This window comes from Sphingobium chungbukense (assembly GCF_001005725.1).
Classification (GTDB): domain Bacteria; phylum Pseudomonadota; class Alphaproteobacteria; order Sphingomonadales; family Sphingomonadaceae; genus Sphingobium; species Sphingobium chungbukense.
This window is the reverse complement of sequence record NZ_LBIC01000003.1, coordinates 388,909-615,165: the sequence shown is the minus strand read 5'-3', so window position 1 is coordinate 615,165 and position 226,257 is coordinate 388,909. Positions and strand designations below refer to the sequence as shown.

At 63.2% G+C, this 226,257-nt stretch carries 223 protein-coding genes, 4 tRNA genes and 4 pseudogenes (2 of these 231 cut by a window edge); 128 read left to right on the top strand and 103 right to left on the bottom strand.

Going from position 1 to position 226,257, the window contains the following annotated elements:
• The 7 genes from YP76_RS09030 to YP76_RS09000 form a co-directional block, all read right to left on the bottom strand.
• Positions 1–89: the 5' end (the start) of a hypothetical protein gene (locus tag YP76_RS09030; protein WP_046763215.1), read on the bottom strand. It extends 286 nt beyond the left edge of the window; only the first 89 of its 375 coding nucleotides appear in the window; it begins with the start codon at positions 87–89; its stop codon lies off the left edge, out of view.
• Positions 90–93: 4 nt separating this feature from the next.
• Positions 94–582 carry a hypothetical protein gene (locus YP76_RS09025; protein WP_046763214.1) on the bottom strand — a complete coding sequence of 163 codons (489 nt, stop codon included), beginning with the start codon at positions 580–582 and terminating at the stop codon, positions 94–96.
• A gap of 51 nt (positions 583–633) precedes the next feature.
• A complete protein-coding gene (locus YP76_RS09020; protein ID WP_198147453.1) occupies positions 634–1,188 on the bottom strand; it encodes a hypothetical protein in 555 nt (184 codons plus the stop codon).
• 133 nt (positions 1,189–1,321) lie between these two features.
• On the bottom strand, positions 1,322–3,064 hold the full coding sequence (locus YP76_RS09015) for a hypothetical protein (RefSeq protein WP_046763212.1): 1,743 nt from the start codon (positions 3,062–3,064) through the stop codon (positions 1,322–1,324).
• A 61-nt stretch (positions 3,065–3,125) separates the two neighbouring features.
• Positions 3,126–4,508 (bottom strand): hypothetical protein, encoded by a 1,383-nt coding sequence (locus YP76_RS09010; RefSeq protein WP_046763211.1) that lies wholly within the window; start codon positions 4,506–4,508, stop codon positions 3,126–3,128.
• Positions 4,509–4,829: 321 nt separating this feature from the next.
• Positions 4,830–5,873, bottom strand: coding sequence for a CsgG/HfaB family protein (locus YP76_RS09005; protein ID WP_052757351.1), 1,044 nt, complete (start codon positions 5,871–5,873; stop codon positions 4,830–4,832).
• Positions 5,873–6,313 carry a curli assembly protein CsgF gene (locus YP76_RS09000; RefSeq protein WP_232307491.1) on the bottom strand — a complete coding sequence of 147 codons (441 nt, stop codon included), beginning with the start codon at positions 6,311–6,313 and terminating at the stop codon, positions 5,873–5,875. The genes YP76_RS09005 and YP76_RS09000 overlap by 1 nt, the downstream gene beginning before the upstream one ends.
• Positions 6,314–6,594: 281 nt before the next feature.
• On the opposite strand from YP76_RS09000, the gene YP76_RS08995 reads away from it, so the two are divergent.
• Positions 6,595–7,236 (top strand): helix-turn-helix transcriptional regulator, encoded by a 642-nt coding sequence (locus YP76_RS08995; protein ID WP_046763210.1) that lies wholly within the window; start codon positions 6,595–6,597, stop codon positions 7,234–7,236.
• Between the two features lie 13 nt (positions 7,237–7,249).
• Here YP76_RS08995 and YP76_RS08990 read toward each other — a convergent pair whose 3' ends face one another.
• From YP76_RS08990 to YP76_RS08975, 4 genes are all read right to left on the bottom strand, one after another.
• Entirely contained in the window at positions 7,250–8,755 is a 1,506-nt protein-coding gene (locus YP76_RS08990) for an MFS transporter (protein ID WP_046763209.1), read from the bottom strand.
• Between the two features lie 107 nt (positions 8,756–8,862).
• Complete coding sequence (locus YP76_RS08985) at positions 8,863–10,917, bottom strand: glycoside hydrolase family 97 protein (RefSeq protein WP_046763208.1); 2,055 nt, start codon at positions 10,915–10,917, stop codon at positions 8,863–8,865.
• Between the two features lie 11 nt (positions 10,918–10,928).
• Positions 10,929–12,518, bottom strand: coding sequence for an alpha-glucosidase family protein (locus YP76_RS08980; protein WP_046763207.1), 1,590 nt, complete (start codon positions 12,516–12,518; stop codon positions 10,929–10,931).
• Positions 12,515–14,359, bottom strand: coding sequence for an alpha-amylase family glycosyl hydrolase (locus YP76_RS08975; protein WP_046763316.1), 1,845 nt, complete (start codon positions 14,357–14,359; stop codon positions 12,515–12,517). Before YP76_RS08975 ends, YP76_RS08980 begins: the two co-directional genes overlap by 4 nt.
• 147 nt (positions 14,360–14,506) lie before the next feature.
• On the opposite strand from YP76_RS08975, the gene YP76_RS08970 reads away from it, so the two are divergent.
• Positions 14,507–15,529, top strand: a complete 1,023-nt coding sequence (locus YP76_RS08970) for a LacI family DNA-binding transcriptional regulator (RefSeq protein ID WP_046763206.1) — start codon at positions 14,507–14,509, stop codon at positions 15,527–15,529.
• 178 nt (positions 15,530–15,707) lie between these two features.
• Here the strand turns inward: YP76_RS08970 and YP76_RS08965 are convergent, their stop codons facing one another.
• Positions 15,708–18,506 (bottom strand): TonB-dependent receptor, encoded by a 2,799-nt coding sequence (locus YP76_RS08965; RefSeq protein ID WP_046763205.1) that lies wholly within the window; start codon positions 18,504–18,506, stop codon positions 15,708–15,710.
• Positions 18,507–18,719: 213 nt separating this feature from the next.
• On the opposite strand from YP76_RS08965, the gene YP76_RS08960 reads away from it, so the two are divergent.
• Entirely contained in the window at positions 18,720–20,294 is a 1,575-nt protein-coding gene (locus tag YP76_RS08960; RefSeq protein ID WP_232307495.1) for a Na+/H+ antiporter, read from the top strand.
• Between the two features lie 121 nt (positions 20,295–20,415).
• Positions 20,416–20,658 (top strand): hypothetical protein, encoded by a 243-nt coding sequence (locus YP76_RS08955; RefSeq protein WP_046763203.1) that lies wholly within the window; start codon positions 20,416–20,418, stop codon positions 20,656–20,658.
• Here the strand turns inward: YP76_RS08955 and YP76_RS08950 are convergent.
• From YP76_RS08950 to YP76_RS08925, 6 genes are read right to left on the bottom strand one after another with little or no spacing between them, the layout of a single operon-like run.
• Positions 20,649–21,350 (bottom strand): c-type cytochrome, encoded by a 702-nt coding sequence (locus tag YP76_RS08950; protein ID WP_046763202.1) that lies wholly within the window; start codon positions 21,348–21,350, stop codon positions 20,649–20,651. The two genes, YP76_RS08955 and YP76_RS08950, sit on opposite strands and share 10 nt — an antisense overlap.
• Positions 21,351–21,353: 3 nt before the next feature.
• Positions 21,354–21,692 carry a cytochrome C oxidase subunit IV family protein gene (locus YP76_RS08945; RefSeq protein WP_046763201.1) on the bottom strand — a complete coding sequence of 113 codons (339 nt, stop codon included), beginning with the start codon at positions 21,690–21,692 and terminating at the stop codon, positions 21,354–21,356.
• Between the two features lie 8 nt (positions 21,693–21,700).
• Entirely contained in the window at positions 21,701–22,387 is a 687-nt protein-coding gene (locus YP76_RS08940; RefSeq protein ID WP_046763200.1) for a heme-copper oxidase subunit III family protein, read from the bottom strand.
• 12 nt (positions 22,388–22,399) lie between these two features.
• Positions 22,400–22,975, bottom strand: coding sequence for a cytochrome c oxidase subunit 3 (locus tag YP76_RS08935; RefSeq protein ID WP_046763199.1), 576 nt, complete (start codon positions 22,973–22,975; stop codon positions 22,400–22,402).
• Positions 22,972–24,702: a cytochrome c oxidase subunit I gene (locus YP76_RS08930; protein ID WP_046763198.1), complete on the bottom strand. Its 1,731-nt coding sequence runs from the start codon at positions 24,700–24,702 to the stop codon at positions 22,972–22,974. Before YP76_RS08930 ends, YP76_RS08935 begins: the two co-directional genes overlap by 4 nt.
• Entirely contained in the window at positions 24,702–25,586 is an 885-nt protein-coding gene (locus YP76_RS08925) for a cytochrome c oxidase subunit II (protein WP_046763197.1), read from the bottom strand. The genes YP76_RS08930 and YP76_RS08925 overlap by 1 nt, the downstream gene beginning before the upstream one ends.
• Positions 25,587–26,098: 512 nt before the next feature.
• Here YP76_RS08925 and YP76_RS08920 point away from each other — a divergent pair.
• From YP76_RS08920 to YP76_RS08905, 4 genes are all read left to right on the top strand, one after another.
• Complete coding sequence (locus YP76_RS08920) at positions 26,099–27,355, top strand: pilus assembly protein TadG-related protein (RefSeq protein WP_046763196.1); 1,257 nt, start codon at positions 26,099–26,101, stop codon at positions 27,353–27,355.
• On the top strand, positions 27,352–27,810 hold the full coding sequence (locus tag YP76_RS08915; protein WP_046763195.1) for a TadE/TadG family type IV pilus assembly protein: 459 nt from the start codon (positions 27,352–27,354) through the stop codon (positions 27,808–27,810). Before YP76_RS08920 ends, YP76_RS08915 begins: the two co-directional genes overlap by 4 nt.
• Complete coding sequence (locus YP76_RS08910; protein WP_046763194.1) at positions 27,807–28,187, top strand: TadE/TadG family type IV pilus assembly protein; 381 nt, start codon at positions 27,807–27,809, stop codon at positions 28,185–28,187. The genes YP76_RS08915 and YP76_RS08910 overlap by 4 nt, the downstream gene beginning before the upstream one ends.
• A 114-nt stretch (positions 28,188–28,301) precedes the next feature.
• Positions 28,302–29,342 carry a rod shape-determining protein gene (locus YP76_RS08905; RefSeq protein WP_046763193.1) on the top strand — a complete coding sequence of 347 codons (1,041 nt, stop codon included), beginning with the start codon at positions 28,302–28,304 and terminating at the stop codon, positions 29,340–29,342.
• Between the two features lie 130 nt (positions 29,343–29,472).
• Here the strand turns inward: YP76_RS08905 and YP76_RS08900 are convergent, their stop codons facing one another.
• The 5 genes from YP76_RS08900 to YP76_RS08880 form a co-directional block, all read right to left on the bottom strand.
• Positions 29,473–30,477, bottom strand: coding sequence for a class 1 fructose-bisphosphatase (locus YP76_RS08900; protein WP_046763192.1), 1,005 nt, complete (start codon positions 30,475–30,477; stop codon positions 29,473–29,475).
• A 400-nt stretch (positions 30,478–30,877) separates the two neighbouring features.
• The gene (locus YP76_RS08895) at positions 30,878–31,639 is read right to left on the bottom strand and encodes a TIGR02186 family protein (protein ID WP_046763191.1); all 762 of its coding nucleotides are present in this window, start codon (positions 31,637–31,639) and stop codon (positions 30,878–30,880) included.
• Positions 31,636–32,550, bottom strand: a complete 915-nt coding sequence (locus YP76_RS08890) for a sulfite exporter TauE/SafE family protein (protein WP_046763190.1) — start codon at positions 32,548–32,550, stop codon at positions 31,636–31,638. The genes YP76_RS08895 and YP76_RS08890 overlap by 4 nt, the downstream gene beginning before the upstream one ends.
• 49 nt (positions 32,551–32,599) lie before the next feature.
• Positions 32,600–33,655: a hypothetical protein gene (locus YP76_RS08885; protein ID WP_046763189.1), complete on the bottom strand. Its 1,056-nt coding sequence runs from the start codon at positions 33,653–33,655 to the stop codon at positions 32,600–32,602.
• Positions 33,652–34,050, bottom strand: a complete 399-nt coding sequence (locus YP76_RS08880) for a glycosyltransferase family protein (protein ID WP_046763188.1) — start codon at positions 34,048–34,050, stop codon at positions 33,652–33,654. The genes YP76_RS08885 and YP76_RS08880 overlap by 4 nt, the downstream gene beginning before the upstream one ends.
• Before the next feature lie 127 nt (positions 34,051–34,177).
• Between YP76_RS08880 and YP76_RS08875 the strand changes: the two genes are divergently transcribed.
• Both YP76_RS08875 and YP76_RS08870 read left to right on the top strand, forming a co-directional pair.
• Complete coding sequence (locus YP76_RS08875; RefSeq protein WP_046763187.1) at positions 34,178–34,939, top strand: hypothetical protein; 762 nt, start codon at positions 34,178–34,180, stop codon at positions 34,937–34,939.
• 501 nt (positions 34,940–35,440) lie between these two features.
• Positions 35,441–35,728: an addiction module antidote protein gene (locus YP76_RS08870; protein WP_046763186.1), complete on the top strand. Its 288-nt coding sequence runs from the start codon at positions 35,441–35,443 to the stop codon at positions 35,726–35,728.
• Positions 35,729–35,802: 74 nt separating this feature from the next.
• On the opposite strand, the gene YP76_RS08865 is transcribed toward YP76_RS08870, so the two are convergent.
• Both YP76_RS08865 and YP76_RS08860 read right to left on the bottom strand, forming a co-directional pair.
• On the bottom strand, positions 35,803–36,591 hold the full coding sequence (locus YP76_RS08865; RefSeq protein WP_046763185.1) for a hypothetical protein: 789 nt from the start codon (positions 36,589–36,591) through the stop codon (positions 35,803–35,805).
• A gap of 24 nt (positions 36,592–36,615) precedes the next feature.
• Positions 36,616–36,885: a LamG-like jellyroll fold domain-containing protein gene (locus YP76_RS08860; protein WP_084733079.1), complete on the bottom strand. Its 270-nt coding sequence runs from the start codon at positions 36,883–36,885 to the stop codon at positions 36,616–36,618.
• Here YP76_RS08860 and YP76_RS08855 point away from each other — a divergent pair.
• Together YP76_RS08855 and YP76_RS08850 are read left to right on the top strand one after the other, a co-directional pair.
• Positions 36,792–37,448 (top strand): DUF5131 family protein, encoded by a 657-nt coding sequence (locus YP76_RS08855; RefSeq protein WP_084733078.1) that lies wholly within the window; start codon positions 36,792–36,794, stop codon positions 37,446–37,448. The two genes, YP76_RS08860 and YP76_RS08855, sit on opposite strands and share 94 nt — an antisense overlap.
• Before the next feature lie 113 nt (positions 37,449–37,561).
• Positions 37,562–39,145 (top strand): recombinase family protein, encoded by a 1,584-nt coding sequence (locus YP76_RS08850; protein ID WP_046763183.1) that lies wholly within the window; start codon positions 37,562–37,564, stop codon positions 39,143–39,145.
• A 9-nt stretch (positions 39,146–39,154) separates the two neighbouring features.
• Here YP76_RS08850 and YP76_RS08845 read toward each other — a convergent pair.
• Positions 39,155–39,817 (bottom strand): annotated as a pseudogene (locus YP76_RS08845) (glycosyltransferase); the annotation flags it as partial.
• Between the two features lie 148 nt (positions 39,818–39,965).
• On the opposite strand from YP76_RS08845, the gene nhaA reads away from it, so the two are divergent.
• Both nhaA and YP76_RS08835 read left to right on the top strand, forming a co-directional pair.
• Positions 39,966–41,159 (top strand): Na+/H+ antiporter NhaA, encoded by a 1,194-nt coding sequence (nhaA, locus tag YP76_RS08840; RefSeq protein WP_046763313.1) that lies wholly within the window; start codon positions 39,966–39,968, stop codon positions 41,157–41,159.
• A gap of 156 nt (positions 41,160–41,315) precedes the next feature.
• Positions 41,316–41,495, top strand: a complete 180-nt coding sequence (locus YP76_RS08835) for a hypothetical protein (RefSeq protein ID WP_046763182.1) — start codon at positions 41,316–41,318, stop codon at positions 41,493–41,495.
• 44 nt (positions 41,496–41,539) lie between these two features.
• On the opposite strand, the gene YP76_RS08830 is transcribed toward YP76_RS08835, so the two are convergent.
• A complete protein-coding gene (locus tag YP76_RS08830) occupies positions 41,540–41,938 on the bottom strand; it encodes a low affinity iron permease family protein (protein WP_046763181.1) in 399 nt (132 codons plus the stop codon).
• A gap of 127 nt (positions 41,939–42,065) precedes the next feature.
• Here YP76_RS08830 and YP76_RS08825 point away from each other — a divergent pair, with 127 nt between their 5' ends.
• The 4 genes from YP76_RS08825 to YP76_RS08810 all read left to right on the top strand — a co-directional run bounded on the left by YP76_RS08825 (position 42,066) and on the right by YP76_RS08810 (position 45,542).
• A complete protein-coding gene (locus tag YP76_RS08825) occupies positions 42,066–42,398 on the top strand; it encodes a hypothetical protein (RefSeq protein WP_046763180.1) in 333 nt (110 codons plus the stop codon).
• A 139-nt stretch (positions 42,399–42,537) separates the two neighbouring features.
• Positions 42,538–43,737 (top strand): ADP-forming succinate--CoA ligase subunit beta, encoded by a 1,200-nt coding sequence (gene sucC, locus YP76_RS08820; RefSeq protein WP_046763179.1) that lies wholly within the window; start codon positions 42,538–42,540, stop codon positions 43,735–43,737.
• Between the two features lie 126 nt (positions 43,738–43,863).
• A complete protein-coding gene (locus YP76_RS08815) occupies positions 43,864–44,613 on the top strand; it encodes an electron transfer flavoprotein subunit beta/FixA family protein (RefSeq protein ID WP_046763178.1) in 750 nt (249 codons plus the stop codon).
• Positions 44,610–45,542, top strand: coding sequence for an electron transfer flavoprotein subunit alpha/FixB family protein (locus tag YP76_RS08810; protein ID WP_046763177.1), 933 nt, complete (start codon positions 44,610–44,612; stop codon positions 45,540–45,542). Before YP76_RS08815 ends, YP76_RS08810 begins: the two co-directional genes overlap by 4 nt.
• 63 nt (positions 45,543–45,605) lie before the next feature.
• On the opposite strand, the gene YP76_RS08805 is transcribed toward YP76_RS08810, so the two are convergent.
• From YP76_RS08805 to relB, 6 genes are all read right to left on the bottom strand, one after another.
• Positions 45,606–45,950: a glycine zipper 2TM domain-containing protein gene (locus tag YP76_RS08805; RefSeq protein WP_046763176.1), complete on the bottom strand. Its 345-nt coding sequence runs from the start codon at positions 45,948–45,950 to the stop codon at positions 45,606–45,608.
• A 258-nt stretch (positions 45,951–46,208) separates the two neighbouring features.
• Positions 46,209–46,421 (bottom strand): hypothetical protein, encoded by a 213-nt coding sequence (locus tag YP76_RS08800; protein ID WP_046763175.1) that lies wholly within the window; start codon positions 46,419–46,421, stop codon positions 46,209–46,211.
• A 244-nt stretch (positions 46,422–46,665) separates the two neighbouring features.
• Positions 46,666–47,640 carry a hypothetical protein gene (locus tag YP76_RS08795; RefSeq protein WP_046763174.1) on the bottom strand — a complete coding sequence of 325 codons (975 nt, stop codon included), beginning with the start codon at positions 47,638–47,640 and terminating at the stop codon, positions 46,666–46,668.
• Positions 47,641–47,736: 96 nt separating this feature from the next.
• On the bottom strand, positions 47,737–47,916 hold the full coding sequence (locus YP76_RS08790; protein ID WP_046763173.1) for a hypothetical protein: 180 nt from the start codon (positions 47,914–47,916) through the stop codon (positions 47,737–47,739).
• A gap of 18 nt (positions 47,917–47,934) precedes the next feature.
• Positions 47,935–48,207 carry a type II toxin-antitoxin system RelE/ParE family toxin gene (locus YP76_RS08785; RefSeq protein WP_198147452.1) on the bottom strand — a complete coding sequence of 91 codons (273 nt, stop codon included), beginning with the start codon at positions 48,205–48,207 and terminating at the stop codon, positions 47,935–47,937.
• Positions 48,207–48,383, bottom strand: coding sequence for a type II toxin-antitoxin system RelB family antitoxin (gene relB / locus YP76_RS08780; protein ID WP_046763171.1), 177 nt, complete (start codon positions 48,381–48,383; stop codon positions 48,207–48,209). Before relB ends, YP76_RS08785 begins: the two co-directional genes overlap by 1 nt.
• Positions 48,384–48,559: 176 nt before the next feature.
• Between relB and YP76_RS26975 the strand changes: the two genes are divergently transcribed.
• Positions 48,560–49,708: a beta family protein gene (locus tag YP76_RS26975; RefSeq protein WP_084733077.1), complete on the top strand. Its 1,149-nt coding sequence runs from the start codon at positions 48,560–48,562 to the stop codon at positions 49,706–49,708.
• On the opposite strand, the gene YP76_RS27700 is transcribed toward YP76_RS26975, so the two are convergent.
• The gene (locus YP76_RS27700) at positions 49,679–50,248 is read right to left on the bottom strand and encodes a sce7726 family protein (RefSeq protein WP_198147450.1); all 570 of its coding nucleotides are present in this window, start codon (positions 50,246–50,248) and stop codon (positions 49,679–49,681) included. The genes YP76_RS26975 and YP76_RS27700 overlap by 30 nt on opposite strands.
• A 161-nt stretch (positions 50,249–50,409) precedes the next feature.
• Positions 50,410–53,355, bottom strand: a complete 2,946-nt coding sequence (gene uvrA / locus YP76_RS08765; protein WP_046763168.1) for an excinuclease ABC subunit UvrA — start codon at positions 53,353–53,355, stop codon at positions 50,410–50,412.
• A 163-nt stretch (positions 53,356–53,518) separates the two neighbouring features.
• On the opposite strand from uvrA, the gene YP76_RS08760 reads away from it, so the two are divergent.
• From YP76_RS08760 to YP76_RS08745, 4 genes are all read left to right on the top strand, one after another.
• Positions 53,519–54,100 carry a septal ring lytic transglycosylase RlpA family protein gene (locus tag YP76_RS08760; protein WP_046763167.1) on the top strand — a complete coding sequence of 194 codons (582 nt, stop codon included), beginning with the start codon at positions 53,519–53,521 and terminating at the stop codon, positions 54,098–54,100.
• Positions 54,101–54,620: 520 nt separating this feature from the next.
• Positions 54,621–54,956, top strand: a complete 336-nt coding sequence (locus YP76_RS08755) for a UrcA family protein (RefSeq protein WP_046763166.1) — start codon at positions 54,621–54,623, stop codon at positions 54,954–54,956.
• 301 nt (positions 54,957–55,257) lie between these two features.
• Positions 55,258–56,703 (top strand): glycosyltransferase family 2 protein, encoded by a 1,446-nt coding sequence (locus tag YP76_RS08750; protein WP_084733076.1) that lies wholly within the window; start codon positions 55,258–55,260, stop codon positions 56,701–56,703.
• Positions 56,700–57,620 carry a hypothetical protein gene (locus YP76_RS08745; RefSeq protein ID WP_046763165.1) on the top strand — a complete coding sequence of 307 codons (921 nt, stop codon included), beginning with the start codon at positions 56,700–56,702 and terminating at the stop codon, positions 57,618–57,620. The genes YP76_RS08750 and YP76_RS08745 overlap by 4 nt, the downstream gene beginning before the upstream one ends.
• Before the next feature lie 93 nt (positions 57,621–57,713).
• Here YP76_RS08745 and YP76_RS08740 read toward each other — a convergent pair whose 3' ends face one another.
• Both YP76_RS08740 and YP76_RS08735 read right to left on the bottom strand, forming a co-directional pair.
• The gene (locus YP76_RS08740) at positions 57,714–58,457 is read right to left on the bottom strand and encodes a LytR/AlgR family response regulator transcription factor (RefSeq protein WP_046763164.1); all 744 of its coding nucleotides are present in this window, start codon (positions 58,455–58,457) and stop codon (positions 57,714–57,716) included.
• Positions 58,458–59,570, bottom strand: coding sequence for a sensor histidine kinase (locus YP76_RS08735; RefSeq protein WP_046763311.1), 1,113 nt, complete (start codon positions 59,568–59,570; stop codon positions 58,458–58,460).
• A gap of 148 nt (positions 59,571–59,718) precedes the next feature.
• Here YP76_RS08735 and YP76_RS08730 point away from each other — a divergent pair, with 148 nt between their 5' ends.
• From YP76_RS08730 to YP76_RS27685, 14 genes are all read left to right on the top strand, one after another.
• The gene (locus YP76_RS08730; protein WP_046763163.1) at positions 59,719–59,943 is read left to right on the top strand and encodes a hypothetical protein; all 225 of its coding nucleotides are present in this window, start codon (positions 59,719–59,721) and stop codon (positions 59,941–59,943) included.
• An 85-nt stretch (positions 59,944–60,028) separates the two neighbouring features.
• Entirely contained in the window at positions 60,029–60,277 is a 249-nt protein-coding gene (locus YP76_RS08725) for a hypothetical protein (protein WP_046763162.1), read from the top strand.
• A gap of 77 nt (positions 60,278–60,354) precedes the next feature.
• Entirely contained in the window at positions 60,355–60,699 is a 345-nt protein-coding gene (locus tag YP76_RS08720; RefSeq protein WP_232307490.1) for a winged helix-turn-helix domain-containing protein, read from the top strand.
• 217 nt (positions 60,700–60,916) lie between these two features.
• Positions 60,917–61,465: a hypothetical protein gene (locus YP76_RS08715; protein WP_046763161.1), complete on the top strand. Its 549-nt coding sequence runs from the start codon at positions 60,917–60,919 to the stop codon at positions 61,463–61,465.
• 198 nt (positions 61,466–61,663) lie between these two features.
• Positions 61,664–62,047 carry a hypothetical protein gene (locus YP76_RS08710; RefSeq protein WP_046763160.1) on the top strand — a complete coding sequence of 128 codons (384 nt, stop codon included), beginning with the start codon at positions 61,664–61,666 and terminating at the stop codon, positions 62,045–62,047.
• A gap of 335 nt (positions 62,048–62,382) precedes the next feature.
• Positions 62,383–63,570, top strand: coding sequence for a tyrosine-type recombinase/integrase (locus YP76_RS08705; protein ID WP_198147449.1), 1,188 nt, complete (start codon positions 62,383–62,385; stop codon positions 63,568–63,570).
• A 277-nt stretch (positions 63,571–63,847) separates the two neighbouring features.
• Positions 63,848–64,054, top strand: coding sequence for a MerR family transcriptional regulator (locus YP76_RS08700; protein ID WP_046763158.1), 207 nt, complete (start codon positions 63,848–63,850; stop codon positions 64,052–64,054).
• Positions 64,054–64,263 carry a hypothetical protein gene (locus YP76_RS27695; protein ID WP_157035718.1) on the top strand — a complete coding sequence of 70 codons (210 nt, stop codon included), beginning with the start codon at positions 64,054–64,056 and terminating at the stop codon, positions 64,261–64,263. Before YP76_RS08700 ends, YP76_RS27695 begins: the two co-directional genes overlap by 1 nt.
• Positions 64,256–64,576: a hypothetical protein gene (locus YP76_RS08690; RefSeq protein ID WP_046763156.1), complete on the top strand. Its 321-nt coding sequence runs from the start codon at positions 64,256–64,258 to the stop codon at positions 64,574–64,576. Before YP76_RS27695 ends, YP76_RS08690 begins: the two co-directional genes overlap by 8 nt.
• The gene (locus YP76_RS08685; protein WP_046763155.1) at positions 64,569–64,841 is read left to right on the top strand and encodes a hypothetical protein; all 273 of its coding nucleotides are present in this window, start codon (positions 64,569–64,571) and stop codon (positions 64,839–64,841) included. The genes YP76_RS08690 and YP76_RS08685 overlap by 8 nt, the downstream gene beginning before the upstream one ends.
• A 44-nt stretch (positions 64,842–64,885) precedes the next feature.
• The gene (locus tag YP76_RS08680) at positions 64,886–65,743 is read left to right on the top strand and encodes a toprim domain-containing protein (RefSeq protein WP_046763154.1); all 858 of its coding nucleotides are present in this window, start codon (positions 64,886–64,888) and stop codon (positions 65,741–65,743) included.
• Positions 65,736–67,502 carry a DUF927 domain-containing protein gene (locus tag YP76_RS08675; RefSeq protein WP_198147448.1) on the top strand — a complete coding sequence of 589 codons (1,767 nt, stop codon included), beginning with the start codon at positions 65,736–65,738 and terminating at the stop codon, positions 67,500–67,502. The genes YP76_RS08680 and YP76_RS08675 overlap by 8 nt, the downstream gene beginning before the upstream one ends.
• The gene (locus tag YP76_RS27690) at positions 67,502–68,110 is read left to right on the top strand and encodes a hypothetical protein (RefSeq protein WP_157035717.1); all 609 of its coding nucleotides are present in this window, start codon (positions 67,502–67,504) and stop codon (positions 68,108–68,110) included. The genes YP76_RS08675 and YP76_RS27690 overlap by 1 nt, the downstream gene beginning before the upstream one ends.
• The gene (locus YP76_RS27685; RefSeq protein ID WP_157035716.1) at positions 68,107–68,271 is read left to right on the top strand and encodes a hypothetical protein; all 165 of its coding nucleotides are present in this window, start codon (positions 68,107–68,109) and stop codon (positions 68,269–68,271) included. The genes YP76_RS27690 and YP76_RS27685 overlap by 4 nt, the downstream gene beginning before the upstream one ends.
• Before the next feature lie 281 nt (positions 68,272–68,552).
• Here YP76_RS27685 and YP76_RS28625 read toward each other — a convergent pair whose 3' ends face one another.
• Positions 68,553–68,906: a hypothetical protein gene (locus YP76_RS28625; protein ID WP_157035715.1), complete on the bottom strand. Its 354-nt coding sequence runs from the start codon at positions 68,904–68,906 to the stop codon at positions 68,553–68,555.
• A gap of 49 nt (positions 68,907–68,955) precedes the next feature.
• Between YP76_RS28625 and YP76_RS28620 the strand changes: the two genes are divergently transcribed.
• Positions 68,956–69,165 carry an HGGxSTG domain-containing protein gene (locus tag YP76_RS28620; RefSeq protein ID WP_232307489.1) on the top strand — a complete coding sequence of 70 codons (210 nt, stop codon included), beginning with the start codon at positions 68,956–68,958 and terminating at the stop codon, positions 69,163–69,165.
• A gap of 515 nt (positions 69,166–69,680) precedes the next feature.
• Complete coding sequence (locus tag YP76_RS28190; protein ID WP_197707403.1) at positions 69,681–69,845, top strand: hypothetical protein; 165 nt, start codon at positions 69,681–69,683, stop codon at positions 69,843–69,845.
• Between the two features lie 594 nt (positions 69,846–70,439).
• On the opposite strand, the gene YP76_RS08660 is transcribed toward YP76_RS28190, so the two are convergent.
• The 4 genes from YP76_RS08660 to YP76_RS08645 are packed head-to-tail and all read right to left on the bottom strand — an operon-like array spanning position 70,440 to position 72,312.
• Positions 70,440–70,832, bottom strand: coding sequence for a hypothetical protein (locus YP76_RS08660; protein ID WP_046763152.1), 393 nt, complete (start codon positions 70,830–70,832; stop codon positions 70,440–70,442).
• Positions 70,833–70,834: 2 nt separating this feature from the next.
• On the bottom strand, positions 70,835–71,458 hold the full coding sequence (locus YP76_RS08655) for a hypothetical protein (RefSeq protein ID WP_046763151.1): 624 nt from the start codon (positions 71,456–71,458) through the stop codon (positions 70,835–70,837).
• On the bottom strand, positions 71,452–71,727 hold the full coding sequence (locus YP76_RS08650; protein ID WP_046763150.1) for a hypothetical protein: 276 nt from the start codon (positions 71,725–71,727) through the stop codon (positions 71,452–71,454). Before YP76_RS08650 ends, YP76_RS08655 begins: the two co-directional genes overlap by 7 nt.
• 3 nt (positions 71,728–71,730) lie before the next feature.
• Positions 71,731–72,312 carry a hypothetical protein gene (locus YP76_RS08645; protein ID WP_046763149.1) on the bottom strand — a complete coding sequence of 194 codons (582 nt, stop codon included), beginning with the start codon at positions 72,310–72,312 and terminating at the stop codon, positions 71,731–71,733.
• Positions 72,313–72,503: 191 nt separating this feature from the next.
• On the opposite strand from YP76_RS08645, the gene YP76_RS08640 reads away from it, so the two are divergent.
• Entirely contained in the window at positions 72,504–72,845 is a 342-nt protein-coding gene (locus YP76_RS08640) for a hypothetical protein (protein WP_046763148.1), read from the top strand.
• Here YP76_RS08640 and YP76_RS27680 read toward each other — a convergent pair whose 3' ends face one another.
• From YP76_RS27680 to YP76_RS08630, 3 genes are read right to left on the bottom strand one after another with little or no spacing between them, the layout of a single operon-like run.
• Positions 72,846–73,019 (bottom strand): hypothetical protein, encoded by a 174-nt coding sequence (locus tag YP76_RS27680; RefSeq protein ID WP_157035714.1) that lies wholly within the window; start codon positions 73,017–73,019, stop codon positions 72,846–72,848.
• A complete protein-coding gene (locus YP76_RS08635) occupies positions 73,016–73,366 on the bottom strand; it encodes a thermonuclease family protein (RefSeq protein WP_046763147.1) in 351 nt (116 codons plus the stop codon). Before YP76_RS08635 ends, YP76_RS27680 begins: the two co-directional genes overlap by 4 nt.
• A gap of 8 nt (positions 73,367–73,374) precedes the next feature.
• On the bottom strand, positions 73,375–73,668 hold the full coding sequence (locus YP76_RS08630; protein WP_046763146.1) for a hypothetical protein: 294 nt from the start codon (positions 73,666–73,668) through the stop codon (positions 73,375–73,377).
• Between the two features lie 287 nt (positions 73,669–73,955).
• On the opposite strand from YP76_RS08630, the gene YP76_RS26545 reads away from it, so the two are divergent.
• From YP76_RS26545 to YP76_RS08620, 4 genes are all read left to right on the top strand, one after another.
• Positions 73,956–75,959: a hypothetical protein gene (locus tag YP76_RS26545; RefSeq protein WP_052757344.1), complete on the top strand. Its 2,004-nt coding sequence runs from the start codon at positions 73,956–73,958 to the stop codon at positions 75,957–75,959.
• Complete coding sequence (locus YP76_RS28185; RefSeq protein WP_052757343.1) at positions 75,892–77,169, top strand: hypothetical protein; 1,278 nt, start codon at positions 75,892–75,894, stop codon at positions 77,167–77,169. Before YP76_RS26545 ends, YP76_RS28185 begins: the two co-directional genes overlap by 68 nt.
• Before the next feature lie 53 nt (positions 77,170–77,222).
• A complete protein-coding gene (locus YP76_RS28615; protein ID WP_157035713.1) occupies positions 77,223–77,372 on the top strand; it encodes a hypothetical protein in 150 nt (49 codons plus the stop codon).
• A gap of 435 nt (positions 77,373–77,807) precedes the next feature.
• Positions 77,808–78,002 carry a DUF6961 family protein gene (locus YP76_RS08620; protein ID WP_046763145.1) on the top strand — a complete coding sequence of 65 codons (195 nt, stop codon included), beginning with the start codon at positions 77,808–77,810 and terminating at the stop codon, positions 78,000–78,002.
• 112 nt (positions 78,003–78,114) lie between these two features.
• Here YP76_RS08620 and YP76_RS08615 read toward each other — a convergent pair.
• The 3 genes from YP76_RS08615 to YP76_RS08605 form a co-directional block, all read right to left on the bottom strand.
• Positions 78,115–78,189: transfer RNA gene (locus tag YP76_RS08615), tRNA-Glu, on the bottom strand.
• A gap of 274 nt (positions 78,190–78,463) precedes the next feature.
• The gene (locus tag YP76_RS08610) at positions 78,464–79,252 is read right to left on the bottom strand and encodes a SapC family protein (RefSeq protein WP_046763144.1); all 789 of its coding nucleotides are present in this window, start codon (positions 79,250–79,252) and stop codon (positions 78,464–78,466) included.
• Between the two features lie 139 nt (positions 79,253–79,391).
• The gene (locus YP76_RS08605; protein WP_046763143.1) at positions 79,392–80,831 is read right to left on the bottom strand and encodes an FAD-binding oxidoreductase; all 1,440 of its coding nucleotides are present in this window, start codon (positions 80,829–80,831) and stop codon (positions 79,392–79,394) included.
• Between the two features lie 78 nt (positions 80,832–80,909).
• Between YP76_RS08605 and YP76_RS08600 the strand changes: the two genes are divergently transcribed.
• A complete protein-coding gene (locus tag YP76_RS08600) occupies positions 80,910–81,344 on the top strand; it encodes a hypothetical protein (RefSeq protein WP_046763142.1) in 435 nt (144 codons plus the stop codon).
• Positions 81,345–81,456: 112 nt separating this feature from the next.
• The gene (locus YP76_RS08595; protein ID WP_046763141.1) at positions 81,457–82,809 is read left to right on the top strand and encodes a DEAD/DEAH box helicase; all 1,353 of its coding nucleotides are present in this window, start codon (positions 81,457–81,459) and stop codon (positions 82,807–82,809) included.
• A 292-nt stretch (positions 82,810–83,101) separates the two neighbouring features.
• Here YP76_RS08595 and radC read toward each other — a convergent pair whose 3' ends face one another.
• On the bottom strand, positions 83,102–83,797 hold the full coding sequence (gene radC / locus YP76_RS08590) for a RadC family protein (RefSeq protein WP_046763140.1): 696 nt from the start codon (positions 83,795–83,797) through the stop codon (positions 83,102–83,104).
• A 136-nt stretch (positions 83,798–83,933) separates the two neighbouring features.
• Here radC and YP76_RS08585 point away from each other — a divergent pair, with 136 nt between their 5' ends.
• The 27 genes from YP76_RS08585 (at position 83,934) to YP76_RS08450 (ending at position 109,761) form a co-directional block, all read left to right on the top strand.
• Positions 83,934–87,167, top strand: a complete 3,234-nt coding sequence (locus YP76_RS08585) for an intermembrane phospholipid transport protein YdbH family protein (protein ID WP_046763139.1) — start codon at positions 83,934–83,936, stop codon at positions 87,165–87,167.
• Positions 87,164–87,352 (top strand): YnbE family lipoprotein, encoded by a 189-nt coding sequence (locus YP76_RS08580; protein WP_046763138.1) that lies wholly within the window; start codon positions 87,164–87,166, stop codon positions 87,350–87,352. The genes YP76_RS08585 and YP76_RS08580 overlap by 4 nt, the downstream gene beginning before the upstream one ends.
• On the top strand, positions 87,349–87,750 hold the full coding sequence (locus tag YP76_RS08575) for a YdbL family protein (protein WP_046763137.1): 402 nt from the start codon (positions 87,349–87,351) through the stop codon (positions 87,748–87,750). Before YP76_RS08580 ends, YP76_RS08575 begins: the two co-directional genes overlap by 4 nt.
• A gap of 179 nt (positions 87,751–87,929) precedes the next feature.
• A complete protein-coding gene (locus YP76_RS08570) occupies positions 87,930–88,253 on the top strand; it encodes an AtpZ/AtpI family protein (protein ID WP_046763136.1) in 324 nt (107 codons plus the stop codon).
• Between the two features lie 49 nt (positions 88,254–88,302).
• Positions 88,303–89,088 carry a F0F1 ATP synthase subunit A gene (locus YP76_RS08565; protein WP_046763135.1) on the top strand — a complete coding sequence of 262 codons (786 nt, stop codon included), beginning with the start codon at positions 88,303–88,305 and terminating at the stop codon, positions 89,086–89,088.
• A gap of 52 nt (positions 89,089–89,140) precedes the next feature.
• Positions 89,141–89,368, top strand: a complete 228-nt coding sequence (locus YP76_RS08560; protein WP_004207392.1) for a F0F1 ATP synthase subunit C — start codon at positions 89,141–89,143, stop codon at positions 89,366–89,368.
• Positions 89,369–89,454: 86 nt separating this feature from the next.
• Positions 89,455–89,949: a F0F1 ATP synthase subunit B family protein gene (locus tag YP76_RS08555; RefSeq protein ID WP_046763134.1), complete on the top strand. Its 495-nt coding sequence runs from the start codon at positions 89,455–89,457 to the stop codon at positions 89,947–89,949.
• Positions 89,942–90,571 (top strand): F0F1 ATP synthase subunit B family protein, encoded by a 630-nt coding sequence (locus YP76_RS08550; RefSeq protein ID WP_046763133.1) that lies wholly within the window; start codon positions 89,942–89,944, stop codon positions 90,569–90,571. The genes YP76_RS08555 and YP76_RS08550 overlap by 8 nt, the downstream gene beginning before the upstream one ends.
• Before the next feature lie 160 nt (positions 90,572–90,731).
• Entirely contained in the window at positions 90,732–91,331 is a 600-nt protein-coding gene (locus YP76_RS26540; protein WP_157035712.1) for a RipA family octameric membrane protein, read from the top strand.
• Between the two features lie 85 nt (positions 91,332–91,416).
• On the top strand, positions 91,417–93,330 hold the full coding sequence (gene uvrC, locus YP76_RS08540) for an excinuclease ABC subunit UvrC (protein ID WP_046763132.1): 1,914 nt from the start codon (positions 91,417–91,419) through the stop codon (positions 93,328–93,330).
• Between the two features lie 177 nt (positions 93,331–93,507).
• On the top strand, positions 93,508–95,163 hold the full coding sequence (locus tag YP76_RS08535; protein WP_198147446.1) for a sensor histidine kinase: 1,656 nt from the start codon (positions 93,508–93,510) through the stop codon (positions 95,161–95,163).
• Positions 95,164–95,314: 151 nt separating this feature from the next.
• Positions 95,315–96,097 carry a hypothetical protein gene (locus YP76_RS08530; protein WP_046763131.1) on the top strand — a complete coding sequence of 261 codons (783 nt, stop codon included), beginning with the start codon at positions 95,315–95,317 and terminating at the stop codon, positions 96,095–96,097.
• Between the two features lie 793 nt (positions 96,098–96,890).
• On the top strand, positions 96,891–97,085 hold the full coding sequence (locus YP76_RS08520; RefSeq protein ID WP_046763129.1) for a Flp family type IVb pilin: 195 nt from the start codon (positions 96,891–96,893) through the stop codon (positions 97,083–97,085).
• Between the two features lie 22 nt (positions 97,086–97,107).
• Complete coding sequence (locus YP76_RS08515) at positions 97,108–97,305, top strand: Flp family type IVb pilin (RefSeq protein ID WP_046763128.1); 198 nt, start codon at positions 97,108–97,110, stop codon at positions 97,303–97,305.
• A gap of 66 nt (positions 97,306–97,371) precedes the next feature.
• Positions 97,372–98,304 carry a Flp pilus assembly protein CpaB gene (gene cpaB / locus YP76_RS08510; protein ID WP_084733072.1) on the top strand — a complete coding sequence of 311 codons (933 nt, stop codon included), beginning with the start codon at positions 97,372–97,374 and terminating at the stop codon, positions 98,302–98,304.
• Positions 98,291–99,799: a type II and III secretion system protein family protein gene (locus YP76_RS08505; protein ID WP_046763127.1), complete on the top strand. Its 1,509-nt coding sequence runs from the start codon at positions 98,291–98,293 to the stop codon at positions 99,797–99,799. The genes cpaB and YP76_RS08505 overlap by 14 nt, the downstream gene beginning before the upstream one ends.
• Before the next feature lie 14 nt (positions 99,800–99,813).
• Complete coding sequence (locus YP76_RS08500) at positions 99,814–100,101, top strand: hypothetical protein (RefSeq protein WP_046763126.1); 288 nt, start codon at positions 99,814–99,816, stop codon at positions 100,099–100,101.
• Positions 100,102–100,123: 22 nt separating this feature from the next.
• Complete coding sequence (locus YP76_RS08495) at positions 100,124–101,695, top strand: pilus assembly protein TadG-related protein (protein WP_046763125.1); 1,572 nt, start codon at positions 100,124–100,126, stop codon at positions 101,693–101,695.
• A gap of 5 nt (positions 101,696–101,700) precedes the next feature.
• Positions 101,701–102,210 carry a TadE/TadG family type IV pilus assembly protein gene (locus tag YP76_RS08490; RefSeq protein WP_046763124.1) on the top strand — a complete coding sequence of 170 codons (510 nt, stop codon included), beginning with the start codon at positions 101,701–101,703 and terminating at the stop codon, positions 102,208–102,210.
• Positions 102,210–102,848: a TadE/TadG family type IV pilus assembly protein gene (locus YP76_RS08485; RefSeq protein ID WP_232307488.1), complete on the top strand. Its 639-nt coding sequence runs from the start codon at positions 102,210–102,212 to the stop codon at positions 102,846–102,848. Before YP76_RS08490 ends, YP76_RS08485 begins: the two co-directional genes overlap by 1 nt.
• Positions 102,845–104,080 (top strand): AAA family ATPase, encoded by a 1,236-nt coding sequence (locus tag YP76_RS08480; protein ID WP_046763122.1) that lies wholly within the window; start codon positions 102,845–102,847, stop codon positions 104,078–104,080. Before YP76_RS08485 ends, YP76_RS08480 begins: the two co-directional genes overlap by 4 nt.
• On the top strand, positions 104,080–105,438 hold the full coding sequence (locus YP76_RS08475; protein WP_046763121.1) for a CpaF family protein: 1,359 nt from the start codon (positions 104,080–104,082) through the stop codon (positions 105,436–105,438). Before YP76_RS08480 ends, YP76_RS08475 begins: the two co-directional genes overlap by 1 nt.
• The gene (locus YP76_RS08470) at positions 105,438–106,439 is read left to right on the top strand and encodes a type II secretion system F family protein (protein WP_046763120.1); all 1,002 of its coding nucleotides are present in this window, start codon (positions 105,438–105,440) and stop codon (positions 106,437–106,439) included. Before YP76_RS08475 ends, YP76_RS08470 begins: the two co-directional genes overlap by 1 nt.
• Positions 106,440–106,443: 4 nt before the next feature.
• Positions 106,444–107,415, top strand: a complete 972-nt coding sequence (locus tag YP76_RS08465; RefSeq protein ID WP_046763119.1) for a type II secretion system F family protein — start codon at positions 106,444–106,446, stop codon at positions 107,413–107,415.
• 17 nt (positions 107,416–107,432) lie between these two features.
• Positions 107,433–108,422 carry a tetratricopeptide repeat protein gene (locus YP76_RS08460; protein ID WP_046763303.1) on the top strand — a complete coding sequence of 330 codons (990 nt, stop codon included), beginning with the start codon at positions 107,433–107,435 and terminating at the stop codon, positions 108,420–108,422.
• Positions 108,419–109,243 (top strand): tetratricopeptide repeat protein, encoded by an 825-nt coding sequence (locus YP76_RS08455; RefSeq protein WP_046763118.1) that lies wholly within the window; start codon positions 108,419–108,421, stop codon positions 109,241–109,243. The genes YP76_RS08460 and YP76_RS08455 overlap by 4 nt, the downstream gene beginning before the upstream one ends.
• The gene (locus tag YP76_RS08450; RefSeq protein WP_046763117.1) at positions 109,240–109,761 is read left to right on the top strand and encodes an A24 family peptidase; all 522 of its coding nucleotides are present in this window, start codon (positions 109,240–109,242) and stop codon (positions 109,759–109,761) included. The genes YP76_RS08455 and YP76_RS08450 overlap by 4 nt, the downstream gene beginning before the upstream one ends.
• A 225-nt stretch (positions 109,762–109,986) precedes the next feature.
• On the opposite strand, the gene YP76_RS26960 is transcribed toward YP76_RS08450, so the two are convergent.
• The 3 genes from YP76_RS26960 to YP76_RS08430 form a co-directional block, all read right to left on the bottom strand.
• Positions 109,987–110,744 (bottom strand): IS5 family transposase gene (locus YP76_RS26960; RefSeq protein ID WP_100237303.1). Its coding sequence is split into 2 segments (ribosomal slippage): positions 109,987–110,408 and positions 110,408–110,744, totalling 759 coding nucleotides; the frame shifts between segments, so codons are not numbered across the junction.
• A gap of 168 nt (positions 110,745–110,912) precedes the next feature.
• Positions 110,913–111,572, bottom strand: a complete 660-nt coding sequence (locus YP76_RS08435; protein WP_046763114.1) for a response regulator — start codon at positions 111,570–111,572, stop codon at positions 110,913–110,915.
• A 100-nt stretch (positions 111,573–111,672) separates the two neighbouring features.
• Complete coding sequence (locus tag YP76_RS08430; protein WP_232307487.1) at positions 111,673–113,256, bottom strand: sensor histidine kinase; 1,584 nt, start codon at positions 113,254–113,256, stop codon at positions 111,673–111,675.
• Between the two features lie 205 nt (positions 113,257–113,461).
• Between YP76_RS08430 and recO the strand changes: the two genes are divergently transcribed.
• The 12 genes from recO to YP76_RS08370 all read left to right on the top strand — a co-directional run bounded on the left by recO (position 113,462) and on the right by YP76_RS08370 (position 135,539).
• On the top strand, positions 113,462–114,196 hold the full coding sequence (gene recO / locus YP76_RS08425) for a DNA repair protein RecO (RefSeq protein ID WP_046763113.1): 735 nt from the start codon (positions 113,462–113,464) through the stop codon (positions 114,194–114,196).
• 60 nt (positions 114,197–114,256) lie between these two features.
• The gene (gene leuB / locus YP76_RS08420) at positions 114,257–115,303 is read left to right on the top strand and encodes a 3-isopropylmalate dehydrogenase (RefSeq protein WP_046763112.1); all 1,047 of its coding nucleotides are present in this window, start codon (positions 114,257–114,259) and stop codon (positions 115,301–115,303) included.
• A 23-nt stretch (positions 115,304–115,326) separates the two neighbouring features.
• Positions 115,327–116,535, top strand: a complete 1,209-nt coding sequence (gene metZ / locus YP76_RS08415) for an O-succinylhomoserine sulfhydrylase (protein ID WP_046763111.1) — start codon at positions 115,327–115,329, stop codon at positions 116,533–116,535.
• Between the two features lie 33 nt (positions 116,536–116,568).
• Entirely contained in the window at positions 116,569–116,967 is a 399-nt protein-coding gene (apaG, locus tag YP76_RS08410; RefSeq protein ID WP_046763110.1) for a Co2+/Mg2+ efflux protein ApaG, read from the top strand.
• Complete coding sequence (locus tag YP76_RS08405) at positions 116,964–117,755, top strand: LysR family transcriptional regulator (RefSeq protein ID WP_046763109.1); 792 nt, start codon at positions 116,964–116,966, stop codon at positions 117,753–117,755. The genes apaG and YP76_RS08405 overlap by 4 nt, the downstream gene beginning before the upstream one ends.
• A 52-nt stretch (positions 117,756–117,807) precedes the next feature.
• Positions 117,808–118,467, top strand: a complete 660-nt coding sequence (locus YP76_RS08400; protein ID WP_157035711.1) for a tetratricopeptide repeat protein — start codon at positions 117,808–117,810, stop codon at positions 118,465–118,467.
• A 721-nt stretch (positions 118,468–119,188) separates the two neighbouring features.
• Positions 119,189–128,875 carry a beta strand repeat-containing protein gene (locus YP76_RS08395; protein ID WP_084733093.1) on the top strand — a complete coding sequence of 3,229 codons (9,687 nt, stop codon included), beginning with the start codon at positions 119,189–119,191 and terminating at the stop codon, positions 128,873–128,875.
• Positions 128,876–128,927: 52 nt separating this feature from the next.
• Entirely contained in the window at positions 128,928–129,635 is a 708-nt protein-coding gene (locus YP76_RS08390; RefSeq protein ID WP_197707325.1) for an OmpA family protein, read from the top strand.
• A gap of 12 nt (positions 129,636–129,647) precedes the next feature.
• On the top strand, positions 129,648–131,042 hold the full coding sequence (locus YP76_RS08385) for a TolC family protein (RefSeq protein WP_046763108.1): 1,395 nt from the start codon (positions 129,648–129,650) through the stop codon (positions 131,040–131,042).
• Between the two features lie 53 nt (positions 131,043–131,095).
• Positions 131,096–133,255, top strand: a complete 2,160-nt coding sequence (locus YP76_RS08380; protein WP_046763107.1) for a type I secretion system permease/ATPase — start codon at positions 131,096–131,098, stop codon at positions 133,253–133,255.
• Complete coding sequence (locus tag YP76_RS08375) at positions 133,252–134,268, top strand: cell wall hydrolase (RefSeq protein WP_046763106.1); 1,017 nt, start codon at positions 133,252–133,254, stop codon at positions 134,266–134,268. Before YP76_RS08380 ends, YP76_RS08375 begins: the two co-directional genes overlap by 4 nt.
• Entirely contained in the window at positions 134,265–135,539 is a 1,275-nt protein-coding gene (locus tag YP76_RS08370; protein WP_046763105.1) for an HlyD family type I secretion periplasmic adaptor subunit, read from the top strand. Before YP76_RS08375 ends, YP76_RS08370 begins: the two co-directional genes overlap by 4 nt.
• Before the next feature lie 9 nt (positions 135,540–135,548).
• Here YP76_RS08370 and YP76_RS08365 read toward each other — a convergent pair whose 3' ends face one another.
• The 3 genes from YP76_RS08365 to YP76_RS08355 all read right to left on the bottom strand — a co-directional run bounded on the left by YP76_RS08365 (position 135,549) and on the right by YP76_RS08355 (position 139,531).
• Positions 135,549–136,565: a transglutaminase-like cysteine peptidase gene (locus YP76_RS08365; protein WP_232307486.1), complete on the bottom strand. Its 1,017-nt coding sequence runs from the start codon at positions 136,563–136,565 to the stop codon at positions 135,549–135,551.
• 196 nt (positions 136,566–136,761) lie between these two features.
• The gene (gene parE, locus YP76_RS08360; protein ID WP_046763299.1) at positions 136,762–138,735 is read right to left on the bottom strand and encodes a DNA topoisomerase IV subunit B; all 1,974 of its coding nucleotides are present in this window, start codon (positions 138,733–138,735) and stop codon (positions 136,762–136,764) included.
• Between the two features lie 115 nt (positions 138,736–138,850).
• Entirely contained in the window at positions 138,851–139,531 is a 681-nt protein-coding gene (locus YP76_RS08355) for a GcrA family cell cycle regulator (RefSeq protein ID WP_046763103.1), read from the bottom strand.
• A gap of 117 nt (positions 139,532–139,648) precedes the next feature.
• Between YP76_RS08355 and YP76_RS08350 the strand changes: the two genes are divergently transcribed.
• The gene (locus YP76_RS08350) at positions 139,649–140,497 is read left to right on the top strand and encodes an ABC transporter permease (RefSeq protein WP_046763102.1); all 849 of its coding nucleotides are present in this window, start codon (positions 139,649–139,651) and stop codon (positions 140,495–140,497) included.
• Between the two features lie 37 nt (positions 140,498–140,534).
• On the opposite strand, the gene YP76_RS29055 is transcribed toward YP76_RS08350, so the two are convergent.
• Both YP76_RS29055 and YP76_RS08345 read right to left on the bottom strand, forming a co-directional pair.
• Entirely contained in the window at positions 140,535–140,660 is a 126-nt protein-coding gene (locus YP76_RS29055) for a hypothetical protein (RefSeq protein WP_269748632.1), read from the bottom strand.
• Positions 140,660–141,979 (bottom strand): UDP-glucose dehydrogenase family protein, encoded by a 1,320-nt coding sequence (locus YP76_RS08345; protein ID WP_046763101.1) that lies wholly within the window; start codon positions 141,977–141,979, stop codon positions 140,660–140,662. Before YP76_RS08345 ends, YP76_RS29055 begins: the two co-directional genes overlap by 1 nt.
• Positions 141,980–142,136: 157 nt before the next feature.
• Here YP76_RS08345 and wecB point away from each other — a divergent pair, with 157 nt between their 5' ends.
• From wecB to YP76_RS08325, 4 genes are all read left to right on the top strand, one after another.
• Positions 142,137–143,276: a non-hydrolyzing UDP-N-acetylglucosamine 2-epimerase gene (gene wecB, locus YP76_RS08340; RefSeq protein WP_046763100.1), complete on the top strand. Its 1,140-nt coding sequence runs from the start codon at positions 142,137–142,139 to the stop codon at positions 143,274–143,276.
• 96 nt (positions 143,277–143,372) lie between these two features.
• On the top strand, positions 143,373–144,668 hold the full coding sequence (gene wecC, locus YP76_RS08335; protein ID WP_046763099.1) for a UDP-N-acetyl-D-mannosamine dehydrogenase: 1,296 nt from the start codon (positions 143,373–143,375) through the stop codon (positions 144,666–144,668).
• Positions 144,669–144,779: 111 nt separating this feature from the next.
• Positions 144,780–145,502, top strand: coding sequence for a polysaccharide biosynthesis/export family protein (locus YP76_RS08330; protein ID WP_157035710.1), 723 nt, complete (start codon positions 144,780–144,782; stop codon positions 145,500–145,502).
• Positions 145,502–147,616, top strand: coding sequence for a GumC family protein (locus YP76_RS08325; RefSeq protein ID WP_046763098.1), 2,115 nt, complete (start codon positions 145,502–145,504; stop codon positions 147,614–147,616). Before YP76_RS08330 ends, YP76_RS08325 begins: the two co-directional genes overlap by 1 nt.
• Before the next feature lie 95 nt (positions 147,617–147,711).
• On the opposite strand, the gene YP76_RS08320 is transcribed toward YP76_RS08325, so the two are convergent.
• Positions 147,712–148,227 carry a CvpA family protein gene (locus tag YP76_RS08320; RefSeq protein WP_046763097.1) on the bottom strand — a complete coding sequence of 172 codons (516 nt, stop codon included), beginning with the start codon at positions 148,225–148,227 and terminating at the stop codon, positions 147,712–147,714.
• Positions 148,228–148,238: 11 nt separating this feature from the next.
• Positions 148,239–149,606, bottom strand: coding sequence for a DNA repair protein RadA (radA, locus tag YP76_RS08315; RefSeq protein WP_046763096.1), 1,368 nt, complete (start codon positions 149,604–149,606; stop codon positions 148,239–148,241).
• 89 nt (positions 149,607–149,695) lie between these two features.
• Here radA and YP76_RS08310 point away from each other — a divergent pair, with 89 nt between their 5' ends.
• Genes YP76_RS08310 through YP76_RS08300 form a run of 3 tightly spaced genes read left to right on the top strand, consistent with a single transcriptional unit; the run spans position 149,696 to position 153,367 of the window.
• Positions 149,696–150,394 (top strand): endonuclease/exonuclease/phosphatase family protein, encoded by a 699-nt coding sequence (locus YP76_RS08310; protein WP_197707324.1) that lies wholly within the window; start codon positions 149,696–149,698, stop codon positions 150,392–150,394.
• A 43-nt stretch (positions 150,395–150,437) separates the two neighbouring features.
• Positions 150,438–152,777: a patatin-like protein gene (locus tag YP76_RS08305; protein ID WP_046763094.1), complete on the top strand. Its 2,340-nt coding sequence runs from the start codon at positions 150,438–150,440 to the stop codon at positions 152,775–152,777.
• Positions 152,774–153,367, top strand: a complete 594-nt coding sequence (locus YP76_RS08300) for a hypothetical protein (RefSeq protein WP_046763093.1) — start codon at positions 152,774–152,776, stop codon at positions 153,365–153,367. The genes YP76_RS08305 and YP76_RS08300 overlap by 4 nt, the downstream gene beginning before the upstream one ends.
• 45 nt (positions 153,368–153,412) lie before the next feature.
• Here YP76_RS08300 and YP76_RS08295 read toward each other — a convergent pair whose 3' ends face one another.
• The gene (locus YP76_RS08295; RefSeq protein WP_046763092.1) at positions 153,413–153,703 is read right to left on the bottom strand and encodes a 4a-hydroxytetrahydrobiopterin dehydratase; all 291 of its coding nucleotides are present in this window, start codon (positions 153,701–153,703) and stop codon (positions 153,413–153,415) included.
• Between the two features lie 92 nt (positions 153,704–153,795).
• Between YP76_RS08295 and YP76_RS08290 the strand changes: the two genes are divergently transcribed.
• Genes YP76_RS08290 through YP76_RS08280 form a run of 3 tightly spaced genes read left to right on the top strand, consistent with a single transcriptional unit; the run spans position 153,796 to position 155,449 of the window.
• Positions 153,796–154,203 (top strand): metallopeptidase family protein, encoded by a 408-nt coding sequence (locus tag YP76_RS08290; protein WP_197707430.1) that lies wholly within the window; start codon positions 153,796–153,798, stop codon positions 154,201–154,203.
• Positions 154,200–154,805 (top strand): heme ABC exporter ATP-binding protein CcmA, encoded by a 606-nt coding sequence (gene ccmA, locus YP76_RS08285; RefSeq protein ID WP_046763090.1) that lies wholly within the window; start codon positions 154,200–154,202, stop codon positions 154,803–154,805. Before YP76_RS08290 ends, ccmA begins: the two co-directional genes overlap by 4 nt.
• Complete coding sequence (locus tag YP76_RS08280) at positions 154,802–155,449, top strand: heme exporter protein CcmB (RefSeq protein ID WP_046763089.1); 648 nt, start codon at positions 154,802–154,804, stop codon at positions 155,447–155,449. Before ccmA ends, YP76_RS08280 begins: the two co-directional genes overlap by 4 nt.
• 99 nt (positions 155,450–155,548) lie before the next feature.
• On the opposite strand, the gene purQ is transcribed toward YP76_RS08280, so the two are convergent.
• Both purQ and purS read right to left on the bottom strand, forming a co-directional pair.
• A complete protein-coding gene (gene purQ / locus YP76_RS08275; RefSeq protein ID WP_046763088.1) occupies positions 155,549–156,223 on the bottom strand; it encodes a phosphoribosylformylglycinamidine synthase subunit PurQ in 675 nt (224 codons plus the stop codon).
• Positions 156,224–156,226: 3 nt separating this feature from the next.
• Positions 156,227–156,457, bottom strand: a complete 231-nt coding sequence (gene purS / locus YP76_RS08270; protein ID WP_046763087.1) for a phosphoribosylformylglycinamidine synthase subunit PurS — start codon at positions 156,455–156,457, stop codon at positions 156,227–156,229.
• A gap of 123 nt (positions 156,458–156,580) precedes the next feature.
• Between purS and YP76_RS28180 the strand changes: the two genes are divergently transcribed.
• Complete coding sequence (locus YP76_RS28180; RefSeq protein ID WP_197486278.1) at positions 156,581–156,730, top strand: hypothetical protein; 150 nt, start codon at positions 156,581–156,583, stop codon at positions 156,728–156,730.
• Between the two features lie 70 nt (positions 156,731–156,800).
• On the top strand, positions 156,801–157,553 hold the full coding sequence (locus YP76_RS08265) for a sulfite exporter TauE/SafE family protein (protein WP_046763086.1): 753 nt from the start codon (positions 156,801–156,803) through the stop codon (positions 157,551–157,553).
• A 16-nt stretch (positions 157,554–157,569) separates the two neighbouring features.
• Here YP76_RS08265 and purC read toward each other — a convergent pair whose 3' ends face one another.
• From purC to YP76_RS28175, 6 genes are all read right to left on the bottom strand, one after another.
• A complete protein-coding gene (purC, locus tag YP76_RS08260; RefSeq protein WP_046763085.1) occupies positions 157,570–158,352 on the bottom strand; it encodes a phosphoribosylaminoimidazolesuccinocarboxamide synthase in 783 nt (260 codons plus the stop codon).
• A gap of 138 nt (positions 158,353–158,490) precedes the next feature.
• On the bottom strand, positions 158,491–158,619 hold the full coding sequence (locus YP76_RS29050) for a hypothetical protein (protein WP_269748631.1): 129 nt from the start codon (positions 158,617–158,619) through the stop codon (positions 158,491–158,493).
• Between the two features lie 45 nt (positions 158,620–158,664).
• On the bottom strand, positions 158,665–160,068 hold the full coding sequence (gene otsA, locus YP76_RS08255; protein WP_046763297.1) for an alpha,alpha-trehalose-phosphate synthase (UDP-forming): 1,404 nt from the start codon (positions 160,066–160,068) through the stop codon (positions 158,665–158,667).
• Positions 160,069–160,093: 25 nt separating this feature from the next.
• Positions 160,094–161,872 (bottom strand): glycoside hydrolase family 15 protein, encoded by a 1,779-nt coding sequence (locus YP76_RS08250; RefSeq protein ID WP_269748635.1) that lies wholly within the window; start codon positions 161,870–161,872, stop codon positions 160,094–160,096.
• Between the two features lie 100 nt (positions 161,873–161,972).
• A complete protein-coding gene (gene otsB, locus YP76_RS08245) occupies positions 161,973–162,737 on the bottom strand; it encodes a trehalose-phosphatase (RefSeq protein ID WP_046763083.1) in 765 nt (254 codons plus the stop codon).
• A 70-nt stretch (positions 162,738–162,807) separates the two neighbouring features.
• Complete coding sequence (locus tag YP76_RS28175) at positions 162,808–162,957, bottom strand: hypothetical protein (RefSeq protein ID WP_197707323.1); 150 nt, start codon at positions 162,955–162,957, stop codon at positions 162,808–162,810.
• A 132-nt stretch (positions 162,958–163,089) separates the two neighbouring features.
• Between YP76_RS28175 and YP76_RS08240 the strand changes: the two genes are divergently transcribed.
• From YP76_RS08240 to YP76_RS08230, 3 genes are all read left to right on the top strand, one after another.
• Positions 163,090–164,010, top strand: a complete 921-nt coding sequence (locus tag YP76_RS08240; protein ID WP_198147445.1) for a LysR substrate-binding domain-containing protein — start codon at positions 163,090–163,092, stop codon at positions 164,008–164,010.
• 42 nt (positions 164,011–164,052) lie between these two features.
• Positions 164,053–166,341 (top strand): DNA topoisomerase IV subunit A, encoded by a 2,289-nt coding sequence (gene parC / locus YP76_RS08235; protein ID WP_046763082.1) that lies wholly within the window; start codon positions 164,053–164,055, stop codon positions 166,339–166,341.
• Positions 166,342–166,636: 295 nt separating this feature from the next.
• Positions 166,637–168,178, top strand: a complete 1,542-nt coding sequence (locus tag YP76_RS08230; protein WP_408640430.1) for a putative bifunctional diguanylate cyclase/phosphodiesterase — start codon at positions 166,637–166,639, stop codon at positions 168,176–168,178.
• Here YP76_RS08230 and YP76_RS08225 read toward each other — a convergent pair.
• The 4 genes from YP76_RS08225 to YP76_RS08210 are packed head-to-tail and all read right to left on the bottom strand — an operon-like array spanning position 168,142 to position 171,045.
• Positions 168,142–169,353 (bottom strand): CCA tRNA nucleotidyltransferase, encoded by a 1,212-nt coding sequence (locus YP76_RS08225; RefSeq protein ID WP_046763081.1) that lies wholly within the window; start codon positions 169,351–169,353, stop codon positions 168,142–168,144. The two genes, YP76_RS08230 and YP76_RS08225, sit on opposite strands and share 37 nt — an antisense overlap.
• Entirely contained in the window at positions 169,334–169,945 is a 612-nt protein-coding gene (locus YP76_RS08220) for a CoA pyrophosphatase (protein WP_046763080.1), read from the bottom strand. Before YP76_RS08220 ends, YP76_RS08225 begins: the two co-directional genes overlap by 20 nt.
• A complete protein-coding gene (locus tag YP76_RS08215) occupies positions 169,942–170,508 on the bottom strand; it encodes a DUF1285 domain-containing protein (protein WP_046763079.1) in 567 nt (188 codons plus the stop codon). The genes YP76_RS08220 and YP76_RS08215 overlap by 4 nt, the downstream gene beginning before the upstream one ends.
• 45 nt (positions 170,509–170,553) lie before the next feature.
• Complete coding sequence (locus YP76_RS08210) at positions 170,554–171,045, bottom strand: GNAT family N-acetyltransferase (protein ID WP_198147444.1); 492 nt, start codon at positions 171,043–171,045, stop codon at positions 170,554–170,556.
• A 168-nt stretch (positions 171,046–171,213) separates the two neighbouring features.
• On the opposite strand from YP76_RS08210, the gene YP76_RS08205 reads away from it, so the two are divergent.
• Positions 171,214–171,597: a dihydroneopterin aldolase gene (locus YP76_RS08205; protein ID WP_046763077.1), complete on the top strand. Its 384-nt coding sequence runs from the start codon at positions 171,214–171,216 to the stop codon at positions 171,595–171,597.
• 74 nt (positions 171,598–171,671) lie between these two features.
• Here YP76_RS08205 and YP76_RS08200 read toward each other — a convergent pair whose 3' ends face one another.
• On the bottom strand, positions 171,672–172,616 hold the full coding sequence (locus YP76_RS08200; RefSeq protein ID WP_046763294.1) for an isopenicillin N synthase family dioxygenase: 945 nt from the start codon (positions 172,614–172,616) through the stop codon (positions 171,672–171,674).
• A 104-nt stretch (positions 172,617–172,720) separates the two neighbouring features.
• On the opposite strand from YP76_RS08200, the gene YP76_RS08195 reads away from it, so the two are divergent.
• Complete coding sequence (locus YP76_RS08195) at positions 172,721–173,128, top strand: EVE domain-containing protein (RefSeq protein ID WP_046763076.1); 408 nt, start codon at positions 172,721–172,723, stop codon at positions 173,126–173,128.
• Positions 173,129–173,262: 134 nt separating this feature from the next.
• On the top strand, positions 173,263–173,553 hold the full coding sequence (locus YP76_RS08190) for a hypothetical protein (protein ID WP_232307485.1): 291 nt from the start codon (positions 173,263–173,265) through the stop codon (positions 173,551–173,553).
• A 70-nt stretch (positions 173,554–173,623) separates the two neighbouring features.
• Here the strand turns inward: YP76_RS08190 and YP76_RS08185 are convergent, their stop codons facing one another.
• Positions 173,624–173,926 carry a glycine zipper 2TM domain-containing protein gene (locus YP76_RS08185; protein ID WP_046763074.1) on the bottom strand — a complete coding sequence of 101 codons (303 nt, stop codon included), beginning with the start codon at positions 173,924–173,926 and terminating at the stop codon, positions 173,624–173,626.
• Positions 173,927–174,047: 121 nt separating this feature from the next.
• Between YP76_RS08185 and YP76_RS08180 the strand changes: the two genes are divergently transcribed.
• The gene (locus YP76_RS08180; protein ID WP_046763073.1) at positions 174,048–174,488 is read left to right on the top strand and encodes a cupin domain-containing protein; all 441 of its coding nucleotides are present in this window, start codon (positions 174,048–174,050) and stop codon (positions 174,486–174,488) included.
• A gap of 470 nt (positions 174,489–174,958) precedes the next feature.
• On the opposite strand, the gene YP76_RS08175 is transcribed toward YP76_RS08180, so the two are convergent.
• The 5 genes from YP76_RS08175 to YP76_RS08155 all read right to left on the bottom strand — a co-directional run bounded on the left by YP76_RS08175 (position 174,959) and on the right by YP76_RS08155 (position 178,869).
• Positions 174,959–175,339 (bottom strand): YkvA family protein, encoded by a 381-nt coding sequence (locus YP76_RS08175; protein ID WP_046763072.1) that lies wholly within the window; start codon positions 175,337–175,339, stop codon positions 174,959–174,961.
• Positions 175,340–175,387: 48 nt separating this feature from the next.
• Positions 175,388–175,462, bottom strand: a tRNA-Thr gene (locus YP76_RS08170).
• Between the two features lie 29 nt (positions 175,463–175,491).
• The gene (locus tag YP76_RS08165; protein ID WP_046763071.1) at positions 175,492–176,352 is read right to left on the bottom strand and encodes a hypothetical protein; all 861 of its coding nucleotides are present in this window, start codon (positions 176,350–176,352) and stop codon (positions 175,492–175,494) included.
• Positions 176,349–177,662 (bottom strand): replication-associated recombination protein A, encoded by a 1,314-nt coding sequence (locus YP76_RS08160; RefSeq protein WP_046763070.1) that lies wholly within the window; start codon positions 177,660–177,662, stop codon positions 176,349–176,351. Before YP76_RS08160 ends, YP76_RS08165 begins: the two co-directional genes overlap by 4 nt.
• A gap of 28 nt (positions 177,663–177,690) precedes the next feature.
• A complete protein-coding gene (locus YP76_RS08155; RefSeq protein WP_046763069.1) occupies positions 177,691–178,869 on the bottom strand; it encodes a glycosyltransferase family 4 protein in 1,179 nt (392 codons plus the stop codon).
• A 123-nt stretch (positions 178,870–178,992) separates the two neighbouring features.
• Between YP76_RS08155 and YP76_RS08150 the strand changes: the two genes are divergently transcribed.
• The 4 genes from YP76_RS08150 (at position 178,993) to YP76_RS27670 (ending at position 180,977) form a co-directional block, all read left to right on the top strand.
• Positions 178,993–179,211, top strand: coding sequence for a hypervirulence associated TUDOR domain-containing protein (locus tag YP76_RS08150; RefSeq protein WP_046763068.1), 219 nt, complete (start codon positions 178,993–178,995; stop codon positions 179,209–179,211).
• Positions 179,212–179,268: 57 nt separating this feature from the next.
• Positions 179,269–179,919 carry an MOSC domain-containing protein gene (locus YP76_RS08145; protein ID WP_046763067.1) on the top strand — a complete coding sequence of 217 codons (651 nt, stop codon included), beginning with the start codon at positions 179,269–179,271 and terminating at the stop codon, positions 179,917–179,919.
• A 359-nt stretch (positions 179,920–180,278) separates the two neighbouring features.
• On the top strand, positions 180,279–180,527 hold the full coding sequence (locus tag YP76_RS08140; RefSeq protein WP_046763066.1) for a hypothetical protein: 249 nt from the start codon (positions 180,279–180,281) through the stop codon (positions 180,525–180,527).
• A gap of 78 nt (positions 180,528–180,605) precedes the next feature.
• Positions 180,606–180,977, top strand: a complete 372-nt coding sequence (locus YP76_RS27670) for a hypothetical protein (protein WP_157035709.1) — start codon at positions 180,606–180,608, stop codon at positions 180,975–180,977.
• Positions 180,978–181,037: 60 nt separating this feature from the next.
• Here YP76_RS27670 and YP76_RS28170 read toward each other — a convergent pair whose 3' ends face one another.
• Positions 181,038–181,208, bottom strand: coding sequence for a hypothetical protein (locus tag YP76_RS28170; RefSeq protein WP_176596524.1), 171 nt, complete (start codon positions 181,206–181,208; stop codon positions 181,038–181,040).
• A 451-nt stretch (positions 181,209–181,659) separates the two neighbouring features.
• A protein-coding gene (locus YP76_RS08130) for an IS3 family transposase (RefSeq protein ID WP_157035679.1) occupies positions 181,660–182,798 on the bottom strand; the annotation gives its coding sequence in 2 pieces (ribosomal slippage) (positions 181,660–182,531 and positions 182,531–182,798; 1,140 coding nt in all).
• A gap of 250 nt (positions 182,799–183,048) precedes the next feature.
• On the opposite strand from YP76_RS08130, the gene rnr reads away from it, so the two are divergent.
• Complete coding sequence (rnr, locus tag YP76_RS08120; protein ID WP_046763293.1) at positions 183,049–185,358, top strand: ribonuclease R; 2,310 nt, start codon at positions 183,049–183,051, stop codon at positions 185,356–185,358.
• Positions 185,359–185,382: 24 nt separating this feature from the next.
• Here rnr and YP76_RS08115 read toward each other — a convergent pair whose 3' ends face one another.
• Positions 185,383–185,838 (bottom strand): universal stress protein, encoded by a 456-nt coding sequence (locus YP76_RS08115; protein WP_046763064.1) that lies wholly within the window; start codon positions 185,836–185,838, stop codon positions 185,383–185,385.
• A 205-nt stretch (positions 185,839–186,043) separates the two neighbouring features.
• Here YP76_RS08115 and YP76_RS08110 point away from each other — a divergent pair, with 205 nt between their 5' ends.
• The 4 genes and pseudogenes from YP76_RS08110 to YP76_RS08095 all read left to right on the top strand — a co-directional run bounded on the left by YP76_RS08110 (position 186,044) and on the right by YP76_RS08095 (position 189,842).
• The gene (locus tag YP76_RS08110) at positions 186,044–187,372 is read left to right on the top strand and encodes a pyruvate dehydrogenase complex dihydrolipoamide acetyltransferase (protein ID WP_046763063.1); all 1,329 of its coding nucleotides are present in this window, start codon (positions 186,044–186,046) and stop codon (positions 187,370–187,372) included.
• Positions 187,372–187,782: an acyl-CoA thioesterase gene (locus YP76_RS08105; RefSeq protein ID WP_046763062.1), complete on the top strand. Its 411-nt coding sequence runs from the start codon at positions 187,372–187,374 to the stop codon at positions 187,780–187,782. The genes YP76_RS08110 and YP76_RS08105 overlap by 1 nt, the downstream gene beginning before the upstream one ends.
• 29 nt (positions 187,783–187,811) lie before the next feature.
• Positions 187,812–189,227 carry a dihydrolipoyl dehydrogenase gene (lpdA, locus tag YP76_RS08100; protein WP_046763292.1) on the top strand — a complete coding sequence of 472 codons (1,416 nt, stop codon included), beginning with the start codon at positions 187,812–187,814 and terminating at the stop codon, positions 189,225–189,227.
• Positions 189,205–189,842, top strand: a pseudogene (locus YP76_RS08095) (phosphatase PAP2 family protein). The gene lpdA and the pseudogene YP76_RS08095 overlap by 23 nt, the downstream one beginning before the upstream one ends.
• On the opposite strand, the pseudogene YP76_RS08090 reads toward YP76_RS08095, so the two are convergent.
• The 11 genes and pseudogenes from YP76_RS08090 to YP76_RS08040 all read right to left on the bottom strand — a co-directional run bounded on the left by YP76_RS08090 (position 189,816) and on the right by YP76_RS08040 (position 199,196).
• Positions 189,816–191,302, bottom strand: a pseudogene (locus YP76_RS08090) (DUF2142 domain-containing protein). The pseudogenes YP76_RS08095 and YP76_RS08090 sit on opposite strands and share 27 nt — an antisense overlap.
• Before the next feature lie 290 nt (positions 191,303–191,592).
• A complete protein-coding gene (locus YP76_RS08085; RefSeq protein WP_046763061.1) occupies positions 191,593–192,540 on the bottom strand; it encodes a hemolysin family protein in 948 nt (315 codons plus the stop codon).
• An 18-nt stretch (positions 192,541–192,558) separates the two neighbouring features.
• Positions 192,559–193,059: an rRNA maturation RNase YbeY gene (gene ybeY / locus YP76_RS08080; protein ID WP_046763060.1), complete on the bottom strand. Its 501-nt coding sequence runs from the start codon at positions 193,057–193,059 to the stop codon at positions 192,559–192,561.
• A 20-nt stretch (positions 193,060–193,079) separates the two neighbouring features.
• Positions 193,080–194,099, bottom strand: coding sequence for a PhoH family protein (locus YP76_RS08075; protein WP_046763059.1), 1,020 nt, complete (start codon positions 194,097–194,099; stop codon positions 193,080–193,082).
• Positions 194,100–194,221: 122 nt separating this feature from the next.
• A complete protein-coding gene (gene miaB / locus YP76_RS08070) occupies positions 194,222–195,571 on the bottom strand; it encodes a tRNA (N6-isopentenyl adenosine(37)-C2)-methylthiotransferase MiaB (RefSeq protein ID WP_046763058.1) in 1,350 nt (449 codons plus the stop codon).
• Positions 195,561–196,328: a lysophospholipid acyltransferase family protein gene (locus YP76_RS08065; protein WP_046763057.1), complete on the bottom strand. Its 768-nt coding sequence runs from the start codon at positions 196,326–196,328 to the stop codon at positions 195,561–195,563. The genes miaB and YP76_RS08065 overlap by 11 nt, the downstream gene beginning before the upstream one ends.
• Before the next feature lie 6 nt (positions 196,329–196,334).
• Positions 196,335–196,757, bottom strand: coding sequence for a Fur family transcriptional regulator (locus YP76_RS08060; protein ID WP_046763056.1), 423 nt, complete (start codon positions 196,755–196,757; stop codon positions 196,335–196,337).
• Between the two features lie 124 nt (positions 196,758–196,881).
• On the bottom strand, positions 196,882–197,307 hold the full coding sequence (locus tag YP76_RS08055; RefSeq protein ID WP_046763055.1) for a MucR family transcriptional regulator: 426 nt from the start codon (positions 197,305–197,307) through the stop codon (positions 196,882–196,884).
• A gap of 112 nt (positions 197,308–197,419) precedes the next feature.
• Positions 197,420–197,899 (bottom strand): GNAT family N-acetyltransferase, encoded by a 480-nt coding sequence (locus YP76_RS08050; RefSeq protein WP_046763054.1) that lies wholly within the window; start codon positions 197,897–197,899, stop codon positions 197,420–197,422.
• Positions 197,896–198,522 (bottom strand): tRNA (adenosine(37)-N6)-threonylcarbamoyltransferase complex dimerization subunit type 1 TsaB, encoded by a 627-nt coding sequence (gene tsaB, locus YP76_RS08045; RefSeq protein ID WP_046763053.1) that lies wholly within the window; start codon positions 198,520–198,522, stop codon positions 197,896–197,898. Before tsaB ends, YP76_RS08050 begins: the two co-directional genes overlap by 4 nt.
• 101 nt (positions 198,523–198,623) lie before the next feature.
• The gene (locus YP76_RS08040; protein WP_046763052.1) at positions 198,624–199,196 is read right to left on the bottom strand and encodes a NifU family protein; all 573 of its coding nucleotides are present in this window, start codon (positions 199,194–199,196) and stop codon (positions 198,624–198,626) included.
• Positions 199,197–199,312: 116 nt separating this feature from the next.
• On the opposite strand from YP76_RS08040, the gene YP76_RS08035 reads away from it, so the two are divergent.
• From YP76_RS08035 to YP76_RS08025, 3 genes and pseudogenes are all read left to right on the top strand, one after another.
• Positions 199,313–199,783 (top strand): pyridoxamine 5'-phosphate oxidase family protein, encoded by a 471-nt coding sequence (locus YP76_RS08035; RefSeq protein ID WP_046763051.1) that lies wholly within the window; start codon positions 199,313–199,315, stop codon positions 199,781–199,783.
• Positions 199,784–200,140: 357 nt separating this feature from the next.
• Positions 200,141–201,526, top strand: coding sequence for a DEAD/DEAH box helicase (locus tag YP76_RS08030; protein WP_046763050.1), 1,386 nt, complete (start codon positions 200,141–200,143; stop codon positions 201,524–201,526).
• Positions 201,527–201,721: 195 nt separating this feature from the next.
• A pseudogene (locus YP76_RS08025) lies at positions 201,722–204,612 on the top strand (M16 family metallopeptidase).
• Between the two features lie 73 nt (positions 204,613–204,685).
• Here the strand turns inward: YP76_RS08025 and YP76_RS08020 are convergent.
• Together YP76_RS08020 and YP76_RS08015 are read right to left on the bottom strand one after the other, a co-directional pair.
• Positions 204,686–204,892 carry a hypothetical protein gene (locus tag YP76_RS08020; RefSeq protein WP_046763049.1) on the bottom strand — a complete coding sequence of 69 codons (207 nt, stop codon included), beginning with the start codon at positions 204,890–204,892 and terminating at the stop codon, positions 204,686–204,688.
• Between the two features lie 76 nt (positions 204,893–204,968).
• On the bottom strand, positions 204,969–205,556 hold the full coding sequence (locus YP76_RS08015) for a TetR/AcrR family transcriptional regulator (protein ID WP_046763048.1): 588 nt from the start codon (positions 205,554–205,556) through the stop codon (positions 204,969–204,971).
• Positions 205,557–205,670: 114 nt separating this feature from the next.
• Between YP76_RS08015 and YP76_RS08010 the strand changes: the two genes are divergently transcribed.
• The 4 genes from YP76_RS08010 to YP76_RS07995 all read left to right on the top strand — a co-directional run bounded on the left by YP76_RS08010 (position 205,671) and on the right by YP76_RS07995 (position 211,990).
• Positions 205,671–206,834 carry an efflux RND transporter periplasmic adaptor subunit gene (locus YP76_RS08010; RefSeq protein ID WP_046763291.1) on the top strand — a complete coding sequence of 388 codons (1,164 nt, stop codon included), beginning with the start codon at positions 205,671–205,673 and terminating at the stop codon, positions 206,832–206,834.
• A gap of 3 nt (positions 206,835–206,837) precedes the next feature.
• Complete coding sequence (locus YP76_RS08005) at positions 206,838–210,008, top strand: efflux RND transporter permease subunit (protein ID WP_046763047.1); 3,171 nt, start codon at positions 206,838–206,840, stop codon at positions 210,006–210,008.
• 6 nt (positions 210,009–210,014) lie between these two features.
• Positions 210,015–211,415 (top strand): efflux transporter outer membrane subunit, encoded by a 1,401-nt coding sequence (locus YP76_RS08000; protein ID WP_046763046.1) that lies wholly within the window; start codon positions 210,015–210,017, stop codon positions 211,413–211,415.
• An 80-nt stretch (positions 211,416–211,495) separates the two neighbouring features.
• A complete protein-coding gene (locus tag YP76_RS07995; protein ID WP_046763045.1) occupies positions 211,496–211,990 on the top strand; it encodes a methylated-DNA--[protein]-cysteine S-methyltransferase in 495 nt (164 codons plus the stop codon).
• Positions 211,991–211,994: 4 nt separating this feature from the next.
• Here YP76_RS07995 and YP76_RS07990 read toward each other — a convergent pair.
• From YP76_RS07990 to dapB, 4 genes are all read right to left on the bottom strand, one after another.
• A tRNA-Arg gene (locus YP76_RS07990) sits at positions 211,995–212,071 on the bottom strand.
• A gap of 74 nt (positions 212,072–212,145) precedes the next feature.
• Positions 212,146–212,529, bottom strand: a complete 384-nt coding sequence (locus YP76_RS07985; RefSeq protein ID WP_084733092.1) for a hypothetical protein — start codon at positions 212,527–212,529, stop codon at positions 212,146–212,148.
• 96 nt (positions 212,530–212,625) lie between these two features.
• A complete protein-coding gene (gene nth, locus YP76_RS07980; protein WP_046763044.1) occupies positions 212,626–213,276 on the bottom strand; it encodes an endonuclease III in 651 nt (216 codons plus the stop codon).
• Positions 213,277–213,278: 2 nt separating this feature from the next.
• On the bottom strand, positions 213,279–214,046 hold the full coding sequence (gene dapB, locus YP76_RS07975) for a 4-hydroxy-tetrahydrodipicolinate reductase (protein WP_408640429.1): 768 nt from the start codon (positions 214,044–214,046) through the stop codon (positions 213,279–213,281).
• 201 nt (positions 214,047–214,247) lie between these two features.
• On the opposite strand from dapB, the gene YP76_RS07970 reads away from it, so the two are divergent.
• Positions 214,248–214,946 (top strand): NAD-dependent deacylase, encoded by a 699-nt coding sequence (locus YP76_RS07970; protein ID WP_046763043.1) that lies wholly within the window; start codon positions 214,248–214,250, stop codon positions 214,944–214,946.
• Positions 214,947–215,003: 57 nt separating this feature from the next.
• On the opposite strand, the gene YP76_RS07965 is transcribed toward YP76_RS07970, so the two are convergent.
• From YP76_RS07965 to YP76_RS07955, 3 genes are all read right to left on the bottom strand, one after another.
• Positions 215,004–216,029 carry a FecR family protein gene (locus YP76_RS07965; RefSeq protein ID WP_046763042.1) on the bottom strand — a complete coding sequence of 342 codons (1,026 nt, stop codon included), beginning with the start codon at positions 216,027–216,029 and terminating at the stop codon, positions 215,004–215,006.
• Positions 215,947–216,552, bottom strand: a complete 606-nt coding sequence (locus YP76_RS07960) for a sigma-70 family RNA polymerase sigma factor (protein ID WP_046763041.1) — start codon at positions 216,550–216,552, stop codon at positions 215,947–215,949. Before YP76_RS07960 ends, YP76_RS07965 begins: the two co-directional genes overlap by 83 nt.
• A 151-nt stretch (positions 216,553–216,703) precedes the next feature.
• On the bottom strand, positions 216,704–216,895 hold the full coding sequence (locus YP76_RS07955) for a hypothetical protein (RefSeq protein ID WP_046763040.1): 192 nt from the start codon (positions 216,893–216,895) through the stop codon (positions 216,704–216,706).
• Between the two features lie 141 nt (positions 216,896–217,036).
• On the opposite strand from YP76_RS07955, the gene YP76_RS07950 reads away from it, so the two are divergent.
• From YP76_RS07950 to YP76_RS07925, 6 genes are all read left to right on the top strand, one after another.
• A tRNA-Leu gene (locus tag YP76_RS07950) sits at positions 217,037–217,121 on the top strand.
• Positions 217,122–217,190: 69 nt separating this feature from the next.
• Entirely contained in the window at positions 217,191–218,798 is a 1,608-nt protein-coding gene (tig, locus tag YP76_RS07945; protein WP_046763039.1) for a trigger factor, read from the top strand.
• A 184-nt stretch (positions 218,799–218,982) separates the two neighbouring features.
• Entirely contained in the window at positions 218,983–219,960 is a 978-nt protein-coding gene (locus YP76_RS07940) for a glycosyltransferase family 2 protein (protein ID WP_046763038.1), read from the top strand.
• Positions 219,961–220,074: 114 nt separating this feature from the next.
• Entirely contained in the window at positions 220,075–220,710 is a 636-nt protein-coding gene (gene clpP / locus YP76_RS07935) for an ATP-dependent Clp endopeptidase proteolytic subunit ClpP (protein ID WP_046763037.1), read from the top strand.
• Between the two features lie 132 nt (positions 220,711–220,842).
• Positions 220,843–222,111: an ATP-dependent Clp protease ATP-binding subunit ClpX gene (gene clpX / locus YP76_RS07930; protein ID WP_022683954.1), complete on the top strand. Its 1,269-nt coding sequence runs from the start codon at positions 220,843–220,845 to the stop codon at positions 222,109–222,111.
• A gap of 373 nt (positions 222,112–222,484) precedes the next feature.
• Positions 222,485–225,814, top strand: coding sequence for a TonB-dependent receptor (locus tag YP76_RS07925; protein ID WP_046763036.1), 3,330 nt, complete (start codon positions 222,485–222,487; stop codon positions 225,812–225,814).
• Between the two features lie 48 nt (positions 225,815–225,862).
• Here the strand turns inward: YP76_RS07925 and mtgA are convergent, their stop codons facing one another.
• A protein-coding gene (mtgA, locus tag YP76_RS07920; RefSeq protein ID WP_046763035.1) for a monofunctional biosynthetic peptidoglycan transglycosylase crosses the window boundary here: on the bottom strand, positions 225,863–226,257 show its 3' portion. 298 nt of this gene lie beyond the right edge of the window; only the last 395 of its 693 coding nucleotides appear in the window; its start codon lies off the right edge, out of view; it ends in the stop codon at positions 225,863–225,865.

The window sequence follows — 226,257 nt, the reverse complement described above, 5'->3', positions numbered from 1 at the left end:
GGACGGTCCGGATCGGCGGCATGGGCAGAAGAGATCATCATCATTCCCGGCAGCAATAGGGTGGCGATACGCAAAAGCATCGAAGGCATGGGCTCATCCTCCGGTCGGGCCGGGTAGGATGATGACCTGGCCGGTCGCTCCGCCCCCGTCCGGAGCAGGGCTGTTGCCCGGTGTCTTGGGCGTGCTGTAGATGTCCAATGCGGACGGGTTCTGGTTGAGATAGGCGGCCAGTGCGTCAGGCCCGATTTCGCGCGCCAGCGTCTCGGGCGTCGGTTGCTGTCCGCGCTGGCGGAGCAATTCCGCCGCCCTGGCGACTTCGCCGGCCAGGTCGCGCTTGTCATCGCCCTTGACCAGCGCGGCTTCGCCCTTGCCGCTTTCCCTCGGTGCCTCCAGGGTCGGGGGCAGTTGCGGTAGTTGCGCGGGATTGCCGTTCCGGGGCGCAGCGACATTGGGCACGGCCAGGTCGCTTGCGTGCGGCTGCGGATGGGCCAGCTGTTCGACCTCCAAGCCGGGATTGGCCGCCTGCGCCGCGGCGCTGCCTTGCTGGAGCAGGAGAAACAGGGGCAGGGCGATGCCGGGCATTTGCTTGGTCCTCGATCCGTTTCTCAATGGCGGTTTCTCAATGGCCGGTTCTCAATGAGCGGTCTGGGTGATGGTGATCGCCGCGCCGCCCGTCTGGGTCAGCGCCAGCCCCAGGCCATTGCCGGTCTGGCTAAGCGCCGCCGCATTGCCATCGCCATTTTGCGTCAGAGCCAGACGATTGTCATCGCCGTTCTGCGTCATGGTCGCGCTATTGTCCTGGCCATGTTGGCGCAGGCTCATCTCGTTCATGCCCACATAGGCGGTCTGAGACAGGGCCGCGAAATTGGCGGCGCCCGATTGATCGAGCAGCATCATGTTGCTCCCACCCGCGTCGGCAAACTGGTCCAGGCGGCCCAGATGACCATCTCCGGTCAGCGACAGTTCCACGCCGTTTGCGCCCGATCCGCCCTGGTTGAGGCGTATGTCGTTGGCGGAACCATGGATGGTCAGGCGGGCCGACTGGCCGCTCCCCACCTGCGTGACGGCAAGGGCATTGCCGTCGCCGATCTGCTGGACGTCGACCGCGGCGGCATTGGCCGCGCTCTGGTCCACCAATATGCCGTTGCCCCGGCCCAGGCTGACTATCTCCGCGCTGGTTTGCGCCATGGATGCGAAGGGGACCGCAACGGCAAGGACAGGCAATAGGGCAAGCATCGGCTTCATCGGCGCACCTCGGGTGGAAAAAAGGGGAAGCGGCGGCGGGCCATTCGCATCGCCCGCCGCCACCCCTGGGGTAAACTTACTGGTTCACCGTGGCGATATTGCCGATCCCGGACTGGACCACCGACGAGATGTTATAGTCGGTGCTCTGCGTCACATTGGCAATATTGGCTAGCCCGCTCTGCGACACGAAGGAGTTGTTGCCGTCACCGGTCTGCGTCACATTGGCGACCAGGCTGGTGCCGTTCTGATAGATGGCCGACTGGTTGAGATCGCCGGTCACGGTCAGCCTGGCATAGTTGCCAAGGCCGCCTTGCTCGATGATCGACCCGTTACCGTCGCCGGTCTGGCCGACCAGGGCGAGATTGTTCTCCCCGACCTGCTGCACCGACGAGCCGTTGCCGTCGCCAAGCTGCGTGACATAGGCCTGCTGGTCGAGACCGCCCTGAACGACGGCGGAAGCGTTGCCGTCACCGATCTGCGTCACGCCGACGATGCTGAACTGGGCATCCAGATCGAGCGCGCTGGACTGCGCGACGCTGGAATGGTTGTCGTCGCCCTGCTGCTTGATCGCGACGGCCGCCGTATAGCCGAGCTGGCCGACCTGCGACTGGTTGCGGTCGCCGTCCTGATCGACCGTCACCGCCGCCAGCGCCGCGACTTCCTGGGTGTTCGCCAGATTGTCGTTGCCCTTCTGGTCGACAATCACCAGCACGCCCGCACCGGCCTGACCCACGGTCGCGCTGTTGCGGTTGCCATCCTGCTTGACGTTGACGCTGCCCAGCACGGTCAACTGGCCGACATTGGCATAGTTGCGGTTGCCGTCCTGATCGACCGCCACCGCCGAATTGGCGGCGATTTCCGTGACGCCGGAGATATTGTCATTGCCATCCTGATCGACATCGACGGTCGATGCGGTCGATGCCTGATAGACGGTGGAGGCGTTGCGATCGCCATTCTGCTTCACATCGACGCTGCTGCCGCCGAACGCGGTCTGCGACACGGTGGAGAAGTTGGCGTTGCCGGTCTGCTTGACCTTCACATCGCCATTGGTGCCGTCCTGCACGACATAGGACTGGTTGCCCGCGCCGAGCTGGAAGACGTCGGCGTCGTTTCCGCTGCCATATTGGTCGACCGACGAATAGCTGCCGTTGCCCGACGATCCGGGGCCGGACTGCTGATAGACGGTCGCGTTGTTGCCGGGGCCGAACTGGTTGATGTTCGAGCCGTTATCCTCGCCCCACTGGGTCGAGCTGGCGGTCGAACCGTCGGCGGCGGCGTTCTGGACGATGAAGCTATAGCCGCCCTCGCCATTCTGGTTGATCGATGCCGTCGCGGAGTCTGCATCCTGCGTGATCGATCCGGTCTGGACGCGGTTGGCCGTGCCGGGGAAGGGGCGGTTGGCGTTGAGCTGAACGATGGTCGCCTGCGACGCGGTGCCCGACTGGATGGCATAGGCGCTGTTGCCTTCGCCGTCCTGGGTCACGTCGGCGCGCGAGGCGCCGGTCTGCGTCACGAAGGCCGCGTTGGTCGGGTTGTTGCTGGTCGGCGTGTCGACGCGGCTGTCCTGATCGACGTGGGCGATGGCGCCGTTGGCCGACTGGTTGATGCCCGACAGATTGTCCGCGCCCGCCTGGACCACGGTCGCCTTGTTGTTGGCGTTGCTCTGGACGATCTGGGAGTCGGAGCTGATCGCGGCGGTCTGAGTGACGTTGGCATTCTGGGCCGAACCCGACTGGGTGACGATGCTGGTGGAGGTATCGGCATGAGCGGCGGTGGCAAGAGCCAGGGCCGACGCCGCGCCGAGAAGGAATATTTTCATGGGTCTTGCCCCCTGCGAAGGAGGTCCGGGCCTCAGCGAAGAGGCCCGGACTGGGATGAACTTATTGTGCGACGTAGGCGATGTTGCCGGTGCCGGTCTGATCGACGAACGAGACGTTGCCGTTGGTCGTCTGGCTGACATTGGCGTAGTTGTTCGCACCGCCCTGGAGGATGGTGGACGCGTTCAGGTTGCCGGACTGGTAGGTGACGGCATCGTTGTTGGTGCCGTACTGGTTCACCAGCGCGTCATTGTCGCTGCCGGTCTGGTCGATGTCCGAATTGCCGCTGAAGCCGCTCTGGAGAACGGTGGCGCTGTTCAGCGAACCCGACTGGTCGATGTCCGAATAGCTGCTGCGGTTGATCTGCTCGACATAGGCGAGCTGCGTCGAACCCGACTGGGTGATGGTGGAGGTGTTGCCGTAGCTGGTGTCCGAACCGCCCGACTGGGCCACGCCCTGCACGACCGTGGCCGAGCTGTTGCTGGCCGACTGCTGGATGTCCGAAAACTGCCAGTCGTCCTTCTGGGTGACGCTTGCCGCGCTGTTGTTGCCCGACTGGGCGATCGTCGACACGTTCGGAATGATCAGCGTCTGGGCATTCTGGTTGACCGCGGCACTGTTGCGATTGCCCGACTGGGTGATGGTCGAGCGGTTGAGCGGCGGGTTGTTGCCGTCGCCATCGTCGGTCTGCACGACCGAAGCGCTGTTGCTGAAGCCGATCTGGGTAATGGTCGAGATGCTGCCCTTGACGCCGCCCTGGGTGGTGTAGGCCTGGTTGCCGCCGCCGTTCTGGTCGATGAAGGACTGGTTGTCCGCGCCGTCCTGGACGACGCCGGCGGTGTTGTTGTCGCCGCTCTGGTTCACGTCGGCGAGCTGGTTGCTGCCGATCTGATAGATGGAGCTGCCGTTGCGATAGCCGGTCTGCGACACGGTCGCTTCATGGCTGCCGTTGCCGCCCTGATAGACGGACGAGCTGTTTTCATAGGTCGAATCGCCCGAATTGGCGACGCCCTGCGTGACGGTGGCGACGTTGCCGTTGCTGGCCTGCTCCACATAGCTGTTCTGGCCGTCATCCTTCTGCGTGACGGTGGTGGCGTTGGTGTTGCCCGACTGGATGACGGTCGAGGCATTCTTGGTCGACGGCGGATAGTTGAACGACGTTTCCAGCGTCTGCGACACGATGGCCGAGTTGCTCGCGCCGGTCTGCTGGATGTTCGATGTCTGGACCGGGGTTGCGCCGGTGGCATCGTCGGCCTGGGTCAGCTTGGCATAGTTGCTCGCACCCGTCTGGTTGATCGTGGAAGAACCGCCGGTCTGGGCGGCGACCTGATCGACATAGGCCTGGTTGTTGGTGCTGCTCTGCGTGACCGAGCTGGTCGAGCTGTTGGCATAGGCGGTGGTGGTCAGCGCGAACGCCGACACCGCGGTCAAAAGGATCTTCTTCATCCCACATTCTCCCGAAAAGGGCATCATGCCCCCTGTTATGGCCGGTAGGGTCCGGCTGCTCTGCCCGGCCTCAAGAGCAGCCGGCGGAAGAGATGGATCATGCAGGGGTTGCCCGGACGCGCGGCCGTTCTCACGGAACCAGGGCGGATTGCCTTGGCGCACGCATCTGTGCCACATTGTGGCGTGGGTTCCTGAAACTCACGATCCGGACATGGTTTTCCGCAAACCATGTCCGACCTGGTCCGTCAGCGTCTTGACGCCAATCACCGCCGCTGGCGGACCAGCCCATTCATGCTATTTCGGTTCATCCTCTCCTGTGTCTCATTTCCCGGCGGGCCGGGCTTGGACGATTTTCGTCTGAAGCGCGGGATCGCCGACTGCCGGCCCGCTGACGATCTGCGTCTGAATCCGGGGCGGTGTCGTCGCGGCGTGGCGTGAAGCGACCTGACAGGCGCCGGTCACTTTCGATCCGTCGGCGCGCTGCGGCAGGACCACATCCTGTGCCTTGATCGAGTCCCGTTCCGCCACATAGTCGCGCAACAGGTTCGCGCTGTAATCCTCGGTCGTGCCGAAGCACCACAAGTCCTGCAACGCGCCCTCGGCGATCAGCGCATAGACGGCCTTTTCGACGGCCTGCTGCACCGCAAGCTGATCGGGCTCGTTGAACGTCACGCCCGCTTCCAGTTCCAGCAGGTCCTTGAACCCGACATAGCGGAAGGCATTGGCCCCCAGCGCCACCGAAGCGATCGACTTGCGCACATTGACCGATGTCAGCACCTCGCCCGTCTTGACGCTCACCGCGCGCAGATAGAGGGTGACGGTATCCTCGCGATATTGTGAGCTGCCCCCGATCCCCAGGAAGCGTGCGCCCGCACCGCCGGTCTTGACGTTGCTGTCATAGCCGATGATCCCGCCCTCCAGCAGCAGCCCGGCAAAGAGCAGCGGCGGCAATGCCTGGGGATTGACCTGCTTTTCTCCCAGATAGGAGGCACGCATTTCGCGGATGACAGCGCGTTCACGCAGCACATTGTCCAGCCGCTCGCGCTCGATCACCTGGAAGAACTGGCGGTTGCCGGCATCCTGCAAGGCTTTGACCAGGATCGACGTTGCGCCCTGGGTCACCGCGCGGGACAGGGTCTGCACATTGTCGGTGGGCTTGAACTGGCCGGTCTGGTCGGTGAAGCCATAGACCGCCACGGCGACCTTCTTGCCGCTGGCGGGCAGCAGGGCCAGGCGGTTCTGGATCTGGGATGGCTTGGCCATGACCGGCTGCTGCCAGCTCACCGGATTGGCCGTCGCGCAGCCCGAAAGAACGGCCGCCGCCGCCAGCATAGGCAGGCAGGACCGCAGCGAGGAAAGGCGCATCAACCGGCCCCCTGCAGTAAGGGTACGACGATTTCGCTGACCGAACCCGATGCCAGGTCGCTGATCGTCAGCGTCACCGAATCGACGCCACGCACGAAGCTGATTTCCTGGTCCCCGAACTTGATGAGGCCGCTTTCCTGCGCATTCGCGCCGAAGATCACGTCGGTGATCTGCGATGCCAGCGTAGAAAGCAGGCGGCTTTGCAATGTCCGCAAGAATTGAGAGGCAGGATCGGAGCTCGTCGTTGCCGTCGGATCCTTATATTTGTTGATCGCGTTCGCCACGCCCAGAAGATGGGCCGAATTGAACGGATTGCCGCCAAAGGACGGATTGTTCGGGGTATAGACAAGATCGGATGCCGAAGCAGCATCGGGTCTTACCAAGGCGAAGACCATCATCGCCGCCATGATGACGACGCCCCCTTTTCTTGCCGCTGACATTAGCCCTCCGTATTTCCAGCCAATCAAAATGCGATGCGACCCGCAGGATATGGCTCCGTTGAGGACAGGAAATCCTTATTCTTCGGTCGATTTGACCTGAATCAAGAATTGCAATTCCTGCCTGTGAGGAGGTTGATGATTTAACCTTTTGTTAATTCCGTTGCGAGCGGCTTATTACGTCTGGCATATATCGATTCGCATCACCAAAATTGGTGAGGTGGGGCTATTAACTGATTATTAACCATTAAATATCCCGACGAAGGGCAGGCCGGGGGGTCAGAATGTCCGAAAACGGTACAGTCGAGGGATCGATTGTTGATGGTGTCCGGAAGGTGGGGGAAGTGCTGAGCGACGGGGCGATATTGGAAAGTGCGGCGTTGAGCTGGCTGGACGGCGGCTCGACCGCGCGCCTGATTCTCGACCGGGATTTTGCCATACTCTGGGCCAATCGTGCTGCTCGCAAGGTGTTGCAGGCACGGCAGGGACTGGAGGAGCGGGAGGGTATATTGACCTTCGGCCAGAATGCCGGTTCCGGCGCTCTGGCAGTGGAAGCGGGCAAGTTGCGGGGGGAGGAGATGCTGATCCAGTCGTACGGATTGGGCGGCGACATGAGCGCGGTCATCGTCATCCGGTTGCTGCCCGGCGATCGTGCCGGCGAGACGCTCTATGGTCTGGAACTGCGTTGGCGCGATGAGGCGGATCACATCCAATATGCCGGCTATCGCGCCTATTTCGGCGTGACCCAAGCGGAGGACCGGGTGCTGCGCCAATTGCTGAAGGGCCTGACTGCGGAAAAATGCGCAGCCAATCTCGACATCAGCGTGGACACCGTGCGCAGCCATATCCGACAGCTCTACAGCAAGATGAGCGTCTCCTCCCGCGAGGCGCTGTTCCATGTGATGATGCCGTTCCGGGTGCAGTAGCCCGGCCGGATCGTCAGTTTTCCCGGCAGCGCAGCGTGGCGAGCGAGGCAAGCAGCATGACCCCGGCGGCGAAGGCCATGGTCCAGATCGGCTCGGTCGGGAAGACATGCCGCATGATCGTGCCCATGACGGTCGCGACCAGCAGTTGAGGGATCACGACGAAGGCGTTGAACAGGCCCATATAGATGCCGAGTTTCGCCTGTGGCACGCTGGAGGCAAGCATCGCATAGGGCATGGCGAGGGTAGAGGCCCAGGCGATGCCGATCGCAACCTCCGGCAACAGCAGCGCCTGCGCGTCGCGGAGGAACAGGAATGAGAGGAAGCCCAGCGCGCCCAGCATCAGCGCGAACGCATGGGTATTGGCTTGCCCGATGCGCCGGGCGAGCGGCTGAAGCAGGAAGGGGGCGGCAAGGGCGGCGACGCCATTATAGGTGGCGAAGAGGATGCCGACCCAATTGCCCCCTTCATTATAGGCCGCGCTTTTCGGATCGGCGGACCCGAAGACATATTGGGCGACGACCGGCGTGGTGTAGATCCACATGATGAACAGCGCCGACCAGGTGAAGAACTGGACGAGCGCGAGGCGCTTCATCATCACGGGCATGGTCGCGAAATTGCCGATCACATGGCCCAGCAGATTGTCACCGCGGCCCTGCCGGTACAACCGGCGCGCGACGATCCTGGCGATGCCATAAGCCGCGAGCAATGCGCCCAGCAGATAGAGCTCCTTCTCCAGCGCCCAGAGATGGACGAGGACGACGACAACCAGCCCGGCGACGATCCAGAGCGGTCCACCAGCCGGAATGGTTGGCGCGGTATCGGGTTCGACGGTCGATGGCTCTTCCGAAGGTTCGAAACGGGCCATCTGCTCGGGCGAATATTCGCGGGTGGTGAGGACGGTCCACAACACCGCCAGGAACAGCGCGCCGCCGCCGATATAAAAGCTGATCCGCACCGTATCGGGGATGCCGGAGCCGGTCGCGACATTGGCGACGCCCAGCCGGTCCAGCAGCCAAGGCGTCGACGATCCGATCACCGCTCCCGCGCCGATGAAGGCGGTCTGGAGCGCATAGCCCGCCATATGCTGCTCCTTCGCCAGCATGTCGCCGACGAAGGCGCGGAACGGCTCCATGGAGACGTTGAGCGAGGCGTCCAGCGCCCACAGCATCATCGCGGCGGCGAGCAGGCCGGGCGCATGAGGCATGCCGAACAGTGCCAGCGCCGCGAACAGCGCCCCCGCGAAGAAATAAGGCCGCCGCCGCCCGAAGCGGCACCATGTCCGGTCGCTATAATGGCCGATGATGGGCTGGACGAGCAGTCCGGTCAGCGGCGCCGCGATCCACAGCAGCGCCAGATCGTCCAGACTCTCGCCCAGCGACTGGAAGATGCGGCTCATATTGGCGTTTTGCAGGGCAAAGCCGATCTGGATGCCGAAAAAGCCGAAGCTGATATTCCACAGTCCCCAAAAGCCCTGACGGGGGCGGGAATGAGAAGCCAGATTATCGTGCGGTTGATCCATACATTCTCAGCCTATTCGCACATATTTCCCATCCCGTGCTCCTGCGAAGGCAGGAGCCCAGTTCAAACGGCAGGACTGGGTTCCTGCCTTCGCAGGAACACGATTCACTATCGGGTCTTCCCACCAATCGCCACGAACCGGATCGCCTGACCACCCCCCGGCGCGAGATCGATGCTCAGCGCATCGCCCTTCTTCACAGCCTTCTTCTCGATCACGATCGCATGACGCGCCTCGGTGCGATAGTCCGCCCCCGGCCCGTCGCGATAAATCTCGGCGGTATAGCGCCGCCCCGCATCAAGGAAATCGAGCTTCACCTGGCTCGACCGCTCTTCCTCATCCCCAATAGCGCCCAGATACCAGTCGTTGCTGCCCTTGGCCTTGCGCGCGATGGTCACATAGTCGCCCACCTCGCCATTCAGCACGCGGGTATCAGACCAGTCGGTCGGCACATCCTTGATGAACTGGAAGGGGCCGGGATATTTGGCGTAATTTTCGGGCGTGTCCGCCGCCATCACGAAGGGCGAATAGAGCACGACATACAGCGCCAACTGCTTGGCGATGGTCGACTGGATCGCGCTCCCCTCCGACCCGGAAAGGCTGAGCACGCCCGGCGTGAAGTCCATGGGACCGCCCAGAATCTGGGTGAAGACGAGGTTCGCTTCATGCTCGGGCGGATTCTTGCCCCCGATCCAGGCGTTGTACTCCATGCCGCGCCCGCCCTCGCGCGCCACCCAGTTCGGATAGGTGCGGCGCAGGCCGGTATCCTTCACCGGCTCATGGCTGTCGATGCTGACCTTATACTTGGCGGCGGTCTGCACGACGCGCAGATAGTGGTTCACCATCCACTGCCCCTCATGCCATTCGCGATGCTGGGAACCGTCGGGATCGACCCGCTCGATCTGCCCGGCATCGGTGACATAGCCGGTCTTCACCACCCGCTCGCCATGATCGGCGGCCCATTGGAACGCGCTGTCGAGCTGGCCGTCATAATGGCTGGCCGATCCGCCCGTCTCATGATGGCCGATCAGCGTCACGCCCTTCAACTTGGCATAGGCCGCCAGCCCATCAGCATCGAAATCCTCGGTCGGCTGAGAGAAATTCATGTCCTTGCCATTGCCGAACCAATTGCCGTCCCAGCCGACATTCCAGCCCTCCACCAGCACGGCGGGAATGCCGTTGGCGGCGGCGAAATCGATGTAATGGCGGACATTGGCGGTCGTCGCGCCATGCTTCGGCCCGCGCGCCCAAGTCCAGTCGCCCTTGATCATGTTCCACCACACGCCGACGAACTTGCCCGGCTTGATCCAGCCTGACACGTCGCCCAGCTTGTTGGGCTCGTTCAAGTTCAGGATCATATGGTTCATGTACAGCCCAGCCGCATCGTCCGCGATGGCGATGGTGCGCCATGGCGTCGAGAAACCGGCGTCGCGCGACACTTTGGGCGCGCCGGAACCGGGCGTCAGCGCAGCGCGGAACGTGTTGCCCTGCGCCCGCGCCAGGTTCATCCCCGCATAGTCAACCAAAGCCGCCTCATGCAGCGCGACATGGGTGCCGCTGGCGAGCTTCACCGTCATCACCGTCTGTGCGGTCCCCACCGCATCGAGCGGCGTCCTGTTGTAAAGATATTCCTCCCGGTTCCATTCGAAGGCGGGCTTCCACCAGGCGGTGCCGCCCTCGGCAAAGGCGAACTGGGTCAGCTCCTCCGCGATATTGGCGTGATGCAGGTTGGCCTGATCCGGCAGCGTGTAACGGAACGCCACGCCATCGTCGAACAGGCGGAAGGTCACGTCCATCTCGCGCTGAAGGTCGCTTTTCTCGCGGAAGGCGAGACGGATTTCATTGTGATGGTCGCGGATGCTGGACCATTCGCCCCAGGGCTGGGTCCATGTCGTGTCGCTCTTGTCGGTCTTGGTATCGGCCAGCGTCAGGTTGCGTTCGATCTTCGGTGCGTCGGTGAACATGAAACCAAGGCGGCTGTCGGCGATCAGCGCCTTGCCGTCGCGCTGCACGGCATAGCTGGGGCGGCCTTCATTATCGAGGCTGATGGTCAGCGTGATGCGGCCATCGGGCGAGGCGGCCTTCGCCACCACATCGGCGCGAGCGGCAGTGGGAAGGAGCGAAAGCGCGAAAAGGGGCAGCGCGAGGGCGGCAAGTTTCTTCATGGGATGGTCCTTCAGGCGTGCGCGACAAGGGCGGAGGCGGCAGGAAAGTGACGGCCTTCGATCCCGCCGGTGGACAGCAGGGGGTGCCAGTCACCGTGCGCGGTCCATGTCGCAGGCTGATCGCTGAGGTTGAAGACGCAGAGAAGACGCTCGCCTTCGAAGCTGCGCTCGAAAGCAAGCAGTTCCTTCGGCGCGTCGAGGAAATCTATGGCTCCGATGCGCAAGGCGGTCGTTTCCTTGCGCAGTGCCAAGACCTTCCGAGTCCAGTGCAGCAGAGAATCCGGCTGCGCTTCCTGCACGTCGACGGCGAGCGCCCGATGCGCCTCCCCGACCGGTAGCCACGGCTTGACGTCCGAAAAGCCCAGATAGGTTGCATCCGCCCGCCAGGGCATCGGCGTGCGCGCCCCGTCGCGGGAAAGCGTCAGCGGCCAGTTGGCGATGGCCTCGGGGTCCTGCAAATCCTCGAACGCGATGTCGACCTGCGGCAGCCCCAGTTCCTCGCCATAATAGAGGAAGATATTGCCGCGCAGGCAGGCGAGCAGCAGCATCTTCATCCGGCAAAAGGCATCCGGGTCCATCCCCTTGGCCCAGCGCGACACGGCACGCGGCGCATCATGATTTTCGAACGCCCAGCTCGGCCAGCCCTCATCGGTTTCGGCAGGCCATTTGACGAGCGCTGTCCTCAGAAACTCGGCGGTCAGTTCCGGCGCATAGAGAAAGTCGAATCCATAAGCTGTATTCAGCCTGCCATCACCCTGCGTGAAGGCCTTCATCTCTGTATCGCTGTCCGCCCCGCCGACTTCGGCCACGGTGAAGCGATCCTGATATTCATCGAACACTTGCCGCACTTTTTCCAGGAACAGCGGAATGTCTGGATGGCTCTGGCTGTACTTCTTGATCTGGAAGTCGAACGGCCGTGTCCTTACCTTGCCATCCTCCGGCGCGGGCGGATTGTCGCGCAACTTTGGATCGTGCATCGAATGGTTGATCGCATCGATGCGGAACCCGTCCACGCCCCGGTCCAGCCAGAAGCGGATGATGTCGAAGACACTTTGCTGCACTTGCGGATGATGCAGGTGCAGTTGCGGCTGCTCGCGCAGAAACTGATGCATATAATATTGGCCGCGCCGCGCATCCCAGGTCCAGGCCGGGCCGCCGAACACCGACTGCCAGTTGTTGGGCGGGGAACCGTCCGGCTTGGGATCGGCCCAGACATACCAGTTCGCCTTGGGATTGTCGCGGCTGGAGCGGCTTTCGATGAACCAGTGATGCTCCTCCGACGTATGCGCCCAGACCTGATCGACGATGATGCGCAGGCCCAGCTCATGCGCCCGCGCCGCCAGTGCGTCGAAATCCTCCAGCGTGCCGAAGATCGGATCGACGTCGCAATAATCCGACACGTCATAGCCGAAATCGCGCATCGGGCTTTTGAAGAAGGGCGACAGCCAGATCGCATCCACGCCGAGGGACGCGACATAGGGCAGGTGGGCGGTGATGCCCTTCAGGTCGCCAATGCCGTCGCCGTTGGAGTCGGCAAAGCTGCGGGGATAGATCTGGTAGATGGCAGCGCCGCGCCACCAGGGCAGGGTCGTGTCTGTCATTGGGGTACGGCACTCCGGACAGCGCAGACGCTGTAGCTGAGAGGGGGTAGGGAGACGGCAATGCTGCCGGGGGCGGAGGCGCTTGCGGCGCATTCGGCTCCGGCGAGGGTGGTGAACTGGTCGGACCGCGTATCGACCTCGACCTGCGCCTTGACCGGCGCGGTGGACGTGTTGAAGGCGATCAATGTTTCCGCCCCGCTGTCGAGATCGAAACGGGAGAGGGCGAACAGGCCCGGCTGGTCGCCCCGCGCCCGGATGACCTCCCGGCCGCGCCGCAACGCCGGATGGGCGGTGCGCAGACCGGCCAGCGCGGCGATCTCCCGATAAAGCGGATGGCCGGTATCGAAGCGCGGCGTCGCCGTGGTGGCGCCGGTGCCCAGCAGGCGATTGTCATTATAGCTCTCGACCCGGCTGCCGAACATATCCTCCCGCGCATCCTGATCGCCGCCGTCCCCGACAAAGCCCTGTTCATCGCCATAATAGATGGTCGGCACGCCGCGCATCGTCAGCAGCATGGCGTTGGCCAGCATCACCCGGCGCAACACCTCCTCGTCGCTCGCCTGCGGGAAAGCCTTGCGCACGAAGGTGGCGAACCGCCCGGCATCATGATTGCTGACGAAGGTCGGCAAGGTCCGCGCCGTCGCCTCGCCATCGCGATAGAGCGCGTCCCCGCTCAGCATCCGTTCCCAGACTGCCGTCGCGCCTTGGCCCGCGACCGTCTCCAGCGCCGCTTGCCGGAAGGCGAAGTCCAGCACCGCGGGAAAGCCGCCCTCCTTCGTATGCCAGGCGAGCGGCCCGGCATCGACTGTCTCGACATAGACTTCCCCGAAAATATGGAAATTCGGGATACCCTTCGCCCTGGCGCGGGCCTGCATCGCGGGAACGAACATCTGCCAGAAATGCGGATCGACATGTTTCGCCGTATCCACCCGGAAGCCATCTATGCCGAAACGATCGATCCAGCCGCCGAAAATCTCGATCATGCCCGCGATCACCCGCGGATTCTCGGTCATCAGGTCGTCCAGCCCCGCAAAGTCCCCCATGGTCGCGCTCTCGCCCGAATAGGTCGTTTCCCCGCGATTATGATAGTAAATCGGATCGTTGAGCCAAGCCGGGTTTTTTGCCCGTTCCTCGCCCTTGGGAATGAAGGGGGGATAGGCATAGGAGGGATCGGTCAGCTTCACGAAATTCGCTTCGCCATGGTCCTGATCGCCCGCGAATCCCGCGTTGATCGCCTTGCCCCCAACGCCGCCCTGCCGCTGATAGGGATAATCGGCGCGCGAACGATAGGGGCAGGGCTTGTCGGCGTTTGTGTTCGGGCATTCCCGATATTGGATCACATCCGCCGTGTGGTTGGCGATGATGTCCATATAGACCTTCATCCCCCGGTGGTGCGCGGCCTCGACCAGCGCGGCGAAATCGGCATCGGTGCCGAAATGCGGGTCGACATGGGTGAAGTCGGTGATCCAGTAACCGTGATAGCCCGCGCTTTCCTGACCCTTTGGCCCTTGCACCGGCTTGTTGCGGAAGATCGGCCCCACCCAGATGGCGGTCGCGCCCAGTCCCTGAATATAATCGAGGCGGCGGATCAGCCCTTTCAGGTCGCCGCCATGATAGAAACCCTTGGAAGTCGGATCATAGCCGGTGACAAGCCGGTCGCCCTTCAATCCGCCCTTGTCATTGGCCGCATCGCCATTGTCGAAGCGGTCGGGCAGGACGAAGTAGATCACCTCATCCTCGGGCAGCCGTGCCCGGAAATCGGACGGCTGGGTGGCAGACAGGGGGAGGGGCGCGGCGAGCGCGCACAGCGCGACGTACAGCAATGCTTTTCTTGCGCGCATGGACATGGCCTCCCCTGCCGCTTCTGGCTTGATTGCAGCGGCTTTCATAGGGGTCTTAATCGGATCGCACCCATGGGGCCAAGCAGCCGACATACGTATTCAGAGCCCTATCTTCCCAAGGGGAGGGCGCGGGCGTAAGATCGGGCGATGGCTGTCAACGAAAAACCGACGTCCTTCGACATCGCCACGCTCGCAGGGGTTTCCCAACCGACGGTATCCCGCGCCCTGCGCGGCGACCGCACCGTCAGTGAAGCCACGCGCAAACGGATCGAGGCGATCGCCCGCCAGCTCAACTACACCGTGGACAAGAATGCCTCCTCGCTGCGCCGGGGGAAGAGCAATACTTTAGCGCTGCTGTTCTTCGAGGATCTTCTGCCTGACGAGAGCTATATCAACCCCTTCTTCCTCTCGATGCTAGGGCCGATCCTGCAGACCTGCGCCAAGCGGGGCTATGATCTGCTGACCTCCTTCCAGCAGCTTTCGACCGACTGGCATGTCGATTATGAGGATAGCCGCAAGGCCGACGGCATCATCCTGCTCGGCTATGGCGATTATGAAAGCTACCGCGCCCGGTTGGAGCAGTTGATCGGGCAGGGGACTCATTTCGTGCGATGGGGGTCGGTCGATCCCAATGCGCTGGGCATGACCATCGGCTGTGACAACCGGCAGGGCGGGCGCGATGCAGGCCGCCATCTGATCGAGCGTGGCTGCCGGAACATAGCGTTCCTCGGCGATGCGTCCAGTCGCTATCCCGAATTCCGCGATCGCTATGCCGGCCTCGCGGAGGTGATGAAGGAAGCAGGATTGCCGGTCGACCTCGGCCTGCATGTCGACGCGCTTTCGACCGAGCAATCGGGCCACGAAGCCGCCAGCCGCCTGATCGCGCGCGGCCTGCCCTTCGACGCGATCTTCGCCGGATCGGACCTGATCGCCATCGGCGCGATGCGGGCGCTGGACGAAGCAGGCATGAGCGTGCCGAACGACGTCGCGCTGGTCGGCTTCGACGACATCCCCGCCGCCAGCCTGACCCGCCCGCCGCTGACCACCATCGCGCAGGACTATCTGCGCGCGGGCGAAGTGCTGGTGGACGCGCTCATCGGCCAGATCGACCGCCAGACGGTGACGCCTTCGTTGCTGGCGCCGAGGCTGGTCACAAGAATGACGGCATAGTTTGCGTAGTTAACGTGCTCCTGCGAAGGCAGGAGCCCAGTCCCAAGGTCAGAACTGGGCTCCTGCCTTCGCAGGAGCACGTATATTTCCCCAGCAGAAAAGGGAGGACCGCCACCCCTGAAAGGGGCGGCGGTCCAGGGGGAGAACTGCCTGCGTGCAGTCAGGCAGATCGGGGACGTTAAAACTTGTAAGTCAAACCCAGATAATAATCCCGGCCGTAGCGCTGATAATCGATCACCTGCCGCGGGTCGTCATTCTGGTAGGTGACGAAGGGCTGGTCGGTCAGGTTCTTGCCCTGAAGCAGGATCGACAGACCCTGAAGCGGCCCGGACTGGAACTCATAGCCGATCTGCGCATCGAGAATGCCCTCCGCCTTGGCCGTGCGGAAGGTCGGTGCCGCCGACAGCCCCGCCACTTCGCCCAGGAAGGAGGAGCGGTAACGATAGCTTACCCGCGCTTGGAAACCGGCCTTTTCGAAATAGGCGGTGCCGCTGGCGACCCATTTCGACAGGCCGGGCAGGGTGACGCTTTCCGTCGGGTTGCTGCCATATTCGACCTCGCTATGCGTATAGGAGCCGCTGGCGAAGATGCCGAAGCCGTCGAGTGCCGGGCTGAACAGCTTGAAGGGGAGGGAGGCGGTCGCCTCGACCCCCATGATCGTGCCCTTGCCGGTATTGGCGGGCGACTTCACCAGACCGATATAGCTGCCGTCGGCGAGAATGGCGTCGCGCTGATCGGCTGGCAAGGTCGGTAGGACCGACGAAAAATCATAGGCGATATTATTGTTGGGATCGACGAAGTTGGTCAGGTTCTTGAAATAACCGGAAACCGACACATAGCCGCCGCCACGGAAATATTTCTCCAGCGACAGGTCGATATTGGTCGACTGATAGGGGCGCAGGAAGATATTTCCGCCCTCTGAACTGAACGGGCTGAATTGCGGATCGGACGATCCTATCCCGACATAGCTCAAATTATATTTGAATTCCTGGTTGATCCGTTCCTGGTCCAGGCGCGGACGCACCATGGTCTGCGCCGCGCCCAGCTTGACGAAGAAGCTCGGCTCCAGTTCGACGGAAATCTGAGCGCTCGGCAGGACATTGGTGTAGCTGTCCTTGCCGGACACCGGCAGCACGGTCACCACGCCATTGGCGAAGTTGGAAATCGTGCCGGTCGAGGCCTGCCGCGAATGGATGATCTGCACGCCGATCGCACCCTTCAGCGGTTTGCCGCCGAGGTTGCCGTCCATGGTCAGCTTGGCATAGCCGGTGAAGACATCCTCCTTCACCACATTGTCGCGCACCAGCGATCCCGGGCGATTGTCGTAAACCGCGTCCAGCACATTGTCGTAGAGGTAGAGCGGGTTCAGCGTCAGCATCGCCGGCACGCCCAGATAGTCGAGCGAGACGTTCGACCCCAGCAGCGCTTCGCTCGGCACGGGTACCGATCCTGGCGTCCCGCCGGAGATGGTGCAGTCGGTGCCGCCGGGAGGGCAGAGGAAATAGGATGTATAGGCGCTGGTTTTCTTGCGGCGGCTATAGTTGCCGCCGACTTCCCATTTGGAGAAGATGCTGCCCGCAATATCGCCGATCAGGTTTGTGCGGAACGACTTCATGTCGTCGATGAACTTGGGTTGGTTGAGGAAGCCCGCCTGCACCACGGCGGTCGTGCCGTTATAGCCCCAACCATTGGGATCGGTCAGGCTGATGATGCCGGTGTCGGTATAATCGAGCGCCGGTACGATGCGGAAGAGCCCGTTGGACTGTCGCTGAACCTGGACAGTATCGGAAACGCCCGACCGCAAATAGCCTGTGCCCGAATAGGTCTCCAGCAGGAAATCGGTGCGCTTGGCTCGCGACCAGCTTGCATCGACATTCAGCTTCAGCGTGTCGTTGAGGCGGATGTCGTTGTTCCAGCCGAGCGAGATCGTGTCCGCCTTGCGCTTGTTATAGTCGTTGCGCTGCACACCATAGACATTGCTGAAGGTCGCGCCGGTGACGAAGCCGTTCTCGACCGTTTCGTTGCTCACGCCGACATTGCTGCCCCAGACGAGCGGGAATTCGATGCCGCGCAGCCTTTGTTCTTCCTCGAAATGCGAGGCCAGCACGTCGAAGGTCGAATGGAAATTGTCATTGGGTTGCCATTCCAGCGTGCCGACCGCGCCATAGCGCTTCAGCAGATTCGATTGCACATAGGGTTTGGCGCCGCCGATGATGAGGTTGCCGCTGGCGTCGGTGGGATAGCCCCAGGCGTTGAACCGCTCATCCTGCGAAGGCGTCTGCGAGGCGGAAAAGCCCAGCGACAGGCCCAGCGTGTCGTCCGCGAACTGGTCGATATAGGTAGCCGACGCCCGATAGCCGTAACGCTTGCCGTCAGGATTGAGCTTGTCCATGCCGTTCATCTGCCCGCGCAGCGAAAGGGCAACGACCCGATCCTTCTTGTCCAGTGGCCGCAGCATGCGCAGGTCCACCGTGCCGGAAATACCGGCCGCGATCAGCGCCGCGTCGGCGCTCTTGTAGACATTGACGTTCTGGAAGAATTCCGATGGATATTGGTCATATTCGACGCCGCGATTGTCGCCCACCGTCACCTGTTCGCGCCCGTTGAGCAGCGTGGTGGAAAAATCGGGGCCAAGGCCGCGGATCGACAGACGCTGGTCGCGGCCCTCCAGCCGCTGCGCCGTCACGCCGGGCAGGCGGGCCAGCGAGTCCGCGATCGACACGTCCGGCAGCTTGCCGACATCCTCGGCGGAGATCGAATCGACGATCAGCACCGAATCGCGCTTCATCTTCGCAGCGGATGCCAGCGAAGCGCGAATGCCGGTGACAATGATCGCGTCACCGGACTGCGCGTCTGCGGTCGCCGGGACGGAGGGAGCATTTTCCCCTACGGCCTGTGCGGAAGCGGTAGCCGCGACCGACAGCGAAGTGCCGGCCAGAAGGGCGGCCCGCAGGACGGAATGATGGAATTGATGCACTTTTCTGGACCCTCCCCAAGACGCATGGATCGCGTTTCTTGCCAGCCTTGCTGGTTGAGCGTTCGATAGCCGCAGGACATGCGGCCTGCACAGAATCCAACATACGTATTCAATCCGATGCGCCCGTCGGAGGGAAGCCAAGGGCCATCTTGGTTGAGATCGCCGCAGTCGTTAGGGTTGAGTGATCAGGCCAGGGAGGGCGCCGTGCATCCGATGCAATTGTTCGAATTGGTGATCGTCATGCTGCTGGCGATCATCGTGCTTCATTATGGCGCCAACCGGTTTGGCCTGCCGCCCGCGGTCGCCCTGCTCGCCGGGGGCGCGCTCTTCGCTTTCCTGCCGGGCTTGCCGGTGATTTCGCTCGATCCGCAACTGGTGCTGGTGATCTTCCTGCCGCCGTTGCTGATGGACGGCGCGTGGTTCATTGCGCTGCGACATCTCCGGAGGCACATGATCGGCATCGCTGCCCTGGCCGTGGGCGCTGTGGTCTTCACCACCGCCATCGTCGCGGCTGTGGCCCACTGGCTGGTGCCGGGCCTGCCCTGGGCGGCCTGCGCGGCGCTGGGCGCCATCGTCTCGCCGCCCGATGCCGTATCCGCCCGCGCGATATTACAGCATGTCCACCTGCCGCGTCGCCTCTCGATCCTGCTCGAAGGGGAAAGCCTGTTCAACGATGCCAGCGGCCTCGTCCTCTTCCGCTTCGCCATAGCGGCAGGGGTGACCGGCGCGTTCAGCATGGTCGATGCCTTGCAGAGTTTCGTCATGCTGGCGGCGGGCGGCGCCCTCGTCGGCGTTGCGATCGGCGTGCTCTGGGTGCTGACGGTCAAGCGCCTGGACGACAAATATCTGATGATCGCCGCGTCGCTGCTGGCGCCCTGGGCATCCTATATGCTGGCCGAATCCATCCATGCCTCCGGCGTCATCGCGACCGTCACGACCGGCCTCATCTGCGGCTGGTATCAGCATGTCGTCTTTTCCGCGATGGTACGGATGAACGGCACTGCCTTCTGGGCAGTGATGATCTTCTTGATGGAGGCGTTCGTCTTCCTCCTCATCGGATCGTCGCTGCGCGGCGTGATCGAACGTGTCGGGGGTATCGGCGTCGTGCTGGACGAAATGACGCTGCCCATCCTTGCGATCCTGGCCGCGATCACCGTCGCACGCTTCCTCTGGGTATTCGGATCGGACGCCGTCATCATCCTGTTGAGGGCGATGGGGATATGCGGATACAAACCGCTCGGGCCCCGCTCGGCGACCGTGCTCGGATGGGCCGGGATGCGCGGCGTGGTGACGCTGGCGGTCGCGCTCAGCGTTCCGGCGGATTTCCCCGGCCGCGACTTCATCCTGACCACCGCCTTCGCCGTCATCATCGGCACCGTCCTCCTGCAAGGCACGACATTGGGCGCGGTGATCCGCATGGTGAAGCTGGTCGAACCGGAAAGCGACCGCCCGCGCATGACCATGAGCGAGGCCGAAGCCGCCATGGCACAGGCGCAGGTCCGCGTCGTGGAGGTCCACGCCTATGACGGGCAGGGTATGTTGCTCCACCCGCGCCTTCTCGAACGCTATCAGCGCCACGCCGAACTCTCCGCCAATTATGCGGCGCGGGAGGAGGCGTTTTCCGACACGCTCCACGCGCATTTCGATCTGGTGCTGAAGGCCATCGCCGCCGGGCGCGCAGAACTGCTGCGCCTTCACCGCACCGGCGAGATCGACGAGCATACGCTTCAGGAACTGGAACGCGATCTCGATCTGGAGGAGTTGAGCGCCCTGTCGGCCAAGGCGTGAGAGGCCCGTCCGCCGTCACCTCGACTGGCTCCCCGTGTGTCGTCCTCTCAGTCGTTCCCTTGTCCTGCCGGCCGCGCCGCTCCATATTCCTGACGCAGCATGTTGCATAGCGAGGCGAGCCATGGAAAAGCGGCTACTTCAGATCGAGAAGGCCTGGGAACAGGCGCTCGGCGATATCTTCCAACCCTATGTCGACCTGAAACGCGAACCCACGGCCAAGGCGATGGAGGCGTTTCGCGCGGTGCTGGGATCGTCCAGCGACAACGACATCCGCCGCCACATCGCCAGAACGGCGGCACGGCAGGGATCGACCTTCCTCAGCCGCTATCTGGTCGAGGAGGATTGGCGCAGCCCCTATAGCTGACCGCCCGCTTCCATGTCCTTCGCCGCCGCAGCCGTCTTCGGTTGGGGCAAGGGCGGGGCGCCGGTCCCCAGGGTGGCAAGATATTTGATGACCGCCGCCCGGTCCTCTGGGCGGCGCAATCCGGCGAAGGTCATTTTCGTGCCCGGCACCACGCGCCCCGGCGAGCCCAGGAAATCGAACAGATTGTCATAGCTCCAGCTACCCCGATGCGCCTGCATGGCGGGCGAATAGGCAAAACCCGCATGGCTCGCCACGGGTCGCCCGACCACACCCCACAGATTGGGCCCGATGCGATTGGGGCCGCCCGGAGTGAAGTCATGACAGCTCATGCAAAGCTGCACCTTCTGCTTTCCCGCACCCGCATCCGCGCGGGCGAGCAGGGTACCGAGGTCGGGTGGAGGCGCCGCTGTCGTGCTCCCGCCGGCCACTGAAGGCTCCGGCGCCTTGCCCCGCATGGCCTTGTGATAGGCGATCACCCGGCTGCCTTCACCTGGCTCGGCAAAGCTGGCGGGCCAGTCCCGCTGGATTGCCGCCATGTCGACCCGCGGCGGCATCTCATCCATCGGCCTGTAGGCCAGTTGTCCTGGCCTGACCCGCGTATAGAGCTTGTCGCTGAACCAGCCGAGGCCCAGCGCCGTCACCACTGCGCTCGCCACGCACAGCGCCACCGCCGTCCCGCGCATCCGTCCCATGGTTCACCCCCCTCCGCCCATGAAGATCGCCCGCGTCCAGAAGGCGTAGTTCGCCTCGATCGTCATGATCCGCACCAGCACCAGCAACACCAACGGCGGCACCAGGATGGCATAGATCAGGGACAGCCGTTCCCACGCCATATGCATGAAGATCGATACGATCAGCCCGGCCTTCAGCAGCATGAAGACGATGATCAGCGTCCAGCGCATGATCCCCTGCACATGCATGTAATCGACCAGATAGGACATGGCGCTCAGCAGGAACAGCAGGCCCCAGACCTTGAGGTAGAGGCTGATCGGATGCTGTTGCGCTTCATGGGTGATTGAAGGATCATGCTGCATGGCGCGCCTCACCAGAGATAGAAAAAGGCGAAGATGAACACCCAGACGAGGTCGACGAAATGCCAGTACAGTCCGGCAATCTCGACCGCGCTATAATCTCCCGTGCGGTCGTAATGGCCCCGCGCCACCTTGGACGCGATGATCAGCAGCAATAGGACGCCGCAGGTCACGTGCAGCCCGTGAAAGCCGGTGATCATGAAGAAGCTGGCGCCGAATTGCGGTGCCCCCATGGGATTATACCAGGGCCGCACGCCTTCCTCGAAGATCAGCTTGGTCCATTCGAATGCCTGCATGCCGAGGAAGGTGAGGCCGAACAGGGCGGTGAGCAGCATCAGCATCGTCGTTTTCCGCCGGTCGCGCTGGTAGCCGAAATTTACTGCCATCGCCATGGTGCCGCTGGAACTGATCAGGGCAAAGGTCATGATCGCGATCAGGACGAGCGGAATCTCATGCCCGCCGATATCGAGCGCGAATACCTTCGCAGTGTCGGGCCAGGGTAGCACCGCGGAGGAGCGCATCGTCATATAGCCGGTCAGGAAGCAGGAGAAGATGAAGGTGTCGCTGAGCAGGAAGATCCACATCATCGCCTTGCCCCAGTGGGTGTGGCGGAACACTTCCTGATCGGCGGACCAGTCGGCCGCAATCTCCCGCAAGGTGGGACCTATGATCTCTCGATCCGACGGGGCTTGAGCCATGGCGATGAGTCCTCAAGTCGACAGCAGTAAAGCGGCCAGAACCAGCCAGATGATCAACAGGAAATGCCAGTAGAGCGCACACAGAGCGATATTGCGCATGTTCGCCGCCGCCAGCGCCCGGCCGGCCGCGAACAGGCCCCCAACTATGTGCAGCCCGTGCAGGGCAGTCAGCAGGTAGAAGAAGGCATTAGCCGGATTGGCGGACAGGGTGTAGCCGGTCGCCTGATAATGCCGCCATAGCAGCAACTGTCCCATGAGGAACAGGCCGCCCAGCGCGGCCCCCGCGGTCGCCGCGCGGGCCATCCGCTCCCGCCGTGCCATCTCCCACGCGACGCTGCTTGCCGCCAGCAGCAGCGTATTGATCCATAGCAGCGGCGGGTCGGGCATCGATTTCCAGTCGCTGCCATGCCCCATGGCGCCATGCAGTCCCATGCGCATCAGATAGGCCGCGACCAGCAGCGAGAACATCACCATGGCGACGCCGAAATAGGCCAGCGTCCCGACAGTTCCCGCAGACGGCCTTTCCCGTTCGACCGGCGGTGGACCAGGCTCCCAGCTTTTCTCCGTCAGGCGCGCGAGGATCGTCATGCGCCCAATTCCGTTCGGGGTTCGGTCTGGGGAATGAAATCGCGCGCCGCGCCCGGCACGCTGTAATCATAGGCCCAGCGATAGACGACCGGCAGCTTCGCGCCCCAATTGCCATGGGCGGGCGGGGTGTCGGGCGTCTGCCATTCGAGGCTCGCCGCGCCCCAGGGATTGGGATCGGCCCTTGGTCCCCGGAACAGGCTCCAGATCATGTTGAAGAAGAACAGGCCCTGCGCGCAGAAGACGATCAGCGCCGCCACGCTGATCCAGGCATTGGCCAGATGCACCGACTGCGGGATGAAGGCGGTTTCGCCCAGCGCATAATAGCGGCGCGGCACGCCCAATATGCCCAGATAATGCATCGGCAGGAAAATCGCATAGACGCCAAGGAAAGTGATCCAGAAATGGACCTTGCCCAGTGTGTCGTTCCACATCCGCCCGAAAATCTTGGGATACCAGTGATAGATGGCGCCGAAGATCACCAATACCGGCGACACGCCCATGACCATATGGAAATGGGCGACAACGAAGAAAGTATCGGACAAGGGCACATCGACGCTGACATTGCCCAGGAACAGTCCCGACAGTCCGCCATGGATGAAGGTGAAGATGAAAGCGATGGCGAACAGCATCGGCACGCGCAGGTGAATGTCGCCGCGCCATAATGTCAGCAGCCAGTTATAGACCTTGATCGCGGTCGGAATGGCGATGATCAGCGTCGACGTGGCAAAGAAGAACCCGAAATAGGGGTTCATGCCCGACACATACATATGATGCGCCCAGACGAGGAAGCTGAGCGCGCCGATGATGACGATGGCCCACACCATCATCCGGTATCCGAAGATATTGCGCCGCGCATGGACGCTGATCAGGTCGGACACGATGCCGAAGGCGGGCAGGGCGACGATATAGACTTCGGGATGGCCGAAGAACCAGAAGAGATGCTGGAAGAGCAGGGGGCTGCCGCCTTCCGTCGGCGTGATCGCGCCCATGGACTGCATGGTCGGCATGAAGAAGCTGGTGCCCGCCAGATGATCGAACAGCATCATGATCGCCGCGACGAACAACGCCGGAAAGGCCAGCAGGCCCATCACCGATGCCGTGAAGATCCCCCACACCGATAGCGGCATCCGCATCAGCGTCATGCCCTTGGTCCGCGCCTGCAACACCGTGGTCACATAGTTGAGGCCGCCCATGGTGAAGGCCGCGACGAAGATGGCGAGGCTCACCAACATGGTGACGATGCCCCATTGATGCCCCGGCGTGCCCTCGCTGATCGCTTGCGGCGGATAGAGCGTCCAGCCCGCGCCCGTCGGCCCGCCCGGCACGAAGAAGCCCGCCACCAGCACGATCACCGAGAGCAGATAGAACCAGTAGCTCAGCATGTTGACGAAGGGGAACACCATGTCCCGCGCCCCGATCATCAGCGGGATCAGATAATTGCCGAACCCGCCCAGCAGGAGCGCCGTCAGCAGATAGACCACCATGATCATGCCGTGCATCGACACGAATTGCAGGTAATTGTCGGGTTGGATCGCCGGAAAGGCGCCGGGAAAGCCCAGTTGCAACCGCATCAGCGCCGACAGCACCAGTGCCACCAGTCCGATCCCGATGGCGGTGCAGCTATATTGAATGGCGATGACCTTGTGATCCTGGCTCCAGACATATCTGGTGACCCAACTGTGCGGATGATGCAGCGGGCGCAGGTCGTCGGCCAGGGTGGTAGCCATCAGCGAATGCTCCAGGAGGCGGGCGTAGAACAGGCATTGGCCTTGATGATCAGGATCGACATGGCGGCCGGCGGTGCCTCGGCCAGAATCTGGCCGAAGCTGGTCTGCTGCGCCTGCCACCGGGCGAAGGCCTTGGGGTCTTCGACCACCACCTTGCCGCGCATGGCATGATGCCCCGTGCCGCACAGCTCGGCGCAAAGAATGTCGAAGGTTCCGGTCTTGGTCGGGGTCAACCAGAAATAGGTCACGATCCCCGGCACCAGATCCATCTTGGCGCGGAATTCAGGCACGTAGAAATCATGCAGCACGTCCTTGGACCGCAGCACGATCTTGACCGACTTGCCGATCGGCAGATGCAAGTCGCCGCTTTCGACCACTATGTCATCACGGCCGTAGGGATCGAGCGGATCGAGCCCCAGCCCATTGTCCTGCGTGACGAACTTGACCCCCGCTGCGCCCAGCACACCGTCCGGCCCCGGATAGCGGAACGACCATTGCCATTGCTGGCCGACCGCCTCGATCACGGTCGCTTCGTGGGGCACGGACACATATTTGCCCCACGCCGCCAATCCCGGCGCCAGCATTCCCGCTATGCCGATCGCGGTCCAGAAGGTCAGCCTTTTCTCCAGGGAGGCGTTTTCCGGCTCATAATGCGCCTTGTGCCTCAGCCCCCTATATTCCGGGCGATGGCGATATTTGACCAGCGTCCAGGCGAGGAACAGGTTCAGCCCCACGAAGGCCGCTGCGCAAATCCACAACGTCACGTCGAGCGCGGAATCGATCGAACCCCAGTTGGAGGCTATGGGCGTGCGCCACCAGGGACTGAACAGGTGAAAGGCGACCGAACCGACCACAAGCATGGCGATGGCTACCGCAACCGGCACAAGCCCTCTCCCATATAGGCGGGCGCTCGAAGCCTTTTTCAGTCCGGCATTTCGAGTCGCCCCGGCAATAACCGCCGGAGCAAGTTACAGAAAAAATGCCGAACGGGAAAGCGGTCGTGGTGAGAGCCAGGCCGCGACGCACGCGGACTATAGCGGAAGCCTTATCTTGTGCTCTGTGCTATTATCAAAGGAACTTGTCGGGGATAGGTGGTCCGGATTTGGAGAATATCTACCGAAATTCCTCCATTTTTCGACATGTGGATGAGGGTGTGGAAAATTCAGTTCTCGAATGATTTGCAATATTATTCGAAATGTAGCAAATTATGGAAAATAATAGGTGATAATGTACTGAAAATTATAAGATAAAAGTATAATTATTCTTATATATCGTTGGATATATACTATAAAATATACTCAATTTTTGTTAGAAAATAGGATTTCATTAACCCACATTAATTACAGTCCCTCCTGTCGTCTGGCTTGGTTCATGACGCACAGGAAAGGGTGATGTGATGTTCGGCAGATCGATGGGGCGATTGCTGCGGGACAGGACGGGCAATGTCCTGATGATGGCGGCTGCCTCCATGCCCATATTGGTCGGTTCGGCGGGGCTTGCCACCGACACGGTGCAATGGACCCTGTGGAAGCGGCAGATTCAGCGCCAGGCGGACAGCGCTGCCTTGGCCGGTGCCTATGCGGTGGCGCAGGGCTTCAGCGCATCGGACAGTGCGACCTCCGACATCAGCCGCCTGTCGCTGGTCACCCTGACGCAGACCCCGACCATCGAAAATGCGCCGACGACTGGAGCCTACGCCGGTAACAATAAGGCGGTGCGGGTGGTGCTGCAAACCTCGGCAGAACTGCCCTTTTCGAAGATATTGGGGGTGAGGACGCCGGTCATCTATGGCGAAGCGACCGCGGCTGTGGTGGGCAGCGGCGACTATTGCGTCGTCACGCTCGAAAAGACGACCGCGGTCGGCATCACGCTCCAGGGTAACGCCACGGTCAATCTGGGCTGCGGCATGGCCACCAATTCGCGCGCGTCGAACGCCGTCACGGCAGGAGGCAGCAGCACGGTGACGGCCACCCCGGTCGCGGCGGTGGGTGGGCTGTCGTCCAGTTCCAACTATGTTTCACCGACCACGCTGATGCCCTACAGCATCCCGGTGCAGGACCCCTATGCGTCGCTGCCCACGCCCACCGCGTCGGATTTGTCAGGCTGCAATGGCAACGCCAATGTTCAGCCCAACAACAGCAAGTCCATCACGCCAGGCTGCTTCAAGAATTTCGACGTCAAGGGCACGCTCAACATGGCGCCCGGCACCTATTTCATCGACAGCACGACCTTCGACATCGGGTCGCAGGCGGTGGTCAACGGCACCGGCGTCACCATCATCCTGACCAGCAGCAACGCGACCAACAACCCCGGTTCCATCTCCACCGTCAGCATCAATGGTGGCGCAACGCTGAATCTGACGGCGCCGACGGACATGACCAACCCCTATCACGGCGTCCTCTTCTACCAGGACCGGCGCGCGCTGGATTCGGGAACCAACAAGATCAACGGCAATGCGAGTTCTGCCCTGCAAGGCGCCTTCTATTTTCCGGGCCAGGCGATGGAATTCAGCGGCACGTCGGGCATGACCACCACCTGCGTGAAGATGGTCAGCAAGCGCGTCACCTTCATCGGCAACAGCAATATCGTCAATCAATGCGACAATAAGGGCGTCGATAAAATCGTCGCGACGCTGGTGAGGCTGGTGGGATGATGAAGCGTCTCCTTTCGGACCGATCCGGCAACAGCACGGTCGAACTGGCGATCATCATGCCGGTCCTGGTGCTGCTGACCTTCATGGCAGCGGATGTGGCCATGGCCTTCAAGGCGAAGATCGGGCTCCAGCGCGGGGCCGAACGTGCGGCCCAGATGGCGACCGCGGGCGGATACAGCACCACATCCGCCAACAATTATAGCAATTTGAAGGCGGACGCCGCTTCAGCCGCCGGTGTTTCAACGAATAACGTCACTATCACGCCCACGCTGGTTTGCGACAGTACGGCGCAAACCACGCCCGATTACTGCACCGCGACCCAGCAGATGAAGCGCTATGTCGCGATCAATATTTCGGGGACCTATACGCCGATGTTCGCCAAACTCGCGCCCAGCAGCAACTGGTCGGCCCAGGGCATCGCGCTCACCGGCTCCGCATCGGTGCGCCTGCAATGATCCGGCTGGTACGCGACCAGCGCGGGGCGGGTGCCGTCGAGTTCGCCCTTGCCCTGCCGCCTTTCATCATGCTGCTGATGGGGGCGCTGCAACTCGGCATCATCGCCTGCGCACGCACAGGCCTGCAACATGCGGTGGATGAAGGCGCGCGCTACGCGTCCATCTATCCCACGCCAACCGATACGGACATCATCGCCAAGGTCAATTCGCGTGAATTCGGCCTGGACCCGGCCTATACCAACAATCCGACCATCACCCACGGCACCCAATATGGCGTGCCCTATACCGAAATCACCATGACCTATTCCCGGCCGCTGAACTTCATCGTCTATCAGACGCCGTCGCTGTCGATCAGCTATACCCGCCGATCCTATTGAGGCTTCAACTGGCCTCACTTACCGGACGGGCTGTCGCAGCGCCCTTCTTCTGAACAAGGCGACTATGCAGGGGGAGCCGTCCCGCTTTCCCAACACAGATTGCCCGCCCTCCGCATGAAACTGCCGCGCTTCTTTTCCTCGACCGCCTGCGACATGGCCATCGACCTTGGCACCGTCAACACGGTCATCCATGTGCGTGATCGCGGCATCGTGCTCAACGAACCCTCGGTCATCGCGATCGAGACCCGTGACGGGATCCGCAAGGTGAAGGTCGTCGGCAACGAAGCCAAGCTGATGATGGGCAAGACGCCCAGCGGTATCCAGGCGATCCGCCCCCTGCGCGACGGCGTGATCGCGGATATCGATGTGGCCGAACAGATGATCAAGCATTTCATGGACAAGGCGCTCGACGGCCACAGCCGTTTCGGCCGCCGTCATGAAGTGGTGATCTGCGTCCCCACCGGCTCCACCATGGTGGAGCGCCGCGCCTTGCGCGACGCCGCCTCCAATGCCGGGGCCTACAAGGTCCAGTTGATCGAGGAACCCATGGCCGCAGCGATCGGCGCCGGCCTGCCGGTCACCGAACCGCGCGGCGCCATGGTGGTCGACATCGGCGGCGGCACGACGGAAGTCGCCGTACTGTCCCTACGCGGCATCGCCTACAGCAGTTCCGCGCGCGTCGGCGGCGACCGGCTGGATGACGCCATCGCCTCCCACATCCGTCGCACGCACAATCTCATGATCGGCGAAGCCACGTCGGAACGTGTGAAATGCGAACTGGGCGCCGCCACCCCGCCCGACGGCGAGGGCCGCCGCATGATCGTGAAGGGCCGGGACCTGGTCAACGGCCGCCCGGCGGAAATGACGATCAGCGAGGCGGAGATCGTCGACGCCCTGTCGGAGCCGGTGGGCCAGATCAAGATGGCGGTGATGACCGCGCTGGAACAGACCGCGCCGGAACTGTCGGCCGACATCATCGAGGAAGGGATCACCCTAACCGGCGGCGGCGCACTGCTCCAGCGGCTGGACGAAGCCCTGTCCGACACGACCGGCCTGCCGGTGACGGTCGCGGAAAAGCCGCTGATCTGCGTGGCGATGGGTGCGGGCCGGGCGCTGGAAGATCGCGCCTATGATGGTGTGCTGACGGTTTCCTGACCGGGGAACGCCTTCCCCCAATCGTCGCTCCGGACTGGATTGGGAGCCCCGCTGTTCGTCTTTCGTCCGCGGCCCGTCCAGTCAGGGGACCCCGGGTCAAGCCCGGGGTAGCGGTGAGGGCTATGAACCCCTATCCCGCCTGGCCATAGGCAATCACGGCCTCCACCTCGGCCTTGTCGCCCAGCACCACGCCGACCCGCTGATGCAGCCCGGTCGGCTTCACCTCCATGATCGGCGCATAACCGTTGCTTGCCGCGCCGCCGGCCTGTTCGACCAGGAAGGACATGGGGTTCGCCTCATACATCAGCCGCAGTCGCGCCTTGTCCGCATAGCGGTGATCGGCGGGATAGAGGAAAATGCCGCCTCGCTTCAGGACGCGATGCACGTCTGCCACCATCGAAGCGGTCCAGCGCATGTTGTAATCCTTGCCCAGCGGCCCCTCCGTCCCCTGGATGCGCTCCTCGATATAGCGGGCGATCCCCGGCGACCATTGCCGCCGTCGCGCCATGTTGATCGCGAATTCGGCATTGCCCTGCGGCATTTCCATTGGGCCGTCAGTCATCCGCCAGGAGCCGATTTCCCGGTCCAGCGTGAACTCATAGACTCCCGTGCCGATGGTCAGCACCAGCAGCGTCTGCGGCCCGTAGATCGCGTAGCCCGCCGCGACCTGCTGCGTACCGGGCTGGAGGAAGTCCTGCTCCGTCACCTCGCGGCCCGAACATTCCTCCGGCGCCTTCAGCACGGAGAAGATCGTGCCGACGCTCAGGTCGACGTCGATATTGCTGGACCCGTCGATCGGATCGAACAGCAGCAGATATTCGCCCTTGGGATAGCGATTGGGGATGCGATGGATCGTCTCCATCTCCTCCGAAGCCATGGCCGCCAGATGCCCGCCCCATTCATTGGCGTCGAGCAGCAACTCATTGGCGATCACGTCCAGCTTTTTCTGGACCTCGCCCTGCACATTCTCGCTGCCCAGGCTTCCCAGCACCTCGCCCAGCGCGCCCTTGGACACGCTGTGGCAGATCGTCTTGCACGCGCGCGCGACGGTTTCGATCAGCAGGCGCAACTCGGACGGCAGGGCATTGGCCTGCCGCTGTTGCTCGATCAGGAAGCGGGTGAGAGTGATGGACATAGGCGGTTTACTCGCTCAGGCAATTGGCGGGCCGGGGGCGCGCCGTGAATGGAACCGGGACATGCCGTAGCGGCCGGACGCGCATCGGAAAAGCGCCAATTCATGAGGGGGCCGTGATGGAGGACGATCCGTTCCCGCACCGGGACTGGCCGCGCGCTTGTTCCAGCGTCAGCGTCACCACCGATACGCCCAATCCATTGCGCACGCGCGGCTGTCGCTATCCCCGGCGCTCCGCGTGCCGAGCCGGGCCGACGTTCCCGGCACGATCGCCACGCAGAAGGCAGCGCAAAGATCCAACATGCCCTCAACGCGTCATCGGCCACAGTCCGGAGGTTGCCCCTGATCCCGGCGAAGCAGGGACATCCTCAGTGCCGTGCCCTCCCGCCTGAAATCCCCGTTCCTAAATCCGCTTGGCGATCGCGCCCGCTGCCCAGCCCATGCCGACCGCCAGCATCATCGCGACCAGCCCATAGAAAAACGGCCATTGCTCGGCCGCGACCGCCATGAAGCGTTCGAACCCCGACTTGCGGATGGTTATGTCGCGCACCGCTGCCGCCACCACACGACCATCCTGCACCAGGAATGTCTCGGCCGTATAATCGCCCACGATCACCCGCGCGGACAGCGGCAGCCGCGCCCGGTAGAGCACGCCGTCGGTGATCTCCACCGTTCCCTGCTGCTCGACATAGAGGCCCGCGCGCTGGCGCAGGTCGATCAGCCCCTTCTGGAAGCGATCCAGTTCCGCGCTGTCGTTGAGGGATGAGGGAGAAAGCTGGAGTTTGTCCACGCCCATCTCGTAGATCGCGGCCGTCCGTTCATCGACCACCTTGCCGATGGGCCGCGATGACGCGATGGCATAGAAGCTCGGCGCCGAGCGGAAGCGCGCGCTGTCGGCATTGACCCAGATGCCCGCGACCTTCTGCTTTTCGCGCATGGTGATCGACTGGTCGGGGCCTTTCAGCACCACCATGATGTCGGCGGGCGTCTTCGGCCGCCGCCCGTCGGGATAGACGATTGCGCCGAACAGCAGCAGGTCGGCACCGGTGAAGCTATATTGGATCTCCACCTCGCGTTGCGACACGTCGGGCACCAGCATCGGCTCGTCAGCCGCCGTCAGCAGCAGCATGGCGGGGGGCAAAGCGAGAAGGGCACGCCGTTTCATCGCACTTCGACCGTATAGATTTCATCGGGCCGGAATCCCAAGCCCAGCGCCATGCGCGCAGCGACCAGCAGCACGATCGCGGCCAGCAGGATACGCAGATATTCCGGCCGGATCGTCATGGAGATGCGCGTCCCCACCTGCGCGCCGGTGACGCTGCCGATCAGCAGCAGCATGGCCAGCACCAGATCGACCGCATGGGTGGTCATGGCGTGCATCATCGTCGTCGCCATGGTGACGAACAAAATCTGGAACAGCGACGTCCCGACCACCGACTGGGTCGTCATGCCCAGCAGGTAGAGCATGGCCGGAACCAGGATGAACCCGCCGCCCACGCCCAGCAACATGGTGAGGATGCCCGTCGCCATGCCCAGCAGCAGCGGCGCCAGCGGCGAGATATAAAGCCCCGAGCGATAGAAACGCCAGCGCATCGGCATGGCAGCGACCAGGGGATGGTGTCGCCGCTTGCGCGCCTGGATGCGTCTGCCGCTCTTGAGCGCGATCAGCGCCTGGATCGATTCCTTTGCCATGAGCGATCCGATGCCCCCGAGCATCAACACGTAGAGGATACCGATCACCGTATCGATCTGGCCGATGGCTTGCAGCAGCCGGAAGATGAGTACGCCCAGGCCTGCCCCCACCACGCCGCCCACGATCAACACGCCGCCCATACGGAAATCCACCGTGCCGCGCGACATGTGCGTGACGACGCCCGATACGCTGGCGCCGGTCACCTGTGACGCAGCCGAAGCCGCAGCAACGGTCGGCGGAATGCCGTAGAAAATCAGCAATGGCGTGGTCAGGAATCCCCCGCCGACCCCGAACATACCTGACAACAGGCCCACCACGCCGCCAAGGGCAATGATGACCAGCGCGTTCACCGACAGATTGGCGATGGGCAGATAAAGGTCCATGGAGGTCTTGGGTTAAGCGTAATATGCGGAGAGATAAAGGCGGTCCCGCTTAAAAATCCGCCCCAAGCGTCACGGCAAGGCCGGAGGCAGGTGCAGCGCGGCCCGCGATGCGTTCGCGCCATTCGATGCCCAACCGGGCTGCGACGGGCTTCAGGGGCAGGCGGACCTGGATTTCCGGTCCGACATCCAGTCGCTCCACTTGCGGCTGCGCTCCACCCGAAAGGCTGGCGCCAAGCCGTAAAGGCGAACGCCCGATCGGCGACAGCAAGGACATCTTGCCGTCGATGAATAGATCGTTCGACCGGAAGCCGACCATGCCGCCCTGCGCATAGGCTGCAACCTCCAATGAAGGCGCGATCGGCATCGGTCCGATTCCGCCCACAACCATGACCGCATTGGCATTGCGTCCACCCTGACCAAGCGCGATCCGTCGCTCCGTCGCAACGCTGGCCGGAATGCGGCGCGCCGGCTGCCATGCCAGTCCCAGCGCCGCTTCTGGGGAAGCGGGACGGTTCAAGGCTGCGCTCGCTCTCGCATAGGCCGTCACCCGGGAGGAGGCGTGTGGAGTCAGATCGAAATCGATGCGGCCCCCTGCCTGTGACCCGCCGAGCCTGCCCGCCGAAACGGCATCGGCCCGAGTGGCGCCGCCTTCGCGCCAGAGCAACCACAGGCTGCCGTGCCAGCGGTCGGTGCCCGCCGTCTGCGGCAACGCCAGGGGTATGGCGGGAGCTGGATGGACCGGCGGATCGGTTGGAGCTGTGTGATCCTCACTCGGCATTGAGGTGGCGGCGACGTCGGCCACCCGGATGGAAATGGGAATGACCGCCGCAGTCCTGCTCTCCCTGGCCGGTGAGGCGAAATATGAAGGCTCGCGCCGGTCGGAAACGGGTGGGGCCTGCCTGTGTCGGACCACGGTCTTCCAGTGCAAGAGGGCGTCGTTCCGCGCTGATGTCGACCAGATTTTCCGACGCTCCGGGCGGCGGAGCTGTCCGTCTTCGGGGTACACCCATATGTCGCCTTGGGGACTTGCCAGACGGATGAGGACCCAACCGGCCATGACGAAGGCGAAGAAGCGAACCGGCCGGCCGCTCGCCGCCTCGTTCATGCCGGGACTTCCAGATCGGGAAAGCGATGCTGGGTCTTGTCCCATGCCAGCGGTTTGCCAGTCAGGGACTGGAGGTAAAGAAACATGGCGCGCCGGGCAGCCATCATCGCGATGATATTGGCAATGATGGTGCGCGGTATCGCCCCCAGTCCGAACGCCCAGCCATAGCTCATGCCGGCAAAAATGGCGCGCGTCGCCATGCGCCAGGTCATGAAAGCGAAATTGATCCACAACAGCGTTTCGACCGCGCGTGAAGGTCTAAGATGGGAGTCGAGGCCGAACAGGCCGCCGATCTGTAGCACCGCCGATAGCAATAGAGTGAGATAGGCGGTGAACAGGACGAAGGCAGACAGCGCCGCGCGGCGATCTCGCAGGCGACACCATCTATGTGTCAAAGGACGCGGCGATCAATGCCGCCCTCAACCAGCTTTGCCAGCAGCGCGGTGAGCTGGACCACGCAATCAAGATCGCACGGAAGAAGCAGGCGCGGCGGGATCGTCGGGCCGCAGGAAGGGAAACGATATGAGCATGACCACCGACATAATAGCGGCGCTGGAGGCGGCAAGCTGTCCGTTCTGTGGCGCATCGATGACCCGTTGCACCGACAGGGATGGCGAGTTCTGGATGCACCCCGGCGTCGTCACTGATGACGATTGCTTCATGTCCGGCCAGGGCGTTTTCCCTCGCCAGTTGGCAGCATGGAACCGCCGCGCAGCCCTCTCAACTTCGCCCGCAGGTCAGGAGGTGCGGGAGGTATCCTTAGTACAGGCTCGGCGGATCGTTGATACCGTGACGGAATACTGCCGGGGCGCGGACTTTTCGTGCGACATGAAGGCCGCGACCAAAGCAATCCGCCCCATGTTGAACGACCTCGCCTCCCCATCGGTAGAGCCTGCGGGCAATGGGCGGGAGGTGGAGACGCATGGGGACTGGCTTGTCTGGCATCAGCCATGGCCGATCGCCAGCCGGTCCTTTGATTGGCACTACGCCCATAAGGATGCGCGGGACGATGATGAACTCCGCACCGGCAACGCTGAGAGCCGGGAAATGTGCCTCCAGACCATTGACTGGATCGAAGAGGAAGACGCCCGCGCCCAAACCGAAGAGGGCAAGGCGAGGACAAAGGAATTTGTCGACAGCGGAATGCGATCCCTCAACCGGGCGCTGTTGGCCCACAGCCTGAAAGACGCTCTGGCTGTGGGCTATACCGTCGGGCCCGGTCGAGCGAATGGCTCAAGCACAAGAAATCGCTCAGGCTCAATGCGACCGTCCTCGCCGTGCTGAAGGAAGGCGCTGCCCTGCTGGTTGAGGCGAAGGGCAAGGCACGGTCATCGGCATGGAGCCGCCGCCACTTCCGGCTGAGGTTCAACAGGCGATGGACTTCTTGAAGTGGTCGCCCGGCGCCAAGGCATTCGCGAAGGAGGCAGGCTGGGATATTGTCTGGCGGGTCGATTGATGCGTTTCCGCTATGTCACGCCCACGACAAAGGGCCGCTGGTATCCAACAAAGGCCGAAGCTGAAGACGCAGCGGTCAGGGCAGGATTCGGCCATCGCGAAGAGCATAGGCGTAGCAATGGCGAGCCGGGTCGGTTCTATGCCCATCCGTTGGTGTGGATTGAGGAAGGGTAACGCAATTCCGCGTCGCTATCGATGTTTGCGTAACCCCTCCACCGCCACTTAATGCCCATGGCGCCTAGGTTTTGAAGAGGTTACGGAATCTGGGGTTACATAAAAAGTTGAGCGCTTACCTATTCCCGAAATCGCTTTTTCTGTAGGTTCGTGCCCATGAACATACCATTGACCCCGTTTAGAACCGCCAATCACCTCACCGAACATGAGGACCGGGTAGCGCTGCTATCGGATGCTGCTGCTACGGGTGATGGCGCCGCCTTAGCTGACGCGTTGGGCAAGGTCGGGCGCGCCTATGGCATGACCAAACTATCAGAGGCCACTGGGATCAAGCGACAGCAGCTTTACAAATCACTGAGCAGGGATGGGAACCCGACACTCAGCACGGTGACGAAAGTGCTGGCGGCATTGGGAATGCGGTTGTCGGTCGAGCGAAAGCCTTAACGCAAAAAAGCCCGGCCCGCCCCGAAGGACGAACCGGGCAGTTGCCGCGCCGCAAGGGGAACGGCGGGATGGGCTTAGAAGAGGGAGAGGATTTGAAACTGGCGCTCGAACCGATTCCATCCCAGCTTCGTGAGCGCAGGCTGATCCTCGCATATCCCGAAATAAGTGCGCGCCTGCCGGTATGACGTGGCGGCGGGATCGAAGCAGGCCAGCAGCGGGGAGGATTTGCCGATCGCCATGTCCATCGGTGCGAAATTCTCTTCCATCTCGCTTTCGGTGAGCCACGACATCTTCCAGACCGCCGCCCGCATCTTGCCGCCTGCCGTCACCCCAGCGACGCCGTTGCGCGAGAAGGTGACGCCGCCCAGGTCGCGGACCGATCTTTGCCACTGCCCTTCATAATAGGAGCCAGGTTGGACCTTCTTCCCGACCACCAGCATCGACGCGCTGAAATCCCCGCTATGCCCGCCAATGTCGATGCGCAGCCAGCGCTTGCTGACCGCCGCCAGTTCAAGATGGCTGTGATAGCCCTGAGCGGGAACGGTCGCAGGCGTCGGGCTGATGAGCGCCACCGCCCCACTATCATAGTCCGCCGTCCCGTCGACCTCGCCTTGACTGTCCCCCAGTCGCACGCGAATCGTGGTCCCACTCTGCGCATTGGTGCCCAGCAGCGCCACGAAGTCGATGTCCTGTGCCGCGCCCAGATCGCAACAGACCCATAGGTTGCTGTTGCCATCCGACTGCCAGACCATGCCCCTGTAAAGGAACTCGCCCAGATGGGAGGCAGGCCGGTTGGCGCGCTCATTGCCGGTGGTGATGGTGCCAAGGTCGAGCGGCACCACAAAGAACGGTTTTTCGGCCATATCTTCCTCAGTTTGAAAGGAGCATCAGGAGCGCGGGAACGCTTCGGTAGGGGGCGAGAAGCCAGCATCATCGGCATAGCGCGCCACGCCCGCGGTGATACGCACCTCATCGAAATAGCCGTTGAAGCCTGCGCCCTCTACCGCTCCATTTCGCAGGTCGGAGCCGATGGTTATCGAGGTCGCAACATTGTCGATCGCATATGTCGACGTCCCGCTGTCGATCATGGTGCCATCGATGTAGAGGCGATAGGTGGTGCCGTCGAAATCAGCCGCAACGTGATACCAGGTGTCCAGCGACGGCGACCAGCCTAGCCGACGTCTGGGACGTCGAGGTGGACGAACTGTGGCGCTACCAACTTATGGGGCTGATCGAGCAGACGCCAGCCCTGACATGGCTGCTGCTGTCGAAGCGCATCGGCAACGCCCGGCGCATGACGCGGGCGGAGAATGGGCACCGGCCGCTGCCGGGCAACGCTGCGCTGGGCGCCACGATGGTCACACAGAAAGAATGGGACCGTGACGCCGGGAAGCTGGCCGAAACCAAGAAATGGGGATCGCCGCGTTTCACCTTCGCGTCGGTAGAGCCAATGCTGGAGCCGGTAAGCATCCGCGAGAATGCCCCCGATCTGGTCATTGTCGGCGGGGAGAGCGGCGCGGGCGCGCGCGATTGGGACGGCTTCGCTGATGCGGCCCGTGCCATCCGCGACGAATGCGCGGAGGTCGGCGCCGCCTTCTTCATGAAGCAAATGCCCAAGAAGGCGCCAATCCCGGCGGACCTGATGATTCGCGAGTTTCCGGCGGCACTGGCCGGGAATATCGCGGCGGGGTTGCATGAGCGGGAGAATGACGATGCGTAGGCATACCGATCCCGATCTGATAGCCTTCGTCAAGGCTCTTGCGCGCGCACAGGTGGCTCGGGACATTGCAAACCTTCGGGCCGCGCAAACAGAAGGTAAGGCAGGAGAAAACCGTGCGGACAGTGATCTACGCGCGATTCAGCGGTGATAATCAAAATCCGCGCTCTGCCGCGGACCAGATTACCCTGTGTCGCCAGCGTGCAGAGCAAGAAGGATGGCCCGTCGTGGCCACCTTTGAGGATGCGGCAATATCCGGCGCGGCGGGGATGGGAGAGGATCAGCGCCCCGGCCTGAATGCCATGCTCCGCTTGGTCGAGGCGGGCGGCGTAGATCAGGTGCTGGCGGAATCGACAGACCGTATCGCCCGCCATGTAGCGGATGCCCATGTGTTCCGCGAGCGCATCGAATTTGCTGGCGCGCGCCTGTTCACACTCTTTGATGGCACGGTCACGCCCATGATCGGACTGGTCAAGGGCTTCATGGACGCGCAGTTCCGCACCGATCTAGCGAAGCGCGTCCGGCGCGGTCAGGTCGGCACCCTCAAGGCTGGCCGCATCCCCGGCAGCATCGCTTACGGGTATCGGCAGGCGAACCAACTCAATGAGAAGGGCGAGGCTATCCGGGGCATCCGGGAGATTGAGGCCGACCATGCCGATGTGGTTCGGCGCATCTTCCGGGAATATATCGCTGGCCTCAGCCCGCGCAGAATCGCGGAGGGGCTGAACAACGACGGCATCCCGGCGCCGCGAGGCGACTTCTGGCATGACACCGCGATCGGCGGCGACCCCCGGCATAAGCGCGGCATCCTGCGCAACGAAACCTATATCGGCGTCGTCACCTATGGCCGCAGCAGGCAGGTGGTGAACCCCCAGACGCGGCGGCGGCTTATGCGGCCGAACCCAGAGGCGGAAGTCGAGCGCCAGGCGTTCCCTCAGTTGCGCATCATCGATGATGAAACGTGGCGGCGGGCCCAAGAGCGGCTTGCATCCAATCAGGGCGTTCGGCCCGAGCGACAGCGCCGACCCAAGCATATCCTGTCAGGTCTTGGCTTCTGCGGCGTCTGCGGCTCCCCATGGATCAAGACTGCCAGCGACTTCTGGGGATGCAGCGCCCATCGCTTCGCCAAGCGCTGCTCCAATAACCGGCACGTCAACACCGATCGCTATCAGAAGTGGGTGTTGGCCGACTTGAAGGGAGGAATGCTCGATCCAGAAGTCATCAGTGAGTGGATCAGGGAATATCGTCGTGATTTTGCTCGCAGCGCCGCCGATCTGTCACGTGATCGCGACAGGGTACAACGAAAGCTGCAAGAGGCCGAGCGCAAGATGGAGCGGCTGCTGAAGGCGTTCAGCGACGGGGGCAGTGAGTTCGTGGAAATCCGAGATGCACTGGCGGCGGCGCGGGATGATAAGGCGAGGCTAACGCGCGAACTGGCAAGCATGGATGCTATGCCCAATATCATCGCGCTCCACCCCCACATCGAGGCCGTCTATCGCCAACAGGTCGAGGAACTGGCCGAGTTTCTGGAAGGGCCAGAGGCCAAACTGGAGGCGGTCCCTCGCCTGCGCTCAATCATCGCTCGCATCATTGTCTCGCCGAACGAAGAGAAACAGCGAGGCGTGATCGTCCGTGTGGAGCGTCACATAGACGAAATCCTGTCTATCGCTATGAAATCAGGGAAAATCGCACAATTATGATAACATGCAGTTCGTTTCCGCGAACTCATCACAGTAATGATTTGCAATGGCTTTGTTCCACCAGCCACCCTGGCCGGGCAGGGGCAGAACCGGTAATTGGACCAGTTGAAAGCGATCCGTCATGACATCGAACAGACGGATTTCGTCGCGGTGCACGACATCTTCCGCATCGTGCATGACGATGGCCTTGAAGTCGACGCCCGTGCGCGCTTCCTCCCGCAACATGGTCCGCCAGACCACATTGAGGCAATCCGCCTTGGTGGTCGGTCCATTCCGTTCGTTGATGCACAATATCAGCCGCTCTTCCCCGGCCGCCAGGGGCGCGACGGCATCCAGCGTCGCCTGATCATTGGGATAGAGGCCGACGAAGATGCGATAGTCCTGATGCCCCCAATGGGCGAGCGCATTGCGGAGCATCGGTCCGATCACGTCCGCCTCCCGCCAGGCTGGAATGAAGATGGCGATGCGTCCGGGCCGTACGGAAGCGGGCAGGGTGACGGTCGTCATCCGTTGATGGCGGGAATAGACGGTCAGGCGGCGCCACAAGTGGCGGCACAGGAACAGCACGTCTATAATGAAATCATCGATGCCGCCGATCGCCAGCCCTACCACCGCGAACAGCAGAATCTCATGATGCGCCTTCGCCAGAGAAGCGAAGAATATTTCCGCCACGGATCTAACCCCCTCTGTCCCCGGCGTGAGCTATTGCAGTAACAGATTGATTCTCAAACGGTTATTCGTTCCACTTTCGTATCCATTTTGACATTTGATCTGGGAAAGCCATTGCCTACAGATGGAGAATGTCTTGGAGAAAGCGCCCATGTTGAATCGTCCGCCGTCGGCGCTGCGTGATTTTCTGAAGAGTGAGGCCGGTGGCGGCGTTCTGCTGATGGCGGTCGCTGCTTTCGCGATGCTGCTCGCCAACCTGCCGGGAGAGGCGGGGCATGTGCATCACGCGCTGGTGCATGCGCAAATCGGCCCTGAATTCACGCCGAAACTGGGGCCTATGACCGTCCACCTCTGGGTCAATGACGGCCTGATGGCGATTTTCTTCCTTCTGGTCGGGCTGGAGATCAAGCGGGAACTGGTCGACGGCGGCCTGTCGAGTTGGGAACGGCGGCGCCTGCCGTTCATCGCGGCGGCGGCGGGCATGCTTGCTCCGGCCTGCGTCTATCTTCTCGTGGTCGCGGGACGGCCCCATCTTGCGAGCGGCTGGGCGATCCCGGCTGCAACGGACATCGCCTTTGCCATCGGGGTGTTGGCGCTGCTGGGGCGCAGGGTGCCAGCTTCGTTGAAGCTCATGCTGACCGCCATCGCGATAGTCGACGATATGGGGGCGGTGGCAATCATCGCGCTGGCCTATACGCAGGACATCGACTGGACGGCGTTGGGCTGTGCGGCGGCGGTGCTGCTCGTGATGTTCGGTCTCAATCGCCTGGCCGTGCAAAGACTGATACCCTATATGCTGGCTTTTGGGGCCTTGTGGTACTTTACCCTGCTTTCCGGGGTGCATGCGACCGTCGCGGGGGTGCTGACGGCAATGTTCGTGCCGATCAAGTCCACGCCCGGCAAGCCGGATGCCGCCGACAGTTCCCTACATCGCCTGGAACATGCCTTGCATCCCTGGAGCGCTTATCTGATCGTGCCGCTGTTCGGTTTCATCAATGCCGGCGTGACGCTCGACGGCGCCGCGCTGGGCACATTGCTGACCCCCCTGCCGATCGGCGTCGCCGCCGGCCTGTTTTTCGGCAAGCAGATCGGTATTTTCGGCGGTATCTGGGTAGCCGACCGGCTTGGCCTGTCGCGGCGACCCGCGGGGGCGAGTTGGGCGCAGATATACGGCATGGCGCTGCTTTGCGGCATCGGCTTCACCATGAGCCTGTTCATCGGCATGCTGGCATTCCCGGGCTCCGCCGCCTTGGTGGAACAGGCGAAGATCGGCATAATCGCGGGATCGTTGCTATCCGCCGTGGCTGGATATATAGTTTTACGCAGGGCGGAATCGCGTTGTTGAGTAGCGCGATTATCCGTTGGACCGCTCTGTCCATGCGTCGGACGGAATCGCGCGCGGAAAGCGGCAATGCTATTTTGCTGGCCGCCATAAGAGCGAATCGCACGAGATGCGAAGACCCTAGCCAGTCCCTTTCAGCGATCAGGTAGGAGGGTGAATATGTTTGGGGAGATGGATGTCAACTATTTGTTGCATCGACAACAAGTGGCGTTGATCCGCGCGCAGATGAGCCACTCCGCCAAGGGCAGGGCGGCCTATGAGGATCTGGCGCGCGGTTACACGAGCCGTATCGACGCCTATCGCCGTGAGAATGAACGGTTGGTCGATCTCGCGCATTGATCCGGGTTGAGCGTGATCTGCGTCAGATGGGGACGCGGTACGCTTTAGCGCCGGGCGATGAGATTCTCGATCGACAGGCGATGGACGTGATCGTCGCCGCACTCTTTCTCGAGAACCGATTTGATTTTCTCCAGTTCCGTTTCCGTCAGATGTTCGATGCCGATGAACTCATTGCGCGCGGTCGAGATGGCGCGGATCAGTTCGTCCATCTTTGCCTGGATTGCGGAACCATCGCGATTTTGCGCATTCTGGATGAGGAACACCATCAGAAAGGTCACGATGGTCGTGCCGGTATTGATGATCAGTTGCCAGGTGTCGGAATAATGAAAGATCGGACCGGTAAGGATCCAGCAGAGGATTACCAGCACCGCCAGGATAAAAGCGAGAGGTTGCCCCGACCAGCAGGCGATCCTGTGCGCGAAAGCCGTAAAAATCCTGTCCATATCGATATTTCTCCTGGAACGTGCTGAACTCGGCCGAAACGGTTTATGTTTCGCGGAAGGCAAAAATAAATGGATGTGAGCAGCCATATTTAGCCTCCGTTCAGCCCGTGCTTGCCATGAAGGTGTCATGACAACCATCCCCTTCCGTTCGCTGGCCGTCGGGCTTGGCGCATCACTTTTTCTCGCCTCCTGTGCGACGGTGTCACCCGAATCGCGGGTGCGCGCCGGGCTGATCGATGCAGGATTGTCGCCGCCCATGGCGGGCTGCATGGCCGAAAGAATGGCTGACCGGCTCAGTATCGCACAATTGCGCCGGCTCCAGTCGCTGGCCTCGCTTCGCAAGTCTCACATGGGCGACATGACGGTCGACCGCTTGCTCTATAAGGTCCGCGCGCTGGAGGACCCGGAGATATTCGCGGTAACCAGTAAGGCGGCGCTGATCTGCGCCATCGACCGCTGATTTCGCAATAAATCGAGGCGACGCTTTGCAAAAGTTTTGCAATTTTGCAAAGTGGTTTTGCGAAATTCACTGGCGTTGACGTTTCGCCTGTGCTTAGCCGCTGACCATCAAGTTTCAGCGGAAAGGACGGGCGAGCCCCATGAACATCCACGAATATCAGGCGAAGGAATTGCTGGCGAAATACGGCGCGCCGATCGCTGCCGGTTATGCCGCCTTCTCCGTCGAGGAAGCCGTCGAAGCCGCCAAGAAGCTGCCCGGGCCGCTTTATGTGGTTAAGTCGCAGATCCATGCTGGGGGGCGCGGCAAGGGCAAGTTCAAGGAACTCGGTCCCGATGCGAAGGGTGGCGTTCGCCTGGCTTTCAATCTGGACGAAGTGAAGGCGCATGCCACCGACATGCTCGGCAACACGCTGGTCACCATCCAGACCGGCGAAGCGGGCAAGCAGGTCAATCGCCTCTACATCACCGATGGCGCCGACATTGCGAAGGAATTCTACCTCGCCCTGCTGGTCGACCGCGCCAGCAGCCGAGTTGCCTTCGTCGTATCGACCGAAGGCGGCATGGATATTGAAGAGGTCGCCCACTCGACCCCTGAAAAGATCCACAGCTTCTCGGTCGATCCGGCTTCGGGCTTCCAGCCGCACCACGGCCGCGCCGTTGCCGCCGCTCTGGGCCTGTCCGGGGACCAGGCGAAGCAGGCTGCCAAGGTCGCTGCCTCGCTCTACGCCGCCTTCCTCGACACCGACGCCGAGCAGATCGAAGTCAATCCGCTGGCGCTGACCGAACAGGGTAACCTGCTGGTGCTCGATGCGAAGGTCGGTTTCGACGGCAACGCCATGTTCCGTCACAAGGACATCGCCGAACTGCGCGACCTGACCGAGGAAGATCCGGCGGAAGTCGAAGCTTCGGAATATGACCTCGCCTACATCAAGCTCGATGGCAACATCGGCTGCATGGTGAACGGCGCGGGCCTGGCCATGGCGACCATGGACATCATCAAGCTGAACGGCGAATTCCCTGCCAACTTCCTGGACGTCGGTGGCGGCGCGAACAAGGAAAAGGTGACCGCGGCCTTCAAGATCATCCTGAAGGACCCGGCGGTGAAGGGCATTCTCGTCAACATCTTCGGCGGCATCATGAAGTGCGACATCATTGCCGAGGGCATCGTCGCCGCCGCCAAGGAAGTGAACCTGTCGGTTCCGCTGGTCGTCCGCCTGGAAGGCACGAACGTCCAGCAGGGCAAGGACATTCTAGCGGCTTCGGGCCTGGCCATCGTCCCGGCGGACGATCTGGGCGACGCGGCGAAGAAGATCGTGGCGGAAGTGAGGAAGGCAGCCTGACGCAGCTTTTCGCCTGAACCAAGACACCAAAGGGTGCGGGTGGTCCGGAGACGGGCTGCCCGCGCCTGTGTTTGCCTTTGCTTTCGCATCGGCGGACTTGGCGTGATTTAACGGAGGATGTTGGAGATGAAGATCCTTGTGCCCGTGAAGCGGGTGATAGATTATAATGTGAAGCCGCGGGTGAAGGCGGACGGCACGGGCGTCGACCTGGCGAACGTGAAGATGTCGATGAACCCGTTCGACGAGATTGCGGTGGAGGAAGCGATCCGCCTGAAGGAAAAGGGCGTCGCGACCGAGATCGTCGCGGTGTCGATCGGCGTTGCGAAGGCGCAGGAAACGCTGCGCACGGCGCTGGCGATGGGTGCGGACCGGGCGATCCTGATCCAGACGGATGATGAGGTTGAACCGCTGGGCGTGGCCAAGCTGCTGGCGAAGGTCCAGGAAGAGGAAGGCGCTGGCCTGATCATCCTGGGCAAGCAAGCGATCGACGATGACAGCAACCAGACCGGCCAGATGCTGGCGGCGCTGCTGAACCTGCCGCAGGGCACCTTCGCCAGCAAGGTGGAGGTCGAGGGCGACAAGGTCAGCGTCACCCGCGAAGTCGATGGCGGCCTGGAGACGGTGAAGCTCACCACCCCGGCGATCATCACCACCGACCTGCGCCTCAATGAACCGCGCTATGCCTCGCTGCCCAACATCATGAAGGCGAAGAGCAAGCCGCTCGCGACCAAGGCACCCGCCGATTACGGCGTGGACATTGCGCCGCGTCTGGAGACGCTCAAGGTCACGGAACCCGCCAAGCGTTCGGCCGGCGTGAAGGTTGCCGATGTCGATGAACTGGTCGCTAAGCTCAAGGCTCTGGGAGTTGCAGCATGACGAAGACGCTCGTTTGGGTTGAACATGAGGGCGGCGCGGTCAAGGACGCGACCCTCTCCGCCGTCACCGCTGCATCGAAGCTGGGTGAAGTCCATCTGCTGGTCGCCGGTTCGGGCGTCGGCGGGGTGGCCGAGGAGGCTGCGAAGATCGCGGGCGTGGGCAAGGTCCATGTCGCGGACGACGCCGCCTTCGGCCATGCGCTGGCCGAGAATGTCGCGCCGCTGGTCGTCGAACTGATGGGCCACCATGACGCCTTTGTCGCGCCTGCCACCAGCAACGGTAAGAATATCGCGCCGCGTGTTGCGGCTCTGCTCGACGTGATGCAGATCAGCGACATCCTGTCGGTGGAGAGCGAGGACAGTTTCACCCGTCCGATCTATGCCGGCAACGCGATCGCGACCGTCAAGTCGAAGGATGCCAAGAAGGTCCTGACCGTTCGCGGTACGGCGTTCGCGAAGGCGGCCCGTGAGGGTGGTTCGGGCGCGGTGGAAGCCGTGGCCTCGACCGGCGACAAGGGGCTGAGCAGCTTCGTCGGCGCCGAGATCGCCAAGCAGGAGCGTCCGGAACTGACCTCGGCCAAGATCATCGTGTCGGGCGGCCGCGCGCTGAAGGACAGCGAGACGTTCGAGGCGACCATCTTCCCGCTGGCGGACAAGCTGGGCGCGGCGGTCGGTGCGAGCCGTGCGGCGGTCGATGCTGGCTATGTGCCGAACGATTATCAGGTCGGGCAGACCGGCAAGATCGTGGCGCCGGAAGTCTATATCGCGGTCGGCATCTCGGGCGCGATCCAGCATCTGGCGGGGATGAAGGATTCCAAGACCATCGTCGCCATCAACAAGGATGAGGATGCGCCGATCTTCCAGGTCGCGGATATCGGCCTTGTCGGCGACCTGTTCAAGGTCGTGCCGGAGCTGGTCGAGAAGCTCTGACCGATCGTCCCGGATTTGAAAAGAGGGCGCGGGCTTTCGGGTCCGCGCCCTTTTTCTTGTCCGTTATTCGCAGCGGACGTCATTCTTGTCGATGGCGCGGCCTGCCAGCGCGCCGCCTGCGCCGCCCAGGATCGTGCCGAGGGTCTTCGACCCGCCGGGAGCGATGATATTGCCCAGTACACCACCCGCTATGGCGCCGACGATGGTGCCGGTGGTGCCGTCGTCGCGCTTGCAATAATAGCGGCCGTCATTGTCGCGATAGATATAGTCGTTGTCGCCGATCGGGCGGCCGCCGGGGCGGTGGCCGTAGCTGGGGCGATCATAGCCGTAACGGCCGCCATCGCCGTCGGTGACGCAGGCTGTCAGCGGCAGGGCCAGCAACATCGCGGCCAGAAGGGGGGTGCGCATGGTTGTTCTCTCCTCATTATATCCCCTGATGAGAGGGATAATGCTTTTGGCCGAGGGAAGTTTCGCGGGCAGAATTAGTCTGCCCGCCGCGGCGTGCCCAAAGGGGGGAAAAGGCGTCCGGGCGGGCAGTGGGGGCCAGCGGAGAGAGGGTGTGTCCGCTGGTTTGGCGCTGATCTGGGGAAGGCTGGGTCCGGGCAGGAGGAGGGGCGTCTGGAGCGGGCCAGTTTCTCCTGCCCGAAGAGGGTCAGCGAAAAAGGATCAGGACAGGGATGGCGATCCTGCGCTGGTCGTGGGCCGGGGCGGGGTCGGGGTGATCACCGGCGCCGTTTCCGTTTCGCGGGCGGCCAGGTTGGCCTTCGCATCATTGTAGCGGGCGACAAGGTCGTCCTTGAACTCGGTCAGCTTGCCTTCGTCATAGAGTTTCTTGCCGACATAGCCAGCGATCGCGCCGAAGATCAGGGTGCGGATCATGGGATGCTCCTTGGTTTCGATATTTGCCGGATAAACGGGCGGCGGGGCCTGTGGTTCCGGGGCTGCGGCGAGGCGTGGTCGCAGTGCGATATGGTGGCAGCGGGGGACGGGATGGCGAAAGCGGCGGCATGGGCCATGCCGGAGTGCGCCGCATTTTCAGCGGACGCAGGTGTCGCATCGCTTTGGAGGAAGCCGGTTCCCACCTTTGCGCAGGAGGGCCTGGCCCTCCGTCGTGCGGCAGTCCCTATCCCGCACCCGCCAGCGCGGCGAAGCCGAAAAAGGCGTCGCGGGCGCGGGCGGCGGCGTCCACATAGGGGCGGCATTGTTCGGCCGCCAGCGCGCGGAGCGCTTGCGATTCTTCCGCTGTCAGGTCGCGCTCATAACAGTCGATGTCATAAAGGTCGTCGCTCTCGTAGCCGTCGAAGCCGGGGGGCGGGGGAAAGTCGGTGCGATAGCTTTCCAGGTTCGCGTCCCACCAAGCGCCGCGCAGCAGGGCGGCGGCCTCATCGGGCGGAAGGGTCGCGCGGTCGACCGGCGCGGGCGGAAGTTCACACCGTTCCTGGAAGGGATGAAACGGGGCCTTGCCGCCCTCCTTCAGCGCCATGCGCGCGGCGACGAACAGCGCGGCGGAGGCGCCGGGCGAGAGGGCGGTGGCAGCCCGTTCCATGGCGGGGTCGAGCGGTCCGGCGTCGTCGCTGTCGCCGGCCATGGGACCGGCATAGGGAGCGGACAGATCTGCCTCCGCTTCCGCCTGGTCCTGCGGGCAGAGCATGTCGAGATAGGCGGCGAAATCCTGCGCGACGATGCGGGCGAGGGCGGCGTCGGAGCCTTCGGGCGGGCTGTCGGCCATGCGGTCGAGGCGGGAGAGCATCGACATAGCGAGGCGGTTGTCGTGGCGGTGGCGGGTGATTTCGCCTGCTTCCATGTCCTTGCGGATCACTTCCTCATGGCCGGTCAGCGCGCGGGCGAGCAGATCGTCGACGAGGCGGGCTCGAGCGATGAGGATGGCCGCGTTCCAGCCGAGGCGAAAGGCCGCGCCGTCGCGGCGGATGCGTAAGGAGTAGGCCGAGCGGGTGGAGATGTGCGCGGCTTCGCAGGCGGCGCGGATGATGCCGGTAGCGGCGAGGGTTTCAAGGAAAGCGCGCTGGCGTTCCGGGCTCCAGCCGTCGACGCGGATTGGCGGAGCGGGCGCGGGGAGGGGAGGGAATTGGCAAGTCACAGGCAAAGCTCCTTTTTATGGGAGGGTTTGCCGGGAGGATATGTTAGGGGAGGGGTTGTAGGACAGAACAAAATGGGAACGGGTGGGGAGGGTGGTTTACCAGTTGCCGCCTGCGTCCTTGATGGCTTTGAGCAGGGCTTTCTTGCTCTCGGTGCGGCGGGTGCCGCTGTTGCGGGGTATGTCGGCGTCGGTGATGCCGAGTTCGGCGCGGCGGCGGGCGAGTTGGCGGCCGAATTCTTCCATATTGATGACGCGCTTGGGCTTTGCGGATGTCATTTCGGCTCCTTTGGACGGTCAGGGATATTGCTGGCGGGTGTGGATGACGGCCAGCACCTCTATGATGTCCGTGACGCGATAGACGAGGACGTAATTGGGGGTGATCAGGGCTTCGCGTGTGCCTGCAATCCGACCGCCGCGATACAGATAGGGGTGATTGGGGAGGCGTTCTGCGGTGTCGCGAATGACGCTGCCGAGCCTCTGCGCGGCGGCAGGATTGTGCGCCTCTATATAGTCGATGATGCGTTCGAGATCATCGAGGGCATCATCGTGCCAGATGAGGGGGAGCATCAGGCCTGCTTGCGCCGGTCGATGATCTTTTGCATCCGGGCCATGGCCACATCATGCGGAATACCGGGAGTTTTCTTCGCCATCCTTGCCTCGACCTTTGTCCGGAACCAAGCGTCATAGGCTTCGGCTTCCTCGGTCGTCGCGAACTCGGACTCGATGGGGGTGAGTTTGGTCATGGGCGGAAAGTATCAGCGATGAGGGGTAGTGTCGACTGAGGCGGGGAGGGTTAGTCCGATATGGATCAGGTTTGGATGGATTTGGCGATGAAGTACCTATCGTCATAAATCAAGAAGATGTTGCTGAATGGTAGATTATCATGTAGGAACGATTCGAGAACATTTGGGATGCACGTATGCCGATCGTGTCATTTGGGAGCTATGATTACCTACCAGTGCTTGGCACTACTGAGGTAGAAAGATTGGCATATAGCAGTCTTCGAGCCGATACTCGGGCCGGGATATTGCCTGTATTCGAATTGAATCGGCACCGGGGCGATGAGGATCTCGAGGCATCAGTTTCTCTCATTCAAGAGACAATTAATGCTCCTTTTTTGCTTGATTTGGACAAGCGTTATGCTCCGCCGCCCTATCAAGCTTCAAATCCCGCAAACCCGACTGTGGAGAAACAAAGAGTATCTCGGGAGACGGCAGAGAATGACGCTTATAATGCTTATCTGAATGCGCTGCTTTCTCCGGCCAACGGTTTCGAGAATTGGCGGTCGATGTGCGCCCGATTTGAAAACGCGGTGCCTGTTCTGCAATGTACTAATATTTCTAGCCAAGCTAACGCAGTGTTACGCCAAGCTGCCCTCCTCGCGCAAGGTGGCAACAGTATCTGCATGAGAGTGGGGCAGGCGAATTACGAAGCGCTTATTGCTCTTGCTATTCAAATCTTGGCGACGCTTCCCTCAAGCGGTCAAATGCTTGTCATATTCGATTGTGGCCAAGGAAGGCGTGGCGTTGCGGAGAAGATAGAATGGGTTTTACACTGTCGTGACATGCTTCTGGCTGGTCTGGAACCGGACCAGATCACCGGTATCTCCATAGTGTGCATGAGTAACTCGTACCCGCAAATGAATCATGACGGCTTACGTGTCGTCGAAAATTACGATCGGAGGATATGGGTCGGAGCCTATCAGCAGTTTCCGTTTCTGTTCGGTGATTATGCAGCTTCTCCTCGCTTGCAGAACTTGAGTGCATTCTTACCCCGTAGTTTTCGGGCTACAGTTGTGCACGCGTCCGATGATTACTGGATGGTTCACAGGCATTTGAATGCTGACGATCCACAAGGGTGGATCGATGGCTCAGTGGTGATAGCGGCGCATGATCAGTTCGAGCCCATCGACACATGGACCGATAGAGCCATAGAAACAGCCGCCGGAGGAAATATCGTTGGGATGGATAACCCTCGGCCATGGCATGCTGCACGCATCGCAGGCCATGTCGACCGGCAGTTTAGATATCAACCTCCGTCAGATGACTTTGACGATTTGTTGGGATAGTCGACCTTTCAATGCCTCTCGCACGCCGTGCATAACTTCTGAATGCCTAACCTCTTCAGAAATTGCTTCAATGGCTGCCGCCTTTTTTAGAACTCGACTGAGCGTGCATCTGTTTAGAGCAGCAAGGGCGTAAAGTTCTTTGCGGGTCAGTAAATGCAACGCATGCTTGCAGCTAACCTTGGTGTTTTGGCGACCACGCTTTAGCCGGCGGAATGTTAACTTCTCATCAAGAACGAGAATTCCCCACCAGTCAGGCAAGAGCGATCTGGCTTGAGCCGCATGTCTTGGCGTTGTGACCAAGGTGGCTCGCTCAAATATGCAACTGAAACTCGCAATTTGCCGGGGCAACCTAGATAACGTGTCCAATTCACTCTTGATCTCAAAGCCAGCTAAAACGCCATTAACAACCGCTAGGTCAATGCGCGCTGAAGGTCGCGGAATCGCGAGTTCATGACAAATGACGGTTGTGGGATCGTATGAGTATTCGGTGGCTAGCCACTCGGTTAACTTAATACGGATATCCCTATCCCGAAGTGCCACGCATGCGCCTCCTCTCTTTGCGCGTGCCTTTCGCTTCACGCGTCCAAGGTGAGCGCGGTGCTAGAGAATCTGCCATGGAACTCAAGCATAATCAGGAATGCTCGAATGATTCGTGCATGAGGTGAGTCCCGAATGTCACATTGGGTGCGGCATAATATGGATCACTCCGCCGCCACAGCCTCCAACCCCAACAATGGTGCCAGATAGCGCCCGGTAAAGCTTCGAGCGTTCTTCGCTACCTTCTCCGGGGTGCCTTCGGCCACCACTTCGCCGCCCTTGACGCCACCCTCTGGACCCATGTCGATGATCCAGTCGGCGGTCTTGATGACATCCAAGTTGTGTTCGATCACCACCACGCTGTTGCCCTGTTCGACCAGCGCGTGGAGGACTTCGAGCAGTTTGCGGACATCTTCGAAGTGCAGGCCGGTGGTGGGTTCGTCCAATATGTAGAGGGTCTGGCCGGTGGCTCGGCGGCTGAGTTCCTTGGCGAGTTTGACGCGTTGGGCTTCGCCGCCGGAGAGGGTGGTGGCCTGTTGGCCGACCTTGACATAGCCCAGGCCCACTTCGGCCAGCATCGCCATCTTGTCGCGGATGGGGGGGACGGCCTTGAAGAATTCGACCGCGTCCTCGACCGTCATGTCGAGCACGTCGGCTATGCTGTGGCCCTTGAACTTCACCTCCAGCGTCTCGCGATTGTAGCGGGCGCCGTGGCAGACGTCGCAGGTGACGTAGACGTCGGGGAGGAAGTGCATCTCGATCTTGAGAACGCCGTCGCCCTGGCAGGCTTCGCAGCGGCCGCCCTTTACGTTGAATGAGAAGCGGCCGGGTTTGTAGCCGCGGGCCTGGGCTTCGGGGAGGCCGGCGAACCAGTCGCGGATGTTGGTGAAGGCGCCGGTATAGGTCGCGGGGTTCGAGCGGGGGGTGCGGCCGATGGGCGACTGGTCGATGTCGATCACCTTGTCGCAATGTTCGAGGCCGGTCACCTTGTCGTGCGGGCCGGCGACGATGCGGGCGCCGTTGAGGGCGCGGGCTGAGGCTGCATAAAGGGTGTCGATGGTGAAGCTGGACTTGCCCGAGCCGGAGACGCCGGTGATGCAGGTGAAGGTGCCGAGCGGGATGCTGGCCGTCACATTTTGCAGGTTGTTGGCGCGGGCGTTGTGGACGGTGAGTTTCTTGCCCGATCCCTTGCGGCGTTTGGTGGGGACTTCGATGCGGCGGGTGCCGTTCAGATAATCGGCGGTCAGGCTGTCCTTGTGGGCGAGGAGCTGGTTGAGGTTGCCTTGCGCGACGATGGTGCCGCCGTGGACGCCTGCGCCCGGCCCCATGTCGACGATATAGTCGGCGGTGCGGATCGCGTCCTCGTCATGCTCCACGACGATGACGGTGTTGCCGAGGTCGCGCAGGCGTTTGAGGGTCACGAGCAGGCGGTCATTGTCGCGCTGGTGCAGGCCGATCGACGGTTCGTCGAGGACGTAGAGGACGCCGGAGAGGCCGCTGCCGATTTGCGACGCGAGGCGGATGCGCTGGGACTCGCCGCCGGACAGGGTGCCGCTGGTGCGGTCCAGGTTCAGATAGTCGAGGCCGACATTGTTGAGGAAGCCGAGGCGTTCCACGATTTCCTTGAGGATGGCCTTGGCGATCTGGTTCTGCTGATCGGTGAGGTGGGTGGGGAGGGTGGAGAAGAAGCCGAGCGCGTCCGCCACCGAGCGGCGGGTGGACATGGAGATGTCCTCTCCGGCGATCTTGACCGCGCGGGCTTCGGGTTTGAGGCGGGCGCCGTCGCATGTCTCACAGGGCATGGCGGTCTGGTATTTGCCCAGTTCCTCGCGCATCCAGGCGCTGTCGGTCTGGAGCAGGCGGCGGTTGAGGTTGCCGATCACGCCTTCGAAGGGTTTCTTGACCTCGTAGGACTTCTTGCCGTCGACGAAGCGCAGGGTGACGGGTTTGCCCGCGGTGCCGTGGAGGATGATGATCTTCACCTCCGCGGGGAGGTCGGCCCAAGGGGTTTCGAGGGAAAAGCCGAATTCCTTCGCGAGGCTGCCCAGGACCTGCATGTAATAGGGGCTGGGCGGGTTGGATTTGGCCCAGGGGACGATGGCGCCCTTCTTGAGCGTGAGGGCTTCGTTGGGGACGACGAGTTCGGGGTCGAACTCCTGCCGTTCGCCCAGGCCGTCGCAGGCGGGGCAGGCGCCCTGCGGGGCGTTGAAGGAAAAGAGGCGGGGTTCGATTTCGGGGATTGTGAAGCCGCTGACGGGGCAGGCGAATCTTTCAGAGAAGACGATGCGGTTGGCGGGGACTTCGGCGTTTTTCATTTTGCCGGCGGTTGCGCTTTGCCCACCCCCGGCCCCTCCCGCCTGCGGGAGGGGAGAGGTGAGGTCGGCGACGGTGCCGTCGGCGAGGTCGACATAGGCGAGGCCGTCGGCGAGTTTGAGGGCTTGCTCGAAGCTGTCGGCGAGGCGGGTGGACATGTCCTGCGTGACGGCGAGGCGGTCGACGACCACTTCGATGTCATGTTTGTATTTCTTGTCGAGGGCGGGGGCGTCCTCGATCGCGTAGAGTTCGCCGTCGATGCGGACGCGGGTGAAGCCGGCCTTCTGCCATTCGGCCAGTTCCTTGCGGTATTCGCCCTTGCGGCCCCTGACCACGGGGGCGAGGAGGTAGAAGCGGGTGCCCTCCGGCAGCAGCATCACGCGGTCGACCATCTGGCTGACGGTCTGGGCGCTGATGGGGAGGCCGGTGGCGGGGCTGTAGGGGATGCCGACGCGCGCCCAGAGGAGGCGCATATAGTCGTAGATCTCCGTGACCGTGGCGACGGTGGAGCGGGGGTTTCTGGACGTCGTTTTCTGTTCGATCGAGATGGCGGGGGAGAGGCCCTCTATATGCTCGACGTCGGGCTTCTGCATCATCTCCAGGAACTGGCGGGCGTAGGCGGAGAGGGACTCCACATAGCGGCGCTGACCCTCGGCATAGATGGTGTCGAAGGCGAGGCTGGACTTGCCCGAGCCGGACAGGCCGGTGATGACGATCAGGCTGTCGCGGGGGAGGTCGACGTCGACGCCCTTGAGGTTGTGCTCGCGGGCGCCGCGGACGCTTATGGTGGTCAGCATTCGGTAGACCTCTGCTGAGAAATCGTTGTGAGACTCATGGGGGCGTGTTGTTCCAGATTTGTTCTTCGAGGGCAAGGCCCGGTCGGGGGCAAGATAGGGTCTGTGCGGTGAAAGGAAAAGGTGGCGGCTTTTCTCCGCGGAGAGGCTGGGTTAGGGCTGGGGGATGAGCGGGATTTCGGTTCGGATGCGATGCGGGGCGCTGGCCGTGGCGGTCGCGCTGGCGGGGTGTGGCGGGGGCGTCAAGTTCCGGCCGGTGAGCGATGTGCCGGTGCGGGTGGGGAAACCCTATACGGTGCGCGGGGTGACTTATGTGCCGGCGGCCGATCCCACCTACGACTATCTGGGTTATGCCAGTTGGTATGGGCATGAGAGCGGGAACCAGACGGCCAATGGGGAGCGCTTCGTACCCAGGGCGGTGACGGCGGCGCATACGACGCTGCCGCTGCCGAGCTATGTCGAGGTGACGTCGCTGGATACGGGGCGGACCATCCTGGTGCGGGTGAACGATCGCGGGCCTTTTGCCGGGCAGGGGCGGATCATCGACCTGTCGCGCGGCGCGGCGGAGCAACTGGGGATCAGGGCGACGGGCCATGCGCCGGTCAGGGTGCGAGTGGTGGAGCCGCCGGAGAAGGACAAGCGCAAGCTGCGCGAGGGGCAGGAGGCGCCGTCGCGGCCTGCGGTCGACGCGCGGACGCTGGTCGATTTGCGGGCGCAACTGGCGGCGGGCGGCGGGGCTGCGATGTGATGTCGTTCGTCGACGGGCTGCTGCGGTTTGTCGTCCGTGGATGCCGCCGGGCGGGGCGGGTCGGCGGATCATCGAATGGGGAAAACGGTCCTGCTTCGCCCGCGCTATGATGCGTGCCGACACAGCGACGACCCGATACGGTTCCGGCCGGTGTGAGGTTGCCCTGTCGATAACAGTTTGAAGTCCCGGAGAGCCCGACAGCTTCCTGGATGCACCCCCGGCCTATCCCTTGCGCCGGGGGTGTTTTTTGTGTCGCGCGCTTGTTGAACATTTGTAATTTTCCGCTACGGAAAGCTTGTTTTTTTGGCGTAAAATTGTCGTTCGTCCAAGCTGGACTGCATTTGGTCGACAGGGGCGTCGTTGGCCGACGGGAAGGGGCGCCGGTCGAAAGCGGAAGGCGGTGCACGGGCAGCGGGCGTAAACCGGATGGGCGAAGACAGAGACGATGATCTGTTGAGGCCCTCTCTTCTCTTCGCTTGAGGTTCGCCGCGCGCGGACGAGAGTTGAGGAGATGAGTGCCATGATCGCCGCGAAGATAATCGCTGCCGCCGCATTGCTGGGCGTTGCCGGGACGGCTTCGGCCGTCGAATTCCAATCCAACGGCAAGACCGCCGACGTCCGTTATCATGACCTGGACCTGTCCAGCGCAAAGGGCCAGGATGTCCTGAAGGCGCGGATCTGGCGGGCGGCCTGGAAGGTCTGCGAGCATGGTTCGACTTCCGCCGAGATCAAGAAATGCCAGTCGGTGGCTGCCGCGCATGTGCGCAGTTCGGTGGAACTGGCGATCGCCAAGGCCAATAATGGCGAACGCTATGCGGATATGGCCAAGGACAAGCCGCTGGGCGCCGGGAACTGAGATTTTCCGCTTTGGTGATGGAGCAAAGGCCTGGGGAGACCCGGGCCTTTTTGTTTGGATGCGCCAGGCCGCTGACGAAATTGCCATTCCGGCCTCGCCTTTGGTGATCTCAAAGCGGACTCGCTCGCCGTAAGGCTGACCTAGCCGAGATCCGATCACCACTGAATAGCGCGCAATGATGTGCGCCCCCCCCCTCCCCCCCAGGAGAAAACGGCAGGTGGAAATGCATTGCCCAGAGTATGAGACCATTTGGCGACGATGTTAACCATATCGGAATTTATTGCACTTATCGCCCGAGTATATGGACGATATTTTTTCTCATCCACAGGGCGGTGAATTGACGCGGGATGGCTTTGACGAGCCAGGCCTCGAATCTCCAGTTGACGTATCCCCTGAACAAATACGGCGGTTCGAAGCGGAACGGCGTCGATTTTATCTGTCGGTTCGTGCAAAATTCGCTCTATCCATCACTATCGCGGTGGCTTGGACCACTCTCAGCATATGGCTCTCCCAGCGCTGGCTGAACGATCTGGCCATGGTCGCGGGATGGGCTGTCGCGCTGATCGTGATCGGCTTCATTGCCTATGTGCCCGGGTTCATGAATGCCTTTCTCATCTCGACCCTGCTGCTTGATCGCAAGCCGCCGCTAAGACCGATAGCCGAATATCCCGGCCTGACCGTGTTGGTAGCAGCCTATAACGAAGCGGCCGGGATCGCTGACACGCTGACGAGCCTGGCAAGGCAGGATTATACCGGCCCCTATCAGGTCATCATCCTCAACGATGGATCGAGCGACAATACGGCCGACATCGTCCGGGAACAGCTCGGCAAGCTTTCGATGCCGCCCAACGCCTCATTTCGTCTGATGGATTTTGAGAAGAACCGCGGGAAATCCGCCGTTCTCAACGATGGACTTGCCGCCGCGCGGTATGACTTGATCGCCACGGTCGATGGCGATTCATGGGTGCGCAGCGACGGACTTACCAACATTGTCGGACGGCTGTTGTCCGATCCTGCCGATACGCAGGCCGTTGCTGGAGCCGTGATGGTGCGCAATTCGCGCGTCAACCTGCTTACCCGCGCACAGGAGTGGGACTATTTCCACGGTATCGCTGCCGTCAAGCGTATGCAGGGCATGTACCACGGCACGCTGGTCGCGCAGGGCGCGTTCTCCCTTTATCGCCGTGAGGCATTGGAAGAGGTCGGAGGGTGGCCCGAAAGGGTGGGCGAGGATATTGTCGTCTCCTGGGCTATGCTGGCTCGCAGGGCGCGCATTGGCTATGCCGCCAACGCCTTTGCGTTCACCAATGCACCAGAAAAATTCCGCCAGTTCGCGCTTCAGCGGAAGCGCTGGTCGCGCGGGTTGATGGAGGCGTTCAAGCTCTATTGGCCGCTGCTTTTCAAAATGCGGATGACGACGCTGTTCATCTGGTGGAATGTCCTCTTCTTGCCTCTGGACCTTGTTTACACCTTCGTCTTCATTCCAGGAATCATTCTGGCGCTGTTCGGCTATTTCTGGATCGCAGGTCCGTTGACGCTGGCGGTCCTGCCGCTCGCGGCGCTCTGGAACACGGTCATCTTTCGAATCCAGAAAGATGTGTTTGAAAGCGAGCACATGAGGGTCCGTCGAAATCGCGGCGGATTCCTATTCTATGCCCTTGCCTACAGCCTGGTCATGCAGCCGGTGTGCGTGTGGGGCTATCTCGTTGAATTGATAGGATTGCGTAAAGCGTGGGACACAAAATGAAGACCAACCATGTCGTCGCTACGATCGTTGTCGCCGGCTTCTGTGGCGCCCCCGCTTTCGCTCAATCGGCTGACGGTCAGCCGTTCAGTCACGCCGTGAGCGCCGATCTGTTCGCCTCGACCGATGCGGACAATACGGAAGTGTATCGCGCAGGTGTGAACCTCGACTTCAAATATCGGGGGGAAGAGCAGCTTCTGGGCGTTCGCTATGAGCAAGCCTGGTACAAGCCGCTCGGTCAACGGGCGAGAACCCGGGAACGCGGCTTCCTGCGCTATGCCGACAAGGGCAAGGATTGGGCGTGGACCAGCCAGATCGGCACGGACGGACATACGGTACTGGGTTCTGCCAGCATCCACAACAATGCCAAGTTCCGGCAGGAATATTTTGTGGAGCGGGACATTGTCGAAACACCGCGTGGTGTGGATGAGGGCATTTATTATACGTTCGTTGGCGCTGCGCTCGATCTGCCGGTAGACAAGAATAACGGCTTCACGCTTGTGGGTGGCGTCCAGGAATTCACAGGCAGGAACGTTCGTCTTCACGCCCGGGGAACATATACCCATTCGATCAAATCGGATTGGGGCCTTAGCTTCCAGCTACGATCGCGTTATTACCACAGTACGCACCCGCGCGAATTCGATTATTATTCTCCCCGCTATTATCTCCAAATCCTTCCCGTGGTGCAGATGCGGCGTTATTCGGGCGGCTGGCGATATCTGTTGGCGGCCGGCATCGGTGGTCAGCGCGATGCCGTGACTGACTGGACGCAGTCCCGGTTCGCCGCGGCGGAGATGACCAGCCCGGCGAACAAACGTGGGTGGTTCATCAAGGCAGCGGCTCAATACAGCAACACCCCTCTGCGCACGGGAATATACGATTATGGCCAGCTGATGTTGGGTGTCGGGAAGAGGTTTTAGGTCTCCTGACGAGGCTGGGTGTAATGGCAGGTCCGTCGTTTATCTGATCCAAAAGCGGGTGGTCTCTTAGCCACCCAAACCCGCTCCGATCGATCAGCGCCCGGTCATGGCGCGGGCGTTGGCGAGATAGGTGCGGCCGATGCGGATTTCCGTGTCGTCGACCAGGCAGGCGGACCAGACGCCGCTGCCATCGTGGCGAAGGCGCGCGATATGGTCGCGGCGCACGATATGCGATCGGTGCAGGCGGACGAACTGCTGCGGGTCGAGCCGGTTTTCCAGCGAGCTGATCGTCTGGTGCAGCAAATAGCTGTTCTGCCCGACATGCAGGCGCATATAGTCGCGTTCCGCCTCGATCCGGTCGATCTGGACCGCGCCGATGCGCACCAGTTCGGACCGGTGCGGGACCCAGAATTCCTCTGCCCATTCGCTCTCCGCCTCCATGCTGGTCGCAGGGGAGGGCGCGGCGCGGTTGCCGAGCGCCTGTTCCACCCGGTCGACCGCGCGGGCAAGGCGTTCATGGGCGACGGGTTTAAGCAGATAATCGACGGCGGCAAGGTCGAAGGCCTCGACCGCGAACCCCTCGAACGCGGTCACGAAGATCACCGCCGGGCAGATGCCCATGCGGGAGGTCGCCCGCGCCACGCCGATGCCGTCGAGCAGCGGCATCGCGATGTCCAGCATCACCAGATCGGGCTCCAGCCCCTCGATCAGCCGCAGGGCCGCCTCGCCGTCGCTGGCCGTGCCGACCAGGGCGATGCGCGGTTCGCGGGCGCAGAGCATCTGGAGCCGCTCCACCGCGAGCGGCTCGTCGTCGACGATCAGGGTGCGGATGGCCATTCAGATATTCCTGCGGATGACGGGCAGGGTGAGGTCGACCGCGAAACCGCCGCCGGTGCGGGGACCATAGTCGATGCGCCCCTTATCGCCGAAACGCGCGGTCAGGCGGTCGCGCACATTGGCAAGGCCGATGCCGCTGCCCGCATCGGCATCGCTAGGCGGCTTGTCGCCATTATCGGTGACGCTGAGGTGGAGTATGCCCTCCTCCTCCCGCGCGGCGATGGTGATGGTGACGGGGCTGGACGTGCGCGACACGCCATATTTGATCGCATTTTCGACCAGCGGTTGCAGGATGAGGCCGGGTACGCAGGCATTGAGCAGCCTGTCGGGTATCCGGATGCTGGTCGACAGGCGATCCGGGAAGCGCACCGCTTCGATATCCAGATAGAGTTTCTGGAGATGCACTTCCTCCTCCAGCGAAACATCCTCCAGCGGGTCGCCGGTGAGGCTCGTGCGGTAGAAATTGGAGAGGGAGAGGATCATCTGTTCCGCTTCGTCGCGCCGGTTCTTCATCACCAGTGACGAGAGCGAATTGAGCGTGTTGAACAGGAAATGCGGGTTCACCTGGTAGCGCAGCGATCGCAGTTCGGCCTGTTGCGCGGCGCGTTCCAGCCGGTCGGCGCGGCGTTCCACCCGATGCGCCTCGCTGGCATAGGACAAGGCGAGGTAAAGGCCGGCCCAGGCGGCGAGGAAGAAATAGCGGCTGATCGCGTCCTCCACGATCTGGGTCAGGGCGAAACCCTGTTCGCTGGCATATTTCTGGTAATCCGCGTCGGGGAAGAGCGAGGCCGGATCATAGATGTTGAAGACGTAGAAATTGGCTGCCGCCGTCGCCAGCGCGAAGGGGGCGGCCAGGGTGAAGGCGGCGACGATGCGGGTCGCCAGCGGTTTGCGGTCGAACCGGCGCAGGCAGAGATAGAGGACCCAGGTGACGACGATGCCGATCACCGTCACCACGGCGCGGCGCGCGGCCATGGCCCCCTGCGCCTCGAACCCCATGACCGAGGCGCGCAGCGTCACCAGCACCGCATAGAAGAACCAGAAACCCAGTATCGAATAGAGTGCGACCGTCGGCGGCACGCCCGGCTCGCCGTCTTCATTCTTTATGCTCATGGGCGAAAGTCTAGGCCAAGCGGTCCGCGCTGTCGCCCCTTGGCGGTGAAGCTGGTCGAAGGGTTCCATGCGTTGGTCGATGAGCGCGTCGGTCGAGGGGGCGGAACCGGCCGCCGCGCTGGCCCGTTGATCGGAAAAGGAGAGAGCCATGACCGACAAGACCGATATCCGTCCCAACAGCCGCGAGGAAGCGGGCGACAAGCGGCCCACCGACGAGCAGGACCATGCCATCACCCCTGAGGAGAAGCTGGACGAGGGCCTGAAGGATTCGATGGACGCGTCCGACCCGCCGTCCGCCACCGCGCCGGGCGACCATGGCGATCCGGTGCCGTCTTCCGGCTTTCCCGGGGGCAAGGAGAAGGACCGGCGATAGACGGAGCGGGAAATCGTGATATGATCGTTTTTCGCAAGGGGCCGCCCCGATGTGGCCCCTTCGCAGGTGAGAGGAGCCAGTTCATATGCCGACTTCCGCTACTCCCGCGATCGAACGCATTGCCCGTGTCCTGGCCGGGCGCCAGCTCAGCCTGAACGGCGAGGGCAGCGATCCGCACGCGGCGGGCGCAGTCGATGCCAGTTGGCAGAACCATGTCGATGACGCCTATGCGATCCTGCACACATTGCGCGAACCCGATGCGCAGATGGCGCAGGCGGGCGACGTGACGGTGTGGCGGAGCATGATCGGGGCCGTGCTGGAGCGGCGGGCCTGAAGGCGTAGCCGTTTCGCGGGAAAGGCGCATTGGCCTCTTCGCGCCGCCATGGCATAGGCGACGCTATGGTTGGGCCGATGTTGAAGATCAAGATCCAGATTTATTGCGGCGAGGAAATCGCCATGGGGCCGGGCAAGGCCGACCTGTTGGACGCCATCGCCGGCGAAGGGTCGATTTCCGCTGCCGGGCGCAAGCTGAAGATGAGCTATCGCCGCTGCTGGTTGCTGGTGGACGTCATGAATCGCTGTTGGACGACGCCGGTGGTCGCCACCTCGACCGAAGGGGCGCGTCTGACCCCATTCGGGCAGGCATTGCTGGCGCGCTACCGTGCCTTGCAGGCTGCGGCGCAGGAAGGGGCGGCGGTGCACTGGCCGGAACTGGCCGGGATGCTGCGGGCCGAACCGCTGGCCGCGCAGGAGTGAGGGCGCGGTAAAGGGCCGAAAATGTGCCATGCGCGAGAGTGCCGGCGGACATTCCTGCCGTGGCGCTTATCCATTGGGCGCATTCACAAAAATTACATGTTGCACCGCACAAGGAAAAATGATTCCCTGTGTCTGTCGGGGCAACCGGCGCTTAATCTTGTAGAAACCATATTGGGCGCATGGTTTGTCGGTCGACTTAAAGTCGGAGGGCATGAGCATGGGCACGAGTGCAAGACCTGCGGACGGGGCCATCACACTGGCGGAATTGCGTGAATTCGCCAGCTTCCCGGCCGCCACGCAGCGCTATATCCGAAGATCGCTGGATATCGGCCTCCATCGGCGCGATGCGATGAAGCTGTGGTCGCGCGACATGGTGGAGGAAGCCAGCATCCGTGCGCAGGCGCGGATTTACGGCCGCCTTGAGGAGATCAAGGCCCGCGTGCCCGATGACAGCGGCCTCGATCAGATGGAGCCGTTCATGGCGCCGCTGGTGACGATCTCCGCCTTCGACCTGGGCCAGGATCGGCTGAGCAGCTTTTCAGCCTATCGCTTTCTCTACGAGCGGTTGCTGGGGGCGGGGGCGCGGCCGTGGCTGCCGGGTGCCTTCTGCGCGGCCGCGAGCCTGCCGCATCTGCATCCCGAAAAGCGCCGCGCGCTGCTCCAGTCGATCAGTGAGGCAGCGGCGACCGCCGTGGGCTGGTCGAACCGGGAGCCGACCTTCTATCCCGAATGGGTCGAGAAGGTGGATCTGAGCAAGGCGAACTGACGCTTTACCGCGCATGCCCGTCCGGGGGGAGGGGCATGCGGATTGCTCCCGTTCCCGCGCGGTGACGGCGATCTCCGGCATGGCTGGGGTGGGGTGAAGAGCTCAGCTTCTTCTAGGATGATGCCGATATCCCGACGTTCGGCATCGAGCATCCGGCCATGCTCGGCCATCCGTTCCGCGGGGTCCGGTCCGAAGTCAATGACGAGGTGGCTGATCAGGTCGCGCGCCGGCGAGGCGACTTGGAACAAGGCGTTGCTGCTGCTTGAGCGGAGCGGTTTCCCCGAGGGGGCCTGCCACAGCTTCTCCTACAGTCCGCTGCACATAGCCGAGGGAGCGGTCGGTGGGCTATTGTGCATCGTTAACGAGGAGACCGCATTAAAGAGGAGACTGCGCGCATCATCGGCGAACGCCGTCTCGAAACGCTGCGCGGGCTTTGATCATCTGATTAGCTTGGTCGAATGGGCTGAACCGTTCTTGAGGCCGAACGCCGACGGGAACGCGACCGTTCGCATTTCATCGGGGTCGACGATCGGACAGGGGAATGGCTTCAGGATTTCAGCGCATTTGAGCGTAAGCGGCTGATTTTCGGGAAGAATCCATGGATAAAGGAGATGGACCAATTTCCTGGTTCACCATCCATCCCATCCATTGATGCTATTGGTGACCCCTACGGGAATCGAACCCGTGTTTCAGCCGTGAGAGGGCCGCTACCTACACATCGGTGGACATACCCAGACGCTGCGAAGCGCGCAATATCTTGGTTTTATGTCGCTGGTTGTCTGCTACTGTCCGGGTGTGTATATTACCGATGCATTACCGAAGGCATCAAAATGGCTCGTTCAGTTCGTGATCATCGCCTAGAAACCCGCGCTGCGCGCTCCAGACTCGCGGTTCGCCAAGAACCTTATTGGGCTTTGATGAGCGAGGGATTTCACCTTGGCTATTACCGTGGAAAGAAGGTGGCGAAATGGGTTGCCCGCTACAGGCCTCCGGGGAAGGCGGGCGGCTATGAGAAAGCGACATTGGGGGAGGCCGACGATACCCAGGATGCCGATGCCACCGGCGTACTTGATTACAGGCAGGCGCAGGACAAGGCGCGAGAATGGCTGAAAGATCGTCAGGGCGGTCCTAAGGTGAAAGCAAATTACACCGTGGGCGATGTGCTTGACGAATATATTGAGGGGTTCGCCGGAAAAGATTTGGTCAATACCAAACGGCGGATAGAGAAATTCATCCGCCCCGCGCTAGGTCATATCCGAATGGACCAACTCACTACTGATCACATTGAGAAGTTCCAGCGTGATAGGGCAAAGACACCAGCGCGTTTGCGAACCGCCAAAGGTGCTGACGAGCAGAAATATCGCACGCTAGACACGGATGAGGATCGGAGGAAGCGCAAGGCATCCACGAACCGCGATATGACCGTGCTTAAGGCGGCCCTCAACTATGCATTCAACAGGCGGAAGGTGCCGTCCGATTCAGCATGGCGCCTTGTTAAGCCGTTTAAGGGTGTTGAGGTCGCAAGGCTTAGATACCTGACCGACGATGAGGCGCGCCGGGTCGTCAATGCGGCGGGACCAGAATTTCGGCCGATTGTTCAAGCGTCATTGCTTACCGGCGCAAGGTGGGGCGAATTGCGCCGGGTCTGTTGCATCGATGTCGATCTGTTGGCCGGTACTGCTTGGCTTCAGGAGACAAAAGGCGCGGCTCCCCGCGTCGTGTATCTGGAAGCCGAGGGCGTAGAACTATTTCGGCAGCAGATGGCGGGCAGGAAGGGAGATGATCTGGTATTCCCCGGCCCGACTGGTGAGCGTTGGAACGACGCCCAGCAAATAAGGCGCATGACTGATGCATGCACGGCGGGAAGCGTGGCCCCAGCAGCCTCCTTTCACGATCTGCGCCGAACCTATGGGGCGCGTCTTGCTCTGCGCGGCGTACCGATGGCGATCATCGCGGAGGCGCTTGGCCACAAGGACGAGCGGATTACCCGCAAGCACTACGCACATTTGGCCCCAAGCCATGTAGCCGACATGGTGCGCTCTAATATCGCGGGGATGGGTATTGTTCAGCCTGGCGCCGTTGCGTCCTTGGGATCGAAACAATGACGGCTATAGAATTAGTCGACATTTCGGAATGGATCAGGTGGCCGGAGGAAGATGTTAGAGAATATGCCTCTGAAATTGCGGAGGCTTGGCAGTTAAGCGACGACCAGCGCAAATATCTGACTGGCGAAATGCTGGATCGATCCGGCCACTCTCGTTTCCCGCCCGAAATACCCCCGGCAGTAATTCGATGTAACCGCTAGTGATTACACGATAGGCGCAGCGGAAATTTGTCCCGCAGCGTCCGAGCAATCCCGCTTGGACGCACAGGGACATAAAGATGAGCGATAGCACCGCACCACAGCCCCCACTCGGCTATGCCATTGCATTCTTGGCTGCTCATGGCCCGATCTCTCGTTCAGAGATTTATGAGGCGATTAAACGCGGCGACCTGAAGGCCAAGAAATATGGTCGCCGCACCATTGTTCCGCATGCGGCTTGGGACGCGTTCATCACTTCCATGCCTGATTACGCGGCGGCCGCCTGATGGCAGGGAAGTCGAGGGATGACCCCAAGAAACGCAAGGGCCGGACGGCCTCTACTCCGTCCAGCCCCGCAAATTTCGTCAACCACGATGCAGAACAGGATACCCGCCCTCACTGGCGCACGCAATATCTGATGGAGCGCTGCCATGTTTCGCCCAGCCTGGGCGACCTGATCCTGTCCCTCTGCTTCGGGGAGGTCGATCATGTCTAATTATCCGAACCATCCGGGCGCTTACCCCATCGACACTTCGATGGCGGCGGCCGATTTCATCGCGCCGTCTGTCCCTCATCTCCAACAGCAGATTCTCAAGGTACTGGCGGAGGTTTCCAGCCAGGGCGCGACCGGCGACGAAATTGCGGCGCGTCTGGGCTGGGAGCGCTTCCGCGTTCGTCCCCGCACCAGCGAATTGCGGATCAAGAAAGCCATCGTGGACAGCGGCATGCGCCGCAAGAGCGAGGCAGGTATTTCCAGCATCGTCTGGGTTCTGCCCGAATATCAGCGGCAGGAGGCGGTCCATGGGTGAAGTCGTCGCCTTCTTCCGCCCCGATGCAGCGCAAGAACCTGCGGCGGGCGGAACCATTCATATCTGGATGGGGAACCCCCGGCATTTCGAGATCGGGCATGAAAGCCGCTCCGGGGATAGCTGGGGATATTTCGCCACCTTCAACAGCGCGGAGGCGGCCATAGGTGCCGCCCACCGGCTGAACCGTGAGGAATTGGACGGGAAAGCGGCGGTCTATATCCCCGATGCGATCCGCGCTCATATGGCGGGAGGTGTCGAGCCATGAGGGAATTTTCCTATCGGACTCAACGCCCATATCGTTCCGCACCAATGGAACAAGATACGGTCGCGGCCTTCCTATCGGCCATGGAAGCGGCAGGGATGCGTCCCGCCGAACCTATCGCGGATCGCCTTGGCTCTGACCTGATCCGCTTCGCATGCGATGGTGACGGCAAGGGCAAGCGCAATGGCTGGGCGATCCTGCATATGGACGCCACCCCAGCCGGGGCGTTCGGCAATTATCGCCTGCAAATATCGGAACGGTGGCGCGCTGGTACTGTCGAGCGCCTGACGCCAAAGGAGCGTCGGGAGCGCGCCGCCCGTTACCGCGCAGAAAAGGCGAAGCGGGATGCCGCCAAGCTGGCCGAACAAGGCGAGGCGGCCGAGCAATGCCGGGACCGGTGGGCCAATGCGAAAAGCGCCGATCCCAGCCACCCCTATCTCATCCGCAAGCGGGTATCGGGTGAAGGGCTGCGGCAGGAAGGCAACCGCCTGCTGGTGCCGATGTTCGATGCTGGCGGGGTGCTTTGGAACCTCCAGGCCATCGCGCCCGATGGTTCGAAGCGCTTTGCCAAGGGCGGCAGGCAAGCGGGCCTGTTCTCCCTGATCGGCCAGCCTGACGCGGTGGTGATGGTCGGGGAAGGATTTGCCACTTGTGCCGCTGCGCGCCGGGCAACGGGTCATGCGGTGGCAGTCGGCTTCTCCGCTAAGAACCTGACGGCAACCGCACTGGCGATGCAGGCCGCCTATCCTGACTGCGATCTGGTGATCCTCGCGGACGATGACGCGCACCTGATCGACCATCCGACAATCAAAGCAAATGTGGGGCTGGAAGCCGCCCGCGCCGCTGCTCAGGCAGTTGGTGGACGTGTGGCGCTTCCGGTTCGGGAGGACAGCAATAATGGCTAAGGTCGCAACTGCCATGGACATGGCGGACATGAAGGATGACGCGGCGCTGGCCGACGCCATCAACATCGGGTCGAAGCGGGAGCCGAAACTACCCAGCGGCTATCATATCAAGCCTGACGGCCTCTATTTCGACGGCGGCGAAGGTCCGGAGAAGATCGCGGGGCCGGTGCGCGTGGTGGCCCAGACCCGCGACCGCAACAGCCAGGCATGGGGTCTGCTCCTGCGCTGGCGCGACGATGACGGGGTGGAGCATCAATGGTCGCTGCCCCGTTCGCTGATGGCGGGCGACGGTCGCGAGGTCCGTTCCGCCCTGCTGGACGGCGGGCTTTATGTCAGCCCCAGAACCAGCCACCGCAATGCGCTGCAAACATTCCTCGCCTCGATCCGGGTAGAAGATCGCGCCCGTGCCGTAACGCGGGTGGGCTGGACCGATGGCGCTTTCGCTCTGCCTGACCGCACCATCGGGGAAGATGGGCATCTTGTGGTCTATCAGGGCACGGCGGCGCTCGACCACGAATATCGGGTGAGCGGGGTTCTAGATCAGTGGCAGAAGTCCGTTGCCGTTTATGGCGTCGGCAACAGTCGCATCGCCGTGGCGCTCGCCTCCGCCTTCGTCGGGCCGCTGCTGGCCGCTATCGGGGAGGAAGGTGGCGGCGTCCACTTCCGGGGGCCGTCATCCATCGGCAAATCCACCACGCTCCTTGCGGCGGCGTCGGTATGGGGTCCGCCATCCTTTGTCCGCCAGTGGCGCGCAACCCAGAACGGGCTGGAAGGGCTGGCGGAGCAGGCCAATGAAACCCTGCTGATCTTGGATGAACTGGCCCAGCTAGACGCGAAGGAAGCGGGCAGCGTGGCCTATCTTCTGGCGAACGGGACGGGCAAGTCCCGCGCCTCGCAATCGGGTGAAGCGAAGGCCGCGAAGCGCTGGCGGGCATTCTTCCTGTCGTCGGGTGAAATCAGCCTGAGCGATCATGCGAAGTCTGACGGACGGGGCCGCCGATCCGCTGCGGGTCAGGAGGTCCGCATTCTCGACATCGAGGCGGACGCGGGCGAAGGTCTCGGCTTGTTCGAAACTCTGCATGGGGCGGCGACGGGCGAAGCACTGTCCCGGATCATCAAGGCGGGTGCGGCCGAATCCTATGGGATAGCGGGACCGGCCTTTGTCGAGCGCCTCATTGGTCGGCTTGATGTGGTCGCGCAGGGCGTCCGCCAAGGCATTGATGCATTCGTGGCAGAGAACATGCCCAAGGGCGGCAACGGTCAGGTATCGCGGGCCTGTCGCCGGTTCGGCCTGATTGCTGCTGCTGGCGAAACAGCCGCCCGCCTCGGCGTGCTGCCATGGGGTGAAGGCGTGTCGATCGATGCGGCGAAAAAGGTATTCACCGCTTGGCTCGCTGCTCGCGGTGGCGTCGGCGCGGCGGAGGATGAGGCGGCAACCGATCAGGTCCGCGCCTTTCTCATCTCGCATGGCATGTCCCGCTTCCAGCCGGTCCATGATGACACGTCCGCGCCGATCTATAATCGGGCTGGCTTCTGGCGTGCCGATGCCATGGAGCGGCGGGAATATCTGATCCCGGCCGCGACATGGAAAGGGGAAGTCTGCCAAGGCATGGACCCCAAATCGGTCGCTCAAGTGCTGGCTGCTCGCGGTTTCCTCGGCGTCGATGGCGCGGGCAAGTATTCGGTCCCGGTCACTGTCCCCGGCATCGGCAAATCGCGCTTCTACATCGTCCTCCCTGCCATCTTCGGAGAAGAATGATGAAGGTCGAATGGCTCGACTCCATACCAGATATGCGTGTTCCGGGTGTTCCCGGTGTTCCGCCGCAGAAAACCGTGGGTTTCGCTGGAACACCTTCTTTTTCGCGAGGTGTTCCAGGTGTTCCGGAACACCAGTCGGAACACCTTGGAACACGGAACGGAACACCAATCGAAGAACGCAAAGCATTGAAAAACAAAGAGGAACACAAGGAACACCAAGAACACCGAAAAATGAAGCATGGTCCTGTGTTCCTGCTGGAAGAATGGGAGCGCGGTGTTGCCTCGCTCGATCCCGACCACCCATTGGGCGGCTATGATCCTGACCATTGGCGGCGCATCGTCCGCGACTGCGACAACCTGATTGCGGATTTCGGTAGGGGCGCGGCGGCGATGGGCTGGTCGACCATCGATCTATTTGGCTTCGATCCAGCGGGCGGCATTGTCGCTGGGTTAGTCCGGCGTATCGATGGCGGGCGGATCGTTGCCATGGATGACAATTGCGCAACGTACCGCTGGCCCTTCTCGGATCGGACGAGTCGGTTTGCGCGGGGCTATCTTGAGAACTGTATGGCGCAGCAGTTCGTGCCGGTTTGGGAGTTGGGGGAATGAGACGGGTCAAGGAAAGGCCGGGCCAATATCGCGCCCGGAACATCAATGGCGCAGGGCGTCGGGTCTATTTCGCCCGGCCGCGCAGTTGGCACAAAGATGGGGGCGTGAACGGGTTCATGCGCAAGTTCATGGCGGACTTCATGGCGAGGCTTGGTTCGTGACAAAGGGAGCAAGCCCAAGGCGAAAGAAGGCGGCTGAGAAGCCCGCCCCCACGGAAAGGAAGGCTAGAGCCATCGCGGCGGCAAAGGCCGGATATGATGCGCTGCCTGCCCGTGCGGCTTATGATGTCGAGTTTGATGCAGGCGCAATGAATCTCGATGCGCGTCATAATGACCGGTTGGGGGAAAGCTATCTCCTTCATGCCGCTACCGGTTCGGCTTCGGACGATTGGGTCAACGCCATCATTCTCAGCCTGGACAAGGTAGGCCGTCAGCGTGGCCAATCAGTGATCACGGCGCATGAACTGAATGCGGGGTTGGCTTTCATGGCGGCGGTTGCCCCATCGAGCGAAGTAGAGGGCGCGCTTGGCGCTCAAATGTATGCTGTCCACCAGATCGCGATGGAGATGGCGGCGAAGTGTCGGCACACCGATGACCGGGTGGCGCTCATGGAATTTGGGAACATGGCCACGAAGATGATGCGGACCTTCACCATGCAGGTTGAGGCGCTGGCCAAGTCCCGGCGCGGCGGTGAACAGGTGGTGCGACATGTCCATGTCTATGAGGGTGGGCAGGCGATCGTCGCGGACCAATTCAATCATTATGGGGCTGGCGGATATGGAAAAGGCTTCGGACAACCTTATGCACCCTTCGCGGGTCACGCGCCTGCGGGCGGCCCCCCGATGCTTGGCGAAGACCCGGCAGGGAACGGAGTGCCAATCGCCAGCGATCAAGGGCAAGAAGCGGTGCCGGATGCACGGCGGCAAAAGTCCCGGCGCTCCGCTCGGAAACCAGCATAATTTCAAGCATGGGCTGCGATCTGCGGCGATGGTGAAGAGGCGGCGGATCATGCGGGCGCTGCTGGCCGAAACGCGCACGACGATGGACGCCATATGAGGTTGGCGATCTTCTAAAATAGAGGGGAATAGGCGGGCCTTCGCCTGTTGCTACGTCTAATCCGAATTTTTAGCGTCCATGTAGGGAGCAATTTTCGGACACCATAAAAGGCGGCCTCCTGCACGAATAAAACAGAGGGCGGAAATACGATTAGCCCCGCATCATGAAGGGGGGCTGATGCGGGGCTATGGGACCCTCCAAGGGAGAGGGAAGGACATCATGGCCCACCCCGCCCGATTCGTACATTCGGCTATGGATATAATCCGGAATTGCAGGCGGCCGACCGGCATACATCGTGCGCCATATCGATGTGGCCAGCGCCCGGCGCTATAGTCATTCTGCTCCTGCTGCCCCGCCTCCGGGGTGGGAGGCGGGGCTACGGTTTATAATCGGAGCTCCAACCTCTTGAATAATCACGCCCAAATCTGATAAATCTTGCCGTGTTCCGAGGCTCGCTTCCTCGGGATAGTGGCCACCCAATGTGGCCGCTTTTGTTCAACTCAAGGAGGAGCAAAATGCGCGATATTTCGGATAAGGCCTATTACGAGCGCCGCGCCAGGAGCGAGATCCGTAAAGCCAGCACCATGAATGATCCATCCGCCAAACGGGTGCACCTTGCCTTGGCGGCGAACTATCTGAAGCAGGCCCGATCGATGGGATCAGGGGCGAGCCCCAACTGATCAAACGCCGATCCGCTATGCACGCCCCGTCTCCCACAAGGAGGCGGGGGTTTTCTTTGCCCGCGATCTCCCCGCGTCCGCAGCTTGACTAAAGTTGTCTGGACATGTTCAGCCAAGCTATGGCAATGGGGGGGCACAAAGCCTTTGGGTCGCTCCAAGGCCCCGTCTCCTCGCATGCGGTGGAGGCGGGGTTTTTCATATCAAAAATGGCCCGGCAGTTTCCCACCGGGCCAGGAGAAGGTTGGGATAAGCCATCCTTCGGGTCGCACTGGCTGCATAGCGCTGGTGCAGCGATTCGCCTTGCAAAAATTCGACATGGGCCCCGCGTGACGGGGCTTTTTTTGCTATCAGGGGCGCGCCAGCGCGCTCTGCATGATGCTGGTAGCGGCGCTGAACATGGCATCGACGGCGACGACGCCAAGGATGCCCAGCGCGAGGGCGAAGATGATAAGGCTGTACCGCATGGGGAGATTATCCTGTCGGCGTGACCTAAGCGGAAATTGACAATTCGAATCAGTGCGTTCGGATTGATTCGCTCAGTCGATGAAAGGGGAACGCCCCGATCCTTTCGAACCGGGGCGCTGGTCACATGCTCTATTGTGCTTTGCTTTCGCCGCGTTCGGCGGCGGTGCGGGCAGTGCTAACTGCGATCGGGCCTGTGTAGGGCGCGACCTCGTTAATCTGTCCCTCGTCCTCGACATTCCCGCCGCCCGGATCGCTGATTGGGCATCCGGGGCCATCGGCCTTGTGGCGGACCCAATCGTCTTCCATCCCCTCCTGCTCAAGATCGGGATCGCCGTCCATCTGGTCCATGTGATCGATCATCCGTTGGACCAGCCGCCCAAGCTCTGCGCGGGACAGGCTAGGAATGACGGTCAGGAGGGCCGCCAGCGTCGGAACGGGTTGAGGCTGGCGCTTGTCCCTGCGCAGCCTCCTGCGCCGCGTCACGCGGGGAATGGGCGCGCTGCGTGGTGCTTTGCTCGCCATGGTCAGCCCCTCCCTTCCAGCTTGTCCAGAAAGGCGACGATCCTTTCCCGCGTTGCATGGCGGATTCCCGCCCCTGACTTGATCCGGTCGATAAGGTCGGGCGCATTGGCGACGTTCCGTCCAAACCGGCTCGGCAGCATGTCACGCTCCGCTATGGCCTTTTCGATGCGGGGGATGAGATCGAGCGCACAGACGGCCTTGCCCTTCGGTCTTGGCTTATGCTGTCGCGCCTCATCCTCCTTTTTCATGTAGGCCCGGACGCGGGCGACGACGCGGGAGGATGGATCGCGACCCCTGCGAAGATCGCGCAAAAGGTGGCTATCCCCCACTGCTTCGCGCCCAAATTTGCTCGCGGGCATCCCTGCCATTTTCAGCCAGCGCTCAATTTCCATCAGGATCGGCGCGGCATAGTTTCGCTGCGGTCTAGCGCTGCGCGGCTTTGGCTTCCGTGGCGTGACGGGCGGCTGTTCGGGCTGCGCAGGCGCGACGGGAACCAGTTTGGGGGCGTCCGTTTTCCGGTCGCGCTTCTCCCCTAGGCGCTGGTCGATCCATGCAATGTCAGGGTCCAGCGCAACGGGACCGCGATCATGGGCCAGCGCGGAATAGTTCTGCCGATAGATCAGCATGGCAGCGCCTCCTTTGGGCTGGAGGCAAGCAGGAGGGATTTGACCGCATCCCGCTTCGCCAGATCGCGCCGCAGCGGTCGCTCATGCTGGGCAAGGGCGTCCCGCTCCTGTTCGGTGATCCGCAGCGACCAGTGCAGGCAGACGCTTGTGGAACTGACGGTGTAGCCGCCCCCAAGCTCGACATAGCGGGCCAGCCATTCGACTGGATCGAACAGGCGCAGGCCATCGGTGGGGGCCGAAGCCCCCTGATTGGTGTTCGCTATGTGCATGGCTTAGGCCTCCCCGGCGATGGAGGTCAGGAGGGGCGCAAGGTCGCCCTCATCGTCCCCGAACTGGTCGATCAACAGCCGCAGCTTGTGGGCGATGATGTCGGGATCGCGGGAGGGGTAGGCAATGATCGCCTTAATCGCGGCTATGTGCGTGTCGTGCGCCGCGCCCCAGACATCTTCCGTTTCCGCAACGCGATATTGGCTATTCAGCGCGGCGGTGGTCTGGTCGCGCTTCGCTTTCATCAGTTTATGGAAGGCGTTGTAGTCGATCATGCCAGCGTTTATGCGGCAGTCGCCTTCTTCGTGGGCGGGGCGCGCATCGATGAACTTGTAAGGCCTGCCGCTTTTGTCGTCCCATTCAGCCTGCCAACCTTCCATGAAGGCATCGCGGGCGTTGGAAAAGCGGCTGAAAGCATCGTCTGCGGCTTTCCCTGCCTGCTTGGCGGCGGCAGCGGTGCGGCGCTCATCCTCCAGCAGTGCCAGCCATGCCGGGTCTTGTGAGGCGGTCGGGGTGCAGACCGGCCCGGTAGCGGCGCTGGCAACAGGTGTCGCAATTAGAGATGGTGCGATAATCAGAGCGCGCATGACTTGGCGCCGCGAACTGTGTAGTTCGTTCATAGCTTCAATCCCTCTATATCAGGGGTTGCGGTTAGGCCGGGGCGGTCGTTGGTAGCTTCCGCTCTGGCCGTTCGTTACGTAACGAGGTTAACGGCACCCGTCAACAGACGTTACGTAACGATCTTGCATTTTGGACGGTAAACCGTTACGTAACTGTCATGGCACTATCCAATGCAGAACGACAGGCGCGGCTCCGCGAGCGCAAACAGCAGAAGTTGAGCGAGTGCGTGACGCCCGCTGACATCGATCGCGCAGTGCAAATTCTCTATGAAGGTGTGCGACAGGAGCAGGGCGATTTAAGCCTACCCCTATGGGACGATTGGGTATCGAGCCTTGGCAAGAAGCAGCCGAGTAAGTCAGGGCGGGAGTGGGGTGAGTTTGTACCCGACAGGGACGATCCGGAGGAATATCCAGATTGCATACCGCTGGAGGATAGGCAGTTTCTTGCGAAGGTCGGTGCTGTGATCCGGGCGGCGCGCTGGCCCGCCAGCCATCGGTAATTAAGGGAGCAGGCCCGCGATCCAGTGGCCAGCCGAAACAATGCCGGTGGCAATCGCCGCAAGAGACAGGCAGGCCAATAGGGCAAACTCGATCCGCAGCGGCCAAGGATTGCCCCTGTTCCGGTTCACAAGATCGTCATGCCGGTCTTTCCAGCGGTAGCGGTAGCGGCTCACTGGCAGTCCGCCGCCAGCAGCCCGCCATTGTCCCAGCGCTCAACGTAGACCGCCTGCCCGCGCCTGATCTGTTCGCAGGCAACATTCCGGCCGCCGACATAGACCTGAGCGAGCGTGCGGCCATAGCGATCCTGCCCGACGCGCTGGACGCTGATACGGCCGCCCATCATCGCCTCCAGGCTGCGCTTGCTGGCCTGCCCATCGCCGGGGACGCAAATCCGGCCCTGTCGGCATCCATGAATTTCTGGCGCGTCGATGCCGAGAAGGCGGATGCGCTCGCCGTCACAGCGGAGCGTGTCACCGTCGACTGCGAAGCATGAGGCGAGGATCAGGGCAAGGGCAACCATCGGTCAGCTTACCGACGCGGCCCGGCCCCCAAGAGCGAGCGCGACGCCCGCGCCACGCTTTCATTGGTCAGCATCCATGGAAAAACTGCCACCGCCGCCACGGCTGCAATGTTGGCGGTCGACGCGATATAGGCAGCGCCAAATAGGGACGCGGCGGCCATCATCGGTATGGCGGCCACAAGGAACGCCGCGCCGCCCATCGCCGCCACCAGCGCAAGGAAGGCGACCCCAGCTTTCCACCGTTCAATGGCCTGTGAGACCTTGCCGTCCCCCGCCTGAACGCCGCCCGAAGATTTGTCCATGGTTCATTCCTCCCGGCGCGAATTTCCCATGACTCCCTCAAGCTGACAAGCCCGGCCTCGGCGCTGTCCCGATCTGGCTCACAGCCGATCAGTGGCGGTCAATCATGACTCGGCCTGAAATGGCGCAAGTCTGCGGCATATAGGGGCATTCTCAGGCGGTAGAGACTCGGCAGAAAACCGCGATTTTCTTTGCCCCCGTATAACATAAGTGGTATCCTGATACCCGTCAAAGGAGCGCCCCTTATGCGGGAACAAGTACACACATCGCTACGCGGGGCAGTCAGGCGGTGTTCTTTGATGATCCGACGCCATTCCAAGGGCTGCGCCAAGATATCGCAGAGGGCTATCAGAAGATTTGGACCGACCCCAAATCGACGCCCGACGATTTGCTGGCCTATGCCAAATCCAACGGCTTCATCATCGACCCCGACGCTACGCGCAAATCCTATGCGGAGCGGGCGAAGCGTGGCGCTGATCCGACCATCCGCTATGCAGCGGAGCCTCCCCGCCTGCTCACTAATCCAGGCGATGGCGCGATAGGCGCTGGCGTCCGTGGCCTGTCGGACCCCATCAACATGCTTGATGAGATGGGCGGCGTAGTGGACTCGCTCGGCCTGACGCCGGGGCGCGAAAATGTCTGGGACAGCGATCGGCGCTTTGCCGACATTCTGGCGAACAACGTCGATCAGAACCGCAGCATCCTTGCCTATGACGACGCGAACCATCCCTATGCGCGCTTCGGCGGCCAACTCGCGAGCGGCCTTGTACTGCCGGGTACATCCGTGGAAGGCGTCGGCCTTGCTGCTGCCCGGCAAGCTCTGCGGGCGGGCGGATCGCGGTTCGCGGCGAAGGAGGCCGCGCAGGCGGCGGCGCGTCTGAGGCTGGCGCAGGCTGGGGCTATCGAGGGCGGATTTGCCGGGTTCGGTTCCGGAGAGGGCGGCGTGGTCGACCGCCTGCCTTATGCTGGCGTCGGCGCTCTGACAGGTGGTGCCCTTGGCTATGGGACGGGGGCGCTTGCGCAAGAACTTGGCCCGGTCGCCCAGCGCGTTGTTGCCCAGCTTCGGGGACAGAGGGCGGTGGATGCTATGCCATCTCCAAATCCGGGATCAGATATTCCGCCACCTCCGCCCGGTTTCCAGATCGCCATGGAGAATGAGGGGGCGATGCCCTCGCCGTCCATCTCTTCCCCGCGTCTGGTGGATCGCATTGACGTGAACGCGGGTCCGCGTCCGCTGCTCGATCCCGCAACCGAGATGCAGCGCCGCGCTATGGCGGAGCGGGTGAACCCGGCCGATCTGTTGCCGCTGCCTTCGAATGTCGTTGCCAGTCAGGAAGAGGCCGCATCGATCGGTGCCGGGCTATATCCGACCATCAAGCCGCCCAATGAGGCGTCGGCGCTGGAAAGCCGCATGTTGCCGCGTGGCGACGATCCGGAGCGGATGATGCCGAAGCGCGGCCCAGCCGATCTTGTCACCTTCCTGCGCAGTCAGGGCGGTGTGATCGATCAGGGCGGCGAACTGCGGGCCTTGGGGATCACGGACAACGCCGGGCGCGATCTGGACTTTGCACGCGGGGAACAGCGCTTCGGCAGGCTGGTGGACAATGAGAACGGCATGCCGCTCGATCAGGCGGCAGACCTTGCATGGCGTTCGGGCTATTTCCCCGACCATGCGGAGCGCCCGACCATCAGGGAATTTCTGGATGCGGTCGATAACACGAACCGGGGCATCAATCGGTCCTTCCGTCCTGACGATCTGGCAGAGGTCGATGCCTTCAACGCTGCCCGCGATCAGCGGTTTGCGGTCGAACGGGCGAGGGATCGGGGGACGCCTCTTGCGGAGGATCGCGGCCAGCCCGTCAGCATGGACGATCTGGAGGCGAACCAGCCGCCGCTGTCGGCCTATGAGGAATGGGGCGATCAGGCTCCGGACTTCGCGGGCAATATCCGCCTGTCGAAGCTGGACAGCCCGCAATCGATCCAGCGGGCATTGAGCCAGGTCGATCGCATGACGGGTGGATTCGACGCAGCCCGGCGTGGTCGCATCACCCAGGCAGAGACGCAAAGCCTTGCCGATGAGTTGGGCATGACGCCCGATCAGCTATTGTCCCGGCGCAAGGGGCAAGGTCGATACCGTACATCAAGACGCTATCGGCGGCGTGGCGGGCAAGATCATCCGGTGGCCTACACGGATGCTGTCCTCGTCGGACGAACTATACAAGGCGATGGCGCGGCGCATGGAGTTGAACGGGCTTGCGGTCCGGAAGGCCGCAGCGGAAGGCCTGCGCGGTGAAGAGGGTAAGCGCCGGGCTGCTGAACTGGTCGCGAACCCTACCGATGAGATGCTTGAACAGGCATTCGATTATGGCCGCTATCTGACCTTCCAGCGCCCGCTGGGCAAGGTGGGCAGGGCCGCCACGATGTTGAGCAATTCCAGCCCGGTCATGAAGATGGTTCTGCCGTTCGTGCGGACGCCGACCAATCTCCTGAAATTCTCACTGGAGCGCTCGCCCGCTGCGCCGCTGCTGTCGGAATGGCGTCGTGACTTCCGGGCAGGCGGAGCGAAGCGCGATCTTGCCGTGGCCCGCGCCATGGTAGGGTCCGGCGTCGGCGCGCTGGTGATGGAACTGGCTTCGCAGGGGCTTGTGACCGGCAACGGCCCAGCCGACGAAAAGGCCCGCGCTCTGATGCTGGCTGATGGCTGGCAACCCTACTCAATCAAGATCGGGGACGAATATCTGAGCTATCAGCGTCTCGATCCCTTCGCCTCCACCCTCGGCGTGGCGGCCGGGATGGTCGAGTTGCAAGATCACATGACGGAGAAGCAGCGCGAGGACGTGGCCCTGCTGGTGACTGCTTCCGTCATGCAGAACCTTTCCAGCAAGACTTGGCTTTCCGGGCTGGGCGATCTCGTGGACGCGGTGAACGATCCGGGCCGCTACGCCAATAGCTGGCTGAAGCGCACGGCGGGATCGCTGGCCATTCCTGCCGGTGTCGCACAGTTGGCGCGGACGGCTGATCCGACGCTCCGGGAGGCGAATACGGTCCTTGATGCAGTGCGCCGCCGCGTGCCAGGCCTCTCGCAATCCCTGCCGGTGCAGCGGGACGTGTGGGGCCGCCCTGTCACCAGCGAAGGCGGGGTTGGTCCTGACATTGTGTCGCCCGTCTGGCTTTCGACGCGCCAAGGCGATCCGGTCAACAATGCCCTGCTGAACGCCGATGTCACTGTACCGTCCTTCGTCCGCAAGGATATGACGCCAGAAGAATATGGGCGGTTCCGGGAGATGGCTGGCGCGACCAGCTACAATGACATTGCCGGGCTGATCGGTTCGCCGGATTGGGCGGCGATGCCGGGTGACGATCAGCAGGAGGCCGTCAACAAGATCGTCAAGGCGGCGCGCAAGCTGGCGAAGGAGAATATGGGCGTCGGCGCGGGATCTATTCCGCCGCCCCCTCCGGGCTTCTCGATCCCTCCGCCCCCGCCTGGATTCACGATCCAATGACGGCGACCCGCCATTCTCTTGTGGGCCGCATGTCGGGCTGCTAGAATCGATCTATGGCGCTCCCGAACATCTATCAAGTCACCATGGTTGCGATGCCGCTGGTCTTTGGCAGCATCGCGTTGACTGTCGTAAAGTGGCAGGGCCGGAAGCTTGATGCGGAGCTTGCGAAAGGGCGCGCAGAGCGACAGCAGGCGGGTGAATGACTGCCGACGAAATTCGTCGGCGCTCGCTGCGACCCTAATTTAAACTTAGCCTTCTGGTTTCTGCCGCGATGGGCAATATTTCAGGCGGCCGGGGCGTGATCGCACAACCCCCAATGGGGGGCATGCCTATGGTTCCCCCGATTTGGTGAACCAAGCCGAACGCCAGCGTCCCACTATCCGGATCGCGGACAGTGACCAGCCAGACGAACTTCGCTCGCTTGATCTGGCGCGGTGTCGTGCCGCGACGTACGTCCCAGACTGTTACGAACGTCGCGGGAGTTTTTTCCGGCACGGGAAAGTACCTCCATCGCCGTGCCGTACGGCTTTGTTATGTCTCAGGCCGTGACGTAACAAAGCGCCCGCGATCTGGTGGGCAATTCGCGCCACCGTGGCGCAAACCTATCGCGCCTAGCAACCTTCCTCTATCCTGCCCGGATGATGACCCGCGATCAGGAGCTATGGGGCATGGCGTCGATGGTGCTGCGCCAGCATGGCGACCGTGCGCCGGTCGTGGTGGCGGAGAGGATCGGCCAGCTTGCCAGCGAGGGGAAGGCGGAAGGCGTGGCGCTGTGGAAGGAGGTTGCGCGGCGACTGGAGCAACTGACTGGGCAGGATTTCCCGCAGCAATAATGGTGTGAAAGTCCAAGCGCGTCTGAGCGCGTTTTCCGGCGTTTATTGCCTAGATATTACCGAAGTCTGCGAAATTTCCGGAGGGGGTCGCTGGTAAACCATTGATTTCCAATGGTGACCCCTACGGGAATCGAACCCGTGTTTCAGCCGTGAGAGGGCCGCGTCCTGACCGCTAGACGAAGGGGCCTTGCATCGCTTCGAGCGAGGCAGGGGGACGCCTCTACGGGGAGGATGGGAGCGCGTCAAGCGAAACCGACCTATAAAAAACCACCCCATGCATTCGCATGGGGTGGCCAAGGTTCAGGGAGGAGACGCCTCCTAAGGGGGAGGCGCCCATACGACACACCCGAAAGGGGGGCAGGTGCACCGTATGTTCAGTAAATAGAGGAGGCCGCGAGGAGTTTCAAGTGGCTCCTCGCAACCTTTTTCCTTAAATATCTGTCATTGGCGATTAATTTGAATCAGGCGCCCGCCGGTTCGGGAGTCGCGGGAACAGCGATCGGGCCCTTGCCCTGCGACACTTGCGCCTCGAACACTTCGCGCATCAGTTGGAGCGAGAAGAGATGGGCATAGATCAGCGGCAGCATGCCGTTCTGGCTGATCTTGCGCAGTTGATCGCCGCGCATGTCGCGCAGTTTTTCCTCGTTCACCATGCGGAAGCCGCGATAGACGAAGGGCTGGTCGTTGCCGGGCACCTGGATCGCGACTTCGCCGTCCATCAGCAGGTCCAGATCCTTCAAATCCTTCATGAACTGGCCGGTGCGGGCGGCGGCCTGTTCGAAATCCTCGCAGAATTTGAGGACGCCCTGGGTCAGTTCGCTGGGCTTGCCGTCCTCGAACAGGGGCTGGCCGTCCTCGAACACGCCGATGGCGTCGCTGGTGGGATCGAAGCAGAGCGACAGTTCGTCGCTGTCGGGCCGCAGCTTCGCCAGCATCCAGGGATAGCGGCGGACATAGGCCGGGACATAGGCCGGACCGCGCAGCTTGCCTTCATCGTCGAGGAAAGTGTTGACGCCTTCGTTGAGGCCCATCAGCGCCAGCGGAACCGGCTCGTCACCGGCCGAGAAGATGATCGGCACGAAACGCTGTGCCGCGACGAATTCGTCGACCGTCAGGGGAATGGCGTGCTGCGTGGTGAGGAAGGGTGCCGAATCCACGGAACGGCTGCGATAGGCGGCGTGATCGACGCTGCTGAGCGGAATAAGGTCGTTGTAGAAGACGGGAAGGCCGTTCGCGGGCGCGCTTGCCATGATGTGCTAGTCCATTTCTAACAAAAAGCGGCGCATCTTCCTGAGCGCCGCTGGCCTGATACTGGGCCGAGGGGGATAAAGGGCTTGGGCGCGCGAGGCAATCGCTTTGTGGCTCGCCGGCCTTGAGGCGTGCTGCTTTTCAGCCTTCTTCCGGGCGGGGGACCAGCTTGTCCGGGTTCATGATGCCCTGGGGATCGAAGGCGTCCTTGATCGCGCGCAGGGCATGCAGCCGGGCGGGGCCGGCGAGGCGGCCGAGTTCCGCGCGTTTCATCTGGCCGATGCCATGTTCGGCCGAGATGGACCCGCCTGCCGCGACCACGGCATCGTGGACGAAGCGGTTGATGCCCTGTCCCTGCGCCGCGATCCAGGACGGGCCGTCCGTCGTGCCCTGGGGTGCGCGGACGTGGAAATGGACATTGCCGTCCCCCAGATGGCCGAAGGAGGACGCCGTGGTGCCGGGGAAGCGTCGTTCCGCCTGCCTTGCCGCATCCGTCATGAAGGCGGGCATGCGCGCGACGGGAACGCTGATATCATATTGGAGTGCCGGTCCCTGCGCGCGTTCCGCTTCGGAGAGGGATTCGCGGATTCGCCAGAAGGCTTCGGCCTGCGCCTCGTTGGCGGAGATGGCGGCGTCGACCGCCAGCCCCCGTTCCAGCGCCTCGGCCAGGGCGCCTTCCAACCGTTCGCCGGGGCCCGGTTCGCCCAGGTCGCCATGGTCGATCTCGATCAAAACATGCCAGGGAGTGCGCGTGGCGATGGGGCAACGCGTGTCGGGAATATGGGATAGGACATGGCCAAGGCCATCGTCGGCGATCACCTCGAATCCTTCGACGCTGTCGCCCAGCCGCTCCTCGCAGAGGCGGAGCAGGGAAAGCGCGTCGGCCGGGGAGGGGACGCCGACCCATCCGACCGCGCGCGCGGCGATGGCGGGCACCAGCCGCAGCGAGGCCGCGGTGATGACCCCCAGCGTGCCTTCCGCGCCGATCAGCAATTGCTTGATGTCATAGCCGCGATTATCCTTTTTCAACGCGTCCAGGCCATGGAAGATGCTGCCGTCGGGCAGCACCGCCTCGACCCCTTCGACCAGCGCGCGCATCGTGCCGTGGCGCAGGACCTGCGTGCCGCCGGCATTGGTGGAGATGAGGCCGCCTATGGTGGCTGATCCCTTGGCGCCCAGGCTCAAGGGGAAGCGCCGATCGGCGGCGGCGGCGGCATCGTGGAGGTTCGAAAGGATCACCCCGGCCTCACAGACCGCCAGATTGTCGTCGGCCGCCAGGTTGCGGATGCGGTTCATCCGGCGAAGCGACAGGATCAACGCGGAGCCGTCCGTAGGCGGCGTGGCGCCGCCCACCATGGAGGTGTTGCCCCCCTGCGGCACAAGAGGTACGCCCAGTTCCGCGGCCAGTCCCACGGCGGCGGCGACCTGATCCGTCGAATCCGGCTGAAGGATGGCGGCGGCCGCGCCATGGTAGCGGCCGCGCCAGTCGTTCACCCAGGGCAGAATGGCGTCCGCATCCGTCATGACGCGCTTTTCGCCCAGCAGGGCGGTGAACCGGGCGATAATATCTTGTCCTATCATGGGACTGTCCTATGCCTTGGAATTCATCGACGGTTCAACCTTGGCTCCATAGCGTCTTCGTCCCAAAAGGGGTTCGATTTGCTTTATTCCGTCCTGCTGCTGATGAATGCGCCAGCCGCCGAGCCCGTGCAATGGGCGCAGCTGACGATCGAGCAGCGCATCATCATTCGCGTGCCGATGGCGAAAAAGGGCCGCGCGCCGGCGCCCCCGGCACCGGAGGCGCGGAGTGAATGGAAGGAGAAGAAGGGGCCGCGTTGCATCGCGCTGCGCTCGATTCGGTCGGCCAGCATCATCATGGACAATGCCATAGACCTGTTGTTGGCGGACAATCACCGCTATCGCGCCCGGCTGGCGCGGGGCTGCAACAGCATGGGCTTCTATTCGGGCTTCTATGTCGAGCCGGATGACGACGGATCGCTTTGTTCGGGGCGGGACGAATTGCAGGCGCGAAGCGGCGCCAGTTGCGCGATCGACAGTTTCCGGCGGCTGGAACAGGCCGAACCCGACGAATAAGGGCATCTTTTTCGCGATTTTCTTGACAAGAGGCCGATATTTCCGCAAGGCGCGCGCGATTTCCTCTGCGCATTTCCGCGCGGGTGGAGAGCCTCCTGTCCCGGACATCTGAATGACTTTTGCCGATCTCGGCCTTTCCGACGAATTATTGAAGGCCGTAAGCGAGGCCGGATATGACACGCCCACGCCGATCCAGGCCCAGGCGATCCCGCCCGTGCTGATGATGAAGGACATTATCGGCATCGCCCAGACGGGTACTGGCAAGACGGCCAGTTTCGTGCTGCCGATGATCGACATCCTCGCCCACGGCCGTGCCCGCGCGCTGATGCCGCGTTCGCTGATCCTGGAGCCGACGCGCGAACTTGCGGCGCAGGTGGCGGAGAATTTCGAGAAATACGGCAAATATCACAAGCTCAACATGGCGCTGCTGATCGGCGGCGTGCAGATGGGCGACCAGTTGAAGGCGCTGGAAAAGGGCGTCGACGTGCTGATCGCCACTCCGGGCCGGCTGATGGACCTGTTCCAGCGGGGCAAGATCCTGCTGAACGGCTGTAGCATGCTGGTGATCGATGAAGCCGACCGCATGCTCGACATGGGTTTCATCCCGGATATCGAGGAAATCTGCACCAAGCTGCCCGCCCAGCGACAGACCTTGCTGTTTTCGGCCACCATGCCGCCGGTCATCAAGAAGCTGGCGGATCGCTTCCTGTCCAGCCCCAAGTCGATCGAGGTGGCGCGGCCCGCGACGGCCTCCACCAACATCACCCAGCGGCTGGTCAAGGTCGATTCGCGCAAGAAGCGCGAAGCCCTGCGCGCGATGCTGGAGGCGGAGGAGGTGCAGAGCGTCGTGATCTTCTGCAACCGCAAGACCACGGTGCGGGACCTCAACAAGAGCCTTCAGCGCCATGGTTTCAAGTCGGGGGAAATTCACGGCGACATCGACCAGTCGGCGCGGATCGCGGAACTGGAACGTTTCCGGACCGGTTCGGTGAACATCCTGGTGGCTTCGGACGTCGCGGCGCGCGGGCTGGACATCAAGGGCGTCAGCCATGTGTTCAACTTCGACGCGCCCTGGCATCCGGACGACTATGTCCACCGCATCGGCCGCACCGGCCGCGCGGGGGCCAAGGGCGTCGCCTATACCTTCGTGACGGCGGACGATGCCGAGGCGATCGACAATATCCAGAAGCTGATCAAGCAGAAGATCGAGACGATCGATGCGCCGGCTGCCGCTGCCCCCGCCGAAAAGGTGAAGCAGGAACCGCGCCGTTCCGACAGGGACGGCAAGGATGATCGCAAGGTCGACACGCGTCGCGACGATCGCCGTCGCGAAGAGCCGCGTGCTGCCCGACCCGAGGCAAATGGTGCTTCCCGTCCGCGTCGGCCCGTGCCGGTGGACGACGGCCCGGACGAGGGCTGGAACGGGCCGGTGCCGGAATTTCTTTCGGTGGGGTTCGGCGCCTGACGTCGTTTCCGGCTGACCCAGATGAGGTCCGCATATCGGCGATGAGTTGCCTTCAACAACGACCGGCGTCCTGGTGAAAGGTGGAATCGCGTGAGGCCGGGTTGTGCTCGCTTGCCTGAGGTCGCAGCTTTGCCCGGATGATGGACTGGAGGCGGGAAACCACCCAGTTCGGGCCAGCGCTGGGCGGTCCTGGAGCGATTTCCAGTCAGATGGCATCATCTGACGATTAAGAAATCGCGGCAAAACGACGAAATAGAGCGGCCGATCTGATTCAATCAGATCGAAAACCGCTCTAAAGCAGTCCTTTCGCACGCAGGCTCGTATGCCCCTGTGTTCCGATGATGATGTGGTCGTGCACCGCGATGTTGAGCCGTTTGCCCGCTTCCGCGATCTGCCGGGTGATCTCTATATCCTGACGGCTGGGTTCCGGCGATCCGCTGGGGTGGTTGTGTACCAGGATCAGCGCGGCCGAACCCAGATCGATCGCCCGGCGGATCACTTCGCGGGTGTAGATCGCTGCCTGATCTATCGAGCCGTCGCCCATATGTTCGTCGCGAATCAGCATGTTGCGGCCGTTGAGGTGCAGCACCCGAACCCGCTCCACCGACAAAAACGCCATGTCCGCGCGCAGATAATCGAGCAGCGCCTGCCAGCTTGCCAGCACCGGCTTTTCGGCCACTTCATTCCGCAGCGTCCGCAACATTGCCGCCTGGACGATCTTGATCGCGGCAATGCTTGTGTCGCCCATGCCGGGTATGCGGCCGATGGCCTGCCAATCCGCCGTCAACAGGCCGCCGATGCCGCCGAATTCGCGCAGCAGCGCCTTGGCGAGCGGCTTGGTGTCGCGACGGGGTATGGCGAGTGCCAGCAGATATTCGACCAGTTCATGGTCGTGCAGCGCCTCTCCGCCGCCGTCGGCCAGCCTCTGGCGGAGCCGCGCGCGATGTCCAACGCCGTCATGCGCGGTCTTCAAATCCTTTTCCGGCAATGTCTTACCCGTCTCCCTCTGCGGATCGAGACGCTATAAGTTGCGGATTTGCCGGGCAAGGATATTTAAGAGCGGTCGGACGTTATGCAGGCGTTACGGACTAACAGCGCGTTGAAAGCCGGGGTTGGCAATAGGCATGGAAGATGAAGACGGCGAAAAGGAGATTCGCCGGGGCTGGCTCCGCTGGCTTGGAGTGGGCACGGGATCGCTTGCGCTGATCCTTGCCGCGCTGTGGACGCAGCGCGCGCCCATCGCGGAAAATTTCATCGGGCGCGAACTCAACCGGCGCGGGGTTCAAGGCAGCTATGACCTCAAGGATATCGGTCTGCGCACGCAGTGGATCGAGAATATCGTGCTGGGTGATCCGGCCGATCCGGACCTGACGGCGCGGTGGGTGGAGGTCGACATAGCCTTTACCGGCCTGTCGCCCCAGGTCGCGGCGGTGCGGGCGGGCGGCGTGCGCATGCGCGGGGCGCTGCACGGCGGCAGGTTGAGCCTGGGCGAGATCGACAAGTTCCGCGACCCGACATCGACCGCGCCGTTCAGCCTGCCTGACATCCTCCTGGCCTTGCGCGATGCGCGGTTGCGCCTGGACACCGATGCCGGGACCATCGGCATGGAGATCAACGGGACGGGCAATCTGCATTCGGGCTTTCGCGGCAGGTTGGCGGCGGCGATGCCCAATGCCGGCATGGGTGGTTGCGGGCTCGCCCGTCTGTCGGCGATGCTGGATGTAGCGATGCGGGATGGGCGCCCCCATCTGTCCGGTCCGGTACGGGGGGAGGCCTTCGCCTGTCGCGATGCCGCCACGGCCATGGCGAAGCCTGCGGCGAATGTGGACATCTGGCTGGGGAAGGCGCTGGATCGCTGGAACGGTCATGTCGATCTGACGGGGGAGGCACTCAAATCCAACGGCATGGTGTTGGCCCAGCCGACGGGGCGGATCGATTTCGACGGGACGCCCGCCGCCACCGCAGGGCGGGCGCGGGTCCGTGCGGCTGCCCTGTCCGGCGGGGGGGGGCTGGCTGGAGCAACGGAGATTCAAGGGGCCTGGCACATCGGCAAGGGCGAATCGCGGATGCAGGGATGGCTTTCGGCCCAGCAATTGCGTCTGGCCGGGCGCGATCCGCTGGCGGGCCTGCGCGGGTCGGCCGCCGGGACGCCGGTGGGGCCGCTCGCCGACCGATTGGCCGATGCCGTGCGCCGCGCGGGCGAGGATAATCAGTTGCAGACCAATCTTGCCTTTGCCCAGCGGGGCGAGGGCGGCAGCTTGGTGCTGAACGGCACCCGATTTTCCGCGCGCAGCGGGGCGAACATGGCAATTCCCGGCGATGGCCGCCTGACCATCGCGTGGCCCGGCAAGCGGCAGGCGGCGTTCGACTGGGCGCTGGACGGCGCGGTGACGACGGATGGCGGTGGACTGCCCAAGGCGGCATTGCGGTTGGCGCGGCGCCCCGGCGGCGGCTTTGGCGGTCAGCTTTTCCTGGAACCTTATGCGGCGGGCGAGGCGAAGCTGTCGCTGGAGCCGGTACGCTTTGTCGCGGGGCCGAAGGGGGATACCCATTTCTCTACCCGGGTGCGGCTCGACGGGCCTTTGCCGGGCGGGCGATTGCGTGGACTGGTCGCGCCGGTTGAAGGACAATTGGGCGCGGATGGGACCATTGCCGTCAACCCGCGTTGCGTCCCGGTGTCGCTGATCGAGGCGCGTTATGGCAATTTCTTGATCGGGCGGACGCAGCAAAACTTGTGTCCGGTCGGCGGAGCCTTGTTCGCAAGCGGTCCCGGCGGCGTGCATGGCGGCGCGGAAATCCGCAAGCTGGCGCTGGTCGGCAAGAGCGGCGACAGCCCGATGCGCTTGACCGCCGACACGGCGCGCGTGGCGTTCGGGAAAGAGGGGTTTGCCCTTTCCCATGTCGATTGGGCGATCGGGCCGCAGGATGCGCCTGTTCGCCTGACCGCCGCAACGCTGGATGGAAAGGCGGTGGGCAAGGGCCTGGGCGGCCGGCTGACCGGCGCAGGGGGACGAATCGGCGCGGTGCCGCTGATTGTCGAGGACGGTGCGGGCGACTGGAGTTTCGCGGGCGGCGCGCTGAAGCTGGCGGCGGCGCTGACGGTACGCGACGCCCAGGCGCCGGGGCGGTTCCAGCCGCTGAAGGTTCCCGATTTCGCGCTGACGCTCAAGGACGGCCGGATCGCGGCCACGGGTTCGCTTCGCGCGCCGCGCAACGATGCGCTGGTGGCGCGGGCGGTGATTGCTCATGATCTGGGCAATGGCCGGGGGAAGGCCGATCTGATGGTTCCGGCATTGGTCTTTGGTCCGGCGCTTCAGCCTGAGGAGGTGACGCGGCTGGCGTTGGGTGTCGTCGCCAATGTGCATGCGACCGTCAGCGGCGAAGGGCATATTCGCTGGGACGGCACCCGCGTGACGAGCGATGGCCTGTTCCGCACCGAGAATGCGAATCTGGCGGCAGCCTTCGGTCCGGTCCAGGGACTGTCCGGAGAATTGCGCTTCACCGACCTGCTCGGCCTGGTCAGCGCGCCGGGGCAGGAGGTGCGAATCAGGTCCGTCAATCCGGGCGTGGAGGTTCGCGAGGGCGTGGTGCGCTATCGGCTGGAGGCCGGGCAGAAGGTGCGGATCGAAGGGGGCGGCTGGCCCTTTTCCGGGGGGCAGTTGGTCCTGTTGCCGACGACCATGGATTTCAGCGCGGATGTCGACCGATATCTGACGTTCCGCGTCATCGGGCTGGACGCGGGCGCCTTCATCCAGGCGATGGACCTCAAGAATGTCTCCGCCACCGGCACGTTCGACGGCATCATGCCTCTGATCTTCAACGCACAGGGCGGGCGCGTGGCGGGTGGTGTGCTGACCGCCCGGCAGCAGGGCATGCCGCCCCTGATGATGCCCGAAGGGGTTCTGCCGACGATTCCCTGCGATCCCACGCGACAATCGGGCTCGCTGTCTTATGTCGGGCCGGTGTCGAACGAACAACTGGGCGCGATGGGGCGGCTGGCCTTCGATGCGCTCAAGAATCTGCAATATAAATGCCTCACCATATTGATGGACGGCGCGCTGGACGGCGAAATGGTGACGAATGTCGTCTTCAACGGCGTCAATCGCGGACAGATCGGCGGTGCGCCCGCCGGACTGGCGCGCAATTTCACGGGCCTGCCCTTCATCTTCAACGTGCGGATCGCCGCGCCCTTCCGCGGGCTGCTGGGCACGGCGCAGTCCTTCATCGATCCGTCAACGCTCATACAAAACAGCATTGGCGACCAGATGCAGGAGAAGATGCGGGCCAATATCGGCCAGCAGAGGGTTGCAGTTCAGCCTGCCGAAAGCGAAACTGTGCGAAACGGGGAGCAGAAATGAAGAAGCGAACGATCATGACGGCGGGTTTCGCCGGTTTGGCCCTGGGGGGCTGCATCCAGGTGAAGGCCCCGGACAAGCCGATCGAAATCAACCTCAACGTCAAGGTACAGCAGGAAGTTGTTGTCCGCCTGCAACGCGATGCGCAGGATCTGATCCAGAATAACCCGGAGTTGTTCCCGCAATGACACGCAAGTTTTTGATGATCGCCGCATCGGCCGCGGTCGCGCTGGCGACCGGAATGGTCATGACTTCCCCCGCGCGCGCGCAGTCGGGCGCCGTTGCCGCCGCCATGGCTTCGGGCGATGTCGGCGAGCAGGCCGACGGCTATCTCGGCATTGCCGGGTCGGTGAGCGATGCGGTGCGTTCGGAGGTCGAATCGATCAATATCAAGCGTCGGGCGGTCTATACGGACCTGGCGGGCAAGCGGGGCGTGACGGTGCAGGATGTCGCCGCCGCGACCGGCTGTCAGACGCTCAGCAGCCGCGTGAAGCAGGGGCAGGCCTACCGCATCGGCGCCGGTCCGTGGCAGACCAAGGGAGCCGGGCCGATCGCCCTGCCGTCCTACTGCGCGACGGCGGGCTGATTTTCCCCAGACCTGGCGGACTTTCGACCCAGCTTCGTTCGGACGGGAAATTCTCCTGTCCAACGACGGTTGACACTCCCGAAAGCCCTTTCTAAACGGGCCGCGCCTTGACGGGTGCAGCCGCAAGCGCCATGCCGCCTGACGTTGGGTTTTCGAGCCTTGACGGAAAGGATGGCGGAATGGCGGCGGATGCACCGGGGCAGGACCCGGCGGGGGAGGACGCGCGGATCGTTTCGTTGGAGGAACGGATCGCACGGGCCGAACATGCCGAAAAGGTCAGACAGGGGACACAGGTGCAGCAGGCGGACGATGGGTCGCGCCTCGGCAACAGGGTTCTCGCGGAACTGATCGGTGGTCTTGCTGGCGGTGCCGTGGTTGGTGGGACTCTGGACTACTTTCTGCGGACATCCCCATGGCTCCTGTTGGCATTCCTCGGTCTTGGGATCGTGGCGGCGTTCAGGAACATCATCAGATTGACGACGACGAAGCGTCCCGACCAATAGGGACGCTTTTATCATAGTCGTGAAGGCAAAGACGTTACAGGGGTCCAGCGTGGCAGAATCCGGCAAAATCGATCCGATGCACCAGTTTGCGATCGAACCGCTGTTCGGTACGGACCATCTGTCGCTCGGCGGTTTCAACATCGCCTTCACCAACAGCGCGCTCTATATGGTGGCCGCTGCTGTGGTGCTGTGGATCTTCGTCGTCGGCGGCATGAAGCGGGAACTGGTTCCCGGGCGCTGGCAGATGGCGGTCGAATATATGACCGGCTTCATCAAGAGCCTGCTGATCGCCAATGTGGGCGAAGGCGGCAAGAAGTACATCCCTTACGTCTTCTCGCTGTTCATGTTCATCCTGCTGGCCAACCTGCTGGGCCTGCTGCCGCTGGGCCTCATTGGCCTGCACCCCTTCACCTTCACCAGCCATTTCACCGCGACCGGCGTACTCGCGATCATGAGCTTCTCGATCGTGCTGGCGGTGGGCTTCTACAAGCATGGCCTGCACTTCTTCTCGCTGTTCGTGCCGCATGGCACTCCCGCGCTGATGGTGGTGCCGCTCTTCTTCATCGAACTCGTCTCCTTCATGGTGCGTCCGTTCAGCCTTGGCCTGCGACTGTTCGTCGCGATGACCGCTGGCCACGTGCTGCTGAAGGTGCTCGCCGGGTTCGTCATCAACAGCGCCAACGCCAGCCCCGCGCTGGGTCTGACCGTCGGCACGGCCAGCTTCATCCTGATGATCGGCATCAGTGCCCTGGAAGTGCTGGTGGCCGTGATCCAGGCCTATGTGTTCGCGCTGTTGACCTCGGTCTACATCAACGATGCCGAGAACCTGCACTGATCTTCGTTATTACCTCAACGTTCGAATAGAGTTTAGAAAAGGAGTTTAGAACATGGACGCAGAAGCCGCAAAGCTGCTCGGTGCTGGCCTGGCCGCAATCGGTGCGGGCATCGCCGCTCTCGGTGTGGGCAACGTCTTCAGCTCGTTCCTCGAAGGCGCGCTGCGCAACCCCGGCGCGGCGGACGGTCAGCAGGGCCGTCTGTTCATCGGTTTCGCCGCGGCGGAACTTCTGGGTCTGCTGGCGTTCGTTATCGCCATGATCCTGGTGTTCGTGGCCTGATAACCGCTTGGGGTGGGCGAGGGCGTCCGATGATGCTCCTGCCCACCTCCTGATTGACCGCGCCCTGATCGGACGGATCCCATAAAATGCCTCAAATCGCGCAAATTGCCGAAACCTATTCATCGCAGATCTTCTGGCTGCTGTTGACCTTCGGTTTCGTTTTCTTCGTCATTGGCCTGGGCATGGTGCCCAAGGTCCAGGCGACAGCCGATGCGCGCGACGCGAAGATCAGCGGTGATCTGGATGCGGCGAAGGCGGCATTCGCCCGCGCCGACGAAGCCGAGGCGGACTATCGTGCCCGCGATGCCGAAAGCCGCGCCGCCGCCCAGGCGTTGCTGGCCAAGGCGAAGGCCGAAGCCGCGAAGGCGGCCGAAGTCAAGCTGGCCGCCGCCGATGCGGACATAGCGAGCCAGATCGGCGCTGCCGAGGCCCGCATCAAGGCTGCATCCGATGCAGCGATGGCAGAGATTGAAACCGTTGCCGCTGATGCAGCGCGCGACATGGTGGCTCGCATTTCCGGCGTGGATGCGTCGGACGAAGCGGCCCGCAACGCAGTAAAGGCGGCACTGGCCCATGGCTGAGGCAGCAGCACAGCATCAAGCTGTAGAGCAGGGTGGAGCGCAGGCTCCGCATATCGACCAGGCGATCCACAGCGAAGGCATGGAGCCGGTCGGCACCGTTGCCCATGAGGGCGTCGCCCCGCACACCGATCCGAAGGCGGTCGGCATGGATGCCACCGCCTGGGTCAGCCTGGCGATGGGTGTCTTCATCCTGATCCTGCTGTTCAAGAAAGTGCCCGGCCTGATCGGCGGCGCGCTCGACGGCCGGATCGCGCAGATCAAGACGCAGCTTGAGGAAGCCTCCAAGTTGCGGGCCGAAGCCGATGCGCTCAAGGCGGAATATGAAGCGAAGCTGGCTGCCGCCGCTGGCGAGGCGGAAGCCATGCGCAAATCGGCGGAACACGAAGCGGAGACACTGCTCGAAGATGCCAAGGCCAATGCCGTGGCGCTGGTCGCCCGCCGCCAGAAGATGGCCGAGGACAAGATCGGTGCTGCCGAGCGGACCGCCATTGCGGATATCCGGGCCAAGGCGGTGAATGCCGCCACGGGTGCCGCCGCGGCGCTGATAGCCCAAGGGCATGATGCGAAGGCGGATAAGGCTCTGGTCGACGACGCGATCAAGGGGCTTGGCCCCAGCGTCTGACCGTTCCGATATTGCTGAACAAAAGGGCCGGGCGAAAGTCCGGCTTTTTTGTTTCTCCTGCCTATCGACAGCTTTCCCCATCAACGGCAAGAATTTCTAAGTTCGGTGAGAGGGGCGAAGCGTGCAAGAGGAAGAGCTGCGGCGAATATATTTCGAGAAGATGCGGTTTCCCGCCCCCGGCGTCAGCGAGGCGCATCGGGCCGCGCTGGAGCGGGCCCATGATCTGCGACGTTTCGAAATCGAGAATTACTGGAGGCGCGCGACCTATTTCTGGGGGTTTCAGTTGGTGGCGTTCACCGCCCTGGCGCTGACCGCCGATCACGGGGCGATCTTTCCGCCCCTCGCCCTGCCGGTTGCCGTGCTGGGCGTGCTTACGTCCCTGGCGGCCATCCGCACCGCAAGGGGGTCGAAATTCTGGCAGGAAAATTGGGAGGCCCATGTCGATTTCCTCGAAGACGAAGTGGAGGGGAGGCTGCACAAGATCGTCTTGATGAAAGCCGCCCTTCAGCCGTCGGTCAGCAAGGTGAACGAGCGCTTGCTCATCGTTCTGGCTGTTGGCTGGACCGCGATCTTCGCCTTGGCATCGCTGGTCATCCTTTTCCCTTCCCTGCTGACGCTTTCCCATGACGAGGCGGCGGCTCTCCAGGTGGGGCTGGCCTTTGTGGCTTTGCTTGCCGGCGGCGGATGGATTTGGGAGAGCCCGCTCTCGAACATCAAGGACCGTGCCTATCTTAAGGACGATATGCAGCCTTTTGAATGAAGGGCGCATCCCGCCTGCATTCTGGTCGGCGCAAGAATCGGCTTGCTCCCTTTGCTAAAGGCGCGGGCGCCGCTATCTCTGCGGCATGTCCGGCCCCCAATCTCCCGATCGTTTCCACGAAGACAAGGCGACCTTCACAGTCACGGGCAGCCAGCCCGATATCGAAGCGGGGGTGGAGGCGATCCGCACGACGCTCAGGACGCTGCCCACCCGGCCTGGCGTCTATCGCATGCAGGATGCGCGGGGCGATGTTCTCTATGTCGGCAAGGCGCGGGCGCTCCGCAACCGCGTGACCAACTATACCCAGGTCGACCGCCTGCCCAAGCGGCTCCAGCGGATGGTGGCGCAGACGCGCTCCATGACCATCGTCACCACCAACAGCGAAGCCGAGGCGTTGCTGCTGGAGGCGCAACTCATCAAGCGCTTCCGTCCTCCCTACAACGTCCTGCTGCGCGACGATAAGAGCTTTCCCTTCATCCTTCTGCGCGAGGATCATGACTTCCCCCGCGTCCAGAAGCATCGCGGCGCGCGCAAATATAAGGGGCGCTATTACGGCCCTTTTGCCAGTGCCGGATCGGTGACGCGCACCATCAATGCCTTGCAGAAGCTGTTTCTGCTCAGAAGCTGCACGGACAGTTTTTTCGCCAATCGCTCGCGGCCTTGCCTGCTTTACCAGATCCGCCGCTGCTCCGCGCCGTGCGTCGACCGGATCGATCAGGACAGCTATGCCGAACTGGTCAGGGACGCGCAGGATTTCCTGGGCGGCAAGTCGACCGCCGTGCAGAAGAAATTGGGCGAAGCGATGCAGGCGGCGTCCGAGGCGCTCGATTTCGAGCAGGCGGCGGTGCTGCGCGACCGGCTGAAGGCGCTGACCTTCATCCAGGGGAGTCAGGCGATCAACGCCGAGGGGTTGGGCGATGCCGACATCTTCGCGCTGGCGACCAAGGGCGGGGCGATGTGCATCCAGGCCTTCTTCATCCGCGGCGGCCAGAATTGGGGGCATCGCAGCTTCTTCCCTGTGCACACGGCTGATGTGGCGGAAGATGAGGTGCTGGCGAGCTTCATGGCGCAATTCTATGAGGAGGTGCCGCCGCCCAAGCTGGTCCTGTCCGATCGCGCACCCGCCGAGTGCGAGTTGATGGCCCAGGCGCTGACCGAACGGATCGGTTCCAAGGTCAGGATCGAGGTGCCGCAACGCGGCGATCGCACGCGTCTCATCCGGCAGGCACAGCGCAATGCCGTGGAGGCACTCGACCGGCGGCTGGCCGAGACGACGACGCAGGCGAAAATCCTCGAAGAAATGGTCGAGACGTTCGGCCTGGACGGCGTGCCGGAACGGATCGAGATATATGACAACAGCCATATCCAGGGCGCTCATGCCCTGGGAGCGATGGTGGTCGCGGGACCGGAAGGATTCCGCAAGAACGCCTATCGCAAGTTCAATATGAAGAATCCCGAAACCTCGAACGACGATTTTGCGATGATGCGCGAGATGTTCGAGCGGCGCTTCGGCCGGGCTGCACGGGAGGACCCGGATCGCGACAGCGGCGAATGGCCCGACCTGGTGCTGATCGACGGCGGCAAGGGACAATTATCGGCCGCCCGCGCGATTCTGGAGGATATGGGCATCGAGGATGTCTGCATGATCGGCATCGCCAAGGGGCCGCATCATGGACGAGAGGGCAGGGAAGTGTTTCATATGCCGGACGGCCGCGAAATCACTTTTCCGCTCAACCATCCGGTGCTGTTCTACCTGCAACGTCTGCGCGATGAGGCGCATCGCTATGCCATCGGCGCGCATCGGCAGAAGCGCAGCAAGGCGATCACGGTCAGTTCGCTGGACGAGGTGCCCGGCATCGGCCCTTCCCGCAAGAAGGCGCTGCTGATGCATTTCGGCACGGCGAAGGCCGTGAAAAGCGCGGCGCTGGAGGATCTGCTGAAGGCGCCTGGCGTCTCCAAGGCCGTTGCCCAGCAAATCTACGACTATTTTCACGGGTGAGAAGGGAGGGCGCTCCTGCATGGCGGATGCGATGATCCCGATCGTGGCCGCCGGGCCGCAGTCATCCGCTTATCGTCACGCCAGGCGGATCGTCGTTTGACGCGGCGATCATTTCCTTTCCATAAGGATGCGCATCGAAGACAGGGCTTCCCGCCGCTGCAAGAGGATGATCACGCGATGCATGGTCGGATCGAACTGGCGAGCAGGATCGGCTGGCGAGATGCGCTGCCCCTGTCGTCGCTTCGCCCCTGGCAGACGCTGAATTTCACCCGGCTCCTGTTGGCTGGCCTCTATTGCCTCATCAGCTTCGCCTTTTCCAACGAACGGTCCTGGGCGGAGACGGCCGAAAATATCATCGCCCTTCTCATGCTGTTGCTCGCCCTCGGCGTCGTATTCCTGTCGTCCCGGTCCTGGGTTGTCGACATGCGCATACGCACGCCGGCCGTCCTGCTGGACACCCTGTTGTTCCTGCCGCTGCTGGTGGTGACGGGCGCGTCGGACAGTCCCTATTTTTCGGGCAGCTTCTTCATCGCGATCGAAGTGGCGCTCATCGTGCGCCGTCGTTTTTACATGCTGATCGCACTGGCCATCGGTGCGGCGGCGTTCGGCATGACATGGATCGACGAAATCGCGGCCCTGCCTCCGGAACCTGAGCTGGAGCGGGTGGTCCTTCGGGTCTGCTATCTGCTGGTCGCGATTGCGATAACGGCTGTGCTGCTGGGACCCCGACGGGAAACGCTGCTTGAAAGCGAGCGGAGCGAAAGGCTGCTGGAGGGGAATCCGCCTCCCGCCAAAAGCGACCATGGCAGCTTTCTATTGCATGCCTTGAAGGTGGCGACCGGCGGCGAGAGCTGCGCCGTTCTGTTCCGGACGGCCAGCCATGAGCCTTTGCGCTTTGCCAGCAGCATGGGGCAGGCGATGCCGTCGGCCGGTCTTGGCCCGTTGCTGGCCGTCACCACGGGGTGGCACGACGCGCGGCGGGATGCGTCGATCTCGCTGTCAGAGGCCGGAACTTCGCGGCTCACGCCCTTGTCGGATGGCGGACATGCCTGGACCTCGTTATTGGAGGCCGACACGGTGCTCACCGTGCGGGTCGCGACCGGAACCTTCGAAGCGGTGGGAGCGGTCCGTCTGTTCGACCCCCGCCATGAAGATTGCGCCGCGATAGCGCAGCATGTGTTCGAAGCCGCCTGCGAAGAATTGATGGTGCGCAACAGCCTGGACCTGGCCCATGTCATCGCCGGCGCGCGGGAACGGGAGCGATTGCAGCGCGAACTGCATGACAGCGTGCTTCAGGCGCTGGCGAGCATCCGTTTCCAGGTCGCGCCGCTGCTGGGCGGGCAGGCCATAGCCCCGCACCGGGTGATCGAGAATGTCGACCGGATCGCCAAGGACCAGATCGCGACCATTCGCTGGATCATCAATCCGGAAGTCGATGAGGAAGATTTCGCCTATCTGCCCGAAACGCTGGCGATGGTGGTGCGTTCTCTGGGCGAGCAATGGAGCATAAGCTGCGAGTTGAAGGTCGAGGACGGCAATTGCGCTACCAGTGCGATGATCGGGCGGGAATTGAGCTTCGCCGTGCGGGAGATCGTCGCCAATGCGGTGCGCCATGCCCAGGCCAGCGCCATCGAATTCGCGCTGGAGCCGGACGGCAATCGCATCGCCTTGCAGGTCAGCGATGATGGCGTGCCCAATATGGCGCGGCTGGGGTCGAGCGGCGCCGTGCCTTCCCGATCGCTGATGCGCCGGATACAGGCGCTGGGCGGTGAGGTGTTCCTGCGCAATATCGGTGGGCGCACGACCATCCGGATCACCATTCCGCGCAAATAGCGGAGCCGGGAGCTTCCCTTGGCGCCATGGATACCCATATTCGGGACGAACCGACAATGTCTGAGGGAACCGGCTGTTTACCCGGCGTTTACCAGAATGTCAGATAGTCGCGGCCAACGAACAGGCCCACGTCCAAAGGAGGTTCCGGTCCATGGTGCGAATGGTGAAGGATCATCTCTACCGGAAGAGCGTGGCCCTGGTCCTTTCCATGCAGGTCAATCTGCAACGCATCCTGATGATATGGGTCCTGGTGGCAGCCTTTGCCTGCGGGCTCAGGCTGGCCTTTCCGGCGACGCCCTATGCCGAGACACCGTGGGTGAGCGGCGCTGGCCTGCTGCCCTATCTGCTGGTCGTAGCCTTGCCGGTCGCCACGCTGATGCTGGGACTGAAGCTGTTTCCGATGGGGCAGGTGCATGCGCAGCCGACGTTCCGGCTGGCCAAGGTCGGTCGTTGGCAAAAGGTCGATTGCCTGCGGGCGCGGGAGATGTCGCAGTTCGGGCTGTACGGCGTCATGGCGTCGTTGTTGCTGGGCATCATATTGAACGTGCCGGTGCGGACACTGGAGTTTCTGAGTTCGGTCCCCGCGCTGGGCAGTTTTGCGCCGTCCTGGTTCGTAAGCCTGTACAGCATATTGCTGGCGGATGTCGTCATCCTGTCGAGCCTTTATATGTTCGCCTTTGCCATGGCGCTGCGGCTGGTGCCGCTGTTCCCCCGGTTTCTGGTGATGGTGTGGGGTATCGATCTGCTCGCGCAGCTTGGCATTGCCCATATGGTTTCATCGATCGACGAAGTGCCGCGTGCCGTTGATATGGCGCTGCTGGACTTGCTCAGCGGCAATGTGAAAAAGGTGCTGATCAGTGCGGCGCTGTGGATGCCCTATCTGTTGTTGTCGGAGCGGGTGAACGTCACCTTCCGGCATCGGGTCAGCGCCTGAACAATGGAATGCCCCCGTCCCAGGGGTGTGCCGCTGTTCGGGCCAGGGGCGATTTTCCGGCCGGCCTGAGATCGCAAGCCGGCATATTACCCATTCTCATGTCCCATCCCGATATGTCGGCAAGACCGGTTCCTGCTGACGTCCCGATCCCTTGCATGAGCATCATGCCTTTAACCATTTCCATTCCTTGAATTTCTGCGCGCCGAGTCGCGCCTGATTCGCGGCGAGCCGAGGCGGGCCGAGCGATATTGCAAGCAAGTCCAAAATGGACGGCTTCTTGAACAGTCTGCTTCAGGCAGACCATCGCCGCAGGAAAATGAGGGCGAGGGGGTGGAATATTCCTTCGATATATATGCTCGGGTTTCGGCATATTACCTTTTTCATATGAAAGTATATGCAGCGAAAAAAATATAGTAAAAAATAAATTAATGACGTTATATTTTATTGATGTGATGATTTATTCAAGTAAACTAAAAAAAGATGATAGTTGATACTAAGGTATATATCTAAAGATATATTCTGAAAGTTATGTCGTTTACTTGTGGAAACGAATGTCGTGAAAAAAAATGGTTAACAAAAAATTGCCATAAGACATTGAAAAATTGATGTTTTTTTTACCTTGTTGACTTGCGGTGGCTTTGGGTCAATTTGATCTCAAGTTCTACGGGAACTGCCAACTACCTGGCGAGTGGGTGATAATCGCCGCCGGGGTCGCGAGGTGGTCAGGCCCCAACCGCAGAGCTTTGCAAGAGCGGTCGGAAAGATGGTTTCCGGCGAAATAGGGGTAAAAGACATGACTTTTTTCAAGAACCTGTGGAATGATCAGAGCGGTGCTGCTGCGGCGGAATATGCTCTTATCCTGGCCATTGTCGGCACCGGTATTGCGCTGGCCGCCTATAATCTGGGTGGTGCCATCAAGACTTCGATGGGGAATACCACGACTTGCATTCAGTCGGTTGGTATCGCCAACACTGCGCCGACCTGTTGAACAGTAGGATAGGAGAAAACAGATGACCTTCATCAAAAGCCTATGGGCTGATGAATGCGGCGCCGCTGCGGCGGAATATGCGCTGATCCTGGCCATTGTCGGCACCGGTATTGCACTGGCCGCCTATAATCTGGGTGGTGCCATCAAGAATTCGATGGGAACTGCCACGAATTGCATTTCGAAGGTTGGTACGAATACCGCACCGCCTGCGAATTGCTAATTATCTGAGAAAGCCGGTGCATATGCACCGGCTTTCAAAATTCTACAATCCCGGGGGGGAGTTGTCGTGGGGCAGCGCAGATCTCTAATCATCCTTGGCTTAGCGATCCTATTGGGGCTTGCGGCGGTCTACATCGCCAATGCCTATCTGAGCCGCGCCGAGCAGCAGCAGGCGGCCGTTCCCGGCGGAATGGTCAAGGTCGTCGTCGCTTCCATGCCGCTTCCGTTCGGAGCTTCGGTAACGCCGGAAAAGATCAAGGTCGTCGATTGGCCCGCAGCGTCGGTGCCGCCAGGTTCGTTCCGCGATCCCATCCAGCTCACCTCGCTTGGCAAGCAGCGCGTCGTTCTGCGCCAGATCGAGCCGGGTGAACCCATTCTCACATCCAAATTGTCGGCCGAAGGCGGGCGAGCCACCATGTCCGGTGTGCTGCGGCCCGATATGCGCGCCGTTGCCGTCCGGGTCAGCGATGTGGCTGCCGCGGGCGGTTTCGTGCTGCCGGGCGACACTGTCGACGTCTTCGTGACGCGCACGATGCAGGATCCGGGCACCGGCCAGAGCCAGCAGATCACCGATGTGCTGCTTCAGGAGACGCGCGTCATCGCCATCGACCAGAACGCCAATGACACGACCAAAGACCCGGCCGTCGGCAAGACCGCGACGTTGGAGGTCAATCAGGTCGATGCCCAGAAACTGGTGCTGGCGCAGCAGGTCGGTCAGTTGACCCTGGTGCTGCGCAATGTGACGGATGAGCGCAATCCCGCCGTCCAGACGGTCGGCACGGAGGATTTGCGTGATGGCGCCTATGTGGGCGGTTATGCCGGGCCGCGTGCCCGCGTCGCCAACGTGGCCTATCTTCCGCCGCGTCCGGCACCCGCGATGCGTGCGCCCCGCCGCACGGTTCCGAAAAATGTTTCCGCTCTGTCCGCGACCGCGACGGTCGAAGTCGTGCGCGGCACGACCGGCACCAGCTATGAGGTGAAGCGCTATGGTTCCCGCTAAGTCCGTGACGAGGCTGGCGCTCGCCGTAGCGCTGGCCGCAGGTGTCGCCATGCCCGCCACCGCGCAGATCGCGTCGATCGGCACCAACAATGCCGCCCATGCAGGGCAACTCGACGTCCCGCTCAACAAGAGCCAGGTATTGACGGTCGACCGGGCCTTTTCCAAAGCCCTCGTCGGCAATCAGGAAATTGCCGACGTCCTGCCCATGACCAATCGGTCGCTCTATGTATTGGGCAAGAAGGTGGGCACCACCAGCCTGACGCTTTATGACAGCCGCAACATGCTGATCGCGGTCGTCGATGTCGCGGTCGGGCCGGATGTGGTGACGCTGAAGCGGCAATTGTCGGAACTGATCCCAGGGGAAGAGATCGGCGCGCGCATCTCTAACGATTCGGTCGTGCTGACCGGCACGGTGTCGAATGCCGCGGCCGTCGACCGGGCGGTGCAGGTCGCGAAGACCTATGCCGGCGGAGAGGACAAGATCGTCAATATGCTGTCGGTCGGCGCGTCCCAGCAGGTCATGCTGGAGGTGCGCTTTTCCGAAGTGAACCGGCAAGCCGCGAAGCAGATCGGGTTGAACCACAGCTTCACGGGCAACCGGACGGCGGGAACGATCGGCAATTTGGCCGGGGACTCGATCGTTCCCACGAACAACAATCATACGCCCACCATATTGCTGGATGGACTGTCGGACGCCTTCGGCGTCGGCACCTGGTCCTACAAGCTTGGCAGCCTCAATCTCTTCTCCGCGCTGGATGCGCTGGAGCGCAAGGGGCTGGTGAAGACGCTGGCCGAACCGACGCTGGTGGCGCTGTCGGGTGAAACGGCATCCTTCCTGGCGGGCGGTGAATTCCCGATCCCGGTCCTTCAGGGCAATGGAGGCTCCGGCACCGGTTCGGGTGGTGGCGGCAACGGCATCACGATCGAGTTCAAGCCCTTTGGCGTGAGCCTGGGTTTCACACCTACCGTGCTGAGCGACGGCATCATCAGCCTGTCGGTCGAGCCTGAAGTGAGTTCGATCGATCCTTCGGCTTCCGTGACGGTCAACGGCCTGGTCATTCCCGGCCTGCTGACCCGGCGGGCGAAGACGGTCGTGGAGTTGCGGGACGGGCAGTCCTTCGCCATTGCCGGCCTGTTGCGGAATGACTTCCAGGATACGGTGCGGCAACTGCCGATATTGGGCTCCTTGCCGATCATCGGTACGCTTTTCCGCTCGACGGGTTTCCAGAAGCAGCAGACCGAACTGGTCATGATCGTCACGCCCCGTCTGGTGAAGCCGATGCGGGCCGCCGACGTGGAGTTGCCGACCGATCGCGTGGGCAATCCGCATGAACTGGACCTGTTCCTGATGGGCCGCACGGACAAGGCGGTGGGTATCAACCCGCTCGATCCCGATGCCATGCCGCCGGAAAAGAAAGCGGCTCCAAAGCCGGTCGCGCCCGCGAAGGATGCGCCGGCCCCGGCGGGCGCCACTTCGAGTGGATATGAGCTATGAGCGGGAGACTGACCATGGGAAAATCGTCCCTTGCTGCGATGCTGCTGCTGCCGGCACTGGCCGGCTGCACCACCAATGATCCGACCTTCGGCGGGGCTGCGCGCCACAATTACGCCATGCAGGTCATCAATCCGGAGCCGAAATATGAGGGCGCCATGGTCGAGGGCGGTGAAGGAACCCGCAGCGCTGCGGCCGTCGAACGCTATCGCACCGGCAAGGTGAAGGAGCCCAAGTCGATCCGGACCACGCAAGCCGTGAGCGGCAATGGCGGCGGCGGCGGGTCCGGCATGAGCGCCAACTGATCGGGGAAGGGAGCGATTTTCCATGTCTGCCCGTCGGAAAAGCCTGTTACGGTCGACCAGCGGCGCGGTGGCGCCGACGGTCGCACTGTCGCTGTTCGGGCTGGTCGCGGTCGGGGGGATCGCTTTCGATTATGCGCGCATGGCGAGCCTTGATTCCGAATTGCAGACGGCCGCGGATCAGGCGGCCTTGGCGGCTGCAACGCAGCTTGACGGGAAGAGCAACGCCTGTAGCCGGGCGGCCAGCGCTGCCAGTGCATTGATCACGAACAATACACGTTTCGCCAATGATCATGGCGGTTTTGCCGTGACCATCGCCAATGAAACGGCGTGCGACCGCACCGGCTTCATCAAATTCTACAAGAACAAGGATCGCAGCGACACAGGTACGCTGACCGATGCCGACGCTAATTTTGTCGAAGTGACGGTCAATTCGAGGACCGCTTACTTTGCTTTGACTCCGATCGTGTCGGCCCTGTCTTCGGGCCCTTTGTCGGCCAAGGCTTATGCTGGGGTAGGATCGGCGATTTGCAAGGTGCCGCCGGTCATGATGTGCAATCCGGATGAACCGACGGGAAATACCAACGAAAGTTATGCCTTCAACGCCGTTCGCGGTGATGGGTTGAAGCTCATTACTGGAAATGCGGATGCACCGGGCAACTTCGGTTGGCTCGATTCGGTCTTCCAAAATGGTGCCAATGGGCTGGCCGCAGCGCTTGGTTACGATACGATCCAGGCGGATTGCCAAACTGTGGATGGCGTTTCCACCAAGACTGGCATGAGTACCTCCGTGCTGGATGCGCTCAATACCCGCTTCGATGTCTATGCTAACGGCAATTCGACCTGTCCATCGCAATATGGCGGAACTTGTTCTCCGTCGAGCAATACGCGTAAGGACCTGGTTTGCAACTCGAACGATGGCCTCACCTGCAATAATAATTTTGGCGTTTCGAGCAACCCGTATCGGCCAACAACGGTTGCGGCGTTGACCTCGTCCTATCCGGATATCATGGGTTATCCGCGCGACCTATGTCATGCTGTGCCCCAAGGATCGCAGACCTGTGGCATAGTGGGTAATGCCACCTGGGACAGGGACGCCTATTTCCGGGTCAATTATGGATGGACCAGTCAGGCGGCCTGGATAGCCGGAACAAACAACGCCCTGGGTCCTACAGCTACTCGTTACGAGGTCTATAATTGGGAAGTGGCGCATCCGAGCGTGATCGGTGGCGACAATAAATCGCATGGGATCGGTGTCCCTCATGTCACGAACGGGAAAGAGACAGGGTTCGGTATACCGGCAAATAATATTGCCGGTATCACGCCTAGTTCGGCTGGCGTGGACAGGCGTCGCATCTCGGTTGCCGTTCTCAACTGCAATGCATTGAATCTGCACGGGAAAACGACAGGGATTGATCCGGTCAAATGGCTGGATGTTTTTCTGGTCGAACCGGCTTTCGCCCGAGGGAAGGGCAACAATACATATACCGACAAGAAAGAGGTGTATGTCGAGGTTATCGGCGATACGGGCAGCGGGGCGAACGGCGCGAGCAATCCTCAAGTCATTGAGCGCTCTGTTCCCTATCTGATCGAGTGAAGCGGATGCAACATTCTTTCCTTTTCCGCCTGTTTGCTTGCCGCCGCGCCGCCGCCGCTGCGGAAATGGCGCTCGTAACGCCGTTTCTCATTATCCTGATGTTCGCGTCTTTCGAAGCGGGTAATTATTTCCTGAGCGAGCATGTCGTGGCCAAGGCCGTGCGCGATGGCGCGCGCTATGCATCACGGCGATCGCTGACGGATTTTACCTGCCCCGGCACTGTCGCCAGCGACGTGGTCGACAAAACCCGTAACATCACCCGCACGGGACAGGTGGCAACCGGCGGTACGGCAAGGCTGATCAACTGGACGGCGCCCACCACGGTTTCGGTTACGCTCAGTTGCACGGCGATCAGCGGCGGCAATTATTCCGGCATCTACAAGGGCATGTCCAGCGTGCCGAAGGTCAAGGTATCGGCGACCGTGCCCTATGCCTCCCTGTTCAACGATCTCGGTTTTACCAGTTCGACCTTGAATCTGGTGTCCGAATCCGAAGCAGTGGTGCAGGGCATATGATGCGCATATTCGCTCGCCTTGTCCGCGACGACCGTGCTGGGTCGGCGGCGGAATTCGCGCTGGTCCTGCCGTTGCTCATCATCTTTCTGTTCGGCATCATCGATGTCGGACGGTTCATGTGGACCTGCAACCGGGCGGAAAAAGCAACGCAGATGGGCGTGCGCTTTGCCGTTGCCACTGACATGATTCCCAATGGCCTTGCCAATTACAGTTTCGTCGTCAGCGGCGGGCTGACGCAGGGCGATCCGATCCCGCAAAGTTCGTTTGGCGGCGCGTCCTGCAAGATCAGCGGCGGCGCGGTGTCCTGCACCTGCAATACGGGCGCGACCTGTCCCAGTCCCCTTGTCAGTAACAGTGCGACTGCGCTGACCGCCTTCAACAATGTGGTCGCCCGCATGCGTCTGTTCATGCCGGAAATAACCTCCAGCGCCGTGAAGGTGGACTATGACTATTCAGGGCTTGGCTATGCCGGCGATCCCAACGGTTCAGATGTCGCGCCGCTGGTGAAAGTGAGTATCCTGCCGAATGCGCTGGCCTTTCGGCCGATTACCTTGGCTGCTTTCAAAGGCTCTATCAACCTGCCTGCCTTCACATCCGCTCTGACGATGGAAGATGGCCAGGGCACGGTTGCAAATTGAGGAACAAGAATTTGGGCATCGTGACCAACGCAGCGGAACCCGCGGAGAGCTGGACTCTCAACATCGGCGACGAGGGCATCCACCTCATCCTGTCCGAGCAGGAGGTGCAGGCGTCCGATATATTGGGTGATGGGCTGAGCGGACAATCGCTGACGCTCAGCATGCTGCCGTCTGCCGCTGCCCTGCCGTCCCAGATGGTGGCAGAGGCCAGGGCGATCATCCTGGAGGTGGAACCCGACAGCGATGCGTCGATGAAGCGGCTGATCGCCCTGCGTGCGGCCAATCCCAAGCTGAGGCTGGTCGCGGCCATTCGCGATGCGCAGATTCCGGTCGTGCGTGCCTTGCTGCGCAGCGGGATCAACGATGTCGTCGCCCTGCCGTTGCAGGCGAGCGAACTGACGTCGATCCTGGACGAATTGAGGGCCGCCATTGCCGCCGACACGGGCAGCGAGGTCAAGACGGGGCAACTGGTCTCGATCATCAAGAGCGTCGGGGGTGTCGGCGCGACGACGGTCGCGACCCAGGCCGCCAGCCTCCATGCGCGCTCGGCCAGGCAGGAGGGGAGCGAAGTCTGCCTGTTCGACTTCGATATCCAGTTCGGCAATGCCGGCACCTTCATGGGCATATCTTCGCCGCTGACGCTGGCCGACCTGTTGACGGGCGGCAATCGCGTCGACCAGGAACTGCTGCGCACCGTCACCGTCGAGACGGCCACGGGGCTGCGCGTCGTCACCGCCCCGCCCGAGATCATGCCGATCGAGGCGGTGAATGCCGATCAGGTGTTCCGCGTGGTCGAACTGGCGCAGCGCAGCTTCGACACCGTCTATCTCGACCTGCCCGGCAACTGGACGAACTGGTCGATGTCGTTGGTGGCTCGTTCCCAGGTGATTTTCCTGGTGGTCGAGCTGACCATTGCCAGCCTGCGTCAGGCGCGGCGCCAGATCGCTCTGCTGCGCAGCCAGGACATCGATCCTTCCCGCATCCATGTGATCGCCAATCGCGTGGAGAAGAAATTCTTCCGCGCCATCGGGCTGGAGGATGCGGCGGCTGCACTCGACCATCCGGTCAGCCTCAGCATCGCCAATGATTTCCCGCTGGTCAGTTCGGCACTCGACCAGGGCGTGCTGATCCAGGAGCTGAAAGCGCGCAGCCGCGTGTGCAAGGATTTGCAGGATATCGTCGATTGCTGCGTTCAGGCGGCCGAAGCCGAACGCCGGGCGGAGAAGGGCTGATGTGGCAGATCCGTAAAGAAAAAGGCAGTGAACCGCGGGAGGAAGCCGCGGACGCCCTGGTCGCGCCGGTCGCATCCTGGGAGGATGACCGGCACACCGAACTCAAGGTCGCGCTGCACCAGAAGCTGATCGACATCATCAACCTATCCGCTCTGGACAATATGTCGCGGGCACAGGTCGAGGCCGAAGTGGGCGAAATCGTCCATGAACAGCTCGCGCTTCAGAAGCATGCGCTGAACCTGGAGGAGCGCAAGCGGCTGGTCTCGGACATATTGGACGAACTGCTGGGGCTGGGGCCATTGGAGCCGCTGCTCAAGGACCACAGCATCACCGATATTCTGGTCAACGGACACAAGCTGGTCTTCGTCGAGCGCGGCGGTCGGCTGGTGGAAACGGCGACGCGTTTCAAGGATGAGAAGCACCTGTTGCGTATCATCCAGAAGATCGTGGCGGCGGTCGGACGACGGGTCGATGAATCATCGCCTTTTGTCGATGCGCGCTTGGCCGACGGATCGCGCGTCAATGCGATCGTGCCGCCGCTGGCGGTCGATGGATCGCTGCTGTCGATCCGCAAGTTCGCCAAGGTGCCGATCAGCATGGCGCGCCTGACCGAGTTGGGCAGCGTGCCCGGGCCCATGGCCCAGGTACTGGCGGCCGTGGTGGCGGCGCGGCGCAACGTCCTTATTTCCGGCGGCACGGGATCGGGCAAGACCACGCTGCTCAATGCCATGTCGGCCAGTATCGATGAGCATGAGCGTATCGTGACGATCGAGGACTCCGCCGAATTGCAGCTTCAGCAGCGCCACGTCGCCCGGCTGGAAACCCGGCCCGCCAATATCGAGGGGCGAGGCGAGGTGTCCCAGCGCGATCTGGTGAAGAATGCGCTGCGCATGCGGCCCGACCGCATCATCGTGGGCGAGGTCCGCGCCGGTGAGGCCTTCGACATGTTGCAGGCGATGAACACCGGCCATGATGGATCGATGACCACGGTCCACGCGAACACGCCGCGCGATGCGCTGTCGCGCGTCGAGCAGATGATCGGCATGAGCGGCATCGATATTTCGCCCCGGTCCGCGAGGGCGCAGATCGCGTCCGCGCTCAATGTCATCGTGCAGGTCGGGCGTCTGGCGGACGGCCGCCGCCGTCTGCTGAGCATTTCCGAGATCACGGGCATGGAAGGCGAGGTGATCACCATGCAGGAGATCTTCCGCTTCAAGCTGACGGGTCGGGATGAGGACGGCATGGTCCGCGGCCATTTCGAGGCGACGGGCATCCGCCCCAAATTCATGAGCGAACTGACCGACCGGGGCATCAACCTGCCTGCCGACCTGTTCCGCCCCGATGCGGTGGTGCAGTGATGAACCCGCTTTATATCCGTGTCTTCATCCTCATCCTGCTGTTCGCGGCAGTCATCCTGCTGATCGAGGGCATTTCGAGCTGGCTCCGTGCGCGTGCCAGTACGGAGCGGGTCGTCAACCGCCGGCTGAAGATGATCGCGGCAGGGTATGAGCGGAGCACCGTGCTTTCCAAGCTGCGCCGCAACAGCGAGGAAATGAACTTCAATCATGCGACCCTGTGGGGGCGCGCCGGATTGGGGGTGTTGCGGACGTTGCACGGCGCGGGGCTGACCATTCCGGCGCGAACCGTGCTGATGCTGATGGGCATAGCCGCTGGCCTGCTGTTTCTGCTGGTGATCGTCGGTGGTGTGGCGTCGGGCTATGGGCTGACGGCGGGGATGATCGTCATGGCGGTCGCCTTTGCGGTGGCGCTGGGCATATTCCTGCCGATGATGGTGTTGACCCGGCTCAGCCAGCGCCGACGCAAGAAGATGGAGGAACAGTTTCCGGTCGCGCTGGACACGTTCGTGCGTGGCCTGCGGGCGGGCCATCCGATCGCCGCCGCGCTGGAACTGCTGACCAAGGAGATGCGGGATCCGATCGGCAGCGAATTCGGCATCGTCGTGGACGAGGTCACCTATGGCGCGGATTTGCGCGACGCCTTGCAGCGCATGGCCGAGCGGTGGGACATGAACGAAATGCACATGTTCGTAATCTCCCTGTCGGTACAGAGCGAGACGGGCGGCAATCTGGCCGAAATCCTGGAAAATCTGTCACTCGTCATCCGCGAGCGGGCGAGCCTTTTCATGAAGGTCCGGGCACTGAGTTCCGAAGGGCGGATGACCGCCATCATGTTGACCGCCCTGCCGATCCTGGCCTTTGTCGGTTTGTTCATGGTCAATCCGGCCTTCTACATGGACGTGGCGCAGGACAGGATGTTCATCTTCGGCTTTTCGGGCCTGATCATCCTTTACATGATCGGTTTCATCACGATCCGCCGCATGGTGGATTTGAAGGTTTGATCTGATGTTTGACCTGGCACTTCTTTCCCAATTGCGACCGGTTTTCCTGGTGCTGCTGTTCGTCGTGATCGTGGCGCTGGTATTCGGTGTGGCGGAACTCGTCACGCGCAACGCCAAGGTACGCAGCCGTCTGGACATGGTAAGCGATGCCGGCAGCGCGACGCAGGCGGGCGTGCACAGTCTGCGTGGCGAGCGCAACAACAGCGAATGGAAAAAGCTGGTCGACCGGATCGAACGGCTGGGCATCTCCCTGGTCGACAGCAACAATGACAGCCTGCGCCGGCGGATGATCGCGGCGGGCTATGCCTCGCCCGAAGCGCCGCGCATCTTCACCCTCATTCGCCTTGTCATGACCTTCGCCCTGCCGGCGGTGTTCGTCATCAGCGCGCTCGGCAAACCGGAACCGCCGAGCCCGGTGAAGCTCTATCTGATCGCCGTGTTCTTCGCGATCGTGGGGCTTTATATTCCCAATCTGTGGATATCGGCCAAGGCGGGGCGGCGTCAGGAAGCCATTATCCACGGCTTTCCCGATGCGCTGGACCTGATGCTGGTCTGCGTCGAGGCGGGGTTGGGGCTGGAAGCGGCGATGGATCGCGTGGGGCGCGAACTGGCCATATCCCACCCGCTGGTGTCGTCGGTTCTGGGCAAGGTCGTGTTGGAATTGCGGGCCGGGCGAAGCCGGGCCGATGCGCTGCGGCGCATGGCCGATGACGTGGATGTGGACGAAATCCGGTCCTTTGCCACGCTGCTGATCCAGTCCGATCAACTGGGCTCCAGCGTGGGACAGACGCTGCGCGTCTATGCTGCGGAAATGCGCGAAAAGCGCCGGATGCGCGCGGAGGAGAAGGCGCACCGCTTGCCGGTGCTGCTGTCGATCCCGCTCGTGGCCTGCATGTTGCCGGTCATGATCGGCGTGTTGATGCTGCCGGCGATCGTGCGGGTGATCCGCGACATATTGCCATATATGACCAGATAGCAAAGGGGATGGGGGGCGTGAAAAAACGGACATTGGCCATCGCGCTCATCGTGGCGACGACGGCATGCAGCCCGACGAAAACCGGCGTTCTTTCGGTCAGGCCCGTTAATGAGGAGCCAACCGGTTCGACGAAGGATGCGTTGGCACGGGGCGATCTGCTGTTCGCGCAGGGCGATCATGCGCTGGCTCTGGACGCGTTCCGCAAGGCCGTGCGTTACGATCCCGACGATGTGCATGCGTTGAACGGTGTCGCGATCAGCTATGCGGCGATGGGCAGGCATGATCTGGCGCGCGAATTTTTCGAACTTGCCCTGGCCCGCGCGCCGCAGGATGCGCGCATCTATCGTAATTTCGCGCGTAGTCTGGAAGCGCAGGGGCTTCGCGGCGAGGCCGATGCCTTGATGGCGGCTGCGCGATCACTTGTGCCCGGATCGGCAGGGGCGCCGAAAATGGCGGCCCGTCCGACGCTGGCGCAATTGGCGGCGAACGGCCTGCGGACGGCGCCTGCGAACGTGCAGCGCCAGGCCCATCTGGAACTGGAACGGCTTTCGCTTGGCGAAGTGCGGTTGCGGACTGGGGCGTCCGCCGACGGTTTTGGCGCGGCGCCCCAGTTCACGACAAGGATCATCACTGTCGCGGAGGTTGCGGCACCGACGCCGGCGCGATCCTTGAGCACACCGATCGTGACGGTCGCCGCCGAGCCGTTGAACGAGCCGAAGCCTCTGAATGGAAATCGACCCTCGGCCATCGTGGCCAAGCAGCCTGTGTCACTGGTCAGGGCGTCATCCGCCGGCCCGGGCGTCGCGGCCGCCTGTAGCGAGGTAGCGCAGGCAGGTTTCCGTCTGCCGGCTACCGGTTATGCCATCGATCTGCCGAACGCCCGGAAGGATGGGGATGCGGCCGGTCGATGCGCATCATGGGCTGGCGATGAAGTGCAGGATGGGGTGTTCAAACGCCTGTGGAAAGCGTGGCTGCAACCGGGCAACCGGAAAGCCGGCAGGGGATGATTTTGCTTCTGCTGCTGGCGGCCGCCGTCGCCCATCCCGTTGGAGGAGCCCCCTCCGCGGCCGCTCCATTGGATTATCCCTTCCTGATGGATGAGGCGATCGACGGTGGACGGATCATTCAGGCTGAAGCGATGCTTGCCCAATGGCGTGCGGAGGCAGGGACCACCGACCGGCCGCGGATCGACATTGCAACCGCGCGCCTTGCACTGGAAAAGCGCCGAGATGGGGAAGCTGCCGCTCAGTTCACGGCATTGATCAATTCTGGAATGGCCGATTGCCGGGTTGATGAAGGGCTAGGCATTGCCATGGTGCGGCTTGGCCAGCCGCAGCAGGCGCTCGAGCCGCTGCGTCGGGCCGTTGCCGCTTGCGCGGACCGCTGGCGAGCCTGGAATGCGTTGGCTGTCGCCTATGATCATGCGGAATCCTGGGCACTGAGTTCGGCCGCTTATGAGCGTGCCTTCCAGCTTACCAACAAGCCCGAGAAGATACTCAATAATTATGGTCTGTCGCTGCTCAAGCAGCGGCAGGCGGACAAGGCCTCCGCCATTTTCGACAAGGCGCATGAATTGGTGCCCGACGACGCCGGCGTCACGGCCAATCGCGATGCCGCTTATGTCTTGTCGGGGCGGGACATCCGGCGCTCGGCGGGTGACAGTGCGGATACCTGGGCGCGGCGGCTCAGCCATGCGGGGCAGGTCGCGCTCCAGGCGGGCGACCGGGCGAAGGCGCAGGCCTATCTGAGCCGTGCCGTCACCGAAGCCGATAATTTCGTGCCGGAAGCCGCCGCCGCGCTTGCGTCAATGGAAAATGGGAAGCGATGATCAAGGACCTGATTTTGCCGGCCGTCTCGCTGGTTCTGATCGCCGCGGCGGTCGAAGACATGGCGCGGTTGCGCATATCGAACGTCTTTCCGCTGCTCGTGGTCGCCCTCTATGGCGGCTGGGTCGCGGTCACGGGATGGGAAAACGACATCTGGCATAACGCGACCCTCTTTCTGGGCATGTTCGCGCTCGGATGCGGCATGTTCGCCATGCGTTTGATGGGGGGAGGGGACATCAAGCTGATGGCGGCCTGCGCGCTTTGGTTTGACTGGTCGGGCGCCGTTCCGTGGATCGTCTATATGACGGTGGGCGGCGGCGTACTGGCGCTGTTGATCATCGTGGGCCGCCGGCTGGTGCCGCAGGGCGTGCGCGGTAACTCCTCTCTCGCGATCTTCTCTGCCAAGGGCCCCATTCCCTATGGCGTCGCCATTGCGCTGGGCACGATCATGGCGCTCTACATGGCGGGGCCGAACCCCAGCGCCATGGCTCATATGCCTGATTTCGTGCGCCCGCTATAAGGTTTCGCGCGCTCGATTTTGACCAGCGATCACCAGGAAATCGGTCGGAGCGCGCTGCGCTGGAGCATCGTGCGCAAAAGTGGGAACCGGTTTTGCGCTTAAAAGGATGCGGCAACAAAAGCTCAGCGCGCGCGGCTTGCGCATGATTCAACGCAGCGCGCTCTAAATCGGACGCAGGACGCGCTCTCCGGTGTTTTTGTGCGATGCCCTAAGGTCTGTGGACATTTACCGACAAGCGATGAGTGTAGCGATTAGGTTGAGGTTGGCTTTGAAGCTGCCATCGGTTTTGTCGTATCTGGTTGCGATACCACGAAATTCCTTGATCTTGGCGAAGTAGTTTTCGACGAGGTGGCGCCATTTGTACATTTGGGCGTCGTAGTCGATGCAAGCTTTGCGATGCTTGCGCGGCGGGATGACGGCTTGCGCCTCTCGTTCGGCGAGTTCCGTGCGTAGCCAATCGGCGTCAAAGGCCTTGTCAGCGAGCAAGGCGTCGAACGTCAGCCCCTCGATCAACGGCCTGACGCCCATGATATCGTTGCGTTGCCCCGGCATCAGAACAAAACGCACCAGATTGCCCAGCGCATCGACCAGAGCCATGATCTTGGTCGTCAGCCCACCCTTCGATCTCCCGATGGCCTGATTGTGAGTCCCCCTTTAGCGCCGGTCGCCTTCTGGTGAACGGAAACAATCGTGCCATCGATGAGCGCATATTCCATATCGGGATCGTCCGACACAGCCTCGAAAAGCCGGTCGAACACGCCATCGCGCGCCCAGCGTCGAAACCTGCGGAAGTTGCTGTTCCAATTGCCAAACCCGGATGGAAGGTCGCGCCACGGCAGACCCGCGCGAACCCGCCAGAATACTGCCTCCAGAAATAAGCGCGTGTCCGCCGCCGTCACACCACGGTCTGTCACTTTGCCGGGAAGCAACCCCTCAAGTCGTTCCCACATCGCATCACTGATAACAAAACGGTTCGGGTCCATGTTCGCGCTCCCAAAAGGAGCTTGAATCACTTCTCAGCCAAAAAGAAAATCCCTATTGTCCACAGACCTTAGAGCGCCCGATCTGATTGAATCAGATCGGGCGCTCTATTTCTTTGCTTTACCCCGATTTCTTAACCGTAAGATGATGCCATCTGACTGGAAATCGTTCTAATGCTCCATGCTGACGGCGGGTATGTCGCTGTCCATCGACATCATCATGATGATCAGTTCCGAACGCGACTTGATGTTGAGCTTCTGGAAGATGCTGTGCAGATGAACCTTGACGGTTCCTTCAGTCAGGCCGCAACGGCTGGCGATTTCCCGGTTGCGCAATCCGGCGCGGATCAGTCCGGCGATTTCCAGTTCCCGTTCGGTCAATACGCTCAGGACATTGGCCTCGTTCGCGGGGGCGGAGATGCTGTGCACCAGCGCCTGTTCCATGACGAAGGGGGCGATGCTCTTGTTGCCGTTCATGACCTGCTGAATGCAGCCCAGCAACTCGTTGGGATCACTGTCCTTCAACACCACGCCATCGACGCCCAGCTTGATCGCCTCCAGCGTCTGTTCCGGACGGATGTGCACCGTCATGAAGATCACCGGCACCGTGCTGCCGCTGTTGCGGATGGCCGACAGGATGGCCAGCCCGCCGCCGCTCTTCATGCTGACGTCCAGGATCAGCAGGTCTGGCTCGCCGGTTTGCATGCGTTCCAGCGCCTCTTCCACGGAGCGGGCGCAGAACAATATGTCGTGGCCATGGGAACTCAGGAACTGTGCCATGCCATCCAGGAAGATCGGATGATCGTCGACTATCGCAATCTGGGCCATCATATCTGGGACCTTGGTAAAGAGGAGGGTAGTCTGATCGAGATTAATGAATTCATGCTTAAATTATGAAAATAGGCCGTACCGCCGATCTTGCTCAATCGCTTCATGATGGATTGCGATTGCAGTTCGAAATCGCCGGTATAGCTGTCTCGTGCGGGGCCTGAGGCCCCGGATTATCCTTTAGCGCAATCAGTATCTCGTCGTCGACCTGTGCGATCGATACGGTGATATGGCGGGCATTGGCATGCTTGACCGCGTTGGCGGCGACCTCCCGGATCAGATATTCGACTTCCGCCGCCGTTTCCGCCGATACGGTCATGGCCCGCTCGACCAGGTTCAGGCGGCAATCGATCGCCCATTGCAACGCGATGAAGCGGCAGCAGCGTTCGACCTCGCGGGCCAGGTCGACGTCGGTTTCCGATGAAACGGGAAGTTGCTGGCTGAGCAGGCGGCGCAGATGCGCTTGCTCGGCCGTCACCAGTTCCTCCATGGATTTCAGTTCCGCCACCTGTTCCGGGGTAGCGCCGCCCGGCAGTCCGTGGATGGCTGTCACCAGCCTGACGCGCAGCGCCGCCAGCGTTTGCAGGACGCTGTCATGCAGGTCGCGGCTGAGCGCCTGCCGTGCTTCGGCAAAGGTGCGCTGACGCCAGGCAAGGAAGAAGAAATGGCGTTCCAGGAACAGGTCGATCCCCTCCTGTATGCGCAGGCACCGCAGCAGCAGGGCCGGGGACCAGCCATGGCGGGTGCCGATGAACAGTCGCCCGCGCAGTTCGCCGGCCTGCACATAGAAGCTCGCCCCCTGGCCCGGTCCGAAAACGTCCGATATGGTGTCGGTCAGGTCCGCCGCCCGTTCATTCCGCAATATGCCGAGGCGGCTGCGCAGAAGGAGCCGGGGTGACTGGGTGGAATAGAGAAAGGGCGCATCCCTTGGCGTGACGTTGGTCAGGCCGTCAATCTGCTTCTGCGGCAGGACCATGCGCCGCACGCCGTCCGCATCGCCGAACTCGCAATGGACCGCCGTATCGTCCATCGTTTCCCAGACGAAGGCGCAATAGCGGGAGTTCATCAGTTGCGCGACCTGCTCCACCAGAAATTGCGCGAGCGATTTCTGAAAGGACAGGCCCACGCCCTGCAACCGCTCGGTCCAGTTGACCAGCCGCTGTTCCAGGATGGACATGCTCAGCATCGATGCGGCGATCATGCAGCCGATGACGATGGTCAGGCTGTCGATGGCGCGGTCCACGGCCATCACATGCCGGACCGAAATCCATGCGTCATAATATCCGCGGGCCATGAAGGCGAAGATCAGACATAGCCCCAGGACGATGATCGCCCCGCGTCCGAAGCGGTCGGATGCCGACCATGCGACGAAAAACAGGCACCCCAGCGCCGCGATCTGCAGGGGGGCGCACAGGACGATGACCGTCAGGAAGACGATCAGGTCGAATATCAGGAAAAGGGGACGCAGCAGCAGCCCGACGGGCGGTGTCAGGAAATGCTGCCCCATGCTGAGGATGGTCCATATCCAGACGCCGATCTTCACCAGTTGCGCGGTATGGGTGAAATAGGAATCGCCGCCCAGCATGACGTCGATCTGCCAGATCGCGGCAACGGAAAAGGCGACGCGGGATATGGCAAAACCCAGCGTCGGTGAACGGCCCAACCAAAGCACCAGGCGATCCATCATGGAAGACGCCCCGTCTATGCGATGCATGGTGAAATTTGTCCCCCGACATACTCCACAAGAGGAGTGTGCGCATGTGACTGAAGGAAAAGCAACCGATATCGATGCGGCTATCGGCGCGCCCGGCAAATTATGCGCGATTTCGGGACAGGTCGGGATGAAAAGGCTCCGGATGGCGTTCCTGCCCGGCAGTCTGTAAACGGGCGGGATGGCGTCGCTTATCACTCCCGCCCTTGTCTGTGCCTTGCGCGGCCATGGCGAACATGGCGCGATCGCGCGGTTGTTGACGCCCGATCATGGCTTGCTGGCGGGGTATGTGCGGGGCGGGCGTTCGCGCCAGCTACGCCCGGTGCTGTTGCCCGGCAATGCGGTCAAGGCCGAATTCCGGGCGCGGACCGAGGAGCAGCTGGCGGGGCTGACCGTCGAATTGGCGCATAGCCGCGCGCCCCTGCTGGCAGAAGCCTTGCCTGCGGCAGCGATCGACTGGGCTTGCGCGCTCACGGCGGCGGCGCTGCCCGAGGGGACGCCCTATCCCGCGCTCTACCAGGCGTTGGACGGCGTGCTGGGCGCGGTCGAGGCGGCACCGGCGGCGCGAGGATGGGCGGCGGCGTTGATCCGCTACGAATTGCTGCTCCTTGCCGAGCTGGGTTTCGGTCTGGACCTGACGCGTTGCGCCGCGACGGGCGGGAAGGACGATCTGGCCTTTGTCAGTCCGCGCAGCGCGGCGGCGGTCAGCCGGGAAGGGGCATTGGGCTACGAGAATCGACTGCTGCCGCTGCCGGCCTTCCTGCTGGCGGGCGGGGCGGGGGATTGGCCAGCGATCCTCGACGGTTTGCGGCTGACGGGCTTCTTCATCGAGCGTTCGGTGTTGACCGACTGGCGCGCGCAAATCCTTCCGTCGCGTGAGCGGCTGGTCGATCGCCTCAAAAGAGCGATTGCCTAAATACTTGCGCTGGAGGGTGGGGCTTCATAAGGGGCGGCACGAGGTTGAAGGAGTTGCCCTATGTTGATCGCCCTGTTCCCCGGAGATGGTATCGGCCCCGAGATCGTCGCTCAGGCGAAGCGCGTGCTGGATGCGCTGGCGATCCCCGGCCTCACCTATGAAGAAGGGCTGGTCGGCGGCGCGGCCTACAAGGCGGTGGGCCATCCGCTGCCGCCGGAAACGCTGGACCTTGCCAGGCGCGCCGATGCGATTCTCTTCGGTGCGGTGGGCGATCCGGATTGCGACTCGCTGGAGCGCCATCTGCGCCCCGAACAGGCGATCCTTGGCCTGCGCAAGGAACTGGGCCTCTTCTCCAACCTGCGTCCGGCCAAGGTCTTCCCGGAGCTGGCCGACGCCTCCGCGCTCAAGCAGGAGGTGGCGAGCGCCATCGACCTGCTGATCGTGCGCGAGACCAATGGCGACGTCTATTTCGGCGAGAAGGGGATGCGCAAGACGCCCGAGGGTCTGCGCGAAGGCTATGACATCATGTCCTATAATGAGGAGGAGGTGCGCAAGATCGCGCATCAAGGCTTCCAGGCGGCGCGCGCCCGCCGTGGCAAGCTCTGCTCGGTGGACAAGGCCAATGTGCTGGAAACGAGCCAGCTCTGGCGCGACGTGGTGATCGAGGTTTCGGCCGATTATCCCGACGTCGCATTGAGCCACATGTATGTCGACAATGCCGCGATGCAGCTCGTGCGCAATCCCGGCCAGTTCGACGTCATCGTCACCGGCAATATGTTCGGGGACATTCTTTCCGACCAGGCGAGCATGTGCGTCGGTTCGATCGGGATGCTGGCTTCGGCCACGCTCAACGACAGCAACCAGGGCCTGTACGAGCCGATCCACGGCTCCGCGCCCGACATTGCCGGGCAGGGCAAGGCCAATCCGCTGGCAACGGTTCTGTCGGCGGGCATGATGCTGCGCTATTCGCTAAACCTGGCCGACCAGGCCGACCGCATCGAGGCCGCCGTCGCCAGGGCTCTTGCCGACGGGGCGCGCAGCTTCGATCTGGGTGGTACGATGAGCACCGTCGAAATGGGCGATGCCGTGCTGGCGGCGCTGGTCTGAATATTGGGTCTGAGGATAAGGCGATGAAGCGCAAGAGCGGGCAGAATCCCGAGATCACCAAGAATTGGCGCCCGGCGACGCTCGCAGTGCGTGGCGGCAGCGTGCGCAGCGAATGGGGTGAGACGTCGGAAGCCCTCTTCCTGACCAGCGGTTACAGCTATGACCGCGCGGAAGATGCCGCCATGCGCTTCGCTGGCGAGCAGCAGGGCATGACCTACAGCCGCCTTCAGAATCCGACCGTTGAGATGCTGGAAAAGCGCATCGCCCTGCTGGAGGGCGCCGAAGCCTGCCGCGCGACCGCGACAGGCATGGCGGCGATGACGGCGGCCCTGCTGTGCCAGTTGTCGGCGGGCGACCATGTGGTTGCGGGCAAGGCTCTGTTCGGCTCCTGCCGCTGGCTGACCGACACGCTGCTGCCGAAATTCGGGATCGAGACGACCACGGTCGACGCGACCGACAATGCGGCCTGGGAAGCGGCGGTGCGGCCCAACACCAAGGTCTTCTTCTTCGAGACCCCGGCCAATCCGACCATGGACGTGGCCGATCTCGCCGCGATCTGCGGCATCGCCAGGGCGCATGGCATCACCAGCGTCGTCGACAATGCCTTCGCGACCCCTGCGCTCCAGCGGCCGATGGAATTCGGCGCCGACGTGGTGGCCTATAGCGCGACCAAGATGATGGACGGGCAGGGCCGGGTGCTTGCCGGCGCGATCTGCGGCACCGAGGATTTCATCCTCAACACGCTGCTGCCCTTCCATCGCAATACCGGGCCGACGCTCAGCGCCTTCAACGCCTGGGTGGTGTTGAAGGGGCTGGAGACGCTGGACCTGCGCATCCGCCGCCAGAGCGAGAATGCGCTCAAGGTCGCCAAATTCCTCGAAGGCCGCGTCGCGAAGGTTCTTTATCCGGGTCTCGAAAGCCATCCGCAGCATGCCCTTGCGATGAAGCAGATGGCGATGGCAGGTCCGATCTTCTCGCTCTATGTCGGCGGCGGCCGGGCGGAGGCGCACGGGCTGCTCAACGGCCTGGAACTGGTCGACATCAGCAACAATATCGGGGATTCGCGCTCGCTGATGACGCATCCGGCCTCCACCACCCATTATGGCATGGCGGAGGAAGCGCGGCTGGAGGTCGGCATCACCGAGGATATGCTGCGCCTCAATGTCGGTCTGGAAGACCCGGAGGACGTGATCGAGGATCTCGATCGCGCTCTGAAGTCGATAGGCCGTTGACGGAACAGGGGTGAAAGGCGCATTTCTTAAGCTGTGAACGCACTTTTCCCCTTTCATGCGACCACGCGCGACATCAACGTGCATGTGGCCGTCACCTTCCTGCCCGAACAGTCGGAGCCGGACCGGGGCCGCTGGTTCTGGGCCTATCATATCCGCATAGAGAATGACGGGGACCAGCCGGTGCAACTGCTGACCCGTCACTGGATCATAACCGATGGGCGGGGGACGCAGCATCGGGTCGATGGAGATGGGGTCGTGGGGGAACAGCCAGTGGTGCAGCCGGGCAAGAGCTATGATTATGTGTCGGGTTGCCCGCTCAACACGCCGAACGGCTCGATGAAGGGCCATTATCACATGATCGGCGCCAGCGGCGAGACGTTCGACATCGCCATCCCCCATTTTGCGCTGATCGCGCCGGCGGTGGCTGAATGAAGCGTACCCATTTGCCGCTCAACGGCCTGCGCGTGCTGGATGCGGCGGCGCGGCATCTGTCCTTCACCCGCGCGGCGGACGAACTGGCGGTGACGCCTGCGGCCGTGGGGCAGCAAATTCGCGCGCTGGAAGATTTGCTGGGCGTCGTTCTCTTCCGCCGCACGCCCAAGGGGCTGGAACTGACCCCGGAAACCGAAGCGGGCCTTGCCGCCCTGCGCGCCGGCTTCCTGGAGTTCGAGGAGGCCGTGCGCGCCATGCAGGCGGGCCAGTCCAGTTCCTCGCTCACCATCGCCGCGCCGCGCGACATCACCGCCAAATGGCTCCAGCCGCGCCTCGCGGGCTATGCGGCGAGCCAGCCCGACCTCAAATTCGCACTGGTCGCCGCGGACGAGACGCTCGATTTCACGGAAGCCAATCTCGACCTCGCCCTGCGCCTTGCCGAAGGGCCGGGCGAGAATGAAGGCATCAAGCTGGGCGAAGCGGCCTTCGTCACGATCGAGGCGGCCCAAGGTGGTCCCGACCATCGCATCGAATGGCCCGGTTGCCCCAAAGGAGACGCGCCCGCGACGATCCGCGTGGCGGACGCGGGCCTCGCCATCGAGGCGGCGGCCAACGGCTTCGGCCATGCCTGCGTGCCGACGCTGCTTGCGGAGGCGGATATGGCGGCGGGCCGGGTGCGGCAATTGGGGGATAAAATGTCGTCGCCGCTTGCCTATTGGCTGATCGCCCCCTTGCCGCAGTGGCGGCAGAAGAAGGTCAGGGCGCTCGTCGAGGCACTGACCGGATAGTTGCTTTTTCTTAAGCTGCTGGCGCTTATCATCCGCCGGCAGGAGGGGCGGCATGGCCTGGGACGGCGGCACGAAGACAAGGGGATTGCTGGTTGCGCTGCTGCTCTGTGCGGCGGCGCCGTTGCAGGCGCAGGCGCCCTATGTCCCGGACGTGACGGAAGCGCGCGAAAAGGAATGGCGCAAGCTGGTCGCCGCGGCGCAGGCGGCCTATTCGGCGGGCAAGGCGGCGGATGGGATCGACAACGCCCGCAAGGCACTGGCCCTGGCGGACGAACTGTTCGGCGTCGACGATCCGCGCGCGCTCATCTCGGCCAACGACCTGGCGTTGCAACTGGATTCGACCGGCCGTTTCCGGGAAGCCGAAGGCCTGTTCCGGCGGGTGTTCGACAGTTATCTGCGCACGCGGGCGGAAGATGACCCCAATACGCAATTGGCGGTCGAAAATCTGATCGACTTTTATATCGCCCGCAAACGCTATGATGCGGCGGTGCCGCTGGCGGACTATGCCCTGGCCAGCTTCCGCCGGACGACCGGCGCGGGCAGCGAGCGCAGCCGGCGGATGGAACGGATCGTTGCCGACATGCCGAAGCCGGTCGTGCGGGAGGTCGCGATGGAGAAGCCGTCTGACGCGCAATCCGCGGACATGGCTGCCGAAGCTGTGGAAAAAGCGTCTGTAACGCCAAAGGATGAGGAAGGGGCGTCCAACCCCTGAGCCCCGCTTTTCCGCCGTTCCGTCGCGGTGGGGCACGGGATTAACCTAAGATATAAGTCATTGGCTCAATTGTTAAACATGACGCAATGGCTAAGTCTGATTCGCGTCGGAGGGGCACAGATTTTCCATAGCTTATCGCCAGTCACAGGCCGACTGGACGAAGCCGCGGAAGGCTCCGAACGATAAGCCTATGGGTCGCAATCATGGGGCGGCCGGCTGTACAAGCCGGTCGCCCTTTTGCGTTTTTCCGATGGTGGTCGAGGCGAAAGACCCCTCATCGGGCCGCCAATGCGATCGGGGATCGAGTCGTCCGAGTCGCCTGATATGGGCCCTTGGTGTTAACCACGGCCCGGTCCCGGCATAGCCGTCTCGATATAGGTTTGATCACCGATCTATATCCTAAGATATATACATTAAGGATAAAATTGGCGCTTATCGCCTTAAAATGGTTAACAAAACTGGAATTTGCGTGACTCATTTCGCAGGCGCCGAATAAGGTAAGTCATCGGGTCAGTAGAACATAAAAGCAGATGGATAATCCGGGGCGGCGTTGACTGGGCAAAGGTCATGCCGGCGGGAGATCGTTGACACGGGGCATTGGCTGATCCGCTGATTGCCACAATGTCTGGGAAGGCCTCAGGTCCGCATGCAATGGTGCATTCGGAGCATGGCTTTCTGTGCGCTCCTTCCGTGCCCCCATGGCGATGAGTTGGGGATGGACATGGATTTCGAGCGCAACTGGGATAGCAAAGACGCTGGCGACCATCAGCAGGCCCTCCATCCGGAGGCCTCTGCGCTGGCTGCCAAGGGCAAGGCGATCCATCCCGGCAAGATGCACCATCATGCTGGCCCCGTGCAGACGGTCACGCCCAACGCCCAGGGCGTTGTGGTCCTTCCCGCTGGCACCGACATCAACCAGATCGAGGTCGAAGGCCGCAACCTGATCGTCCATCTGCCCGACGGTACGGAGATGGTGATCGTGGATGGCGCGGTTGTCATGCCGCAGCTCGTCGTGGGCGATGTCGAAATCCCCTCGGTCAACCTTGCCGCGCTGCTGATCGGTCAGGAGCCGCAGCCCGCCGCCGGTCCGGCGCGCAGCTCCGGCGGCAATTTCATCGGCCCTGACGGCGATGTCGGCGATCCCCATGGTCTGGGCGATCTGCTGCCGCCCACCGAATTGCAATTCACCCAGCCCGAACAGCGCGAAATCCTGCCCATCGCGCCCGGCAGCGAGCCGGAAGTCGTCATCGTCACGCCCAACCAGCCCGCCGGCGCGATCGACGCGACCGCAGGCGTCAGCGAGGCGGGGCTTCCCGCACGCGGCAATGAACCGGCCGGTTCGGCGGCGGCGACCGACAGCGAGCGCACCAGCGGCACCATCCAGTTCGCCGCCAATGACGGGCTTGCAGGCATCACCATCAACGGGGTGACGATCACCGCCGTCGGCCAGACGGTGACGACGCCGCTCGGCGTGCTGACGATCACCTCCGTCGCCGACAATGCGATCGGCTACAGCTATGTGCTGAGCGACAATGTGGTGGGCGCGCCGCCGTCCGAAATCTTCACCGTGGTGGTGACGGACAGCGACGGGGACCATGCGACCGCGACACTGACCATCTCGATCGCCGACGACGCGCCCACCGCCGTCAATGACGTGGACAGCGTGACCGAGGACGGCCCGCTGGTCGCGGACGGCAATGTCCTGACCGGCGTTGGTGGGTCCGACGCGAACGCCACCGACGGTGTGGCGGACATTCAGGGCGCGGACGGCGCAGTGGTATCGACCACGGGTAGCTTCCAGGGTACTTATGGCGTCCTGACGCTCACCGCGTCGGGCGCCTACAGCTACACGCTGGCCAACGACAATGCAGCCGTGCAGTTCCTGGTGCCCGGGCAGACGCTGACCGACAGTTTCAGCTACACGATCACCGACGCCGACGGGGACACCTCCACCGCGACGCTGACCATCACCATCAACGGTGCGGATGACGGCATCACCATCACCGGCCTGAATGGCACGCCCGGCGTGGAAGGCGCCGAGGTCGTGGTGCTGGAAAGCCATCTGGCCGACGGTAGCGCGCCCGATGCGGCGGCGCTGACCCATGTGGGTTCCTTCGGCGTCAATGGCGCCGACGGCATTTCGACCGTGACGATCGGCGGTGTGACGGTGCTTGCCAACGACGCATTCGTCGCCGGGCAGGTCGTGACGACGCCCGTCGGCACGCTGACCATCACGGGCTTCACGGCGACCGCTTCGCAAGGCGGGGTGCCGACCGCCGGTACCTTCAGCTACAGCTTCGTCCTGACCGACAACAGCCTGGCCCATGACGCGGCGGGCGCGGACAGCATTTTCCAGAGCTTCGCCGTGGTCGCTACCGACCGCAACGGCTCGACCGCCAATGCGACGGTCGACGTGCAGATCGTCGATGACGTGCCGGTCGCCCATAATGATGTCGATGGCGTGGCGGCGGGCAGCTATGGTCCGGAAACCGGCAACGTCATCACTGGCGCGGGTACGGTTTCGGGCACTGCGGGTGCGGACGTCGTCGGCGCGGACGGCGCCGTCGTGTCGAGTACGGGCAGTTTCCAGGGCAGCTACGGCACGCTGACGCTCAATGCCGACGGCAGCTACAGCTATGTGCGTGCGGCGGGGACGCCGGGCGGCGTCAGCGACAGCTTCACCTATACGCTGCGTGACGGGGACGGCGACACGTCGACTGCCACGCTGCGGATCGATATCGCCAACAGCGAAGTCACGATCATCTCGATCCCGAAGGTGGGCGAGGGGACGATCGTCGACGAATCCGGCCTGACGAACCCGATGGGTTCCAATGCCGGCAGCGGCGCCGACGCGACGGGTGGCACGATCACCTATTCCGCGCCCGACGGTCCCGCCTCGATCACGATCAACGGCACCCCGATCGGCGTGGGTACGCAGATCACCACCGACAAGGGCATATTGACGATCACTGGCCTCAATGACGGCCAGATCGAATATACCTATCAGCTGACGACCAATACCGCCGGCGATGATGTGAAGGACAACTTCACGGTCACGGTCACGGACGTCGATGGCGACAGCGCGACCGACACGCTGACCATCACCATCATCGACGACGTGCCGACCGCCGTGAACGATGCGGACTCCGTGCGCGAGGACGGGCCGCTGGTGGCCGACGGCAACGTCATCACCGGATCGGGCGGCAGCGACGCCAACGGCACCGACGGCAATGCCGACGTGCAGGGTGCGGACGGCGCGCATGTTACCGCCATCGTCTTCGGCGAGACGGCGGGCACGGTGGGCACCGCTCTGGCGGGCGCCTATGGTTCGCTGCTGATCCAGTCGGACGGCAGCTATGCCTATACGCTGAACAATGAGAATGGCGTGGTCCAGGGTCTGGACAAGAACCAGACGTTGACCGAGACCTTCACCTACACGCTGACCGACGGCGACGGCGATGCGCGCAACGCGACCATCACCATCACTATCCAGGGCAGCGACGATGGCGTGACGATCGGCGGCCTCGATGGGGAAGGCGCCGAAGAGATAGTCTATGAAAACGACCTGCCGGGGGGCAGCTCGGAAAATGCGGCGGCACTGACCCAGACGGGCAGCTTCACCCTGTCGGCGCTGGACGGCGTCGCGACGATCACGGTCGGCGGGCAGCCGATCTTCGGCGCAAGCGGCTTCATCAGCGGCGTCACCCTGTCCAACGCCTATGGCACGCTGACCATCACCGGCTTCACGCCGACGGTCGGCGCGGACGGCGATGTGATCGGCGGAACGGTCAGCTACAGCTATGTGCTGAACGACAACACGCTGCTGCACACGGGCGCGAACGACGGCAGCCTGACCGACAGCTTCGCGGTCGTCGTGACGGATACGGACGGCTCCAACGCCACCGCCAGCCTCGACATCACTGTGGTCGACGATGTGCCGACCGCCGTGGATGACGTCGTGCTTCAGCCCAGCGAAAACGTGGCGATCGACATCAACGTCATCGCCAACGACACGAAGGGCGCCGACGGCGTCGACCTGGCCACCGGCGTGGCGCTGACGACCGGCCCGTCCCAGGGCACCGCCGTCTATCAGGGCAACGGCATTTTCCACTACACCCCCAATGCGGGCGCGGAAGGCATCGACAGCTTCACCTACACCATCACCGACGGCGACGGCGATCATTCGACCGCGACGGTGACCATCACCCTGGCCGGGGATTCCAAGCCGACCGTGCAGGTGTCCGACCTGACCGTATCGGAGGCCGGTCTCCCCCTGGGCAGCGATTCGACGAGCAACAGCGAAACCGCCAGCGGCGCGATGACCATCGCGACCGGCGGCGATACGCTCGCCAAGGTCGAGGTGCAGGACAAGAATGGCGCCTGGGTCGATGTGACCGCGGCGACCGTCGGTACGCCGGTTGTCGTCAGCGGCGCGGCGGGGCAGTTGACCGTCACCTCCGACGGGTCAGGGCATTACAGCTACAGCTACACGCTGGCCGTCAACGATCCGACCCATCCGGACAATAATCCGCTGGATGGCGACGGCATCAGCGGCGCCGCCGATCCCAAGGCGGGCGACAGCTTCGCGGTCCGGGTGACGGACAGCGACGGCGATGTGTCGCCCAGCGCCAGCATCGACGTGACCGTGCTGGACGACGCCCCGACGCTCAGCGTCGACGGCCAGACCAGCGTGGTCGAAGGCGCGACGGCGACCGGGAGCTGGTCGGAAGTCATCGGCGCGGATCAGCCGGGAGCCAGCACCGTCGTGATCTTCGGCGGCAACAGCTATGCCATCGGCGCGGCGATCGACACGGGGCTGGGCACGCTGACGGTCAAGGCCGACCATAGCTGGACCTTCGTGTCGCACAACAATATCGACAACAGCCTCAACCCGTCGATCAGCTTCACCGTGCAGGTGACGGACGCGGACGGCGACGTGGCGCAGGACAGCCAGACGGTCGCCATCACCGACGGCGCCGGCCCGACGGCGGGCGAGCCGCTCAGCCTTCAGATGGACGACCAGAATCTGGCGGACGGCACGACGCCGGGCAAGGACGACTTCGCGCAGGGGGCGGTGAGCTTCACGGCCGGATCGGATGCACTGACCGGCTTTGCCTTTGCCACGGACCTGTCCGCTCTGGACGGCGGCCTGACCTGGAACCGGGTCAACGCCACGCTGATCGAGGGCTGGGACGGCGCGGTCGGCACCGGCACCAAGGTCGTCGCGCTGACCCTGTCGGCGCCCGCCTCGATCGGCGCGGGCCTCAGCGGCAATGTGACCATCACGGCCACGCTGCTCGACAATTATGCGCATCATCCCGTCGCGACGGCCGATGACCTGGCACAGCTTGGCCATGTCGGCGTGGTCGCAAGCGACGTCGACGGCAGCAATGCCACCGCGACGGTCAATCTGTCGGTGTCCGACGATGTCCCGTCGCTGACGCTGGACGGCGCGGTCACGGTCGTCGAAGGCCAAACGGCGACCGGCACCTGGTCGGAAGTGATCGGTGCGGACCAGCCCGGCGCCACCACCCAGGTTCTCTTCGGCGGCAACAGCTATGCCATCGGCGCTGCGATCGACACGGGCCTCGGCACGTTGACGGTCAAGGCCGATCATAGCTGGACCTTCGTCGCGAACGGCAATCTCAACAACAATCTCAACCCGTCGATCAGCTTCGACATCAAGGTGACGGATGCCGACGGGGATGTCGCGCAGAAGAGCCAGACGGTCGCAATCACGGACGGCGCCGATCCGACAGCCGGTCCGCCCATCAGCCTGGGGCTCGACGACCAGAATCTGGCCGGTGGCACGAGCCAGGGCAATCCGGATTTCACCAGCGGCACCATCACCTTCACGCCCGGTTCGGATGCCATCACCTCGATCGTGTTCGGCGGCATCGGCAGCCTGACCGGCGACCTGAACTGGGTGCGGGTGTCCGACACCCAGATCACCGGATCGGATGAGCGCGGCGTCGTCGTGACGCTCGACCTTTCGGTGGCGGGCAATGTCGCGACGGTGACGGCGACGCTCAACGACAATTATGACACCCATTCGGGCATCAATGTCGACGATCTGGTGGCCTTGGGATCGGTGCAGGTCATCGCCCAGGATACCGACGGCGACACGGCGGTCAGTTCCGTATCGGTCAGCGTGTCCGACGACCTGCCGGTCGTCAGCGCCAATCCGGCGGTCCAGCTCGACGACGACGCCCTGTCCGGCGGCAATGCGGGCGGGACCGGCGATACCGCCGACAGCCTCAACGTGACGGGCACGCTGGCGCACGACTATCGCGCTGACGGGCCTGGCGGGATCACCCTGCTCAACACGGGCGCGCCCTCCGGCTTCACCTATGAAAGCAACGGTACCGTCCTGCTGGTGAAGCAGGGTGGCACGACAGTGCTGACCGTAACGCTGACCGACCCGGTGGCAGGCACCTATTCGGTGGTGCAGAATGCGGCCATCTCGCATCCCGCCGGGGGTAACGAGAATAATGTCAGCTTCTCGATTGGCTACCGCGTGACCGATGCCGATCATGATTATGCCGACGGCTCGCTGACCATCAATGTCAACGATGACACGCCAGTGGCGGCGAACGACACCGATTTCGTCAAGGAAGACGTCACGCTGACGGCCAGCGGCAATGTGCTGACGGGCGTGGGCAGCGATGGCAATCCGGCGGGCGCGGACTCGCTGGGCGCCGACGGTCCGGCGGCGGGCGGGGCGGTGACTGCGGTCACCGGCGGTACCATCGGCGGCAATGCCGCCGGCGCATATGGCACGCTCGTCCTGAACGCTTCGGGCACCTATACCTACACGCTGAACAACGGCCTGGCGGCGGTCCAGCATCTGGGCGAAGGCCAGACGCTGACCGACAGCTTCACCTACACGATCACGGACGGCGACGGCGACAGCACGACCGCCGTGCTGACGATCACCATCCAGGGCACCAATGATGCCCCGCTGGTGGACAAGGGCATCGCGATCGTTTCGGAGGAAGGGCTGTTCGGCGCCAATCCCGACACGGTGGGATCGCCCAGCGATACGACCAACTCGGCCGTGGCCACCGGCACGATCACGGCAAGCGACGCCGACGGCAACACGATCGGCATGACGTTGGGCGATCCGGGTGCGGTGCTGACCGCCGACGGCCTGCCCGTCACCTGGACCGGGGTCGGCACGCAGGCGCTGACCGGTTCGGCAGGCGGCGTGCCGGTCATCACGATCACGATCACCAACGGGGGCGCCTATACCGTCACCCTGTTGCAGTCGGTCGACCATAACGGCCTCAATGTCGAGGATCTGAAGAATTTCTCGGTCCCCGTGAATGTCACCGACGGCATCACGACGGTTGCCACCAGCATTGCCGTGACGATCGAGGATGACAGCCCGACTGCGGCCGATGACAATATCACCACCACGGAAAATGCGGCGGCCTCGACCGGCAATGTCCTGACCAACGATCATGTCGGTGCGGACACGCCGGGCGCCGTCGTGTCGATCAATGGCAGCGTGATCACCGCGGGCGGCAGCCAGACGATCGTCGGCAGCTACGGCACGTTGCAGATATTCTCCGACGGCAGCTACAATTATACGCCCAAGACATCGGTGCCTTCGGGATCGTTCGACAGCTTCACCTATGTGATGCGCGATGCTGATAATGACACGGCCACCGCGACGCTGAAGTTCACCTTCGCAGGCGACGCCAACAAGCCGACGGCGGACAACACCGCCGCCAAGCTGGACGATGACGGCCTGACCGGCGGCAATCCCCTGAGCACGACCGGCGATGTCGACGCCAATGTCGGTGACAATGGCATCGCAGGTCCTAGCGAAGCGAGCTTCAGCGGCACCTTGCCCTTCACCTTCGGCGCGGACGGCGGCGGCAGCGTCACCTTCGCGAACCTGAACGGTACGACTGGTACCGTCGGAACCGAGACCGTGGCCTATAGCTGGAACGCGGGCACGAACACGCTGACCGCCACGGTGAATGCGGGTGCACGGAGCGGCACGGCGTTGTTCCAGGTGGTCGTCAATCCGACGACCGGGGCCTATACGGCAACATTGCTCGACAATGTCCTGCACGCCGCCGGCGGCAATGAGAATAACGCTGCCGTCAGCCTCAACTTCCTCGTGACGGACAGCGATTATAACGCGACCACCAATCCGACATCTTCGGCCATCGGCCAGCTCAACATATCGTTCAACGACGATATGCCTACGCTTGGCGTCGTGCAGAGCCAGCAGACCGACAATAATGTCGCCACGACACCGGCCGTAGGCACGCTGCATTATGCCGCGGGCGCCGATGGCACCGGATCGATGCTGATCACCGCCGATACGTCGTCCATCACCGTGGGCGGACAGGCGGTCAGTACGGTCCAGAACGGCAATGTCCTTACCGCCTATGTCGATGCCGACCATAGCGGCGGTTTCAATGCGGGCGATACCACGGTCTTCACGCTGACGGTCAATCCGGACGCGGGCACCTCCGGCCAATATGTGTTCGATCTGGTCACGAAGCTCGATCCCGTCGTGACCGATGTGCCGATCGGCTCGGGCAGCTCATTCGGTTCCGGCCCCAGCAACGAAATCGTGGTGACGGACAAGTTGACGTCGCAGCAACTGGTCTATGTGACCGGCTGGGCGCCGACCGGTGGCTTCACCCCGCAGGAAATCGCGATCTGGGAAGCTGGCGGAGCGGTTGCCGCGACCCAGACGAGCAACGTCAACGGCTCGACCCAGGGATGGGGGCTTTCCAACAATAATTTCGATGCAGGCGAGTTCCTGCGGTTCGATTTCGGCACCCTTGCCGATTATGATGGCGCTGGCGGCTATACCCCGCCCGGCACCTACAATATCGTCAATGCGTCCTATGCCACCTTCTCGTTCTTCAATTTCACGAGCGGCGAGAAGATCATCTTCGTGGCGCATTATACCAATGGCACCAGCCAGGCGTTCGAGATCAATGGGCCCGATGCCGACAACCAGCAGAAGATTTCCGCTCCGGGCGGCACGCTGATCGACTGGATCGACGTCTATCAGTCCAGCGGGGACATGAAGCTGAACCTGACCAATGTCGGCGTTGCCAGCAGTTCGGTCGACAAGACCATCCCCTTCACCCTGCAACTGACCGATGGCGACGGGGATACGACCGCAACCCAGAGCTTCAGCGTCCATGTCAAGGACGGCCTGTCGCCTGCCATTCCTGCCGCCCCGATCGCTGTCGATCTGGACGGCGATGGGTTGGAATTCGTGCCGCTCTCCGCGGGGGTCAACCACGATTACGGCCAGGGAGTGGTCGGCACCGCCTGGGTTTCGTCCGATGACGGTTTGCTCGCCCATGTCGTGGGGAGCGGCTATGACATCGTCTTCTCCGATGACGCAGCGGGCGCGAAGAGCGATCTGGAAGGCCTGCGCCTTGCCTATGACAGCAATGGCGACGGCAAGTTCGATGTCAATGACGCCGCCTTCCATGAATTCGGCGTCTGGCAGGATGCGAACAGCAATGGCGTGGTCGATGCGGGCGAGTTCAAGTCGCTTGCGGCCATGGGCATCGCCTCCATCGACCTGACGGCCGATGGAAAGGGCTATACCGCCGCCGATGGCGATGTGACGGTGCTGGGTGAGGCGAGCTTCACCCGTACCGACGGAACCAAGGGTACGGTGGGCGACGTCACTTTCCTTACTGGCGCCAGCAGCGATGCGAGCAAGAGCACGGAAAGCCCCACCAGCGGCTTCAATCAGGCGCTGCTCGCGGCCAGCCTGGTCGCGGCGGTCGGCGCCGCCGAGGCGACGCAGGACCAGCAACCCGCTCCGGCTGCGACCGAAACCGCGCCGGTCGTGACCGAAACCGCGCCGGCCAGCACTGCGACCGTGGAGCCGACGGCGACCGAGAGCAATGCGACATCGCTCGCTCCCGCTGACGGTCAGTCGACGCCTGAGGCGCAGCAACCGGCCCAGCAGGCGAGCCATGGCGGCGATGAACCGGCAACGGATCATGCCACGCTGTCCGATGGCGGCGCAGCCCATGCTCCGGCGTCCGTCGACACGGCTGAGGCCGACCAGCCTTCGCTGGGCGATCATCAGGGGCTGCTCGCGCAATCGATCAGCCTCCCGTCCTTCGACGGCAATGCGGCAGCGGTTCTGGCCGCGGCGCAGCAGGCCGCGCAGCCGGGGGGGGCGACCGCCAATGCGGCAGAGGTCGTGAAGGAAGCGCTGGGGACCCATGACGCACCGCATATCGATGCGTTGCTGGCTGCCCTGCCGGGTGGCGAGCATCCGGTGGTCCCGGCCTTGTTCAACCCGGTCGCCGTGGATGCGGTCGACAGCGGGCATCTGGCGGCGGCCACCGCCATCTTCGAAGCCGCGATGGTGGCGCATGAAGCGATGGCGGTCGGGCATGCCTGAAGCTGGGGCTGATCTTGATTTTGTCTCGCGGGGAATTTTGGGGAGAGTGAATATGCGAAATGCGTTGGGGAGGGTAGCAGCGGTCGGGCTGGTGACTGCCATGCTGACGACCACCACGGCCTGGGCGGCGCCTGCTTCGCCCTTGCTGCAACTGGGCAAGTCCGAACTGAAGGATGCGCTGAACGGCCGTTATGACACGGCCGTCAAGGCTGTCGGCGACGCCGGCACGCGCGCCGCGCAGGACAGCCGCTGGACCTACGCCGTGGAGGCGAAGAACCAGTGCGGCATCGCCATCGGTTTTCTGAAATCCGGCACGAAGGATGCGGACAGCATCAACAAGTGCGACGACTTTGTGGCACGCCTTTCGGCGCCGCCACCGCCGCCGGTGGCGGCAGCTTCAGCCCCACCCGCGCTGGACTGCACGGCACCGGCGGTGTCCATCTTCTTCGACTGGAACATGGACACGCCGCTTCCCGAAGGCGTCAACACCATCACCACGCTGGCGCAGACGGCTGCCCAGTGCGGCTGGCATCGTTTCGGCGTTACCGGCTACACCGATACGTCGGGCGCCACCAAATATAATGACGGCCTGTCGCTGCGCCGGGCGCAGAATGTCGCCAGCCTGCTGGGCCAGGGCGGCATCGCGACCGATGCCATGACCGTCACGGGCCTGGGCGAAACCCAGCTCAAGATCGAAACCGCCGATGGTGTGCGCGAACCGATGAACCGTCGGGTCGAAATCACCGCCAGCGCGAATTAAGGGGAGGAAGGCATGACTATCATGCGCAAGACATGTGGCAGCCTGATCGCCCTTTGTGCGGCTGCGATGGTAAGCACGGGCTGGGCTCAGACCACCGATCTCAAGAGCGCGATCGCCGCGGCGATCGACAGCCATCCGGAAATCAACCAGGCTATCCAGAACAAGGAAGCGATCGAATTCGAACGCGAACAGGCGCAGGGCCTTTACCTGCCGCGCGTCAGCGTCGAAGGATCGGCGGGTGTCCGCCGCCTGGAAAATTCCACGCGCCGCGCCATCGGGATCGAGGACCAGACGCTCTGGCCGCTGGAAGCCAGCGTGCTGGGCGAATGGACCGTTTTCGATTCGGGCTATCGCAGCGCGGAAAAGCGGCGGCAGGCGGCCCGGACTGACGGCGCCGCCCTGCGCGTGGGCGAACGTTCGCAATTCGTGGCGCTGAACGTCACCCGCCAATATCTCGACTATATGCTCCAGCAGCGGGTCGTCGCGGCGGCGGAGGACAATATCGCCTTCCACCGCAAATTGCTGGGCGATCTGGGCGAGGGCGTGTCCAAGGGATCGATCAGCATCGCCGACCAGCAGCAGGCGGAGGAACGGCTCCAGGCCGCCCTCGTCCGCAAGAGCGAGGCGGAGCAGGACATGACCAATGCGGCCATTTCCTTCCGCACGCTGACCGGCCTGTCGATCGATCAGGTGACCATGCCCGATGCGGTGACGAGCGCCGTGCCGCCGACGCTGGACGAAGCGATCGCCTCGGCCCGTACCAACAATCCGCTGATCCGCGAGGCCGAAGCCGATATCCAGGCCGCTCACGCGGTGGTGGATGAAGCGAAGTCGGAACTTGGGCCGACGGTCGGGCTGGAAGGGCGCGGGCGCATCGGTGAGGATGTGGACGGCTTCAAGGGCAGCACCAACGACGTGCAGGGCCGGGTGGTCCTGCGCTGGCAGCTCTATAATGGCGGCATCAACCGGGCCAAGGTCCAGGAAATGACCCGCCGGGCGAGCGAGGCGCGTTTCCGCCTGAGCCAGCGCCAGCGCGAGGCGGAAGAGGACGTGCGCACCGCCTGGAACCGTTGGGACACGGAAAAGAAGCGCGTCAACGATCTGGCGCGTCAGGGCACGGTGTCCGACGGGCTGCTGGTGTCCTATCGCGAGCAGTTCAATGTCGGGCGGCGTTCGCTGCTGGATGTGCTGGATACGCAGAACACCCGTTTCAACACGCAGGTGCGGACGGAAACGGCCCGCTTCTCCGAAATCTTCGCGCAATATCAGATCCTGGCAGCGACCAACCAGTTGCTGGACACGCTGGGGATTGCGGCTCCCTCGGGCGCCAACCCCTATGCGCGCAAGAAATATGATGTCCCCGATCTGCCGCCCGCCGAATTGCAGCGGCGGCGTTATCCGGGCTAAGTTTCATTATTGGGGGTCATCCCGGCGCAAGCCGGGATGGCGCGGGGTAAACAATGTTGGAACGAAGCACACTCAGTCTGGCCGAATGGCTGGACCATCAAGGCACGCCCAGCGACGAGCTGGTTGAATGCATCGCCCATGCGGCGCGGCATTTCGACCGCTCGCCGGGTATCGTGAGCCTTCGCGCCGGCCTCGCCGTCGATGAATCCGGGCGATTGCCCTTTCATCAGGCGGAATCGGCGCTCGACCAGATCGGCTTGCTCAGCGATCATGTCCGGGGCCGGCTGGACAAATGGCGGCCGGGCAATCTGCCCGCCATCCTGCCGCTTCGGGGCGGCCGCTTCCTGCTGCTGATGGACATCAAGGCCGGCGACGTGCTGGTCCAGCTTCCCCACGCGAATGAAGCGGTCTGGGCGCCGCTCAGCGATCTGGAGGGCAGTTTCACCGGCGAAGCACTGGTCGTCATGGCCGATCATGGCCGTGAACGGGCCGAGGAACGTCCGTGGGACGAGCGCGCTCGCCAGCACTGGTTCTGGCGCGAAGTCTGGCGCGCGCGCGGCGGCTTCGGCTATGTGATGCTGGCCGCGGCGATCATCAACCTGCTCGCCTTCGCACTGCCGCTGTTCACGATGAACGTCTATGACCGGATCATCCCGAACAAGGCGGCGTCCAGCCTCTGGGTGCTGGGCGTCGGCGTGATGCTGGCCTTCAGCTTCGACTTCGCGCTGCGGATCGCACGCGCAAGGCTGGTGGACGAGGCCGGGCGGGAGATCGACGAACGCCTGTCGCAACGCCTGTTCGAAAAGGTGCTGAACACGCCGCTGGCAAGCCGGTCCGGCAGCACCGGGGCGCTGGCGCGGCGCGTGTCGGAATTCGAATCCGTGCGCGAATTCTTCACCTCCACCACCGTGGTGCTGGTGGTGGACATCGCCTTCCTATTCTTCTTCGTTGCCATCATCGCCCTTCTGGGGGGCTGGCTGGCCATCGTGCCGGTCGTCATGATGGGGATCATGGCGAGCGCGGGATTTTTCCTGCAACGGTCGATGGCCCGCCTGTCGCGCGACGCGCAGGCGGATTCCAGCCTGCAAAGCGCGGCGCTGGTCGAGGCGATCGGCGGCATCGAGACGCTGAAGGCCTGCCGTGCCGAAGGACGGATGCTGGAGCGCTGGCGCCGCTACGCCCGGATGAGCGCGGCGACGCAGGAAAAGCTGCGGCGGCTGAGTTCGAAGAGCGTGACCCTGGCGGCCCTCTGCCAGCAGGTGACGAGCATCGCCCTGGTCATCGGCGGCTTCTACATGTTCGCAGCGGGCGACATTTCGATGGGCGCGATCATCGCCATCGTCATGCTGGCCGGGCGTTCGCTGGCGCCGGTCGGGCAACTCGCCTTCGTCATCGTGCGGGCGCGGCAGGCGATGACGACGCTCGACAGCCTTCAGACGCTGATCGACCAGCCCGACGAACGGCTGGACGGCGCGCGCGGCATCATCCCCAAGATCCGCAAGGGCGCCATTGTCGCGCAGGGGCTGGAGTTCGCCTATCCGGGCGCCAGCCAGCCCAGCCTGCGCGGCATCGACCTGCGCATCGAACCGGGCGAACGCATCGGCCTGATCGGTCGGGTCGCGTCGGGCAAGTCGACGCTCGGCCGGGTGATTTGCGGTCTTTATCCGCCCACCGGCGGCCTGCTGACCATCGACGATGTCGACAGCCGCCAATATCATCCGCATGAGCTGCGTTCCTCCTTCCGCTTCGTCGGGCAGGATGCCGAGCTGTTCAGCGGGTCGGTGCGGGAAAATCTGATTCTGGGCGCGCGCGAAGCCAGCGACGAAAAGCTGCTGGAGGCGCTGGAGCGTTCGGGCGCGGCGCGCTTCTTCGGGCGCGATGCGGCGGGGTTCGACCTGCATATCGGCGAACGCGGCAGCCGCCTTTCGGGTGGGCAGCGCAGCTTCCTGGTCATGGCGCGCGCGCTGGTGGAACCGGCCAAGCTGCTCTTCCTCGATGAGCCGACCGGGGCGATGGACAACCAGACCGAGAATCTGTTCATCGACCATCTGGAAAAGGCGCTGGAGCCCGATCAGACGCTGATCGTGTCGACCCACCGCCACGCGCTGCTACGGATCGTGGACCGGCTGATCGTGATCGATCAGGGCGTGGTGCTGGCGGACGGACCGCGCGACGAGGTCATCGGCCAGCTCCAGCGGGGGGCAGGGCAATGAGCGTTCTGCTCCGCAGCGTCGGCATTGCCGCTCCCGTGGCGCTGGCGGCCGCGACGGCGGTGCTTTGGCACCATGCGCCGCCGCGTCCCGCCGTGCAGGCCAGGATCGTGGAAGCCGTTCCGGCGATCCCCCACCAATATCTGGCGCTGGTTCAGATGACGGAACAGGCCGATCCCGCAGCGGAAGGCGACGGCATGGATGGTGCCAAGGCCCGCGAGGAAAATGCGCGCCTCGGCTTTTCAGGCGGCACGATCGCTTCGGCCAAGCCCTTCCGCGCCCTGGCCACGGCAGGCGAGGATCACGACCGCGCGCTCCAGTGCCTGACGCAGGCCGTCTATTATGAAGCGGCCCGCGAGCCCGAAAGCGGCCAGCGCGCCGTCGCGCAGGTGGTGCTGAACCGCGTTCGCCATCCCGCCTTCGCCAAGACGGTGTGCGGCGTCGTCTATCAGCGTTTCGATGCATCGGTCTGCCAGTTCAGCTTCGTCTGCGACGGATCCCTTGCGCGCCATCCGCTGCCGGACCTGTTGAGCCGGGCGAAGCGGATCGCCGCCGATGCGCTGGCCGGGCGGGTCGAGAAAGAAGTCGGCACGGCGACTCATTATCATGCCGATTACGTCTTCCCGCGCTGGGCGCCGCATCTGGCCAAGCTGGCGCAGCTCGGCGCGCATATCTTCTATCGCTGGCCGGGCGGCTGGGGCCTGCCGGGTGCGTTCACCGGGCGCTATGCCGGGGGCGAGCATATTCCGGCCTTCGACCCGTCGCGCTTCGCCACGGTTGCGGAGCCCGCAATCGACTATCCGCCCGTCGCGGCCCTGCCCGAACGCCGGGCGTCCAACGATGTCGGCGGCCGCATGGACCCGACCAAGGGGTGGAAGCTCTCCATTCCCGATCCCTCGACAAGCGGCGGTGCGCTGAATGACATGCTCGCCCGCCAGCAGACAGCCGCCCAGCAACCTGCAAAATCTTTGGCGCTGGCGGCCGACGACCATTTATCTCAGAAGGTGCAACCATGATTTCGCGCTGGGTACGCTGGCTGCGGGGCCAACCGGGCAACAAACAGGTCATCCTCTACAGCGGCGGCGGCATGCTGGTCTTCCTGATGTGGGCCAGCCTGGCGCCGGTGGATGAGGTGACGCACGGGCAGGGCAAGGTGATCCCGTCCAGCAAGGCGCAGGTCATCCAGTCCGCCGAGCCGACCACGATCGAGGAAATCCTCGTCCGATCCGGGCAGAAGGTCGCCAAGGGCCAATTGCTGGTGCGTCTGGACGACGCGATGCTGGCGTCGGAATTGGGCCAGCTTCAGGCGGAGACGCGCTCGCTCACCGCACGCGCCGGTCGTCTGGAACGGGAAGGCACCGGTGCAGGCGCGGACTGCACGACAGGTGGGCCGGAATGCGCGCAGGAACAGGCGCTTGCCGCCGTGCGCCAGTCGGCGTTGCGCAGCAAGCAGGATGCCCTGTCGGCACAGGTCGACCAGCGCCGCCGCGAACTGGGCGAGGCGCAGGCGACGATCGAAAGCCTGGGCGGTAGCGTGCAACTGGCGCGGCAACGCGTGGCGATGCTGGAACCGCTCGCCGCCAAGTCGATCGTTCCGCAGACCGAGTTGCTCGATGCCCGGCGCGAATTGGTGGACGCGCAGGGTCGGCTGAACGCCGCGCAGCAGCAGGCCTCGCGCGCGTCCGCCGCGATCCGCGAGGCGCAGGCGCAGCTTTCCGAGGCGAATTTCCAGTTCCGTCAGGATGCATTGAACGAACGCAGTCAACTGGAGGCCAAGATCGCCGTCAACAGCGAGTCTCTTCGGGGCGCAAAAGGACGGGCGCAGCGGGCGGAGATCCGCTCGCCCGTCGACGGCGTGGTCAACGATGTGCAGGTGACGACCATTGGTGGCTATGTCAGCCCGGGCCAGAAGATCATGCAGATCGTCCCCGTGGGTGAAAAGCTGCTGGTCGAGGCGCGGGTGAAGCCCAACGACATCGCCTTCATCAAGACCGGCGACCGCGCCGTGGTGAAGGTGACGGCCTATGACTTCTCCATCTATGGCGGGTTGACCGGCACGGTGCAGCAGGTGTCAGCCGACAGCGTCTATGACGAGGCGACGCGGGAAGCCTATTTCACCGTGGTCGTGGAGACGGACCGCGCCTGGCTTGGCTCGGGCGCGCACAGGTTGCCGATCACGCCCGGCATGGTATGCGATGTGGAGATCATGACCGGCCGCAAGTCGGTCCTGGCCTATCTGCTGAAACCCATCATGAAGGCCCGCTCGGAGGCTCTGCGGGAAAGATAAGCCGGAGGGTCAGCGCGCCGCGAACTGCACGGGTTGCGGCGTCGTCACCCGATAGCCATGGGTCCAGCGGCCAAAGGCGTTGAAGCTCATGATCGGCCGATAGTCGCTGACGCCGGACGAAGGCAGTACCCGGTCGGTCATGTTGTCGAGGATCATCAACTCCCCGCCGATCCGCACCGCCAGCACCGCATGATCGGCCTGCCGCACCAGGTCGCGGGCGATTACCAGGAACATGGAGCGGCGGTCGAAACCCGCCGCTTCCAGCAGCTTCATCTTGGCGATGGCATAATCCTCGCAATCGCCCGCCCCGCTTTGCAGCGTCCGCGCGGCTGACGCCCAATTATCGCCGCCCTGCCGGTCATCCACGAAATGCAGCCGCCGGTTGACCCAGCTATTGATCATCTCGACCTGTTGCTGGCCCGACGAGCCGCGGGCGGCATTGAGGACGGCGCTCCATACCCCTTTGCCGGGCAGGGCGGCCGAAACCGACGCCCATTTGCCGTCGAGCAGGGTTCGGGAAATCGGCATGGCGACCGATCCGAACACATCGGGCTGCCCATTGCGCGGCGGCGGGAGCTGACCCGAGAGCGCGGGAAACGTGCGGGCGGGCATGACGAAGCCGTTGGCCTGCGGCACGGCGGTTGCCGTCGGGGCGGGCAGGAAGCCGCGCATGAAGCCCGGCACCAGTTCCGGCTGGCGATAGCTCACCACGGAGAGCTGCACCCCCTGCAACTGCCAGCCGGGCAGCTTGCCGCTGAAATCGGCGATGCGGCGGTCGTTGACGATGGCGTCGGGGGCCATAGGTTGCGCGATCCAGGGAGCCTGGATGGTCCCGCTGCCCTGCTGCGCGCTGATCGCCGCCAGGCGGCTCATGCCGCCCGCCAGGAGATTGGCGGTAGCACGGTCGGCGGGCGTATAGGCGGCAACGCCCTGACCGAGAGCGTCAGGAAAGTCAGCGAGCGGCGCTTGCGCCAGGGCATGACTGCTTGCCGCTGCCAGCAACAGGGCAGGCGCAGCGCGAAGCATGGTATGGCACAGGGCCGGCGAGCGAAGGGATGGGGCGAAGCCTGACATGCTTGCCCGTATCGCGTCGAAAATTGAACATCCGGTGCCCCGCGCTGGTTAATGCGGCGGTAGGCAAAAAATTGCCGGCAATTTTTTGCCCGGCAATTTTCCGGTAAATCGCGAAATCTGATGTCGCGATTTTCACGACAATTGCAGGTCAGGCGTCGATCGCCTCTTCGTCGACGTTCGCGGCATTTTCCTGAATGAAGGCAAAGCGATGCGCCGGATTGGTGCCCATCAGCCGTTCGACCAGTTCGCGCACCTGCTGCCGGTCCTCAATGTCGTCGGGCAGGGTCACGCGGATCAGGCTGCGGGTCTTGGGGTCCATCGTCGTTTCGCGGAGTTGGCCGGGGTTCATTTCACCCAACCCCTTGAAGCGACTCACTTCGACCTTCTTGCCCTTGAACTCCTTGCGCAGGATTTCTTCGCGATGCGCATCGTCCTTCGCGTAAAGGCTCTTGCCTCCGGCGACCAGGCGATAGAGCGGTGGCTGCGCCAGATAGAGGTGCCCGCGCCGCACCAGTTCCGGCATCTCCTGGAAGAAGAATGTCATCAGCAGCGTCGCGATATGCGCGCCGTCCACGTCGGCGTCGGTCATGATGACGATGCGTTCGTAACGCAGATTGTCGGGATTGCAGTCCTTGCGCGTGCCGCAGCCCAGCGCCAGGATCATGTCGGCAATCTCCTGATTGGCCAGGATCTTGGCGGTGTTGGCCGAGGCGACGTTCAATATCTTGCCGCGCAGGGGCAGGATCGCCTGGGTCTTGCGGTCGCGCGCCTGCTTGGCCGATCCGCCCGCCGAGTCACCTTCGACCAGGAAGATTTCCGCGCCTTCGGGATCGTCATTGGAACAATCGGTCAGCTTGCCGGGCAGCCGCAGCTTGCGCGCGCTGGTCGCGGTCTTGCGCTTGACCTCCTTCTCCTGCTTGCGCTTGAGGCGCTCATCCATGCGGTCGAGCACATAGGCGAGCAGCGCCTTGCCCCGCTCCATATGGTCGGACAGATAATGGTCGAAATGGTCGCGCACCGCATTCTCGACCAGCCGCGCGGCTTCCGGGCTGGTGAGCCGGTCCTTGGTCTGGCTCTGGAATTGCGGATCGCGGATGAAGACCGAAAGCATGATCTCCGAAGAGGTCACGATGTCGTCGGCGGTGATGTCCTTCGCCTTCTTCTGTCCCACCAGTTCGCCAAAGGCGCGAATGCCCTTCACCAACGCGGCGCGCAGGCCGGTCTCATGGGTGCCGCCATCGGGCGTCGGGATGGTGTTGCAATACCAGCTATAGGAACCGTCCGACCAGAGCGGCCAGGCGACCGCCCATTCGACCCGGCCCGCCGCTTCGGGAAAATCCTGCGAGCCGGAGAAGAAGGCGCTGGTCGCGCATTCGCGGTCGCCCACCTGTTCCTTCAGGTGATCGGCCAGACCGCCCGGAAACTGGAACACAGCCTCAGGCGGCGTGTCGTCGCCGATGAGTTCCGGCGCGCATTTCCAACGGATTTCGACGCCCGCGAACAGATAGGCCTTCGACCGCGCCAGCCGGTAGAGGCGGGACGGCTTGAACTTCTGCTCCCCGAAAATCTCCGTATCGGGAATGAAACTGACCGATGTGCCGCGACGGTTGGGCGCCGCGCCGACCTTCTCCAGTCCGCTGCTCGGCAGCCCCTGGGTGAAGCTCTGGCGGAAGAGTTCCTTGTTGCGCGCCACCTCGACCACGGTGATGACAGACAGCGCGTTCACCACGCTGATGCCGACACCATGCAGGCCGCCCGAGGTCGCATAGGCCTTGTCGGTGAATTTGCCGCCCGAATGGAGCGTGGTCAGGATCACTTCCAGCGCCGACTTGCCCGGAAATTTCGGGTGCGGATCGACCGGGATGCCGCGGCCATTGTCGGTGATGGTGAGCTTGTTGCCCGGCTCCAGCAGCACCTCGATCCGCGTGGCATGGCCCGCGACCGCCTCGTCCATGCTGTTGTCCAGCACTTCGCTGGCGAGGTGATGGAGCGCCCGCTCGTCCGTGCCGCCGATATACATGCCGGGGCGACGCCGGACCGGTTCCAGTCCTTCCAGCACTTCGATGGCGGAGGCGTCATAGCCGGGGGAGGAGGTGGGCTGGCTCTCGAACAGATCGGACATGGGCATAGCTATAAGCGGGTGCGCGGCTTGCGCAAGCGGGAGGCGCAAAGGAAAGGGCCGGGTCCTTTTTTGGAACCGGCCCTTTCCTGCGAGTATATCTCTTAAGCGAAGGTCCTTACCGAACCCGCGGTCCGCCGAAGGGAAGCGGCGGCGGCGGACGCCGCGTACCGCGCGGCAACTGCGCCTGGTACGCGCGGCCGCAATGCTCGACGCAATAGGGGAAGCCGGGGTTCACCGCTTCGCCGCAGAAATGGAAATCCGGTTCACCCGGATGGCCCATCGGCCATTTGCAGATGCGTTCGGTCAGGTCGAGCAAGGAGGTCTTGCCGGCGATTTCCGGGCTGGGCTTGGCCGGGACCAGACGGCGCGGCGGCGCGGGCGGGATCGGTGCCTGCTGGTCGCCCGGGCCTTGACGCAGAAAGCCGCCCGGACCGACGGAGATGATGCGCGGTTGGGGCTTGGGCGGTTCCGCATCCGACGCGGCCGATGCGGCCGGGGCGGGCGCGGGCGCCGCCGGAGCAGGCGCGCGCACCGGCGCGGGCGCGGCATGATGGACCGGGGCGGCCGGCTTGGGCGCATCGGCTTCGGGTGCGGGCTTTCGCACGGGCGGCGCGGCCTTCTTGGGCGCTTCGTTGGCTTTTACCGGGGAAGGGCGCGATTGCAGGCCCAGGCGATGCGCCTTGCCGATCACCGCATTACGGCTGACCCCGCCCAGTTCGTCCGCGATCTGGCTGGCGGTCAGGCCCCGTTCCCACATTGCCTTGAGCTGGTCGATACGCTCGTCGGTCCAGGACAATGAATGACTCCTCAAAATTTCAAATTCGCGCCCTATATGGGGCGCGCCGGCACGGGTTCAATTTCCCGCGCATAACGCCCTTGCGGCACAACCTCTCAGCCGATAGTCGATCCGACCATGAACGACCAGACCAAAATTGCAGCGTCCCTGTCGCCTCAGCCGCCTTTCCATGAGCCGGGCGAGTTGGTCATCCGCAATGTCAATTGGGCGGGAACCCGGGCTCTCTACAGGAAAGAGGTGCGGCGCTTCATGAAGGTGCAGCTCCAGACCATCTGGGCGCCTGCCGTCACGACGCTGATGTTCCTGGTGATCTTCACGCTGGCGCTGGGTGGCGCGAATCGGCAAGTGCTTGGCGTGCCCTTCGCCGATTTCATCGCGCCGGGCCTGATGATCATGGGCATGATGAACAATGCCTTCGCCAACAGCAGCTTTTCCCTGCTGGCGGGCAAGATGCAGGGAACGTTGATCGATTATCTCATGCCGCCCTTGTCGGTCAGCGAATTGCTGCTGGCGCTGGTCGGCGCGGCGGTGACGCGGGCCTTTTGCGTGGGTCTTGCATTGTGGGCGGCCATGGCCTTGTGGCCGGGCGTGCATGTGACCCCGGCGCATCCCTGGGCGATCCTGTGGTTCGGACTGATGGGGGCGGCGCTGACGGCCTTCATCGGCGTGCTGACGTCGATCTGGGCGGAAAAGTTCGACCACGCCGCCGCCATCACCAATTTCGTGATCGGGCCGATGACGCTGCTGTCGGGCACTTTCTATTCCATCGATCGCCTTGCGCCCGTCTTCCGCGCGATCAGCCACGCCAATCCCTTCTTCTACGCCATTTCCGGCTTCCGCTACGGTTTCGTCGCGGCGGCGGACGGCGACGTGATGGTGGGCAGCGTGGTGCTGCTGGGTCTGAACGTCGCGCTGGGCCTGCTATGCTATATATTGCTCAAACGTGGGTGGAAATTGAAGGCGTAAAGCTTCCCTTCCGTTCGCCCCGCGCACCTGTCGGGGGTCAGATCAACCCCGCGACAACCGGCACGACGAGCATGATCGCGAACAGCGCAAGCGCCGCCACCACCCAATGATGCAGCCGGGGGAGGGAGCGTTCATCACACCCTCCCTCTGGTTTCAGCAGCATCAGACGTTGACGCCCTTGCCCCCAACGCGGGTGAGCGAGAAGCCCGCTGCCTCGGCTTCCCTGCGCGGATAGATGTTGCGCAGGTCGACCAGAACCGGCCCGTTCATCGAAGCGGCCAGCCGTTTCAGGTCCAGCGCCCTGAATGCGTCCCATTCCGTCACCAGCACCAGCGCATCGGCCCCGGTCGCCGCCTCATAGGCGTCCTTCACCATGGTCACACCCGGCATCAGCGGCGCGGCCACGTCCATGCCTTCGGGGTCATAGGCGACGATCTTCGCGCCCGCATCCTCCAGCGCCTGCACGATGGCCAGGCTCGGCGCATCGCGCATGTCGTCGGTATTGGGCTTGAAGGTCAGGCCCAGCAACGCGACCGTCTTGCCCCGCGCCTCGCCGCCCAGGGCTTTCACGATCTTGCGCCCCATCGCCCGCTTGCGCAGGTCGTTCACCTGCACGACGGTTTCGACGATGCGGATCGGCGTGTCATAATCCTGCCCGGTCTTGACCAGCGCCAGCGTGTCCTTCGGGAAGCAGGAGCCGCCATAGCCCGGGCCGGCATGCAGGAACTTGCTTCCGATCCGGTTGTCGAGGCCGATGCCCCGCGATACGTCCTGCACCTCGGCACCCACGGCTTCGCACAGGTCCGCCATCTCGTTGATGAAGGTGATCTTGGTCGCCAGGAAGGCGTTGGCGGCATATTTGATCAACTCCGCCGTGCGCCGTCCGGTGAACATGACCGGCGCCTGGTTGAGATTGAGCGGGCGGTAGACCTGCGCCATCACATCGATGGCCCGTTCGCTGCCGGTGGTGCCGACGACGACGCGGTCGGGCCGCTTGAAATCCCCGATCGCCGCGCCTTCGCGCAGGAATTCCGGGTTGGAGACGACCTGGATGTCGAGGTCGGGCCGCGCTTCCCGGACGATCCGCTCGACCTCGTCGCCGGTGCCGACCGGAACGGTGGACTTGGTGACGATGACGGTCGGCCCATCCAGCGATTCCGCGATTTCCTTCGCCGCCGCATAGACATAGCTCAGATCCGCATGCCCATCGCCGCGCCGCGAAGGCGTGCCCACGGCGATGAAGATCGCATCCGCGCCCTTCACGCCTTTCGCCAGATCGGTCGTGAAGGTCAGCCGTCCGGCCGAAGCATTGCTCCCCACCAGATGGTCCAGGCCGGGTTCAAAGATGGGCATGCGTCCGGATTCGATCGCGGCGATCTTGCCCGCATCCTTGTCCACGCACACCACGTCATGGCCGAAATCGGCAAAGCAGGCGCCTGACACCAGCCCGACATAGCCCGTGCCGATCATCGTGATCTTCATAAAATAACTGAGCCCTCGATTGGGAAAATGGTTCGGCTGGCCTCTAGCATAGGTCCTTGCCAATGCGAAAGCGCGCGTCGGGAGTACCCATGTTCAGGGGATGGTTACCATTTTCTGTCAGCCACTTACCCGTAAGACGGCTTGCAAAGGGTAAGAAATGAAGGTTGCGCTGGTGTTCGGGACGCGCCCCGAAGCGATCAAGCTGTTCCCGGTGATTCACGCGCTGCGGGCGCGGAAGGGTGTGGAAACCCGGGTGATCGTGACCGCGCAGCATCGCGGCCTGCTGGACCAGGTGCTGGAGATTGCCGGGATCGCCCCCGACATCGACCTGGACGTGATGACCCCAAACCAGACGCTGGACGGCCTGACGGCGAAGCTGATCGTGGAACTGGGGAGGGCGTTCGACGCGGAGAAGCCGGACCGCGTGGTCGTGCACGGCGATACCCTCACCACCATGGTCGCCAGCCTCGCGGCCTATTACCGCAAGATTCCGGTCGCCCATGTCGAAGCCGGCCTGCGCAGCGGCGACATCCACCATCCCTGGCCGGAGGAGGTGAACCGCCGCGTCGTGGCCTGCATCGCGGACATGAATTTCGCCCCCACGGACGCCGCCGCGAACGCCCTGCTGGCCGAAAATCGCGACCCGGCGACCATCCATGTCACCGGCAACACCGTGATCGACGCGCTGCTCGCGACACGCGAGCGCGTTCTGGCTGAACCCCATCTCGCTTCAGGTTTGGACGGCCTTGCCCAGCGCTTTGCCGGCAAGCGGATCGTCGCCGTCACCAGCCACCGCCGCGAGAATTTCGGCGGCGGCATGGAAGCGATCGCCCGCTCCATTGCGGAGATCGCCCAGCGTCCCGACATGGCGGTGATCTTCCCGGTCCATCCCAATCCCCATGTGCGCCCGGTCATGGACGCCGTGCTCGCCGGCCTTCCCAATGTCGCGATGATCGAACCGCTGGACTATCCCCATTTCGTCCGCCTGCTGGACCTGTGCCACCTCGTCCTCACCGACAGCGGCGGCGTGCAGGAAGAGGCGCCCTCGCTCGGCAAGCCGGTCCTCGTCATGCGCGAGACGACCGAACGTCAGGAAGGCGTGGCGGCGGGCACCGCGAAACTGGTCGGCACCGACCGCGCGAAGATCGTCCGCTCCGTTTTCGACCTGCTGGACGATGAAGCCGCCTACGCCGCCATGTCGCGCGCCCACAATCCCTTCGGCGATGGGCAGGCATCGGAGCGGATCGCGGACATCATCGCCGCGAGCGCGCAAGCCGATATGAACGAGGCAGCGTAAAGTTCCGGTACGCGCAAGCGCCACTTTCATTACCGAAATCTTCAGCATTTCCCGTCACAAACCCACCGAACCCAAAGGCATCCCCAGGACCCCTCCATGCCCCTCGAAAAGCTCCAGCAGAAGGTATCCGTCGTCGGCCTAGGCTATATCGGCCTGCCGACCGCCGCCCTGATCGCGCGCGGCGGAGCGCAGGTCGTCGGCGTCGACGTCAGCGCCCATGTCGTGGAGACGGTCAACTCCGGCCGCGTCCATATCGAGGAAGTCGACCTCGACGGCCTCGTCCAGGGGGTCGTCTCCCGCGGCAATCTCCGCGCCAGCCTGGAGGTGGAACCGAGCGACGTCTTCATCATCGCGGTCCCCACGCCCGTAGCCGAAGACCGCGCGCCCGACATCAGCCATGTCCTGAAAGCCGCCCGCACCGTCGCCCATGTCCTGAAATCCGGCGACACGGTTATTCTCGAATCCACATCGCCGGTCGGCACCACGGAAGCCATGCGCGACCTCTTTGCGCAACTTCGCCCCGACCTCAAAATGCCGGAACCCGGCGTGGCGGGCGACATCGCCATCGCCTATTGCCCCGAACGCGTCCTGCCCGGTCGCATATTGGTCGAACTGATCGACAATGACCGCTGCATCGGTGGCATCACACCCCGCTGCGCCCGCAAGGCGCTGGGCTTCTACCGCCAGTTCGTGCGCGGCGCCTGCATCACCACCAGCGCCCGCGCCGCCGAAATGGTGAAGCTGGTCGAAAACAGCTTCCGCGACGTCAATATCGCCTTCGCCAACGAGCTGTCCGTGATCGCGGAGCGCATGGACATCGACGTGTGGGAAGTCATCCGCCTCGCCAACCGGCACCCCCGCGTCAACATATTGCAACCCGGCCCCGGCGTGGGCGGCCACTGCATCGCCGTCGACCCCTGGTTCATCGTTCATGGCGACCCGGAAAACAGCCGCCTCATCCGCACCGCGCGGGAGGTCAATGACGGCAAGACCGACTATGTGGTCGCGAAAGCATCCGACCTGATAGACGAATTGCCGGGTGAGGACGTCGCCTGCCTCGGCCTCGCCTTCAAACCCAATATCGACGATTTCCGGGAAAGCCCCGCCGTGAAGGTCGCGGCTCGCCTTGCCAGGCGCTATGGCCGCCGCATCAAGCTGGTCGAACCTTATGCCCATGATCTGCCGATGGAGTTCGCCGGAACGGGCGCCGAACTGATCGATCTCGATACGGCTCTGGAACAATGCGGCGTTTTCGTCATTCTTGTCGATCATGACATGTTCAAATCGGTTCCGGTGGACGAACGCGCCGACAAGGCGGTCTACGACACGCGCGGCGTCTGGCCGGATCAGCCCCGGCGAGTCATCCCGGATCAGGCCCGGATCGCCATCTGATCGGCAGCGCGGGCGCGCCTGCGGTTGCCATGTCCCCGTTGCGCCGTTAACCCCGCCCGAAACGGCGCGTTTTGAACGCGCTGCCTGAATAGCGCGGGGATTTTAACGGCAATGAACCGGCCGACCGACAGCAAGAGCCATATGCTGGCCCCGATCCTGGCCCCGACCCTGGCCTGCGCGCTGCTCGGCGCCTGCTCGACCGTGGAGGACGCACCCAAGGGGGAGGCCGCCTACGCCGCGATCCCGTCCGCTCCGGCCGTCGGCATCGATTATCGCATTTCCCCCGATGATGTCCTTCGTATCCAAATCTATCATGAGCCAGGCCTCTCGCTCGAAGACGCGCAGGTGACGGCGGCTGGCATGGTGCGCATGCCGCTGATCGGAGACGTCTCCGTCGCCGGTCTTTCCGCAGGCGAAGCGTCGGACGTCATCGCCGGGCGGTTTGGCGATCGCTATCTCGTCTCGCCGCAGGTGACGGTGTTCGTCAAAAGGGCGGTGGGTCGCCGCATCACCGTGGACGGCGAAGTCCGCGAACCGGGCCTGTTTCCGCTCGACGGCCGCCTTGGTCTGCTACAGGCCGTCGCCCTGGCCAAAGGGCCCACCCGCCTCGCCAGCCTCGGCCAGATCGTGGTGGTCCGGCAGTCCGACGGCCAGCGCAAGGCAGCGATGTTCGACCTCGGCGCGATCCGCAAGGGAGAGGCACCCGATCCCGAAATCTTGCCGGGCGACACCATCATTGTCGGCCTGTCGCGGGCCAAGGCGATATTGGGCGGTGCGCTGCTGGCGCTTCCCGCGGTGGGGGCTGGTTTCGTCGCACTGGACGGAGGGCTCTGATGGCGGGGCCGGGCCTGCTGATCGATGCCGACGGCGCCTCCGCCACGATGGAGGGTCGCGCCGCGCGCTTCGCCGCTGCCGCGAACGGGGCATGGGTGGCGGTGCGGCGGCATCGCATCATCCTGTTCGTCACCATGGCGCTGTGCGTGCTGGCGGGCGTGGTCTTCATTCTGCTTTCCACCCCCGATTACCGGGCGACCGCGTCCGTCGAGGTGGAGGATATTCCCGCCGGGGCCGCAGGCGCAGCCGCCGCGCAACGGCAGGCGACGCCCTCCGACAATGAAGCGTTGATGCAGACCGAACTCGAAGTGCTGCGCAGCCGCGCTCTGGCGGAGGATGTGGCGCGGGAACTGGCGCTGGTCGGCAGCCGCACCTTCTTCGACGGCATGGACGTCCGCCGCCCGGACCGGGGAGCAGGCTCGCTCAGCCAGCGGCAGGTTGAAACCGAAATGGTCGTGAACCTGCTGCGCGACAATCTGCACGTCGAACTGCCGGGCAAGTCCCGCGTCATCCGTATCAGCTTCACCAGCGCCGATCCGATATTGTCGGCCCGCGTCGCCAACAGCTACGCCGACAGCCTGATCCGCGCCGACCTGAAGCGCGGCTTCGAATCCGGGGTTCAGGCCCGCCGCTTCCTGTTGGGGGAACTGGACGGCGCGCGCAAGGATCTGGAGCGGGCGGAACGCGATCTGGCCGTCTATGCCGCCAATGCCGGAGCCATGGCGCCCCTGGGAACGCAGGAGGGCGAAGGCGGCGATTCGCCGCCCGAAGGCACGACTGCCACCCGGCTGGCGCAACTGAACGCCTTCCGCGCCCAGGCGACGGCGGACCGGATCGCCGCGCAGAAGCGTTGGGAAAGCGCCCGCCTGTCCAGCGTCGAGACGCTGCCCGAAGTGCTGAACAACGGCGCGATGCAGCAGATCATGACGGAGAGGGCGCAGGCGAGGGCGCAGGTCGTGCAGGAACGCCAGTTCCGCAAGGATGCCCATCCCGAAATGCGCGAGGCGCGCGCGCGTCTGGCGGCGCTGGACGATCAGGCGGAGGGGATGGCCAATACCATCCGCGCCTCGCTCAAGGAACAGTTTGATGTCGCCGTCCATGGCGAGAAACAGATCCGGTCCGAAATCGCCAAGGTCGAACGGCAGGCGCAGGCCGAACGCGGCCGAGGCGTGCAGATGAGCATATTGGAGCGGCAGGTCGATACCTATCGCCTGCTGCACGACAGTCTGCTCCAGCGTTATCGCGACATGGCCTCTCAGGCCGGGTTCCAGGCGGGCCGTATCCAGCCGCTCGATCGGGCGGCGGTGCCGTCGCGGCCTTCTTCGCCCAATATCGGCGTCACCATGCTGCTGGCGTCGCTCGGCGGACTGGTCCTTGGCCTCTTGGCGGTGGCGGGACGGCATATTTTCGACGATGCCGTGACGTCGGCCGATACGCTGGCTGAACGGGTGAACCTGCCGCTGCTGGGCGCGGTCCCGGCGGGCGAGAAACCGGCGACGGAGATTTTCGCGCCCATCGCGTCCTCGCTGCTTCTGGGATCGGCGGCGGGCCTGCCGCGCTCGATCCTCGTCACCAGTGCACAGGAAGGGGAGGGTAAGTCCTCGACACTGCATGCCCTGGCGAAAGCGTTGGCGAAGCTCGACAAGCGGGTGCTGGTGATCGATGCCGACATGCGGCGGCCCAAGCAGCACAGCCTGTTCGGCATCGCACCCCACCGGGGCATCAGCGAACTGATGACCGGGCAGGCGAAGATGGATGAGGTGATTGTCGACAGCGGCGTTCCCGGCGTGTCCCTGCTGCCCTGTGGCGCGATCCCACCCAGTCCCGCGGAACTGCTGATCACGCCCGCGATGGATTCCCTGCTCGCGGCGGTACGCGAACGCTATGACACGGTATTGATCGACGCGCCGCCGATCCTCGGCCTGTCGGACGCTTCCCTGCTGGCCGCCAAGGCGCAGGTGACATTGCTGGTGGTCGAATGGGGCCGCAATCATCATGGCGGGCTGCGCGTCGCGGCGGATCGCCTGCGCCGCGCCGGCGGTGCGATCATCGGGGCGATCCTCACCAAGCAGCAGGGCCGCGCCTTCGAATATGACTATCACAGGGGTGGCTGAGGGGCCGAACCGATGCTTCGAATGGCCAGGCCGTTTCGATCGTAAACGATTCTATTCCTTTGTTTTCAACCATGAGGGCTGAAGGTCGATCGGCGCTAATCCGCTTCCGTCGGTTTGCGCGCGCGTCGCTCTGCCACGAATTCACTGATCGCCTGGCCGCTGGCATTGAGCAGCGGATAGGTGCGTGCATCGGACAACCAGTCCGGCCGTCGCGCGCCGCTGCCATAGAATGTGTCGTAGACCAGGCTGAACGCCAGAAACACCAGGGTCGCGCCGATCAGCCCCTTGACCGCGCCGAAACCGGCACCGAGCACGCGATCGACCGGACCCAGCACCGACTGGCGCGTGCGGCGGCCTATGGCGTGGGCGAGCAGCTTACCCAGGCCGAAGGTCACACCGAACACCAGCGCGAAGGCCAGCACCGCCGCGCCGCTCGTGCTGCCGACGAAGCCATCCAGCAGGTCCGTGGCCGAGGCATGGAACAGGCGGATCGCGAAGATCGCCAGCACCCAGGCGATCAGCGACAGCGTTTCCTGGACGAAACCGCGCAACAGGCCGAAAATGGCGCAGCCGCCAATCAGCAACAGGACGAGAATATCGATCGCGTTCATGGCGCCGTTGGCTATCCGCGGCCGAGCATCTGGTCAACAAGTTGCGCGAGCGCGCGGTATCCGCTGACGGAAATGCCCTTCACCCCATCGGCCACGGCGGCCGGAACGAAGGCGCGGTTGAAACCCAGCTTGGCCGCCTCGCGCAGGCGCAGCGGGGCGTGCGCCACTGGACGAACCTCACCGGACAGGGCGACTTCCCCGAACAGGACGACATCGGCAGGCACCGGCCGCTCGGAAAGCGCGGACATCAGCGCGGCGGCGACGGCCAGGTCGGCCGCCGGGTCCGACAGGCGATAACCGCCCGCGACATTCAGATAGACTTCACAGGTGGAAAAGCTGAGACCGCAGCGCGCCTCCAGCACGGCAAGGACCATGGCCAGCCGCCCGCTGTCCCAACCCACCACCGCGCGGCGGGGGGTCGCGCCACTGGAAAGGCGCACGACCAGCGCCTGGATTTCGACCAGCACGGGGCGGGTGCCTTCCAATGCAGGGAACACCGTCGCGCCCGTGACCGTCTCGTCGCGATGGGTCAGGAACAGGGCCGAGGGGTTGGCCACCTCCTCCAGTCCCTCGGCCACCATGGAGAAGACGCCGATCTCGTCCGTGCCGCCGAAGCGGTTCTTGATCGCGCGCAGGATGCGATATTGGTGGCTGCGCTCCCCCTCGAAGCTCAGCACCGTGTCGACCATATGCTCCAGCACGCGCGGCCCCGCGATGCTGCCGTCCTTGGTGACATGGCCCACCAGGATGAGCGCCGTGCCGCGCTGCTTGGCGAAGCGGATCAGTTCCTGGCTGGACGCGCGCACCTGGCTCACCGTGCCGGGCGCGCCCTCGATCAGGTCGCTGTGCATGGTCTGGATCGAATCGATGATGAGCAGGGCTGGCGGCGCGCCCTCGCCAAGCGTCGTCAATATGTCGCGGACGGAGGTGGCGCTGGCAAGCTGAACGGGCGCATTGCCGAGGCCAAGCCGCTGCGCGCGCAGGCGGACCTGATCGGACGCCTCCTCGCCGCTGATATAGGCGACGCTATGCCCGGCCGATGCGATGCGGGCCGCCGCCTGCAACAGCAGTGTCGACTTGCCGATGCCGGGATCGCCGCCGATCAGCGTGGCGGACCCCGGCACGATGCCGCCCCCCAGCGCCCGGTCGAATTCGGCGATGCCCGTGCTGGTGCGCGGCGGCAGTTCGACCTTGTCGTCCAGACCCACCAGCGTCAGCGCGCGGCCGCCGGTGTGAAGATCATGGCGGGCGGAAAAGACCGTCTCCGCCGCTTCCTCGACGATGCTGTTCCATTCGCCGCAGTCGTCGCATTGTCCCTGCCACCGGCCGGAGACGGTGCCGCATTGCTGACAGACGAATTTGCGCTTTGCCTTTGCCATGGCGCACGCATATCAGAACATATGTGGAACACAAATCCTCTTTGCATCTTCCCATGGAAACCGGGCGCGCAGTGGCGCATTGTTTCGCCATGAAGACCATTCGCGTCGCCAGTTACAATATTCGCAAAGCCATAGGCACCGACCGCCGCCGCGTACCCGAACGGGTGATCGACGTGCTGAACGAACTGGATGCCGACATCATCGCCTTGCAGGAAGCGGATCGGCGGTTCGGGATACGGTCCGCGGCGCTGCCGCCCTGGCTGCTGGAAAGCATCAGCCCCTACAAGCCCGTTCCGCTCAACGTCCATGTCGATTCGATGGGCTGGCACGGCAATGCGATCCTGGTGCGCAAGGAGGCGGAGATCGGCGCGCATGATGTGCTGCACCTTCCGTGCCTGGAGCCGCGCGGCGCGACCATGGCGGAGGTGAATCTGGGCAAGGCGAGTCTGCGCATATTCGGCATGCATCTGGACCTGTCGGGTCTGTGGCGGCGCAAGCAGGCGGCGGCGGTCATCCATGCGGCGGGCCTGCGCCATGCCATGCCGACCGTGCTGATGGGCGACCTCAACGAATGGAGCGCGGAACGCGGTTGCCTGGCCGATTTCGCCCGGCATTACCATTTCGCGCCATGTGGGCGGTCCTTTCACGCGCGGCGCCCGGTGGCCCGGCTCGACCGGATCATGCATTGCGGGCAGTTGAAGCTGGTCGACAGCGGCGTGCATGAAAGCGCGGCGGCGCGGCGTGCTTCGGACCATCTGCCGATCTGGGCGGAGTTCAAACTATCCTGACTTCCTCTCGACAAGTCGATCTTGCTCTGCAACTCTCAAGCCCATGAAAGAGCGGGAACTCAGGCTCGCACTGGTCTGCTATGGCGGGATCAGCCTGGCCGTCTACATGCACGGCATCACCAAGGAAATCTGGCATCTCGCGCGGGCCAGCCGGGCTTTCCACGATGGCGAGCCGTCGGGGAACAGCAGCGAGGCGGTCTATCGGCGGTTGCTGGAGGAACTGGAATTGACCGGCGGCGTCAGACTGCGCGTCATGCCCGACATCATCGCGGGGGCGAGCGCGGGCGGGATCAACGGCATCTTCCTGGCACAGGCGATCGAGACGGGACAATCGCTCGATCCGCTGACCGACATGTGGCTGGACAATGCCGATGTCGAGAAGCTGTTGGACCCCGACGCCCGCCCCGCCCGGCGCATCACCAAGATCTGGGCGACGCCGCTCGTCTGGATGGCGGCGCGGCATCCGGGCGACACGGTGGAGCGCACGGTCGCCCCCGACACGCGGGAGGAGGTGCGCCACAAGCTGTCGCATTTCATCCGTTCGCGCTGGTTCGAGCCACCCTTCGGCGGAGAGATATTCACCGCGATGATCCTCGACGCCTTCGACGCGATGGAGGCGACCGGACGCGGTCCCGCACTTCTGCCCGCCGGCCATCCGCTCGACCTGTTCGTCACCGTCACGGATTTCGAGGGACATCCGCAAAGCCTGACCCTCAACAGCCCGCCCCAGGTGGTGGAGACGGAGCATCGCCTCTCCATCGGCTTTCGCGCGCGCGGCCCCAAGAGCAATGGGCAGGCCCGGAGCTTCGCCGATCCTGCCGAACTGGTCTTCGCGGCGCGGGCGACGGCCAGCTTTCCCGGCGCCTTTCCCCCCTTCACCGTGCGCGAACTGGACCGGGTGCTCAAACGCCGCCACCGCGCCTGGCCGACGCGCGATGCTTTCCTTGCCCGCGCCTTGCCCCGCCATGCCGCGCAGGGGAGGGCGGAGGACGCGGTGCTGATCGACGGATCGGTGCTGGCTAACGCCCCCTTCGCCCAGGCGATCGGCGCTCTCAGGAACCGGCCCTCACGGAGGGAGGTCGACCGGCGCTTCGTCTATATCGATCCCAAGCCGGGCCATCGCTCCATCCAGCTCAACCGCCAGGGAGAGGCCGTGCCGACGGGTGAGGATGCGCCGTTGCCCGGTTTCTTCCGTACCATTTTCGGTGCCCTCAGCGATATTCCCCGCGAACAGCCGATCCGCGACAATCTGGAGGCCATAGATCGCCACAGCGGGCGCATCCGACGCATGGTGCGCATATTGAACGCGCTGCGTCCTGGCATCGAGGCGGAGGTGGAGGGCGCGGTCGGCGGCATGCTGTTCCTTGACCGTCCCACGCCCGCTCGCCTGTCTGCCTGGCGCAGCAAGGCGCAGCAACGCGCGGCCAATTCGGCGGGCTTCGCCTTTCCCGCCTATGGGCATCTCAAGCTGTCCGGCATCGTCGAGGATCTGGCAGATCTGCTTTTCCGCCTGAGCGGCGAGGAAAGCCCGCTGATGCGGGAAAGCTATCGTCAGGCGCTGTGGAGCCATGTGCGTGCGACCGGGGCGGACCGGTTGACCGAGGACGTCGGCCCCACTTCCGCTCCGGTCGGTTTCTTCCGCCGATATGATCTCCCCTTCCGCATACGCCGCTTGCGCTTTCTGGCACGGCGCCTGGCCGAAACGCTGGAGGTGGACGCGACCACGGACGACGCCCTCATCCAGAAGATGCACGACGCGATCTATGCCGCGCTCTCGCACTATACCGAGTGCCAGGGCATCGACTTCTACAATGGGGACATCAAGGCTGCGGCGCGCGAGGTGCCCAATGATGCCGGCGCCGCGCTGGAGGCGATCGCGGCGCGGATGCAACTGCGGGAGCGGGACGAGGCGGCGGACATGATGCTGGCCGATGCGATGGCCGCCCTGCCCAAGGCGGCACGGCGGACCATGCTGCTCGCCTATCTTGGCTTTCCCTTCTACGATATCGCCACCCTGCCGTTGCTCCAGGGCCACGCCATGGACGAATATGACCCGGTCAAGGTCGACCGCATATCGCCCGAAGATTGCAGTGCGATTCGGCCCGGCGGGGCGGAAGCGACGCTGAAAGGCATAGAATTCAACAATTTCGGCGCCTTCTTCAGCCGCGCCTATCGGGAGAATGACTATCTATGGGGGCGGCTCCATGGGGTGGAACGGCTACTGGATATCGTGATTTCGGCATTACCCGCGGCAAACCGTCTTTCGCAGGAGATGGTGGGCCACTATAGGCGGACCGCTTTCCTGGCGATCCTCGACGAGGAAGAGAAGCGGCTGACCCATGCCGCGGACCTGATCGCCAGTTTGCGGGAGGAGATCGGGTGAGCGCGGGGAAGAAGCTGTTTCCGACGATGATGCTGGTGCTGGCCGCCGGCTGCTCGCCTGCCTCCGGCGATCACGCCGGCGCGGGGCCGCAGGAGCAGGTCGATGCCGCGGCCTTTTCGGAGGTTGGGCCGTCCGGCGCAGTCGCGCCCGGTTCCCAGTCCACGCATATTCTGCCGGATATCGATCCCACCGTGACCGGCAAGCGGCAAGTGCCGGCCAAGATGGAGGAAACCCCGCCGGTCGCGATGGCGGATCAACCCCTGGTCCTTCCGATCAAACCCTCGGTCGTGAACATACCGCCTCCTGCCTATGTTCCCGATCTGCCCCCTTCCGTCGGCGCCGCCGATCCCCGGCCTTTTCCGGATGAGGTGACCCGCTACATGGTCGACCGCGACAGTTGCGACCATTTCCGGGGTGAGGAAGCCTATGACATGGAACGGCGTGCCTTCCTTCAGGAAAATATCGCGGAATTGTGCACCGGAACGGATGCGCGGCTGGCGCGCTTGCGGGAACGCTATGCCCAGGATCCGGCCGTCATGACCGCGCTCAGCGGCTATGAGAACCAGATCGAGGGCAATGCCTCCCAATAGCTCAGGGAAACGGCTTGCAAAGGCCGGCCTGAAAATCCCGGTCGATCAAGAATAGATCGCGTCGATCTGAGTCGCGAGGTCGATGTCGCGGCGCGACAATCCGCCCGCGTCATGGGTGGTGAGCGTGATGTCCACCCGGTTGTAGACGTTCGACCATTCAGGATGATGGTCCGCCCTTTCCGCCAGCAGCGCCACCTTGGTCATGAAACCGAACGCGCCCACGAAATCCTTGAAGATGAATAGCCGGCGGATGCCCTCGGGCTCCTGAACCGGGGTCCATTCGGGTAGGTCCCGCAGCGCCAGCGCCCGTTCTTCCTCATCCAGTCTCGCAATCACTTGTCGTCTTCTCCATTCGTGCGGGTCATTAACCCACTTTCCCGATTTTCGGCTGTTTCCAGACGATTCGGAACATGCTTTATGTCTGTCCCATGGATGATGCCGGTCAACCCCCCCGTTTTGCGCCAAGTCGCGAGGATATTCAGGCCCTTGCGTTGAACGCCTTGTCGCGCCTGCCTGATCCCTTCCGGGCGCATCTGTCCAATGTCGTGCTGTTTGTCGAGGAATTCGCCGACAGCCAGGTGCTGAAGGACATGGAGATCGATGATCCCTTCGGCCTGACCGGCCTTTATAGCGGGCGGCCCGTGGGGGAGGCGGCGCAAACGGGCGATCTGCCGCCGTCCATTCATCTGTTCCGCCGTCCGCTGCTCGACGAATGGGTGGAAACCGGGGTGCCGCTGGACATGCTGATCACCCATGTGGTCGTCCATGAAATCGGCCATCATTTCGGCCTGTCCGATCTCGATATGCACGTGTTGGAGGACATGGTCACCTTATGAGCCGGACAGGGTTGCGCCTGTCGGGTGTCGCGTGCGTGCGTGGCGGGCGGCTGCTGTTTCGCGGGATCGATCTGGCGATGGAAGCCGGCGGTAGTGCCTTGGTCAAGGGACCGAACGGCATCGGCAAATCGAGCCTTATCCGAATCTGCGCCGGTCTGTTGCGCGCGTCGGTGGGCACGGTGGAACGGCATGGCAAGGTCACGCTGACCGACGAACGGCTGGCGCTGGACATGGAACAGCCTCTTCGCGCCGCGCTGGATTTCTGGGCGCGGCTGGACGGCGCGGGACCGCAGGCGGTGGATGCAGCGATGGCGGCGATGGCGCTTGCTTCCCTGGCGCAGGTGCCGGTGCGGATGCTCTCCACCGGACAGCGCAAGCGGGCGGCGCTGGCACGGGTGATCGCATCGGGCGCACCGATCTGGCTGCTGGACGAGCCGGGCAACGGGCTGGACGATGTGGCGCTGTCCCTGCTGGGCGACGCGGTGGCGGGGCATCTGGCCAAGGGCGGGATCGTCGTTGCGGCATCGCACCAGCCGCTGCCGCTGGTGACGCCGGTGGTGATGGCGATGCAGGATTATCTCCCGACGGAGGAGGCCGCGTGAGGATCGTGCTGACGCTCGCTACGCGGGATTTGCGCCAGGCCTGGCAGTCGGCCGGTCTTTGGCTGCCCGTTGCCTTCCTGCTGCTGGTGGCGAGCCTTTATCCCTTCGCGGTCGGGCCGGATGCGGCGCTGCTACGGCGGACCGGCGGCGGGATGCTGTGGATTGCAGCCCTGCTCGCGAGCCTGTTGCCGGTCGACCGGCTGGTCGCGCCGGACCGGGATTCAGGCGTGCTCGACCAGATCGCGCTGCGCGGCATCGGGGAGGAGATGGTGGTGCTCGCCCGGCTGATCGCGCATTGGCTGGGGTTCGGCCCGGCACTGATGATCGCCACCCTGCCTGCGGCCGCCTTGCTCAAGCTCGATGCGGCGACCATCGGCCTGCTGGAAACGGGCCTGCTGATCGGGACGCCCGCGCTCGCGGCATTGGGGCTGTTGGTGGCGACGCTGACGGCGGGACTGCGATCCAGCGGCGCCCTGTCGGGCTTGCTGGCCCTGCCGCTGGCCGTGCCGCTACTGATCTTCGGTGCCGGAACGCTCGGCGACGGCAGCGGTGCGGCGCTCAAATTCCTGGGAGCGGCATCGCTGCTGCTGGTGGCGATCACGCCCTTTGCCGGGGGAGCCGCGATCCGGGCGGGTCGGGAATAATATTTCCGCGCACAAGCACGGCCTCGCTCGCTTGGTCAGGGAATCGCGGTTTCCTGACCCTGTGTCATGTCCGCTTTTGACCCACCCCCGGACGATGGGTCAGGCGCGGGCGAGCAACCCTTCGACCAGCCCCTCGAACAGCCGCCGCCCGTCGGTCGCACCATGCGCCGCTTCGATCACACGTTCCGGATGCGGCATCATGCCCAGTACATTGCCCGCTTCGTTCAGGATGCCTGCAATGTTCCTCGCCGATCCGTTGACGCTCTCCGTATAGCGTAGCGCCACCCGGCCTTCGCCCTCCAGCCGGTCCAGCATATCGGCATCCGCGAAATAATTGCCGTCATGATGCGCCACCGGAAAGCGGATCGCTTCGCCCGCATCATAGCGGCTGGTGAAGGCGCTTTGCGCATTTTCAACCGTCAGCGCTACGTCGCGGCAGACGAAATGCCCGCCCGCATTGCGCAGCAGCGCGCCGGGCAGCAGCCCGCTCTCGGTCAACACCTGAAAGCCGTTGCAGATGCCCAGCACATAGGCGCCGCGTTCGGCAGCCTTCGCAACCGCCTGCATCACCGGCGAACGCGCCGCCATCGCGCCGGAGCGCAGATAGTCGCCATAGGAAAAGCCACCAGGCACGCCGATCAGGTCGAGATCGTCGGGCAGTTCCGTATCGCGGTGCCAGATCATGGCGGGTTTCGCGCCGGTCGCCGCCTCGAACGCCACGGCGAGGTCGCGGTCGCAATTGCTGCCGGGAAAGACGATGACGGCGCTCTTCATGGCTCAGGCCTTTTCGATGCGGTAGTTTTCGATCACCGTGTTCGCCAGCAGCTTGCGGCACATGGCGTCGATTTCCTCGTCACTGGTGCAGTCGGCCAGGTCCAGCTCGATCAGCTTGCCAGCGCGCACGTCATTGACGCCGCCAAAGCCAAGGCCTTCCAGCGCATGATGGATCGCCTTGCCCTGCGGGTCGAGGACACCGCCCTTGAGGGTGACGAAGATGCGGGCTTTCATGGGACGAGGAACTCCGTAATCAGGCTTTCGCGCACCCCCTAATATCCTCGGCTCCCGCAAGCAAGGCATTATGCTTTTGTTAGCGACAAGCGCGCTATCCTGCCGGTGGAGGAAAGGGTTTTCATGGCCGGTCTTGCTTTGGCGATGTTTGTCGGGCTGTTCGCCTTCGGTCAGCAGATCGTGGGTTATGACGATCCCCATGGCCGGGTTCAGCTTGCGCTTCTGGCGACCTTCACCTTCGGCGTACTGATCGGCTATCGCGCGAACAGCTAATCGGCGAACGGCATCGGCCAGCAGAAAAACCGGCTCCCGCAGCGGCCTGTCTTGCTTTAGGCCGGGCGCGATGAATCCGGAATATCTCTATTATGCCTGCGCCATCGCGGCGGTGATCCTGTCCGGCCTTGCCAAGGGGGGCTTTGCCGGGGTCGGCGCGCTGGCCATGCCGATCATGGCGCTGGGAGTCGATCCGGTCAGGGGAGCGGCGATCCTGTTGCCCATTCTGATCCTTCAGGACGTCGTCAGTGTCTGGTCATTCCGGCACAGCTGGGACCGGCACATCCTGAAGGTCATGCTGCCCGGAATGGCTATGGGAGTCGCCATCGGCTATTTCTTCGCGGCCCAGGTGTCCGAAGTGGCGGTGCTGGGCGTTTTGGGGCTGATTTCGACGCTGTTCGGGCTCCAGCGTCTCTGGATCGAGCGCGGCGGCGCGATCGTGCTGCCGTCCGGTTCGCCGGGATGGGTAGGTGTGCTGTTCGGCGTGGCAAGCGGTTTCACCAGCCAGATCGCTCATGCCGGATCACCGCCTTTCCAGATGTGGGTGCTGCCGAAACGCCTGCCCCGTGACACGCTGGTCGGAACGACTGCGATCGCCTTTGCCATGCTGAACTGGATGAAGGTGCCCGCCTATGCCGCCCTGGGGCAGTTCACCAGAACCAATCTGATGGCGACGGCGATGTTGATTCCGGTGGCCATTGCAGCGACCTTGGCGGGCGTGGTGCTGGTCCGGCGGGTTGACGCCGCGCGTTTCTATACGCTCATCTATGTGCTGATGGTGTTGCTGGGGATCAAGCTGATGGCGGACGCGCTGCTCGCCTGAGCAGCGCGTCGAACCGTCAATCCTTGCCGCGCTTCTTGCGGTGGGTGTCGAGGTCGAGAACGGTGGTGTCCGCGCCTTCGGGCATGAGACCGAGGCGGCGGGCGACTTCCTGATAAGCCTCGACTTCGCCGCCCAGGTCGCGGCGGAAACGGTCCTTGTCCAGCTTCTCGCCGGTCGCCATGTCCCACAGGCGGCAACCGTCCGGGCTGATCTCGTCGGCCAGGATGATGCGGCTATATTCGCCGTCCCACAGCCGGCCGAATTCCAGCTTGAAGTCAATGAGGCGGATGCCGATGCCCGCGAACAGGCCGCACATGAAGTCGTTGATGCGGATCGCCATGTCGGCGATGTCGTGCATCTCGTCCTGGTTGGCCCAGCCGAAGCAGGCGATATGCTCTTCGGACACCAGCGGGTCGCCCAACGCATCGTCCTTGTAGCAATATTCGATGAGCGTGCGGGGCAGTTGCGTGCCTTCCTCGATCCCCAGCTTCTTGCTGAGCGAACCGGCGGCGACGTTGCGCACGACGACCTCGATCGGCACGATCTCGACCTGGCGGACGAGCTGTTCGCGCATGTTGAGGCGCCGGATGAAGTGGGTCGGCACGCCGATCTGGCCGAGCAGGGTGAAGATATGCTCGGAAATGCGGTTGTTGAGGACGCCCTTGCCAGAGATCGTGCCCTTCTTCTGGGCGTTGAAGGCGGTGGCGTCATCCTTGAAATATTGGATGATCGTGCCCGGTTCGGGGCCTTCATAAAGGATCTTTGCCTTGCCTTCGTAGATCTGGCGGCGACGGGCCATGCGCGGTTCCTGTCTTCCCAAGAAAGAAATGTGCCCCGGCAAACGCGAATCGGAAAGGATCAGCGGGTGCCGGGGCTGCTTGGGCTGGCCCTTAGACCAAAAGGGGCGGGGGTGCAAATGGATGGCGGAAGCGCCGGTCTACAGCACGTCCTTGAACATGAACCAGACCATCACCAGCCAGGCCGCCAACCCGATCACGCCGAAAATCACCCCTGAACGGGCACGGAGGGCGGCGATCGGGCCGCGCGGTTCATCCTCATCTTCCATGATGAGGCCATGGTAACGGCGGGCGACGGAAAGGGAAGCCCGGTCTTATGCCGGCTCCGCCTGCGGTTTCTTCTCGTCATTGCGATCCACCGCCATCAGCCGGGACGTGAAGCTTTCCCGCCACCAACTGATGTCCTGCACCTCGACGCAGTCCATCATCGCGCGCCAACGCCGCTTGCGCTCGTCGAGCGGCATGGACAAGGCGCGGTTGATGGCGTCGGACATTTCTTCGGGACTATAGGGATTGATGAGCAGCGCGTCCTTGAGCTGCATGGCCGCGCCAGCGAAGCGCGACAGGATGAGGACGCCTGGGTCCTCCGGCGATTGCGCCGCGACATATTCCTTGGCGACCAGGTTCATCCCGTCGCGCAGCGGTGTGACCAGTCCGATCCGCGCGGCGCGATAGATGCCCGCCAGCTTGTCGCGCGGATAACCCTGGTTGACGTAACGGATCGGGGTCCAGTCGACATCGCTATATTCGCCGTTGATACGGCCTGCGATCGCATCCAGCGTGGCGCGGATCTGCTGGTAGCTCTCCACCTCGCCGCGTGAAGGCGGTGCGATCTGGGTCAGCACGACATTGCGATGCTGTTCGGGATGGTCCTTCAGGAAGCGCGCATAGCCGTTGAACCGCTCCTCCAGCCCCTTGCTATAGTCGAGCCGATCGACGCCGACGATCATCGAGCGGTCCTGAAGCGACCGGCGGACCTTCTCATACATGTCCTTGGCCGGGTCGCTGACCGCGGCATTGGCGAATTCCTGCGCGTTGATGCCGATCGGGCAGGCGACCGCCTGGATCGTCCGATCGCCCAGCGTCACATAGTCGCCGTCGACGCTGCCCCCCATTTCGCGCTCAATATAATGGCGGAAGGATTCCAGCCATTCCTCCGTATGGAACCCGACCACATCATAGGCGAACAGCGTCTGCACCAGCTTGCTGTGGTGGGGCAACGATACCAGCAGGCGCGTCGGCGGCCAGGGGATGTGCAGAAAGAAACCCATCCGGTTCTGATGCCCCCGGTCGCGCAGCATCTGACCCAGGGGAATCATGTGATAATCCTGAACCCAGATGACATCTTCCGGCTCGATCAGCGGGCTGGTGGTGTCGGCGAAGCGCTGGTTGACGCGATTATAACCACCCTCGAAATCGCGTTCATATTCCGCCAGGTCTATGCGGAAGTGAAACAGTGGCCAGAGCGTCTTGTTCGCATAGCCATTATAATATTCGTCGACATCCTGTTCTTCCAGATCGATGGTGGCCGTCTTGACGCCATCATCCTCGGCAAATCCGATCTGGCCGGTGAAATTTTCCGTGACCTCGCCCGACCAGCCGACCCAGATGCCCCGGCTTTCGCGCAGCGCCTGCGACAGCGCCACGGCCAGGCCGCCCTGGGCACCCGTCTTGCTGGGGCGGCTGACCCGGTTGGAAATGACTATCAGCCGGCTCATGCGAAGCACCTCCACGCCAAGCAATTCATCGCATCACGCTCCATGGTTTGCTCAAGAGCACGGCGCAGTTGATGATGCCGACCAATGAGTAGGTTTGGGGATAGTTCCCCCATAATTCCCCGCTGACCGGGTCGATGTCTTCGGACAGCAGACCAGCGGCGGTGCGGCGGGAGAGCATTTCCTCGAACAGGGAACGGGCTTCTTCGGTGCGACCCGTGCGATGCAGTGCCTCGATCAGCCAGAAGGTGCAGACATTGAAGGCGGTGACCGGCTCCCCGAAATCGTCCGGTGTGCTGTATCGGAGCATGTTGTTGCCGCGCCGCAGGTCCTTCTCCAGCGCTTTCAGCGTTCCCACGAACATGGGGTTGTCGGCGGTCAGGAAACGCAGGTCGAGCAGCTGGAGCAGTGATGCATCGCGGGCGTCATCCTCGAAGGTGGCGGAGATGGCGTCGCTGCCGGACCGCCAGGCCGATTGCAGGATGCGGGCCTTCATCAGTTCTGCTCGTTCGTGCCAATAGGTCTCCCTTTCGGCCAGGCCCATGGCTGCGGCGGCGTGGGACAGCCGATCACAGGCCGCCCAGCACATGACCGCGCTGTAGCTGTGGACATGGGCGCGGGTACGCAATTCCCACAGGCCCGCGTCGGGCTGGTCATAGACCTGCCAGGCGCGTTCGCCCACCACCTCCAGCGCTTCAAAATCCGATAGGCCTGCCATGCGCAGCAGGCGTTGATCTATGAAGCCCTGGACGGAGGACAGGACGATCTGGCCATAAGCGTCGTGCTGGACCTGGGAATAGGCGGCATTGCCGACACGCACCGGCCCCATGCCGCGATAGCCGGGCAGGCAGGCGGCTTCGCGTTCCTCCAGCGTGGCATTGCCGCGCACGTCGTAGAGTGGCTGGATATGCCCCCCTCTGGCGCCGTCGACGATATTGCGGAGATAGACGAGGTAGCTTTCCAGCACGTCGAGGGCGCCCAGCCGGTTCAGTGCCTCGACCGTGTAGTAAGCGTCCCTGATCCAGCAGTAGCGATAGTCCCAGTTCCGTCCCGAATCCGCATGTTCGGGGATGCTGGTGGTCAGCGCCGCGACGATCGCGCCGGTTTCCTCATGCTGGCAGAGCTTGAGCGTGATGGCGGAGCGGATGACCGCCTCCTGCCATTCGGCGGGTATGGCGAGGCCGCGCACCCAGACCTGCCATTCATGGATCGTGTCGTCCAGCATCCGCTCGACAGCGGGGCGCAGGGCATCGGAAAAACTCTCATCCGGTCCCATGAAGAAATGCATGTCATGTTCCAGACGGAACCAGCTTTCCTGGGATATGAGGCCGATGGGCGCATTGGTGGATACGCGCATCGCCATATAGGACAGAACCAGCCGGATATGGTTGGAGCCGTAGCTGATCGGCACCTTTTCCGAATGCCAACTAGTCGTGGGGCGCAGCCGGACGCGGATGCGCGGGCTGCCCGCCACGGGGCGTACCACCCGGGCAAAGGCGACGGGGCGGTACATGCGCCCTTGATGCTTATGGCGTGGGCAGAAATCGTAGAACTCGACAGCATTGCCCTGGGCATCGGTCTGGCGCGTAACCAGGACCGGGGTGTTGCGCACATAATGCTGCTCGATCTTCGCGCAATTTTCCAGTTCGATCGCCCAGAAACCACGCGCATCCGGGGCTTCCCAAGCCTCATCGTCGAGGAGGGCGGAAAAAACCGGGTCGCCGTCCACGCGCGGGACGCAGGCCCAGACCATGCGGCCGGCACGATCGATCAGCGCGGAGGCCTGGCAATTGCCGATCGGCCACAGGTCGAGCGTGCGCTCATTCCCCGCGGGAATTTGTTTTTTCTGCGTGGTGATCGGTCAATCCCCCTTGTTCGTGCACGACAGAGGACGCCGGACCATCCGATCAGCCGGTCGCAGCGACCCCCTGCGCAAGATAATGCCTGACGGCGGCAACCTGTTCCAAAGAGAATGCGGCGAGCGTCGGTCTGGGCACGCCGACCAGAATGCCCGCGCCGCCCAGTTCGCGCGCCGCGGCAAAACCTTCCTCATCCGTGATATCGTCGCCGATGAAGACCGGTGTGCCGCCGGCCATCGGCCGGCGTTGCATGAGGGACTGGACGGCGCTGCCCTTGTCGGCGCCGCCGGGACGCAATTCGTAAAGCATCTTGCCGGGTTGCACAGCCAGTCCGAGTTGTTCCGCCAATGCCGTGGCCAGGTCGCCGGCGGCCGCGCCCCATTGCGGGGCTCCACGGAAATGAAGGCCGACGCTGATCGTCTTGCGTTCGACCAGGACGCCGGACTTGCCCGCGGCGAAGGTCTGGAAGGCGGCTTCCGCCTCATTGATGGCGGGCAGGCGGGCGGGTGCTTCGACGGGGGCGTCCGGCTCCGCGAATTCCAGGCCGTGCGTTCCCGCAAGCAGAAAGGCCGCAAAACCGAGGTCGCGCAGCGTTGCCACCGAACGGCCGCTGACGATGGCCAGGCGCCCGTCCAGGCGATCGCGAAGCTGGCCGAGCAGGACGAGCAATTCATCGTCCACGACCACCCCGTCCGGCGTATCCGCAATGGGAGCGAGCGTGCCGTCGAAATCGAGGAACAGCGCCGCCCCCTTCAAGAGCGCGGGTGGCGGAACGGGTAGATCGGGAAGAGGGGAAAGATGGGAATCGGGCACGGGCGCAAAGTGGCGGATGCCGTGGATTGTGCAAGTCCCCTCGATTGCGCCTCGTCGCTTTTCCGGGACTTCATCGCCGTTGCTCTGCCCATGGCGCGGACCAGGCGATGCGGTGAAGGGTGCAGAAGGGCTGCATGATGGCGGCGAGGATGCCGAAGGGTCGTTCATGACTTTCGGCGTGGAATTGCTGGCGCAGACGAGCATCGTCAGACGAACGCATGACGGGGTCCTTTTTCCATGAATGTAATCGCGAATTGATTGTCGTTTCGCTGTTATGCTTTTGCCGTGTTTCCGTAGCGGATGCCAATAAAAGGCTGGACGAGACATATAAGGCTGGCTTATGAAAAAGCGCATGAGCCAGCTGCCTCCGCTTTCCGCCGTTCGCGTGTTCGAGGCCGCGGCAAGGCTGGAGAATTTCACTGCCGCCGCGCAGGAATTGGGGATGACGCAGGCGGCCGTCAGTTATCAGGTGAAGTTGCTGGAGGAGCGGCTGGGCCTCAGCCTGTTCCAACGGGCGGGGCGCAAGGTGGCGCTGACCGACAAGGGGCGGGAGATCGCGTCCGTCCTCACCCGTGCCTTCGACCAGATGCGGCAGGGTTTCGCTGCGCTGACGCAGGATCATTCCACGGTGCTGACGATCAGTTGTTCCAGCAGTTTCGCCCATCTCTGGCTGGCGCCGCGGATCGGGGCGTTCCAGATGCGGCAGCCGGGGCTGGCGGTCAGGATCGATGCGACCGACCGGGTGGTGGATTTCGCCCGCGACGGCGTGGATGTCGCGGTGCGGGGCGGGCAGGGCGACTGGCCGGGCGTCGAGGCGAAGCTGCTCACCCATAACCGGCTGGCGCCGCTGTGCAGTCCGGGCTGGCTGGCCGAAAATGGACCGATCGACGATGCGCGGGCGCTTCATGCCATGCTGCGCCTCTCGCCCGACGACATGTGGTGGCATGAATGGTTTGCCGCGATGGCGGTGGAGGGCGATGGCGACGCGCTGCTACCGGGGATCGCGCTCGATTCCCAGGTGATGGAGGGGCGCGCGGCCATGGCGGGGCAGGGCGTCGCCATCGTCAACCTGTTCCTCTGGAAGGCGGAGGTCGAGGCGGGCCTGCTGGTGGAAGCGGTGCCATCCTATGTACGGGAACGGGCAAGCTATTGGGTGGCCTATCCGCCCCATGCGCGCAACACGCCCAAGGTGAAGGCCTTTCGCGACTGGATCAGCGCCGAGTTCGCGCGGGAAATCGCGGCCGATCCGGACGGGCGTTACCTGCCGCGCTAAACTTCGTTTCCGTTTTGTCGCGGCGCTGCTATTCCGATCCCGATGACCGATTTTCGCGACCCGTTCGACGCTATCAAGGATCACCCGTTCGACGATGCGCTGTCCCAGCGCTATCTCGTCTATGCGCTGTCGACGATCACGGCGCGATCGCTGCCGGACCTGCGCGACGGGTTGAAACCGGTGCATCGCCGGCTGCTCTGGGCGATGCGGTTGCTGCGGATGGAGCCGGGCGGTGCGTCGCCCGACGTGCTGGTCGCCAATCCGGCGCGCAACACCACCTCCTACAAGAAATGCGCCCGCGTCGTGGGCGACGTCATCGGCAAATACCACCCGCATGGCGACGCGTCGGTCTATGACGCGATGGTGCGTCTGGCGCAGGATTTCTCGCTGCGCACGCCGCTGGTCGACGGGCAGGGCAATTTCGGCAATATCGACGGCGATAATGCGGCGGCCATGCGCTATACGGAGGCGCGGCTGACGCAGGCGGCGGCCGACCTGATGGCGGGGCTGGACGAGGGCACCGTCGAATTTCGCCCGACCTATAATGGCGAGGACCAGGAGCCGGAGGTTTTCCCCGGCCTTTTCCCCAATCTTCTCGCAAATGGCGCAACCGGCATTGCGGTCGGCATGGCGACCAGCATCCCGCCGCATAATGTGTCGGAACTGATCGATGCGGCCAGCCTGCTGATCGACAATCCCGATGCCGAACATGCCGACCTGATGCAGATCGTGCGCGGTCCGGACTTTCCTACCGGCGGTGTGCTGGTCGACAGCTCCTCCATTATTTCAGAGGCTTATGCGACGGGGCGGGGATCGTTTCGAACCCGCGCGCGCTGGCACAAGGAGGATGGCGGACGCGGCACCTGGGTCGCGGTGGTCACCCAAATCCCCTTCCAGGTGCAGAAATCCAAGCTGATCGAGCAGATCGCGGCGCTGATCAACGACAAGAAGCTGCCGATCCTGGCCGATGTGCGCGACGAGAGCGATGAACTCATCCGCATCGTCATCGAACCGCGCGCCCGCACTGTCGATCCCGATGTGCTGATGGACAGCCTGTTCCGGCTGACCGATCTGGAAAACCGTTTCCCGCTGAACCTGAACGTGCTGGACGCGACGCGCACGCCACGGGTGTTGGGCCTCAAGACGGTGCTGGTCGAATGGCTGAAGCACCAGATCGACGTGCTGGTGAAGCGCGCGCAGCACCGGCTGGAGAAGATCGCGGCGCGGCTGGAACTGCTCGACGGCTATATCATCGCCTATCTGAACCTCGACCGGGTGATCGAGATCATCCGGACCGAGGATGAGCCGAAGGAAGTGATGATGGCCGAATTCGGCCTCAACGACCGGCAGGCCGAGGCGATCCTCAACATGCGGCTGCGCAGCTTGCGCAAGCTGGAGGAGATGGAGCTGCGGCGCGAACATTCGGAATTGCTCAAGGAACGCGACGAGCTGACCAAATTGGTCGAAAGCCCGGCGCGGCAGCGGACGCGGCTGAAGAAGGATCTGGCGGACCTGCGCAAGCGCTATTCGCCGGAGAGCGAATTCGGCAAGCGGCGCACCCTGGTCGAGGAAGCGGCGCCGGCGCGGGAAATCCCGCTGGAGGCGATGATCGAGAAGGAACCGATCACCGTCATCCTGTCCGAGCGCGGCTGGATCAGGGCGATGAGCGGGCATCGTGACCTTGCTTCGGCCGATACGCTGAAGTTCAAGGAAGGCGACGGTCCGATGATCGCCTTCCACGCGCAGACGACCGACAAGCTGCTGCTGGCGACCGAGACGGGGCGCATCTTCACCCTGGGCGCGGACAAGCTGCCGGGTGGGCGCGGTTTCGGCGATCCGGTGCGATCGCTGGTCGATATGGACGGGACCGGCAATATCGTTGCCTTGATGCCCGCGCGGACGGGCGGCGAACTGTTGCTGGCGTCGTCGGACGGTCGCGGATTCGTGGCAGCGGTGGCCGATGTGATCGCCGAAACGCGCAAGGGCAAGCAGGTCGTCAATGTGCGAACAGGCGCGAAGCTGAGCGTCGTGCACCCGATCGCACCGGAAGCCGATAGCGTCGCGGTGGTGGGCGAGAACCGAAAGCTGCTGGTGTTTTCCCTGATCGAAATGCCGCGCATGGCGCGCGGGCAGGGCGTGCAGATGCAGCGTTATCGCGATGGCGGCCTGTCCGATGCGATCGCCTTCCGCCTGTCCGATGGCCTGAGCTGGACCATGGGTGGCGAGACGGGGCGGACGCGGACGGAGGCGGACATGACGCCATGGCGTGTGGCCCGCGGTGCCGCGGGCCGGATGCCGCCTACCGGATTCCCGCGGGATAACCGTTTCTGATCGGCTGATATTTTATCTATTATATATCGGAATCGGGAAATGTCGTTTCCCGAATATTTACCGATTGCTCCTATTGCCGGGTCCCATGGAATCCACGTCGATGCGTGATCGGCCCGATGATATGCCGAAAGTCGAGCTCCTGCCCGGGGTCGATGACGCGCATCCCGTGCACCCGGTGACGATGAGCGAGTGGCTGGCCGCCCTGCCTCATCCATCTGCGACATTTTCGTTCGAAAACAATATTTTATCCGTCGTTGCTATCAATTCATCTTTTCGCAGATATTTCGATCCGACGATGGATGAGGCTGTGAAGCCGGCCCATGCCGCAGAATGGCGGAACCGCATCGTGCAATATGTCCAGTCGGCGCGTGATTCGGAGAGTTTCGAATTGCGGCGCGACGGCGTTCTGGGGCCGGAATATTTCCATTGCACGTTGGGACGGCTGCCCGAATTGGAAGGGCGGCCGAATCTGTTTTTGTTCACGGCGCTCGACCGGACCAGCGACCGCGCGATCGAGAAGAATCTGCGCCGGGAATTGCTGTCCGATGGTCTGACTGCCCTGCCCAATCGTACGGGTTTCGGTGAGGAGATCGACGACCGGCTGAGGAACACGCCCTGGCCCGACAATGCCCAGTTCGGCATCATCGCCATCGATCTCAGCCGGTTCAGCCGGGTCAATGAATCGCTGGGGCCGATGGCGGGCGACGAATTGCTGATCACGGTCGCCAAGCGGCTGAAGTCCAGCCTGCGCCAGGGAGATGTGCTGGCACGCATCGGCGGTAATGATTTTGCTGTTTTTGCTCGTTTGAACAACGGCTTGTCGGATGCTCTTCACATCGTTCAGCGTATTCGCGATGCGCTCAGCTATCCGATTCGGCTGAGCGATCTGCAGATTCGGGTCGATTGCGCGATTGGCTGCGCGCTGTCGCTCAGCCTGTCGGAGGACCCGGACGATGTGGTTCGCAAGGCGCAGGCAGCGGTCAAGATCGCCAAGCGCAGCGGCAAGGTGGAAATCTATCGCAACGGTGTGCTGAAGGAAGCGCAACGGCGTTTTTCCGTGGAAAGCCGTTTGCGCGATGCGCTGGCGCAGGGGGGGCTGACGCTTGCGTTCCAGCCGCTCATTCATTTGCAGACCGGCGAGATCACCGGCTTCGAGGCGTTGGCGCGCTGGAATGACGATGAACTGGGCGATGTGTCGCCCACCGAATTCATCGCGGTGGCCGAAGAAAGCGGCCTGATCACCCCGCTGGGGCGTTGGGCAGCCTATGAGGCGGCACAGGCGCTTAGCCGTTGGGACGCGAAATTCGGACAGCCTCTGCCGGTAGGCGTCAATGTGAACCTGTCGCCCATCCAGATGGCGCGGGATGATGTGGCCTCCATGTTCGAGGAAGCGCTGCGTTATTCGGGGATTTCGGGCAATCGGCTGACCGCCGAACTGACGGAAAGCGCGATCGTCGCCGATCCGGAGAAGGCGAAGAAGCTGCTCTTCGCCCTCAAGGACCTGCACATGCCGATCGCCATGGACGATTTCGGCACCGGCTATTCCAACCTGGCCAGCCTGCACAGCCTGCCGATCGACATATTGAAGATCGACCGCAGTTTCGTCAGTTCGATGCTGGAGGATCGCGACAAGGAGATCATGGTCCGGACCATCCTGTCGCTGGCCGAATCGCTGGGCCTGCATGTCACGGCCGAGGGGATCGAGACGCAGCAACTGGCCCATGCGCTCCAGAATCTGGGCTGCTGGCAGGGGCAGGGCTATTATTTCGCGCGGCCGATGGCGGAGGCGGATGCCTTCGACTATTGGCGTGCGCGCTGGAATTTCGAGACGGTCTGATCCGCGATTTCGGCGAGGCGGATGTCGTCGGGAAAACCCTCCGCCACCCATATGGCCTGAACCTCCGCCAACGCCTTTGCCACATCGGGGCCCGGCTGAAGGCCGCGCGCGATGAGCACGCCACCGCCGAGCGGCAGGCGGGGCGGGGTCCAGTTCTCCAGCATGGCCAAGCCGTCGAGCGGCGCGGCGGGATCGAGCAGAATGCGATCGATGGCCCCCTCCATGCCGATGGTGAAGGCAAGGGCGCGGGGCGGGATGCCTGAGGCCGGAGCTTCCAGCGCGATTGTCAGGCGTTTGCGGGCCTTGTTGGACAGTTTGAGCCGGGCGCCGACCTGATCGGCGATGCGCGGGTCGCGCGGCAGCAGCGCGGCCAGGCGGCGCAGGGCTGAAGGCGCTGTGGCCGATGCGGTTTCGCGGACGATCAGGGTCGAAAGCTGGTCGAGACTGTTCTGGTCGACCTCCGGCATGACCGGCAATAATATCCCGCCGTCGACCATGAGCTGGAGCGAGGCCAGCGGGGCCGCGACGGCCAGCAATTTGAGCAGCTCGTCGGCGATCCTCTCGCGCGACAGTGCCATCAGGCTGTTGGCGGCGGTGCGGCAGGCGGCATAGGCTTCGTCGTCGGGTTGCTCATCGCCGAAGCGGGCGAGGAAGCGGAAATAGCGCAATATGCGCAGATGATCCTCCGCGATGCGGGCGCGGGGGTCGCCGATGAAGCGAACGCGATGGGCCTGGAGGTCGGCCACGCCGTCGAAGAAATCCGTGATTTCGTGAGTGACAGGGTGGGCGTACAGGGCGTTGATGGTGAAATCGCGCCGGGCGGCGTCCTCCCGCCAGTCGCCGGTATAGGCGATGGTCGCCCGGCGGCCGTCGGTGCTGACGTCGCGGCGCAGCGTCGTGATCTCGACCGGCCAGCCGTGGATGACGGCGGTGATGGTGCCATGGTCGATGCCGGTGGGGACCGCCTTGATCCCCGCGGTCTTGAGGCGGTCGATGACGGACTGGGGCGTCAGGTCGGTGGCGATGTCGAGATCGCTGACCGGCAGGCCCAGCAGGCCGTCGCGTACGGCGCCGCCGACGAAGCGGGCATGGCCCTCGGCCGCGCCAAGTGCCGCGAGCAGGGCGTCGAGGCCGGGGCGGTGGCGCCAGTCGGCGTCAGGTAGCAAGCTGGTCATGGCCGAGCCTGCGCGACAGATTGGCGAGGATGGCGGCAGTAATCCCCCAGATGCGGCGTCCTTCCCACATGATTTCGTAATAATGCCTTTCAGATCCTTCAAATTCCAATGATTTCTTTATTCTGTTGAGGGGGTCGAGGGCGAAGGCGAGGGGCAGTTCGAACAGTTCGGCAACCTCCGCCTCCTGCGGATGGAGCGGGAGGTCGGGCGGGATCACGCCGAGCACGGGGATGATGTCGAAGCCGGTAAAGGTATGATAGCGGTCCGATGTGCCGATGATGTCGACCATATGAGGAATGAGGCCGATCTCCTCCTGCGCCTCCCGCAGGGCGCCGGCGATTTCATCGGGATCATTGTCGTCGACACGGCCGCCGGGGAAGGCGACCTGGCCTGCATGCTTGCGCAATCTGGCCGAGCGCTGGGTGAGGATGAGGCCGGGTTCGGTGCGGTCGGTGATGGCGACCAGCACGGCGGCCGGGGCCAGGATGAGTTCGCCTTCTATGCGCGGATCACGGGTGTCGGACGGCAGCAGGCCGACTTCGCGCTCATGCCCTTCCTTCAAGGCAATCCGCAGACGATCCGCCAGGGTCATGCCGATCCGTCCAGCGCGAAGAAGGCGCCGTTGCTCCAGAGGCCGATGGGATCGGCGCTTTCGTCCAGCGCGAGGTTCATGAGTTCATAATAGACGCTGCGGGCGATGAGCGCGTCAAGCCCGGCGCGGACGTGGAGATAGGGATGCGGTCCGTCGGGTGTTTCCCGCAGGATGAGGGCGTTGTCGGGGCCGGCGGCGACCAGATCGCCCGTGTTGAGGCGGAAGGCCAGGCTGCGTGTCCGGCCCTCTCCTTCGGTCTTGAGTTCGACCGCGACGAACGGGGCGTCCTCCACCTCGATCGAGAGTTTCTCGACCGGGGTGACGAGGACGTAGCTGCCGTCGGATTCGCGGCGCAGGATGGTCGAGAAGAGGCGGACCATGGCTTCGCGGCCGATGGGGGAGCCCTGATGGAACCAGGTGCCGTCGCGGGCGATGCGCATGTCGCTGTCGCCGCAATGGGCGGGGTTCCAATTTTCGACCGGAGGCAGGCGCTTTTCCGCCAACAGGCGGGCGATGTCGGTCAGGGACAGGCTGGCGAGATCGGGGGGCGGCTCCATCGGCATGAGGTCGAGATAGGATCGCTCGGGCGCGAAGGCAAAAGGGAAATTTCAGGCCTGGATGCTGATGCGGGGGCCGAGCATGCCCAGGCCGCCGATCGGGCGGCCGTCGACCGAAAGGGCGAGCAGGCGGCGCGGCTCGAACGGGCCGGGACAGTTCCAGCCGGCGGTGCCTTCCGCCGAAAAGCCCCAGAAGCGGCCATAATATTCGGGATCGCCGATCATCATCAGCGGGTCGCTTTTCTGCGCGCGGGCGGCGGTGACGACGGCGTCCATCATCGCGCGGCCATGACCGGTGCCCTGCACGGTCGGATCGACGGCCACGGGACCGACCATGATGAGGGGCGTCTGGCTGCCGTCTTCATGGGTGAGGGCGACAGGCCAGCTTTGCAGCGAGCCGATGAGCCTGCCCTTCTCATCCTCGATCCCGAAGGACAGTTCGGGAAGCCAGGGCATATGATCGCGAATCAGATAGGCTGTGCGGCCGTGCCGGTCGGGGCCGAAGGCCGCGTCGAGCAACCGCTCGACGGCGTCCTGCGACATGATGTTGAGGGGCACTATCACAGACACGTCTTGCCGATCCGTCCTCAATGGCGCATGGACGCGCCGAGAGCGGCGGGCTTTAGCGCGTGGCTCGCAAAATAAAAGTCTAAACTGGACCCATCCGCGGCAGACCATGGCCGCAACGACAAGGGCCGAATGTGGCGAGCTATGAACAGCGGATTTGACGATTTTCTGACGTTGGAGGTCAATCATCTGGATGTCGATGTCCTGACCGGCATCTATTCGGAGGAGACGCACCTGCCGCAGCCGCTGCGCATCTCGATCCGTGCGAAGCTGAAGGTCGCGGATCATTATGAGCCCGATACGCCGCTGTCGCGGTCCAAAAACTATATGGACCTGAAGCATGCGGCGACCACGGCGCTGCCCGAAGGGCAGCATTTCACGCTGATCGAGGCGGTGGCCGACCATATCATCGAGACGATCTTCCTCCAGGACGACAAGGTCAGCCATGTCGAGGTGAAGATCGTGAAACTCGCCCTGAGTGAAAAGGGCGAGGAGATCGGGATCACCATGGGGCGGGGACGGAGGTAGGTTCCTGATCTCCGGGTGCGCATCGTTTCGATCGAAGCGCTTCGTGCTCCTGCCTGCGCAGGAGCACGGTGAGCCTACCCCTTGATCAGCCCGATTTCCCGCAGCCGTTCCGTCAGATAGTCGTGCGCGGTGATAGGAGCCTCGCGCCTGGGATGCTCCGCGTCCACGCATTGGGGCAGGGCATCGATCAGGAAATCCGGACGCAGGTGCAGGAAGAAGGGCATGGAATAGCGTGAATAGCCGCGCCGTTCCGGCGGTGGATTGACGACGCGGTGGCTGGTCGAGGGCAGATGATGGTTGGTCAGCCGCTGGAGCATGTCGCCCACATTGATGGCCAGCGCGCCCGGCGGCGGCACGACCGGCAGCCAGTTGCCGTTGCGGTCCTTGAGCTCCAGCCCGCCTTCCTCCGCACCCAGCAGCAGGGTGATGAGGTTGATGTCCTCATGGGCGCCCGCGCGGATGCCGGGGGCTTCCGCGGAGACCGGCGGGTAATGGAGCAGGCGCAGGATCGAATTGCCGTTCTCGATCGGCTTGTCGAACCAGCGTTCCGGAAGGCCGAGATAGAGCGCGATGGCGGAGAGCAGTTCGGCGCCGACGCGGTCGAACTCCGCATAGAGGCGTCCGAAGGTCTCGCGAAATTCGGGCAGTTCGTCCGGCCATATATTGGGGGGCATGGACTCGCGGAGCGGGTCGCCCTTGGGCAGGTCGCGCCCGACATGCCAGAATTCCTTGAGATCGTTCTCGCTCGCGCCCTTGGCGATCTCCACGCCGAAAGCGGTATAGCCGCGCTGGCCGCCATTATATTTGGCGTCGTAGCGGCGCTTCGCCTGATCTGGCAGGGCGAAGAATTGGCGGGCGAGCGCCCAGCCCTTGTCGATCAGCGCCTGGTCCATGCCATGATCCTTCACCATGGCGAAACCGAAACGCTGGAAGGAACCACCGAAGGCGGCGGAAAAATCGGCCTTCGTCATATGGCCCAGGGACAGGACGGGCACCTGGTCGAGCACCGATTGCGACACTTCATTCTCCAAGATCAACAGGATCGGCCCGGTACGCCATCGGGGCGTCACGCGGACATGCTCCCATCCTTGATCGTCCTCGACGGCTGATGCAAGGAGAAGCCATGAACTACTGGCTGATGAAATCCGAACCCGATGTCTTCTCCTATGACGATCTGGTCGAAAAGGGGAAGGCGGAATGGGATGGGGTGCGCAACCATGCCGCCCAGAACAATATGAAGGCGATGAAGAAAGGCGACCTGTCGATCTTCTATCACAGCAATATCGGGGTCGAGGCCGTCGGCATCATGCAGATCGTCGAGGAAGCGGCCCCCGACAGCACCGACGAGACGGGCAAGTGGATCGCCGTCCATGTGGGGCCGAAGGAAAAGTTCGAAAAGCCGGTGACATTGAAGACGATGAAGGCCGATCCGGCGCTGGCCGAGATGGTGATGATCCGCCAATCGCGCCTGTCCGTGTCCCCGCTGACGGAAGCGGAATTCAAACATATCATATCTTTATCAAAGGCTTGAGAAGGCGGTTGCGGGAAATGCAATCGTTTCGCCTTTGTTTGCGATTGTCGTTTTGCCGCAGTGCACCATAAATCGGTCCCAACAGAAAAGAATATTCCAGAGGTGTTTGATCGGCATTCACAAGGAGTTGACCCATGCGAATGCTGTCCAAGTTTGTCCTGTCCGCCCTGTTGGCCGCTGGTGCCGCGACCGCTCCGGCCCATGCCGAAGAGGCTGCCAAGCAGAAGTTCACGCACGAAGGCTATACCTATGTGTATGACGTCAAGGACACCAAGACCGGCAAGGTGATTTCCGGCCGTCGTTACCCCGACGCCGTCGCCTTCAACCTGTCCGTCAAGAACGGCCGCGTTTCGGGCGTTTCGGGTGGCCAGGCCGTGACCTTCAAGGTCGAGGATGCCCGCGGCGCGGCAACCTCCGCCGAATAAGCTTTTCGGAAGCTTCCGTTAAAAAAGGGCGGCTCCCGACCGGGAAGCCGCCCTTTTTTCATTTCTTGTGTTAGCGGCAGCGACGCTTGCTGTCGATTTCCTTGCCGAGCAGCGCGCCGCCCGCGGCGCCCAGGATCGTGCCGGTGGCGCGATCGCCACGCGTATCGATGGCGCGGCCCACCAGGGCGCCGCCGACGCCGCCGACGATCAGGCCGGTGGTTCCATCGGACTTGCGGCAATAGGTGCGGCCGTCGCGACCGCGCCATTCGCGATATTCATAATGGCGGCGGGCATTCGCGCCGTCCGTGGGAACAGCCATCGAAACGGGGATGGCCAGGGAAACGGCGGCCAGGGCCATAAGGGTCTTGCGCATTTTATCTCCTCCAAAAGACGTGCTTTGGTCGTTCAACTCGCCCATATTGATCGAGGTTGCATGAACCTGTGACAACGACACATCCTATTGTTTTTGAATAGATAAAATTTGAGGTGAAGCGATGATCGGGCAGGATGAAGCGGCGGCAAGGGCGTTGATCCGGTCTCTCGACCTGTCACCCCATCCGGAAGGGGGATGGTATCGGGAGACCTGGCGGGCGGACGCCGGGCCGGGCACGCGCGCATCCGGAACGGCGATCTATTTCCTGCTGGAAGCGCACCAGCAGTCGCATTGGCATCGGGTCGACGCCGACGAGCATTGGTTCTGGCACGCCGGTGTGCCGCTGATCCTTTCCGTCGCCGAAGAGGGCGGTCCGGTGCGGGAGTGGCTGCTGGGCGGTGATGTGATCGCCGGGCAGCGGCCCCAGGGGCTGGTCCCGGCGCATCATTGGCAATCGGCGCGCCCCATGGGAGGCTGGACCCTCGTAAGTTGCACCGTGGTCCCCGGCTTTGAATTTTCGGGTTTTACGCTGGCGCCGGAGGGGTGGTCGCCGGCCGACTGAACCTCATGGAAAAATTATCCACATTTATCCACAGCTTTAGGGGGAGGCCGTCTTAGGAGGGCAAGATTCCGCTTTGAACGACTCGCTTTTGGTGAGAGCATTCTCTTATCGGAAAGAACGGGAGACAGAGAAATCTGGATGCCAAAGTCAGTGAGAAATCAGTGACTTGAAGAACTTTTCGAGCGTCGGGAAAGAAGCATGGACCGGAAGGAAAATGCGGAAATCCGATGGTTCTCAATAGACGATGCCGTGCACGCGCGAAAGTGAACGTCGGGTATCGAATAGAGAGGACAGGCTGCGGGAGAACGGCCGACCGGCCGGGCAAACGGAGCCGACACGATAGCAAAGCCTTTGAGGCGGACCTATCGCGCGCCGAGTCCGATGATCGCATCTTGAAAGAGAAGCGGATCGAGAGACACGACGGAAGTGGGGACCGGCAGAAATGCCGGCCCCCATTTTGCGTTGGGGCGTCAAGCGAAGCGGCGCAGTGCCCAAAGGCCGACCAGAAGCGTCAGGCCCAGCCACAGCAGGACGATCAGCGTCATGGCGATCCGGCTTTTCGGCCGGTCCGTCATGTCCTGCGCTTGCGTGCGGAAATCGGCCATCAACGCGGGCGGGATGAGGTGGATCGCCAGCATGATGCCCAGGGGAAGGACGATCAGGTCGTCCAGATAGCCCAGGATCGGGACAAAGTCCGGGATAAGGTCGACCGGGCTGAGCGCATAGCCCGCGACGCCGGCGGCGACGAGTTTGGCGGTCAGGGGCGTGCGGCTGGCGCGGGCGGCGATCCACAGCGCGATGATGTCGACCTTCAGTTCCCGCGCCCAGCTTTTCAGGCGTTGAAGTGCCATGCTGTGACTTTAGGGGAAGATCACCCTGCTGCAAATATGGGAAACGCATGGTGCCGGATGAGGGGATCGAACCCCCGACCTTCGGTTTACAAAACCGCTGCACTACCGCTGTGCTAATCCGGCCCATCATTCTGGTGGGGAGCGCCTTACTATCAGATGATGCCGAACGTCCAGCCCTCTGTTGCCGCGATTTTTTCATCGAGGGGCGCGGGGTTCCACAGGCTGGGGCGCGGCGCGGCGCGGCGGAGCCAGGCGGCGGTGAGGATCGCATCCGCGCCGTGATCGTCCGGCGGCAGGCCGACATGCGGTTGCGATTCGACCGCGATCAGGGCGTCGTTGAGCGCCGCCAGGTCGCGCATCTTGGCCTTGCCCTTGGGCCGGCCGGCGGCGCGGGCGGCTATGCTGGTGTAGATTTCGACGACCAGCGAGCCGGTTTTGGGCGGCGGGTCGAAGGGCCAGACCGGGACATGGGTGTGGACATGATGGAGCAGGCGCATTCCCGCGAAACTCGCCTTGGCAACCTGCGCCGCGCCGATCGCGTCATAGACGGTGGAGGGTTTGCCGCCGCCTTGCCCATTGTAATGGCCTTCGCAGGCGCGGTTGTGCATATAGTCGGCCTTGATGCCGTCCGCCTTGCCGAAATAGAAATGACGGCGGTGGGTATGTTCCAGCAGGCTGGCGGCGCCCAGATCCTCATCCTGGCAGACGCTGTCGACATAGGCCCAGAAGGCGGGGCCGGCGGTCGGCACTTCGTCGCCGGGAAGGTAGCTCTGCCGCGCGATATAGGGCGGGGCAAAGCTGAAATCGAAGCCGAAGAGGGTGGGCGCTTCGCGCGCGGTCCGGATCAGCCAGTCCGCGACGGCGCGGCGCGACCAGAAGCCGCCGCCCTTCGGTTGCTGGAGCGTGGGAACCGCGGCTCCGGCTTCGCAAAGGGCGACGGCTATGCCCTTGTGGCGCGAACCCTTGGCGCCGGACCAATCGATGACGGCGTAGCGGGTGAAGCGCGGCGTCATTTCCCGCTGCGTTCGGCTCTCAGGCGGTCCCAATAGGCCAGACGTTCGGCGATGCGCGCTTCGAAACCGCGTTCGGTGGGAGAATAGAAGGTCTGGGGCTGCATCTCCTGCGGCCAGTAATCGTCGCCGGAAAAGCCTTCGGCAGCGTCATGGTCGTACTGATAGCCCTTGCCATAGCCGATCGTCTTCATGAGCTTGGTCGGAGCGTTCAGGATATTCTGCGGCGGCATCAGCGAGCCCGTCTCGCGGGCGGATTTCCAGGCGGACTTCATGGCGCTGTAGGCGGCGTTGGATTTGGGCGCGGTGGCGCAGTAGAGGCAGGCCTGGACGATGGCGAGTTCGCCTTCGGGAGAGCCGAGAAATTCATATGTATCCTTGGCGGCGAGGCATTGGACGACGGCCTGCGGGTCGGCGAGGCCGATATCCTCCACGGCGAAGCGGACAAGGCGGCGCAGGACGTAAAGCGGTTCCTCGCCCGCCGTCAGCATGCGGGCGAGATAATAGAGTGCCGCCTGAGGATCCGAGCCGCGCAGGCTTTTGTGCAGCGCGGAGATGAGGTTGTAATGGCCCTCCCGATCCTTGTCGTAGACCGCGACGCGGCGGTGCAGCAGGGCGGAAAGGCCCGCCGGATCGAGCGGTTCGGGAATGTCGATGGAATAGAGGGTTTCGACCTGGTTGAGCAGGAAGCGGCCGTCGCCGTCCGCGCTGGCGAGCAGGGCTTCGCGGGCAGCCGGATCAAGGGGCAGGGGGCGGCCGGTCAGGGCTTCGGCGCGGTCGAGCAATTGTTCGAGGGCGCTCGCATCCAACCGGCGCAGGATCAGCACCTGCGCGCGGGAAAGAAGCGCGGCATTGAGTTCGAAACTGGGATTCTCCGTGGTCGCGCCGACCAGGGTGACGGTACCGTCCTCTACGAAGGGCAGGAAACTGTCCTGCTGGGCGCGGTTGAAGCGGTGGATTTCATCCACGAAGAGCAGGGTCTTCTCGCCACGCCGGGCATGTTCCCTGGCAGTGGCGAAGACCTTCTTGAGGTCCGCGACGCCGGAGAAGACGGCGGAGATCGGCTCGAAGCGCATGCCCACGGCATCCGCGAGCAGGCGGGCAATGGTGGTCTTGCCCGTGCCCGGCGGGCCCCAGAGGATGATCGAGGAAAGGCGTCCTGCCGCGACCATGCGGCCGATCGCGCCTTCGGGACCGGTCAGATGATCCTGCCCGACGACGTCGGCCAGCGCGTGCGGGCGCAGCTTGTCCGCGAGCGGGGCATCGGCCGGGGTGGATGCAGGCAGGTCGTCGGGAGCGAAAAGGTCAGCCATCACCCGCGATATAGGGTTGGATTTGCTTTCAGGGAACAGGACTCGAGCGCACGATCGCGCCATGTTCGCGCTGGCGGATCACGCGCACATAGGTGTCGACCAGTGCCTGGTTCACCTGATCCCAGCCATAATGATCCGCCTCCGCCATGGCTGCTGCGCCGGCGGCGGCGCGGGCGGCCGGGTTGGTGCAATAGGCGGTCAGGGCGTCGGCGAAGGCGGTGATCGCGCCGGGGCGGATAAGGCGGCCGGTGACGCCTTCGGAAACCAGGCTCTCGCTGCCGGTGGCGCGGGCGGCGACGGTGGGGAGGCCGCAGGCCATGGCCTCCAGCGTCACATTGCCGAAGGTTTCGGTGACGCTGGGGTTGAACAGCATATCCATGCTGGCGACCGCGCGGCCGAGATCGGGGCCTTTCTGGAAACCGGTGAAGACGGCGTTCGGCAGGCGGTTCTCGAACCATTCCCGCGCGGGGCCTTCGCCGACGATCAGTACCTTGTGGCGTACATTTTTCGCGGTCAGATGGTCGATCGTGTCGGAAAAGACGTCGAGGCCCTTTTCCATCACCAGCCGGCCGATGAAGCCGATCACCGGTTCGTCATCCGCTATGCCGAGCGACTGGCGCCAGTTCGTGTCGCGGCGGCCTGGATTGAATATGTCCCGGTCTATGCCGCGGGTCCAGATGCCGACATCATAGCTCATCCGCTGTTCCCGCAGCAGTTGCGCCATCGAATCGGACGGTGCGACGATGGCGTCGCAGCGGCGGTAGAAGCGGCGGAGCAGCGATTCGATCGCCGGCTCCAGAAAGGCGAGGCCGTAATAGCGCGGATAGGTTTCGAAGCGCGTATGGACCGATGCGACGGCGGGAAGCCCGTGTTTGCGTGCCCAGGCAACGGCGCGATGGCCAAGCGGATCGGGGCTGGAAACATGGACCAGATTGGGACGAAACGCAGCGAGGTCGCGGCGCACGGCGCCCGACATACGGTAGGGAATCCTGTATTCGCGGCGGCCAGGGACGGAAATCGAAGGCGCGCTGACAAGATCGCCGGTCGGTTCGAACGCCGGGGTGTCGGTGGTGGCGGAATAGACGCGTACGGCCGCACCCTGCCGCAGCAGATAGCCGACGAAGCGATTGAGCGCTTGGTTCGCGCCATCGCGGACATAATTGTAATTGCCGCTGAAGAGCGCGACGCGAAGGCCCTTAACATCCATCCGCCGCCCTTAACGCAGACAATCGCAAAACCCAAGGGAACCGCGAAGCTATTCGGGATTTTTGCGTATCGGCAGCAATGATGGCCGGCCGGCGCGGTTGTTCCCTACAGGAGAGAATGCTTGATGACCGAAAGCTTTCGCAAAGGAGCGAGGGTCAAATGGAATTGGGGGCAGGGCGTCGGCCGCGGAAGGGGCGCGGAACGGTTCGACCGGCATGTCGAACGGACCATTGAGGGTGCGCTGATCCGTCGCAACGGGTCCAGCCGCAATCCGGCCTATTTGGTGACGACCGACAGCGGCAGCGAGGTGCTGAAGCTGGAGTCCGAATTGTCCCCGGCCTGAAGCCGCTTTCATTCCACTGGACTTGGTCAATGGCCCGCCTTCGTGGCAAGGGAGGTCATGACCATGATATCCATGACCGTCGATGCCTTGCTGACCGGCACGCCCGTCCCCTTTCGCGATGGGGACTATAGCGCCATCGCCAAGAAACCGGTCGAAGGGCCGGTGCGGATCGGCTGGCTCGGCCTTGCGGGCGATGCGGTGGCGGACAGCCTGCACCATGGCGGCTGGGACAAAGCCATCCATCTCTATCCGCAGGATCATTATGCCTGGTGGCGCGAGCGGAAACCGGGGCATCCGCTGCTCGATGCGCCGGGGGCCTTTGGCGAGAATATCGCATCGCGCGGAATGACCGAGGAGGAGATTTGCCTGGGCGATCGCTTCTCCCTGGGCAGCGCGGTGGTCGAGGTGAGCCATGGGCGGCAGCCCTGCTGGAAGCTCGACCATCGCTTCGGCGCGCGGGATGTCATGGCGACGATCGTGAAGACGGCGCGGTGCGGCATTTATGTTCGCGTGGTCCGCGAGGGTGAGGCGGAGGCCGGGATGCGGATGGACCTGCTGGAGCGGCCCTTGCCGGATTGGTCGATCGCGCGGGTGTTCCGGTTGCTGATCGGGGGCGGGCACAAGGGCGAGCCGGATGCGGTGCGCGCGCTGGCCGGGATGTCCGTGCTGGCCGAGGCCTGGCGGGAGCGGGCGCGGAAATTGGCCTGATCGGTCGACGGGTTTCGACCATTCGAGGACGTTCAGTCTTTCGCAGCGCGTTCCTGATTGCGGACGTTCAGGCGCAGCGGCAGAAGGTCAAAAGTTACTATTCTAGTAGCGTAAGGGACTATCGCCATTTGATCTTGTTCGAGAATTTACCGGCTATGAGTTGCCCGTTTGGGCCTAAAGCGGGCAAAAAGCGAGCACGTGTAGACAGAAGGTTGCATGCGATCGCATTCCATTCTTGAGGGGCATCGCTTGATGTCACCTCACACCGGACAACTTTTCCCTCTGCGTCTATATGGAGCGTGTACTTGGTCGTTCCATTAACGCTACCAAAGCGCGGAAACAGATTGCTATCCTCGGGTGTGATCCAAGAAGCCGGGCTCGCGCGAGGTATTGGCTTGCTTCGATCGATTTCTGATAAAGGAATTATCTTCGCGCCTGTCGGCATATCCGAAGCTGAGATCGGCATGGCGGCGAGCCAGAGGGCCGAAACCGACGTCGCGAATGTTTTTTTCATGGCCAAATTCTACCCCGACAACAACTTGGTATTTATTTCCTGTGGGCCTGCTGGCAGGGGAGTGTCAACTCAGCAGCATTCCCTTAACTTCTGACGCTAACAGTCAAAGAGATGAACCGCCGAGCGAATTCGACCACTTGCAGACTTTTAGGCATGGTGTGAAAATGCCTAGATGCGGACATTCCTTTTCCCCTTCATCGCTTTAACATCTTGCGGATCAGGACCGATAAAAATCGCTGCGGATCGGTGCTGGACTGTATCGGTCGGCGATCAGGTGGAAGGCACAGCGATACTTCATGCCTATGCTGAGCAGGGTTGCATCGAATGCGGCGCCTATCTCACCTCCGATCAGTGCCCCGGAACAACCGATTTTGCCGCAGCCAATGAAGCCGTCGATGGGGCGTATGACAGAATTGTTCATACCTCTCGCCCTGACAAAAACGGGTTTATCGAGCAAAAGGTGCGTTTGTCTGGTCAGGTCATCGCAAACGGTGCGACGGGAAAACCAATGATCCAAGCTGAGCGCTTAGAATTGGTTGAATAGCGCCATTCGCCTCCAAAACCGGACTATCGCCAAACCACCCGTCGTCGCCGTTCAAACCTTTCATACGGCCTCTTGAATAGATAGCTGCAAAGGCGTCGCGCTATCGACAAAAAGCCGCGTGCCGTCCTCAAATTCTATGAGAATTTCTGTTTCCCGGAATCGAGCAATCCGTCTGATGGCCTTGCCTAGCAACATACATGTTGCTCGCTCGCTTTCTTCATCCAATGTCATGAACTTTATCTTGCATGAGGATGGTCAGGTTACCACAGCTATCGGCTCCGAAGCAGACGGTCCACTACCCACCCGTTTATCCGTTTAGATGCTCTTCTATTTGCGACAGTAATTCGCTTCCTCTCGCGCTGGTGGCAATTAGACATGGCTCGTCCCACTCCCATTCCAACAGAAAGCTTTCGCCCCCGAAGGTGATGTCGGAATATGACGCTGACCGCCGCTCCGCGATCTGCCCAAAAAGCGTGGTGATGACGTCACGGACTGTATCGGAATCGTCCGCTCCAAATTCCAGTGATGATCCACCGTTGAGAGGTGGCTGGGGTAGTCTGAACAGGGATCGGCATTCGATAAGTGGATCATCTGCCGGTTTCATCATCGAACTGCCGATATGGGGCGTCATGCAGGGAGGGCGAAGCCCGACCGGAGTGACGCCCCATATCGGCAGCAAAATTCATGCTGCCATCGCAATAGGCAGGTTGTCAAAATATGCCTGGTCCGGGGTCCGGGCGCCAAGGCTCGAATGCGGCCTCCTTGCGTTGTAAAAGTTCAGATAACGACCGATCGATATCCGGGCTTCGCTAACCGCGGCGTAGGCGCGCAGGTAAACTTCCTCATATTTCACCGAGCGCCACAGGCGCTCGACCACCACATTGTCGCGCCATGCGCCTCGGCCGTCCATGCTGATGGCGATTTCCTCCCGGTGCAGCACGCTGGTGAAGGCGTGGCTCGTGAATTGACTGCCTTGATCCGTATTGAAAATCTCGGGCTTGCCGTAGCGCGCCAGGGCTTCCTCCAGCGCCTCGACGCAGAAGTCGGCCTCCATCGTGATCGACACACGCCAGGCCAGGACCTTGCGGCTGAACCAATCCACGATGGCCACGAGATAGACGAACCCCCTCGCCATCGGGATGTAGCTGATGTCAGTCGCCCAGACCTGGTTGGGCCGCACAATCGGTACTTTGCGCAGCAAATAGGGGTAAATCTTGTGCCCTGGCGTTGGCTTCGATGTGTTCGGGCGACGGTAAATCGCCTCGATCGCCATCTTCTTCATCAGCGTGGCCACATGCTGGCGGCCGATCTCGATCCCTTCCTGCCGCAGCAGATCGCGCAGCATCCGGCTACCCGCGAACGGAAATTCCAGGTGCAGTTCGTCGATGCGCCGCATGATCGTCAGATCAGCCACCGAAACCGGCCTGGGCAGGTAATAAACGCTGCCCCGGCTGATCCCCAGTTCCCGCACCTGCCGCGATAGCGGCAAACTGTGCGAACGATCGATCATCGCTTTGCGCTCGGCAACAGACCGGCCTTCCCGAGCGCGCCGGCCAAAAAATCATTCGCCAGCGTCAACTCACCGATCTTGGCATGCAGTGTCTTCACGTCAACCGGCGGCTCGCCCGTTTCCGATGCCTTGTCCGAACCAAACACACCGGCCGCGCCCTCCAGCAACTGGCTACGCCACGTCGTGATCTGGTTCGGATGCACGTCAAACTGCTGCGCCAACTCGGCTAGCGTCTTCTCGCCCTTCACGGCAGCCAGTGCCACCTTCGCCTTGAAAGCCGGACTGTGATTCCGGCGGGGTCGTTTGCTCATCTCTGCTCCTGTCTCGCAGCCATCCTGGCCACCGTCAGGCAGAAAATCCACTTATCTCAATGTTCAGTTTTGCCAGGCCACCTCTTTTGGAAGCGCGAGAAGAGTTACAGCCATATCGAATGATGCATGGCTTATGTCTGTTTTGGCAAGACCCGTGCCGATACCCGATATTCCGCTTTCCACCCAAATCCACCGCCCGAACATTCCGCAGGCACTGGCGCGGTCCGGCGGGTCTCCCTATAGCTGGTCCATGGCATCGACCGAAAAACAGAAGAAATCCGCATCTTCCCGAACCAAGGTGCGGCCCGCCGGTTTTCCGACGCGCGAGCAGGTCATGGATTTCATTGCCTCTTCCGACCAGCCCGCGGGCAAGCGGGAAATCGCGAAAGCCTTCGGCCTGAAAGGCGCGGAGAAGATCGCGCTCAAGGCGCTGCTCAAGGACATGGCGGATGAAGGGCTGATCGACATCGGCCCGGCGCGCGCCTTTCACAAGATGGGTGGCGTGCCCAAGGTCACGGTGCTGCGGATCGTCGATGTCGACGACACCACATTGATCGCGACGCCCGAGCGCTGGGAGGCAGAGGGACAGCCCGCGCCCCGGTTGCGGGTCGTCGAGCGGGGCAAGCGCGGCGCCCTGACCATCGGGGACCGCATATTGGCGCGAACCGAGGAGGCGGGGCGCGGCTGGGTCGCGCATCCGATGAAGAAGCTCGCCAAGGCCAGCGAGGAATTGCTGGGCGTGGTGGAGGAGGGCGAGGGCGGCAAGCTGTGGTTGCGGCCGGTCGACAAGCGGATTCGCCGGGATACGCCGATCTCCGACGTGGGAAGCGCGAAAAAGGGTGATCTGGTGCTGGCGGAACCTGTGGGGCGGCCGCCGCGGATCACGGCGCGGGTCACCGACATATTGGGCGATCCCTTCGCGCCGCGCAGTTTCAGCCTGATCGCCATTCACAAACATGGCATTCCCCATGTCTTTTCCGAGCGGGTGGAGGAAGAGGCCGTGTCGGCGTCCGGTATCGCCCTGCATGAGGAGAAGCGGGAGGATCTGCGGCATTTGCCCATCGTCGCCATCGATCCGGTCGATGCGCGGGACCATGACGATGCGGTCTGGGCGGCGCCGGATGACGATCCGGCCAATGCGGGCGGCTACAAGGCGATCGTCGCGATCGCCGACGTCAGCTATTATGTCCGGCCGGGCAGCGCGCTGGACCGGGAGGCGAGGAAGCGCGGGAACAGCGTCTATTTCCCCGATCTGGTCGTGCCGATGTTGCCGCATCAGCTTTCCTCCGACATGTGTTCGCTGCGGGCGGGGGAGGACCGGGCGGCGATGGCCTGCCACCTCGTCCTCGACGCCGCGGGCAAGGTGAAGAGCTGGCGTTTCTCCCGCGCGGTGATCCGGGTGGCGGCGGTGCTGGCCTATGAGGATGCGCAGGCGGCGATCGACGGCACGCGCGAGGAACCTCTGTTGGAGGATGCGCTGAAGCCGCTCTGGGGCTGCTGGGCGCTGCTGCGCAAGGCGCGGGACAAGCGGGAGCCGTTGGCGCTGGACCTGCCCGAACGGCGGGTGGTGCTGGACGAATTTGGCAAGATCGTCAGCGTCGCCGTGCGCGAGCGGCTCGACGCGCATATGCTGATCGAGGATTATATGATCGCCGCCAATGTCGCGGCGGCCAAGGCGCTGGAACAGAAGAAGGCGCCGGTCATGTACCGTGTCCATGAGCCGCCGAGCCGGGACAAGCTGGTGGCGCTGAAGGATTATCTGGCGACGTTCGACATCGAATTCGCGCTGGGACAGGTGGTGAAGCCTTCCACCTTCAACCGCCTGATCGAACGCGTCGGGGAGGCGGAGGAAAAGCCGCAGATCATGGAGCAGATATTGCGCAGCCAGACCCAGGCCTATTATACGCCGCAGAATATGGGGCATTTCGGGCTGGCGCTTGGCTCCTACGCCCATTTCACCTCACCGATCCGGCGTTATTCGGACCTGTTGGTGCATCGCTCGCTGGTGGGCGCCTATGGGCTGGAACTGCCCGCGCCCAAGGGCGGCACCATCCCTGACCGGACTTCGCTCTCCGGCGAGGACATGGAGAATATGGGCCGCGTCGGCGAGATGATCAGCCAGCATGAGCGGCGGGCGATGGAGGCGGAGCGGGAGACGATCGACCGCTATGTCGCGGCTTTCCTGGCGGCGCATGTCGGCGATCTGGTCGAGGCGCGGATCACCGGAGTGCAGAGTTTCGGTTTCTTTGCGACGGTCGAGGGGCTGGGCGGCGACGGGCTGGTGCCGGTGTCGACGCTGGGCGACGAGCGCTTCTTCCATGACGAGGCCGGGCGCGCGCTGGAGGGCGTGGAGAGCGGGGACCGCTATACGGTCGGGCAGCGGTTGCAGTTGCGGTTGGTTGAGGCGGACCCGATCAACGGGGCCTTGCGGTTCGAATTGCCCGATGCGCTGCCGCAACGGCCGAGTTTCAGGAAGGACCGGGCGCGGCCGGGGATCAAGCGGGGGCGACCGGCCAATATCCGCCATATCGGGGCGAAGCGGGGAAAACACCGGCGGTAGGGCGTTTCAGGTTCGCATGGGGCGTCAACTCAGCCGATCGATGGCTTCGGCATCCAGGCCGCCGGGGATGATCATGATCGGGCAGGGCAGCTTGCCCGCATCGGCGCCCGCGAAGTGCGAGACGAGGACGCCGGGATGGCCGCTGGCGGCGGCACCCAATACCAGGGCGGCGACGTCGTCCATTTCCTCCAGCGTATGGCGCACGACCGTCACCGGATCGCCCTGGCGCACGGTGATGCTCGGGCGGATGCCGGATTCGTCGGTCAGCGTACCGGCTGCACTGGTGACCAGTGCTTCGGCGCGTTGCAGGGCTTCATCCTCCATGGTCGCCTGGACCCCGCCCCACTGGACGAACTCGGCAGGGGGGATGAGGGCGAGGATGCGAACCGCGCCAGCCGTCTTGGCGGCGCGGCGGGCGGCGAAACGGAGTGCCGTTTCCGCCTCGGCCGATTCGTCTACGACAACCAGATATGTCCGCATGGCTTGCCCGTTTCCGCAGTTCGAAGCCCCTTTACCGGAGCGTTAAGTCTGGTTTGTTGAACCTATATGGTTACACGCGAACCAGTCTGGTGAAATGTGGCCCAATATCGGGCTTTGCGCAAGGCGTGGCCTTGACCGCCCCGGCTAAAGCGCCGAAACGGCTGTCATTGCCCCACACGCGATAAAGATGAGAGGCCCCCAGTTCATGAGCAAGACGATCCAGATGCCTGCGCTGTCCCCGACCATGGAGGAGGGGACGCTGGCGAAATGGCTGGTCAAGGAGGGCGACACGGTTTCGTCCGGCGATCTGCTGGCCGAGATCGAGACCGACAAGGCGACGATGGAATTCGAGGCCGTCGATGAAGGTGTCGTCGCCAAGATTCTGGTCGCCGAAGGGTCCGAGGGGGTGAAGGTGGGCACCATTATCGCCATCATCGCTGAAGAAGGTGAGGACGTGTCGGCAGCGGCCGCCGGCAGCGCTTCCCCAGCACCCAAGGCCGATGCGGTTCCTGCCAAGGCGCAAGCCGCGCCTGCTTCTGCCGCACCTGCCTCCGCCACCGCCGCGCCGAAAGCCGACTCCGTGCCAGCGAAGGCGGCGTCCGATGGCCGGGTGAAGGCCAGTCCGCTTGCGCGCCGTCTTGCCGAGGCGAAGGGCATCGATCTGGCGACCATATCGGGGACCGGCCCCAATGGCCGCGTGGTCAAGGCTGACCTGGAGGGTGCCGTACCGGCGGCCCGAGCGGCTGCCCCGGCTGCTGCACCGGTTTCGGCCGCTTCGGCTCCGGCTGCTTCGGCTCCGGCCGCCGCGCCCGTGGCTGCGCCCGCCGCCGCGCAGGATTTCGGCATTCCGCACGAGGTCATCAAGCTTAGTGGCATGCGCAAGACCATTGCCCGTCGCCTGACCGAATCCAAGCAGCAGGTGCCGCATATCTACCTGACCGTGGATGTGCAGCTCGACAAGCTGCTGAAACTGCGGGGCGAATTGAACGCGGGGCTGGCCTCCCGGGGTGTCAAGCTGTCGGTCAACGACCTGCTGATCAAGGCGCTGGGCGTCGCGCTGATTCAGGTGCCCGAGTGCAACGTGCAGTTTGCCGGTGATCAGATGCTGAAATTCCAGCGCGCCGACATCTCGGTGGCGGTATCCATCCCCGGCGGCCTGATCACCCCGATCGTCACCGAAGTCGACAGCAAGGGCGTCGCCGCGATCTCGACCGTGATGAAGGACCTTGCCGCCCGCGCCAAGGACGGCAAGCTCAAGCCCGAAGAATATCAGGGCGGCACCGCCTCGCTCTCCAACATGGGCATGTTCGGCATCAAGCAGTTCGAAGCCGTCATCAACCCGCCGCAGGCCATGATCATGGCGATCGGCGCGGGCGAGAAGCGGCCCTTCGTCATCGACGACTCGCTCCAGATCGCGACCGTCATGTCGGCGACCGGCAGCTTCGACCATCGCGCCATCGACGGGGCGGACGGCGCCCGCCTCATGCAGGTCTTCAAGGAGCTGGTCGAAAATCCGATCGGCATGCTGGCCTGATGTCCAGCAAGGTCGACGAGCTGCCACCGCAGGAAAGCCCGGCGGTTCGCGTGATCGCCATGCCGGCCGATACCAATCCCTATGGCGATATTTTCGGCGGCTGGCTGATGAGCCTGATGGATTCGGCGGCCGGTTCGGTCGCGGCACGTCACAGCAAGGGCCGGGCCGTGACCATCGCGGTCGAGGGCATGACCTTTCTGCGTCCCGTCGTCGTGGGTGACGAGGTGTCGGTGTTCGCAACGCTGAAATCGGTCGGCCGCACGTCGATGCATATCGCCGTCGAAGCCTGGCGGCGGACGCGTCATGACGACCGGTCCTATCGCGTGACGCAGGCGACTTTCACCTTCGTGGCGATCGGTGAGGATCGCCAGCCTCGTTCGGTGCCGCCCTTCACCCCTCCGGCGGCGTGACCTAATTTCATTGAGAAGCGAGTTTGATCATGGCTGAGAATTACGATGTCATTGTCCTGGGTTCGGGGCCCGGCGGCTACGTGGCGGCGATCCGGGCTGCTCAACTGGGGCTGAAGACCGCGATCGTCGAGCGCGAGAATCTGGGCGGCATCTGTTTGAACTGGGGCTGCATCCCGACCAAGGCGCTGCTGCGTTCGGCGGAAATCTACCATTATATGCAGCATGCCAAGGATTATGGCCTGGCGGCCGAGAAGATCAGCGCCGACATCGAGGCGGTGGTGAAGCGTTCGCGCGGGGTGGCCAAGCAGCTCAATCAGGGCGTCACCCACCTGATGAAGAAGAACAAGATCACCGTCCATATGGGCGAGGGTAAGCTGGTCGCGAAGGGCAAGCTGTCCGTCACCAAGGACGGCAAGGCCGAGGAACTGACGGGCAAGCATATCATCATCGCGACCGGCGCGCGCGCCCGCGACCTGCCGCAGCTCAAGGCCGATGGCAAGCGGGTGTGGACCTATCGCCATGCGATGACGCCGCCGGAAATGCCGACCAAGCTGCTGGTCGTGGGTTCCGGCGCCATCGGCATCGAATTCGCCAGCTTCTACAATGATATGGGCGCGGACGTGACGGTGGTGGAGATGATGGACCGCATCGTGCCGGTCGAGGACGCCGATGTCTCCAACTTCCTCGAAAAGGCGTTGAAGAAGCAGGGCATGACCATCCACACCGGCGCGAAGATCGAGAAGATCGCGACCGGCGACAAGGGCGTGACCGCGACCATCAAGGGCAAGGATGGCAAGGATGTCACGGACGAATATAGCCATGTGATCGTCGCCATCGGCATCGTCCCCAATGTCGAAAATCTGGGCCTGGAGGATGTCGGCATAGAGCCGGACCAGCGTTTCCATATCAAGACGGACGCCTATGGCCGCACCAATGTCGACGGTTTCTGGGCGATCGGGGACGTCACCGCGCCGCCATGGCTGGCGCACAAGGCGAGCCATGAGGGTGTGATCGTCGCTGAATCCATCGCGCAGGCGCTGGGCAACAAGGATGTGCATCCGCACGCCATGGACGTGCGCAATATTCCTGGCTGCACCTATTGCCATCCGCAGATCGCCAGTGTCGGCCTGACCGAAGCCAAGGCGAAGGAAGCGGGTCATGAGGTGAAGGTCGGCATGTTCCCCTTCATCGGCAATGGCAAGGCGATCGCGCTGGGCGAGGCGGAAGGCTTCACCAAGACGGTGTTCGATGCCAAGACCGGCGAATTGCTGGGTGCGCATATGGTCGGCGCGGAGGTGACCGAGATGATCCAGGGCTATACCATCGGCAAGACGCTGGAGACTACGGAAGCGGAACTGATGCACACGGTCTTCCCGCATCCGACCATTTCGGAATCCATGCATGAAAGCGTGCTGGCCGCTTATGGGCGTGCGCTCCATATCTGACCGGCGCAAAGCCATGGCAAAAGGCGCGGGAGCTTTGGCCCTCGCGCTTTTTTGCGTTCTGGGGATCGCGCTGGTTCAGCGGCAGGGGCTGCTGGACGCGATGAACCATGGGCTGATGGGCATGGCGGGCCGGGCGCGGGACAGTGCGACGGGGGGAGCGTCACCTGGCTCATGCAGGGGGCGTCCGCGGTCGGGGGAACGGCGGGGCGGCTTGTCCTGCTGACGGCCTGTTGCGCGATGCTCTGGGGCCGGCGGCGGCGATGCGCATTGTGGCTGCTGTCGGTGATGGCCGGGGGCACGTTGCTCAACCTTGCGCTCAAACAGATATTCGCGGCGCCCCGCCCCGATCTTCTGCCGCATCTCGACATTGTGAACAGCTACAGCTTCCCCAGCGGCCATGCGGCGGGGAACATGATCTTCTTCGGGGCGCTGGCGCTGCTGTTCGGGCGGCGGGCGGGTTATGCCGGTGCCGGGCTGGCGATCGCGCTGATCGGAGTCAGCCGGGTGTGGCTGGGCGTGCATTGGCCGAGCGATGTGCTGGCGGGATGGATCGAGGGGCTTGGCTGGCTGGCGCTTTGCGCGGTCTGGCTACCAGCGCGGCGAGGGCAGGATTAGCGCGCGTTCCAGGCTGCGATGCGGCGGCATGCCGTCGGCTGTGACGAAGCCATGGACCCAGAAGCTGTCGAAGGCCGTGGCGGCTGCGATGAGCAGCAGCAGGCTTGCGCCCGCCGCAAAGACCGCGCGGGCGCCGTATATCGGATCGGCGGGCATCAGCGCGAGCAGGACCAGCGGCAGGATCGGCAGGAAATAGCGCCCCTGCGTGCCCTGGATATAGTCGGCGCCAAGCGCCGTGCCGGTCAGGTACATGGCGGTTTCGATCAGTAGCGCGGTGCCGATCGCGATCGTCAGCCACCAGAGGCGCTGACCCAGGGAAAAGCGCATCTCCGATCCGCTGAACAGGGCGCCGATGAGCATGAGCATGGCGAGCGGATAGGCCAGCAGCGGCAGCAGGATGGCGTTCCAGCCGAAGCGGCCGACGGTCTGGAGCGCATAGACGGGCGCGCGTTCCGCGACGCTGGTGGCGAGGACGTGCAGATAGGCGAGCGGCGAGTGGGTGATGACCGCCAACTGGTCGGCGAGCGGCGCCGTGGTGACCATTTCGCCGGTCTTGCGCGAGACGATATGATAGAGCGCCTGGCTGCCGCCGGAGAGTTTCATCCACAGGATGAAGGCGATGGCACCCAGGACCATGGCGCCCGACAGGAGCAGCGGGCGCAGGTCGCGGCGGCCCTCGGGCCAGCGCAGGCCGGCGGCCATGAGCGGCAGATAGACTCCCTTCGCGAGCGCCAGCAGCGGCGCGGTCACGATCAGCGCCAGGCCGCGCCTTTCGGTCCAGCCGGTGAAACCGGCGCGCAGCGCGAGGGCGAGGCCGAGGAAGCCGAGGCCGTTGATGACCGCATCGGGCGACAATGATCCGCCTTGATAGGAAAAGGTCGGCAATAGCGCGATGGCGAGTAAGGCAGGACGGCCAAAGGGGATGAGGCGGAGAGCCAGGCCGAGCATGGCCAGCGCGAACAGCGCATTGGCGATCCGGCCGCCATAGAAGGCGCCGAGGCGGGCAGGCCCATATTGTCGCCAATGGCGAGGCCCAAGGCCGCCGGAGCATAGAGCGAGGGCGCGTAACTGGCGACATTGGGGAAATCGGCGAAGCGGCGCTGGCCGAGCTCAGCTTGCCCGGCGGTCCATGCCCGCGTCAGCATGGTCCGGTCGAAGCGACGCGGTTTGGGAGAGGCGCCGGTCGGGAAATGGACATCGTGCAGGTCGATGGCGGCGGCGGGCAATTCGGCGCCGATCTTTGCGCCGCGCCGTTCGGTCAGGATGCGGCCTTCCGACAGCATCAGCGCCTTCATATAATGCTGATTTTCATCGGGCGCCTGAAAGGGCGGGGTAATGCAGGCGAAGAACAGGGTGGCGAGGCAGACCAGCGCCAGCAGCCACTTTTCCATGGCCGTCCAGGGGCCTGGGATCAAGGTCGCGCGCCGCGCCTGGGGGGATGTCCGTCTTTCCTGCCGCATCAGGGCGCTCTAGCGCCGAGCCCTTAATATTTCCCAGCCAATGCCGATCCCGAGCGGTTCATTTACGGATATTGGCGCTCGCCGGGCCGGCGTTGATATGGTTGCTGGAGGACAAGGCGGCTCAGGTCGAGCGAGGCGCGGTGTTCCGGGCATCTTTCATGCTTTCGCGGTTCGAAAGACTTTCCTGAAAGGCGACGGGGCTGAAAGGCGACAAGACCCGGGTCGAGCCCGGGGTGACAAGGGGAAGTGGAAGCGACGGAAGGGCCCGCCGTCGCCGAGGTTCAGGCTTTTCAGGATTCTTCCTCGATTTCCTTCGTTGCTGGCGGATGGAGCCGCAGCCGGGTGACGCGGCGGCCGTCGCTGGCCAGGATTTCGAGTTTCCAGCCGCTTTGCCCGTGCTCGACGATTTCGCCCGGTTCGGGCACGCGGCCCGCGATCACGAAGGCGAGTCCGCCCAGCGTATCGACATCTTCCTCGATGTCGGCAAGCTTTTCGTCGATTTCCTTGGCGACATCCTCCAGTTCGGCGCGGGCATCGGCTTCCCAGAGGCCGCCTTCCAGCGGGACGAGCATGGCCTCCGGCTCCTCGTCATGCTCATCCTCGACCTCGCCGACGATTTCCTCGACCAGATCCTCGAAGGTGAGCAGGCCTTCGGTGCCCGAATATTCGTCCAGCACGATGGCGAGATGGGTGCGTTTCGCGCGCATTTCCGCCAGCAGGTCGAGCGCGCCCATGCTTTCGGGCACGTAGAGCGGCTGGCGGATCAGCGGTTCGAGGCTGTCCGGGACCGGTGCCTTGCCGGCCATGATCGCGAAGGCGTCGCGGATGTGGATCATGCCGACGATGGTGTCGAGATTGTCGCGGTAGACGGGGATGCGGCTATGGCCGGCCTCCGCGAACAAGGCGGCGAGATCGGCGAAGCTCGCCTTTTCCTCGATCGCGATGATGTCCGCGCGGGGAACCGCGACGTCGTCGACCGTATGTTCGGAAAAATGGAGGAGGTTGCGAACCATCTGGCGCTCGATCGCCGACAGGTCGCCCTTGGCAGGATGGGACGTGCCCTCATCCTGCTGTTCCTCATCATATTCGTCGAGCGCATCCTCCAGCTCCTGGCGGAGGCTATGGCTCTCTTCTTCTCCAAAGAGCAGCGATTTCAGGCCGCTCCATAAACCGCCTTCGTGGCTACTACTGTCCGGTTCCTTGGAACCGTTGCCGTCCTTCGGACTGCCTTCAGCCATGTTCGTCCATTATCCCTGTTAGCGATCCCCGTAAGGATCGGAAATGCCGAGGCTGAACAGCGATTGCGTTTCAAGCGCTTCCATCGCTTCGGCCTCGGCGTCCTCCATATGATCATATCCCAGCAAATGAAAAGTCCCATGAATGATGAGATGCGTCGCATGGTCGGCAATGGAGATGCCTTTTTCGGCAGCCTCGGCGGCGCAGACCCCCTCCGCCAGCACGATATCGCCCAGTATCACCTCACCATCATCGGTGTTGGCTGTGGCCTCCAGCAGGTCGGACTGCACCATCGGGAAGGACAGGACGTTGGTCGGCTTGTCCTTGTCCCGATAGGCGCGATTGAGCTGATGGACCTCCTCGTCGGTGGTGAGTTTGACCGCGACCTCGTACAGCGCCTCGTCCGTGGTGAAATTGGCATAGGGGCTGTGGCTGATGGCCGAAACCACGGCGCGTTGGGCAAGCAATTCCCAATCGGTATCGGGCCAGCCCTGTTCATGGAGGACGGCGACTTCAATCATTTTCCGGAAACTCCACGAAATCAGGCATCCGGGCCTTCATAGGCCTGGACGATGCGGCCGACGACCGGGTGGCGGACGACGTCGCTGATGCCGAAGGGCACCACCGAAATGCCCTCCACCCCCTCCAGCCGGGTGACGGCGTCGGCCAGGCCCGAAATGCCCGGCTGCGGCAGGTCGACCTGGCGCGGGTCGCCGCAGATGACCATGCGGCTGCCCTCGCCGAAGCGGGTGAGGAACATCTTCATCTGGGCGATCGTCGTGTTCTGCGCTTCGTCCAGCACGATGAAGGCGTTGGACAATGTGCGGCCGCGCATGAAGGCGAGGGGGGCGATCTCGATCTCTCCGCTCGCGATGCGGCGTTCGACCTGCTCGGCGGGGAGCGTGTCGTAGAGCGCGTCGTAGATCGGGCGGAGATAGGGGTCGACCTTCTCCTTCATGTCGCCGGGCAGGAAGCCGAGGCGCTCGCCCGCCTCGACGGCGGGGCGGGAGAGGATCAGGCGGTCGACGCTGCCGGTGATGAGCTGGCTCACCGCCTGGGCGACGGCGAGATAGGTCTTGCCGGTGCCGGCCGGGCCGAGCGCGAAGATGATGTCGTTGCGGGTGAGCGCCTCCATATAGGTCACCTGCGTCGCGGAACGCGGGACGATGGTCTTCTTGCGCGTGCGGATCATCACCTTGGGCGGTTCGGCCACGTCATGGCGGATGATGCCGTCCAGCGTCGGTTCGGCGGACATGGCGATGACCGCTTCGACCGCCCCGGCGTCGATTTCCTGTCCGGCGACGATGCGGTTGTAGAGGCCGGTCATCACGTCGCGGGCGCGGGCGGCGGCTTCGACGTCGCCCTCGATCTGGAGCTTGTTCCCGCGCGCGGCGATATAGACGCCGAGGCGGTTTTCGATGGCGACGAGATTTTGGTCATATTGGCCGAACAGCGCGCCCAGCAGATGCGGGCGGTCGAAGGTGACTTCGAGACGGGCGCGTTCGGCCCGGGACCGTTCAGCCAGTTCGGTACGATGGTTCTGGTTCGGTTTCTTCGACATTCAGCGGCCTCCCTGTTCACCTGTCACACTCGCATGGGCGAGTATCCATCTCCTTCTCGTTGCGCCTGGCGGACAGGTTCGGAGATGGGTTCCCGTTGTCACGGGAACGACTGGTTTTGGGTTCAAGCGGCCTTCCTCCTGCTGGGTTGCCCGGCCAGACTGTTCGGACCGGCGCTGATGATATCGACTTCGACCATGTCACCGATGGACAGGTCCGGGGCGGTGACGACGACCGACTGGAGCCAGGGCGACTTGCCGATGAGCTGGCCGGGATGGCGGCCCTTGCGCTCCAGCAATATCTCCGTGCGGCGGCCCACGGTCGCGGCATTGAATTCGGCCTGATGGCGGTTGATCACCGCCTGAAGGCGGGCGAGGCGTTCGTCCATCAGTGCGGCGGGAATCTGGTGATCCATGTCGGCGGCGGGGGTTCCGGGGCGCGGGCTGTATTTGAAGCTATAGCATTGCGCGTAGCGGACCTGCTCGACGATCTTCAGCGTATCCTCGAACTCGGCATCGGTTTCTCCGGGGAAGCCGACAATGAAATCGCCCGACAGCGCGATGTCCGGGCGCGCTTCGCGGACGCGGTCGATGATGCGGAGGTAGCTGTCGGCGCTGTGGCTGCGGTTCATGGCTTTGAGCACCCGGTCGTTGCCCGACTGGACCGGCAGATGGAGAAACGGCATCAATTTCGGTTCGTCGCCATGGGCGGCGATCAGGCCGTCGTTCATGTCGTTGGGATGGCTGGTGGTGTAGCGGATGCGTTTCAGCGCATCGATCTTCGCCAATTCGCGGACGAGGCCGTCCATGCCCTGCGTGCGACCCTTGTCATCCTGGCCTTCCCAGGCGTTGACGTTCTGGCCGAGCAGGGTGATTTCGCGCACACCGCCGTCGATCAGAGCCTTTGCCTCATCGAGGATGGCGGACCAGGTCCGGCTGATTTCCGCGCCGCGCGTATAGGGGACGACGCAATAGGTGCAGAATTTGTCGCAGCCCTCCATGATCGTCAGGAAGGCGGTCGGGCGAGCCTGCTTGGTGCGGGCAGGAAGGGCGCCGAATTTCGAGGCCAGCGGCATGTCGGTGTCGACGGCTGCCTCGCCCCGACCGGCCTTGTCGATGAGGCCGGGCAAGCGATGATAGGCCTGCGGACCGACGACGATGTCGACATTGCGGGCGCGGCGCTGGATTTCGCTGCCCTCCGCCTGCGCGACGCAGCCGGCGACGGCGATCATCGGGCGGCTGCCGTCCTCCCGCGTCATGCGGCCGATGTCGGAATAGACCTTGTCCACCGCCTTTTCGCGGATGTGACAGGTGTTCAAAATGACGAGATCGGCCTCGGCGCCCTCCGCCGCTGCGGTCATGCCGCGCTCACCCAGCATTTCGGCCATGCGCTCGCCATCATAGACGTTCATCTGGCAGCCGAAGGATTTGACGTGGAAAGTCGCTGGAGTCTTTGGGGCGTCGTTACGATTCATGCGGTCCAGCTATACAGGGCCTGGGTTGCGAGGGGAAGCTTGCGATGCTGGCGGCGATCCTTTCCTGCGTCATCGTCGCGAGCGCCTTGCGATCCGGGCAGATGGCGGGGTCGAACGGTTCCAGGAAACGCAAGGTGACGTCGAGCCGGCCCTTGCGTTCCAGCAGCCTTTTCACATTGGCGCCGGCCGGTTCGTCGCTGTGCCAGGCGATTTCCGGGGTCGCCGTGCCATAATCGATATGCACGGGCTGGATACGGACGGAGCGCGGCGGTGGGAGCAGGACCGCAAGCAGGGAGGGCTTGAAGGGCAGCAGGCCCGTGCCGTCGCTGGTGGTGCCCTCCGGGAACAGCGTCACCGGCTGGTGCCCGGCCAGTGCGGCGCGTAGCGCCTCGAGCTGCGAGGAGAGGGCGCCGCGCCGGTTGCGGGCGACGAACAGCGTGTTGTTCTGTGCGGCGAGCCAGCCGATGATCGGCCAGCCCGCTATGCCGTCATGCGCGACGAAGGCCGTGCCGGTCGCGCCGCCCAGCGCCAATATGTCGACCCAGCTCACATGATTGGCGATGATGAAGCTGTCGCCTTGAAAGGGATGGCCTTCTATGGCGACGCGGGCGCCGACCGAGCGCGCGGCCAGCCCCAGAAAGCGCCTCGGCCAGGGGGAGCGTGCATGGGCGGCGCGCCAGAATAGATGGGGGATCAGGCAGAGCAGCAGGCTGGCGGCGAGCGCCCCGGTGCGCGTGATGCGGCGAAGTCTGGCCAAGCTGCCTCAGTGTTTGCGATCGAGCGCGACGCCGTACAATTCCATGCGATGGTCGACCAGGCGGAAGCCGAGCTTTTCGGCGATCTGCTTCTGCAACTGTTCCAGTTCAGGATCGACGAACTCGATCACATTGCCGGTTTCGACATCGATCAGATGGTCGTGATGGGATTCGGGCGCCGCTTCATAGCGGGCGCGGCCGTCGCCGAAATCGTGACGGTCGAGAATGCCCGCTTCCTCGAACAGGCGGACGGTACGATAGACGGTGGCGATCGAAATGCCCGGATCGATCGCCGAAGAGCGCCTGTGCAATTCCTCCACATCGGGATGATCAGTGGCGTCGCTCAGCACCTGGGCGATGACGCGGCGCTGTTCGGTAATGCGCAGGCCCTTTTCATGGCAAAGGGCCTCTACGTCGATCTTGCGGTTCATGCAGGCTCACTTGCTGGAATTTGCGGTCAATCGGCGCGAGCCTAGCGGCTTTTGCCATAGCGTAAAAGGGGGCGTGCCATCAGCACGCCCCCTTTTGCATGAGTTTTGCCCACAGGGGGCCGGATTATTTGGCTGCGCGGGTGCGGCGGCGCTTGGTACCCAGGCCGATTTTCTTCGCCAGGCTGCGGCGCTGTTCGGCATAGTTGGGCGCGACCATCGGATAATCGGCCGGCAGGCTCCACTTGGCGCGATAATCCTCCGGCGTCATCTGATAGTGGGTCATCAGGTGGCGCTTGAGCATCTTAAGCTTTTTGCCGTCTTCCAGGCAGATGATATAGTCGGGCTTGATCGACGAGCGGACCGACACCGCGGGTTCCGGCTTCACTTCCGGCGCGGCGGCCGGCGTGGCAAGCCCCGAAAGCGCGGCATGCACATTCTGGATCAGCGTAGATACGTCGGAGACGGCGACGCTGTTGTTGGAGACATGAGCCGCCACAATGTCCGAAGTCAAAGTAATGAGCAGTTCGCTCTGGGCCGATTCGGTTTCCATTTCTTTTTCCTGTGAAGGCTATTGGTGATGCGACCCGCACCAGGAAAATCATTTCAGGGGCGGTATGGGTCAGCTATACCCCCGGTTTCTTTTTGGCAAGCGTTGATTTAGATTACCGAAGCATGTCGATACGGAAGCTTAGCGCATCGTGAAGTTGTCCGTCGTTACCGCGATAATAACCAGGGCGGCGGTGTACATATTCGAAGCCGATCTTTTCATACAGCCTGATCGCTGTATTGGATGCCCTAACTTCCAGATTCATCGACGTAATGTTGCGTCTGCGCGCCGTCTTGAGGCTGTCGACCAGGAGGGCCTCGCCAATGCCGCGCCCGCGCCAGAGCGGACTGACCGCCAGGAGCAGCAATTCGCATTCGTCCAGCACGGAACGCACCAGCGCGAAACCCAGCGGCGCGGCGTCGATCCGGGCGATGGTGAGCCAGGTGCCGGGCATCGTCATCACGCCGGCAAGCTGCGGCAGGGTCCATGCCTCGCCATAAGCGGGATCGAAGGCGCGGCCCATGACGTCCATGGCGTCGCTCATGGCGTTGCGCTCGCCGTCGTCATAGGTGTGGAGGGTGAGACCGGGGATCATGGCGCCGCGCGTTCCGCCATCGGGCGGGCATCGGCGCCGCGGCAGTAGACGGGCGAAGGCGGCAGTGCGGGCTGGGCGGCGATCAGGGGATAGTCGGCGGCATCGGGGTACAGGTTGATCGCCGTGCCATGGCCGCGCGCCGTCACCAGCGCTTCGGCGCCCGTACCGTAGAGCAGCGGTTGGTCGAGTTTCTGTGCCAGCGTCGCGATCGGGGTGGAAGCGGGGGCCGTGAGCGATGTCAATCCGTCCGGGGAGAAGCTCTGCCAGAACAACTCGCCATGGCCGCCGGTGATGGTGACGGCGAGGAGGCCGCCCTCATGCCTGGCCGCCGCCCTGGCGGCGATCAGGCTGAGCGCGCCATAGCCGTGCAGCGGAACGCCCCAGGCCAGCGCCAGCGCGCGGGCCGCAGCGATGCCGATGCGCACGCCCGTGAAGCTGCCCGGTCCGACATCGACGGCGATGGCGTCGGCCTTGCCGCCGTCGGGCATGGAGGCGATGGCGGGCAGCAAGGCTTCGGCATGGCCGCGCCCGACGATCTCATGGAAATGACCGATCGGCGCACCATCATCGAGCAGCGCGACGGACAGCGCCTGTGTCGCGGTATCGATGACCAAGATACGCAAAGAAGACCCCTGTAATGCGTTCGCCCGACGGGGCGCCTGGTTCAGCGGTTAATCGATCAGGACCGGTTTGCCAATTGGCCGTTCCCGATTGATCTCGGCGTTCAGACGGCGCGAACCTCGGTCACTTCGGGGACATAATGTTTGAGCAGTTGCTCGATACCGTTCTTGAGCGTCGCGGTGGAGGAGGGGCAGCCCGAGCAGGCGCCCTGCATCCGCAGATACACGGTTCCCTTGTCGAAACCGCGATAGATGATGTCGCCCCCGTCATTGGCTACGGCCGGGCGGACGCGGGTGTCGATCAGTTCGCGGATCTGGGCGACGATTTCCGCATCTTCCGGATCGTCGGCGAATTCCTCCTCTGCCGGCACGAAGATCTCGCCGGCCGAACCCGGCGTGAAGAGGGGCATGTTGGCCGAGAAATGATCGAGCAGGACGGACAGGATATCCGGCTTCACATCGCTCCACTGCGCGCCCGGTGCGATGGTCACGGAAATGAAGTCGCCGCCGAAGAACACGCCGGTCACGTCGCCCAGGCCGAAGAGGGCGTCGGCCAGCGGAGAGGCTTCCGCTTCCTCCGGCGTCGCGAAATCGCGGGTGCCCATGCCCATGACCACGCGGCCGGGAAGGAACTTGACGGTGGCCGGATTGGGCGTCGGTTCGGTCTCGATCAACATGCGCGCTATGTGGAGAGAAGAGTGCGCAAGATCAAGCTTTCGTGCTAAATTGCCTGTCGGAACTTCGCTTGGTGCCGTCGATTGAGTCTTTCGCGAAGACACGATGGAGAGAAGATATGAGCAACGAGTCCGACATCCGCCGCCGTTTCTGGACCGAATTGTCCCAAAGCCCCTTTCTGATGGTCGGACTTCAGGGATCGCATGCACATAGCATGCCGATGACGGCGCAGCTTGATCCGGGCGCGAGCCATTGCTTCTGGTTCTACACCACGCGGGAGAACCGGCTGGCGGCGGGTGGGCCGGCGATGGCGCAATTTGTCGCCAAGGGGCATTTCCTGTTCGCCTGCATCGACGGGACGCTGGTCGAGGAAACGGACCCGGCGGTGATCGACCGCTATTGGACCCATGATGTGGCGAGCTGGTATCCCGGCGGGCGGCAGGACCCGCACCTGCTGATGCTGCGCTTCGATCTGGGGCATGCGGAAATCTGGCGGGCGGACATGTCGCTGGGTGGAATGTTCAAACAGATGTTCGGCGGCGACGTGCGCGAGGAGATGCGCGGCAAACATGTCGAAGTGTCGCTTTAGGGGCGCGCGGTTCAAGGCATTGCCATTCCCGTCACCCCGGATTTGATCCGGGATGACGAGGCCGGGCGTGATGATAATCCACAGAAATCGGCCCTTTGTAGGCGGGTTTCCAGCATCCACTTGCTTTTTCCTGTTTTTCCCATCATATGCGCCGCAGCGCAGCAGTTGGGCTTTGCCCTTATCAGCGATTGGCAGCGTGATCGCTCCGGCCGGACAGGCATTGGGGCCGGCCAATGAAAGTCTGCGCCAAGCTTTGAGGCTTCCCTTTTCACGCGGGTCGTTTCGTAACCCGCCTTGCGCCCTTGCTGCGTCCGTGCAGTTCAAGTCGGCGCGTGGGCCGACTTGTGAGTTCAATTTATGCAATTTACCGACCTTGGCCTTTCCGAGCCTATTCTGAAAGCGCTCGCCGCCAAGAAATATGCTTCGCCGACGCCGATCCAGAGTCAGGCCATTCCCGTCCTTTTGCAGGGCAAGGATCTGTGCGGCATCGCCCAGACCGGCACCGGCAAGACGGCGGCCTTCGCGCTGCCGAGCCTTGACCATTTCGCCCGTAACCCGAAGCCGACGCCGCTTCAGGGCTGCCGCATGCTGGTGCTGTCGCCGACGCGCGAGCTGGCAGCGCAGATCGCGCAGAGCTTTCGCGACTATGGGCGCTTCCTGAAGCTTTCCGTCGAAGTCGTGTTCGGCGGCGTGCCGATCAACCGGCAGATCCGCGCCTTGGGGCGTGGCGTCGATATCGTCGTGGCGACGCCCGGGCGTCTGCTCGACCTGATCGACCAGCGGGCGTTCACGATCAAGGATACCGAGATTTTCGTCCTCGATGAAGCCGACCAGATGATGGACATGGGTTTCATCCATCCGTTGAAGCGGATCGCCAAACTGCTGCCCAGAGAACGGCAGAACCTGTTCTTCTCCGCGACCATGCCGGGCGAGATCGAGGCGCTGGCCGCGCAGTTCCTCAACGATCCGGTGAAGGTGAGCGTCGCGCCGCAGTCGACCACGGCCGAGCGGGTGCGTCAGCAGGCGACCTTCGTCAACCAGATGGAGAAGCAGGCGCTGCTCAACCTCACGATCAGGAGCGAGGATATCGATCGCGCCCTGATCTTCACCCGGACCAAGCATGGCGCGGATCGGGTCGTGCGCTTCCTGGAGGGTGCGGGCATCCAGGCCGTGGCGATCCACGGCAACAAGAGCCAGGCGCAGCGGACCACCGCCTTGCAGGCGTTCCGTCATGGCCATGTGAAGCTGCTGGTGGCGACTGACATCGCGGCGCGCGGGATCGACGTTTCGGGCGTGTCCCACGTCATCAATTTCGAGCTGCCCAATGTGCCGGAGCAATATGTTCACCGTATCGGCCGAACCGCGCGGGCCGGGGCCGAGGGCGTCGCGATCAGTTTCGTGGCGGATGATGAACGGCCCTATCTGAAGGCGATCGAGCGGACGACCAAGGTGAAGCTGGACGTCGTGCCGCTGCCCGAGAATTTCGTCGAGGCCGTGCGCAACCTTCCCAAGGCCGCGCCGCAGCGCAAGGGGCGCGAGCAGACGCCGGAGCAGAAGGCCAAGCGCGCCGATGGCCAGCGCCGTTATCAGGACCAGCAGAAGCAGCAGCGCGGCAATGCCGAGCGGGCGCATCGTCCCGATGGCGAGGCCCAGCCGGCGAAGAAGAATTTCCGGCGGCGGCGCGGCGGCGGCGGCGGTGTCGGCGCGCATAAGGGCGCGATGCAGAAGACCGGCGGGCGGTAAGCTGCCCTCCTTTTGAAGGAGCGGTACGCGAGCGGTACGCCCTTCCCCTGTGAAAGCAGGAACCCGGGCCCGCCGTCTGAATTGGTTCCCGCTTTGGGAGGAGCATGTCCTATCATGATCTTCGCTCCTCCTGCCTTTGCCGGTGGCCTTCTTTGTCAGTGGTCATTCAGGAAAATCTCTTTAGGCTAGGGCCTCATGAGCTTTTCCTTCCGGCGCTCTGCCGCTTCGCTTTCCGTCCTGGCCCTGTTGCTATCGGGAGTTTCCACGCCTCTGGCGGCGAAGGTGGATCCGACTGCTGCGCCCGCCGTCCCCGGTTCCACCAAGGCGCAGGTCAGGCCCTGGCTCTACCAGAACAGCGATGTGCCGATCGATCCGGCCTGGCGATTTGGCGAGCTGTCCAACGGATTGCGCTATGCGATCCGGCGCAATGGCGTGCCGCCGGGGCAGGTTTCGGTGCGGTTGCGGATTGATGCCGGGTCGCTGATGGAGCGGCCCGATGAACTGGGTTACGCTCATTTCATGGAGCATCTGACCTTCCGCGGCTCCCGCCATGTGCCTGACGGCGAATCCAAGCGCATCTGGCAGCGGCTGGGCGTGACCTTCGGCAGCGATAGCAATGCGCAGACGACGCCCACCGGCACGACCTACGCGCTCGATCTGCCGCAGGCGACGCAGGCGAGCCTGGGGGAGAGCCTGAAGATCCTTTCAGGCATGATGATCGATCCCAATATCGTGGATAGCGCCGTCAACGCCGAGCGGGCGGTCGTGTTGGCCGAGAAGCGCGAGGGCGATGGGCCGCAGATGCGGATTTCCGACGCGACGCGCCAGCATTTCTTCGCCGGGCAGCCGTTGGCCGATCATAGTCCCATCGGCACGGTGGCGACGCTGAATGCCGTGACGGCGGCGAAGATGGAGGCTTTCCACCAACGTTGGTATCGGCCCGAAAATGGGGTGATCTCGATCGCGGGCGACATCGATCCGGCGCTGGCCGAACAATTGCTCAAGGATAATTTCGCGGGCTGGACGGTGCCCGGCAAGGGTGTGCCGCTGCCCGATTTCGGCGAGCCCGATGCCAAGGCGCCCGCGACCAGGGTGACGGTGGAACCCGGCGTGCCCACCGGGCTCACCATGGCGTGGTTGCGGCCATGGAAACCGCGTGCCGACACCATCGTCTATAACCAGGACAAGCTGACCGACATGCTGGCCCTGCAGATCATCAACCGCCGTCTGGAGCAGGCGGCGCGGGCGGGCGGCAGCTTCCTTCAGGCAAGCGCGGACCAGCAGGATGTCAGCCGGTCGGCGGACGGCACCTTCATCACCCTGGTTCCGACCGGCGACAATTGGGAAAAGGCGCTTTCCGACGTCCGCGCCATCATCGAGGATGCCAAGGGTACGCCGCCAAGCCAGATCGAAATCGACCGCGAATATGCGCAGATGGATACGGCGCTCGCGATCCAGGTCGAAAATTCCGATACGGAAGCGGGTGCCAAGCAGGCGAGCGATCTGGTGAGCGCGGTCGATATCCGCGAAACCACGGTCAGTCCGCAGGCGGCGCTGGACATCTTCCGTTCCGGCAAGCCCATGATGACGCCGCAGAAGATACTGGATTCGACGCAACGGCTGTTTTCGGCGGGGGTGTTCCGGGCGATGCTGATCACCGGCAAGGTCCTGCCCGGCGTCGACGCGAAGCTGGCGGCGGCGGTCGCCGCGCCGGTCAAGGCAGCGACCAATGCGCGGCTGGGCGACAAGGTCGTGACCATGGCCGACCTGCCGAAGTTGGGTGCGCCGGGCAAAGTCGTGTCGCGCGCCCCCATCGGCCTGCCGGGGATGGAGAGCATCATCTTCTCCAACGGCGTCAGGCTGACCCTGTTCGCCAACGATGCCGAGACCGAGAAGGTGCGGATCAACGTTCGCTTCGGCCATGGACAGCAGGCTTTTTCGCCGACGAGGCCGGTGGCGGGCTGGGCGGCGGACTATGCGCTGGTGGCGAGCGGGATCGGCAAGCTTGGCCAGCGGGAACTGGATGACCTGACCAATGGGCGGCGCATGGGGATGGATTTCTCCATCGACGACGACGCTTTCGAATTGCAGGCGGTGACACGACCCGCCGACTACAAGGATCAGTTGCAGCTTTTCGCGACCAAGCTGTTCGCGCCCGGATGGGACCCGGCGCCGATCGCGCGGGTCAAGACCGGGGCGGGGGTTGCCTATGACGCCATGGCGCGGGCGCCCGATTCCGTGCTGGCGCGCGATCTCAACTGGCTGCTGCATGACAAGGATGTGCGGTTCCGTACGCCCTCTCGCGCCGAGATAGACGGGCTGACGCCGCAGGCGTTCCGCGCGACCTGGGAGCCGTTGCTGGCTTCGGGGCCGATCGAGATCCAGATTTTCGGACAGGTCAAGGCGGACGACGCCATCGCGGCCGTTGCGGCGACCTTCGGTGCCCTGCCGGCGCGGCCTGACGTGGCGGTCCCGGCGGCGAACAGGCTGATGCGCTTCCCGGCCCATGTCGAAGTTCCGGTGGTCCTGCGCCACAAGGGCGACAAGGAGCAGGCGGCGGCCGTGATGGCATGGCCCACGGCGGGTGGCTTTGCACTGACGAAGGAGGCGCGGCAGCTCGAAATCCTGACGCAGATATTCAACGACCGGCTGTTCGACAAGCTGCGCTCGACCGAGGGGCGGCCTATTCGCCCAGTGTCCAGAACAACTGGCCATTTTCCTATGACAGCGGAGGGTACATCCTCGTCACCAGCCAGGTGCGGCCGGATCGGATCAAATATTTCTATAGCGTGGTGAAGGATACGGCCGCCGATCTCGCCAAAAATCCTGTGAGCGAGGATGAATTGCAGCGCGCGGTCGCGCCGATGCGGCAGTTGCTGATGCGCGCCGGGACGGGCAATGCCTTCTGGATGAACCAGATGGAGGGCGCGACCCACGATCCTCGCTATGTCCAGGCCATGCAGAGCATGGCGCAGGACATGCTGACCGTCACGCCAACCGACATCCAGGCGCTTGCGGCCAAATATCTGCTGCCCGGCAAGAGCTGGTCGGCGGTCGTCCTGCCGGAAGGCGTCGCTGCGCAATAGAGCTTCGTGCCATGCTGACGGAGCCGGTTTCTCGCCCCGGATCAGGTCCGGGGCGACGAGAAATAACCGGGGTTCAGACGGGAACGCCGTCCTTCAGTTCCAGCAATTGGCTGTACAGGCGGACATATTCCAGATGGATCGCCCGGATTTCGGGATTGCGGGAGCGCGCCGCCAGCCTGCGGTTGCGGTCGAGCCGCGCCTCGAAATAGCTGCGGTCGAAAGATGTACCGGAAATCAAGATGTTGCCTCCCGAAATGATCTGCGCGGCATAATGCGCCATTCCCGCTCCGGTTGCGGCAATGCACATCATTTCATGCTGCAAAGCGGCGGAACGAAAGGAAGCCGCGTCCGGCCGATCAGCTCATGGCGCGCAAGGCCGCGACCAGCATGTCGGCAGCCTGTCGAGCGGTGCATTCGGCGCTCAACGCAGATCCCGAAAGGCTGCGATGGCCGAGGCCGAACATGCAAGCCAGAATGATCTCCTCCGCACCTTCCAGCGCTTTGCCGGACAAGGCAGGATTGGCTATGGTGGCGAAATCGCCCAGCGACTTGCGGAAATGCGCGCACATGTCGGCAATGATCTGGGCCACCCGTTCATTACGGAATCCTTCGGCCAATATATCGAAGGACAGCGCCTCATGCGGATTGTCCATCATTTCCAGCAACAGCAATTCGAAGGTGCGCTCGATGCTGATTTCGCCAGCGTCCAGCCGTCGTTGCAGGGCCAGGATCATGGCCTCGCGGTCGCGGGTATCATTGGCGACGATCGCGTCGATAATATCCTCTTTGCCCTTGAACAGGCGGTAGATCTGGCCGACCGACACCTTGGCGGCGGCAGCCAGTTCGGCCATGGACGTCTGGTGAAAGCCATGGGCGGCGAAAAGGTCGCGCGCAGCGCCCAGGATACGATCCCGACCGCTCGGTTCATGTTGCAACGCAACCAAAATGCCGCCTCTTGTTTTTTACTCTTGAACAAATTGTGGCAGGTTCCTACCTGCGGCGCAAGCGGAATGAACGTTCATTCCGTTTCTGGACTCTGCGAAATGGAGCATCGGCCGATGCAAAAGGGGATTTTTGTGGCGCTGCTCGCCTGCGCGTCGACGGTGGCGCTGGGCGGCTGCGGCGAAAAACAGCAGCCGGTGCCACCGCCGCCTGTCGTCGGCGTGGTGACGATGAAGGTCGAGACGGCGCCGCTGATGAACGAATTGCCCGGACGCATCGCAGCCGCGGAAACGGCGGAAGTCAGGCCCCAGATCAGCGGTGTGATCCGCCGCCGCCTGTTTACCGAAGGCGCCGATGTCCGCGCCGGACAATTGCTCTACGAGATCGAGGATGCGCCCTATCGAGCGGCCCTGGGCCAGGCGCAGGGCGCGCTGGCGCGGGCGCAGGCCTCCATTCACGCGACCGGTTTGCAGGCGCAGCGCTACAAGGAACTGGTCGGCATCAATGCGGTGAGCCGTCAGGAAGCGGACAATGCCGCTGCGTCCGCGCAGCAGGCGCGCGCGGACGTTGCGGCCCAGCGCGCGGCGGTGCAGGCGGCGCAGGTGAACCAGAATTTCACCCGGATCCGGGCACCGATTTCCGGTCGCATCGGTCGATCGCTGTTCACGCCGGGCGCGTTGGTGCAGGCGGGCCAGGCCGACGCGCTGGCGACGATCCAGCGGACCGACATGGTCTATGTCGACGTCACCCAGTCGGCGGCGCAGATCATCGACCTCAAGCAGGCGATGAAGGCGGGCGGCGTCAGCGCGGATCAGGGCGCGCGGGTGCAGTTGCTGTTGCCTAATGGCACCGTCTATCCGATCGAGGGCCGGCTGCAATTTTCCGAAGTGACGGTCGATCCGAGTTCTGGCGCGGTGACATTGCGCGCGACCTTCCCCAATCCCGACGGCCTGCTGCTGCCCGGCATGTATGTCCGCGCCCGAATGGTCGAGGGGCAGCGGACGCAGGCCATATTGGCGCCTCAACAGGGCATCACCCGCGATCCGCGTGGCCGGGCGACCGCGATGGTGGTCGGCGCAGGCGACAAGGTGGAGGTGCGCCAGGTCGAAACCGACCGGCCGGTAGGCGACAGGTGGATCGTCACGAAGGGGCTGAAGGCCGGCGACAGGCTGATCGTCGAAGGGCTGGTCAACCTGCATCCCGGAACGGTGGTGAAGCCGGGCGCGCCGCAGCAGGTGACGGCATCCCGTGGGCAAGCCGGTTCGGGCGGGGCGAATTAAGCCGTGGCCCGCTATTTCATCGACAGGCCCATCTTCGCATGGGTCATCGCCATCGTCGTCATGCTGGCGGGCCTGCTGGCGTTGCGGTCGCTGGCCGTGGCACAGTTTCCGGAGATCGCGGCGCCCGCGGTGACGGTCGCCACCACCTATCCCGGCGCCAATGCGGAAACGCTGGAAAGCACGACGACCCAGATCATCGAGCAGCAGCTCAAGGGCATCGATCATCTCCGCTATTTTTCATCGAGCAGCGATTCCGCCGGCAATCTGACCATCACCCTGACTTTCGAACAGGGGACCGACGCCGACATCGCGCAGGTGCAGGTCCAGAACAAGCTGGCCCAGGCGACGCCGCTGCTGCCGCAGGAAGTGCAGCAGCAGGGATTGCGTGTCACCAAGTCCACCTCGACCTTCCTGATGATCATGGCGGTCTATGCCGATGATGGCATCCATGATCAGCAGGATGCCGGCGATTTCATCGCTTCGGCGCTTCAGGACCCGATCAGCCGCGTCAATGGCGTGGGCGATACCCAGTTGCTGGGCGCGCAATATGCGATGCGCGTCTGGCTCGATCCCTATAAGATGGCCAATCTGGGCATCACCACGGGCGACGTCAAATCGGCCATCCGGGCGCAGAATGCGCAGGTTTCGGCGGGGCAGATCGGCGGCACGCCATCGCCCAAGGGGCAGGCGCTCAATGCCACGGTGACGGCGCAGTCGCGCCTGAGGACGCCCGAAGAGTTCCGCCAGATCATGCTCCGCAGCAACAGCGACGGGTCGGTGGTCCGCCTGTCGGACGTGGCCCGGGTCGAACTGGGCGCGGAGAATTATGGGTTCGCCGCGAAGTTCAACGGTCATCCGGCCGCCGGTTTCGGCATCAAGCTGGCGCCGGGCGCCAATGCGCTGGATACGGTCGACGCTGTCAAGAACCGCATCGACGACCTGTCCAGGACTTTTCCGGCCTGGGTGAAATATGACTTCCCGCTCGACAATTCCACTTTCGTGCGATTGTCGGTGGATCAGGTCATCCACACGCTGTTCGAGGCGATCCTGCTCGTCTTCGTGGTGATGTTCATCTTCTTGCAGAACTGGCGCGCCACGCTGATCCCGACCATCGCTGTGCCGGTGGTGCTGCTGGGTTCGCTCGCGATCCTTTATGCGGCGGGTTTCACCATCAATACCTTGACCCTGTTCGGCATGGTGCTCGCCATCGGCCTGTTGGTCGACGATGCCATCGTCGTGGTCGAGAATGTCGAGCGGATCATTCAGGACGAGGGCCTCAGTCCGAAGGAAGCCGCGAAAAAGTCGATGGACGAGATCAGCGGCGCGCTGATCGGCATCGGTCTGGTACTGTCGGCGGTGTTCCTGCCCATGGCGTTCTTCGGCGGTTCGACCGGCGTGATCTTCCGGCAGTTCTCCATCACCATCGTCTCCTCGATGGTGCTGTCGGTGTTGGTGGCGTTGATCCTGACCCCGGCACTCTGCGCGACGATCCTGAAGCCCAAGGGGCACAGCCATCAGTGGACGGGCGTGCTGGGTTCGCGTTTCGGTCGTTTCTTCGACTGGTTCAACCGCACCTTCGACCGCAATGTCGCACGTTACGGCCGGACGGTGGAGAAGGTGGAGCGGCGCTGGGGCCGGACCATGCTGGTCTATGCGCTGATCGTGGTGGGCATGGGGCTGATCTTCCTGCGCCTGCCGGGCGGCTTCCTGCCCGATGAGGATCAGGGGGTCATCATCAACCAGGTCTCGCTGCCGACCGGATCGACGCTGGAGGAGACCGAGCGGACGCTGGCCAAGGTGCGCGACCATTATCTGGTCGACGAGAAGAAGAACGCCACCGCCGTCTTTACCGTTGCCGGTTTCGGCTTCGTTGGGCAGGGCCAGAATGTCGGTATCGCGTTCGCCCGGATGAAGGACTGGTCGGAACGCAAGGGGGCGGACAACAGGGTGTCGGCCATCGCGCTTCGCGCCAATGGCGCTTTCCGCAAGATCACCGCCGGCATGGCGATCGCCTTCGCGCCGCCCGCAGTCCAGGAACTGGGCAATGCGACGGGGTTCGACTTCCAACTCGTGGACCGGGGCAATCTGGGCCATCAGAAGATGCTCGAGGCGCGCAACCAGTTGCTGGGCATGGCGATGGGCGACAAGCGGCTGGCGCAGGTGCGGCCCAATGGCCTGGAGGATACGCCGCAGCTCAAGCTGGATGTCGATCAGGCCGCTGCCGGGGCGTTGGGCATCGCTCAGGCGGACATCAACGACACGATCAGCACGGCGATGGGCAGCAGCTACATCAACGACTTCATCGATCGCGACCGGGTGAAGCGCGTCTATGTGCAGGCCGATGCGCCTTTCCGCACCACGCCGGATTCGATCGGCGCGCTGCACGTGCGGGGAAGCAGCGGCGTGATGGCGCCGATCTCCTCCTTCGCAACGACCGAATGGACCCATGGTCCGGCCAAGCTGGAACGCTTCAACGGCGTGCCGTCGATGCAGATCATGGGCGCCCCCGCGCCGGGAGTGTCCACCGGCGAGGCGATGAAGGCGATGGAGGAAATGGCGGCCAAGCTGCCGGCGGGCGTAGGATATGAATGGAACGGCATCTCCTATGAGGAGCAGACCTCTGGCGGGCAGGCGCCCGCACTCTATGCGCTGTCGATGCTGATCGTGTTCCTGTGCCTTGCCGCGCTGTATGAAAGCTGGTCGGTGCCGATCGCGGTCATGCTGGTGGTGCCGTTGGGCGTGTTCGGCGCGGTGATCGCGGCGATGCTGGTGGGGCTCAACAACGACATCTACCTTCAGGTGGGCCTGATCACGACGATCGGCGTGTCGGCCAAGAATGCGATCCTGATCGTCGAATTCGCCGAGGAAAAGATGCGGCAGGGGATGTCGCCCGCACGGGCGGCGCTGGAGGCCGGCAAATTGCGTCTGCGGCCGATCCTGATGACAAGCTTCGCCTTTGTCTTCGGCGTGCTGCCGCTGGCGGTGGCGAAGGGGGCTGGCGCGGGCGGTCAGAACGCCATCGGCTGGGCCGTGGTCGGCGGCATGTTGTCCGCCACCATACTCGCCATCTTCTTCGTGCCGGTCTTCTTCACGGTGGTGAAGCGGTTGTTCCGCGAGCATCACGGCCGGAACGAAGACGGGCTTGAGGGCGGCAGCGCTCCGCAGGAGGCATAGAGGATAATGAACAGGATCACGCTCTTCCCGGCTCTTGCCTTGGCGTTGACGCTCGCCGCCTGCGATATGGCACCCAAATATGCGCGGCCGGCATTGCCCGTTCCGGACGCCAGCCCGCAGGGACCGTCCTATGCCGTGGGGGAAGGGGTGGCGATCGTTCCGGCGGAGACGGCATGGAAGGATTTCTTCGTCGATCCGCGTCTGGCCCGGGTGATCGAGACGGCGCTGATCCACAATCGCGACTTGCGCGTGGCGGTGGCGAATGTCGAGCAGGCGCGGGCGCAATATAAGGCGCGGCGTGCCGACATCTTCCCCACGATCGGCGCCAATGGCAGCGCGACCTATCAGGACACACCCTTTTCCCAGGCCGGATCGGGACGGACCGATATTTATGCCGCTTCGGTGGGCGTTTCTGCATGGGAAATCGATCTGTTCGGGCGGGTGCGCAACCTGACCCAGGCGGCGCAGGAACAATATTTCGCGTCGGTCGAGAACCGGAACGCGGCGCAGACGGCTTTGATCGCCGAGATCGCGAACGCCTGGCTCGCCATGGCGGCGGATCAGGAGCGGTTGAAGATCGCACGCGATCTGGAAAAGGCCTTTGGCCAGACGCTGGACCTGACCAGGGCGCGCTTCGCCAAGGGGATCGCGTCGGAACTGGAAGTGCGGCAGGCGCAGACCAGCTACGACCAGGCGCGGTCCGACATTGCGCAGGCGACGACCCTGGTGGCGCAGGACCAGAATGCGCTGAATCTGCTGACGGGGACGACGGTGCCGGCGGACGATCTGCCGACAGCGATGCCGGAGGGGGATGTGACGCTGGCCAATCTGCCCGTCGACCTGCCGTCCACGGCCTTGCTGCGGCGGCCGGACATCATGGCGGCCGAGCATCAGTTGTTGAGTGCCAACGCGAATATCGGGGCGGCGCGCGCGGCCTTTTTTCCCAAAATATCGCTGACCGCGGCGCTGGGAACAATGAGCCTGGGTCTATCCAACCTGTTCAAGTCGGGCGGCGACACCTGGTCGGTGGCGCCGTCGGCCACGCTCCCGATCTTCGATTTCGGGCGCAATCAGGGCAATCTGCGTTATGCGCGGGCCACATATGATGCGATGCTCGCAACCTACGAGAAAAGCGTGCAGACCGGGTTTCGCGAAGTCGCCGATGCACTGGCCCGGCGGGGCACGATGACGGCTCAACTGGAGGCGCAGACATCCCTGCGGGACTCCGCGCGCGTAGGCTATCGGTTGTCGGAAGCGCGCTTCCGGGCGGGTATCGACGCTTTCCTGACGACGCTGGATGCGCAGCGGACCCTTTACAATGCCGAACAGAGCCTGCTGGCCACACGGCTGACGCGGGCGACCAATATGGTCGAACTCTATCGTGCCATGGGTGGCGGCCTCCGGTGACCTTTGGCCGCAAGGGGCGGGAAGGCTTTCCCCTTATCATGCCCTATGCGTTCGTCATCAAATGATGGAAAGGCTATGGCATGAGCAACGCATATCGGACGATGGCGTCGCCCGTCGGCGAATTGACGCTGGTGGCGAATGAAAGGGGACTGGCCGCGGTCCTTTGGGAAAATGACGATCCCATGCGCGTCCGGCTGGAACCGCGCGCGGAGGCCGTCGAGCATGATGTGCTGGATGAGGCCGTTCGGCAATTGGGAGAATATTTCGCCGGGCGGCGGAAGGCCTTCGACCTGCCGCTCGATTTCAAGGGCACGGATTTCCAGAAGAGTGTCTGGGCGGCATTGCTGACCATCCCTTTTGGGGAAACGCGCAGCTATGCCGACATTGCGATCCAGATCGGGAAGCCGTCCGCCTGCCGCGCCGTGGGCGCCGCGAACGGACGCAATCCGATTTCGATCATTGCGCCTTGTCACCGCGTCGTGGGCGCCAATGGAGCGCTTACCGGCTTCGCAGGTGGTCTACAGGCCAAGCAATATCTGCTCGGACTGGAAGGAGGATTGTTCGCCACCATTTGAAAAATGGCGCACCCAAGAGGATTCGAACCTCTGGCCTTTGCCTTCGGAGGGCAACGCTCTATCCAGCTGAGCTATGGGTGCGTGTCGCTGGTGCGAAGGGCCGCTTAGCAAAGCCCAATCGCTCGCGCCAGCACCAAAATCACCTCAGATCAAAGTTATTTCGCGAGTTTTTGCATCGGCTGGAATTTGCCCAGGCCGCAACTGGCGCCCGGCTGCAATCCATTGGTCTGGTAGAGGACGGTGATGATGTCCACCGAACATAGCTGCGACAGGCTCGTCTTGTAGAGGAAGCGCTTTTCGAAGCCCAGGCTGGGGCAACTGTTGGGCAGCGTGTTCCGGTAGACCTTGTTGCCATTCATGATGAAATCGATGGTGCGGTCGTCGCGGACATTGGTGGACCGGATCGATGTAATCTGGACGCAATCCACCGGCTTGCCGGCCGGCACGAGATTGTCGGGCGCGGTCTTGGCGAGGGTGGGGGCGGCGGTGCAGGCCAGCGCCATGGCCAGAGCCAGCCGGCGGGTGAGATGGGCGGACATCATGTCTCTCCTTATGACTATAGGAATGACGGCGCGCTAACGCTTCATCCGTTATTCCGCTCCCTTTTAGCACGTCCCGGCTGAACCGGACGATAATCAGTTCGGGCTTCCGGCAGCGGGTGTCTTCGGCTTGAAACGGCAGAGGTCGGCGACGATGCAGCGCCAGCATTCTGGCTTGCGCGCCTTGCAGACGTAGCGGCCGTGCAGGATCAGCCAGTGATGCGCGTCGCGGCGAAACGGGCCGGGCACGCGCTTTTCCAACTTCAGCTCCACCGCCAGCGGTGTCTTGCCGGGGGCCAGGCCGGTGCGATTGCCGACGCGGAAGATATGGGTGTCGACCGCGAACGTCTCCTGCCCGAAGGCGGTATTGACGACGACATTGGCGGTCTTTCGCCCGACGCCGGGCAGGGTGGTCAGGGTATCGCGGTCCTGCGGCACTTCCCCGCCGAAATCGCGCACCAGTATTTCCGAGAGGGCGATGACATTCTTCGCCTTGGCATTGAAGAGGCCGATGGTCTTGATATGCTGTTTCAGGCCGTCTTCGCCCAGATCCATCATCTGCTGCGGCGTGTGAACTTCGCGGAACAGGGCGCGGGTCGCCTTGTTGACGCCGACGTCCGTCGCCTGCGCCGAGAGGACCACCGCCACCAGAAGCTGATAGTCATTGCCATATTCCAGCTCCGTGCGGGGGGCCGGATTGGCCTCCGCGAGGCGGCTGAAAAAGTCGAAAATCTGGTCCTTCTTCATGTTCAGAGGCCCAGCACGCCCTTCATGTCATAGCGTCCCGTCGGCTGGCCGATCAGCCATTGCGCACCCTTCACCGCGCCGCGCGCGAAGATGAGGCGGCTTTCGGCGCGATGGCCGATCTCGATCCGCTCACCCTCCGTGGCGAAGATGACCTGATGATCGCCCGCCACGGAGCCGCCGCGCAATGCCGCGAATCCGATCGCGCCTTTGGCCCGGGCGCCGGTGATGCCGTCGCGGCCGCGTTCGCTATGGTCGGCCAGGGCGATGCCGCGTCCGTGCGCAGCGGCTTCGCCCAACAGCAGGGCTGTGCCGGAGGGGGCGTCGACCTTGTGGCGGTGGTGCATTTCGACAATCTCTATGTCCCAATCGTCACCCAGGCGGGCCGCGGCCTGTTCCACCAACGCCGCCAGCAGGTTGACGCCGAGCGAGGTGTTGCCGGTCTGGAGCAACGGGATATGTGCGGCGGCTTCGTCGATCAGCGCGTGATGCGCCGGTTCGAGCCCGGTGGTGCCGATCAGGACCGGCTTTTTCGCAACGATGCAGGCGTCGAGATGGGAGGACAAGGCGCCGGGTACGGAAAAATCGATCAGTACATCGCTCTGTTGCGCCAGCGCGACGGGATCGGTGGTGATCGGAATGCCCGGCGCCAATTCACCCTCGCCGCCGCGATCGGTGCCTCCGGCGATTTTCAGGCCGGCTTCCTGGGCGATCTGCGCGATGGCGCGGCCCATGCGGCCTGCCGCTCCGAAAATCCCGATGCTGGTCGTCATTGTCATTCCCCGAAAAAGTCGCATGGCGGATGCCAGAATGGGCGCCTCTTGTCATCCCTTTGCTATCCGCGCTTGCAGCAGAAACGGGGGTGGTACAGCCAATATGGCGAGATGGGGGAAGGGCGATTTTTCGCACTATTTCCTATCGCCCCCGCATCCGGTGCGGTAGCGCTGTCCAGGGCAGGCACGACGGGAAAATAGATGGACGACATTCGCAACATCGTGGTCCTGACCGGCGCTGGGATTTCCGCAGAGAGCGGCCTTTCGACCTTTCGCGGGTCCGACGGACTGTGGGAAGGGCATCGGGTCGAGGATGTCTGCACCCCCGAAGCGCTGGCGCGCAATGCGGCGCTGGTGCATCGTTTCTATGATGAGCGGCGGACGAAGCTGGCCGAGGTCGTGCCCAATCCGGCGCATGAGGCGCTGGCGGCGCTGGACGCGCAATGGCCGGGGGAGTTGCTGATCGTGACGCAGAATGTCGACGATCTGCATGAGCGGGCCGGTGCGAAGCGGCTGGTCCACATGCATGGTGAGTTGCAGTCGGCGCTTTGTGCCGCTTGCGGGAAGGCGAAGCCTTGGAAGGACGCCTTGCCGCCCGCTTCGGTTTGCGATGGCTGCGGAAAGCCGAGCCTGCGGCCCGACATCGTGTTTTTCGGTGAAATGCCCTATGAGATGGAGGCGATCGACGATGCGCTGCGGCGGGCCGATCTGTTCGTTTCGGTAGGGACGTCGGGGGCGGTCTATCCGGCGGCGGGGTTCGTGCAGACGGCCCGCCATGTGGGCGCGCGGACGCTGGAGCTCAATCTGGAGCCGTCGGCGGGGAGCTTTTACTTCGAGGAAAGCCGCATGGGACCGGCAAGCATGCTGGTGCCGGAATTGGTGTGGGAGTTGTTGGGGTGACGATGGGGGCGGCATGCCTCCTTTACGCAAGGGAGGGCGGATGGTCTGTTGGCTAGCCTATCCGCCCACCGCATTGTCCGCTGGTTCAGGGTCATCGCGATAAAGCAGCATAACCGATCCGTCCTGCCCGTCGACCACCCGGATAGGCAGGCTGAGTTGCAGGGCGGAGAGGAATTCCTTGCTGTCGCTGATGCGGAAGCGGCCGCCGATGCGGAGCGAGGAAACCCTCGTGTCCCCGATCAGGATCGGCGCCGTGCGGTAGCGGTTGAACTCGCCGCTGGCCTGCTCGATCGTTTCGCCGTCCAGTTCGACCATCTGTTCGCGCCAGGCGGTGCGCTGGCCGATCAGGCGTTTATCGAGATGGGTGAGGGATATGCTGCGCGGCTGAATGACGGCGCCGCTGCCCGCGCTGACGCGTTCGGCCAATTTGGTGCCCGAATGGACGGTTACGGTGCCCTGTGTCACCGTCAGTTCGACCATGGACGGACGCAAGCGCACGTTGAAGGCCGTGCCGACGGCCCGGATCACGGCCGAGCGGGCCTCTACGTCGAAGGGTCGGGAACGGTCATGGGCGACGTCGAACGAGGCCTCGCCCTTGAGGATGCGCACCTTGCGGCCATGATCGGTGAAGCGGACTTCCGCGGCGCTGTCGCTGTTGAGATGGAGGGTCGAACCGTCGTTCAGGGCAATATCGCTGATCTGGCCGATGCCCGTCTCATAATGATCCACACCGCTGAAAGTGCGGACAGTGACGATGGCGGCGACGATGAACAGCATCACCGCGACGGCCGCGGCGATCATGATGTTGCGCGACAGGCGGCGCTGTTGTTCCTCGCTGACGATGGCTTCCAGCGGGGGCAGGTTGACTTCTGCGGCGGCGCTCTTGAGGCGCTCGGCTGCTTCCCAGGCGACTTCGGCTCTGGTGAAGGCTACGGCATGGCGCGGATCGGCTTCGATCCACTGACAGATTTCGGCTTCGTCCTGTGCGCTTGGATCGCTGTTAAGCCTTGCCAGCAGGCGCGCGGCTTCCGCCTCGATCTTGCCCCTGCTTTCGTAGCCTGATTCTGGTCCCGACGCCTGCACGTTCGAAATCCGTTTCCTCACGTTCCGCCCAGGCCCGCATAACTATTGCGATCGCTTTGGCCAGATGTTTTTCAACAGTAGAAACGGATAGAGACATCTCCTCCGCTATTTCCAGCATCGATTTTTCGTGGATACGGCGAAGAATGAAGACGCGGCGGCATTGTGTCGGCAGCGAATCGACGATCGTCTCGACCTGCCGCAGGGCTTCGCGGGCGTGGAGCTGTGCTTCCACATTGTTTTCGCCTTGCAGCAATTCCAGATCGGCGATGGTTTCGAAACTCACCACCTTGTTCCGGCGGGCGGTGTCGATCACCAGATTGCGGGCGATCGTGAACAGATAGGCCCGGCCTGTGGTCACATTTTCCCAATTTTCCGTGGCATAGGCGCGGGCGAGAACCTCCGCGACCATGTCTTCCAGTTCCTGATTGGCAGGTAATATCCGCCGCAGGCGCCCGCGTAGAGCCGCTTCCTGAGGCAGGATGACCGTCTTGAACCATTCCAGCTTAGCGCGAACCGTCTGCACGTTGACCCCCTTGATGTCAGCCGCGCCTCTCCCGTTCTTTCATCTGTTTGTCATAGTTCAATCATGGATGCAGGGTGCTGTCCAGCGTTACGAGCGGCATTATTTCCCGTTTCTGTGGAAAACCGGTGTCATGTTGCCGAAATGCGCCGATTCAGATCGGGGGCAGTTCCGGCGGCGCGCGATCGGGCTGGTCGAAATCCGGGCTTTCGGGAATGATTTCAGGCGGCTCGCCGGGAGGCGTTTCCGCCGGAGGCGCAGGAATGGGGTTTTCCGGGGGCGATTGCGGCTGGATGATGTCGGGCGGCGGTACGCCGTCGGGCGCCGGGTCGGGTTGGGTGGCCATGGCTCTCTCCTCTTGAATAGGGGTACGCACGGGCCGGCGTGGGGGTTCCCGGAAACTTATCCACCGGTTATCCACAGGCTTGACCTCTGGGCCTTGCTTCGGGAGACTCTTTTCTCTATGCCGCGCCGACCGGCGACCGATGCGGGCGTGGCGAAATTGGTAGACGCGCCAGATTTAGGTTCTGGTATCGCAAGATGTGGGGGTTCGAGTCCCTTCGCCCGCACCAGTGCGCCAGACTCTATAGGATGCGCAGGCGCCAACGAAATTCAGCTTTAGAAAGCGTTTGAGAGAAGAGATGCAGACTGTCGAGACGTTGAACGAAGGCCTGAAGCGCGCCTACACCGTGACCATCACGTCGAAGGACATCGACGCCCGCGTGGAAAAGGAAGTGGCCGCGATCGCGCCGCAAGTCCGTATGCCCGGCTTCCGCCCCGGCAAAGTGCCCGCCAACCTCGTCAAGAAGATGCACGGCGAATCGTTGCAGCGCGATGCGCTGAACAGCTCGATCCAGGACAGCATCCAGAAGCTGATCGCCGACAACAAGCTGCGCCCCGCGATGCAGCCCTCCGTCGAGTTGGACGAAGGCTTCGAATTCGGCAAGGATGCCGAGATCAAGGTCGCGCTGGAAGTGCTGCCGGAAATCGCCGCGCCGAGCGTCGATGGACTGAAGCTGGAGCGTCTGACCGCGGAAGTCGCCGATGCGCAGGTCGATGAAGCCGCAGGCCGCATCGCGACCCAGCAGGGTGCGCTGGAAGAGCATGCCGCTTCGCACAAGGCGAAGGACGGCGACACGCTGACCATCGATTTCGTCGGCAAGGTCGACGGTGAGGCGTTCGAGGGCGGCTCTGCGGAAGATGTGAAGCTGAAGATCGGTTCGGGCCAGTTCATCCCCGGCTTCGAAGAGCAGCTCGCGGGCGTCAAGAAGGGCGACGAGAAGACCATCACCGTGACCTTCCCGGAAGATTATGGCGCGGCACACCTGGCCGGCAAGGAAGCGACCTTCGACATCACCGTCAAGGCGATCCTGAATGCTGACAAGCCCAAGTTGGACGACGATTTCGCCAAGTCGCTGGGTCTGGAAGGTCTGGACAAGCTCAAGGAGCTGCTGAAGGGCCAGATCGAGCAGGAACATAACGGTCTGACCCGCACCTATATGAAGCGCAAGCTGCTGGACCAGCTCGCCGCCGCGCACGATTTCGACGTGCCGCCGAGCATGGTCGAGGCCGAATTCAACCAGATCTGGGCGCAGCTTCAGCACGAAGCGGGCCATGAGGCAGATCCGGAAGCGGCTCTGGCCGAGATGGAAGCGGAGAAGGAGGATTATCGCGGCATCGCCGTGCGTCGCGTCCGCCTGGGCCTGCTGCTCTCCGAAATCGGCCAGGCGAACGGCGTGGTCGTTTCCGATCAGGAAATGAACCGCCTGATCATGCAGGCGGCTCAACAGTACAGCCCGCAGGATCGCGAGCGTTTCGTCCAATATGTCCGCCAGGACCCGATGGCCGCGGCCCAACTGCGCGCACCGCTTTATGAGGACAAGGTCGTCGACTTCCTGTTCGAAAAGGCCGAGGTCACTGATCGCACTGTCAGCCGTGAAGAGCTGGAAGCCGCGATCGAGGCCGAGGATGGCGATCTGAAGCCGCACGTCCATGGCCCGGACTGTGATCATGACCATGATCATGACGAAAAGCCCAAGGCGAAGAAGGCTGCTCCCAAGAAGAAGGCCGAGGCCGAAGAAGCCGCACCGGCTGCCGAGGAAGTGGCTGAAGAGGCTCCCGCCAAGAAGGCGCCTGCCAAGAAGGCCGCCGCCAAGAAGGACGAGGCTGTAGCCGAGGAAGCCGTCGCCGAGGAAAAGCCCAAGGCGAAGAAGGCTCCGGCCAAGAAGGCTGCCGCCAAGGCTGAATAAGGCCGGTTCGGTTTGAGTGGATAAGCGCCCGGCTTCGCAAGGAAGCGCGGGCGCTTTTCATTTCCGTCGCTTTCCATTTCTGCCGCGGCATGGCAGACGAAATGTTAATCGGGTCCGTTCATGTCGACAGGGGGCAGGGGCGCCCAAAAGGGCCGGAATGGGCCGAAAAAGGGTGTGTGGGTCGATGAAGGAATTTCCGGCAGTGGAAAGCGGAAAGGGTATGGCAAACCCACGGATCGCGGTCATCCTGCCTTGCTATAATGAGGCGGGTGCCATCGTACGGACGGTGGAGGATTTCCGCCGCGCCCTGCCTTCGGCCGAGATTTACGTGTTCGACAACAACAGCACCGACGGCAGCGGCGAACTGGCGTCGGGGGCAGGGGCGATCGTCCGGCGCGTGGCGCAACAGGGCAAAGGGCATGTCGTGCGCCGCATGTTCGCGGATGTGGATGCCGACATCTATATCATGGCCGATGGCGATGCGACCTATGAGGCGGCCGCCGCGCCCCGCATGGTGGCGGCTATGCTGGAAGACAATCTCGATATGGTGGTGGGGTCGCGCAAGAGCGAGATCGAGGAAGCCTATCGACGTGGCCATCGTTTCGGCAACTGGGCGTTGACGAGCCTGCTCAAGCGCTTGTTCGGGCGCAGCTTCACCGACATTCTGTCGGGCTATCGCGTTTTTTCCCGGCGCTTCGTGAAGAGTTTCCCGGTGCTCTCCGCCGGTTTCGAGATCGAGACGGAAATCAGCGTCCATGCGCTGGAGCTCGCCATGCCGGTGGCCGAGGTCGTCACCGCCTATGGCGCGCGGCCGGAAGGGTCGGTGAGCAAGCTTTCCACCTATCGCGACGGCTGGCGCATCTTGCGGACGATCATCACCCTCTACCGTATCGAGCGGCCGATATTGTTCTTCGGTATCATCGCCGTGCTGTTGGCCGCGACCGGACTGGCCCTGGCGGCTCCGCTGATCCTCACCTATATGAAGACCGGCCTCGTGCCGCGCTTCCCGACCGCCATTCTCGTGACTGGCCTCATGATCCTCGCCACGCTTTCGGGCATGTGCGGCCTGATCCTGGATACCGTGGTGCGCGGGCGGCGGGAGGTGCGGCGGCTGGCCTATCTCGCCTTCAAGGCACCTTCCGACTTCGCCCGGCGCGATTGATCCCGTGCGGGACGACCGGCCGATCTCATCCGCGTTGCACGCGACCCCTTGAACAGTCTGCCTTTTGTGCCGATGTAGAGAACGGGCAAAAAGCAACCACCCTGAAAGAGCAAGATGACCGATATCATGACCGATCCCATGGCCGCTCTGGTCCCCATCGTTATCGAACAGTCGAACCGGGGCGAGCGCAGCTTCGATATTTATTCGCGCCTGTTGCGGGAGCGGATCATCTTCGTGACCGGTCAGGTCGAGGATCACATGGCCTCGCTGATCGTGGCCCAGCTGCTGTTCCTTGAGTCGGAAAATCCGAAGAAGGACATCTGGATGTACATCAATTCGCCCGGTGGCGTGGTGACGTCCGGCATGGCGATCCACGACACGATGAAATATATCCGCCCGCAGGTGGGCACCGTCTGCATCGGCCAGGCGGCATCGATGGGCAGTTTCCTGCTGGCCGCGGGCGAGCCGGGCAAGCGCATCGCGCTCAGCAACGCGCGCATCATGGTGCACCAGCCGTCCGGCGGCGCGCAGGGCATGGCGTCCGACATCGAGATCCAGGCCAAGGAAATCCTGCGAATCCGCAGCCGCCTGAACAATCTCTACGTCCAATATACCGGCCGTTCGCTGGAGGAAGTGGAGCGCGCGATGGACCGCGACACCTTCCTGGAGGCGGAGGAAGCCAAGGCGTTCGGTCTGGTCGATGAAGTGTTCGACCGCCGCCCGGCCGTGGCGGACTCGGCTGAAGGCTAAAAGCCATGTTTACCGCGACCCGTCCTTTTCTCCCCTTGTGAAACGGACGTGTCGCGGTCTAGGATGATCCTAGGACCACCATATCCCTCACCGCAGGCGGCAGTCGTCTGAAGAGGGAAGAGAGATTGGCGAATGACTAAGCTTACGGGCTCCGATTCTAAAAGCACGCTTTACTGCTCCTTCTGCGGCAAGTCGCAGCATGAGGTGCGTAAGCTGATCGCGGGGCCGACCGTGTTCATCTGCGACGAGTGCGTGGAACTGTGCAACGACATCATCCGCGAGGAGACCAAGGGCGGTCTCGTCGGCAAGAAGGATGGCGGCGTGCCGACCCCGCAGGAAATCTGCGATGTGCTGGACGATTATGTGATCGGCCAGAACCGGGCGAAGCGTGTCCTGTCGGTTGCCGTCCACAACCATTACAAGCGCCTGAACCACGGCACCAAGCCGGGCGAGGTGGAGCTGGCCAAGTCGAACATCCTGCTGGTCGGCCCGACCGGTTGCGGCAAGACGCTGCTCGCGCAGACGCTGGCCAAGACGTTCGATGTGCCCTTCACCATGGCCGACGCCACGACGCTGACCGAGGCGGGCTATGTCGGTGAGGATGTCGAGAACATCATCCTCAAGCTGCTCCAGGCGTCCGACTATAATGTCGAGAAGGCGCAGCGCGGCATCGTCTATATCGACGAAATCGACAAGATCAGCCGCAAGGCCGAAAATCCTTCGATCACCCGCGATGTGTCGGGCGAGGGCGTGCAGCAGGCGCTGCTCAAGCTGATGGAAGGCACGACCGCGTCGGTTCCGCCGCAGGGTGGGCGCAAGCATCCGCAGCAGGAATTCCTTCAGGTCGACACGACCAACATCCTGTTCATCTGCGGCGGTGCGTTCGCGGGTCTGGAAAAGATCATCGGTGACCGCCTGGAAGCCAAGTCGATCGGCTTCGGCGCACATGTCGCGGCGCCGGAAGAGCGCAAGACCGGCGAATTGCTGCGTCAGAGCGAACCGGAAGATCTGCTGAAATTCGGCCTGATCCCCGAATTTGTCGGTCGTCTGCCGGTGATCGCGACGCTGGAGGATCTGGACGTGACCGCTCTGGTCAAGATCCTGGTCGAACCGAAGAACGCGCTGGTGAAGCAATATGCCAAGCTGTTCGACATGGAGAATGTCGAACTGAGCTTCACCGACGATGCCCTCACCGCGATCGCCAAGAAGGCGATCGAGCGCAAAACGGGGGCACGCGGATTGCGCTCGATCCTGGAAGCGATCCTGCTCGATACCATGTTCGACCTGCCTTCGATGGAAGGCGTGGGTGAGGTCGTGGTCGACAAGGATGTGGTCGCGGGCAGCAAGGAACCGATTCGCGTTTTCAGCGAAAAGGATAAGCGGGCCGAAGACGCCGCTTGAACTAATCCTTCCGACGGCATGAAATTCGAGGGGCCGGCGAGCGTTCGCCGGCCCCTTTTTCGTTGCCTCAGCGCACCTGCACAAAAATTCTTGTTGCGTTGCAAAATTGCACCACTGTTCAACAGCTCTGTCGATCCTCTTAAAAAACATTATAAATCAAATTGTTAAGCCATTTTTCCCTGAGCTTCGAATGGTGTTTTCGGGGTGGATGGGGCGTGCATCACTGGATTTCTATTATATTGTCGTAAAACTGTAATCAGAGCATCACAGGGCCGTCGCCACGCGCCGCTAGGCGGTGGCGCACTCAATAAAGTGAGTGACTTACGGGGGGTCCGGTCGGGGTGGCCGGGCGGGCCCAAAAGGGGAATTGAAGATGAGGGACCTCAAGATTTTTCTCGCCGCGTCCGCGGCGGCTGTTGGCGTTGCCGGCGCGATGATTGCTCCTGCACATGCGCAGGAAACGACGTCGACCATTCGCGGCACGGTGACCGCCAATGGTGCGCCTGTCGCAGGTGCTCAGGTCAAGGTGACCCATGTTCCTACCGGAACCGTTTCGAACGCAGTGACGGACTCCTCGGGCGGATTCACGACCGCAGGCTTGCGCATCGGCGGGCCTTACACCGTCCAGGTGATCGCGTCGGGCTATACGACTTCCACCGTCACCGACATCCAGACCGCCGTCGGTCAGACCTTCGCGCTGCCGATCGAACTCGCCGAAGAGGGCGACGCGATCGTTGTGACGGCCTCGCTCGTCCGGGGTGCAGGCAATATCTCGGCAGGTCCGGCCAATGTGATGACGGCTGAGGAGATCAGCAAGATCGCATCGGTCAACCGCGACATTCGCGACATTGCCGCGCGCGATCCGTTCGCGACGCTGGACACCAGCCAGACGACCGGTCGCCAGGTGTCCTTCGCGGGGCAGAATCCGCGCTTCAACCGCTTTACCGTCGACGGCGTTCCCATCACTGACAGCTTCGGCCTCAATCCCGATGCGCTGCCGTCGCGTCGTGGCCCGGTGCCGCTGGATTCGATCGGCCAGTTCGAAACCAAGGTCGCGCCCTACGACATCCGCGAAGGCTTTTTCCAGGGCGGCGTTTCCAACGCGATCCTGAAGTCGGGCACCAACGAATTCCATGGCACCGCCTTCTACACCTTCAGTTCCGACGAGCTGACCGGCAAGAAGACCAAATCCTATATCCTCAATCCGACCGGCCGGATCGTCCAGCCCAATTTCACCAGTAAGGATTTCGGCGCCGAGATTTCGGGTCCGATCATCAGGGACAAGCTGTTCTTCATGATCGCGGCGGAGCGCGTGCGCGCCGCTCGTCCGGTCGCCTTCGGCACGCAGGAAGATAATGCCGGAACGCCCGTCATCGGCGCCCATGATGCCGATCTGGAACGGATCACGCAGATCGCCCAGAACAGATATAATTATGATCCGGGCGGCATCCTGCGTTCGGACGGCGACAAGGACGATCGCGTCGTCGGCAAGATCGACGCCAACCTGTCGGATACGCAGCGCGTTTCGTTGACCGGCCTCTATACGAAGGACGAACTGAACGTCAGCACGACCACCGGCACCCGCGACCTGGGCCTTGCGTCCAACGCCTACAAGAAGCCGAACAAGATGAAGGCGGGCATCGTCAACTGGAACGCGGACTGGACCGACCGCTTTTCCACCGAAGCGCGCGCGCTCTACAAGACCTATGATAGCGGTCAGTTCCCGTTGATGGGCCGTAGCGCGCAGATGTCGATCTGCGCGGCGCCGACTTCGGATCGCAGCACCAGCGGTGCCACGACGACCAACGTCAGCACGGTTTGCCCCACCGGCACCCCGCAATTCGTTCTGGGCGCTGGTGGCCCCAGCCAGTCGAACGTCCTGAAAATCCGTACCTGGGGTGGATCGGTTTCGGCCAAGCTGAAGGCCGGCGACCATAATTTCCGCATGCTGGCGGAATGGAACCACACCAAGTCGTTCAACCTGTTCGTGAACCCCTCGGCAGGCACTTATTATTTCGACAGCATCCAGGATTTCGCCAACGGCACGGCGCAGTCCTTCAGCTACAATAATGCCGGGTCGCTCGATCCCAATGATGCGGCGGCCGCTTTCTCCTACGACGCCTATACCTTCGGCTTGCAGGACGACTGGCGGGTCAACAGCCAGCTGACGGTCGGCCTGGGTCTGCGCTATGACCTGTTCGGCATGGACAGCAAGCCGGCGGTGAACCCGAACTTCTCGCGTCGCTACGGCTTCACCAATGCCAGCAACATCGGCGGGATCGGTCTGCTCCAGCCGCGTTTCGGCTTCACCTACAAGCCGACGTCGCGCCTCACCGTCCGCGGTGGCGGCGGCATCTTCGGCGGTGGGTCGCCGGACGTCTACATCGGCAACAGCTTCTCCAACACGGGCGTCATCAACACGTCGATTTCGGCGCGTCAGACCGATGGCGGCGTGTATCAGCTGAACAGCGCGGCCAATCCGTCCGCGGCCTCGATCCTGAACAATCCGTCCTTCACCACCATTCCGGCGGCAGCGGATGTGGCGGTTCAGGCGGCGGCGGCGGGGCTGTCGTCCAATCCCAATGCGACCACCTCGCTCAACGCGATCGATCCGAAATTCAAGGCGCCCAACCAGTATCGGGGCACCTTGTCGGTCGATTACGAGGCCAATCTGGGCGCTTTGGGCGACGGCTGGCGCTTTGGGGCGGACCTGCTCTATTCGAAGGTGCGGGAACAGGTGATCGTGGTCGACCTGCGGTCGGTGCCGATCCCCGGTTCGTTCACGCCGGACGGTCGTCAGCGTTATCAGAACCTCATCCTCGCCGCGAATGGCCAGCCGTTGAATGATACCGGCCAGGACCTGCTGCTCACCAACACCAAATATGGTCGTGGCTGGATCGGCGTGCTGCGCGCGGAAAAGAGCTGGGACTGGGGTCTGACGCTGGGTGGCGCCTATACCTATCAGGACGTGCGTGATGCCGGGGCGCTGACCTCGTCGCAGGCCGGTTCGATCTATGGCAACGGCGCCAATTACGATGCGAATTTCGGCGGTCGTGGCCATTCGAACGATGAGGTCCGCTGGGCCTTCCGTTACAATGCGTCGTTCGAGCGTGCCTTCTTCGGCGATTACAAGACGCGGATCGACCTGTTCGGCTCGACCCGCGCTGGTGCGCCCTACAGCTACACCATGCAGGACCTGTCGGGTGGGCGATCGGGCGTGTTCGGCACGGCGGGCAGCGCACTGCGCTACCTGTTCTATGTGCCGACGGGTTTGAACGATCCGAAGGTGCAGTGGGACGCCGCTACCGCTCAGCGGATCAACGACATCATCGAAAGCTCGGGCCTGAAGAATTATCGCGGTCAGATCGCGCCGCGCAATGCCTTCCGGTCCAAGGCGTTCACGCGTGTCGACCTGCATGTCGAGCAGGAACTGCCGTTGCCGCTCGGAGCGCGCTTCTCGCTGTTCGCGGATGTGGAAAACTTCACGAACCTGCTGAACCACAAATGGGGTCAGCAGCTGCGGTCGAGCTTCCCATACCGCAAGGTAGTGGCGAAGGTCAGTTGCGTGGCGGCGGGCACCAATGCCTGTGCTCAATATAAATATGAGCAGCCCAGCTCCGACACCGTGCTGGCGGATGAGCTGGTGACCACCAACGGGTCGTCGCTCTACGCGGTCCGCATCGGCGCGCGCATCAGCTTCTGATCGCTGATATGACGGAAAGGAAAGGGCGCGGCGTGATCCGCGCCCTTTTCATTGGACGCAGCTATCCAGCCTGTCGCGCTGGACGATGCCGATACGGGCGGCGATGCTGTTGCCGTAGCGACGGGTGAAGCCGTGCGGATCGATCGCCTCGCGCTTCTTGGGAAGGGGCAGGACGGCGGCGAGGCGGGCGGCTTCGGCGCGGGTCAGGCGCTGGGCGCCATGGTGGAAATAGCGGATCGCGCCAGCCTGCACGCCATAGGTGCCGATGCCGGTTTCCGCGACGTTCAGATAGACTTCCATGATCCGGCGCTTGCCCCAGATCGCCTCGATGAGGAGCGTGAACCAGGCCTCCAGCCCCTTGCGCAGGAAGCCGCCGCCCTGGAACAGGAAGACGTTCTTCGCCGTCTGTTGGCTGATGGTCGATCCGCCGCGAATGCGGCCGC

Bases quoted from the DNA above. Each gene is read 5' to 3' on its own strand.
- YP76_RS08040 (WP_046763052.1), bottom strand. From the start codon at position 199,196: ATGTTGATCGAGACCGAACCGACGCCCAATCCGGCCACCGTCAAGTTC.
- relB (WP_046763171.1), bottom strand. From the start codon at position 48,383: ATGACCAAACTCACCCCCATCGAGTCCGAGTTCGCGACGACCGAGGAA.
- YP76_RS08890 (WP_046763190.1), bottom strand. From the start codon at position 32,550: ATGGACCTTTATCTGCCCATCGCCAATCTGTCGGTGAACGCGCTGGTC.
- YP76_RS08945 (WP_046763201.1), bottom strand. From the start codon at position 21,692: ATGCAGCATGATCCTTCAATCACCCATGAAGCGCAACAGCATCCGATC.
- YP76_RS08680 (WP_046763154.1), top strand. From the start codon at position 64,886: ATGGAACAAGATACGGTCGCGGCCTTCCTATCGGCCATGGAAGCGGCA.
- YP76_RS08610 (WP_046763144.1), bottom strand. From the start codon at position 79,252: ATGGCAAGCGCGCCCGCGAACGGCCTTCCCGTCTTCTACAACGACCTT.
- radA (WP_046763096.1), bottom strand. From the start codon at position 149,606: ATGGCAAAGGCAAAGCGCAAATTCGTCTGTCAGCAATGCGGCACCGTC.
- YP76_RS08805 (WP_046763176.1), bottom strand. From the start codon at position 45,950: ATGCGCACCCCCCTTCTGGCCGCGATGTTGCTGGCCCTGCCGCTGACA.
- YP76_RS27670 (WP_157035709.1), top strand. From the start codon at position 180,606: ATGCGGACATTCCTTTTCCCCTTCATCGCTTTAACATCTTGCGGATCA.
- YP76_RS08685 (WP_046763155.1), top strand. From the start codon at position 64,569: ATGGGTGAAGTCGTCGCCTTCTTCCGCCCCGATGCAGCGCAAGAACCT.
- YP76_RS08050 (WP_046763054.1), bottom strand. From the start codon at position 197,899: ATGATCCCCGGTCTCACCCTCCACACCTATGACGACGGCGAGCGCAAC.
- YP76_RS08710 (WP_046763160.1), top strand. From the start codon at position 61,664: ATGACGAGGTGGCTGATCAGGTCGCGCGCCGGCGAGGCGACTTGGAAC.
- YP76_RS08030 (WP_046763050.1), top strand. From the start codon at position 200,141: ATGCAATTTACCGACCTTGGCCTTTCCGAGCCTATTCTGAAAGCGCTC.
- YP76_RS08475 (WP_046763121.1), top strand. From the start codon at position 104,080: ATGTGGCAGATCCGTAAAGAAAAAGGCAGTGAACCGCGGGAGGAAGCC.
- leuB (WP_046763112.1), top strand. From the start codon at position 114,257: ATGTTGATCGCCCTGTTCCCCGGAGATGGTATCGGCCCCGAGATCGTC.
- YP76_RS08700 (WP_046763158.1), top strand. From the start codon at position 63,848: ATGAGCGATAGCACCGCACCACAGCCCCCACTCGGCTATGCCATTGCA.
- YP76_RS08320 (WP_046763097.1), bottom strand. From the start codon at position 148,227: ATGAACGCGATCGATATTCTCGTCCTGTTGCTGATTGGCGGCTGCGCC.
- YP76_RS08105 (WP_046763062.1), top strand. From the start codon at position 187,372: ATGTCCAGCAAGGTCGACGAGCTGCCACCGCAGGAAAGCCCGGCGGTT.
- YP76_RS08220 (WP_046763080.1), bottom strand. From the start codon at position 169,945: ATGACCCTGGCGGATCGTCTGCGGATTGCCTTGAAGGAAGGGCATGAG.
- YP76_RS08940 (WP_046763200.1), bottom strand. From the start codon at position 22,387: ATGGCTCAAGCCCCGTCGGATCGAGAGATCATAGGTCCCACCTTGCGG.
- YP76_RS08985 (WP_046763208.1), bottom strand. From the start codon at position 10,917: ATGAAGAAACTTGCCGCCCTCGCGCTGCCCCTTTTCGCGCTTTCGCTC.
- YP76_RS08640 (WP_046763148.1), top strand. From the start codon at position 72,504: ATGGCACTATCCAATGCAGAACGACAGGCGCGGCTCCGCGAGCGCAAA.
- purQ (WP_046763088.1), bottom strand. From the start codon at position 156,223: ATGAAGAGCGCCGTCATCGTCTTTCCCGGCAGCAATTGCGACCGCGAC.
- nhaA (WP_046763313.1), top strand. From the start codon at position 39,966: ATGTTGAATCGTCCGCCGTCGGCGCTGCGTGATTTTCTGAAGAGTGAG.
- YP76_RS08720 (WP_232307490.1), top strand. From the start codon at position 60,355: ATGTTGAAGATCAAGATCCAGATTTATTGCGGCGAGGAAATCGCCATG.
- YP76_RS08825 (WP_046763180.1), top strand. From the start codon at position 42,066: ATGACAACCATCCCCTTCCGTTCGCTGGCCGTCGGGCTTGGCGCATCA.
- YP76_RS08895 (WP_046763191.1), bottom strand. From the start codon at position 31,639: ATGAAACGGCGTGCCCTTCTCGCTTTGCCCCCCGCCATGCTGCTGCTG.
- lpdA (WP_046763292.1), top strand. From the start codon at position 187,812: ATGGCTGAGAATTACGATGTCATTGTCCTGGGTTCGGGGCCCGGCGGC.
- YP76_RS08350 (WP_046763102.1), top strand. From the start codon at position 139,649: ATGAACGACCAGACCAAAATTGCAGCGTCCCTGTCGCCTCAGCCGCCT.
- YP76_RS08585 (WP_046763139.1), top strand. From the start codon at position 83,934: ATGGAAGATGAAGACGGCGAAAAGGAGATTCGCCGGGGCTGGCTCCGC.
- recO (WP_046763113.1), top strand. From the start codon at position 113,462: ATGGCGTCGCTTATCACTCCCGCCCTTGTCTGTGCCTTGCGCGGCCAT.
- YP76_RS09005 (WP_052757351.1), bottom strand. From the start codon at position 5,873: ATGCGCCTTTCCTCGCTGCGGTCCTGCCTGCCTATGCTGGCGGCGGCG.
- YP76_RS08485 (WP_232307488.1), top strand. From the start codon at position 102,210: ATGCGCATATTCGCTCGCCTTGTCCGCGACGACCGTGCTGGGTCGGCG.
- YP76_RS08455 (WP_046763118.1), top strand. From the start codon at position 108,419: ATGATTTTGCTTCTGCTGCTGGCGGCCGCCGTCGCCCATCCCGTTGGA.
- YP76_RS08975 (WP_046763316.1), bottom strand. From the start codon at position 14,359: ATGCGCGCAAGAAAAGCATTGCTGTACGTCGCGCTGTGCGCGCTCGCC.
- YP76_RS08115 (WP_046763064.1), bottom strand. From the start codon at position 185,838: ATGCGGACATATCTGGTTGTCGTAGACGAATCGGCCGAGGCGGAAACG.
- YP76_RS08735 (WP_046763311.1), bottom strand. From the start codon at position 59,570: ATGAGCATAAAGAATGAAGACGGCGAGCCGGGCGTGCCGCCGACGGTC.
- YP76_RS09000 (WP_232307491.1), bottom strand. From the start codon at position 6,313: ATGTCAGCGGCAAGAAAAGGGGGCGTCGTCATCATGGCGGCGATGATG.
- YP76_RS08470 (WP_046763120.1), top strand. From the start codon at position 105,438: ATGAACCCGCTTTATATCCGTGTCTTCATCCTCATCCTGCTGTTCGCG.
- YP76_RS08900 (WP_046763192.1), bottom strand. From the start codon at position 30,477: ATGTCCATCACTCTCACCCGCTTCCTGATCGAGCAACAGCGGCAGGCC.
- YP76_RS26540 (WP_157035712.1), top strand. From the start codon at position 90,732: ATGCGGTTTCCCGCCCCCGGCGTCAGCGAGGCGCATCGGGCCGCGCTG.
- YP76_RS08800 (WP_046763175.1), bottom strand. From the start codon at position 46,421: ATGATCCGCACCCTGATCTTCGGCGCGATCGCTGGCTATGTCGGCAAG.
- YP76_RS29050 (WP_269748631.1), bottom strand. From the start codon at position 158,619: ATGGAAGATGAGGATGAACCGCGCGGCCCGATCGCCGCCCTCCGTGCC.
- YP76_RS08570 (WP_046763136.1), top strand. From the start codon at position 87,930: ATGGCGGCGGATGCACCGGGGCAGGACCCGGCGGGGGAGGACGCGCGG.
- YP76_RS08380 (WP_046763107.1), top strand. From the start codon at position 131,096: ATGTTGGAACGAAGCACACTCAGTCTGGCCGAATGGCTGGACCATCAA.
- YP76_RS08555 (WP_046763134.1), top strand. From the start codon at position 89,455: ATGCCTCAAATCGCGCAAATTGCCGAAACCTATTCATCGCAGATCTTC.
- YP76_RS08060 (WP_046763056.1), bottom strand. From the start codon at position 196,757: ATGAACCGCAAGATCGACGTAGAGGCCCTTTGCCATGAAAAGGGCCTG.
- YP76_RS08290 (WP_197707430.1), top strand. From the start codon at position 153,796: ATGGATGATGCCGGTCAACCCCCCCGTTTTGCGCCAAGTCGCGAGGAT.
- YP76_RS08185 (WP_046763074.1), bottom strand. From the start codon at position 173,926: ATGCGCAAGACCCTTATGGCCCTGGCCGCCGTTTCCCTGGCCATCCCC.
- clpP (WP_046763037.1), top strand. From the start codon at position 220,075: ATGACCGATATCATGACCGATCCCATGGCCGCTCTGGTCCCCATCGTT.
- YP76_RS08750 (WP_084733076.1), top strand. From the start codon at position 55,258: ATGGACGATATTTTTTCTCATCCACAGGGCGGTGAATTGACGCGGGAT.
- YP76_RS08920 (WP_046763196.1), top strand. From the start codon at position 26,099: ATGTTCGGCAGATCGATGGGGCGATTGCTGCGGGACAGGACGGGCAAT.
- YP76_RS08175 (WP_046763072.1), bottom strand. From the start codon at position 175,339: ATGGCACTTCAACGCCTGAAAAGCTGGGCGCGGGAACTGAAGGTCGAC.
- YP76_RS08915 (WP_046763195.1), top strand. From the start codon at position 27,352: ATGATGAAGCGTCTCCTTTCGGACCGATCCGGCAACAGCACGGTCGAA.
- YP76_RS08160 (WP_046763070.1), bottom strand. From the start codon at position 177,662: ATGGCTGACCTTTTCGCTCCCGACGACCTGCCTGCATCCACCCCGGCC.
- YP76_RS08560 (WP_004207392.1), top strand. From the start codon at position 89,141: ATGGACGCAGAAGCCGCAAAGCTGCTCGGTGCTGGCCTGGCCGCAATC.
- YP76_RS08405 (WP_046763109.1), top strand. From the start codon at position 116,964: ATGAAGCGTACCCATTTGCCGCTCAACGGCCTGCGCGTGCTGGATGCG.
- YP76_RS08810 (WP_046763177.1), top strand. From the start codon at position 44,610: ATGACGAAGACGCTCGTTTGGGTTGAACATGAGGGCGGCGCGGTCAAG.
- otsA (WP_046763297.1), bottom strand. From the start codon at position 160,068: ATGAGCCGGCTGATAGTCATTTCCAACCGGGTCAGCCGCCCCAGCAAG.
- YP76_RS28175 (WP_197707323.1), bottom strand. From the start codon at position 162,957: ATGCGTTCGTCTGACGATGCTCGTCTGCGCCAGCAATTCCACGCCGAA.
- YP76_RS08885 (WP_046763189.1), bottom strand. From the start codon at position 33,655: ATGAACGAGGCGGCGAGCGGCCGGCCGGTTCGCTTCTTCGCCTTCGTC.
- uvrC (WP_046763132.1), top strand. From the start codon at position 91,417: ATGTCCGGCCCCCAATCTCCCGATCGTTTCCACGAAGACAAGGCGACC.
- YP76_RS08225 (WP_046763081.1), bottom strand. From the start codon at position 169,353: ATGACCAGCTTGCTACCTGACGCCGACTGGCGCCACCGCCCCGGCCTC.
- YP76_RS08635 (WP_046763147.1), bottom strand. From the start codon at position 73,366: ATGGTTGCCCTTGCCCTGATCCTCGCCTCATGCTTCGCAGTCGACGGT.
- YP76_RS08230 (WP_408640430.1), top strand. From the start codon at position 166,637: ATGGATGAGGCTGTGAAGCCGGCCCATGCCGCAGAATGGCGGAACCGC.
- YP76_RS08595 (WP_046763141.1), top strand. From the start codon at position 81,457: ATGACTTTTGCCGATCTCGGCCTTTCCGACGAATTATTGAAGGCCGTA.
- YP76_RS08495 (WP_046763125.1), top strand. From the start codon at position 100,124: ATGTCTGCCCGTCGGAAAAGCCTGTTACGGTCGACCAGCGGCGCGGTG.
- YP76_RS28185 (WP_052757343.1), top strand. From the start codon at position 75,892: ATGGCGCGGCGCATGGAGTTGAACGGGCTTGCGGTCCGGAAGGCCGCA.
- YP76_RS08240 (WP_198147445.1), top strand. From the start codon at position 163,090: ATGAGCCAGCTGCCTCCGCTTTCCGCCGTTCGCGTGTTCGAGGCCGCG.
- YP76_RS28190 (WP_197707403.1), top strand. From the start codon at position 69,681: ATGCGCGATATTTCGGATAAGGCCTATTACGAGCGCCGCGCCAGGAGC.
- YP76_RS08930 (WP_046763198.1), bottom strand. From the start codon at position 24,702: ATGGCTACCACCCTGGCCGACGACCTGCGCCCGCTGCATCATCCGCAC.
- YP76_RS07925 (WP_046763036.1), top strand. From the start codon at position 222,485: ATGAGGGACCTCAAGATTTTTCTCGCCGCGTCCGCGGCGGCTGTTGGC.
- YP76_RS08010 (WP_046763291.1), top strand. From the start codon at position 205,671: ATGCAAAAGGGGATTTTTGTGGCGCTGCTCGCCTGCGCGTCGACGGTG.
- YP76_RS08190 (WP_232307485.1), top strand. From the start codon at position 173,263: ATGCGAATGCTGTCCAAGTTTGTCCTGTCCGCCCTGTTGGCCGCTGGT.
- YP76_RS08085 (WP_046763061.1), bottom strand. From the start codon at position 192,540: ATGGCTGAAGGCAGTCCGAAGGACGGCAACGGTTCCAAGGAACCGGAC.
- YP76_RS08835 (WP_046763182.1), top strand. From the start codon at position 41,316: ATGTTTGGGGAGATGGATGTCAACTATTTGTTGCATCGACAACAAGTG.
- YP76_RS08660 (WP_046763152.1), bottom strand. From the start codon at position 70,832: ATGGCGAGCAAAGCACCACGCAGCGCGCCCATTCCCCGCGTGACGCGG.
- uvrA (WP_046763168.1), bottom strand. From the start codon at position 53,355: ATGCTGACCACCATAAGCGTCCGCGGCGCCCGCGAGCACAACCTCAAG.
- dapB (WP_408640429.1), bottom strand. From the start codon at position 214,046: ATGACGACCAGCATCGGGATTTTCGGAGCGGCAGGCCGCATGGGCCGC.
- purC (WP_046763085.1), bottom strand. From the start codon at position 158,352: ATGGCCCGTCGCCGCCAGATCTACGAAGGCAAGGCAAAGATCCTTTAT.
- YP76_RS08990 (WP_046763209.1), bottom strand. From the start codon at position 8,755: ATGGATCAACCGCACGATAATCTGGCTTCTCATTCCCGCCCCCGTCAG.
- YP76_RS08430 (WP_232307487.1), bottom strand. From the start codon at position 113,256: ATGATGGATCGCCTGGTGCTTTGGTTGGGCCGTTCACCGACGCTGGGT.
- metZ (WP_046763111.1), top strand. From the start codon at position 115,327: ATGAAGCGCAAGAGCGGGCAGAATCCCGAGATCACCAAGAATTGGCGC.
- YP76_RS08000 (WP_046763046.1), top strand. From the start codon at position 210,015: ATGAACAGGATCACGCTCTTCCCGGCTCTTGCCTTGGCGTTGACGCTC.
- wecC (WP_046763099.1), top strand. From the start codon at position 143,373: ATGCCCCTCGAAAAGCTCCAGCAGAAGGTATCCGTCGTCGGCCTAGGC.
- YP76_RS08375 (WP_046763106.1), top strand. From the start codon at position 133,252: ATGAGCGTTCTGCTCCGCAGCGTCGGCATTGCCGCTCCCGTGGCGCTG.
- YP76_RS08705 (WP_198147449.1), top strand. From the start codon at position 62,383: ATGAGCGAGGGATTTCACCTTGGCTATTACCGTGGAAAGAAGGTGGCG.
- YP76_RS08020 (WP_046763049.1), bottom strand. From the start codon at position 204,892: ATGGCGCATTATGCCGCGCAGATCATTTCGGGAGGCAACATCTTGATT.
- YP76_RS08075 (WP_046763059.1), bottom strand. From the start codon at position 194,099: ATGTCGAAGAAACCGAACCAGAACCATCGTACCGAACTGGCTGAACGG.
- YP76_RS08785 (WP_198147452.1), bottom strand. From the start codon at position 48,207: ATGCTCCCCCTCATCTGGCACGATGATGCCCTCGATGATCTCGAACGC.
- YP76_RS07970 (WP_046763043.1), top strand. From the start codon at position 214,248: ATGGACGACATTCGCAACATCGTGGTCCTGACCGGCGCTGGGATTTCC.
- YP76_RS08210 (WP_198147444.1), bottom strand. From the start codon at position 171,045: ATGTCGCAGGACGCCGTCGAGCGGTTGCTCGACGCGGCCTTCGGCCCC.
- YP76_RS08215 (WP_046763079.1), bottom strand. From the start codon at position 170,508: ATGCCGATGGAGCCGCCCCCCGATCTCGCCAGCCTGTCCCTGACCGAC.
- YP76_RS08830 (WP_046763181.1), bottom strand. From the start codon at position 41,938: ATGGACAGGATTTTTACGGCTTTCGCGCACAGGATCGCCTGCTGGTCG.
- YP76_RS08395 (WP_084733093.1), top strand. From the start codon at position 119,189: ATGGATTTCGAGCGCAACTGGGATAGCAAAGACGCTGGCGACCATCAG.
- rnr (WP_046763293.1), top strand. From the start codon at position 183,049: ATGGCATCGACCGAAAAACAGAAGAAATCCGCATCTTCCCGAACCAAG.
- YP76_RS08730 (WP_046763163.1), top strand. From the start codon at position 59,719: ATGACCGACAAGACCGATATCCGTCCCAACAGCCGCGAGGAAGCGGGC.
- YP76_RS08325 (WP_046763098.1), top strand. From the start codon at position 145,502: ATGGCGGGGCCGGGCCTGCTGATCGATGCCGACGGCGCCTCCGCCACG.
- YP76_RS08935 (WP_046763199.1), bottom strand. From the start codon at position 22,975: ATGACGATCCTCGCGCGCCTGACGGAGAAAAGCTGGGAGCCTGGTCCA.
- sucC (WP_046763179.1), top strand. From the start codon at position 42,538: ATGAACATCCACGAATATCAGGCGAAGGAATTGCTGGCGAAATACGGC.
- YP76_RS08630 (WP_046763146.1), bottom strand. From the start codon at position 73,668: ATGGACAAATCTTCGGGCGGCGTTCAGGCGGGGGACGGCAAGGTCTCA.
- YP76_RS08580 (WP_046763138.1), top strand. From the start codon at position 87,164: ATGAAGAAGCGAACGATCATGACGGCGGGTTTCGCCGGTTTGGCCCTG.
- YP76_RS08960 (WP_232307495.1), top strand. From the start codon at position 18,720: ATGCAATTGTTCGAATTGGTGATCGTCATGCTGCTGGCGATCATCGTG.
- YP76_RS08515 (WP_046763128.1), top strand. From the start codon at position 97,108: ATGACCTTCATCAAAAGCCTATGGGCTGATGAATGCGGCGCCGCTGCG.
- YP76_RS07985 (WP_084733092.1), bottom strand. From the start codon at position 212,529: ATGTCCGCCCATCTCACCCGCCGGCTGGCTCTGGCCATGGCGCTGGCC.
- YP76_RS08110 (WP_046763063.1), top strand. From the start codon at position 186,044: ATGAGCAAGACGATCCAGATGCCTGCGCTGTCCCCGACCATGGAGGAG.
- YP76_RS08995 (WP_046763210.1), top strand. From the start codon at position 6,595: ATGTCCGAAAACGGTACAGTCGAGGGATCGATTGTTGATGGTGTCCGG.
- YP76_RS08575 (WP_046763137.1), top strand. From the start codon at position 87,349: ATGACACGCAAGTTTTTGATGATCGCCGCATCGGCCGCGGTCGCGCTG.
- YP76_RS08690 (WP_046763156.1), top strand. From the start codon at position 64,256: ATGTCTAATTATCCGAACCATCCGGGCGCTTACCCCATCGACACTTCG.
- YP76_RS08265 (WP_046763086.1), top strand. From the start codon at position 156,801: ATGAATCCGGAATATCTCTATTATGCCTGCGCCATCGCGGCGGTGATC.
- YP76_RS08875 (WP_046763187.1), top strand. From the start codon at position 34,178: ATGAGCATGACCACCGACATAATAGCGGCGCTGGAGGCGGCAAGCTGT.
- YP76_RS09020 (WP_198147453.1), bottom strand. From the start codon at position 1,188: ATGGCGCAAACCAGCGCGGAGATAGTCAGCCTGGGCCGGGGCAACGGC.
- tig (WP_046763039.1), top strand. From the start codon at position 217,191: ATGCAGACTGTCGAGACGTTGAACGAAGGCCTGAAGCGCGCCTACACC.
- YP76_RS29055 (WP_269748632.1), bottom strand. From the start codon at position 140,660: ATGCTGCTGAAACCAGAGGGAGGGTGTGATGAACGCTCCCTCCCCCGG.
- miaB (WP_046763058.1), bottom strand. From the start codon at position 195,571: ATGAATCGTAACGACGCCCCAAAGACTCCAGCGACTTTCCACGTCAAA.
- YP76_RS08645 (WP_046763149.1), bottom strand. From the start codon at position 72,312: ATGCGCGCTCTGATTATCGCACCATCTCTAATTGCGACACCTGTTGCC.
- YP76_RS07940 (WP_046763038.1), top strand. From the start codon at position 218,983: ATGAAGGAATTTCCGGCAGTGGAAAGCGGAAAGGGTATGGCAAACCCA.
- YP76_RS08505 (WP_046763127.1), top strand. From the start codon at position 98,291: ATGGTTCCCGCTAAGTCCGTGACGAGGCTGGCGCTCGCCGTAGCGCTG.
- YP76_RS08535 (WP_198147446.1), top strand. From the start codon at position 93,508: ATGCATGGTCGGATCGAACTGGCGAGCAGGATCGGCTGGCGAGATGCG.
- YP76_RS08035 (WP_046763051.1), top strand. From the start codon at position 199,313: ATGAGCAACGAGTCCGACATCCGCCGCCGTTTCTGGACCGAATTGTCC.
- YP76_RS08605 (WP_046763143.1), bottom strand. From the start codon at position 80,831: ATGATAGGACAAGATATTATCGCCCGGTTCACCGCCCTGCTGGGCGAA.
- YP76_RS08310 (WP_197707324.1), top strand. From the start codon at position 149,696: ATGAAGACCATTCGCGTCGCCAGTTACAATATTCGCAAAGCCATAGGC.
- YP76_RS08790 (WP_046763173.1), bottom strand. From the start codon at position 47,916: ATGACATCCGCAAAGCCCAAGCGCGTCATCAATATGGAAGAATTCGGC.
- ccmA (WP_046763090.1), top strand. From the start codon at position 154,200: ATGAGCCGGACAGGGTTGCGCCTGTCGGGTGTCGCGTGCGTGCGTGGC.
- YP76_RS08530 (WP_046763131.1), top strand. From the start codon at position 95,315: ATGGTGCGAATGGTGAAGGATCATCTCTACCGGAAGAGCGTGGCCCTG.
- YP76_RS08760 (WP_046763167.1), top strand. From the start codon at position 53,519: ATGAGCGGGATTTCGGTTCGGATGCGATGCGGGGCGCTGGCCGTGGCG.
- YP76_RS09025 (WP_046763214.1), bottom strand. From the start codon at position 582: ATGCCCGGCATCGCCCTGCCCCTGTTTCTCCTGCTCCAGCAAGGCAGC.
- YP76_RS08950 (WP_046763202.1), bottom strand. From the start codon at position 21,350: ATGGGACGGATGCGCGGGACGGCGGTGGCGCTGTGCGTGGCGAGCGCA.
- YP76_RS08755 (WP_046763166.1), top strand. From the start codon at position 54,621: ATGATCGCCGCGAAGATAATCGCTGCCGCCGCATTGCTGGGCGTTGCC.
- YP76_RS08980 (WP_046763207.1), bottom strand. From the start codon at position 12,518: ATGACAGACACGACCCTGCCCTGGTGGCGCGGCGCTGCCATCTACCAG.
- YP76_RS08905 (WP_046763193.1), top strand. From the start codon at position 28,302: ATGAAACTGCCGCGCTTCTTTTCCTCGACCGCCTGCGACATGGCCATC.
- YP76_RS08150 (WP_046763068.1), top strand. From the start codon at position 178,993: ATGACCGAAAGCTTTCGCAAAGGAGCGAGGGTCAAATGGAATTGGGGG.
- YP76_RS08055 (WP_046763055.1), bottom strand. From the start codon at position 197,307: ATGGAAACCGAATCGGCCCAGAGCGAACTGCTCATTACTTTGACTTCG.
- YP76_RS08205 (WP_046763077.1), top strand. From the start codon at position 171,214: ATGAACAGCGGATTTGACGATTTTCTGACGTTGGAGGTCAATCATCTG.
- YP76_RS08180 (WP_046763073.1), top strand. From the start codon at position 174,048: ATGATCGGGCAGGATGAAGCGGCGGCAAGGGCGTTGATCCGGTCTCTC.
- YP76_RS08390 (WP_197707325.1), top strand. From the start codon at position 128,928: ATGCGAAATGCGTTGGGGAGGGTAGCAGCGGTCGGGCTGGTGACTGCC.
- YP76_RS28180 (WP_197486278.1), top strand. From the start codon at position 156,581: ATGGCCGGTCTTGCTTTGGCGATGTTTGTCGGGCTGTTCGCCTTCGGT.
- YP76_RS08855 (WP_084733078.1), top strand. From the start codon at position 36,792: ATGTCGACGTCCCGCTGTCGATCATGGTGCCATCGATGTAGAGGCGAT.
- YP76_RS26975 (WP_084733077.1), top strand. From the start codon at position 48,560: ATGCCGATCGTGTCATTTGGGAGCTATGATTACCTACCAGTGCTTGGC.
- YP76_RS28170 (WP_176596524.1), bottom strand. From the start codon at position 181,208: ATGACATTGGATGAAGAAAGCGAGCGAGCAACATGTATGTTGCTAGGC.
- YP76_RS28615 (WP_157035713.1), top strand. From the start codon at position 77,223: ATGGCGCTCCCGAACATCTATCAAGTCACCATGGTTGCGATGCCGCTG.
- parC (WP_046763082.1), top strand. From the start codon at position 164,053: ATGACCGATTTTCGCGACCCGTTCGACGCTATCAAGGATCACCCGTTC.
- YP76_RS08520 (WP_046763129.1), top strand. From the start codon at position 96,891: ATGACTTTTTTCAAGAACCTGTGGAATGATCAGAGCGGTGCTGCTGCG.
- YP76_RS08155 (WP_046763069.1), bottom strand. From the start codon at position 178,869: ATGGATGTTAAGGGCCTTCGCGTCGCGCTCTTCAGCGGCAATTACAAT.
- YP76_RS08550 (WP_046763133.1), top strand. From the start codon at position 89,942: ATGGCTGAGGCAGCAGCACAGCATCAAGCTGTAGAGCAGGGTGGAGCG.
- YP76_RS08345 (WP_046763101.1), bottom strand. From the start codon at position 141,979: ATGAAGATCACGATGATCGGCACGGGCTATGTCGGGCTGGTGTCAGGC.
- YP76_RS08145 (WP_046763067.1), top strand. From the start codon at position 179,269: ATGACCATGATATCCATGACCGTCGATGCCTTGCTGACCGGCACGCCC.
- YP76_RS08955 (WP_046763203.1), top strand. From the start codon at position 20,416: ATGGAAAAGCGGCTACTTCAGATCGAGAAGGCCTGGGAACAGGCGCTC.
- YP76_RS27690 (WP_157035717.1), top strand. From the start codon at position 67,502: ATGAAGGTCGAATGGCTCGACTCCATACCAGATATGCGTGTTCCGGGT.
- YP76_RS07955 (WP_046763040.1), bottom strand. From the start codon at position 216,895: ATGGCCACCCAACCCGACCCGGCGCCCGACGGCGTACCGCCGCCCGAC.
- YP76_RS08165 (WP_046763071.1), bottom strand. From the start codon at position 176,352: ATGACGCCGCGCTTCACCCGCTACGCCGTCATCGATTGGTCCGGCGCC.
- YP76_RS08385 (WP_046763108.1), top strand. From the start codon at position 129,648: ATGACTATCATGCGCAAGACATGTGGCAGCCTGATCGCCCTTTGTGCG.
- YP76_RS08655 (WP_046763151.1), bottom strand. From the start codon at position 71,458: ATGCTGATCTATCGGCAGAACTATTCCGCGCTGGCCCATGATCGCGGT.
- parE (WP_046763299.1), bottom strand. From the start codon at position 138,735: ATGTCCGATCTGTTCGAGAGCCAGCCCACCTCCTCCCCCGGCTATGAC.
- YP76_RS08715 (WP_046763161.1), top strand. From the start codon at position 60,917: ATGGGCACGAGTGCAAGACCTGCGGACGGGGCCATCACACTGGCGGAA.
- YP76_RS08400 (WP_157035711.1), top strand. From the start codon at position 117,808: ATGGCCTGGGACGGCGGCACGAAGACAAGGGGATTGCTGGTTGCGCTG.
- YP76_RS08815 (WP_046763178.1), top strand. From the start codon at position 43,864: ATGAAGATCCTTGTGCCCGTGAAGCGGGTGATAGATTATAATGTGAAG.
- YP76_RS08465 (WP_046763119.1), top strand. From the start codon at position 106,444: ATGTTTGACCTGGCACTTCTTTCCCAATTGCGACCGGTTTTCCTGGTG.
- YP76_RS08865 (WP_046763185.1), bottom strand. From the start codon at position 36,591: ATGGCCGAAAAACCGTTCTTTGTGGTGCCGCTCGACCTTGGCACCATC.
- purS (WP_046763087.1), bottom strand. From the start codon at position 156,457: ATGAAAGCCCGCATCTTCGTCACCCTCAAGGGCGGTGTCCTCGACCCG.
- YP76_RS08195 (WP_046763076.1), top strand. From the start codon at position 172,721: ATGAACTACTGGCTGATGAAATCCGAACCCGATGTCTTCTCCTATGAC.
- wecB (WP_046763100.1), top strand. From the start codon at position 142,137: ATGAAGGTTGCGCTGGTGTTCGGGACGCGCCCCGAAGCGATCAAGCTG.
- YP76_RS27685 (WP_157035716.1), top strand. From the start codon at position 68,107: ATGAGACGGGTCAAGGAAAGGCCGGGCCAATATCGCGCCCGGAACATC.
- YP76_RS08675 (WP_198147448.1), top strand. From the start codon at position 65,736: ATGGCTAAGGTCGCAACTGCCATGGACATGGCGGACATGAAGGATGAC.
- YP76_RS27695 (WP_157035718.1), top strand. From the start codon at position 64,054: ATGGCAGGGAAGTCGAGGGATGACCCCAAGAAACGCAAGGGCCGGACG.
- YP76_RS08870 (WP_046763186.1), top strand. From the start codon at position 35,441: ATGAACATACCATTGACCCCGTTTAGAACCGCCAATCACCTCACCGAA.
- YP76_RS08500 (WP_046763126.1), top strand. From the start codon at position 99,814: ATGGGAAAATCGTCCCTTGCTGCGATGCTGCTGCTGCCGGCACTGGCC.
- YP76_RS08330 (WP_157035710.1), top strand. From the start codon at position 144,780: ATGAACCGGCCGACCGACAGCAAGAGCCATATGCTGGCCCCGATCCTG.
- YP76_RS09010 (WP_046763211.1), bottom strand. From the start codon at position 4,508: ATGAAGAAGATCCTTTTGACCGCGGTGTCGGCGTTCGCGCTGACCACC.
- YP76_RS08490 (WP_046763124.1), top strand. From the start codon at position 101,701: ATGCAACATTCTTTCCTTTTCCGCCTGTTTGCTTGCCGCCGCGCCGCC.
- YP76_RS08620 (WP_046763145.1), top strand. From the start codon at position 77,808: ATGATGACCCGCGATCAGGAGCTATGGGGCATGGCGTCGATGGTGCTG.
- ybeY (WP_046763060.1), bottom strand. From the start codon at position 193,059: ATGATTGAAGTCGCCGTCCTCCATGAACAGGGCTGGCCCGATACCGAT.
- YP76_RS08725 (WP_046763162.1), top strand. From the start codon at position 60,029: ATGCCGACTTCCGCTACTCCCGCGATCGAACGCATTGCCCGTGTCCTG.
- YP76_RS07995 (WP_046763045.1), top strand. From the start codon at position 211,496: ATGAGCAACGCATATCGGACGATGGCGTCGCCCGTCGGCGAATTGACG.
- YP76_RS08970 (WP_046763206.1), top strand. From the start codon at position 14,507: ATGGCTGTCAACGAAAAACCGACGTCCTTCGACATCGCCACGCTCGCA.
- YP76_RS08370 (WP_046763105.1), top strand. From the start codon at position 134,265: ATGATTTCGCGCTGGGTACGCTGGCTGCGGGGCCAACCGGGCAACAAA.
- YP76_RS08740 (WP_046763164.1), bottom strand. From the start codon at position 58,457: ATGGCCATCCGCACCCTGATCGTCGACGACGAGCCGCTCGCGGTGGAG.
- YP76_RS08650 (WP_046763150.1), bottom strand. From the start codon at position 71,727: ATGCACATAGCGAACACCAATCAGGGGGCTTCGGCCCCCACCGATGGC.
- nth (WP_046763044.1), bottom strand. From the start codon at position 213,276: ATGAAGAAGGACCAGATTTTCGACTTTTTCAGCCGCCTCGCGGAGGCC.
- YP76_RS08305 (WP_046763094.1), top strand. From the start codon at position 150,438: ATGAAAGAGCGGGAACTCAGGCTCGCACTGGTCTGCTATGGCGGGATC.
- YP76_RS08745 (WP_046763165.1), top strand. From the start codon at position 56,700: ATGAAGACCAACCATGTCGTCGCTACGATCGTTGTCGCCGGCTTCTGT.
- YP76_RS08910 (WP_046763194.1), top strand. From the start codon at position 27,807: ATGATCCGGCTGGTACGCGACCAGCGCGGGGCGGGTGCCGTCGAGTTC.
- YP76_RS08450 (WP_046763117.1), top strand. From the start codon at position 109,240: ATGATCAAGGACCTGATTTTGCCGGCCGTCTCGCTGGTTCTGATCGCC.
- clpX (WP_022683954.1), top strand. From the start codon at position 220,843: ATGACTAAGCTTACGGGCTCCGATTCTAAAAGCACGCTTTACTGCTCC.
- YP76_RS09015 (WP_046763212.1), bottom strand. From the start codon at position 3,064: ATGAAAATATTCCTTCTCGGCGCGGCGTCGGCCCTGGCTCTTGCCACC.
- YP76_RS08435 (WP_046763114.1), bottom strand. From the start codon at position 111,572: ATGATGGCCCAGATTGCGATAGTCGACGATCATCCGATCTTCCTGGAT.
- YP76_RS08365 (WP_232307486.1), bottom strand. From the start codon at position 136,565: ATGCTTCGCGCTGCGCCTGCCCTGTTGCTGGCAGCGGCAAGCAGTCAT.